Below are 226,292 nucleotides of genomic sequence, written 5' to 3'. Positions count from 1 at the left end.
TCACATGCGGCCGACAATACTCACTGTCACCTCGCCACAGAGGTTGGACCAGAACCTGAGTTCGGGAAGCGATCATCACAGAGGCGGGAAGCGATCTCCAACAAGCCGGGAACGCTGCTGGCCGGCACCTCTTGTGAACGGCCCTCAACACCACGCGTCTTGTCACCCGGGCCCATTGTCCGGTCGAGGGCCGTCGCCGAGCAGGCTGGCCAACCGAGGTACGGTCCCAGGATGAGCAGAACCGGCCTCCAGCTCCAGGAACTCATTGACATGGCCGTCGAGGACATCGTCGCGACCGCCCGCCCGGATGCGGGCCACTGATTGATCGCGCAGTTGGAGTCTCAAGGGCCTGCGGCGATGTGGGACGGGGCCTGCCTGTTGCTCGCCCCGCTCGCGGCCGGCCCGTCTACGGGCTACCAGCGGACAAGGCCGGCGACCGGCTACGCCTCACCGCCCGAACCGCCCGGCCTGAGTCGAACCTCGGGAGCTGATGGCCTTCACGTCGCGCCCAGTGGAGCAGATCGCCCGGGATTTCTTCCGCCGTCAGGACGAGATCCTGGCGGCGTGCACTCTCGCGGCCGCCACGGCCGGCAGCGTGCGGCCGGCGTGAGCGCGTACGTCCCCCAGCGGTCGGCGGCGTCGGTGTCCACGGACCGGAGGTCGAGGTGCTTGGCGTCCGGTGCGCTGTCGCGCGGGAGGAACGGTCCGTCGAGGGACAGGTCGACGTCGAACGCCGTGATCAGGGCGCCGAGGTCGGCCGCAGTGGTTTCGTCGGCCGATGCGCTGCGGGCGGCGTTGATCCGGCGGGTTGGCTCCCGGTACGACTCCACGGCCTGCGCCACGTCGAGCACGGCTACGACAAAACGTGGTCGGTGCTGTGCCATCCCCATCTGGTCCCCGGCCCTGAGCGTGGGCCCATTGTGGCGGTTCGGGGGTCCGGGCCCGTCCCGGCTCCGGGTGGCGGCTGGCGGCTGGCTCGGCCGGAGGATCTGTCGTCGGATGGAGGTCCTGGGTGGGGATGTTCGTTTTCTGAGTATCGCGCCCGGCTTCAGGCCGCGCGGGCCGGGGAGGCGGTTACGACCTGGCGCAGGAGTTCGGCGTTGCTGCCGGTGCGCTTCAGCCGGTCCAGGAGCAGTTCTGCGGCGTGGTGGGTGTCGAGGCCGGCCAGTGCCCGGCGCAGGGCCCAGGTAGCGGGTGTGCGGGCGGGGCCGAGGAGGAGTTCGTCGCGGCGGGTGCCGGAGGCCTTGACGTCGACGGCGGGGAAGATGCGCTGGTCGGCGAGGCGGCGGTCGAGGCGGAGTTCCATGTTGCCGGTGCTCTTGAACTCCTCGAAGATCAGGTCGTCCATACGGGAGCCGGTGTCGACGAGGGCGGTGGCCAGGATGGTCAGCGAGCCGCCGTTCTCGATGTTGCGGGCCGCGCCGAAGAGCCGCTTCGGGTGCTGGAGCGCGGCCGCGTCGAGGCCGCCGGAAAGAGTCCGTCCGTGAGCGGGTGCGGTGGCGTTGTGCGCCCGGGCGAGGCGGGTGAGGGAGTCGAGCAGGACGACGACGTCGTGTCCGAGTTCGACGAGGCGCTTGGCGCGCTCGACGGCGAGTTCGGTGAGCGCGATGTGCTCGCGGGCGGGCCGGTCGAAGGTGGAGGCGATGACCTCGCCCCTGACCGAGCGCCGCATGTCGGTGACCTCCTCCGGACGTTCGTCGACCAGAACGACCATCAGGTGCGCCTCGGGGTGGTTGCGGGCGATCGCCGCCGCAATCGACTGCAGGACGAGCGTCTTGCCCGCCTTCGGCGGTGCCACGATCAGGCCGCGCTGCCCCTTCCCGATGGGGGCCACCAGGTCGATGATGCGGCCGGTCAGCTGCTGCGGGCCGGTCTCCAGGAGCAACTGCTGCTGCGGGTACAGCGGCGTCAGCTCGTGGAACGCGGGCCGGGTCCGGGCCTCGTCGGCGCCGGTGCCGGTGCCGGTGGCGATGGCGGTGCCGTTGATCGTGTCGATGCGGGCCAGCGTCGGGCGCTCGCCGCCCGCGCGCGAGCGCATGGCGCCGGTCAGGACGTCGCCGGACCTCAGGCCGAGCGCGCGCACCTGCCCGGCGGGCAGGTGCGCGTCGGCGGGTCCGGGGAGGTAGCCGGAGGTACGCAGGACGGCGCTCCCCTCCCGGATGTCCAGCACGCCGGCGACCGGAGCCAGGTCGCCGGCCGCGGTGCTGTCAGGCTGCGCCGCAGGCCGGTCGGGGTTCCTACCCGTCCGCGGCGACGGGAAAGCGGGTCGGCGGCCGCCGGTGTGCGCGGTACGGGGCGCGGCCGTCGGGGTGGCCCGGCGGGCGGCGGAGCGCTCGGCCGTGATCGCCTCGACGAGTTCGGCCTTGCGCAGGCGGGTAGAGCCCGGGATACCCAGGGCGGAAGCGAGTTGGTGAAGATCGGTCTTCAGCAGGCCGTCCAGCGGTCTGCTGATCAAGGATTCAGTGGTGGTCGTCACGAGACGGTACTCCTGTGATGGGAAGGATGTGGTGGTGTCGGCGCGGGGAACGGGGGGCACCGGCCAGTGGCCCGGCCGACCGGTACCAGGCCGGCAACTTCGCGCCCGGACAGGCGCGGGACAGGCGGTGGGGGCGGGGCCCCTCGCCGGGTGGCGGGGATCCCTTGCAGACGGAGCCGGCGGTCCGGCGGTGAGGATCCGCCTGGACGCTGCCGCGGGTCGACGGCTCATGGACGCTGACGCCGTACCGGGCACGGAGCCCTCTGGAGGCGTAGCAATCTGTCGGTTTCCGAGGCCACCGTGGTGTGTTTCGGAAGAAAGGGCGCCTGGTCCCCGCACCTGAGCGGTGGGCATCCAGCATCGCCAATGGCGATGGTAGCACGACCGGGCTCGGAACGCGTAATGGTGCGGTCGTGACTGCCGCGCCGCTGGACGGCCCCGGACGCGGCCGGGCATCGCGGCTGGTGCTCCGCCGGGTGGCCCGTGGTTCTGTTCTGCAGGTCGTAACCCGGCGGTTCACCCTCCAGGCGTTCGTCCGTGCGCCCGTTGCGCCACCTGGAACCTCGATCGGCCGCTCGGCGCCTGGATTCGCGGTGTGCGCGCCGTGGGACGTGGTGTCGACGGGATGGGTTCGTCACCTGCCGGCCGGGACGGGGCCCAGGGTCGCCCGCGTCGCTGGTGGTACGGGAGAGGGGCGCGGGGTGGGGTGGAACGGGACGGACGGAGTTCTCGGCCGGGTGCGGGCTGTTGTTCGCCGGGCGCCGTGGTGGAGCGCGCTGGCGGTGGCGGCGGCCGGGTGCACGGTGCTGCGGGTGGGCGGTCCATGGCACGGCAAGGACTGACATCTGGTCAGAGCTCGTACGGATAGAGAGCGATCTTCTCGCGCTCGATGAAGAGCTCGACCCACGTGCCGTCAACACCCTCGGGCGGCGGATCAGCAAGGTCCAGCAGAATCTGCGAGCCATCGAAGTCCAGCACGGCTGCACCGTCCACGGTTAGGTCCAGTCGTCCGCGCAGGACAACGCAGTGCTCTCCAGGTCGGACTCCCGGTCCGACGCCGACAGCTGGTTTCGCGTTCCGACCCCAGGCGATGTCCTCATCGACCGTCCACTCAACGTGGTACTCGCCCGGCTTCGCAGCCTGGTCACCGCACCAGCGCACCGCTGTCCCGCCGAACGGCGTCCGGACCTGAGCCAGCCAGGGACTCCAAGGAAACTTTGAGACCTTCACCAGTTCGACCAGCATCGTTCGATCATGCAGCATCCACGTTCCTGCCGAAACCCGTGAAGTTTGGGCGCTGCCTGGCACAGGTTCGCCGGAACATGTGCGCTTTGGAGAACGACTCGTTCGAGGCGATCGCCACGCTGTTCTTTTCATCCCGTGCAGTCAGAACCTGGAAGAGGGATTCGGCGCCGCGGCGGTCGAGTTCCACGCAGCCGAGCTCGTCGGTCTATGCCGATATCCGCATGGACCGACCTGTGCCGATACCGCGACTGTGCCGAAGGCGGCGCTTGACGTCGTTGATCCGATGCTCAGGAGGCAGGTTCGTCGTCGGCATGGTCCGGAGTCAGGTCGTACTCATCGACGTCGAGGACGGCTCCGGTGCGGTGGAGAAAGCCGAGCACGTCGCGGCCGAGATGCCAGCCGAACAGCTTCGGGGCTTCGGCGGGGGCATCGCTGAGGGGATGGTCCTTCGGACCGGGTCCGTCGTTGAAGTAGCGCACGACCTCAAGGACGGCGCTCGGGCCTTGGGGGTCCTCCGCGTCCAGGCGCCGGGCAAGAGCGGCGATGGCCTCGGCGTGCGGGGCGAGTCGTTTGAGCACGCGGGCAATCTGCTCGTCGACGGACAGGCCCGGTTCACGACAGACGATCTTCCAACGGTGCACGACCGGGATCGGCTTGGGGCCGGGGATGCGGCTGCCACGGACGACCGTTTCGTCTGGTTCCAGCCCGAGGACTGCGGTCATTTCCACTGCGGAGGTGACGTAGCTGGACAACGCGAAGTAGACGTACTGATCGACGGGCATGCAGGAAGAATAGGAGTCAACTCGGTCCGTGGCTTGCCAATTTTCGGCCGCGTGCGTGTTTCTGGAGTACCGCCACAGGCGGTCGAGGAAGGCGAGGACCTGATCGGTGGGCCGGCCGGGCAGTGACCGGTGCGGTGCAGGCGAGTCGGATGAGACCCGGGCCGCCGTGCACGCCGCCGCGACCGAACTGCCGGCCGAACTCAGGGCCCATACCCGGCCGCCGTTCGTCCTGGCGGGCACCGAAGGCGAGCGGCTGATCCGCCTCTGCTTCATCGCCTCCCACTTCGAGCGGATCCTCCGCGAGGGCACCCGTCCGCGGGCCTCTGCTGCAGGCCGACCCTGGTACGACACTCCTGGACCTCCTTGACCTGGTTTCCGACTTCGCCCTCGCCGACATCGGCGCACAGCTGCGACTGGCCGTCGAGGACGAGACGCTCGGCCGGACGATCGACCGCCCCGGCGCGAACGACCCCGTGTTCGACGAAAGCGTCGAAGTCGGCAGCACGGACGCCGACTTGGCGAGGTCAGTGGGACATGCCGTCTGAAAACCCCTTGCTCTCCGGTCCGCCTGCTTGGTGGGATGCGGGGGCTTCGACAGCGGGAGGGGGCAGCTTGGCGGTGTTCGGGTGTGCGGGCTGCGGTGCGGTTCTGACGGCGGCGGTGTCGGAGGTGGCGTTGCCGATCCACCTCGCCGACACCCACTGGGAGAAGTTGCACCCACCACTGCTGGAGGCCGGCTCCTACGCCGTCGACCCCGCACCGTACGGGCCGCCGTGGCGGCAGTGGGACGAGGTCGGGGCTCGCGAGGCCGCAGAACGGGGGCGCTTCGCACCGTTCGGCGCGCTGTCCGACGGGCCGTCGGACACCGTTCTCCTCGCGCCCGGCGACATGCGTAACACCGGGCTGATCCTCGAACGGGCCGATGGATACTGCATGGGGATCGACGGGAGGGACGGGCCGAACCTTGCCTGCCTGGGCTGTGATCTGCCGGTGGGAACGAGGATGGACGACTGCGGGTGCTGGCAGGTCGTCCGGCTCGACCCGGAGGCGGTCGTGCGGCTGCCCGGCCCGCCGGAGCGGCCGATCATGGATTGGGCGGAGCTGCTGGCCACCGGCGCGTTGTGGCACCGGCTGCACAAGTACCGGGACATCCCGGCGGGCGTGGCGCTCGCCCAGGTGGTGGTGGCCGCCGGGGGCGCCCCGATCGAGGTGGCGCCCGGGCCGGTCGGGGAGCTCCTCGGCCGGGCACTTGGCTCGCTACTGCCCGCAGGGGAAGGTGCGAAGCGGCTGGACCTGGCTGGGCCGGGGTTCGGCGAGCCGGCCACGGACCTGGTGCTGGTGCCTATCCATCCGCAGACCGGAGACATGTGGCAGCCGCGCGCCGGGGCGGTGCCGGTACCTGTGGATGCCGCGCTCTGGGCCGAACTCGCCTTCCCGCCCCACCGGACCCGGCTGCCGGTAGTAGGCGGGTTGCCCGCAGGCGTGGAGCGGGACGATCCGCTGCCGCCGCACTCGTGGTATCCGTTCCAGCCGTCGAGAGAGGCCTTCCGGTGCACGCTCGCGCGGATGCCCGCCGTCAGGGAACCGTGGCTGCGGGCGATCTACGACCGAGGGTGCTGACCCGTCAGAGGTCTCGCGGACCAGACGTTGGGTTCGACGTGGACGGCGTGATCATGGACCGTGTCCCAGCTGGGGCGAGGGAGCCATCGTCAAGACCTGTGGATGGGGTGGTCGTCTTCAGTCCGGCTCGGACGGGTTGATGGCGACGAGTTCGACCTCGAAGCCGTCGGTGTTCTCCAGGTAGGCGGCGTAGGTCTGTTCGCCGCCGGCATGTGGGTGGCGGTCGGGGAACATCAGGCTCCAGCCGTGTCGCGGCGCCTCGGCGACCAGCACATCCACGGTGCCGGGATCCTCGACGTGGAAGGCCAGATGATTCAGGCCGGGCCGACACCTGTCGTGCTCGCCGGCGGTGAGGGCGCGGGACTGCTCGACGACCAGGTAGGTCGCTCCGAGCCGCCAGCTGCGGCCGTTGTCCCAGCTCTGGAAGAGCGTGTAGCCCAGGGCATCCAGCAGCCAGCCGAAGGACGCGATGGCGTGCTCCAGGTCGGGCACCCAGATCTCGACGTGGTGCAGCATCCCGCCGGCCAGCCGGGTCATGCCGCCACCGCCGCGGCTGACTCGACCGGCTTGAACACCATGGCCAGACCCGCGGCCCTGCTGCCCTCCCCCTCGGTGACCTTCGTCCGCCGCCGGACGGTGAGGGACCTGCCGGGCAAGGCCTGCTCGGTGATCGATCCCGTGGTCAGGACCATGGGGCGTCGCAGTCTCTGATGTCACTCATGTCGGGGTCCAGCATGCTGCGCAGGCAGCGGTGGAGACCGTATCCCTCGCGGTTTCCACCGCGCGCATCCATGGGAGCGGCGCCATCAACCGGGCTGTCTCGTCGGTGGCGAGGTCGTCCACCGGGGCGACCCCGGCCCCTTCCGGGAAGCGGTCCCATGGCACCTCCTCAAGCAGGAACCCGTCCTTGGCCTCCGGACGGATACCCGCCACCACCGCGCGAACGTCGAGGGGCCCACCTGTCCGGTCGAACGGATCCCCGTCCACGAACGCTCGCACCACCTCCCGATACGCCGGGTCGTCCGCCCGGTCCTGGCCGGTCATGGTCAGGAGCCGTCGTTGGCAGAGTGGAGAACGGCCTCGGCGATCTCGCGCGCGCGATCCCGGGTGATGCCCGTCCTCTGCTCGACGGCAAGGGGGTGATCGGTGGGTTCGAGCTCGATGAGGGGACGTTGACCGACCGGCCTCGTGTAGAGGTTGGTCTTCAGGTTGATGGTGCTGGACGCATAGATGGGAAGCTCGGTGGTCAGCCAACCGAAGTACGGCTTCTCGGATTCGCGCCCCGGCGTGTCCCAGAGATCTGCGGCGCGGGAGAAGTTCTCGCGGCTCAGGGAGACCCAAACGCCCCAGGAGAAGACGTCGCTGCTGCCGATGACCGGTATCTCGATCAGGCCCTTGACGAAGTAGTGCTGTGCCTTGATGACGCACTGATCCGGCGAGAGCAGGCAGTCGGGAGCCTCGTCGAAGCTCGGGTCCCAGACGTAGGGGGCCGTTGTCGAGTAGCTCATCGGCAACTCTGCGTGGTGCTCGCCGCAGCACGAGCAGGTGAACCCGGTATCACTGGTCATGAGCAGAAGCCTAGTGATCAGATCGGACACCCGGAGCGGGTTCGGAGCGAGAAACGATCACGTACAGCGTGGGAACGCGCTCTGCTCAGCGCTTGTGTAGGCCCTGATCAGGGAGTTTCGTCGGTGCCCCGTCCACCCGGGGCGGCATCGCGTTCACCTGGGCCCGCAGCTCCAGCAGCGAGGCCGGCTCCGGCTCGGGCTCCGGCGCCGCGAGTGCAGCCGGCCGTCGTCGTCAAGGACGATCTGCGCGTTCACCGGCACCCGGGAGGCCACCTCCCGGTAGGTGCCGTCCGGCAGATCGGCCCACGCCGCCAGGTGCTCGCCCGGTCGGCGGTCCCGTGGCAGTGGTGCCGTGCCGTGTCGTCGCTCGGGTTGAGGTCGGGGATGCCGTCGGTCGTGGGGCCGCTGGCACAGCGTGAGCTCACTGCTCGCCGCTGTGTGGATCACACTACGGGCGGAGGCCGACCGTGCCAATGCCGGGCCGGACGTGGCCGAGCGGGAGTGGAGCGAGCGGCCATCGCCCGCTCGCGCGTGGGCGAGGGCCGGCCCCGGACGACGACGCCGTCGCGTTCGTGGGCCGGCGCCATCCAGTCGCGGCGCGCCCGTCCCGTCCGTCACGCTCACACACCACCACCGACACCTGGTCAGAATCCGTGACACCGCGACCCTCCGGCCCCGTACGATCCGCTGCAACGACCCCACACGGCCCGACGACCGGCACCACGAAACCCGGCCGCCACAACGCGCAGGAAGGTTTCATGGGTACCAGGCGAAAGACCGGACAGAGGCGCAGCGGCAACCCCTCCCTGCATGCCGGCGGACAGGGTGAGGACGCCCCGGGGCCGGCCATGGTGCCCGTCCCACCGCCGACGCCTGCACCACCGAGCTGCGTCGGTACGCGCATTCGGTCGGCCGCCACAGCGGGCACTCCGACCTGGAGTACTCCCGTGACTACCCCCGCTGGAGGGCGATGACCGCCGCCGAGGCCCGCGCCTGGATGGCCGAGCGCACCGGCCCGAAGGGTGGCCGCTCCTACAGGACCTGCCGCCGCTGCGCCCCCACCCCCTGAAGCCCGGGACACCCGGCAGGACCCACGTTGCTGCCCGCCCACAACGCCCAGCTGCCGTGCGCGAGGCCCGAGGCGCGAGAGCGGGCCCGCGACAACACGTGACGAGAGAGCACGAGGAACGAACCATGGCGCAGCAACCGGCGACGGTGGACGGCATCGTCGAGCGGATCCTGTTCGTCGGCAGCAACGGGTTCACCGCCCTGCGCCTGGGCCTGGAGGGCGGCCGGAGCCTCACGGTCAAGGGCGAGGTGCTCGTCGGCGTCCAGCCCGGCGAGACGCTGCAGCTCACCGGGACGCACGCTCAGCACCCTTCCCACGGGGCGGAGTTCCACGCGGTGGAGTGCCGCTACGTCGAGCCGGCCACGATGCACGCGATCCGCAAGTACCTCGCTTCGGGCCTGGTGCGGGGCATCGGCCCGAAGCTGGCCGATGCCATCGTCGACCACTTCGGGCTGGACACCCTGCAGATCATCGACACCACCCCCGCCCGGCTCCGCGAGGTCCACCTGATCGGCGAGGCCCGCTACGCCGGCATCGTCGCCGCCTGGCAGGTCCACCAGGAGATCCGCCAGCTGATGGTGCTCCTGCAGGGCGCCGGCATCTCCCCCACGTACGCCCCACGGATCGCACACTACTTTCGGGTGGAGCGGCAGGAGGCCCACGACGTCGCCGACGTGCTGGAGATCGTCCAGGAAGCGCCGTACCGGCTCGCCGAGGTCTACCGGATCGGTTTCGCGACCGCGGACAAGCTGGCCCTGTCCCTGGGCTGGCCCGAGCGCAGTCCGGAGCGGCTGCGGGCCGCCCTCGTCCACACCCTGGAGGATTCCGCGGTCCGCGAGGGCCAGACGTTCCTGTACGACACGGAGCTGTTCCGCGCGACGGTGGAGAACCTTCGCGACGAAGGGCTGGCCGGTCTCCTGCCCGCGCAGCTGGACGCGCTCACCGCCGAGCGCCGGGTGGTTGTGCAGGACCTCCCCCACCGCGGCCGCCTGCGGCCGGCGGTGTTCACCCCGCGTCTGCACGCGGCGGAGACCTCGGTCGCGGCGCGCATCGCCCGGCTGCGGGCCGCTACGACGCGCCTGGCCCCCCTGCGTCCCTGGCACAACGAGCCGCTGCCGCTCCTGGACAGCGCCACCCGGCTCACCGAGGAGCAGGAGGCGGCGGTGCTGATGGCCGTCACCGAGCCCGTGTCCGTGCTGACCGGCGGCCCGGGCTGCGGGAAGTCCTTCACCGTGAAGGCGGTCCTCGACCTCGTCGAAGCCGTGGGCGGCCGGGTCGGCCTGGCCGCGCCCACCGGGCGCGCAGCGAAGCGCCTGGAGGAGATCACCGGCCGGCCGGCGAGCACCGTGCACCGGATGATCGGCAGGCCGAGGGACGAGGAGAACACCGGACCGCTGAGCCTCTTCGACGCCTACGACCCGCTGGATGCGGACCTGGTCGTGATCGACGAGGCGTCCATGCTGGAGGTGGCCCTGTTGGACCGGCTCCTCGGCAAACTCGCCCCCGGCGTCCATCTCCTGCTGGTCGGGGATGTCCACCAGTTGCCGAGCGTCGGGGCGGGCCAGGTCCTGCGCGACCTTCTCCTGGCCCCGGAGATCCCGCGCACCCACCTCGGCACGACCTTCCGCCAGGACAGCGCCGGCGCCATCCCCCGTAACGCGGAGCGGATCAACCGGGGAGAGGAGACCGTGAACGGCGGAGAGTTCTGGTTCCTGCCCGTGCCGGACCACAGGATCACCAACACCGTCGTGGACCTCGTCACCCACAGGCTCCCCGGCAAGTACCCCGTCCGGACCGGCGACATCCAGGTCCTGGCGCCCGCGACGAAGGGCCCCGCCGGCACCCGCGACCTCAACCTGGCCGTCCAGGCCGCCGTCAACCCCCACCAGGACGGCTCACCCCAGCACTTCGCCGACGGCCGCCCCTTCCGGCTCAAGGACCGGGTGATCGCCGTCCGCAACGACCCGCGCAAGAATGTCCTCAACGGCACCACCGGCACCGTCAGCGCGATCGACGACAAGGAACGCCGGATCCACGTCACCATGGACGACCAGGTGACCGCCGTCTACGGATTCGACGAACTCGACGAGCTCCTGCACGCCTACGCGATCACCGTCCACCGCTCCCAGGGCAGCGAGTACCCGATCGTCGTCGTGCCGCTCACCATGGGCTCCTCCTACCTGCTCCTGCGCCGCAACCTGCTCTACACCGCCGTCACCCGCGCTCGCCGGCTCGTCGTCGTGGTGGGCGACCGCGAAGCCCTCGCAACCGCGATCAAGAGGCCGGCCGACCCGCGGAACTCCTCGCTGACACCACGGCTCCACGAAGCCCTGACCGGCAACGTGATCCTGCCCCGCCCCACCCGCATCCCCGACGGGCAGGCCGCTCTGTACTGATCCTCCATCGCCTTGACTGCGGCACCCCACTGCCGCTCCACCGACGATCACGCCGCCCCGGCCCGACCGCCGCACGGTCCGGTTCATCGGACCGGCGCTTCGCGCCGAGGCGGAGTTCCTGGAGGTCGCCCTGGGCCCGCCGATGACGGCAGCCGGCATGGCGCGGCCTGCGGACCGCCCGGCCCCCGCCGATGCCGGTGGGTGAGCGGGTCGCCTCGACCGACCGGAAGTCCTACTGCGGTTGGGCGTGGTTCAGCGGTCCGCCGGCGGAGGTTCCTGGGACGGCAATCCCTGTGTTGGCGTCGATGGTGACGACGAGGAGCGTGGCCTTCTGCTCGCCTTCCGGCGTCATCATGCTGATCATCCAGCGTGGGTGCCAAGCGCCGCTCTGATCAGCCTGGGCGAGAAGTTCCGCGCTGGTGACGACAGCCCCTGGGTGCGCGGCGGTCGCGGTACTGCGCGCGGTCTGCTCGGTGACGGTCGCCTTGGGAAGGGCAGGGGGTTCGACATGCCGTGCGGAGAACGAGCTGACCTGCCCGCTTCCGGTGACGAGCATGTCCAGGCGCATCGGCATGAGGACGCCGTCGACGCGGGAACGCCACTGGACCGTCCTGGCTCCACCGGCGTTGGGCTGCACGTCGGTGCCGGTGTGGCTGCCGGCGAGTGCCCAGGGAAAGTGGATCTCTACGAAGCGAGTGGCCGAGGCGACCGCCGCGGCATCGGTGAGTTCACCCGGGGCCTGGTCGGGAAGGGGCCCGACGAGGCCGGTGGTCGGTTCACCGCCCGGCCAGGACAGAGTCAGGCTTCCCGCTTCCCCGGTGACGTTGATGACGCCTGGCTGGCCGAAGGTGCCGGCGACGTACTGGACGGACTTGGTCCTGGCCGCGGGGCCGAAGAAGTCCCCGAATGCCTTGGCGGCCGCGGCCCGCTGCGCCGGTCCGGCCAGGGTGCTCTCCGTGACGTCGGCGGAGATGACCGTGACGAACGGTACGACGGCGACCGCGAGAACGGCGACGCCGCCCGATCGGGCCATCGAGCCGCGTGCGATCTCGTTCCTGGACGTGAGCAGCGGCTCGACGCCGTTCCGGCGGCTCCAGAGGAAGGCGAGGCCACAGCCGACCGCTGTTCCGAGGGCGTTGTCCCACAGGTCGGCGGTGTCGCAACTCCGGCCGACCCCGGGGGTGACGGCCTGGACCGCCTCGACGGCCGCGGAGAGCAGGGTGAGCGCGACGCCCGTACTGACCGGCCGCCGGACGAGGAGGGCCGTGAAGAATCCGGCGGGCACGAAGAGGGCGATGTTCATCAGCCCCTGGGTGCTCGACATCGCACTGATCAGATCGCGCTGGACGGTGCACAGGAGGGGCGCCGGCGCACCGGGATTGATGGGGTAGAGCGTGGCGGTGAGTACGAGGGCGGTCGAGACACCGACGAGCATGGACAGGAGGAGCGGGGCGGAGCGCCTTCTGGCGACGGCCGCGGCAACGGCTGCCGAGGCGATCAGTGCGGCGAGGAGGGCCCAGAGCAGCCCGGTCTCGTTGTTGAGGACAGCGCGGATCATGCTGATGGTGCTCCGGTGGGTGGAAGGCGATGGGCCCGGCTCCTGGGCGCCGGGCCCATCGTGGAGGCAGGGGGTTCAGCAGACGGTGACAGTCGCGTTCTCGAATGTGCTCCGTCCCCGGGCGGCCATCCATCCGACGATGCTCTTGCAGGCGTTGAACCCGAGGCCGTAGAACCAGCCGTCCTTCGTCTCGCCGGCGGACTGGTCGAACCAGCCGCCCTCGTACGAGGTAGTTGTCCGGGGTGCGGGCGACCATCCGCCGGAACGCCCGGTCCCGCACGGTGTACGGCGGCGATGGTCTCCTGCCTCTCCCACCTGTGCCGGCGCGGCGGCCGGGACAGGACGGGGGCGACGGTCGGCTCGCTGCGCCCGGCGATGACGCAGGAGATGATCGTCGGGAAGCGGACGTCGAAGAACGACCACCGTTCCACGGGCCGGGAGGGGCAGGCTCAGCAGGCTCCGGACAGCCTGGTCATCGCCCCTCCTGCTGGATGGCGCTGTCGGTGGCGGGCCGTAGGGTGCGTAGCGGTCCCGAGAAACCGCCGTGCGGTGCCGGACCGCCGTGCGGTGCCGGGGCCGTTCGCGTTCCGGCGCGCGCGCTGCGCTGGGCGCCCCCTGTGCGCCGCTGAGCCCCCTGGCGTCGACGCAACGCGGTGGCCAGGATGGTGGGGTCGTTGTCCTGTGCACGAAAGGGGGCCTGATGGGGGCTCACGAGAAGCCGCCGCCGACGCCGGACCCGTCGCAGGGGAATCCGCCGCCCGGGAACGCCGACGGGCAGGTGCCCGTGCCGCTGCCTCCCAGCGATCCGAAGCACGGCAAGAAGTGAGCGGGCCGGCCCCGTGGCGGGCGCGCCTGGACGAGGCGATGGCTGCGCGCGGGGCCTGGCCCGAGCGGTCCCGGTGGTTGCGCAAGGCGGTGACGGAGCTGCCCCGTGATCTGTTCGCGCCGCGGGTGTTGTGGCGGTGGGACGGGCGGGCCTATGTGGCGGTGGACCAGGACACCGATCCGGACGGATGGCTGCGGGAGCTGTACGGCGGGCAGGACGCGGCCGCGGTGACCCAGGTGCGCGGGGGGTTGCCGTCGTCGAGTCTGTCCGCGCAGGGTGTGGTGGTCGACATGCTCGACAGTCTGCTGCTGGAGCCCGGGCACCGGGTGTGGGACATCGGCGCGGGGCAGGGATGGAACGCGGCGCTGGCGGCGTGGCGAGTCGGCCCGGGCCGGGTGGTGTCCACGGAGGTCGACGAAGGGCTCGCCGCGTTCGCGCGCGAACGCCTGACCGCGGCCGGCCTGGAAGTGGAGGTCGTGGTGGCGGACGCCACCACGGTGGTGCCGGATCGTCCGGTGGACCGGCTGATCGCCACCTACGCGGTTGAGCGGGTGCCGTGGGCGTGGGTGGAGGCGGTGCGGCCGGGCGGGCGACTCGTCGTTCCCTGGGGCCGGCTCGGACACGTCGCCCTGGACGTCGACGACGACGGCGCCGGCGCCACGGGGTGGGTGCAGGGCCTGGCGCAGTTCATGGCCGACCGCACCACCGGCCCCGTTCCGGCGGCCGGTCACGCCGGGTACGCCGCGGTGCGCGGAACCGACGCAGCGGAGGTGAAGCGGGTGGTCGACCGGGACCTCGCCCCGCTGCGCGACGACTGGAACCTGCGGTTCGCGTTGCGCGTCGCCGTCCCGGACGCCGTGGTCGTCACCGGCGCGGACGAGGACGGCGTGTCGGCGTGGGTGCACGACGGCGTCCGGTCCTGGGCGGCACTGTCCGCCGGCGGCGACGGCACGGCGACCATGTACCAGGGCGGGCCGCGCCGGGTCGGGGACGAGCTGATGATCGCCTGGGCGATGTGGGAGGACCTCGGGCGGCCCGGGCCGTACGACTACGGGATGACGGTCCGGCCGCACGGCCAGTTCATGTGGCTGAACGACCCGGTGAACGGCCCGCGGTGGGCCGCCGGTGGTGTCTGATCCGGGTGCGTTCCGGGCTCTGCTCGGGTCCGGACCGTGCCGGTCGGCGTCATGCCGTGGCGGTTCCGAGCGTGGGCGGTCGGTTGCTTCCCGCAGGCGGCGGAACCGACGGGCACCCGGTCCTGTCGATCAGGGGCACGGACATCATCTATTACGGCGAAGACCTTGCCGACTGCATCAGCCGCGAGTTCGAAGAGGGGAACGAGTATCCGGAGACCTGGAACCCACAGGCCACTGTTGCCTTCTGGCAGGACGTCGTTCGGTAGTCCATCTGTCGTGCTACCGATCTCAGACGCGGCCTGACGGTCGCTGAGGTAGGTCACAAGGAGCAGGATCAGTGCGGCGACGACCCGCTCCACAAGCGGGACCTCGTCGCTGATCATGACTGTCCGGATCGGGGCGATGCGCCGGTACTGGCCGATCGGGGCCGGGTGCTCGGCGCGGACCGTGGGCACACCACGGGTTGGGGAACGTCCGCCGGTCGAACGCCTCGAAGTTGCCTGCCCAGGTCTCCCCCCACATGCCCGGGTCGTACGCCAGGACGCGCACCCGCCCGCAGCGTCCCCCTGCGTCCCTTGGGCGGCCTGCGGGTGGACCCGGCTTCGTATGGATTCGGATCCTCGTACGGGCATGACCAGTCCCGCTGTCAGCAGTGCTCTTCCAGGTAGAGCATGCGGCGGTCGGCATCCGCACGGAACTCGTGTGCAAGGTAGCGTCCGGCCATCCGCCTTCCGCCGGGCCCCTTGTAGTCGTCCTTGACCTTGTCCCAGAGCATCGGGCGCTCGCCATCGGCGACAAGCCGCGGGCGGGTCCCGCCGCTCTCCCCAAGTAGGACGGTCGTGGCATGGTCCTTCAGCAGCCGGCGCACAGCGCGAAGATCGACTCGCTTCTTCCGAAGCAGCCACTCGACGCGGGCATCGTCCAAGAGCTTCACGGGCGCCCCGAGCTGATCCGGGTTCATGTGGAAGGCCTGCATGGCGTGAGTATTCGGCATCACCATGGGTGAGGTCATCCAGCCTTGTTGTCGAGCACGTCGTCCGGAAGGCGGCAGCTACGGATCCAGGTGCCGCTGCCTTCCCGGAAAGGGATCCACCGGAAGATCGTGGGTTCGGGTATCGAACTGGGCGCGCGACTCCGTGACGCCGAGGGCGAGCCGGGCTGTCGCGGCCAGCAGGCCCTCGGGGGCGGTTGTGATGGCGGAGGCTGTGATCACAGTCGCGGAAGCGCGATCGCTGACATCGCAGCCGGCCCAGCCGTGGCCACCGAGCTCCCAGGTCAGCCGGAGATCAGTAGGCGCCGTTCTGCCGGCGGAGAAAGTCACGGACGTCAGCGGCGAGATCGGCCATCTGCTGTCCTGCTTCCAGCCAGGTCGTGATCGAGGCTGCCCAGGTCTGGCGGGCCGTGAGGCGAGGCTGGATCGACCAGGTGACGCAGACGTGCCCGCCGGAGTGGAACGTCGCGGACAGCGCGAGATGGTTGGTCTGCCAGGTGCGCTCGCCATCCCACCCGCGAAAGTCGGCTGCCAGACCGTCGAGGAAGTCGAAGAGGTACTCGCCGTCCCAGACCCACACCTTCACGTCCTCGACCCGCGCGTGCAGCCCCTCGCCTCGGAGGCTGACGCTGAAGGCGACCCCGTACTGATCCGGATAGTCGCGGTCGGTCAAGGTCACGCACGCGCGCGGATCTTCGCTGCAGCGAATGACCACCTCGGCGGAAGGCGCGGCGTCAGGGTTGTCGGCATTCACCCGGCGAACAGTAGGCCGTCGATGCGCCTGGTGTCATGGCAATTCCTGTCTCGTGGGCTCGGTAGAAGAAACCGAAGCGGATCGGGCTGATCGCCTTGATCGGCAGAGGCGCTGAATGCTCGTCGGGGCAATGGCTGTAGAGTCCAGCCGCACACAGTCCTACTCGACGAGAGGGTGGATACCGTGCCAATCAGTGAGCGACTCGAAGGACGGATCCGGCGGGACTTCCCCGAACGCGGTTCCGCGCCGGAGATCTTGCGCATACTCGATGCTCTCCCCGACACCGCCGGCTATGACGCCAAGATGTTCGAAAGCGAGCGCCTGCAAGCCGCCATCGTGGTGCTCGCCCAAGGGAGCATCCGCCAATTCAGAGAAGCCGTCCGACTTGCGTCGACGGACTGGCGCGACCTCCTGGTGGCTGCCGAACTCGCCGACGCAGACTGGCCGGATCGTCTGAGCGCCGAACTTGGCCCTGAGCACCCTGATCGTATTTGAAGGGTCACGGGCAGGCGTCCGTCCAGTACGCAGGGCGGCGACTGCGAACCCGGCTGTGTCGTGGTCGGTGCCCACCACCACAAAGCCGGTGTTGCGCCCGCGCCGCCACCGTCAAGAAGGCGGACCGAACCGGGCGGCCGTTACGCGCAGGCCTCGGCCATCGCGTACAGCGCGGTCTCCTCGAGCTCGGTGACGGACCAATCGTAAACGTGCTCGGTTTCGGTCCAGGTCCGGGAGCAAGTGCACCAGTGGCCGGTGACCGGTGGCCGGCGGACGCCAGACCTCCGGCGGCCTACGTCCTGGCAGCGTTCTGCCGCCACCATGAGCTGTCCCTCTCAAGCACTTCCAGAGCTTCGCGCCGCTGTTCTATGTGGTCGACGAACTCGGCCGGCAGCCTGACGCCATGGTCGAGAACGTAGTGGGCGAGCCCTTCCGGCCAGAGGTAGTAACCGTCAGTGAGATCACGGGAACGAGCGCGACGATCGCGCCGAGGGCGATCTGCGCGGTGAACACCCCGAGGAACAGCGGCGCGTCGCGGAAGCTGCGGGAGACCGACGTTCGACACCCACCGCCTCACCGACCGCGTAGCCGGCCGACAGGGGGACGACGGCGCCGGCCAGGGCGGAGGCTCCGACGAGTCCGAGGGCGAACAGCAGCTCTGCGCCGTGTCCGGCGACCGGCTTGAGTGCTTCGGCGGCCTGGGCGGCGGATTCGAGCGGGCCGGTGCCGCCGATCGCGGAGGCGGTGGCGATGATGATGGTGAGGCTGATCAGGCAGGCGAACACGGCGCCGACGACGGCGTCCGCGCGGATCAGCTTGTAGTCCTCGGGCTTGGCGCCGCGGTCGACGACGCCGGCGGCGGCGTAGAACTGCATGTACGGGCTGACGGTCGTACCGATCAGCGCGACCGCGAGCAGGATGAAGTCCTTGCTCGGTTCGATGTGCGGGACAGCCAGGTGCTCGCCGACCTGCCCCCAGTCGGGGTGGCCGAGGACCATCGCGACGGGGTACGCGAAGAAGGCCAGCGACATGATCAGGAATATCCGTTCGGCCCACTTGTAGGAGCCGAACAGCACCAGCGCCCACAGCAGGACGGCGGCGGGCGGGATGACCGCCCACTTGGGGACGCCGAGGAGCTCGAACGCGGCGCCGATGCCGGCGAACTCGCTGACGACCAGTCCGGTGTTGGCCAGCCCCAGGCAGAACACGGCGAGCGCGGTGAGGCGGAGGCTGAACTGTTCGCGGATCAGCGCACCGAGGCCCTTGCCGGTGTGCGCCCCGAGCCGCACGGCCATCTCCTGCACCATGACCAGGGCGATGGTGACCAGCACCATGAAGAACAGCGTGCCGTAGGCGTACTGGGAGCCGGCGCTGGCGTAGGTGGCGATGCCTGCGGCGTCATTTCCGGCGTTGGCGGCGACCAGGCCGGGGCCGGCGATCATCGTGACGGCCGCGATGCGGCGCCAGCCCTTGCGGCGGGTGGGCGAGGCCGCGGCGACGGTCGGCGCCGCGGTGACGGTCGGCGCCGCGGTGACGGTCGGCGCCGCGGTGACGGTCGGCGCGGCGGTGACGGGGGCGGTGTCGAGGTCGCGGGTCACTTGAGGAGCCTCCGGAAGTGCAGGCGCCCGCGCTCGGGCAGCAGGGAGTCGAGAATGTCGTCGGCGAGGATCCGGCCGATCGGGCGCCCGGTGCCGTCGACGACGAGCAGGGAGGTGGCGCGGGCGGCGACCAGCCGGTCGGCGGCCTCCGCCAGGCGGGTGTCGGGGCGGACCGTGACCGGTGGACCGAACTGGGCCAGCCACTCCACCAGATCTCCGACCACGGCCGTGTCCTCGGCGACCGCCAGTTCGAACAGCGGGACATCGCCCACCAGTCGGCCGTCGTCGTCCAGCACCACCACGGAGTCGATCTCGGTCCGGTGCTCCGCCTGCGCGGCCAGCTCCGCCCGCACCTCGGCGATCGTCTGCGCGGGCCGGGCGGTGACCAGCACCGTGGTCATCGCGCCGCCCGCGGTGCCCTCGCGGTGCGTGAGCAGTGACCGCAGCTGGGATGCCTCGCCGGCCGGCATCCGGGCGAGCAGGTTCTCGCGCTCGCCCGGCTGGAGGTCGCGCAGTGCGTCGGCGGCCTCGTCCGGCGGCTGGGGCGAGGCATCAGGCGGCACCGGGGCAGCCACCTCCGCGCCCCTGGCTCGCGCGGCGGTCCGTACCCGGGGTGACACCGGCGCACGGCAACAGCTCCCGCCGGGCGGGCCCGGTCGGGAAGAGTCGCTGCGAGTCGAGCGGTTCAGGGGAGAAGAGGCTGCCCCGGGCCGATGAAGGACGGCGAGGACAACACGAGGAAGGGCCGACTGTGGCCCGGACTACTGTCCATCCCGCCTCCTCCCGATCCGGCCACGATCCGACGTCGCAGCGGCACGGCAAGGGGAAACCGGGCGACAACCCGGTGCACCCCAACTCGTCAGAGCTTTGGCACTCCACGGCGTGTCCCGCAGCACGCGGGAAGCCACTTGGGGTCACCCCTTAGGTCGGGGAGACCTGTCCTGATCCGGAGCGTCTCTCGACGGGTGGGATCAGTGGCCTGTGTCCGTGAAGACGCCTCACCGAACGAGGTGTCTGTTCAAACCCGCACAAGGATAGGCCCACCCGGCGCGCGAAACCCAGTCCTTGACCGGACCTTGACTCGCTCGGACAGCGGGATTCCGATCACCACGGTCCGCCCCGCCACGTCACGCCCTCGCCTCGGACGTCGGGGCGGACGTCCCGGTCGAGGCGGATGACGCCGCGCCGCCACCAGGGCCCCGGAAGCCAACCCGAGGCGCCGGCACAGCACGGTGGCGCAGATGTGCCGGGCGGGGTGCCGGGCGGGCCGGATACCGGGGAAGAGCCGGTCGGAACTGGCCGCCCACCCGGAGGGCGGTGGCCGCTCGGCGAGACCGGTGAGGAGGCGGCACGCAGGCGAGCACAGCCTCGGTCACGCTCGCCGCATACCGTGGACGCCTTCTTCCGAGCAGGTCCCGCCCTGCTCGGGGGGTCAGTGCCTTGGAGTACTGCCGTCGAGTCAGTGCCGTGGTTCTGCGACGCGCCCTGCCACCGCCTTGACGAAACGCCCCGGTCCTTCCGGATCGCTCTGAAGGAACAGGTTCGGCTCGATGAGCTCCAGCTCCAGGACCACCGGTTCCCCGGCGTTGTCCAGCACCAGATCCACCCGGGCGAACAGCGGGACGTGCGGCGACGGAATCGCTGCCAGCGCCGCCAGCGCGGTGCGGACCTCCGTTTCGGTCGGCTGATACGGTGCGACGCCGAGATGTGGCACCCGGTCGTTGTCGATCACCCCCGGCTCGGTCAGCAGAGGTTCCTTGCGGATCGCATGACTGAACGCGCCGGAGGCGAAGATCAGGGCGCGTTCTCCTTCTGCCACCCCGGGCAGATACGGCTGGACCATCACGCTGCGGCCCCGGTCCAGCAGCATCCGGGCGTGGCGGGCGGCGTCTGCGTGGCGGCCGGGCTCGTAGCGCGCGGTGTCCAGTGCTCCCGCGGACACCGCGGGCTTGACCACCACTCCGTCCACCTGGTCGAAGTCTTCCCGGGTGAACCGTGCTCCTGGCTCGATGAACCGGGTCGGCACGACGGCGACCCCCTGCCGGGTGAGCTCCAGCAGGTAGTGCTTGTCGCTGTTCCAGCGGACCACGGGCGCAGGGTTCCACAGCCGGGTGGCGCCCGCCGTGGTGTCGGCCCATGCCAGGAACTCGTCGAGTCGTTCCACGTAGTCCCAGGTCGACCGGATGACAGCCAGATCGAACCGCTCCCAGGAAACCGGCGTCGCATCCCACACCACCGGCTCTGCCGCCAACCCGTCGGCGCGCAGCGCCTCCACGATCAGCGGGAGATCCACGTCGTGCTCGACACCAACGTCACTGGTCACGACAGCAACCCTGGCAACACTCATCAAACTCTCCCGTCGTGCACCTCGGCCTGTTCTCCGGAAAGTCGCTGAGCGCCCCGGCGCCGGCCATGTGCAGCCGAACCTACCTCTGGACAGCGCCGGCGCCGCGAGCAGTCACTGCCTCAAGGCTTCCGCTCGGCCTCAGGCTCGCCGGATCCGGCCGACCCTGCGTGGCCGTGCATCCGAACGGCTCCGTCCAGGGGCGGACGGACCATCGGGGCCGCCCCCGACGGCGACGGCCCCGATGTCGAGGATCTTCACATGACCACGGCCGGCGGAGGCCGTGAGGCCCTTGCAAGGCCGCCCGGGCTACAGGTACACGTCGGAGATCTCGAAGGTCTGTACGGTGCGGGCGTTGAAGTAGGACCAGAACCGGTTGCCGCGCACGAGGGTGTCCGCGTAGTACTGGTAGCGCTCGCCACCGGGGTTCGTCCCGGTGGCCCACCGACCGATCAGGGCACCGTCCTGCCCCGGCCCGCTGAACCTGGACAGGTCGAAGTCGATCATCTTCCCCTCCCCGTGGTTCACGGCGACGATGACCAGCTTGTGGTTGACGCTGTCGTAGGCGGCGACGGCGTCGGGGTTGCCCGCGTCGATGATCCTCATCCCCGGGCGGATGTGCCGCATGTACTGGGCGAGTACGAAGTACTTGGCGTTGACCGCCCCGATCACCCCGTTGGTGAGAGTGATCGCACCGTAGTTCTCCCAGTCGAGGATCTGCCACATGACCCACGCCGTGGGGTGCAGCCAGCGCAGGTCGAAGTTGAGGTTCTGGGCGAGGACCATGCCGCTGGTGTCTCCGTCACCGTACTCGGACATCCAGATGTTCTTGCCGTCCGCCGCCACGACCTTGTAGAGCGCGTCGCGGTCGCCCCCGAACTCGTAGCCGTGCACGTTGACCCGCCCCACGGCCGCACGGGTGGCGGCGTTGAAGTCGGAGTTGCCGGCCCAGTTGGACACGGCACTGCTGACGCCCCAGTCGTCGAGACCTGCCACCATCATCCAACCCAGGTCCCGGGCATCAAGTTGGGAGCGGGTCTGCCGGATGATCTCGGCCAGCTGGGGGCGGTCGTAGTGGCAGCCCTCCTGCCCGGCGGGAGAGTTCGGCGCCGCCGCCCAGTCGGCTCCCGGCTCGTTGACCGGTTGCACGGAAGCGAAGTCGATACCCCAGTGGTCGTGGGCGTACCGCGCCACCGTCGCCAGGTACGCCGCGTGACGGCCGAAGTTGTCGTCCCGCAGATTGCAGGTGTAGCCGTTGGGCGCCCCGCGCGGGTCGTCGTTCTTCAGCATCCACCACATCGGCGAGTTGCTGAAGAGCTCGAACTTGTCGGCGCCCCGGTCGCGAGCCAGCCACATCATGTCGCGCTGGTTCGCGTCGGCGTTCCAGTTCCAGCTCGCCGACTGCGGGTCCGCCGAGTACCAGTCGCGCTGGTAGCCCTCGATCCGCTTGAACCCGTCCAGCGTCGGCGCGGGCTGCATCGTCCGGCCCGCGATGCTGTTCGTCCCCGAGGCGCCGGCGTTGTAACGGACCACGTTCATCCCCAGGCCGGGCAGTGTCCGACCGCGGAACTGGACGGTCTTCCGGCTGAACAGCACATCGGCCAGATCCTCCTGAGGGCCCAGCTGATTGGCCCACCAGGCCAACGAGGTGCCCCAGCCCTCCCAAGTCCCCCAGTTGGCCGACGGATTGACGGTGGTGGTGAAATCCGCCCGGGCGGTCCCCGCAGCGGCGACCACCGCCATCGCTCCGACCGGCACACCCACCAACCCACGCAGGACAGTACGACGTTCCATCAAGCCCCCCAGAAGGAATCCGCGCTCGGATCTCGACGCACGCGAACTACACGGTATCCCAGCGGTACGAGAGCGATCGGGATCGTCCTCGAACGACGCCGACCGTTCCGACTGCCGACACCGCCGGGCCACCGAGTGGCCGTCGCCCGGTTCGGCAGGACCGGCGGGACGGCGCCCCCGGAGCGCGAAAGACCACCGGGCCGGCCGGCCCTTCCCGTGGGAACCGGCGGAGCGTCAGGAGATCACCGCGGTCCGGCAACCGATCAACCCCGTTCGTGCGTGTACTGGTGCCAGGACACACACGAATCACCGGGGGGGACCGATGTTCCTGACCTTGCTCTACGCGGCGCTGCCGACGCTCTGCTGGACCCTGATCGCCCGCACACGGGCCGTCGGCATACCCGTCGGGCTCGTCCTGCTCGCCGGGACGACGGTGCTGACCGGCCACAGCCTGGGCCTGTGGAACTTCCGCGGTGCACCCGAGCTCTACCTCGAGTACGTGCTGCTGGGCGGGGCGCTGGTGCTCGGCGCCGTTCTCGCCGAGCGCCGGCTGCTCGGCGGCCCCCGGCCCAAGCCCCGGCCGCTGCGGGTGTCGGTGGCCACCGTGCTGCTCAATGTGCAGGTGGGCCTGGTCGCGTCGCTCACACCGCTGATCGCCCTGGTGATCTTCGGCAACGAGGGCGCCCCGTACGGCCCGCCCCCGTCCCTGCCCGCGGGCTACTCGCTGAGCCGGCAGCCCGGGGAGGGCTGTGGCTCCAGCGTCTGCACCGCCGTCTGGGACGTGCACGGCGGCCCGGACCTCTCCGCGGACGAGAAGGTCCGTCAGCTCAGCGCCGCCGTGCGGGGCTGCGGCCCCAGCGGCTGGCTGTTGGACCGCCGCGCGCGCTGCGTCTCCGTCAGTCACGTCGAAGGGCGGATCCAGCTGAACATCAGCACCTCCGACGCCGTCGGCTGACGCCCCCCGGGAAGCCCGCCGCACGGTGTGCGGCGCCCCCGCGACGCCCGGCCGACCCGATCCGGCCGACCCATGCACCCCTGCCGCACCGCCCCCACCCGGGTGAGCGCCGTCCGCCCCGGTCGGCTGCGCTCACCCCGGCTGGGCTGCCGCCGGCCGCCCGGCGGCCGGCTACCGGAGGCCGGCCGAGGGGTGGCGGTGCAGGGCGTACCAGAGGATGGGCGGGGCGTCGGGCCGGGTGCCGGGCGCGGGGTGGGCGGCGCCGGCGGCGGCGAGGCTGTACAGCAGGGCGGGGTCGGGCTGGGGGATCTCGCCGTGGTCCTCGTCGTCGGCGGCGACGGGGAGCTGGTGGATGACGGCGGCGATGCGGGGCGGCAGGCGTACGTCGAGGCCCTCGTGGCAGCGGGCGATGATGTCGTCGCGCACGTGGGCGGGCAGGAGGCTGGCGCCGAGGACGGCGCCGGCGGTCGCGGGTCGGGGGTTCGCGGCCAGGGACTCGGCCTGCTCGCGCCACCAGTCGGCGTCCCGGATCTCGCCGCGGCTGCGGTGGAGCAGGTTGAGGCAGCTGGCGGCGGTGTAGCTGCCGGCGCCGGCGGCGAACTCCCACCAGAACCGGGCGGCCTCCCGGTGTCCGGTCACCTGGAGGAGCGCGCCGAGGACGAGCGCGCCCTCGGGGTGGATGCGGCGGCTGTTGGCGAGCTGACGCAGTGAGGGCGCCGCCGCGGGTTGGGCGAGCACGAGGGTGACGGCGAGGTCGAGTTCGTGGGCGGCCTGCAGGTGTTCGGCGCCCAGCGGCGGCGGGGCGGCGAACAGCCGCCGCCAGGCGCGGCGGGACGCGCGCTCCTGGTCGGGCGGGGGCGGCAGGTCCGCCGGGGCCTGCCGGTCCCGGCCGGCCCGGCCCCCGCCCCGCTTGCCCGGTACCAGGCGGTCGCGTCCCATGCTCACTCCTCGTTGTTGCGGTCGGTCCCGGCCAGCAGGCGGTTGAGCCTGCGCAGCGCCTGCTGGGCCGTCGTCCGTACGTTGGTCTCCGAGCTGCCCAGGTGCTCGGCGATCAGCGCGTCCTTCAGCCCAAGGAGGTAACGCAGGACCAGGACGTCGTACTGGCGCTCGGCCAGGCGCAGCAGCGCCTGGTGGAGGTGTTCGTGGTCGCCGGGGGTTTCGAGGCCGATCCGGGCCCGGTCGGCGAAGCAGCGGATGACCTCGGCGCGGTCGGCCGGCGAACCGCCGGGCGGGCGGCCGGTCTCGACGGTCACCTCGGCGGCGGCGTCCGCCACGGCGCTCTTGATCAGCATCCAGGCATAGGAGGCGGGGTGTTCTTCGCGCAGGGCGACGGGCCACTGCTGCCGGAGCCGGTCCTTCATCTGCTGGACCGCCCGCAGGGCGAGCACGTCGTCGTGGAGCCGGGCGCGGGCCAGTCCGAACCAGGCACTGCCGTGCGTGTCGCAGAACGCGGTGAACGCCAGGTGCAGCGCGGCCCGCGAGCGGGCCGTCGCCGCCGTCTCGTGCTCGGTCACGTTGGGTTCCTCCCCAGTGGCCGGTCCTGCCGGCCGCCCGGTCCGACCTGCGGGCCGGCCCGGTGTCCCGGGTCCGGACGGTCGGCTTCCTGTGGGAGCGGTTGCTCCCCACTCGCACATCGAAGCGCATTGGCATCCAATACGTGAAGCCGATCACATAACGACATTGCTGGTCATATGGCATGACGATCAATCTTCTGATGGTGCGTCTATTTTGTTCTTTTGCGCTCGTGTTCGACCATATCGGCGGCCGTGCTCGTCCGATCGGCGCGGCCCCGGGAGCAGCGGGCCTTGATTGCCGCTCCCGGGGTGTGGGCATAGTGGGGGAAGGCCGCGCCAGGGGCTCGCCAGGCCCCGCCACGGTGGCGAGGGCTGTGCACAGCCCTGCCCGCGTGCCGTCGGAACCGCGACTGGGGGAGCAGATGGGCGAGCAGGCGGCGCAGCACGGCGGGGAACCGGCAGCCGAGGTGACGCTCGACATCCATCGGCCGCACTCGGCACGGATGTACGACTTCTTCCTCGGCGGGACGACCAACTTCGAGCCGGATCGAGTGGCCGCGGCCCAGGCCCTCGCCGTCTTCCCCAACGCTCCGGTCGCCGCTCACGCCAACCGGGCCTTCATGCACCGGAGCGCCCGGATGCTCGCCGAGCGCGGGATCACCCAGTTCCTGGACATCGGCACCGGCATCCCGACCTCCCCCAACCTCCACGAGATCGCCCAGGCAGTCGACCCGGCCTGCCGCGTGGTCTATGCGGACAACGACCCGATCGTCCTCGTCCACGCCCAGGCCCTGCTGCGCAGCTCCCGGGAGGGGCGCACCGCCTACATCCAGGCGGACGTGCGTGATCCGGAGCATGTGCTCGACGCGGTGGAGAAGACAGAAGTGCTGGACCTCGACCGGCCGGTGGCGCTCAGCATGAACGCGCTGCTGCACTTCGTACCGGACGGCGACGGCGCGCACGAGATCGCCCAGGTGCTCAAGGACCGGCTCCGCGCGCCCGGCAGTGCCCTCGTCGTCTCGCACTTCACGCCCGACTTCGCACCCCAGGACGCCGCGCGCGCCGCCCGCGTCTACCGCGAGGCCGGCACTGTCGTCCAGGCCCGCAGCCGCGCGGAGTTCGCCCGCTTCTTCACCGGCTGGGACCTCCTGGAGCCCGGGATCGTGTCCACCCCGCGCTGGCGCCCCGACGCCGAATCCTCCCGCACTGTGGTCAGCGACGCGGACGCGTCCTGCTACGGCGCCGTCGCCGTGCGCCCCTGACTCCTCCCGACGCCAAGCCCGACAACGCCAAGCGGCGTGGTGCGGAGCCGCCGGTTGCTCGCGTTCAGGAAGAGGCCCTACCCGCCAGGGCCTGATCGACCAGTGCGCGCAGCTCCTTGTCGCGGACGATCATCGGGTAGCCCCCGTCCGCCCAGAGCCGGCGGTCCGACTGCCGGACCGTCAGCAGCGCGGCCCGGATCGCGGGGCTGATCCCGCCCATGCGGATCAGTGCCCGCAGTGCGTCCCGGAAGTGGTGGAAGCCGTCGCCGCCCTCGGCGATCGGCAGGACGAATTCTTCCAGGACTTGCATGCTCGGTTCGGCCCGGCCCGTGATCGACCAGAGCGTGACCGCGGCGGCGAGGCGTGTCCCGTGCGTGCTGTTCTCCATGGCGAACCGGACCCGGGCCGCGTACGGTGCCGCGTCGGCGCCGAAGTCGCCGAGGGTGTCGATCGGCCCGTACCAGGGATGCGACGCCGTCATGACGGCGTCGCCGACGAGCCGCAATCGTGCCGCGCGGTCCCCGACGATGTACGCGGCGGTCCAGGCCACCAGCGCGTGGTTACCCGGGGAGTCCAGGACCTCGCAGGTGCTCAGGGCCGGGGCGGCCGAGGCCGCGGCCGGCCCCAGACCGCGCAGGATGGGGAGCACGAAGCCGGACGTCCAGGTGTCGGTGAGCAGCGGCAGCAGATCGGGCAGAGCCGGCAGTGCGTCCTCGCCCCAGGCCTCCAGTACGACGAGGAACTCGCGGGTCGCACCGCCGCGGGGGCCGCCCTGCCGGATCGCCTCGCGCATCGCGGGCAGCAGGACGTCCGCGTGGGCCCGTAGCGGTACCAGGACGTCCGTGACGCTCGGCCGCCGGGGATCGGCGTTGGCGTAACCGCGGCCCTGCTCCTCCTCCTGTGCGCGGAGCTGCCCGATCAGGCCCGGCAGGGCGCGGGGGTCACCGATCCGGGACAGCGCCCAGCGGGCGATCTCCGCGACCGTTCCGTCGAGGTACTCGTCGGCCGCGTCGTCGTCGAGCAGTGCCGCGAGTCGATCGGCGTACCGGACCGCGGCCGGGCCGAGCACCGCGAGGATGTTCGCGGCGCGCAGCCGTACGGCTCCGTCCGGACTGGTCAGCAGTGCGCCTGCCAGCGGCAGCAGGGTCGCCTCCACGGAACGCCGCTCGGTCAGGAGCCGCCACGCCACGTCCAGCGCCTCCCGGCACAACGCGGCGTCGCCGGTGCGGTCCGCCGTCCCGGCCAGCCGGACGGCGAAGCGCAGTTCGGCATCCAGGTCGTGCCCGAGCTTCCGGGCCGTCGACCGGACCACGTCCTCGCGGGTCCAGGGGCCCTCGACACCCGGGGTGTACCAGGCCTCTTCGAACCGCGGCCGCGACGCGGCATCGGAGTAGACCTCGATCAGCCGGTCCAGCTGCCGGACCGGCAGGTCCCGGTCGAAGTCGGACCAGGCGTGCACGGCCGCGACCCGCAGCACCGGGTCGTCGCCGTCCGCCAGCGCCGCCAGTACCGCCCGCGCCTCGTCGACCGCACGGCTCCCCGCCTCGTCGACCGCACCACCGCTCCCGGCCTCGTCGGATGCCGCGGCTATCGCCTCGCCGAAGGCGAGCAGCAGCGGAACGCGTACCGTCGGGTCCGTCTCCAGCCGCCACCGCTCCTGCAACCGTACGATGCCCCCTGCCAGGGGCAGGGCCTCCCGCCGCACCGCCGGCTCCGGATCCGCGAGCAGCGCACGTGCTTCCGTCCAGTCGAACCCCGCCAACGCCGGTGCCTGCAAGGCATCCAACAGCTCGACGAGTTCCACCCGGACGCCTGTGGACAGGGTTGGGTCGGCGGCCAGCGCGACGACGAACGGCAGGGCCACCGCCGTCACGGACGGCGTCTCGCATCCCTCGCTCGTGACCAGGGAGTACAGCGGGTAGCAGTCCTCCTCCGTGGCCTCCGCACCCGCGAGGGCGAGCCCGCGCAGCGCCCGCGCCACGTCGTCGACCGAGTCGACCGGGCTACCCGTCGCAAGCCCCTCCCACTCCACGGCATCCAGCGCTTCCCACAGCATTCCCGTCATCGCCGTCCCGTCCACCACCACACCCGCCCCGCACACCGGCAGCCGTCATCCTCCAGGAAGCCCGCCACCTCGGCATCCCCAATTCGCCCCACCCTGTGCCGAGGCGCCGCACCGGAGATCTTCCACGAGCTGCTCGCCGCAGCCGCAGGGTGCCGGACCGGCCGCAGCGCGCCGTGCGGCAGACCCGGGCAGGAGGATGTGCGACCGCCCGGCTCGGAGGACAGGAGCGTCCACTTCGATCCGGGCGCCGGAGCCGGCGCGTACCGCGCTCGGGCCGCCGCCGAAATCCACGAGCCCTTCGATCACGCATCGGGCAGGATGCCTACCTGTGAATCACGCCCTGCTCGGGCTGGCCGCCAACCCGGCCCTGCCCTCCGAACTCGCCGATCGGCTCATCGCGGGCGCGGACGCCGACCTCGCCGCGGTTCTGGCCGGCCGCCCGGACCTCGGCCGGGCACAGCTGACTGTGCTGGCCTCCCGCTTCGAGGAAGCCGCGGTACAGCTCGCGTACGAGGGCAGGCTCACCGCTGCCGACGTCGACCCGGCCGTGTACCCGCGGGCCGCACTCGCCCTGCTCGGAGAGGGCAGCGGCAGGCCGCAGTGGTCGCGGCTGTTCGCCACCGACCGTCTCGTGGAGATCAGGGAAAAGCTGGCCGCCTGCCCCGGCCTGCCGGCGGATGTGGCGCGGATGCTCGCTTCGGACCCGGATGTTCGGGTCGTCGCGGAACTCGCGCTGTGGACGACCGAACCGGATCTCGCCGCGCGGCTCGCGGCGCACCCGCATGCCGAGGTCCGCCGCGCGGCGGCCGGCAACGAGGCGACACCACCGACCGTGCTGGCGGCGCTGCTCACCGGAGAGGGACTGCCGGCGGCACGGTCCTGCCTGGTCTGCGACCGCGAGAGGACTCCCTTCGTCCACGACCCGCACTGCCCGCGGACCGATTGCGCGCTTCCCCCGGGCGCCTCCTGCGACGGCTCCCACGAGTCGACCGTGCACGACACCCGGCAGTCGGCCCTGGGCAACCCCGCAACCCCCGCGGGCGCCGCCGCGCTCTTCGCCGACCACCCTTCGCTGCTGCTGCGCCAGGAGCTGGCCGCCCGGCCCGATCTGCCGCCGCAGGTGTACGCACGGCTCGCCGAGGATCCCGTCCCCTGGGTGCGGGCCCGGCTCGCGGACAATCCCGCGATCGACGAAGCCCTGATCCGCACCCTGGCCGGCGACCGGGGCCACGACGTCCAACGCCGGCTCGCGCACCACCCCCACCTGCCACTCGACGTCCTCCCCCACCTCGCCGGCGCCACCCGGCTCGGCTCACCCCTGCTGCCGCGTATCGCCGCGGCCTCCCCCGCCGAGGTCGAGGCACTGGCCATCTCGCACGACCCGACCCTGCGGATGCTCCTGGCCCTGCGCCGCGACCTCCCGGCGCGGATCCGCGACACGCTGGCCGGCGACCTCGACGCGAAGGTGCTCAAGGCCGTCGCACCGCACCCCGGGCTCTCCGAAACCCAACTGCGGACCATGGTCGAACGGCACGGGGCCCGGGTCGTCACGGCGGTGGCAGCCAACCCCGACGCCACCCCGGCCCTGCTGGAGGACCTGGCCCGGCACCGGCCGCCGGTCCACAAGGCGTTCCGTGAAATCGCCCGCCACCGACACGCGACGGCCCCGGCCCTGCTCACCTGCCTGACGGACCGCCGAGCGCGGCCCACGGCCGCCGGCCATCCGGCCCTGCCACCCCCGGTCGTCGTCGAACTGCTCACCGACAGCGACTGGCAGGTGGTGGAAGCAGCCGCCGCCAACCCGTCGCTGCCGACCGCCGCGATGCTGGAACTGCTGCCCTGACCGACCGGGTTGCCGGGAAAGCGCCGGAAGGGCCGTCACCCGGTGGCGGCCTTCCCGCTTCCGTCGCGCGGTGTGCCTCGGCGGGCACACCGCTCGGCGGAGGGTACGCGAACACGCCCCCGTCGCGATGCGGGTGCCCGGCCCCTCAGGCGGTCGCGTTGAGGGTGTCGTCGAGCCAGTCGTAGATGCGGGCCTGGGTCAGGCGCATGGCGCCGGGGTGGCAGTGGGCGCCGGCGCCTTCCTCGGCGGTGAAGAGCATGAGGGTCTTGGGGCAGGTGAGGTGGTCGTAGAGCTGTTCGGGCTGGCCCTTGAAGAACATGTCGTCCTCGGCGTCGCAGACGAGGGTGGGGCACCGGATCTGTTCGGCGATGCCGTCGGCGAGGGTGTAGTCGAGGTAGGAGGCGTTGAAGGCCCGGGGGGTGTCGACGCCCATGACGTACATGCCGTGGTTGACCGCCCAGTGGGCGATCGGGTCCTTGGCCATGATCTGCTCGAAGGCGGCGTCGAGCTCGGGGGCGGCCTCGGCCCGCAGGAGCCGCTCGGCCTCCTCACGGGTGCCGGGGATGTTGCGGACGGAGGTCTGGCCGAGGTCGTAGAGGCCGTCGACGGCCACCAGCGCGGCCAGGCGGTGCTCGAACGCCGCGGCCCTGGGGGCGAGGATGCCGCCCATGCTGATGCCGACGAGCGCGATCCGGCTGTTGTCGACGTCCGGGAGGGTCTCGGCGAAGTCCACGACGGGGGTGATGACGTTCTCCCAGTCGGGGCGGAAGACCAGGCCCTGGTGGTGACGCGGGCCGGGCATGCCGGGGCCGTCGAAGACCAGCACGGTGTAGCCGCGCTCGACCCCGGCCAGGGCCCCGAAGAAGTGCAGTTCCTCGGCGGTGCCGTCGAAGCCGTTGTGCATGATCAGCGTCGGCCGCGGTGTCCCGGAGTCGTCGACCCGGTACAGGTAGCCCGGCAGGGTGGTGTCCCCGTACGGGATCGCGACCGGCTCGATGACCGGGGTGAACAGCGCCGCCGCTGCCCGGAAGCAGGCCACGCTGCGGTCGTAGGCGTGGTCGTGGCGGGGGTCGCAGGTGCGGCCGTGCAGGAAGAACTCGGCGGAGCGGTAGTAGTTCGACGCCCGCAGGAACCCGTCCCGGGCACTCACCCGGTGACCGGCCGCCAGCGCCTTCTCGGCCTCGCCGGCCACCCGGTCGGCGGTGGCCGACCACTCGGTGTACCAGCTGGCGTAGTCACCCTCGACGATGCGCTCGCCGGTCGAGACGACCTCGCCGAAGTCGGCCCCGCCGTAGGCGATGTGACTCATCGAGCGCAGGGTCTCGTACCAGAACTGGATGTTGTTCGGGAACAGCAGCTGCTTCATCGCACACACTCTCCTCGGAGGCGCTAAGCACTTATCTGTGCTTACAGCGAGAACCGTAGCCCCTCCGGATGGTCGAAGCAAACATCTGTGCTTACGATGTGGGGGTGACTTCGAAACAACCGACCACACGCATCCGCAAGAGCCCCGAACAGGTCCGCGCGGCCGTCCACCAGGCAGTCATCGACCTGCTCTGCGCCCCGGACGGAGAGGAACTCAACATCCCCGCGGTCGCGCAACGCGCCGGCGTCAACCACACCAGCGTCTACCGGCGCTGGGGCAGCCTCGAAACACTCCTGGCCGACGTGGTCACCACCCGCCTCGAACGCGATTCACCGCTGAACGACACCGGCACCCTGCGCGGCGACCTCCTCGCCTGGGCCGAAGCCAGCGTCGCGAGCATCCGCACCCCCGAAGGGCGCGCCCTCGTCCGCGCCGTCATCCTGTCCATGCCGACCGGCGCCCCGGCCCAGGCCCAGGCCCAGGACGAGCGTGCACAGCACTTCCGGCGCCGCATGCACTCCATCGAGGAGATCCGCCGGCGGGCCACGGACCGCGGCGAGAACCCACCGCCACTGGAACAGATCCTCGACCAGCTCGTCGCACCGTTCTACCTGCGGGCGATCTTCGGCATCGACCCGCCGACCACCGGCTACCCCGAACTCCTCGTCGACAGACTGCTCGGCAACGGACACGGGCGTCCCGCCGCCGACTGACGCACTGCGGGCCCGGACAGAACCGCCGCCGCCGGCCCGGACACCGAAACGGGGCGGACGGTGACGCCGGGCAGAGCGGGAGGGGCCGGCCGCCGCGCCTGGCCGGCGAAGGCCGGGCCCCGCGTTTGAATGAATGCTGTCATCCCACCGGGCACCGGAGGCTGCGATGCCCATGCCCGCACATCCTCCGAAGAATCCGACAAGTCCGTTCGCTTCGTTCGGCGGGCACCACGTCGGAATTCGTGTGCCGGACTACGAGGCCGCCAAGGCGTGGTACACGCAGAAGCTCGACTTCCGGGTCCTGCACGAGTGGCCCTACGGGGTGCCCCGGACGGACGGGTTGGGCCCGGGCTGAAGCTTCGACTGCGCTGCTGGTGGTGGGCACTCCTCGCCGGAGTCGTGGCCGGCCTCGACGTGGTCGCCAGGAGGTCGGCGTGCGGAAACGCGGTGGCCGGGCCGGTGGGGCGCGGAGGCGTGGGCGGAGATGCCCGCGGTGGTGGCGGCGGAAGCATTGTCCTGGCCGGGCGAGCGCACACCCCCGCCCCCAGGACGGCGGCGTGAGCACCGTCCTGGGGGCGGGGGTGTGCGAGCACGGCGGGGGTCATCGAGGTGGCTTCCCCGCGAGAGGGAGCCGGAGCCGGCGGCTCGTGGGGGCGGTCGGCCGCTCCGCTACCATCCGTTCCAGGCCTGCCAGTCGCCGGAGTTGCATGCGAACGCTCGCAAGCCGTACGCGAAGCTGTCGTCCAGGCATCGGTGTGTGGATCCGTTGCGCGGAGCGGTGGTGCCCCTGTAGGACCATTCCTGCCATTCAACCTTGTTGCACGGCAGGACGCGGAGGCCGAAAGCGAGGCTGTCGTCCAGGCATCGATTGGTTGCCTTGTTCCACATGTGTTTCGGTGATTCCAGGTTGACGTTCCACTTCTGCCACACGCCGCCGTTGCACGGGATGGCGCGCAGGCCGAATTCGAAGCTGTCGTCCACGCATCGCCCGGTGGCCTTGTTTTCATATGCTATCCAGCCCCAGTCGGTGTCACCCCACCGTTCACTGCTCGCGTGTGCAGCAGCGGGTGCCGCCACCGATACGCCGAACGCCACCATGAGTGACGCGGCGAGCGATATGAGCTTCTGTACCTTCAAGGCCAACTCCTTGATTTTCGATGATCGAGTGCTGGAGACCTTGAGCCCATGCGTGGAGCCGAGTCTCCTCCTGGGCCTCCGGATGACGGGCACCAGGCTGGCTGGGCGCACAGCGGTCGCCGGCCCGTGCCGGGGCCGAGAGAGTTCGCTCTCGACGACATGTCCGTCCCGGACGCGCTCGCGTTCGGTGGCGCGGCAGCGGGTTGATCCGGCGCCCGGCCGGCCTCGCTGTGCCGGCCCGGTGGCCGGCGCCGGATGCGGGAGTTCGGCTGCCGTCCATGAATGGGGGCGGATGGTGGACCGGCCACTCACGGCAGTGGAGTGGCCGGCTCCGGGACGGGGTTGGGACTAGACGTAGTAGAAGCGCTGGAAGAAGGTGTCGTTGCAGTCCAGGGCGCGCAGACCGTAGGCGACGCTGTCGTCGAGGCAGCGTCCGGTGGCGTTGTTCCGGAAGGTCGTGCCACCGGTCCAGGGGTTGATCGGCAACCACTGCTGAAAGTCGGAGTTGTTGCAGCCGAAGGCGCGCAGACCGTAGCCGAAGCTGTCGTCGACACAGCGTCCGGTGATGAGGTTGTGCAGGGCGTAGCTGCCGTCCGAGTGCTGGGTGAATTCGAACCTCTGGAAGTCGGAGTTGTTGCAGCCGAAGGCGCGCAGGCCGTAGGCGAAGCTGTCGTCCATGCAGCGGCTGGTTTTTATGTTCTGCAGTGCCGATATGCCGCGTGCCCCTGCGGGGCCTGCCATGGTGAGGGCGAGCGTGGCGGCCGTCAGTGTGACTGCGGCTGCCCGGGCTGCGCGGGTGCGGAGCAGGGTGGAGACCTTCAAGGTGGGAGTCCGTTTCTCCGTAGGTGGTCGAGAGCTGTCCGGGGCTCCTCGATCCGGTGGGGATCCCACCGTGCGGGCTGCTCCCGTTGTCCATCAACAGGAAACCGGTCGATGGCCAGGTGAGCAGCGGACAATCCGGCTTGTCCGCGGACAGGGCAGGGGTGGCCCGGTTGTCACCGGGCGCAGGTGGGGTCGAGCTCAGTGGCCGGGCAGGGCGGGGCGGGTGCGGCTGCCTGTCGCTCCTCGCAGAGTGTCGGCGGCGAGTGACGTGGTCCTCGCCTACCGGCGTGGGCCGTAGTCCCAGTAGTGGTCCGGGTAGTCTCCGCACGGGTACTGCATCAGCGGGGCCTGCGGGGCATTACTGCCGTGGGAGACGGCGAGACACTGATGGCTGTTGCCGTTGACGAGACGGATGCCGCGCGGCCATTTCTCGACCCTCCAGGACTGGCCGGGGGCGTTGCTGCACGCCGACTGGGTGACCTGGGCGGCGGGTTCGGTGCTGGAGTCCCGGACGGAGAGGCACAGGGCGCTGTTGTAACTGACGATCCGGTAGTAGGTGTCGCCTTCGGTGTCGGTGTAGGCCCTCCGGGTCTCCCAGAAGTGGTCGGGGTAGTCGCCGCAGGGGAATTGCTGGACCTGCTGGCCTTCCTCCCGGCTGCCGCCGGGCGTGGCCATGCACTGGAGGCTGTAGCCGTTCTTGATCTCCACCGATCCTGTCGGCGGAGTCATGGGGGTTCCGCCGAGGCGGCCGAGTACCGGGGGGTCCGTGACCGGTGTCGACACCGGTGCGGAGGGCGCCGGCGACGTTGTGGGCCTGTCACTGCCGTTCGACGGTGAGGGGGCGCCGGCCGGCGGCGGGGCGTCGGCTCCTGCGGTCCGGGCCACCGCAGTGGAGGGTGCGGGCACCTGCGGTGCGGGTGCTGCCGGTGCGGTCTGCGTTCCCACCGCCCGGGGCGGTGTACTGCTCGGCGGAGCGGTGGCCGGCACGGTGGTCGGCCCGCCGTCGGGGGCCGGGGCCGAGGGCCTGTCTCCCGCCGGGGAGGGGGAGCCGGTGATCGCGCCGGTCTGCGGTCCCACGCTGGTACCGGCGGCTTGGGGAGCTGTGTCGAGCGGAGCAGGTGCCGGGCGCAGGTGTATGCCCACCAGTACACCGGCCAGCACCAGCACACCGGCCAGCACCGCCGCCGCCATGGCCGTGCCGGTGGCGGTCCCACGCCGCCGCGCATCGGCGGGCCCGCCGTGCGGTGGGCCGATGAAGGTTGTGCCGGGCGCAAGCGCGCCGGTCAGGTGATTGTCCGGGGGCAGGACCAGCTCGCCGCGGACAATTGCGGAGCCGACCGTGCCAGGGGCCATCCGGATCACTCCCCGGCAGTGGTCCGCCAGGGCCGCCCGCACCTGAACGAGGTCGGCGCCCAAACGGCGCAGGACCGGCAGGTGTGCGTGCACCCCGTCGACCACCGCCGGCTCGAACCCCTGCGGCCGGTCGCCGCCGGGCAGGACGTGCGTGTACTCCTGGTCGGCCAGAAGCCCGATGGCGTCCTGCTCCTGCTCCGCCGTGCGTTGCGCCTCGCGCGCGCTCTGCCGGATGCGTCGCACCTCGGCCAGGCAACGCGTCGCCTCCCGCAGCCGGGCCCACCGCAGCTCGGTCGTCCCCCCGCCGGCCGGCGACCGTGGAGCGGGGCCGGTTTCGTCCTCGGCTCCGGCGCCAAGTTCTCCTCGCAGCTCGGCCACGATCGCCACCAGTACACGGATCAGTTCTTCCGCCTGCGCAACGCCCGCCTCGGCCTCGCGTTGCGCCTGCCGGGCCAGGTCCAGTGCCTGCTGCGCGGCGGGTCGTCCCGCTGCGGGCGGCTGCAGTCCCTCGGCTGCCCGGGTGGCCTGTTCGTGCAGGTGGGCGGCGCGTGTCAGCAGCGCCGCACGGGTTCGTGGGTCCGCCGCGTGGTCGTGGACGAGCCGCTGGAGCAAGTGCCAGGGGACGTTCTTCTCCCCGGAGCGGTACCCGCTCCAACTGGTCTTGCCGGCAGGGTAGTGCCGAGCGAGATCGCGAACGGTGACCCCGGACGTCACCTCCCGCACGAACCGGGCCAAGGCGTCCGCCTGCTCGGTCTCCCCCTTGAACCGCCCCTGCGGACGTCCAGCACCAGCCACCCGAAGCCCCTTGTCCTGTTCGCGACCGAGCAGGGTCGTCCGCCGCCCACCTGGCCTTCGGCCGGGTTCTTGTAGATGGACCATCACAACAGGGCGCGCGGTGAAGTCTCCACCGGTTCTTCGGACAACTTGGAGGCCCCGTGGCACAGGCGCCTGCGCAGATGTACACGACTTGCCGCCGCACCGGGAGCCGCCCGCGGCCCCGGATCACCGGCACCCACCGGGGCAGGCACGGGCAGTCGGCGGTCACGGACGGCCAGTGCCACTCCACCTCCGGCGAATGAACAAGCCGGCCGTTCCGTTCCGAAGTCGGTGCGGCACGGCACCTCTACTCATTCAGGGAACGACGCGCCGTGCGTGTGAATGCCGCCACGAGGCTCCACAAGTGAGCGCAGTTGGCGGGGAGTTCGTTCGGGTCGCCGGTGCCCCGCAGGATATCCTCCATGCGCCCGCACCATCACGGCCCCGGCATCGCGGCGAACGAACAGCGGAAGGGCCCTCTCCTCACGAGAGGGCCCTTCCGCCACCGTCAGCGATGTCGCCGTGCCCCGAAACAGCTCCGCACGAGGGGATCAGTTCCCGGGTCCACTCCGGAGACAACGGACACGGCATTCGCCAGGGATCAGGCCGCCCAGATCTGGTCGGCATAGCCGTAGCAGGTGTACTGCATTGCGGCCGTTCCTACGGAGCTGCCCTGTGCGGTCAGACACAGGTTGGTGTTGGCCTTCCTGTACTGCACCGCGCCGTTGCGGCCCGGAATCAACTCGGCAGTCCACTTCTGGTCCGCCAAGCCGGTGCAGTTGTAGATGAATGCCTTGGTACCGTCGCTATTGCCCTGAACCGTCAGGCGACCCGTTCCGTTCGCGTTCTTGAAGTACTTGTTCTGGATCACGCCGGTCGTACCCGCCGTGGGTTGGTCTCCGGTGAGCGTCGGCGGGCGAGGACGAGGCTGGTCGCCGTCGTGATCGCCATCGCGGCGATGCCGACCAGCGCTGCGGTGGTGTAGGCGTGGTCGTTCGGGAAGAGGTGGCCGGCGTCGGTGCCGGCGGCCAGGACGAGACCGCCGATGGCGCTGCCCAGGGAGTACCCGACGCTGCGGACGACGTAGTTGAAGCTCATGGCGCTCGATGTCTCGCTCGTGGGCGTGACAGCCAGGATGACGCCGGGCACGGCGGCCGAGAAGCTGCCGACGCCGAAGCCCAGCACGCCCATGGCCACGAGCAGTTCGGCCAGGTCGGACCGGGCCGCCGCGAACAGGACGAACCCACCGCCGACGACGACGGCGCTGCCGGCCAGGAGCAGGGGGCCGCCGATCCGTTCGCGGACCCGGGGCGTGAGCCTGCCGGCGACGAACCCCAGCACGGAGAACGGGACGAGGACCAGCCCGGCGACGAAGGTGGTCAGCCCGAAGCCGTAGCCGGCGCTGTGCGGCGTCTGCGCGTAGCGGGTGATGAGCGTGAGCAGGAGGTACATGCCGCTCCCGCCGACGAACATGGCGATGTTCGCCCCGGCGACCGCCGGGTGCCGTACCGCCCGGACACCGACCAGGGGCATTTTGGATCGCAGTTCGGAAACGGTCCAGCCGCAGAGCAGGAGCACGGCGGCGACGGCAAGGCTCACCGCCAGGGCGAGGTGTCGGCTCCACAGGCTCCTCTCACCGGCCAGGAACAGGACGAGGAGCAGTCCACCCGCCAGGACGAGCGCACCGGCCACATTCACGTGGGCGGAGCGGCCTTCGGGAGCTGCGGGCACGGAGCGCCACGCGATCACGAAGGCGATGGCGGTGACGAGCAGGCCGAGGCCGTAGGCGGCCCGTACGCCGCCGAACTCGGCGAGCAGCGCGGCCAGCGGGTAGCCGACGCCGGCGCCGATGATCGAGACCACCGAGATCAGGGCGATCGTCGCCGCGCTGCGCTCCTCGGGAAGATGGTCGCGGGCCACGCCCATCATCAGCGCCGTCAGACCGAGTCCGACGCCTTGGGCCGCCCTGCCCACGAGCAGCCACGCGAACGGCAGTGGCAGCACGGTGAGCACGCTGCCGGCGACGACGATCGCCAGCGTGGCGAGGATCGTGGCCCGTCGGTGCGGACCGGCGCCGAGCCGGCCCAGGACGGGCGTGGTGACGGCGCCGCTGAGCAGGGCGACGGTCAGCGTCCACTGCGCGCTGTCGAGGGAGACGTGGAACGTGGTCGCCGCACTGGTGATCAGCGGCGTCCCGAGGCTGGCGACCACCGCCACGACCAGGGCGATGAACATCAGGGCGGGGACCAGCAGCCGCGCCTCGGAGCGCTCCAGGGTGCGCCCCGTCACCGCTTCGGCCCTTCTCGCTCCTGGCTTTCGAGCTCTGCCAGGTGCGCCAGCGCCGGAAGGGCTGCCGCCAGGGCCTCGACCTCGTCACCGGTGAGTTCGTCGATCAGCCGCGCGTACGCGTCGACACCCGCCCGCTGCCGTGTCCGGACGTACGACGCGCCGGCCTCGGTCAGGCACACCAGCGTGACCCGCTTGTCGGACGGATCGCCCTTCCGCTCGACCAGCCCGGACTCCTCCATCACCCGGACCAGGACGGTCATCGCGGGTTGGGTGACACCCTCGGCCACCGCCAGATCGGTGATCCGGCGCGGGCCGGTCCTGTCCAGGGTGGCCAAGGTGGCGGCGGAGGTCAGGCTCATGTCGCGGGGAAGGCGTCTCACAGCCCTGGTGGCCAGCCCGTAGAGGGCCGACCCGATCGCAGTGGAAGCGCCACGAGTAGCGTCTTGACGGCTCATGCGTGAAGCATACAATATTTATATGAATGCTTTATGCATCTCTCGTCCCGAACGCCTCGCCCCTGCCCCGCAGTCGGCGCGGGGGGCCGACCGGGCGCCGAGGACGACTTCGCCGGGACGCTGACCGGCAGCCGCGCATAGCGGACTCGAACCAGACCGGATCAGCGCGTCCTCTCAAATGCCCGGTGCTCCGTCGCCGGGATCGATCGATCCGAGTGTCAATCCGAAGCCGGACGTGTCCGGCCGAACACAGGAGGTTTCCATGGCCAAGGGCTACTGGGTCAGTGTCTACCGCACCGTTTCCGACCCTGAGAGGCTGGCTGCCTACGACAAGCTGGCCGGTCCGGCTGTCCGGGCCGGGGGCGGGCGGGTCCTGTCCCGTGGCGGCCGGCTCGTCGCCCACGAGGCCGGAATCATGCAACGCGTCATTCTGATCGAGTTCGACAGCCTCGAACAGGCCGTCGCGGCATACGAGAGCGAGGCTTACCAGGAGGCGCTGGTAGTCCTCTCCGACAGCGTCGAGCGCGACTTCCGCATCGTCGAAGGCATCGACTGACCGACGGGGAGCAGCAGCGAGGACGGGTCGGATCAGGCGGTACCGGTGCCGGGGCCGGCCTTCTCGACGACGGCCAGTTCGTCCAGGAGCGCGGTCTGCTGGGCGGTCAGCTCCTCCTCGGCGCCGGCCTTGTCCTGCTTGCGCAGCCACGCCCCGGGGCGGAACGTGGGGTCGGCGTCGCCGCCGGTGCAGTCGGCGGGGCCGGTGAGGGTGCCGCCGGCGGCGAGGTGGGCGAGCAGGCGCCGGTAGGAGCGGTTCCAGTCCGGCTCGATGCGCCACATCGCGTCCAGTGCCACTCGGAGGCGCGCGGGTTGAAGACGCGCAGCTTCACCGTCCGGAGGATCCGGGAGGCGTGCTTGCGGGCGCTGATCCGCAGCCCGTCCACCGGTGACTCCGTGGCGGTCGGCTGATTCGTCCTCGCCCTTCCCGGCCTCGGCGTCCGTCTCCTCGCCGAGCACGTCCAGGTGACCCGACGCCGCGAGTCCGCTGCCGCCGGTCGGGCTGCCTGCGGGGCGGCTCGGTGCAGGAGGCGAGGTGGCAGGATGACGCGGCGTCCGACTCTCGGCACGAACCGTGGCCGGTCGCCTCCTCCACCCACCGACCGGTTCGCCGCCCTCCAGGACATGCAGCAGGCACGGACTTGAGTATCCGTACTCAAGACGGAGCCGGGGACCGGCGCGAGGATGACCGGATGCCGCAATGGGTGATCGACGTTCTCGTGACCGTTGTCCTGACCACCGTGGAGGTGGTCGCACTGGTCGTCTCCTTTTTCGCCATCGGCATCAAACTGTGGGCGGCGGACAAGGGGGGCCGCGGGATCACACCCGGGCTGAAACGGGTCGCCTGGACCGTGACAGTGGTGTCCTTGGCGCTGCCCCTGGCGTGCGCCTCCGGGCTGTTTCTGCTGTCGCTGCCGATCGCAGCGACCACCCAATGCCTGCTGGTGGCAGCCGTTCCGTTTCTGCGCCCCGTCCTGAGCGGTGCGAACCATCTGCGGAAAGTCTTCACGCGCCGCCGTCACGGACACCGGCGGCGCTGACGTGCCCGGAAGTGCGGTCGGCCCGGCGGTCACCAGCAAACCGCCAAGGGGCGCGCAGCCGCAGGACCGGACCGAGCCCGGACGAACCGGATCCCGGATCCCGGGGCCCGGACACCCGGACCACGGCCAGGGCGGCCAGGGCTGCCAGGGCTGCCAGGAGCAGCAGGACGACAGGTCGGCCGCCAGGACGGCACTCCTTGCCGACAACGAGGGAATTCCCCGCACATCCGGACGGCCGCATCTGCGTGGGTAATTCCCGGCGAACTGGTCGGCGAAGTCACCGGCGCGATCGGGAACACTCCGACCGTCCGTCACATCAGCCGCAGTCCGGCACCGCCAGCGGCCACCGGCCGTTCCGGGCGGCAGACCCACCCGCTACCGGGGCCCTCGTGCACGCCGTGGCGGCCGGACAGGCTAGTTTGACCGGGTGAGTCTTCTCGATGATGTGGCTGAGCGCGACGGATGGCGCTGCTGGGTGTGCGACGAACCGGTCGACCCCGACAAGTCGGTGAACGACCCGCGGGGGCCGAGCGTCGACAGCCGGACCGCCGACCGGAAGGCGAAGGTCGCCGAGCGGCTGGCGCACCGCGGGTGCAACACCCGCAAGGGCGCGGTCAAGGTGGTCATCGCCTGGCCCGAGCACCTGTACGTGGTCGAACCCGCACCGCTGATCACCGTGGCCGCACGGCTGGAACGCAAGGGCGGCCGCGAGATCGTGGGCCGTTGTCCGACGAAGAAGGACGCCCAGGAGGCCGCGGACTGGCTGGTGGACCGCTTCTCCCGCCTCGCCCCGGAGCTGCCGGTGACCGCCGGCATCGAGGCGGGCGGCGGCCAGTTCCTCGTCGTCCTGGCCACCGGCCGCCGCTGACCCGGACGCAGCTGACCCGGACGCAGCGCAGGACATTCCGGGGCAGCCCGGCGCGCCGGACGCCCGGGAGCGCCCACGGGTGCAGGACGACGGCCGGTTGAACGACGCCCACGGTGCCCCCACCTCGGTCAGAACGCCGTGCGACCGAGACTTCTGAGATCGTCGTCGGCGCGATGGCCGGTGTAGAGGCCTGCGCGGGCGAGCCGGCGCCACGGCCGGGCGCGACGCAGCGCCATGTCGATGTCCGGGTCGGTGGAGTCGAGGTCGAGGTCGGTGACGGCGAGGGCGGGCCGGTTGTCGGCGGGCGCGCGGTCGAGCCAGCGCCCGCCCGGGGCGACGATGCCGGCGGGGGCGCCGGCGGCGTACTGGGCGGGGACGGCGTAGCCGAGCCAGTAGTTGTAGAGGGTGCCGTAGGCCTGGGCGACGGTGGCGCGGGCGGGGTCGTCGACCATGACGGACAGCAGGACGCAGTCGACGTCCAGGCGTTCGTACTCGGCGAAGAGTTCGGGGAAGTTCGCCTCGATGCACGTCGCGAGGCCGAAGCGGATCCCGTCCACGGCGAACACGGTGGGTTCGGGCCGGCCTGGGGTGTAGAGGTAGGACAGTTCGGTGTGGGACAGGTATCGCTTGTCGTAGCGGGCGACCGGGCGGCCCCGGTCGGAGACGACGTAGAGGCTGTTGTGCGGCCGCGTCGGCGGTGTCAGCGGGTGCAGGGAGCCGAAGACCGTCCACAGGCCCAGCTCCCCGGCAAGCGCGGCGATCCGCTCCGCCTCCTCGCGCAGGACGTCCCACGCCGCACCGGACCAGTCCGCGGGCACCAGGGTGCCGTCGGGGCCGGCCGCCACCACCCGCTTGTCCGGGTAGACGAGAGCGCCCTCCGGGAACTGCACCAACCGCGCCCCCGATCTGGCGGCCTCGACCATCAGGGCCCGGACCTCCTCCCCCGCCGCCCGGATCGCCACCCGGTCCGCCGGGTCCTCCGGAACCGTGCTCTGCGCCACCGCCAACCGCAACGTCCGCACCATCCGGCGACCTTACCGGGCTCACCGGCCCCGCGGGCAGTGGTCCCGCCCGGAACGCCCGGAAGACCCGGAACGCCCGCACGGCTGCCCCGGGCGCGGGCCGGTTCAGGCCAGGACGAGGTCCCACCGCTGGTTGTCGGCGCCCGTGTCGGGCGCCTGGGTGACCGCCGCACCGGCCGCGGCGGGGGCGGTCAGGGCGAGGCCGGAGTGGGCGAGCGTGATCCGGTAGCCGCCGGCGTGGTCGCCCCGGATCCGGAAGGCCTGGTTCATCCGCACCATGTCCGCGACGTCGGCCGGGTTCCTGATCACGGCCGTGCAGTGGTACTGGATCAGGGCCGAACCCGCAACGGTGCTCGAACCCGGCACGTCCAGGCACAGGCCGCTGTGTGCCGGGCGCAGGTTCCAGCCGCCCAGTGCAGCCCGGAAGACGAACGACTGGTTCGGGTTCCCCGTCACCGGGAACCCGACCAGGGCGGCCCAGTCCGCGGCCGAGGATCCCGACACGTCCAGGGCCAGGCCGGTGGCCCGGTTGACGACCCGGTAGGCCTGGTCGAGCTTCGGGTCCTCGAAGCCGTAGGACATCGGCCACTGGTAGTAGCCGCGCCACGGCGAGTCGGCGTAGTACTGGCGCGAGTAGTGCTCGGCGTAGTCGCCGCCGCACCCGCCGTCGCGGAAGATCTCGTCGTCGTAGCGGCAGTAGACCTCGAACACCTGCTTCTTGCGCGCGGTGTTCACGGCGTCCAGGTTCGGGCCCGACTCCCTCGCCAGGTAGTCCCGGTAGTAGGTGATGCGCGGCCAGGCCCTGCCCCGGCGGTTGAGGGCCCCGATCAGCAGCCGGGTCGTCGCGACATGATCGGAGTGGAAGTAGCCGGCGCCCGACACCGGGTCGGCCTGCGAGGCCTTCTGGTGGTCGGCCGACGGGTCCTCGGTGTTGATCACCGTCGGCCCGAAGTCGTCGATGACGCCCTGCACGAAGGCGAGGACCTGCTCACGGCCCAGTCGCTGCTGCACCGGCGCGTCCGCACCCGGGATCGGCCAGGCCTCCTGGCCGTCCGCGTACAGCGCCCAGAGCTGGCCCTTGAACATGGTGCCCGCCTCATTGGACGCGTTGGCGTCCGGCACCCTCAGCTCGACCGTCGACACCCGGTCCCCGAGCGTCCATGCCGTCGTCTGCACACCCGCCACCGAGTACGGCCAGTGCGCCCAGCCGCCGGGCATCCCGGCCGCCGCCTGATAGGCCTGCCGGACACCCAGCTCACGGCTCTCCATGTACGCGTACTTGTCGGAGTCCCCCGCATGGGAGGCCAGGCCGTCCCGGCTGTAGTACGACCCCACCAGGAACAACGTCCGCACGCAGACGTCCGGATTCGCCAGATCGTTGATCAAGTCCGGTGCCAGGAAGATCAGATCGTCATCGTGATGCGCCACCACGTTGAGCACCCGGCCCGCCGAGCACGGTGCGGCCGGCGCGGCAGCGGCCGGATCGACAACCCCGAATCCCGCCGCCAGGACAAGAGTTGCGATGACGCCACCGAAGCGCCGGGCGAGCCGCATGAATTCCCCCTTCGACAAAGGCCACCAGCGTCTCACGACAACCGGCCCACAATCACCCGGGACCGGAAGCGGGGACGACGGAGAGCAGGCGAAGCACCACCGGTCAGTGGCGGCGAGCTGCGGCCGGGGGTGGTCAATGGCTGAGGCCGGCTGGTGTCTGAGGTCGCGTCCATGACGAGGACCACGCCCCCACGCCCGCTCGATGTCGAGGCGCTCTTCCCGGAGCTGGCCGCCTACCGGGGGACGACGACGCGGCTCCACCCGCGGCCGGGCAGCCCGCAGGTGTCGGCCAGCTCGGTGGGCGGTCCGATGCTGTGGCCGGTGGACGAGCCGTGGCCGGTGTGCGGCGAGGCCCACGGCCGCGGACGGGGGCACCGCCCGGCGGACGTCCGCCGCTACCGGCAGGAGCTGGCCGCCGCGTGGGCCCGCGACCACGCCCCGGGCCCGACGGAGCAGGAACGGGAGCTGCTGCAGGGGCTGCACCAGGAGCACAGGATTCCCGGGGTATCGGAGACGGACGGGCTTCCGATGATCGGCCTCGTGCAGCTGTACCGGCGGGACGTCCCCGACCTGCCGATCGGGCCGGACGGCTGCGACCTGCTGCAGGTGTTCTGGTGCCCCTTCAACGCACACGGCCCGGGCCGGTACGGCCTGGAGCTGCACGTGCGCTGGCGGCGGTCGTCAGAGGTCGGCGAGGTGCTGGCGGCGCAGCCAGAGCCGCTGGTCGTCGGATCGGACGGGTTCGTTCCCGAGCCCTGCGTCCTGCACCCGGAGCAGGTGGCCACCTACCAGTTCGCCGGCCTGCTGCCCGAGGAGCTCTGCGCCCGGCTCGACGCCTGGGACGAAACGCAGGAGGAGGCCGCCCGGCCGGCGGACGGGCCCTCCGCACGGCCGATCGGCTACCAGTACGACCTGTCCATCCCGCCCGGTTGGCGCGTCGGCGGCTTCGCCTCCTGGCACTTGACGGACCCCTACCCCATGGACTGCCAGGCCTGCCGGACACCGATGCACCTCCTGCTGACCATCGACAGCTCGGAGTGGGACGGCGGCAGCGGCAGCTGGAGACCGCTGGAGGACCGGGACCTGCCCACCCATCGGTCCGCCACCCCCACCGAGGTCACCGTCGGCCGGTTCGGCGAGCTCAACGTCTTCGCCTGCCCTGTCGATCCCGTCCATCCCCACCGTTGGAGCATCCAGTAGCCGGCCGGCTGCCGGCCCTGTGCAGCAGAGCAGGATGCCGGCAGAGCAGGATGCCGCGCGTGCCCGCCGCGATCGGTGCCCGGCGATCGGCACCGGGCGGGGCCGTGTCCCGCCCGATCCGCGGGACGGGGCGATCGGACCGGAGACGAGGCCACTGCGGGGAGGCTTGACGTCGGTCGTGCGACACGGTGCCATGAATCCGGACGGAGGGGGCGCACGGTGGCCGACGGGAGCAGCGACGCCGAGGGCCGGGGCGATGACAGCCGGGGCGATGAGGGCCGGGGCGATCAGGGAGACGGTGATCGGCCCGCCCGTTCGCGGGGCCGGGATCGTCCAGGGCCGGAGGACGACTTCTGGGTGGTGGTGCTCGGGCTGATCGTGGTGGTCCTCTTCCTGGTCGGCCTCCTGTCCTGGCTGGGCACGGACGCCGGGACCGCGAACCGGGACTGGAACGGCGGCGGCTGGCACTGAGTGGGTGAGCCGCGAGGAGTGCCGGCGCACCGGCTGCACCTGACCCGCGCCCCGAACCGGGCGCGGGCCGCCGGCGGGCGCCCGGGGTTCTCAGGCGGTCAGGATCCGCTGCTCCTTCCCGGCCTCGATGCCGATCGGGACTCCGGTCAGCCCCTGGGTGTAGGTGACCGTGGCCGAGCCGCCGTTGCGCAGCCACGTCCAGGTGTCCCTGGCGGTGTCGAGGACCGGTCGGCAGCGCAGCCCCGCCGCGGTCGCCCTGGAGCTGTCGGCACGCCAGGTGCCCTGCCAGTCGGGGGTGTCCGGGGTCCAGAGGGGCAGCTCGGTCCAGGGTTCGACCCCGGCGGCGAGCAAGGTCGCGTCGTCCGTCCAGACGAGTTCGGCGTCCGATCCGGTGGCCCGGACGCAGGCCTCCAGGAACGCGCCGTAGGTGGTCCGGCCGATCGGCGCGGTGGTGACGAAGCGTCCGGTCAGGCCCTGGTCGATCAGGTCGAGCCCGAAGGTGGCGAAGTCCCTGGCGTCGATCAGTTGCATCGGCCGGCCCGGATCGCCGGGGGCGAGTACCCGGCCGCCCCGGGCGATCCGCTCCAGCCACCAGGGCAGCCGTCCGATCGGCTCGTACGGACCGTACAGCAGGCCGCAGTTGAGGACGGACGAGCGCTCGCCGAAGTGTTCGAGCACGGCTCGTTCGCAGCCCGCCTTGAGGGCGTTGGCGAACGGCTGGTCCGGCGCGGTGCCCGCCGGGCACTCCAGGGTGGCGGAGTCCTCGTCGACGGGCCCGGCGGGCCAGGCGGCGAAGGCGTGGACGGAGGAGACGAAGCTGTAGTGGCCGGCGCGGCCGCGGAGCAGCCGGGCGGTCTGTGCCACGTCGTGCGGCTGCTGGCCCGAGGTGTCGACGACGGCGTCCCATCGCCGCCCGTCGACCAGGCGCTCCAAGTCCCCCGGCCGGGTACGGTCGCCGCGCACCGCCTCGGCACGGTCGAGGTCGGAGCCGCTGACCCCGCGGTTGAAGGTGGTGACCTCATGGCCACGTGCGAGGGCGTCTGCGACGTAGGCACGCCCGAGGAACTTCGAGCCGCCGAGGACGAGGATCTTCATGCCTCACAGCCTGTCCACGGCCGGTTGCCGGTACACGGCCGTCCGCTTCGGCCCGGCTCATGTCCCCGGACCTCCTCCTGGGGGTGCTGTACCCGGCGAGCGCGGCCCCGGGCCCGGCCGCGGCGCCGGCCCTGCCGTTCCGCAGGCGTCGGCCGGTCCTGGGACGGGGCCGGTGCACGGAAGGCCGCCGGCTCCTCGGCCCGCCCCGCCGTCACGTCATCTCCGGCCCGAACCGACGCCGGTATGCCGACGGGGTGATGCCCGTCCCGCGGCGCATCAGGGCGCGCAGATTTGCGGCCGTGCCGAGCCCGCTGCGCCGCGCGACCGTCTCGAAGCCCGACTCGCCGTGCTCGATCAACCGGCATGCCAGGGCGAGCCGTTCCCCCGTGACCCAGGCCAACGGCGTCGTGCCCAGTTGCGCCTGGAAGCGGCGGTGCAACGTCGCCGGGCTGACCGCCGCACGCGCTGCGAGGTCGGACACCGTGAGCGGTCCGTCCAGCCGTTCCTGGGCCCAGACGAGGACCGACGCCAGGGAGTCCTCCGGCAGGTCGGGCATCGGGCGCTCCACGAACTGCCGCTGCCCGCCGTCCCGGTGCGCCGCGAAGACCAGCCGCCGGCTCACGGAGTTGGCGACCTCCGCGCCGTGGTCGCGGCGGACGATGTGCAGCCCGAGATCCAGCGCGGCCGCGCTCCCCGCGGCGGTGAGGATGTCGCCGTCGTCCACGAACAGCACGTCCGATTCGAGGTGGACGGAGGGGAAGCGGGCGCGGAAGGAATCCGCCCACTGCCAGTGCGCGGTGGCCCGGCGCCCGTCGAGGACTCCGGCCTCGGCCAGGGTGAAGGCACCGCTACAGAAGCCGACCAGGCGCGCCCCGCGTGCGTGCGCCCGTCGGACGGCGTCGAGGACGGCGGTACGGCGCGGCACCTCGACGTCCGGGCGGTTGGGGACGATCAAGGTGTCCGCCTCGTCGGCCGCTTCGAGACCGGCGACTCCTGTGAGCGTGAAGAATCCGTCGCGCATCAGGGTGCGGGGTTCGGCGGAGCAGAGCCCGAAGTCGTAGAGATCACGGCCGATCTCCGGTCTGCGCAGTCCGAAGACCTCGGTCGCGCAGCCGAGCTCGAAGGGGTTCGAGTTCTCGTCCACGATCACGACCACCCGGTGGACGCCCGCCGGGCGACCTGCCTGCGAGGATTCTTTCGCCATGTGCAATTCCTAGCACTCACGGCGGCCGTGCGGAACGGTCCAGGATGAGCCCATGCGTAGCGAACCCATCTCCCTCGCCAAGGCTCTGGCCTCCTTCGATGCCCTGTGGAGCCCCCGTATCGTCACCCGCGTCAACGACTACGACGTCCGCATCGCCAAGGTGGAGGGCGAACACGTCTGGCACGTCCACGACGACACCGACGAGTTCTTCCTCGTCCTCGACGGCGAGCTGCACATCTCCTTGCGCGAGCCCGGCGGGGAGCGCACCGTCCTGCTCCCGCGGGGGTCGGTCTTCACCGTCCCCCGCGGCACGGAGCACCGGCCGTCCGCTCCGTCCGGCGCCGCGATCCTCATGTTCGAGCCCACCGGGACACCGAGCGTGGGCGATCGCCACGACGCGATCCCGGAGCACGTGGACTCGACGACCGGGCACGCGCTCGATACCTGAGCCGGCACGCCCGGCCGGCGAGGCCTGGCCGAGCTCCTCGCACAGTGCAGCGCAGGACAGCGCAGTGCAGCGCAGGGCGGCGCAGTGCAGCGCAGGACAGCACAGGGCGGCACAGCGCAGGCGGCGCCCGCCGGCCGCGTCAGGCCGGGTGGACGAGGCGGTTCTCGTAGGCGAAGACCACCGCCTGGATCCGGTCGCGGAGTTCGAGCTTCTGCAGGACCCGCCCCAGGTGGGACTTGACCGTCGCCTCCGCGAGGTACAGAGTCGCCGCGATCTCGGTGTTGGACAGGCCGCGGCCGACCTGGACGAGCACCTCGCGTTCGCGGGCGCTGAGGCGGCTCAGCCGCGCGTCGCGGACGGTGCCGGTGCCGGGGCCGGCGGGGAGGTGCGGGCGGAAGTCCTCCAGCAGGCGTCGGGTGATCCGCGGGGAGAGCACCGCGTCGCCCGCGGCGACGTTGCGTATCGCGGTGAGGAGCTCCTCGGGCCTGGTGTTCTTCAGCAGGAAGCCCGAGGCCCCGGCGCTCAGCCCGGCGAAGGCGTACTCGTCCAGGTCGAAGGTGGTGAGGATCAGCACCCGGCTCTGCGGGGAGACCTCGACGACCTGCCGGGTCGCCTCGATCCCGTCGGTCCCGGGCATCCGGACGTCCATGAGGACGACGTCGGGGCGCAGCTCCCGGGCGAGGCGCACCGCCTGGACGCCGTCGGCGGCTTCGCCCACCGGTGCCATGTCGGGCTGGGCCTCCAGGACGGTACTGAAGGCCATCCGGAGCAGTGCCTCGTCGTCGGCGATCAGGATGCGGATCGTCATGCGGACTCCGTCGCACTGCTGTTGAGGAGGAGGCGGGTACGGACTCCCCAGCCGCCGCCCGGGAGCGGTCCGGCCTGCAGGGTGCCCCCGTAGGCGGCCGAGCGCTCGCGCATACCGGGGATGCCGTGGCCCGACGGCGGGCCGGTGGGAGGTGGCGGGCAGGGGCCGCTGTCGGTGACGTCCACGACGACGCTGTCGGCCGAGCACCGGATCCGGACCTTCGCGTCCGTGCCGGGGGGCGTGTGCTTGAGGGTGTTGGTCAGGGCTTCCTGGACGAGGCGGTAGACGGTGAGTTGCGCGGTGGCGGGGACGTGGGCGTGGTCGCCGTGGACGTCGAGCCGGGTCGGCAGGCCGGCGGCGCGCATCTGGCCGGCGAGGGAGTCCAGCTGGGCGATGCCGGGCAGCGGGTGGCGCTGCGCGTCCGGTTCGTCGGTGCGCAGGATGCCCAGCGAGCGCCGCATGTCGGCCAGGGCCTGCCGGCCGGTCTCGGAGATCTGGAGCATCGCGGCGGTGGCCCGGTCGGGCGACCGGTGCTGCGCGTAGACGGCGGCATCGGTGAGCGCGACCATGACGGACAGGTTGTGGGTGACGATGTCGTGCATCTCCCGGGTGATGCGTGCCCGTTCCTCGGCGGCGGCCAGTCGCGCCTGCTGTTCCTGTTCCAGCTCCAGGCGCGCGGCCCGTTCCTCCACGGCCGCGAGGCCGGCGCGCGTGGTCCGCGCGTTCACGCCGAGGACGGTGACGGCCACCACCGTCGCGGTGAGCGCGACGAAGGGGGCCAGGAACGCGCCGTCCGTCGCCCAGCGCAGGCAGGCCAGCACCACCCCCGCCTCGACGACGGCGGCGGCGGCGAGCGTGCCGTGCCGGCCCGAGTGCGCGGCCGCCGTGTAGAGGGCCACCAGCACGGCGACGGCCGCCGGCAGCTGGACGCCCGTCAGCCACTGGACGAGGGCCGCGGCCGCCACCGCGCCGAACACCGTCAGCGGGGCCCGGCGCCGCCACAGCAGGGGCAGCGCGAGGGCGGCGGTGAGGAGCACCGCCACCGGCAGCTCCTGCGGCGCGTACGTGGTCACGACGTGGAGGAGCAGAAGCGCCGGCAGCAGCGACTCCTGCGCCATCGGCGGCAGCCGGGAGCCCCGGCGCCGGGCGGCTGCCCGCAGTCGCTCCGCCTGTGCGTGTGGCGGGCCGTCGTACCACCGCGGCCGGAGGGCTCCGCCCGGCCGCGGCCGTACCTGGTCCGGGTTCCCGTCCCGGCTCCGCCGGCGCACCCGGTGGGCGCTGCCTGGTCCCGCGGCCGCCTCGGTCATCACGCATCCTCGTCGATTCGACGTCCCGACGGCCCCCCGCCGGGGCCGCCACCACGTACCGCCGGGACCGGCGCCGGGTACGGGGCCGACCGTCCCGCGCCGCCCGGCACGGACCGCGGCCCTGACACGGTAGGCCGCGCGCCCTGCGAAGCGCATGAGCCCACCGTCTGATTGCACCGGGCCGCGGTACGACCACAGGAGGAGCCGCGCCACCTCCCTCGGTCGCAGTGCGGCCCCGCCCCGGCAGGCCCGACTGCCACCCCGGTCGCAGGGGACCTGCCGCGGACTGCGACCCCCGTGGCACGCGACGGCGACCCGGGACCGATGCGGCCGCGCACGCCCGGCGCCGACGATGGCCGGGTGACCGAGATCATCACGGGACCGCACATGTCCCTCCTGGAAATCCTTCTCCTGCTGGGTGCCGTCGCACTGGTGACGGCACGCTGGCTGCCCCCCGCCGTCCGCCCGCGCGCCACGGTCGCGGCGGGCGCCGTCCTCGTCCTGTCCGCGATCCTGCTGACTGCCACGGGGATCCGCTGGCAGATGCTGCCGGTCCTGGTGGGCGCCGCCGCCGCGTTGCCGTTCGCCCTCGCCCCCCTGCTGCGCCGCCGTGCCGCCCGGCCGCCGTGGCGGGCCCGCTGGTGGCTGGCCCTGCCGGGCTCGATGGCCTGCGCCGGCCTGATCGCCACGGGCCCGGTGGCCGCCTGGGCCTTTCCCGTCCCCGTCTTCCCCGAGCCGTCGGGCGAATTCGCCGTCGGCACCCGCGTGGTGCAGTGGACCGACCCGCAGCGCCCCGAGACCTTCACTCCCGACCCGGACGACCGGCGCACCGTCCTGGTCCAGCTCTGGTACCCCGCGCAGCAGAGCCCCGCGGACGCGCAGCGGGCGCAGTACCTCGGACGCACGGAGAGCGAGGCACGCACCGTCTCCGACGCCCTCGCCCGCCAGACCGGCCTGCCGGGTTTCCTGATCGAGGGCGTCGCGCAGGCCCGCACCCACGCGGTCTTCAACGCCCCGGTGGACGGCCGGGGCGGCCGCTACCCCGTCGTCCTGTTCTCCCCCGGGTCGGGCGGAGCCCGCACCCAGAACACCGCCTGGGCGGAGGAACTGGCCAGCCACGGCTATGTCGTCGCCGCCCTCGACCACCCGTACGACTCCGCCGCCGTCGTGCTCGACGACGGCCGGACCATCACCACCGAGACCCACTCCTCGGGCGACGCGGACGAGGACGCCCGACTCGCGGCCGGCTGGACGGCGCTCCGCGCCGCCGACCTCGGCTTCGTCCTGACCCAGCTGGGCGGTCTGGACCGGCAGGGCGCCGCCGACCCCCTCGGCGGACACCTCGACACCGGCCGGGCCGCAGTGGCCGGCCACTCCATGGGCGGTGCCGCCGCCCTCCAGGCAGCCCGGCAGGACCACCGGTTCGGCGCCGTCATCGACCTGGACGGCTTTCCCCACGGCCCCGCCTCACCCGCCCTCGACCAGCCGGCACTCGCGCTCACCCAGGCCGTCACCCCGGCAGCCGACCCGCGGTACTTCCCCCGCCTCACCGAGGCCCTCGACGCCACCACCGCGACGAGCTACCAAGTCACCGTCCCCGGCGCCGCGCATCTCACCTTCACCGACAGCCCCCTCTACCTGCCGCCCGTCCCCTCGATCGTCGGCACTCTGGGCCGCACCGACAGCCCGCGCATCGTCGCCGCGGCCACCCTGGCCTTCCTCGACGCCACGCTCCGGCACCGGCCCGTCGACCTGACCGCCGTCCTGCCGGCCTACGGCAGCCTGACCGTCCACCACCCGAACACCAACCCCTGAGCGGCGGGTAGCAGCCGACCGGGGTGGTGCCGGGGGCGGGGTTGGTCTTCCCCGCCGGCACGTACTCCCACGGGAAGCGGCCGTGCCAGGTGTTCGCCATCCGCCGGCCCCGGGGGGCGAACTCGTCGCCCCAGGGCACGAACCGCCGGAACGCGGCCACGGTGACGGGGTGCTCGTCCATCCAGAAGCCGTCCACCACCACCGGGTGCACCGGCCGCTCCTCCGGATAGAACCCCTCCGCACCCATCAGGAAGGACCCGCCCGGGACCAGCCGCATCCCCCGCGCCGGTGCGGGGAGCGGGCGCTGTGCAATCGTCGTCACGAACCGACGGTGCACCACCCGCACCCGCGCCGGCCCACCGACACGCGGACGGCCCACCCGCCCGGCTCGTCCGGGCCGGCCACCGCCCGCACGGGGGTCAGCCCATGCTCTTGGTGCCGTCCAGGGCCTCGCGGACGATGTCGGCGTGGCCGGCGTGCTGGGCGGTCTCGGCGATGATGTGGAGCAGGACGCGGCGGGCGCTCCAGCGGACGTCGCCGTCGAACCAGGGCGCCTTCGGCAGCGGGTGGGACACGTCCAGGTCGGGCAGGGTGGCGACCAGGTCGTCCGTGCGGCGGGCCGTCTCGGCGTAGTCGGCGAGCACCCCGGCCAGGGTCTCGCCGGGCATCAGCCGGAAGCCGTCCCGGCGCTCGGCCAGGTCCGCCTCGGTCATGGCGGTGAAGTCCGGCATCGCGGACGGGCCTTCGAGGATGAAGGCGGCCCAGCTGCGCTCGACCGCGGTGACGTGCTTGACCAGGCCGCCCACGCAGAGCTCGCTCACGGTGGAACGCTCGGCGGCCTGTGCGTCGGTCAGCTCGTTCGCGGTGAGGCGCAGGAAGAACCGCGCCTGGCCCAGCTGCTCCAGCAGGTCCGCGCGCTCGCCGGTCAGGGTCCGGGCCAGGGGGCGGGTGGTGGTCTCGGCCATGGTCTTCTCGCATTCGTGAGCTGGTGTTCCGTCTACGAGCCATACGATAGGCCCGATCTAGGACAGATCGCGTCCTAGATCGCCCCGGGCCGGGAACCAGCCTCACGGTGCTTCAGGAGGCTGGCCGGGAGCCGTGAGTGACGGGCCGCCAGAGACGCACACCCCCGGACGACGGGCAAGGGGTTGTCCGTGCACGTCGTACCGGGGCCGGCCGCCGCTCGCCCGTCCGGGTGGTGTGTCCGGGACAGGCCCCGAAGAGGTCGGCCCGCGCGGCGATCGCCCGCGACCATACGGCCATGATCACGCTACGCCGTACCACCGTCTCCGCGGTCGCCGCCTGTGCCGCGCTGCTCGTCCCCCTGCTCCCCGGCGCCGCCCTGGCGGCGCCGCTGCCCACCGCCGCGGCCGAACGCGGCGCCGCCGAGCACCGGGTGAACGCCTTCCTGGACACCGTCCGGAGTGATCCGCAGGCGCTGCGGAGCTTCCTGCACGACCTGCCGAAGGGCGGTGACCTGCACAACCACCTCTCCGGTGCGGTCACCACCGAGCTGCTGATCCGGCTCGCCGCCGAGGACGGGCTCTGCATCGACACCGCGACGCTCACCGCGCAGGTCGCGCCCTGCTCGGCGACCGCCCGTCCGGCCGCCGACGCGATCTCCGACCAGGCGTTCCGCGGGGAGGTGATCCGGGCCTGGTCGATGCAGGACTTCGTCCCCGGCGCCGAGTCCGGCCACGACCACTTCTTCGCCACCTTCGGGAAGTTCGGCGAGGCCAGCTGGCGCCACCCCGGCCGGATGCTCGCCGAGGTCACCGACACCATGGCCGCCCAGCAGCAGAGCTACCTGGAGACGATGCTGACCCCGGCCTCGTCGAGCGGTGCCGCACTCGCCGCGAAGGTCGGTTTCGACCCCGACTTCGCCGCGATGCGCGCGAAGCTGCTCGCCGACGACGGCATGGCGCAGGTCGTGGCCGACGCCCGGGGCGAGGCCGACCGGCTGTTCGCCGAGTACCGGGCCACCGCGAACTGCGAGACCGGCCGGCAGGCCCCGGGCTGCACCGTCACCGTACGGCTCATCTCGCAGGCCTCGCGCGCCTCGACGCCGGCCCGGGTGTTCACCCAGCTGATGCTCGGCATGGAACTCGCCAGCCAGGACGACCGGTTCGTCGCGGTCAACCTCGTCCAGCCCGAGGACTACCCGGCCTCGCTGGAGAACTACGACCTGCAGATGCAGATGCTCGACTTCCTGCACCCGCTCTACCCCAAGGCCCACATCACCCTGCACGCCGGTGAGTTGGTGCCCGGGCTGGTCAAGCCCGAGGACCTGCGCTTCCACATCCGCGAGGCGGTGCTCACCGGCCACGCCGAGCGGATCGGCCACGGTGTGGACGTCGTGCACGAGGACGACTCCGCCGAGCTGCTGAGCACCCTCGCCGAGCGGCACACCCTGATCGAGGTGCCCCTGACCAGCAACGAGCAGATCCTCCAGGTCTCCGGCCCCGACCACCCGTTCCCGCTCTACCGGCGGCACGGGGTGCCGACCGCGCTGGCCACCGACGACCCCGGGGTCTCGCGCGGCGACATCACCGAGGAGTACCAGAAGGCCACCACCCGCTACGACCTCGGCTACCGGGACCTCAAGGACCTGGCCCGGAACTCGCTGGAGTACGGCTTCCTGCCCGGTCACAGCCTCTGGAAGGACCGCGACCACTTCGAGCCGGCGCCGGAGTGCGCCGCCGACGAACTCGGCGGCGCCCACCCGAGCGCAGGCTGCGAGGCCCTGCTGGCGGCCAGCCCCAAGGCCGAGCAGGAGTGGGAACAGGAGTGCCGCTTCCGGGACTTCGAGGCCGCCGTGCTGCACCGCGACGCCTGACCGCGGGACACCGGGGCGCCCCCGGCCACCGGGCCTCCGTCACCGGAGGCCGCAGGCGGCCCGGGGCGCCCCGCCGGATGCCGCGGGCGGAGCCGACGGCGGGACCGACGGCCGGGCCGGACGGCACCCGCGCGGTGGAGGGCCGGTGGGGCGGAACGGCTGGAGGGCCGGTGGGGCGGAGGGGTCAGGACGCCGAGGGTGCCCACGCCGCCGAGGCCCGCGCCGAGTACCGTGCGACCGTCCTCCCCCGGCAGCGACGTGCAGGAGTGGGCGGAAGCGGCCAGCGGGCCGATGCCGACCAGCGGCGAGGTGAGCCGCACGCCGTGCGACCGCGCGTCGAAGACGGGCGCGTCGAAGGTCACCGAGGCGCAGCCGGGCAGGTCGACGCCCACCCGGGCGGTGATCGCCGACCCGCACACCTGGTAGGTGCCGCCGGTGACGGAGGTGAGCCGGACGGTGGCCGTGCAGGCCTGCTGTCCGGCCGCCAGATCACCGTGCACCGTCACCGTGCCCCGGGCGGCGTCCACCGTGGCCGTGCCGGAGCCGCAGCCGGTGGCGGCGCTCGCGCCGTCGAGGACCAGCCCGGCGGGCAGCTGCGCGGTGAAGGACCAGCCGTTCTTCGCGGCCAGCTCGGCGGTGTCGGTGACGGTGAAGGTCAGCGTGCCGGGCGCGCCGACGGGCAGCCTCGCCGCCGCGAAGCCCAGGTCGAGCTGCGGGGTGGCGTCCAGCAGCCGGGGGGGCGTTCGCCGCGGCCGGTCCGATCGCGGCCAGCGATCCGGCGGCCAACGCGGTGACGCCCAGCAGGGCCGTGACCACCCGGCCTCGCCACCGCCCACCGGCCCGTCCCGCTCCCCGCCTGCGGATCCTCCTGCTCGCCGCCGCGCCGGCCGGACCGCTGCCGGTGCGCCCCACCTCGAAGCCCCTCATCCCGCACCCCTTTTCTGCCGTCCGAGCGCTCGCCACGGCCGCACCGCGCCGACGCGACGGACGTCCCCAGCCACCTTCCCGGCCCGGGGCGCCCCCCACACCGGCGCGCGGCACCCCGGCTGGTGCGCGAGCGGGTGCGCACGCCGCGCAAGCCGGTGCGCACGGCCACGAGCCCGTCGGCCCCGGCGACGGGCCGTTCCGCGTCCCGTCCGCCCCCGCGCGCGCCCGGATCCCCGTTCTTCGTCCAGGAACTGAACCTCCGGACGTGTGCGGAGCGTAGTCAGCTACGGAGCCGCCGGACGGGGGCTCCGTCCCATCGGCGGGACGGGGGAGCGGCTGGGACCACATGGACTGGGGCAACTGTCTGCTCCCCGGCGACTCGCTGGTCTCCGGCAACGGTGACCAGCGGCTCGTCTACCAGAAGGACGGCAACCTCGTGCAGTACGACGAGCGCGGCTACGCGGTCTGGGCCAGCGGGACCACCAACTCCTCGCCCGGCAAGGTGATCATGCAGTACGACGGCAACTTCGTCGTCTACGACACCTTCAAGGGCGCCCGGTGGTCCTCCGGGACGGCCCTCGGCTGCAACCCGAGCGCCAACTGGGTGCGCCTGCAGAACGACGGGAACCTGGTCGTCTACCGCCCCCACAACAGCGGCCCGTGGACCCCGGTCTGGTCCTCCCAGCACGGGCGGGTCGGCACCTGCTGACCTGACCCGGCGCGGGGCTTTCGCGGACCTGCTGCCGGTGGCCGTCCCGGGACGGCCGCCCGGCGCCCGGTCGGCGGGATCTGCAGCGCCGGCCGGGGCGGCTGACCCGCGCGCGGTGGCGGGCTCCCGATCGGCTCCCGATCGCCTCCCGTCGGCGGACGGCCGAGGCAGGCGCGGCGGCCGGCCCCGGTCGAGCCGGCCCCACCGTGCTCCCGGACGGCCCGGTGGCACCGCGGGACGTCGCCCGAGCCGCCGTCAGGAGGTGGGCCTAACCCTCCACCCGGACCTTGTCCGCCTGCATGCCCTTCTGGCCCTGGACCGCCTCGAAGGACACCTTCTGCCCCTCCACCAGGGACTTGAAGCCGGTGCTCTCGATCGCCCGGAAATGGACGAACAGGTCCGGCTCGCCGGACTCCGGGGAGACGAAGCCGTAGCCCTTCTCGTCGTTGAACCACTTCACGGTGCCGTTCTGCCGCTCAGCCACAACCACTCCTGCCACGAGGAACCTACGGGACCCAACACGGCGATCATGGCAGGAGTCGGGGCTCCGGCGAGGCTGCCACACAAGGCCGCGCGGCCGTTCTGCAGCGGACGCGCCACCGGAGCGGCATCCGGCACCCTGCCGGCGCCCCGCTCGTGGCCCGCTCGTGGCCCGAACCCCCGGCGGCCCGGCCGCGGGTGTACCGGGGCACCGGTACACCCGCGGCCGGCCGTACACCGCGTTACGCGTCGGCCGGGCCGTAGACGGTGTGCAGGACGCCGGTGGCGAAGACCGTGTTGCTCAGGAGCTTGAGCCGGATCGGGCCGGCACTCTCGTCGAACAGCCGGACCCCGCGGCCGACCGCGATCGGGTGGACGTACAGGTGCAGTTCGTCGATCAGGGCGGCGGCCAGCAGTGCACGCACCACCGAGATCGAGCCGGACATCCCGATCGGGCCGCCGGGCTCCTGCTTCAGCGCGGTGACGGCCTCGACCAGATCACCCTTGAGCTGCTCGGAGTTGCGCCAGGTGAACGCCAGCTCCGCATTCGAGACGACGACCTTGCGGGCGTCGCCGAGCGCCCTGGCCATCGGGGCGTCGTCGCCGCCGGCCGCCTCCCGGGCCGGCCAGGAGTCGGCGAAGGTGTCGTAGGTGACACGGCCGAGCAGCACGGTGTCGGCAGCACCGAGCTGGGCGCCGACGGCTGCGCCCATCTCCGCGTCGAAGTACGGGAAGTGCCACTGCTCCGGGCTCTCCACGACGCCGTCGGCGGCGATGAACAGTCCGGCGGTGATCTTCCTCATGGTGCTCTCCCTGTGCTTGTCGCTATCGGTGCGCTTTCACAGGGTCAGACCGGCAGGCACGCCCGGACTCATCGGTCCGCGGCGAAGATTTTCAAGATTTTTCGCAGCCGTCGGCCCCACCGGCCGCCACCTGCACACTCCTGGGGCCCGGCCTCCCCACCCGGTGCGCACCCTCCGCCGCGGCGCGGGCACAGCCCTGCGAGGGGGAGGCGGCGGCGGGGCCGCTGCCGGCGGGCGCTCAGCTGCCCGGCCGGCGGCCCTCCCCCGCGGCGACCACGAACCAGTTGGCCGGCAGCGCGACCCGGGTGCCGTCCGGATGGCACTCGCTCATCGCGAGGTCGGTCGCGCCCTGGTCCAGGATCTCCAGCCCGGCGCCGCGCAGCAGCCCCGGCACCTCGCCCGGGGCGACCTCGGCCGGGCGCAGCTGGTGCTTGCGGACCTGGCGGAGCTTCTCCGGCGGGCCACCGGGCCGTTCGGCGACCTGTTGGAGCACCGCCTTGGCGGCGGCTGTCGGCTCGACCACGAAGCCCCGGCCGCGCCGGCCGAGCAGCAGGGCGACGGCGGCCGCGACCGGCGCCCGGTCGGCCGGGTCGCTCTGGTGGAGCACGGCCCGCAGGTAGACGTTGGCCTCGCCGAGGCGGTCACCGAGCCGCCGCACCCCCACCAGGTCGGTGAGGTTGAGCTGCTCGAACTCGGCCACCGCGTCGTGGTCCGCGCGACGGGCGTGTGCCACGGCCGAGGCGGAGATGTCGACGCCCACCGCCCGCGGGAAGTGCCCGGCCAGGTAGCGGGTCTGAGTGCCGTTGCCGCAGCCGAGGTCGACGATCGGCAGCGTGCGGTCGGCGTGCGCCGCGAGCAGCTCGGTGTGGGGGGCCGCCGTCAGGGTCGGATCCGCATCCCAGAACGGCTCGCCCGGCTCGCCCGTGTTCTCGGCCCAGAAGCCCTCCCACGCGCGTACGTAGCGCTCCGAAGCAGTCATCAGCGGCTCTCTCCCGGTCGTCGTGGCAGCGAATACCAGCCTCCATACCGGCCGCCGCACCGACGGAAACCACCCGGGCGGATCCTTCACCCCGTGTTCGAGCCCGCCGCGGTGAATCACCCGTTCGGTGGGCCCCGGCCGGGCCGGGGGCCCGTCCACCGCCTCCTGAGCAGCCGGGGCGGCTCCCGGATGGGAGGCGCTGCGCCGCTTTCCCGCACGGCAGGACGTACCCTTCACAGCGGTGGGAGCGCGGCAGCGCCGATGCCGCCGCCGCACCACGGCGGGGCCCGACGCCGGCGACGGTCCGTGAAGAGCGGACTGCCGCGACCACCACAACCACTACGACAAAGGACCACCTGTGGCAACCGACTATGACGCCCCGCGCAAGACTGACGACGACGGGTCGCACGACAGCATCGAGGAGTTGAAGGCGCGGCGCACCGACACCTCGTCCTCCACCATCGACGCCGTCGACCAGCTCGAATCCACCGAAGGGGTCGAACTGCCGGGCGCCGACCTCTCCGGTGAGGAACTCACCGTCACCGTGCAGCCCATGCAGGCCGACGAGTTCACCTGCGTGAACTGCTTCCTCGTCCACCACCGCAGCCGGCTCGCCGGCCTCAAGAACGGCCAGCCCATCTGCCGGGACTGCGCCTGACCGAACCACCACCCGCCCCCGCCGGGCCCGGTTCGGGCGGAGCCCGGCCCGCCCGTCCGCCGCGCGGCGGGCAGGCATGCAGGCGGGCAGAACGGGGCCGCGGCGCAGCGGGCAGGGGGTGGACAGGGGCGGGGAGGGAGGCGGGGAGGGCAGGGGTAGGGGGCACAGGGGGAGGCAGGGGGCGGGGGCCCTGGCACTGGGCCGAGAGCGGCCCGGACCAGGGGTGACCGGGCCGGCGCACCCACAGTCCGGCCCCGGCAGCTGTGCTGCCGGGGCGGCCCGATCGTCCCCGAGACTCCGGCGGCACCGCCCCGCCCGGCGGGCCGCCGGCCACCGCCGCCGGCCGGACGACACGAACAGCACCGCGGCACACACCTCGGTGCTTCCGTCCAGGACCAGCCACTCGCTGCCGTGCCGGCCGTTCGGCGGCGGGCAGGTGTCCCAGCTGGTGATGACGGCCGTGATCGCCATGACGACGCCGGCGGTCTTCGGGATCGTCGTGGCCCGGCAGTCGTACACGCTCGTCGGAGAACCGTTGCCGCTCGGGTAGTTGGGTGTGCTCGCGAGGAAGCGAGGAAGCACCGGCCGTTCCGGAACTGCCGGTCCGGGCGGAGCACGGTCACCGAGTTGTCGCGATGGCGATGGAGGAGGGCGTCACGTCCGGCGCGAACGGGCCGCCGGCGTCACGCTCGCCCTGTACGCCGCCATCCCCAGCTACTGGCCGCCGGCCCAACAACCCTGGCCGCCGCCGGCCTGGAGGACCTGGACGGGTTCGTGCGCGGCCTGCTGGAGGCGGTCCACCCGCAGTGCCCCGGCAGTCCGTGACCACGGGTGCGATCCGCGGCGCCGGCCTGCCATCCGGATCCGTCACGGCGTGCCGGTGAAGGCGCGGCGGTAGGCGCGGGGCGGCACTCCCCGGCGCCGCACGAACTGCTCCCGCAGGACGGCCGCGCTTCCGTAGCCGACCCGGCGGGCGATCTCCTCGACCGGCAGGTACGTCGATTCGAGGAGTTCCTCGGCCCTGCTCAGTCGCAGGCTCCGCAGCCAGGCGTGCGGGGTGGTGCCGGTCGCGGCGGTGAAGCGGCGGGCGAAGGAGCGTCTGCTCATCAGGGCGCGGCGGGCCGGTTCCGCGACGGGCAACGGCTCGTCGAGGTGCTCGCGGGCCCAGCCGAGCGGCGCCGTACTCCCGCCTCACCAGGTGGAGGTCACAGGTCGAAGCCCGCGGCGGCTCCCGCGCCCGTGACGATGCTCCCGTCGTCGATGTAGAGCGCATCGGGATCCACCGTGACGTCCGGGCAGCGGTCGGCGAGGAGGCCGGCGAACCGCCAGTGGGTGGTCGCCCGCCGGCCGGTGAGCAGCCCGGCCGCGGCGAGCGCGAACGTGCCGACGCAGTGGGCCGCGACCACGGCACCGCGCGCGTGCGCGGCCCGCAGCGCGTCGAGCACGGCGGGGCGGGCGGCGTACCGACGTGGTGCTCAGGGCCCACCACCCCGACAACACCATGAACGTGGGCCTCTTCGGCCGCGCCCGGGTGCACGACCACCAGGTGGAGTACCTGGGCGACCAGTGGACCAACCGCGACGCCGAGGGCTACGAACCCCCTCGCTGCGGCTGATCCGCACCCCGGGCCACAGCCCCGAGGACATCACCCTGCTCGCGGGCACCGACGCGGGCGTGGTGGCCTTCGCCGGCGACCTGTGGTGGCACGCGAACGGCCCCGCGGACGACCCGGTGGCCCCCGACCGCGAGGTACTGCGCGCCTCCCGCCTGCGGGTCCTGGCCACGGCGGACCTCATCGTCCCCGGCCACGGCGCCCCCTTCCGGGGTGACGACACCACCCCGCGGTAGGGACCAGGTGGCCCGGGCCGAGCCGTCAGCGCTGGAAGGGGCTCGGCTCCCAGGACTGGCCGCCGACCGGGTGGACGTAGAGCGGGCGGCCCTTCACCGCGCTGGTGCGGAACGGTGTGCCGTGGCCGAGATCGACGGGGAGGGTGCCCTTCCGGTCGCCGCTGGACCACTCCAGCTCCAGGTACCAGGTCACGTCGTGGGAGGTGGTCTCGGCGGAGACCTCGATGACCTCGGGGTCGCCCTCGCTCACCTTGACCGGCAGGCCGGTGCTTCCCTCGCTCACGACCGGCCGTGGACGGGCCGCGTCCAGGTCGAGGTCGTAGGAGTGGACGTCGACGCCACCGCCGCAGCCCTCGCCCATGGAATAGACGTTCCAGGCGAGCGGAGCGGCGATCCGGGTGACCCGGACGTTGAGGCCCGACAGCACCACGGTGTCCCTGCCGGTGCCCTGCACGACGATTTCGATCGACTGGTAGTGGCCGGGCACCGCGCCGAGCCGGGAGGCCCAGCCGGCCACGTCCGCCACCTCGGGCGGTCGGGGGACTTCGGATGGCGGGCGGTCCACCACGTACTGGTCGCACGCTGTCTCCCAGCCGGACGGCCGGACCGAAACCGTGAGGGGGGCGTTCGTGTCCGCGCCCGCGCCCGCAGAGGCAGCAGCCGAGGCCGCGGCGGAGGTGGAGGTGGAGGCGGAGACCTGGGACGGGAGGGACGGCGATCCGGCGGACGGCCCGATGTCCGCGACCGGCGCGGCGCCGGTGTCACCGCCCGTGGCCGTCGTCAGCCCGGTGGTGACGGCCCCGACGGTTGCCAGCGCCACCACCGCCGCCACCGCGGCCAGGATCCCGCCGCGGCGGCGCCACCGCCGAGGCTCCGCCCCGGGGACGGGGCCTGCCTCGGGGACGGGGCCTGCCTCCGGGCCGCCTGCCGTGTCCGGGACTGCCTCCGGCTCCGCCTCCGCCTCCGTCGGCAGTGGGGCGACCGGCGGATCCGCCGGTCCGGACGCAGGTGGCGGCGTCCTGCTCCCCCGCGTCGCGTGGGCGACGGCCCAGAGGCGGTACAGCTCGACGAGCTCGTCCGGCGTCGCCCCGCAGACCCGCGCGAGATGGTCCAGCGGGGCGAACTCCCCCGGCATCACATCGCCGTTGCAGTAGCGGTGGAGCGTCGAGGTGCTCAGGTGCAACCGCTTCGCCAGCGCGCCGAAGCTGAGCCCCGACCGGCTCTTCAGCTCCTGAAGAATCCGCGCGACCTCGTCCCGCTCCCGCCACTCCCCGTCCCCCTCCGGCACCGTTCCTCCATCCGTCCGTGCACCCGTTCGTGCATCCGTGGTGATCGCGCCCGTGGTCTCCCACCGCGGCCGGATCAGCGTGAAGCGATCTTCGCGACAGGAGCACGCGCCGGGCGCCCCCGCGGTTCCCACCGCCGCTCACACCGTTCCCGCACCCCTGGGACGCGTCCCAGGAAGGTTACGTCTTCCCAGCTCACAGCGGGTAACGGCGTCCCAGCGTCCCAGATCGCGCGACCGCCCTTGCGGCTGGGACGAACCGGCCGACAGGCTGGCGACGAACACCGAGGGGGAGCAACTATGAGCACTGTCCAGGCGACCCGGACCGCGATGCGCACCGGCGACCGATTCCACCGCGGCGCGGTGGCGCTGACGATGGGCGGCATCCTGCTGATGACCGCGGCCTGCGGCGACGACCAGGGCAAGGGCGGCGACACCACCCGGGCGGCGGACACCACCGCCACCGGCGGGCCGGCCGCCACGACCGCCGCCACCGCAGCTGCCGCCGCCGCCGCACCGAAGACGTCCGCCGCGGTGCTGGACGTCCAGCCGAAGGACGGCGCGCAGGGCGTCGCGCCCGACGCGCTGCGGGTGTCCGTCTCGCAAGGCCGGATCACCACCGTCGCCGTGACCGACAAGAACGGCAGGCCCGTCCCCGGCTCGGTCACCCCGGACGGCACCGGCTGGAAGCCCACCGCCGCGCTCGCACCCGGCACGGCCTACACGGTCAACGCCCAGGCGGCGGATGCCGACGGTCTCCCGGCCGCCGCCACGACCGCCTTCACCACCCGTACGCCCGACAAGCAGGTCTCCACCAACGACAACATCGCCGACGGCCAGACCTACGGCGTGGGCATGATCGTCAAGGTGGAGTTCAGCGCGAAGATCGTGAACAAGGACGCCGTCGCCAAGGGCATCACCTTCGAGACCGGCGACGGCACCGAGGTGAAGGGCCACTGGTTCGGCGACGCCCGCCTGGACTTCCGCCCCGCCGAGTACTGGAAGCCCGGCACCAAGGTCACCATCCACTACCGGCTGAAGAACGTCGAGGTCTCACCGGGCGTCTACGGCGACGTGGACAAGGACGAACCGTTCACCATCGGCCGCTCCCAGGTGTCCACCGCGGACGCCGCCGCCCATCTGCTCACGACCGTCCGGGACGGCAGGTCGACCACCGTGCCCGCCACCCTCGGCGACGACAAGCACGCCTCGTGGGGCGGCACCATGGTGATCATGTCCAAGGAGCGGGCCACCCACATGAACTCCCGGACGGTCGGCCTCGGCGACGAGTACGACATCCCCGTCGTCCCGCACGCGATGCGGCTCACCACCAGCGGCACCTACCTCCACGGCAACTACTGGTACAAGGGCGACCCGTTCGGCAAGGAGAACACCAGCCACGGCTGCGTCTCGCTCAAGGACGTCGAGGGCGGCAGCGACACCTCCGTCGCGGGCTCGTTCTTCAACAGCTCGCTGATCGGCGACGTGGTGACGGTCGTCAACTCCAAGGAGAAGACCGTCTCCCCCGACAACGGACTGGGCGGCTGGAACCTCCTCTGGGCGAACTGGTAGGCCCTGCGGACGCGTCCGCACGCGTCCCACCGGGGCGCCGGCACCCGCCCGTCCCGATCCGCCCGGCGGCTCACGCCACCTGCGCACCCCCGGTGAAGAACTCGACCAGCCCGTGGGGCGCACGCTCCCCGATGCAGAGGTCCAGGACGGTGTACGCGCGGGTGGCCGCGGCCGCACTGCGCGGGAACAGCTCCGCCTCGTACGCGGCGAGGGCCGCCTCGGTGTCGCCGGGGTGCTCGGCGATCGCCCGTCCGAGCTCGGCACCGTCGAGCATCGCGAGGTTGGCGCCCTCGCCCGCCGGGGGTGCCAGGTGCGCGGCGTCGCCGAGCAGCGTCACCCCGGGCACGCGGTCCCACCGGTGCCCGGTCGGCAGCGTGTGCAGGACGCGCGCGACGGGTGCGCTCTCGCCGTCGGTGATCAGTGCGGTGAGCTGCGGCGCCCACCCCTCGAACTCGGCGGCCACCGCGGCCCTGGCCGCGTCCGCGTCGGCGAAGTCGATCCCGTCGATCCACCCGGCCGGGCGGGTCAGCTGCGCGTAGGTGTGCAGCACCCCGCCGGCCTCCCGGTGCGCGGAGATCCCCTGCCCCGGGGCGAGCGCGAACATCGCGCCGGCCCCGACCGCCGCGGCCACGGCCGGGTGCCGCGCGTCCACGTCGTAGAGGTAGGTCTCGACGTAGCACGTGCCGAGGTACTCCGGCTCCGCGTCGGAGAGCAGCGGCCGGACCCTGGACCAGGCGCCGTCGGCGCCGACGAGCAGCCCGGTGGTCACCGCGGACCCGTCCGTGAACGCCACCTCGTGCCGGCCGCCGCCGAGGGAGCGGGCCCCGGCGACCTTGCGCCCCCAGACGATCGTCCCTTCCGGCAGGGACTCGATCAGGATCCGGCGGAGATCACCGCGGAGCACCTCGGGGCGCCGGCCCGTCCCGTTGTCGGGCTCGTCCAGCAGCACCGTGCCGTGCCGGTCGAGCACCCGGGAGGCCTCACCGCCCTCGTGGATGATCGCGCGGAACTCCTCGGTCAGGCCGGCCGCCTCCAGTGCCCGCTGCCCGTCGTGCTCGTGGATGTCGAGCTGGCCGCCCTGCGTCCGGGCCTGCGGCGAGGGCTCGGCCTCGTAGACCGTCGCGGGGATGCCGTGGACGTGCAGGACACGGGCGAGCACCAGCCCGCCGAGCCCGGCGCCGATGATCGTGACGGGAGTGCTGGAAGTGATGGGGGTAGTGGAAGTGATGGGAGTGGCGGAAACGACAGGGGTGGTGGGTGCGGTGGTCATGGCGGTGCCCTCTCTCCTCACGGGCGGTCTCCCGCCCGGGCCGAGTCGTGGAACGGCGTTCCAGAGGCAGCCTGGAACACCGTTCCAGCGCTGTCAAGCTGGAACGGCGTTCCAGATGTGTCAGGATGGAGGCATGGCAACCAGGACGCGCCGCACCGAGCGGCGGGAGGAGCCGCTCTCCCGCGAGCGGATCGTCGAGACGGCCGTCGAACTCCTCGACCGGTCCGGCGAGAGCGGTCTCACCTTCCGCGCCCTGGCGCAGCACCTCGCCACCGGCCCCGGCGCGATCTACTGGCACGTCGCCAACAAGGACGAGCTCCTCGGCGCCGCCACGGACGCCGTCATCACCGGCACCCTCACCGCCGCCGCGCCCGGCAGCACACCGCAGCAGGCCGTCCGCACCCTCGCCCTGGGCGTCTTCGACGCGATCGACGCCCACCCCTGGGTGGGCGCCCAGCTCGCCCGCCCCTCCTCGCCGTCGCCACTGCTGCGCGTGATGGAAGGCCTCGGCCGCCAGGTCCGGGCACTCGGCGTCCCCGAGCCCGAGCTGTTCAGGTCGGCGTCCGCCCTGCTGCACTACATCCTCGGCGTGAGCAACCAGAACGCCGCCAACGCCGTCGCGGCGGCCGCCCACCGCCCGCCGACCAGCCGGACCGCCTTCCTCGCCGCCACCTCCACCGCCTGGACGGAGCTGGACCCCGACGAGTACGCGTTCGTCCGCAGCATCGCCGGCCAGCTGCGCGACCACGACGACCGCGAGGAGTTCCTCGCCGGCATCGACCTCATCCTCGCCGGCATCTCCGCCCGCCTCTGACCGGCGGCCGCTCCGCACGGGCCGTCCGGGGCGGCCCCCTTGACGCGGCGTGGATCCCGGACGACACTCCGGGACAGGAATCCTCGATCGTGGGCGGGAGAGCCGTGAGGCACGCGGAGCCGGTCATCGACGGCGTGGCCCACGCCGTCCGGCTGCGCCCGGTGCTGACGTGCCGCCGCCACATCGACCTGCAACGGGTCTGCAGCAGCCTGGCAGGAGCGTCCGCTCCCCACCGCCCGGCGGCCTTCCCCGTCTGATTCCCCCTCAGGCAGTCGCGTGCCCCGATTCCTCCCCGCTCCTCCCCCCTCCCCCACCCGACGCGTCGTACGCGCCTGCGTACCCCCGACCCCCGGGAGAGCCATGTCCGCCTCGTCCCCGTCCGCCGTCCCCTCCCTCCGCGGACGGATCGGCCTCGACGCCCGCAGCGGGTACTACCCCGTACCGCACCGCTACCGGCTCCATCTCACACTCTCCTGTCCGCGCTGTCTGCGGATCGCCGTCACCCACAGCCTGCTCGGCCTCGACGACACCCTCCCGATGACCCTGCTGCCGGCGCTGCCGGACGACGGAGCGGGCGGATACCTGGCGCTGCGCCCGCTGTACGAGGCGAGCGCCCACCAGTACCCCGGACCGGCCGCGGCGCCGGTGCTCAGCGACAGCTGGAGCGGAAGGATCGTCACCACCGACACCACCGAGATCCTCACCGACCTGGCCCGGCGCTTCCCCCGTCCCGGCCTCCAGCCGTGCGGCCGGGACGCGGCGATCGACGCCGTCCGGCAGCTGTGCGCGCTGAGCATCGACGCCCCGGCCCAACGCGCGGGCCGGTCCGACTCCACCCCGGCGGAGCGCGCGACCGCCCTGCGCAGCCTGCTGGACGGGCTGGCCGCGGTCGAACACCGCCTGGAGACCCAGGAGTTCCTGCTGGGCGAGGAACTGACCCTCGCGGACGTGGAACTCTGGGTGACGCTGGTGCAGCTGGACACCGTGCACCGCTGGCACCTGGACGCCGCCGCCGTGCAGTCCGTCGCGGGGTACGGCCGGGTGTGGGCCCATGCCCGCCGACTGGCCGGACACCCGGCCTTCGGCCGCCACCTCGACCTGGACGGCATCGCCCGCCGCCACCACACCCTGTGCCTGGGCCGGGAGGCCGCCGGAGCGGCGATCCAGATCGTGGACTGGGCGGCGCACGCCCAGGGGCGGGTGCACTCCGGCTGAGCCCGGACGGACGCAGCCCGCCGGGCCTCGCACACGACGAGGCCCGGCGGGCAGGGCGCCGCACCGCACCCGGGCGGCGGCAGACGTGCGGACCGTCCGGCAGAGGGCCTAGTACGGGGCGGCGGCCATCGAGGTGACCGCCTCCGCCACGGTGGACCGGTAGATGCCCATCTGGGGGTTCAGGACCCGTGCGCCGCTGCCGAGCGGGAAGTTCTGGGTGCCGGCGAGGGGCATGGCGCCCTCGTCGTCGGCCAGCACGTTGAGTTCGTTGATGCCGGGGACGGTCCCGGTGGTGGCACCGCTCGGGTCCAGGTCGATCACCGCGTAGGCGCTCCGGCCCGCCGGGACGGGGAACCGCGCCGTGCCGCTCGCGAGCACCGGCTTGATGTTCTTGCTCCGGTCCGGGGAGGTGGAGTTGCCCAGGTCGACCCCCGGGGACGAGCTCAGGCTGCAGGCGTTCGTGCCGGTGTTGCGCACCTCGATCACCCACTGGGTGGCTGCGCCGGTCCGCCCCGTCACGTGGATCGAGAGGTTCTGGCTGTCGCACGGGCCGCCGGCGGCGCCGGCGCTCCCGGCATCGGGCCGGGCGGCGCCCGACGCGCTCGCGCCGGACGGCGTGCGTGACGCCGTCCCGGCGGCCGGCGCACTCGCCTTCGGGGCACCGGTGGACGGGCCCGGTGCCGAGGGAGCGCCGGTGGCCGGGCCGCCCGCCGTCGTGGGCGTGGCGGTCACCGCGGCGGTCGTGGGCGCCGTCGAACCACCGGCCGAATCCCCGGTGTCGGGCCCGCAGGCGGTCAGCGCGAGCCCCGCCCCGGCGATCAGGACGGCGGAGACGAGCGACGGACGGCGGCGGCGGACGGACATGGTGGCTCCCCGTTGGTGGCGCGTGCTGACTGTTCGGACACACCACAGGACGACCGGCCGACCGCGAACGGTGGCATGCACAGCGTCACAATCGTCAGGACAGGACGGGGATCGAACTGTGACATTCGGTCAGGGGCAGGACTCTCGGCCCGCAGGGCCGGCTCGGCCCCGTCCGGCGCTGGCCTCTCCGGCTCGGTCCCGGCCGGTTCGGTCCCGGCCGGTTCGGTCCCGGCCGGTTCGGTCCCGGCCGGTTCGGTCCCGGCCGGTTCGCGTCCACCGGATAATGGTCGGGCCGCGGGTCAGCGGCACGGAGCGTGGGAAAGGCAGTGGACGGATGACCCTGGAAGAAGGCCGACGCGTCAGGTTGGCCGAGGACCTCGCGATCGGCGAGGCGGTCGCCGGGGAGCCCGGGGCCGTCGTCGGGCTCCTCTCCCTGGGGGCCGGGATCGAGGGCACCGTCGAACGGGTCGACGGGGAACTCCCGGAGAGCCACGACGTCCGCGAGTACCAGCGGCTCAAGGAACTGTTCGACGACTACGGGCACACCATGCCGGCGGCCAGCCGGGACCGGCTGACCGCCGAACTCGCCGTCCTGGAGCCCGTGTGGGCCGCCCACCGGGACCTGGACGCGCTGCTCACGGTCCGCGTCCGGTGGGACAACGGCCTCGTCCTCGACGGCACGCACCAGGGCGTCCTCACCCCGCTGTGACACGGGCCGGCCAGGATGCCGGGGTGGGGCCGCCGTGCCCGGCGAGGAGAGCCGGGGACGGGCGGGGCGCCCGCGTCCGGTGCGGAGCGGGCGCCGCGCCCGGGGGCCCTGGGGCCGGTCAGCCCGCGACGGTGGCGCGCAGGCGCTTCTTGTCCGGCTTGCCCACGGTGGTGAGCGGGATCTCGGGCAGCACGTGCAGCGCCTCCGGGGCGTAGATCCGGCCCTTGTGCGCGGTGACGAACGCCCGGATCTCCTCCAGCTCCGGGCGCTGCCCCGGCGCGGGGACGACCGCGACGTGAACGTGTTCGGCCTGCTGCTCGTCGTGCAGGCCGAACACGGCGCACTGGGCGACGGCCGGGTGGGTGAGGAGGAGCTCCTCCACCTCGGAGGGGTAGACGTGCCCGCCGACCACGATGATCTTGTCTGTGAGGCGGTCGGCCAGGTAGAGGTAGCCGTCCTGGTCGAGGTGGCCGATGTCGCCGGTGTTCAGCCAGCCCTCGCGCAGCACCTCCGCGGTGAGGTCGGGCCGCTTCCAGTACCCCGCCATGAGCGAGCGCGAGCGGACGTGGATCTCGCCCAGCTCACCGGCGGGCAGCTCGGCACCGTCGCCGGAACGGATCACCACCTCGACGCCCGGGAGGGGGTGGCCGACGGAGATCCGGCCGCCGTGCCCGACCCGGTCGTGGTCGTGCGGGCCGAGGACGGCGATGTTCTGCGCCTCCGACATCCCGTAACCGCTCGCCAGGATCGGCCCGAACACCTTGATCGCCTCCCGGAGCCGGACCGGCGAGGCGACGCAGCCGCCGTACAGGATCCGCTCCAGGCTGGACAGGTCGGTGCTGCCGATCGCCGGGTGGTCCAGCAGGCGGTAGAGCAGCGGCGGCAGGACCCACAGGTCGGTGATCCGCTCGCGCTCGACGGCGGCCAGCACCTCGCCGGGGTCGAAGGAGCGCTGGAGGACCACCGAGCCGCCGTGGTGCAGCGTCAGATCGCTCAGCACCCCGGCGAGGTGGGCCAGCGAGGTGGCCGCCAGCAGACGGGGCGCAGCGCCCTGCGGGCCGAACCGCACGTCGGGCTCGCCGCCCTGCGGGCCGAACGGCACGTCGAAGGCCCTGCGGTACGGGCCGTGCAGGCTGAGGATGCCCTTCGGGACGCCGGTGGTGCCGCCGGTGTGGCGGATGCCGAGGTCGTCGTCCGGGCCGATCCGCACGGCCGGCGGCTCGGCGGGCCGGTGCGCGGCGGCGGCGATCACGTCCGCGCCGATCTCCGCCGGGCCCGGGCCGAGGGTGAGCACCGTCGGCACATCGACCAGGGCGAGCAACTCGGCTGCGTCCGCGTACCGTTCGGCGTCCACGAGGAGGACGGTGGTGTCGACGCTGGTGACGATCCCGGCGAGGACGGCGGGGCTCATGCCGTCGTAGAGGTTGACCAGCCGGGCGCCCGCGAGTCCGGCGGCGTAGCGGGCGCTGAGCGCCTCGGGGGTGTTGCCGGTGAGCAGGGAGACGGTCGTGCCGTGGGTGACGCCCCGGGCGAGGAGCTCATGCGCCAGCCGGTAGGTGGCGGTGGCCAGCTCGCCCGCGGTGACGGTGGCGCCGTCGACGGTGGTGACGGCCGGCCGGTCGGGGTCCCGGGAGAGGGACCGGAGGATCAGGGCCGGGGCGCTGATGAACTCCGCGTCGTTCATGGCCACTTCTTCTTTGTAGTTTGCAACCATATCGACAGGCTAACCCGATCCCGGGCGCCGCGAAGCCGAAACCGGCACCGCGGCCGGGACCGGCACGGCACCGGGGACGGAACCGGGCAGGGGGCTTGCGGGGAGCGGGGGTTGCGGTCGGGAGCGGGCGCGCGGGCCGGTCGGCGCGGGCCGTTGGCGTACCCGCTCAGTACTCGTTCTTGATGACGAAGTAGGAGCCGCGGATCGTCCCGGCGAGCTTCGACTTCTGACGTGCGAACTTGAACCGCGGCGCGAGCTCCTCCGGCACCTCCATCCCCTCCGAGAGCTTGAACCCGACCGCCCGCTTCTTGGCGTCGTCGACGGTGTACATCACGTTGACCGACAGGCCGCTCTCGTAGAAGACGTAGGCCATGCGGATGTTCTCGACCTCGAAGGAGGTGGCCTCCAGGGGCCGGGACGCGATGACGATGTCGCGTTCCTCCCGGAGGATCCGGTGCACCCAGTCGACGGCCTCCGTGGCCTCGTCCGCGGGTTCCACGGTGAAGACGTGGTCGTACTTGTTCTTGAAGTAGCGGGCCTCGTTCGCCCGCAGGCCGGCGAGTGCGTCGGCGACGGGCGACGACTCCAGGCCGACGGTCGACACGGTGCCGAAGTCCACGGCGTAGGTCATGACGGCTTCTCTTCCATGGGCGCGGGCGGGCGGCAGGTGGCCGGCGGCAGGCGTCGATCGTACTGGCCCGGGGTGCCACGGCCCGGGACCGGGCGGCGGGCGTGTCCGACGCCCGGCGCGCCGCCCACGCCGCCCGGTGGCATCAAGGACCTCGCCGTCACGATGGCCGGCCGGCGGGTGGAGCTGGGCAGCCGCCTCGCCGCGGGAAACGTCGCCACGGCGGACTCGTCGCTCATGACGCGCCTGCGGCGCGCCGGACTGGTGACGCTCGGACGCACGGCGACCCCGGAGTTCGCGTACAGCACCACCACGGAAAGCACCCTGTACGGCGCCACCCGCAACCCCTGGGACCTGACCCGCAGCCCCGGCGGCTCCAGCGGCGGCGCGGGAGCGGCCGTCGCGGCAGGCGTCGTCCCGATCGCCCACGCCACCGACGCGGCGGGCTCCATCCGCGTCCCCGCCGTCGCCACCGGCCTGTTCGGGCTGAAGCCGACCCGCGGCCGGATCTCCCTGGGCCCTGACACGGACGAGGTCTTCAACGGCCTCGCCGTCCACGGCGCCGTCAGCCGCTCGGTGCGCGACAGCGCCGCGCTGCTGGACCTCGTCCACGGCCCCGAGGCCGGTGACCCCTACTCCGCGCAGCGGCCCGAGCGGCCCTACCTCCAGGAGATCACCCGCTCCCCGGGCCGGCTGCGGATCGGCCTCCTCACCCGCCCCTGGGGCGGCCGGGCGGTGGACCGCGGCGTCCTCGACGCCACCCTGCGATCCGCACGACTCGTCGAATCGCCCGGGCACCGGGTGGAGGAGTTCGCGGTGGCCAGCGCCCGCCTCTGGAGCACCAATCTGGTGACGTGGATCGACGACCTCGCCGCAGCCTCCGGGCGCCCCGTGGACACCACCACGGTCGAACCCCGGACACTGGCGAACTACGCCTACGGGCAGCGGGTCAGCGGCGCCGAGTTCGTCCGGGCCCTCGCGATGCGCAACAGCGTCGCACGGGCCATCGGCCGCTACTTCATCGAGTACGACCTGCTGCTCACGCCGACCCTGCCCGAACCACCTGTCCCCCTCGGCACGTACGCCGAGGGTGCCGAGGCCGACGGTCTCGGCTGGATCCAGCAGGTCCTCCACCGCTCGCCCTTCACCGCCGCGTTCAACGTCGCGGGCACTCCCGCCATGTCCGTCCCGCTGGAGTGCGACCCCGCCACCGACCTGCCCATCGGCATCCAGTTCTCGCGGGGCACGGACGCGAGGACGTCCTCTTCCGCCTCGCCGGCCAGCTGGAGCAGGCTGCTCCCTGGGCTCGGCGGACGCCCACCGTCTGGGCGGGGCAGCAGGAGGCCTGACCTACGCCGCCGGAGCGCGCCGTCGACCGGACGGCGCTCCGGCGACAGCCCCGCTCCGGCGACCCTGCGACCCGGCAACCCAGGGCGGGGCCGGCCGGCGCAGCGGGTGCGGGGGCGGCGGGGGCGGGGAAAAATTGGATCGGTGCTCGAAGACGACGCGACCGCCGAGCCGAGGAGTGGCCCGTGAGCGAGCAGGTGCTGGCGAGCTGGAACGACGGGCCGGCCAGGCAGGCGATCCTGGACTACGTGCACGGGGCGACGACACCCGGGACGGCGTTCGTCGAGCCGGCCGACCGGGTCGCCGCGTTCGACAACGACGGCACGCTCTGGGTCGAGCAGCCACTGCCGCCGCAGTTCGACTTCGTGTTCCGCATCTGGGAGGCGGAGGTGAAGGCCGACCCCTCGCTCGCGGCGCGCCAGCCGTACAAGGCGCTCGTGGAACGCGACCAGGGGTTCTTCGAGGCCTTGGCGACGCAGGAGCCCGAGGCGGTGGCGACCCTGCTGGAGGCGTTCACGCGCTCGTGGGCGGGCACGACCCCCGGGGAGTTCGACGCGCAGGTGCGGGAGTGGACCAGGACGGTGCGGGATCCGCGGTTCGGCGTCCCCTACGTGGAGCTGGTCTACCGGCCGATGCTGGAGCTGTTCGACCTGTTGCGGGCGAAGGGGTTCCGGGTCTTCGTGTGCTCGGGCGGCGGCCGGGACTTCATGCGCGTGTTCGCCGAGGACACCTGGGGAGTCCTCAAGGAGAACGTCATCGGCTCGGCGGCCGGTTACACCTACACCGGCGGTCGGATCGTCCGCTCCCGCGAGCTGGAGGGCGGCCTGAATCTGGGGCCGGGCAAGCCCGAGCACATCTTCGCCCACACCGGGCGGCTGCCGGCCTTCGCGGGCGGCAACGCCGACGTCGACATCGAGATGCTCCGCAGCGCCGCGTTCGCCCTGCTCGTCCGCCACGACGACGACCGGCGGGAGTACGCGTACACCAAGGGCGCCGAGGCCTCGCTCGCCGCGGCCGAGCGGCTCGGCTGGACCGTGGTGAGCATGAAGGACGACTGGACGGCCCTGTTCTGACCTGCCCTGACCTGCCCTGACCTGCCCTGACCTGCTCCGGCCCGTTCCGGCTTCTTCTGCTCAGGAGGACACGGTGACCGATCTGACCGCCGTCGACGTGCTCGTCGAGCCGGACGGGGCGACCGTGCGGCACGCCCACGCCTGGAACGCCCGGATGCGCGAGAGCGTCCCGGACGGCTTCGCCCTGGACGCCTCCCACCAGCCGCACGTCACCACCCTCCAGCGCTACGTCCGGACGGCCGAGCTGGACGAGGTGCACGACGCCGTCGAGCGGACCCTGGCCGCGACCGACACGCGCACCCTCTCCTACCGGGCCGTCGCCGTCGCACACGCCGACTGGGGCGTGCCCGGGCAGGGCCTCGCGGTCGTCCTGCTGCGTCCCGGCCCGGGGGCCCTAGCCTTCCAGGCCGCCCTGCTGGAGGCGGTCTCCCCGTTCACCGAGTCCGGTGGCACCGCCGCCGCCTTCGTCACCGACCCGGGCGAGGGCATCAGCCGGAGCACCCTCGACTGGGTCGACGGCTACGTCCCCGCCCAGATCGGCCCCGACCGGTACACCGCCCACATCACCGTCGGCTTCGCCACTCTCGACGACCTCAGGACCATCGAGGCCGAGCCGTTCGAGGCCTTCACCGTCCGCCCGGCCGCCGTCGCCGTCTACCGGCTGGGCAACAGCGGAGCCGCCCGCAAGCTCCTCCGGACGTGGCCCACCCCGAACTGACCGGGCGTGCGTCCCGGGTGATGGGCCCGGGTGCGGGCTATCCGTGGCCCTTGAGCCTGACCAGGAGGACGTCGTCGGCAAGCGCGTCCAGGTAGCCGCCGAGGTCGTGCTGGTGGTGCCATCCGTCCGCCATGTGCGGGCAGGTCTCCTCGTCCTCGCAGAGCCCGTGCACGGGACGGGTCCCGTCCTCGATCCACCAGCCGTCGAGCGTGAGCACGTCGGGCTGATCAACGGTGTTGGTCATCCGGCGCACGAACGCGGACCGCTCACCGTCGAGCGCCCCGACGAGGCCGACCTGGTCGCGCAACCACCGGATCTCGCGGCGCCCCGGGATCTGGCTGAGCGGATCGGCGGCGAAGGCCCGGAGAAGTGGCTGTGCCGTGTAGTCGGCCATCATCCGCTCCGTCGAGAAGCCCTCCGGATCCTCGATGCGCCGGGCCTGGAACACCGACCACGGCAGCATCGGCGGGTGTTCGGGGGCCAGCCGGTGCCAGAGGTCCCACGGGCCGCCCGCACCGGCACGAACCGTCGCCCTCCGCTGCGAGAGCACCCGGTACTCCGTCAGGTCGAGCATCCCCCGGGGCCCGCCGGCGCACATGCCGGGCGGGCTCGGAAGCGGCGTGCCGTCGTGGCGAGGGGCATCGTGGATCAGCAACGGGCTGTCGTGGAACCCGGACAGGACCGAGAACCCGCTGCCGTCACTGCCTCCGCGGATCAGCCACGAGTCCCAGATGAACCGCCACTGGGGATTGCTGAACATCTCGAACGGCGCCATCGCCCGCGCGAGCGCCCCGGCGAGGTCATCGCGCGCAGACGCCGGCAGACACACCACGACCCGGATTCCTGCCATCCCGCCCCGCATTCCACGTCCGCCTGTCCGGTGCACGACCGTATCCGGCGGATCCCACCCGGCACGACCGGGTTTTCCCCCGGACGGACCCGGGCGAGCGGCCGGCGCTCACGCGTCGTCGCCGGTGCCGCGGCGGGCACGGAACGCCGCTGCCTTGACCCGGTTCTGGCACGGCGTCGAGCAGAACTGGCGGCCGGCGTTGCGGGACGTGTCGACGTACACCCGGTCGCAGTGCGGGGCTCCGCAGACGCCGAGGCGTCCGGCATGGTCGCCGCCCAGCACCATGGCGAGGCCGGTGGCGCAGCCGGCGCTCCAGTTGACGGCGTAGGAGTCGGCCCCGCCGTGGAAGTGGACCTGCCACGGCTCGCCGGGAGTCCGGTCGAGCTGGGGGCGGGCGCCGGTCTCGCGCAGGAGTGCGTTCAGCGCCCGGGCGGCGTCGTCGAGGCGGTCGGCGGCCACGGCCTCGAACACGGTCCGCAGGACGCGGGCGGTGCCGGCCAGCCGGTCGGCCTCGCCGAGCTCCAGGCCCTCCCCCGCGGCGAGGGCCGCACGGACCGCCCCGACCCGCTCCGCGCCCTCGGGAGCGGTGTGACGACGACCGCGCGCCTCACCGTCGGTCAGGGCGTTGACGAGCGCCACCGAGGCGTCGAGCAGGATGCGCATGTGACTGTCGAACAACACTTGACCGGTTACCTCTCGCCCGCCTACCGTTCCCGTCACTGACCATAGAGCATTGACCAGTGACGAGGTGCCGTGGCCCACTCCGAACCGTTACCCCGAACCGTCCGCCTGCTGCTGCTCGCCCGGGTCGTCAACCAGCTCGGCGCCTTCTCCCTGCCCTTCCTCACCGCGCTGATCAGCACCGACCACGGCGCGAGCCTGACCACCGCCGGACTGGTCGGCGCCGCCTTCGGGCTCGCGACGATCCCCTCCCGGCTGGCCGGCGGGAGACTGGCCGACCGGCTCGGCCGGCGCACGACCATCATGCTCGGGCTCTGCGGCTGCGCCGTGGCCCAGCTGGCCATCGCGGCCGCCACGTCGCTCGCCGGAGCCGCCGCCGCGGCGGTGCTGCTCGGACTGGCCTTCGAACTGTACGAGCCGCCGAGCCAGGCGCTCATCGGCGAGTCCGTGCCGCAGCGGCAACGGGTCCGCGCGTTCAGCCTGCTCAGCGCGGCGCTCGCGGCGGGCGCTGCGGGCGCCGGGCTGCTCGCCGCCCTGCTCGGACGCTGGGACCTGCGCTGGCTCTTCGTCGCCGACGCCGCGACCTGCCTGACCTGCGCGCTGCTGATCCGGCTGGCCCTTCCGCACGACCGGCCGGCACCGCCCGGACCGGACCGGGACCGCCCCGCCGTACGACCGCTGCGGGACCGCGCCCTGCTCAGCATCCTGGCCACCGGAACCCTCTACGCCCTGCTCCACCAGCAGACCGTGATGACCCTGCCGCTCGCACTCGCACGGCAGGGACTGCCCGCCGCCGACGCCGGGCTGCTGTTCACCGCCACCGCGGCCACCACCGTGCTCGCCCAGCCGCTGGTCCGCCTGCCCTGGACGAACCGGCTCCGCACGCCCGTCGCGCTCGCCCTCGCCCATCTCCTGCTCGCCGCGGGCATCACGGGCTACGCCCTCGCCCACAGCCTGCCCGCACTCCTCGCCTCCGCCGTCGTGTGGGGCCTCGGCGACCTGCTGGTCATCGGCCGCGTCTACGCACTCGTCACCGACCTCGCGCCGCCCGGTGGGACCGGCCGCTACCTGGCCGCGTTCGGCACCAGCTGGGGCGTCGCCGCGACCCTCGCGCCCCTCCTCGGCACCCAACTGCTCGACCGCACCGGGACGACCGCACTGTGGTCCACCACGGCCGCGCTCTTCCTGCTGCTCGCCGGACTGCATCTCCGGGTGACGCCGGAGCCCCCGCGCCTCGGCGACGATCGCGATATTCGCGACGTTCACGGCGATACGGAGCCGACCCGCCACCGGACCCCGGACCCTGCCTGACGACTGCCGTCCGTCCCGTCACCGCACGGGATCCGCACACGGCGGACGGGCGGGCGAGGCCGATCCCCTCCGGCGCAGACCGCAGCGCCGACCCGCCCGGCACCGGCGTGGCAGCGGGCACCTGCCGAGCCGGGGGGCGGCGTGCAACAAGCGTCGGCGCGGCGCTCACTCGCCGTGGGACGGCACCGGGACCTCGCCCTTCTCCAGCGCCCTCGCAGGGGCCTGGTCCGGCGTCCCAGCCGGCGTCCCGGCCGGCGTCCCGGCCGGCGTCCGGGTGATCGGTCGGCGGCGCAGCCGGGCGAGGGCCGCCGCCGACCCGAGCAGAGCGACCAGGGCGCAGAGGAGCGTGCCCCGGTCCATCGCGGCGGTGAACGCCTCGTTCGCGGCGGCGATCAGCTGACCGGCCGGGCCGGGGAGCAGCTCGGCGGCGACGAGGTGGGCGGACGTGAGGTCGTCGGCGGCCCGCGCGGGTGCGCCCGGCAGGGCGGCGGCCAGGTGCGACCGGTAGGAGGCGGAGACGACGGTGCCGATCACCGCGATGCCCAGGGCGCCGCCCAGTTCGCGGACCACGCTGTTCACCGAGCTCGCCATCGGCGCCTTCTCGCGCGGGACGGCGGCCATGCTCGCCGTGCTGGCCGGTGCCATCACGAGGCCCATCCCCGCGCCCACCGCGCCCATGGTGAGGGCGAGCACGGCGAACGGCGTACCGGCGGTGACGAAGGAGAGACCCGCCAGCCCGGCGGCCATGACGGCGAGTCCGGCGGCGATGGTGTTCCGGGGGCCGAAGCGGGCGGTGCTGCGGTCGCTGGTGGCGGCGGTGGCCGCCATCGACAGCGCGAACGGCAGAGCACCGAGGCCGGCCTCGAACGGGCTGAAGCCGTGGACGAGTTGGAGGTACTGGGTGTAGCCGAACAGCAGCCCGAACAGGGCGAAGAAGGTGATCCCGAGGATGCCGCTCGCGACGCTGAACGTCCGGTCGGCGAACAGCCGCACGTCGACCATCGGGTGGGCGGTCCGCAGTTCCCAGCAGGCGAACGCCGTGAGCAGCGCGGCCGCCGCGCAGGCCTCGACGACGGTGCCGGCCGACAGCCAGCCGCGTTCGGGGCCCTGGACGACCAGGTCGACCAGGGCGGCCAGGCCGGTTGCCGAGAGCAGCAGTCCGGGGATGTCGAGGCGGCCGGCGCGGCGGCCCGGCAGGGCTGGGACCAGCAGCAGGGCGGCAGTCAGGGCGACGACGACCAGCGGCACGTTGACCCAGAAGACGCTGCTCCAGGCGAAGTGGTCGAGCAGCAGCCCGCCGGTGACCGGGCCGGCCACGATGCCGATGCCGGCGGTCGCGGACCAGACGGCGATGGCCCTGCCGCGCTCCCGTGGACCGAACAGCGCCACGATGATCGAGAGGGTGGCCGGCATGACGAAGGCCGCGCCCAGCCCCATCAGTGCGCGGAACGCGATGAGTTGCCCGGTCGATCCGGACAGCGCGGCCGATGCCGAGGCCAGGGCCAGCACCGTCAGACCGCCCACCAGGGCACGGCGGTGCCCCAGCCGGGCACCGAGGCTGCCCGCGGTGATCAGCATCGCGGCGAACACCAGGGTGTAGGCGTTGTTGATCCACTGAAGGTCGGCGGTGGAGGCCGACAGTGCCTCGGCCAGTGCGGGCAGGGCCGTGTTGAGCACGGTGTTGTCGATGGTGGTGACGACCAGTGCCAGGCAGAGCGCCGCCAGTGCGGGCCTGCGGCGCGGGTGACCGGACTCCGGGGCGGGTGTGTCCTCGATGCTCATGACGTCCCAATCGACGTAAGGTTATTTCCGTAAGCTTACGGCTGTTAGCTTCGCGCTCCGGACGCTACAGCGATCGACTAACACCTGTAAAGTTGCCGCCATGAAGAAGGCCCCCACCGCCGCCACCGACCACCCCGCCGCCGTCACCGACCACCCCGACGACCAGGGCGAGGACGCCTCGACCCGGCCGCGGAACCGGCGCGGACAGGGCCTGCTCCTGCGCGAGGAGATCATCCGGGCGGCCACCGCCCTCATCGTGCGCACCGGCTCGGACCAGGCCGTCACGCTGCGCTCCGTGGCGCGCGAGGTCGGCATCGCCGCCCCCTCGATCTACGCGCACTTCCCCGACCGGGACGCCATCGTCGAAGCGGTCGTCGTCGAAGCGATCACACAGCTCCACCAGGCGATCAACGCTGCCGTCGCGGCGCACGACGACCCGGTCGAGGCACTGCTCGCGGGCTGCGCCGCCTACGTCGATTTCGGCGTCCGCGAACCCGCCCGCTACCGCGTCCTCTTCGGCTGGGCCCGCCCCAAGCCCGGCGCCCCCGCCGCCGACGTTCCCGGTAACCAGGGGCTCGACGCCTTCCAGACCCTCGTCGACAACCTCGACGCCTGCGTGCGCGCCGGCCGCTCGGCCAGCACCGACCCCTTCGCCGACGCCGTGACCATCTGGACGGCCCTGCACGGCCAGGTCACCCTCCGCGCCGACCTCCCCGACTTCCCCTGGCCCCCCACCGACACCGTCGACCGGATGACCCGCCGCCTCGGCCGCATCAACCCCTGACCCACCCGGCGAAGCCGGCCGTCGTCCACCTCCTCCCGCTCCTCCCCTCCTCGACGTGCCCGACGTGCCCGAGACGTGCCCGACGTGCCCGACGTGCCCGAGACGTGCCCGACGTGCCCGACGTGCCGAGGGGGGCTTCCCGGGGCCCCGCACACGACTCGTCCCTGCTCCGGGCGGGCCGCCGTCCCCGGCCGCCGCGCCGACCGGGCTACCCGGCTGCGGGGGTACCACGGAACGGCCGTCGGCGCAGGGCAGCGCCGACGGCCGCGGCCCGGTCCGCCGGGCCGGTGTCCGTCCCGTCGGTGGAGCGCCGGGCGATGTGGCCGTCGGGGCGGACGAGGACGGCGCCGTCGGGGCCGGTACCGGCGAGGACGGCGAACTCGGGCCCGGGATCGGCGTGGCGCAGGCCTGCGGCGTCGGCCGGCCCACGCCAGGCGGGTGGGCCGAGCAGGATCCGGCCGCCGGCGGGGAGGTCGAGGGTGGAGTGCGTCCGGGCAGGGTCGGTCCAGGCGTGCGGCAGGCTGGTGCCGGGGCTGCCGTCGAGGTCGGCGGCGACGGGGCCCGACTCATTCGCCGTACCGGCGAGGACGGCGGCGGAGCGGTAGCGGCCACCGAGACCGTGGGCGGCGGGGGTGGTCCAGTCGGGGTCGGGTGAGGGGTGGCTGCCGGGGGCCATGGCCCGCGCGTTGGCGCCCGACGCGGCGACGGCGTGGACGGCGGCGGGGTATGCAGTCCGCGGGGCGCCCCCTTCCGTGCCGGGCGCGGGCATGCTCAAGGCACGAAGACGATGTCCACTGTCCTGGGCACGAGCCGCGGCCCGAGCCGGGTCAGGACACGCTCGTCCGACAGCGAGCCCCCGAGGTCGAGGCGGTGCCACGCTGTCGCGGCCGAGGCACCCGAGATCCTCATCTCGAACGCCTCGCAGAGGATGTCGAACATGAAGTACGTCTTCCGGGGGGTGCCGTCGTCGGCGCCCAGCTCGGAGGACAGCCACCACAGTGTGTCGAGCGTCGATCCGCTCTTCCTGCCGTGGTCCCGCAGCCGCAGTACGAACTCGCGGCGGTCGAAACCGGCCTCGTGGAACGCGGGCATGATGTGGCTCCTTCCCATGGGTCCGTCACCGGTCGTTCCGGCCGGAAGATCACCTCGACGGAGGTGTAGTTCCCCCTGGTCCCGACGAGTTCCACGACCTCGACCCGCGTGTACTTCTGCGGCCGGCCCTCGCGTCCCGCCGTCTTGCCCGTGAACGTACCGCGCGCCGCTTCCCCGTTGGACAGGAGCGGATTGCTCCGCAGCAGCTCGTTGAGCTTGTCCAGGTTGGACCGGAGATCGCGCGAGTCGTCCCAGACGCCCCGGACGCCTTTCACCTGGTCGCCGAAGTGCTGCATGGCCGCCGTGAACTGGTCGCCACCCACCGGCACGCCGGGGCGGTCCGGACTGTGCCCCGCGGCCGGGCAGCAGGCAGCGAGGTGCGGGCGGACTCGGGCTCTTGCCCAGTCCGCCCGCACCGGTCGGTCGGGCTACGTTGCGTCGCTGCTGGCGGCTGCGGCGGCTCCGAGCCGGCCCTCCCAGCACCGGTACAGCTGGTGCGGCACGCCGACCGCGTCCAGGACCCGGCCAGCGACGAAGTCGACCAGCTCGCGGACGGTGGAGTCGCCGGCGTAGAAGCCCGGCGATGCCGGCAGGACGACGGCGCCCTGCGTGTCCAGCTCCACCAGGTGCTTCAGCGTGGTGCCGTTCAGCGGGGTCTCGCGCACGCACACGACCAGGGGGCGGCGCTCCTTCAGGGTCACACTCGCGGCCCGCTGGAGGAGGTCCTTCGACAGGCCGAGCGCGCTCCCTGCGACGGCCGGGTGAGGCGAGCACCGTTGCGGTGGCGGGGGTGACTCACCTGGACGAGGTTGTGCTCCAGTAAGGGACGTGTGGCGGCTTCCAGGGGACCGGGGGTGTCTCGGTAGCCGCCACCACGCCCGTTGAAGGACCTCTTCCTCGACTTCCTGTGCCCAGGTGGGCAGTTGGTGAGCGGGTAGCGATCCGGTGCGAAGCACCGTGTCGTACTTGGCGCGTTTCGCTTCAATGCCGGCCGGAAGGCCCGGGATCCAGTTCACGGGGGAAGTCTGCCGCCGTCGCCGCCCTGCTGTCCGCCACTTCCCGACTCGTGCCGCCGGGAGCCGAGACCTGTGCTCCAGGCCGGGGTGTCTGTAGCGGCTTCTACGCTCGGGATCATGACCCCCACCCCCATACCTCCCGAGCTTCCGCGTGCCCGCATCCAGGCGTCCGGCCCGGCCGCCGTCCTGGAGATCAACGGCCGCAACATCTCCGACCAGGTCCGCGAGTACCAGCCGCGGCACGCCGCCGGGCAGCCCCCGGAGGTGCTGCTCCTCCTCAAGCCGTCCGACGACACGGACTTCGACGGCGTAGCGCGCGTTCTCGTCGGCGAGGACCCCGCGCCGGGCCCGGCCGCCGCCCGGTTCCTTGCCGCGCTCGACGACGCCGAGGTCGAACGGGCCGTCCTCGCCCGGCACGACCTCCTCGACGGCGCCCCGCACGAGTTCGCGCGGGCGCTGCTCACCCAGCTCGCCGAGTGGGCGTCGGGCAAGCGGCAGCCCGGCGAGCCGGTCGAGGTGGCGGGCTGATGGCGTCGGTGAGCAGCAACGCCGCGGTCCTCGCGGCCCGCTTGGAAGCGCAGGCCGTGGAGCTGCTTCCCTCGGCCACCGCCGTGGTCACCCGTCACGCGATGCTGCTGGAGACCGCGATCAAGGCCGCCGCGTCCGGCCGACCGGGTCCGAACGCGCCAACGGGCGGCTACCGCCGGTCGTGGACGAGCGAGGTGGCAGTTGCTCCCCGCTCGGCCCCGGGGATCGTTGCGCGGCCTCCGTCCGAGCACGGACGGGAGCTGTTCGGCGGCGGCACCGGCGCCCCGACCCGCTCCGGCGGATGCCCGGAATCCGGGTGACACGCCGGCGACGGCTGCACGACACTGAGCGCCATGCAGCCAACCGACGAGCCCGAGGCCGTGGTGTCCCGGTTGTGGCACGAGTCCAGGAGCGAGCAGCCGTCCGCACGGCTGAACGCGGCCGAGCCCGCAGGTGTCGACCTGGCCGCACTCGACGTCAGGCTCTCGGGCTGTCTCCACACCTGGCTGTTCCACCGCGACTCCTTCGACGGCCGGCACCTGCGCACCGTCAGGGCGCTTCTCCACGAGCTGGAGCGGGCGCTCCCCGCGCTCACCGAGGAGGACGACCTGCGGTTCTGGCGGCGGTACCAGCGGATGGCGCAACTCGTCCTGGAGCACAGTCCGCACGCTTCCGGCTGAGAGGGCCTCTCGGCGCCGCCCGCCCGACCGGGGCCCGCCCGGCCCGCCGCTCCACCACGCAGCACTCCGGTACTCCGGGCACTCCGGCACTCCGGGCCGACGTCGCACCGCGGCCCGCCGCGCCTGTGCGCGCAGCCTCCCGTCCGAGGGGGCTGCGCGCAGAGGCGCGGCGGGGGTGCTCAGGAGCCGTCGAGGAGGGCCGTGATCTTGTCGGCCATCGCGGCCTGGGCGGGGTTGGCGGACGGGCGGGCGTGCTGGGCGGCCCGGACGGCGACGGTCAGGGTGGCCCGGAAGTTGTCGACCTCGTCGGGGGCCTTGGCCGCCAGCAGCTCCAGCGAACGGCGGATGGCGTCGAACACCTGGTCCGCGACCTCGGCCGTGGACTTCCCGCCGAGCTTCATGCCCTTCGGGTGCTCCGCGAGAAGGCGGCCGACCAGCCCGGTGGCGGAGCCGAGGGCCTTGCCGGCGGCCACGCCGGCCCTGGTGGAGGAGATCGCGCCGGGGTCGGCGGCGGCCATCAGGCCCGCGACGCCGTGGGCGGCGGTCCGGACGGTCAGCTTGTCCTCGGCGGTCAGCACGCCGGCGGTGTCGGACATGGCGGTTTTCCTTTCTTGTGCGTGCGCTCGGTGCGCACGTTCGGGTGTGCGCTCGGCGAGCGCGCGGAACCGGGGTGGGCGGGTGAAGGTCGGTCAGCGGGTGGCGGGCACGGGCTCGTGCGCACCGTCCTCCTCACCCGCGACCTCGGGGAGGTCGTGACGGGCGAGGCGGCCGGCGGGCAGGAACGCCCCGGCCACCGCGGCGAGCAGGTAACCGCCGACGCAGACCGGGGCCGCCGCCAGCAGGGCGGTCCGCAGCACGGCGGGGTCGTAGCCGTTGTGACTCCGGCCGAAGAAGACCGCCCCAGCGACGGCGACGCCGAGGGCCGCACCGAACTGCTGGAAGGTGCTGTAGACGCCCGAGGCGGCGCCCGCGTCCCGGACGTCGACGGTGGCGAGTGCCAGGTCGACCAGCGGCACGACCAGGAAGCCGAGCCCCAGGCCGGCGAGGGCGAGCGGCCACAGCAAGTCCCAGCCCGACAGGTGGCCGCCCTGGGAGTCCACCACCTGACGCGCCCAGGCGATGCCGCCCGCCTGCATCAGGGCTCCGACGATCACCAGCGGCTTGCCGGCCCTCGGGGCGAGCGGCACGGAGACGGCGGAGCCGAGGAAGGCGCCCGCGGTGAACGGCAGCAGCGTCAGACCGGACGCCATCGCGGAGAAGTGCAGGCCGAGCTGGAGGTAGAGTGCGAGGATCAGGAAGAAACCGGCCATCGCGGCGGAGAAGCACAGCTGGACGAGGCTGCCGGAGGTGAAGCCCCGGTCCGCGAACAGGTGCATCGGCGCCAGCGGCGAGCCGCCCCGGCGCATCCGGCGCCGCTGGTTCACCACGAACACGCCCAGTACGAGCGGGGAGGCGGCGAGCATCAACCGGATCCAGACCGGCCAGCCCGCCCCGCGGCCCTCGACCAGCGGGAAGACCAGCAGGAACAGACCGGCGGAGGCCAGCAGCAGGCCGGGGACGTCCAGGCGCAGCGGGTGGGCCGAGCGGGTGTTGGGCACCAGGCTCCGGGCGGCGGTGAACAGGGCGAGGCCGACGGGGACGTTGATGACGAAGATGCTGCGCCAGCCGATGCCGAAGGCGTCCGCGGACACCAGCCAGCCGCCGACGAGCGGACCGGCGACGGCCGCCAGGCCCGAGACGGCGCCGATGACGCCGAGGACGGCGGCGCGCTCCCTGGGCCGGTAGAGGGCCTGCACGGAGGCGAGGACCTGGGGGACCATGCAGGCGGCGAAGGCACCCTGGACGACGCGGGCGGCGACGAGCATGTCGCCGTTCTGTGCGAGGGCGGCGGCCAGGGAGGAGGCGGTGAAGCCGGCCACGCCCGTGAGGAACATCGTCCTGCGCCCGAGGATGTCGCCCAGGCGCCCGCCGGTGATCAGCACGACCGCGAACGCCAGGGTGTAGCCGCCGACGACCCATTCGAGCTGGCCGGGGGTGGCGTGCAGGTCGTTCCGGACGGCGGGGAGGCCGACGTTGACGATGGTGGTGTCGAGCAGGTCCATGAACGACGCGACGATCAGGACGAACATCGCCAGGCCGCGCCGGCGGTGGACGGGCGCGGCCCCCGGGGACGCAGCTCCCGGGGACGCGGCGGCAGCGGGCGGGGGCGGTTCGGCGGTCGCAGGCGCGGAAGTCGGCGTGGGCGCAGGCGTGGGAGTGGGCGTGGCATCGGGTGTGGACGTGGGAGTGCGGTGTTCGGGCATGGCCTTCTTCGATCGTTCGAGGGTGCGAGGGCACGAGCGCACGGGGTTCGACGTCGCGACGCTTCGAGGGGCGGATACCGCGAGGCCCTGGCCGGATGGAGCGGCCGACAGGCAGGGGGCACCACCACGAACTATTTCGTTCGGACGAAAGAAGCATAGCAAGTAGTTCGATGCGCCGAAACAGTTTGCTAGCCTTGGGTCCATGACGAGCACCGACCAGCCCTCGCGCGGCGAACTGATGGCCCGGCTCCACGCGGCCGGGAGAGAGCTCAGCACGGCTGCGGTCATGTACCACAGCGCGCTCGCGCAGCTGCACGGCCTCAGCAGCACCGAGGAGAAGGCCATCGACCTGCTCCAGCGGTTCGGCCCGCTGACCGCCCGTGAGCTCGGCGAGCACGCGGGCCTGGCGCCGGCCTCGATCACCGGCCTGGTCGACCGGCTCCAGCGCAAGGGCTTCGCCCGCCGCATCCCCAACCCCAACGACGGGCGCAGCGTGCTCATCGAGGCCGCCGAAGGCTCCACCGACGCCCTCGCCCCCCACTTCGAACACTTTCTCCGTGGCATGGACGGACTCTGCGCGCGCTTCAGCGACGCCGAACTGGCCACGATCGTCGACTTCCTGGGGGCCAGCGCCGGCATCCAGCGCGAGGCGACCACCCGGCTGACCGCCTCCCGGCCGGGCTCGCGGCCGACCGGCGGGGAGACGGCCCTGACCCGCAGCCAGAAACTGACCGTCCAGACGGCGGCGCACGGCGTCGTCAGCCTGATGGCCGCCGCCGACCCCGGGGCGTTCTCCTCCGCCCGGGCCGGCATGGCCGCGGGGAAGGCCCTGTCCTCCGCCACCGGGCTGACCGGCCGCATCCTGGCCGAGAAGCCCCGGGGCATGAAACTCGGCAAGTCCACCGCCGAGGTCGCCGACCAGGTCTTCCCCGCCCTCGCCGCATCCGTCGCCCTGCTCGGGGAGATCGACCCGGGCGAGGCCGAGAACTTCCGCTCCGTCATCCAGGTCGCCGTGGACGCCGCGATCAAGACCCGCAACGGCGAAAGCCCCGCCATGAGCGCTATGGCCGCCAAGATCGGCGCGGCTCTCGACGGCGCCTGACCGCGTCCCTGACGCGGTGATCGCTGCCCGCCTCGTGGATCGCGGGCGCGCATGACGCCGCGATCGGCCACGGAGCGTGATGGCAGGGCAGTCGGCCGGGACCGCGGGGACGGGGGGCGCCCCGGGTCCCGGCCGTGGGAGGCACCGGCCGCGCGCGGACGCAGCCGGTCTGCTCAGCAGCCCTTCAAGGGGGTGGTGGGACTGCTGTGACGGGAATGCTAGACCGGCCACGGCCTCATGAAAAGGCTTGTGACCTGGCTTGTGACCTGCCATTTTTCGACCGCGGACATGCCAGGGAGCTGTGCTCCAGCGCCACCGGCCGGGCGGTCGGCCCGAAACGTCGTCGACAAGGGCCGCCTCGCCGGGCCGAAGCCCCGCACACGCCTCCCGAGAGGACGCACCGGCGGGCGCCTCCTCCGGCCACCGCTACGCGTAGTGAGACTGCCTGACCCGCCCCGGCACGAAGCAGCGTTCCTGCTCAACCGGTTCACGCCTCCCCGGCGCCCCGGCGCGTGGACGGCACCGGGCCCCGGCCCACCGGATCCCGGCGCCCCGAGCCGGACCGACCGGTGTGCCGTCTGCACGAGCGGGACGTCGCCGGCGGCACGAACACCGGGGAGGAGGAGCGGGCGGCCTACCCCACCCTCATCGGCAGCCAGGACGGCCACCACGGCGGCCGGCCGCCGGGGCAGAGCCCGGGGAAGTAGAAGCCGGGCGCCTCACCGTTGTTGACGGCGAAGTCCCCGACGAAGACTGCGGCACAGACGGCTGCGGCCAGCAGGCAGCCGACAGCGATCGCGGCGCCGCGCGGGCGCCCCCACATGACCAGGCGGCCCAGGCCGAAGCCGAGGCAGAGGGACGCGGTGTAGCCCAGGATCCGGAGCGTGGAGAGGTCGATGCCGACTTCCACGGCCGAGTGCGGGGAGGTGTCGACAGCGACCTCGGTGGCCTGGTCCGAGCAGTAGGTCCAGGTGTCGAGGATGTTGCTGTCCTGCCACGTCATGACCACGAAGCCCAGTACCAGGGCCAGGACGATCCCCGAACAGCCCTGGTAGACCGCCCGGTTGGTCCCGTTCTGCTGCGCCGCCGCCTCGTCCTCGATGTCGGCCGCTTCTCTGCCGGTGCCCCTTGCCACTGTCCGCTCTCCCCCGTTTCCACCGACGACGAGTCGGCGCCGCTTCCCACCACAGCCCGGTCCACCGGCCGGAACCGGCCGGAATCCGTCGTGCTCCGGCGCGAAGGCCGGCTTCCGTGGGCGAACGGCCGGAGCGTGCGCGAGCCGGCTTCGAGCCGTCGGTCGCACGACGGTGCCAACCGGATCGGCGCAGGTTATCCGATCACCGGGCTGCTCAGGGAACCGGCCCACCGGGCCATCGGCCCCGGCCGGGCCGGGTGGTGACCCCGCTGCGCGGTCAGTACCGGCCGGTGGGACGGGAGCGGGGGCCGCGCGCGAGCCGGTAGAGCACGTGCCGGCGCAAGGGGTGCCCGACCGGCAGCCGTGGATGGTCGAAGTCCTCGCGCGGGTCGTGCGTCATGCCCAGGCGCTCCATGACCGCGCGGGAGCGCAGGTTGCCGGCGACGGTGAAGGAGACGATCTCCCGCAGGCCCAGCGCCCCGAAGCCGAACCCGACGGCCGCGGTCGCCGCCTCGGTGGCGTAGCCGTGCCCCCAGGCCGGCCGGGCCAGCCGCCAGCCCACCTCCACCGCCGGGGTGAAGGAGGCGTCGAACGTCGTCCACGACAGGCCCGTGAAACCGAGGAAGGCTCCCGTCGAGACCGACTCCAGCGCCCACCAACCCCAGCCCTGGTCCTCGATCGTGGCGCGGATCCGGTCGGCCAGCGCATCACTGGCCGACCGGTCCAGGGGCGCCGGAAGGTGGGCCGTCACCTCACGGTCGGCGTTCAGCTCGGCGAAGGGCTCCCGGTCGGACGGCTGCCAGGCGCGCAGCAGGAGACGGGAGGTGCGAAGCTCCACCGGCGGAGAGAACCTCATGGGACCTCCCGAACCCCGCACCGTCAGGGCGACGCGTTCCTCGGCACGATCGGACAGGTCGGACACCCCATCAGGCGTGGGGCGTCCAGAAGTGGGCGAGCCGGGTGGTGCCGGGCTCGACGGACGTCCACGGCCCGGTGAAGGTGAGGACGGCGACGGCGCTGGTCGGAAAGCCGGTGCTGTCCATGCGCGGCAGGAGGCCCTCCTCCGATTCGCCGGCCAGCGTGCCGGCCAGGGCGTGGAGGCCGGGGTTGTGCCCGACCAGGACGAGGTCGGCCACGTCGTCCGGGGTTTCGTGGAGCAGCGCCACGAGCGCGTCCGACCCGGCCCCGTAGGCTCGCTCCTCGAAGACCGTCCTGGGGTGCTCGTGCAGCTGGGCATCGACCAGCTGCCAGGTCTCCCGGGCGCGCAGCGCCGTGGACACGATGGCAAGACCGGGCGCCAGGCCGGAGACGGCGAGCCAGCGGCCGGTGACGGGCGCGTCCCGGCGGCCCCGCTCGGCCAGGGGCCGCTCGTGATCCGGCTCCTGGTCCGGCTCGGCCTTCGCATGCCGGATCAGCACGATCCTGTGCACCGCCACCTCGGACATCTCGCTCTCCCTCTCCAACGCTCAACGGGACAGCCCGACGCTACCGACCCACCGCCACCGGCCCCGCCAGGAAACCGCTCCCGCCACCCGAACAGCCGCCTGCCGGACCGCCCGTCAGCCCGTCAGCCGGTCAGCCGGCGATCGGCACACCGGTCAGGGCCGGGACGAACTGGTCGAACTCGGTGCGCCAGTAGCGGCCCACGTTCAGGCGGGTCGGCTTCTCCTCGCCGGGCAGGTGGAGGTGCATCGAGCTCCACACGGTGCCGCGGTCGACCTGGCTGATCAGGCCGCGGGCCTGCTCCAGCGGGAGGACGTGCAGCAGCGCCTGGGGCCGGTTGCTCATCCGCGAGGCGCGGTGCACGACGACCACGCGCTCGGTCAGGGTGACGAAGTAGTACTTGACGAACAGCTGGCCGATCAGGCCCAGCTGGCTCATCAGCCACGGGCTCGGGCCGGTGACGGTGTGGAAGGTGACGACGGGCCGGTCGTTCGGCTCGATGGCGGCAATCGCCTGGGCGACCTGCTCCTGCATGGTGGACTTACGGATCGCCATCTGGCGTGCTCCTCCTGGGAACGTGCGCGATCCCCCACCGGGCGCGCGGTACGAAGCCGGGAGCGTAGCGTCCGTCGGACCGTCCTATCAACGCTCGAACTCCGGCCGGTGAATTCGTGACCAAGAATTCACCGGCCCACGTGCATGGCCACCGGAGGGAGGTGGCGCGGGCCTACCGGGCCGACGCTCCCGCCGCAGCCGGTACCCGGACCTCCGGCCGCGCGGGGGCCGGTACCGCGGCCTTGCGCGCGTGCAGCACGGTGGCGTCGAGCGGCAGCGGCGAACCGTCCAGCAGTTCGAGGCCGGCGTCGGCCAGGAGCCGGGCGAAGTGGTCGGCGCGGCGTTCGCGGCCGCCGGTGTTGCACATCATGTGGAGGTCCCACGCGGTGGCCAGCGAGGCCGAGCCGTCGGCGGGCAGCACCCGCTCGACGATGAGCAGGTCGGCGTGGGCGGGCATCGCGCGGGCCACGTGGCGCAGGATCTCCCGGCACCGCTCGTCGTTCCAGTCGTGCAGCACCCGGGAGAGCAGGTAGACGTCCGCGTCCGGCGGCACGTCCGCGAAGTCCCCCGCGAGGTAGGTGCAGCGCCCCCCGAGGGCCGCCGCGTCCAGCAGCCTGCGGGCGGCGGCCACGGCGTGCGGCCGTTCGAGCAGGACGCCGCGCAGACGCGGGTGCGCGGCCAGGACGCGTCCGAGCAGTTCCCCGTTCCCGCCCGCGATGTCGACGACGGTGCCAGGAACGGGGGCCCGGCCTGCGGCCGCGAGCACGGGGTGCGCGGGAACCGGCTCGAACATCCGCGAACTCGCGGCCATCGACCGGTCGAACAGCTCCGCCAGTTCGGGATCGCGGGCGAAGTGGTCGAAGTGGTTCTCGCCGAAGAGGTGGTCGAAGGCGGCCTCTCCCGTCCGCACGGTGTGCCCGAGCTCCGCGAAGGACCGGTAGAACGGGCCGCCGTACATCAGCGCCAGCGGCTGCATCGACCCCGCGGTGTCCGCCCGCAGGAGCGCCCCCGTCCCGGTGAGCCGGAAGCCGTCCGGGTGGTGCGCCACCACATCCAGCATCACGAGGTAGCGCAGCAGGGTCGCCAGGCTCTGCGGGTGGGCGCCGAGTCGCTGGGCCAGCGCCTCGGCAGTGGTCCCGGCGCGGGTGTCCAGGGCGTCGGGCACCCCCAGCCGGGCGAACACAGCGAGGGCCTGGGTCGTCCAGGCTCCGGTGAGCAGGTGCAGCAGCCTTTCGGACCGGCGGTGCTCGTCGGACCGGCGGTGGTCGTCGGACCGGCGGTGCTCGTCGGACCGGCGGTGCTCGTCGGACCGGCGGTGCTCGGCCGCCTCGTGGTCCGGGCGGCGCGGCCCCGGAGCGTCGGCGGCCGAGGACGGCTGCCGGCCCGGCTGCCCGGCGGAGCGCTTGCCGGGGCCATTGCCGGGGTCCTTGCCCAGGTGCGCGGCCAGGGTGTCCGGATGGGCACCCGACACGTGCAGCTCCAGCCGCCGGTAGCCGGTCTCCGACCCTGCGGGCGCGGTGAAGTAGAGGACGGTGCCGTCCTCGTGCGGGTTGTAGCCCCCCCGCCGTCGGGGTTCGCGCCGTGCCGGGCGAGGAGCGCGCAGAGGCCGTCCAGGACGAGCGGATCCGTGGAACCGACCTCGAAGGCGAGGTGCGCCTCGTGCTGCCGCGCTCGCTCGTACGCGGCGAGCGCGGCCAGCCCGGAGCCCGGCGAGACGGTCAGCGCGAACACCTCGATCACCCGGAGCTCGCCGTCCGGACCGTGCACCGGCGGCCGCAGGATGGCGACGTCCAGGGCCGCCGCGTCGTGTCCGTGCCGCCGTGCCAACCGGTCCCGGACCACGACGCTGGGCGTCGACGGGGCGTCGACGGCCAGCCCGCAGGCGACCAGTTGGGCGAGCAGCGCCTCCCGGTCCGGCGGGAAGACCAGCAGGGCCGCGTGCGCGAAGCGGCAGTGGTGCGCCAGCGCCCGCAGTTGGGGTCCGTGCAGGCCGGGCAGCAGCAGGCGGAGCAGGGCGGTGCCGTCCTGCTCGCGAACGAACGCGGCCGCCGCGAGGAGGCGGGCCGCATCGTCGGCGGCGGGCGTCGTCGTGGATGCGGCTGTGGATGCTGTCGTGGGTGTGGGCGTGGGCGTGGGTGTCGTCATGGCGTGGGTCCTTCTCCGGTGTTCGGGGTCTGCCCGGCGCGGGCGGCGGGAGACTGCGGTCGGCGGGAGGCGGCGGGAGGCGGCGGGTGGCGGCGGGTGGCGGCGGGTGGCGGCGGGAAGGAGGCTCAGACGCCGACGTAGTACGTGGCGAACCAGTCCTGGCGGGTCCGCGAGGTACGGAGGGCTTCGAGGGCCTCGTCCGCCGCGGATTCGTCGAGCGGATACCGCAAGAATTCGTGGAAGAACGATTCGCCACCCGGCGCCGCCGTGCGGTGCAGCAGCCGGATCATCCAGTGCGAGAACCGCTGCGCCCGCCGGATGTGGGCCAGCGCCCGCTCCGAGTACCGCTCCAGGGCCCCGGGGTCACCGTGCACGAGGTCGGCGGTCAGGGCCTGCGCGAGCAGCTCCGCCTCCAGCACCGCGAGGTTGGCCCCCTTCGCCGCGGCCGGGCTGATCAGGCTCGCGGCGTCCCCCGCCAGGAGGAGCGATCCGTGCCGCAGCGGCTCGATGACGTCGGACTCGAAGTCGACGACCCCGCGGTGCAGGATCCGGCCGCGGGTCAGCGCCCCGTACTCCGCGGCGTACAGCCGCGTTTCGAGCTCGTCCCAGATCTGCTCGTCGGAACGGGCGCCGGCCGCGGTGCCGCGCTCGCATTCCAGGTAGTAGCGCGTGACCTCCGGGGTGCGGGCCATGTGTCCGGCGAAGCCGCGCTCGTGGACGGCGTAGCCCACGGCGTCCAGGCTCGGCGGTGCCTCGGCGAGCAGGCCGAGCCAGGACACCCCGTGGTCCCGGTGGTGGCGGACGGCGCCGCGCGGCAGGGACCGCCGGGCCGCGCCGTGCCGCCCGTCGCAGCCGGCCACGTACCTGGCCCGCCACTCGCCGGGGCGGCCGTCCGCCTCGCGCACCGCCACGGACGGACGGGTCGTTCCCGCGTCGTGCACGGCCAGGGCCTCCGTCTCGAAGCCGATCCGCCCGCCCGCCCCCAGGTAGTGGGTCAACAGGTCGGTCACCAAGTCCTGTTGGGGGTAGACGGTGTGCCGTTCGCCCCGGCCGAGACTGCCGTAGTCCAGACGGAAGCGGCCTCCGGCCGTGCGGAACTCACAGACCCCGTGCGGCCGGCCGTGCCGGTGCAGGCCCCCGGCCAGCCCGTGGCGGTCCAGGATCCGCACGGTGTTGGCCGCGAGGAAGCCGGCCCGCGCCCTGGTCTCGACGCGGGTGCGGTCCGCACGTTCGAGGACGACGCAGTCGACCCCGTTACGGTGGAGCAGGTTCCCCAGGAGCAGGCCCGCCGGGCCTGCTCCGAGGATCACCACGTCGGCCGACTGCCTTGCTGTTCCGGTGTTCTGACTGTTCGCCACAAGAAGTGGATCATAATCACCGATACTCGCCCGGAACGGCACCAGTCACCCGAATTGCCCATTAGGACGACAATCCTCGCGACGGTCGCCAGAACCGCTCCACGCGCCGCTCCACCCGCCGCGCCACCGCCCCACCCGCCATGCCGTTCGCGCGCGCACCGGCGTCGGCCCGGCCGGAAGGTGCTGGTGGGGGCGCTGTTAGCCTGTCCACATCAAAGGGGAGGATGCCAAGGTGGGGATGTCCGGATTCCTGGCGCCGAGCGGTCCGCAACGCGCCCTCATCGTCGCGAGTTTCGTCAGCCGGGTGGGCAACGGGCTGTTCAACACCGCCGCGGTGCTCTACTTCACGCTGGTGGTTCACCTGCCCGCCGCCCAGGTCGGTGCCGGCCTCACGATCGCCGGGCTGGTCGGGCTGCTGGCCGGGATCCCGGCCGGGAACCTGGCCGACCGGTACGGGCCGCGCACGGTCTGGCTGACGGCCGTCGTGCTGCAGGCCGTCACGATGGCCGCCTTCGTCCTCATCGACAGCTGGATCACGTTCACCCTCATCGCCACCCTGGACCGGCTGGCGGCGACGGCGGGTGGCGCCGCGGGCGGCGCGCTCGTCGCCCGGGCCGGCGGTGAACGCCCGGCGGCGTTCCGGGCGAAGCTCCGCACGTTCGTCAACCTCGGCGTCGTCCTGGGCACCCTGGGCGCCGCCTTCGCCGTCTCGGTCGACACCCGAGCGGCCTACACCGTGCTGATCCTCGCCAACGCCGCAAGCTTCGCCGGCGCCGCCCTGATCGGCCTGGCCGGCGTCCCCGACTACCGGCCGCTGCCCCGGCCCGCGGAGCACCGCCGCTGGGCCGTCCTGTCCGACCGGCCGTTCGTGTCCTTCGTCGCGCTCTACGGCGCGATGGGCCTGCAGTACCAGACCGTCTCCCTGCTGCTGCCGATCTGGCTCTCCGCCCACACCGACGCGCCCCACTGGACCGTCGCCGCGGTCTACGCGGCCAACAGCGGGGTGTGCGTGCTGCTCCAGAGCAGGATCGGCTCCCGGGTGGAGACCCCGCGCCAGGGCGGCCGGGCGTTCCGCCTCGCGGGCCTGCTCTTCCTGGTCAGCTGCCCCTTGATGGCCCTGACCGCCGACGTCCCGTTCTGGGTCGCACCGGTGCTCGCCCTGCTCGCCGTCACCGTGCACAGCGTCGGAGAGGTGTGGGAGTCCTCGGGCGGCTACGCGCTCGCGTTCGGTCTCGCCCCCGACCACGCCCAGGGGCAGTACCAGGGCCTCTTCGGCATCGGCTTCAACGCCGGGCAGGCGCTGGCGCCGGCGGTCCTCACGACGGCCGTCCTCGGCCTCGGACACGCGGGCTGGCTGCTGCTCGGCGTGTTCTTCGCGGCCCTGGGCGCAGCCGGCCCGCCGGTGGCCGCGTGGGCGGAGCGCACCCGCCCCACGACCCTGGACACCGCCGCGCCGCACGACCGGCCCGACGAGACCCCGGCGCTCGACCCCGCGTAAAACTCCGCGGGGTCGACGCCGCGGGTGGTCAGCGGGTCTCGATGACGACCTTCTCGATGACCACGTCCTGCACCGGGCGGTCGTTGCGGGGGTTGGTCTCGGCCGTGGCGATGGCGTCGACGACCCGCCGGCCGGCCTCGTCGGCCACCTCCCCGAAGATGGTGTGCTTCCCGGTGAGCCAGGTGGTGGCTCCGACCGAGATGAAGAACTGGGACCCGTTGGTGCCGGGCCCGGCGTTGGCCATGGCGAGCAGGTAGGGCTTGGTGAACGCCAGGTCCGGGTGGAACTCGTCGGCGAACTTGTAGCCGGGCCCGCCCGTGCCGTTGCCCAGCGGGTCGCCGCCCTGGATCATGAAGTCCTCGATGACGCGGTGGAACACCGTGCCGTCGTACAGCGGGGCGTTGCTCGGCTGCCCGGTGTTCGGGTCGACCCACTGGCGCTCGCCCGTGGCCAGCTCCACGAAGTTCTTCACCGTCTTCGGTGCGTGGTTCGGCAGCAGCCGGAGCACGATGTCACCCTTGTTGGTCTTCAACGTCGCGTACAGCTCTTCCGCCATGACAACAATCCTTCGGTGTGCGGCCTACGGGCCCGGCCAGTCTCCCGCCCCGGGGCGGCACCCCCGGGGCGATGACACGACATCTCACCCGCACGAGTGTCGAACAGGCCGTCGGGCCCGACGGACTCCCCCGGGGCGGCCGGTCACGACCTTCACCGCGGCGGCCACCGCCCCGTTCCGGAACCAGTGCAGCGGCAGCAGGCCCTCGGCGCGCGGCCCGGCCGGGCCGGGTCGCCCCGATGGCGACAGCGGTCGTGGTCTTGACGGTGGAGGACCGGCCCGACGTCGCGTCCGCGTCCGCGTCCGGCTCAGGGCCGCTCACCCAGCGGCGCGGGGTCGCCACACTCGGCCTCACCGGGACCGTGGGGATCCTCCGGCAGGCAGGAGAGGGGCCCTCGCGGATCTGCGTGATCATGCCGACGGATCACGCCTGCATGTTCGTCGTCTTCCTCGACGCCACCGCCACGACGGTGTTGGCCTGCGCCCGCCGCGGCTGCGTCCAGCCCGCGGACGGCTGACCGCTGACCGCTGGCGGCTGACGGCTGACGGCTGACGGCTGACGGCTGACGGCGAGCCGAACGGTCGGCCACGGGCGGGACGGGGTACCAGGTCGCTGCCGCGCCGGGCCCGCGCGGTGCCGGCGGGCTGTGAGCAGCGACAGCGACCTGTCGGTGGGATGTGAGTGGCCCCCGGCACCGTGGGGACCAGGGGTGGCCGGCCGTGCAGCTGGGGCCCGCTCCCTGCCGACCCTCCGACCCACTCCGAACTCCCGGGAGCCGCCATGCCCTCCGTACCCCAGGCCCCGCAGTGGGACGTTCACCGGCTGCCTCCCGCCCGGGGCAAGCGCTTCCTGGTCACCGGTGGCAACGCGGGCATCGGCTACTTCGTCGCCGAGCAGCTCGCCGGCACCGGGGCCACCGTCCTTCTCGGCAGCCGTGACCGGGCGAAGGCCGAGGCGGCGATCGGCTCCATCGGCGCGCGCGTGCCCGGCGCCAGGGTGGAGCACGTACCCATGGACCTGGCCGATCCCGCCTCGATCGAGGCGTCGGTGGACGCACTCGGGCCGGACGGCCTCGACGCGGTGGTCCTCAATGCCGGGGTGGCACTCGACCACCCGCCGCGCCGTGAGACCGGGGCCGGCCACGAGCTGATGTTCGCGACCAACCACCTGGGGCACTTCGCGCTCACCCACCACCTGACCCCGCTGCTCGCGGCGGCCCCGGGGAGCCGGATCGTCACCACCGGCAGCTTCGCGGCCAAGTCCGAACGCCTGGACCTCGACGATCTCCAGAGCGCGCACGACTACCGGCCCAAGCGCGCCTATGCGCGCTCCAAGCTGGCGCAGATGCTCTTCGCCGTCGAACTCGACCGCCGCCTCCGCGCCGCCGGCAGTACGACGCTGAGCGTGCTCGTCCACCCCGGCGGCGCACTCGACTCCCTCACCCCTTCGCGCCCGCCGGTCCACGTCCGGACCACCGGCGAGCGGCTGAGCCGGCTGCCGCTCGGCCTGGTCGTCCAAGGCAAGGACGCTGCCGCCTGGCCGGCCGTCCGGGCCGTACTCGACCCGGGCGTGCGCGGCGGCCGGTTGCTGGGCCCGCGGGCGTTCGGGCTGCGCGGTACGCCCAGGATCGAACCTCTCTGGAGCCACCTGACCGACACCACGACCGCGGCACGCCTCTGGGCGGCCAGCCGCGACCTGACCGGCACCGACCCGGTGTTCACCGCACCGACGACGGAGCCCGGCGGGACCGAAGGCCCGGCGGCCGGGCACGGCGCAGCTGACGCCTCCACCGGCTGAGGCCGGATCTGCGGCTCCGGACTGCCGGAGCCGCCGTCACCCCGCGGCCCCGGCAGGGACTCGGCCGGCGCCGTCCGGCAGTTCGGGCTCCGGCCGGGCCGGGCACGCACACGGGCCACGGGCTCGGGCTCGGGCTCGGGGACGGTCATGGGCGGCGCCAGGAGCGGCACGCCGGTTCGTGCCAGGTGGTCCGGACGACCGTCCCGCCCTGGGACCGGTGCTCACTGCACCACGTCCGGCAGCAGCTGCCGACCGGCCGCGCCGGGACCGGCGGCCTTCCGGAGCGGACCGCAACGGCGGGCGTGGGCACGGCGGGCACGGACGGGCGGGGCCGCCGGCGGGGGCGACCGGTCACGTGTGTCGTCATGCCGCAGGCTCTGCCCATTGCGGCGGGCCACCGAACCCCGCCGCCACCCGAACGGCCCAATGAAGGCCGTTCAAACCTTTGACCGGCCTGCTCAAGCGGCGTCGAGCAGGCCGCCGCCGACCGCGGCGGCCGGCCCCTTGCCCTGGGCGTTACCGATGACGATCCGCACCGCGGGTCGCCCCGCCGCGCCCGCGCCGTGTTGGATGGCCGGATGACCGACACTGCTGTGCAACGACTCCGCGATGCCGTCGACCGGACGGCGGAAGCCACCCGCGGCCGCACCGCCACCGGGCGGGGCGCCGGGCAGGCCGACGACGACGCGGGCACCTTCGCCACCGACGGCGCACTCGGCTTCGACCCGTTCCCGCTGCTCCGCGCCCTGCACGCGGCGGGCTCCCGCGCCGTCGTGGTCGGTCAGGTCGCCGGTATCCTGCACGGCTCCGCCGAGCTCACCGGCGATCTGGACCTGCTCTGGGACGGCTCCGCCACCGAGGCGGAGGCCCTGCGCGCCGCCCTGACCGCCGCCGGCTGCACGGACCTGCCCGACCTCGACCGGCCCCAGGCGGCCTACGTCGCCGTCGGCGCCGGCGGCGACCTGTGCACCCCCGACCTCCCCTGGGGCGGCCTCGACACCGCCGGCTTCCTCGACCGCGCCCTGACCGCCGCCGACGGGCCGGACCTCACCGTCCACTACCTCACGCTCGACGACCTCGTCCGGATGCGCCGGGCCATCGGCCGCCCCAAGGACCACCGCCGCGCCGACGAGCTGGAACGCCTCCGAGGCGCCCGCCCCTGACTGTCGGTGCCCGGGTCAGGACCCCGGCTCCCGCCGCTCGCGGGCGGACACGGGCCCAAGGACGACAGAACGGCCCGCGGCACCGCCACAGCAATTCGCCCCGCCCCGCAAGGGTCAGCGGGCGCCGCTCGGCCGCGGGTCCGAAGCCGCCGCCTTCATCGGGGGCTTCGCCGGGACCGCCTTCGCCGGAGGCTTGGCGGAAACGGCCTTGGCCGGGGGCTTGTCCGTGACCCGCTCCGGCGCGGGAGCGGCCACCTTGGCCGGGGGCTTCGCCGGGACGGCCTTCATCGGAGGCTTGGTGGAAACGGCCTTGGCCGGGGGCTTGTCCGCCACGCGGGCGGTCACCGGGGCGGGCGCGGCGGCGGCAGAGCCGGCAGCGATCAGCCCGACCACCGGCAGTGCCGCGACGGCCCCGCCGGCCAGTGCCAGCCGCGTACGGCGGCGTCGGACGGGTGCGGCGTCGCCGTCGGCGTCGTTCCCCGGGCGCGGGCTCATGGCGGTTCCTCTCGCAGGCCTGGACGGTGGCGTGGACGACGATAGGTCCGGGCCGGGCCGTCGGCAAGCAACTTCGGCTCCAAAAGCACGACTTGACACGATGCGGCCAGTCGGGCCGGCGACCGGGCGCTCCCGGGACGGGCGGCCGCGGCCGTCGGCCCGGTGCTCGGCCGTGGCGCGGGCCGAGGCGGAGCATCAACCGACGGGCGCGGTGCACCTGGTGACGCCCGTCCGGCAGCTGCCGGACCTTCGGTGTCCCGGGTCAGCTCCGGGCGCGGCTCCGCGCCCAGGAAAGGAGGGCGGGGACGCAGCGGTCGGCGAAGTACTCGTAGTCGGCGGCCGTGTTGTAGACATGGGCCGACAGCCGGACGTAGCCGACGCCCCCGAAGCTGGTGAATGCCACCTCGACGCCCAGTTCGGCCGCCGCACGGTCGCGCAGGGCGTCGGCCTCGACGCGGGTGCCCGCCAGGCCCGCGGGGAGGCGGACCAACCGCAGGGCGTTCACCGGCATGCCGACGTCCACGGCGGCGCTCTCGCCGGTCAGCGCGGTGACGGCCTCGCCGACGATCCGCTCGGCGTAGTCGGCGAGTGCGTGCAGGTAGCCGCGGGCGGTCCGCCAGCCCCAGGTCCGTTCGACGAACGCCAGCGAGGCCGGCGCCGCCAGGTAGCTGGTGGCGTCGATCGTCCCCTGGGTGTCGAAGCGTTCGGGGAACGGCGCCTCGGCGGCCCAGGAGTCGATCAGCGGGTGGAGTTCGTCGCGCAGTCCGCTGCGGACGACCAGCGCCGAGGCGCCGCGCGGGGCGCAGCCGAACTTGTGCAGGTTGCCCACCCAGACGTCGAACTCCAGCCCGGCCAGCGGATCCTCGGCCAGGCCCGGCACGTGCGCCCCGTCGATCAGCAGCGGGATGCCGAGGCGCCGGGCCGCCGCGCCGATCTCGGCCACGGGCATCCAGCGCGCGGTGGCCGAGGTGATGTGGTCGACGACGATCAGCGCCGTCCGGTCGGTGATCCCGGCGAGCACCGCCGCGCAGGCCTGTTCGGCCGTGGCGGCGAGCGGCACCCGTGCCGTCCGGACGCTGCCGCCCCAGCGGCGGGCCAGCCGCTGGGCGCCCATGGTGACCGCGCCGTAGCCGTGGTCGGTGACCAGCACCTCTCCCCCGGGCCGGGCCGGCAGGCTGCCGTAGACGACGCTGGCCCCGCCGCTGGCGTTCGGGACGAGGGCGAGGTCGGCCGCGTCGACCCGCAGGAAGTCCGCCACCACGGCCCGGGCTTCGGCGACGCGGCGCGGCAGGGCCGGGAACCAGACCACCGGCGCCCGGTCCATCTCGGCCCGCAGCCGCTGCTGCTCCAGCTGCGCCACCTGCGGGACGGCCCCGAAGGAGCCGTGGTTGAGATGCCTCAGCGCCGGGGACAGCGTCCAGGCCTGCGCGGCGGGCCGGCCGTCCGGCAGCAGGAGGGGGCTGGGGGCGGTGGTCATGGCCGTCTCTCCTTCGAAGTGCCGCGGCCACGGTGCGCCTCGGAATCACTGCAGGGGGGTGCTGCGCCTCGGGGCCCTGCCCCTCGGGGCGCGGGCGTCAGACGCAGTGGACTTCGATGCCGTGGGCGGTGAACTGTTCGACGGCCTCGTCGGGGGCTTCCTTGTCGGTGACGAGGACGGCGAACTCGTGGACGGTGCAGACCTGGGCGAAGGCGCGGCGGCCGATCTTGGTGGAGTCGGCGACGATGATGACCTTGTCGGCGCGCTGGGCCATGGCGCGGTTGGCGCTGGCCTCGCCCTCGTCGTGGGTGGCGGCGCCGTTGCGGGTGTCCACGGCGTTGACGCCGAGGATGGCGTAGTCCAGCGAGATGCCCTGCAGGACCATGGTGGCCATCGGCCCGGTGAGTTCGTAGGAGCTGGGGCGGGCGACGCCGCCGGTGACGACGGTCTTCACGTGGGGGCGCACGGCGAGCTCGCCGGCGATGTTGATGGCATTGGTGACGACGGTCAGCGCGATGCCCTTGGTGTGCTCGGCGAGGTCGGCGCGGGTGGCGAGTTCACGGGCGACCTCGGAGGTGGTGGTGCCGCCGCTGAGCCCGACGACGGCGCCGGGCGGCACCAGCGCGGCCGCGGCCCGGGCGATCCGCAGTTTCTCGTCCGCCCGCCGGGCGGTCTTGTAACGCAGTGGCAGGTCGTAGGCCACGCCGCTGAGGACGGCGCCTCCCCGGGTGCGCACCAGCAGCTGCTGGCCGGCCAGTTCGTCCATGTCACGGCGTACCGTCGCCGCCGACACGCCGAGCAGCACGGCCGCTTCGCTCACCTCCAGCCGGCCCCGGTCGCCGAGCACCTCCAGCAGACGCGTCCATCTCTCGTGCGCCCCCATCGCCCCTCACCTCCACCAGCAGCACAACCGGCCCGCGCAGCCCGGCGCGGACCCGGCGTCGTGATCTTCCAAATACGCCGCACATTGATGCGTCGAACAGGCCGCGTTCGAGCATATTCGATCAAGCGAGCGGAGCACCAGCCTTCACCGGCAGGCAGCTCACCCCCGGCGGGCAGAACCGCCGCACACGGCAATGCCCGCCACCGGCACGGTACGGCACCGTACCCGATGACCGGAACGGGGCGGCGCGGACCCTCCCGGGAGGCGAACGATGCGCCGCAGATGCCGACCAGGAGCAGCTGACCGAAAATGCTCCGAACGACGTCGCCATGAGCAGGTCAGAACAGGCCGCCGACGCTGCGGGGCGAGCACCCGTGCCCGGCCGGCGCCCGTCAGGCGGGCAGGCATCAGGCGGGCCGGCGGGCGTCAGGCCGGCGGGCGGAGCGTCCCGGGCACGGTCCGGACCGGAGTCTCGGCGTCCCAGGCGTGCAGCCCGGCACCCAGACAGCCCGCCTCGTCGCCCAGCACGGCGGCGGTCAGCCGAGGCCGCCGCTGAAAGGTCAGCCGCTCCTCCAGGCATTCCCGCAGCGGCTCCAGCAGGAGTCCGTCCGATTCGGCCAGGCCTCCGCCGAGCACGACGACCTCCGGCGCGAGCAGGGTGACGGCGGTGGTCAGGGCCGTGGCGAGCCCCTCGACGGCGCGCCGCCAGACGGCCCGGGCGGCGGCCTCGCCCCCGGCCAGCCGGGCGGCGACCTCCGCGGCCCCCTCGACGGGGCGACCGGAGTGCGCGGTGTAGCAGCGGGCGATCCCCGCCGCGGAGGCGATCGTCTCCAGGCAGCCCGAGCCCCCGCAGGGGCACGGCAGCCCGTCGGGCTCGACGACGACGTGGCCGAGCTCGCCGGCGTAGCCTCCGGCGCTCAGCAGCCGGCCGTCGTGGACGATCGCGGCCGAGATGCCGGTGCCGATCGCGACGAAGAGCGCGTCCTGCGCGCCGCGGGCGGCGCCCAGCCGGACTTCGGCGAGCGCGCCGGCCCGGACGTCGTGGCCGAGGGTGACCGGCAGGCCGGTCCGCTCCCGCAGGATCCGGCCCAGTGGCAGGCCCCGCCAGCCGATGTTGGCGGAGTAGACGGCGAGAGCCCGGTCGGCGTCGACGATGCCGGGAACGACCACCCCGGCCCGCCGTACGGCGAGCCCGAGTTCGCGGGCCCGGCCGGCGAGCGAGGCCAGCGCCGCCACGATCGCGTCGACAACGGCCTCCGGTCCGTCCGCGCGCGGCGTCGGGCGGCGTTCGGCGGCCAGGACGCCCGACCCGCGGTCGAGCAGCGCGCCCTTCATCCCGGTGCCGCCGACGTCCAGGGCGATCACGCACTCCGAGGGCGGCGGGCCGCCGGTCATCGCGTGCCCCGCGCGACGGAGCGGGCGGACCGAGCGGGGCGGCCGGGCCGGGGCGCGGGCGCGGTGGGCGGCCGGGCAGAGGTGGTGTCAGGCATGCGCGGCTTTCTCGTAAGGATCGGACGGCGGCCGCAGCCCGGCCGGGGCTCCTTCACCGGAGGCTCCCTCACCGCGCGCTGCTGCACGGCGGGTTGCTGCGCCGCGGGTTACTTCACGGCGGGTTGCTGCGCCTCGGCTACTTGACCGATCCGGCCGTCAGGCCGGAGACGACCTGCCGTTCGATGAAGGCGAACAGCACGACGACCGGCACGATCGCGACCACAGAGCCGGCGAACAGGAAGTTCCACTGGACGGTGTAGTTGCCGATGAAGCCGTTGATGCCGACGGTCAGCGGCCGGCTGGCCGGGACGGTCGACAGGGTCAGCCCCATGACGAACTCGTTCCAGGCCGCGATGAAGGTGAAGATGACCGCGGTGACCACGCCGGGCAGGGCGAGCGGCAGGGTGACGCGGAGGAGCGCCCGGAACCGGCTCAGCCCGTCGATCATCGCCGCCTCCTCCAGCGCCACCGGGATGGAGCCGATGTAGGCGGTGAGGATCCAGATCGCGAACGCCAGGTTGAAGGCGGCGTTGCAGAGCATCAGCGTCCAGACCGAGTTGAGCATGTCCAGCTGGTAGAACTCGCGGTAGAGGCCGACCAGCAGGGAGGTGGGCTGGAACATCTGGGTGACCAGGACGAGCAGCAGGAACAGCTTGCGCCCGCGGAACTTCATCCGGGCCGTGTAGTAGGCGGCGGGGAGCGCCACCAGCAGCACCAGCAGCGTCGACCCGGTGGCGACCAGCAGGGTGACCCTCAGGTTCCCGCCGAGGGAGGACTCCCGCCAGACGTCGACGAAGTTGGACCAGGCGAAGTGCTCCGGGAGGTAGGTGTTGTCGCGCAGCTCGTCGGCCGGGCGCAGCGCCGTGATCACCATCTGCGCGTACGGCAGCAGGAAGACGGCGGCCAGCAGCCACGCGACCGCCGTGATCACCAGGGTGCGCGGCCGCAGGGTGCGGCGCGCGCGGGGGGACGGCGACGGCGTCGCGCTGCGGCGGCGGCCCGGCGCGGTGCGGGGGGCGGCGGCGTCCAGGGTCTGCCGGCTCATCAGTTGTCCTCCTCGTTCCAGCGGCTGACCTTGAGGAAGACCAGCACCATGACGACGACCAGCGCGAAGTTGACCACGGACATGGCCGCGCTCTCACCGATGTCGGTGTCCTTCAGCTGGTACATGAAGACGGTCGTGGTGGCCGTGTCGCTGCTGGGGCCTCCCTTCGTCATCCCCCAGATGACCGGGAAGGAGTTGAAGACGTTGATCAGGTTGATGACCACGCCGACGAGGAAGGCCGGCCGCAGCAGCGGCAGGGTGATCAGCCGGTACGTCCGCCAGGTGCCGGCGCCGTCGACCTCCGCGGCTTCGTAGAGCTCGGCGGGGACGGTCTGCAGGCCGGCCAGCAGGGTGTAGGTGGTGAAGGGCAGCGAGACGAAGACCGCGACGAACATCATCCAGGGCCAGGCGGTGGCCGGGTCGCCCAGCCAGTCCTTGCTGCTGTCGATGATGCCGAGGTCGACCATGGCGGTGTTGAGGACGCCCGCGGTCTGGTTGAGCATCCACTTGAAGCCGATGGCGGTCATCAGGACGGAGGCCGCCCAGGGGGCGATCAGCGCCCAGCGGGTGAGGCGCCGGCCGGGGAACTGCTGGTTGAACAGCTGGGCCAGGGCCAGCGAGGCGATCATGGTGACGCCGACCACGACGACCGTCCAGATCACCGTCACGGCCATGACGTGGCCGAGGTCGGTCTCGCCGAAGAGCTTGCGGTACTTGTCCAGGCCGGCCGAACCGCGGACGAATCCGCTGGAGCTGATCCGCTGGAACGAGGTGTGGATCATCTCGTAGACGGGCCAGACGACGACGGCGAGGATCAGCAGGACGGCCGGGCCGATCCAGGGCAGCGGCCCCAGCCGGTCGACGCCCGTGCGGCGCACGGCGTTCGGGCTCGGGCCCGGCCGTCGGGCCCGGGAGCGGGGGGAGGTGAGGGACACCGGTGGTGCCTTCCGGTCGTGTACGGCGGGGCGCCGCACGAAGCGGGAGGGTGGGGGCGGGGCGGCGGGGATGCGTCGGGGCGCACCGCCGCCCCGCGGCGGGAGCGTGCCGGCGGAGTCGCGCGGACCTGGCGGGCTCCGCCGGTACGCCCCGGGGCCGGTCGGCTACTTGTCTCGGCTAGTTGTCTCGGCTAGTTGTCTCGGCTACTTGTCGTCGGCCGCGGCCTTGGCCTTGGACTGCAAGTCCCCCAGCACCTTGGCCGGGTCCTCCTTGACCGCGGTGCCGACGCTCTTCTTGATCTCGGCGGAGACGGTGTCCCAACTGGTCTTTCCGAGCGGGTAGAAGGCCGCCCGCGGGAGCAGGGCGAAGAAGGGCTCCAGGTCCTTGTGCTTGCCGCTGGAGGTCATCTCCTTGAGGGTGTCCTCGGTGACCGGCATCAGGTTGTAGAGCTCGTCGAACTTCAGCGTGTTCTCCTTGCTGTACGCGAAGTCGAGGAACTGCTTGATCTCGGCCTGGTGACCGTTCTTCTTGAAGGCCATCGTCCAGTCGGCCACGCCGAGCGTGGACTTGAGCGCGCCGTCCTTGCCGGGTATCGCCGCGACGCCGTAGTCGACCTTGCCGTCGGCCGCCATCTGGATCAGCGAGGGGTGGCCGTTGAGCATCGCCGTCCGGCCTGCGCCGAAGTCCGCGAACGCGGTCTTGCGGTCGGTGCTCGCCGGGTTGGCGTAGGTGAGGCCGGGGTCGACCAGGTTGGCCTTCAGCCATTGGAAGGTCTCGACGTTGGCCGGGCTGTTCAGGGTGTAGTTGCCGGAGTCGTCGGTGAGGCCGCCCTTGTTGCCGAGCTCCCAGATCAGGCTCTCGCCCTGGGCCTCCTCGGGGCCGAGCGGGAGGCCGTACGGCGTGACACCGGGGACCTTGGCCTTGATCAGCTGGGCGTCCTTCTTGACGTCGTCCCAGGTCTTGGGGGCCTCGGTGATGCCGGCCTGGGCGAAGAGCGCCTTGTTGTAGAAGAAGGCGCGGGCCGAGGAGACGAACGGGATGCCGTACTGGACGCCGTCGACCTGGCCGGCCGTGGCGAAGGTGTCGATGATGTTGGCCCGGGTGCCCGTCGAGAGCACCTCGTCCGCACGGTAGAGCAGCTTGTCGGCGACCTTGTCGGCGTAGCCGCCGGTCTGCAGGACGTCCGGCTCGTTGCCGCTCTGGATCATCGTCTTGACCTGCTTGTCGATGTCGTTCCAGTTGATGACCTGGACGTCGACCTTGATCGTGGGGTTGGCCGCCGTGAAGCGCTGGGCCACGTCGTCCCAGTAGGCCTTGGAGCTGTTGCCGGCCTTGTCCCCGTAGTCGGCCGCGACGAGCTTGAGGGTCACCGGTCCGCCCGACGAGCTGCCGCCGCCGCTGCCGCAGGCGGTGAGGGCGAGCGCGCCGATCGTGCAGGCGGTGATGAGGGTGAGTGCACGGTTCTTCATGGGTGGTCTCCTCGGGCCCCGGGCCCGGCCGGGGCCGGACGGGATTTCTTGACCTCGGAACAGCACGTCCGGGCTGTGGGGGAGAGCCGCTGCCAGGCGCACCGGCCCGACGGCAGCTACTGGATGGCGCCAGGGGTGCTGCGTGAAGATGCTCAAACCTAGCAGGTTTGAAGCATTATTTGGCGTCTTCTGCGGGCTCAGTGTTCATTGTGCGAGCCACGAGAGCTAGAGGTCGTTGCCAGGCTGTGGCCAACGCGAGACCTGCGGGCGACCCTTGCGGTGTCGCACAGCACGCCTCGTGGCCCTACCCGACTCACCACGCACCCACGCCCGGTCGAGCCACACCTCAATCAATGTCAATCAACCACTGGGCGGCCGCCACCGCCGCGATTGCGGGATCCCGGAGCCCGTGACTATCCATGATTGCTCACAAGTGCTTGAATGAAGCGTAGGTAGAGCAGTTTCAATCAAACGATCAGCATGGAGGCGCCAGATGACGCACGTGGAGACCGAGATCGCCAGCCAGCCCGACTGCTGGCACCGTGCGGCCGGGCTCGCCGCCGACCGGCAGGACGTCCTGCCGCGGGCCGGTGAGCGGGTGGCGATCATCGGGTGCGGGACGTCCCTGTACATGGGTCAGGCCTACGCCTCACTCCGGGAGTCGGGCGGACAGGGGGTCACGGACGCGTTCGCCGCCTCGGAGTACCCGCGGACCCGTAGGTACGACCGGGTGATCGCGCTGACCCGGTCCGGCACCACGACGGAGGTCCTGGAGCTGCTGGCGGCCCTGAAGGGCACGGCCCGCACCCTCGCCGTCACGGCGGACCCGAACACCCCCGTCATGGAACTCGCCGACGACGTCGTCGTCCTGGACTTCGCCGACGAGCAGTCGGTCGTCCAGACCCGCTTCGCCACCACCGCCCTGACCCTCCTGCGCGCGCACCTCGGCCTGCACACCGAGGCCGTGGAGGAGGACGGCCGCCGCGCCCTGACCGAGCCGCTGCCGGACGGGCTGGTCGACCGCACCCAGTTCACCTTCCTCGGGCGCGGCTGGACGGTCGGCCTGGCCAACGAGGCCGGCCTGAAGATGCGCGAGGCGGCGCTGGCCTGGACCGAGTCCTACCCCGCCATGGAGTACCGGCACGGCCCCATCAGCATCGCGGCGCACACCACCCTCACCTGGATGTTCGGCGAGGCTCCGGCCGGCCTGTCCCAGCAGGTGGCGGCGACCGGCGCCCACTGGGTGGAGGGCCGGCTCGACCCGCTGGCCGAGCTGGTGCGCGTGCACCGCCTCGCCGTCGCCGTCGCCGCGGCCAAGGGCCTCGACCCGGACCGGCCGCGCCACCTGACCCGCTCCGTGATCCTCGCCGACGCGTGACCGCGGCCGCGCACGCCGTCGTACCGGTCTCCCCCGGTCCGGCGGCCCCCGCTCCCGCCCCCGTCCCCGCCCCCGGGGGCGCCACCGCCCTCGCCACCGGGGGCGCCAGCGCCCTCGCCACCGGCGCCGCGGCGGACGGCGGAGCTCCGTCGTGATCCTCACCGTCACCCCGAACCCCGCCCTGGACATCACCTACGCCCTCCCCCGGCTGCGGCCGCACACCAGCCACCGGGTGGACGCCGTCCACGAGCAGGCCGGCGGCAAGGGCGTCAACGTGGCGAGGGTCCTGCACGCCCTGGGCCGCCCGACCACGGCCGTCCTGCCGCTCGGCGGCGCCACCGGCGCGGCGGTCGAGGCCGACCTCGGCCGCGCGGGCCTGTCCGGCCTGCCGGTCCCCCTCGCCGGGGGCGTCACCCGGCGGACCGTCGCGGTCGTCGACGAGCAGGACGCCACCCTGCTCAACGAGCCCGGCCCGGAGCTGTCCCCCGCCGAGTGGGAGGCCCTCCGGCTGGCCGTGGCGGGCCTGCTGCCCGGCAGCCGGGCGCTGGTGCTGTCCGGCAGCCTCCCCGGCGGTGTGCAGCCGGACGCCTACGCCGGACTCGTCCGGCTCGCCCGCGAACGCGGCGTCCCGGTCGTCCTCGACGCCGCCGGGCCCGCCCTCACCGAGGCCCTCGGGGCCCGGCCGACCGTCATCAAGCCCAACGCCGCCGAGCTGCGGGAGGCCACCGGCCTCGACGATCCGCTCGCCGCCGCGCGGCAACTGCTGGCCGCCGGAGCCCGGACGGTGGTCGCGTCGCTCGGGCCCGACGGGCTGCTGGCCGTCACCCCGGCCGGGGCCCGGCGGGCCTTCCTGACCCCGCCGGCCGAGATCCGCGGCAACCCCACCGGGGCCGGGGACGCCGCCGTGGCCGCCCTGGCCTTCTCCCTGGCGGACGGCGCCCCGCTGCCGGTGGCGCTGAGCCACGCCGTCGCCCTGTCGGCCGCCACCGTCCACGCCCCCTACGCGGGCCGGTTCGACCAGCAGCAGTACCAGCGCTACCTCACCCGGGTCCAGGTCGTCCCCGCCTGACCCGCCGTACTCCCGAGGAAGGAACCCGCCATGCCCCTCAGCAGCACGGGCGAACTCGTCGCCGCGGCCGCCGCCCGCCGCGGCGCGGTCGCCGCGTTCAACGTCATCACCCTCGAACACATCGAGGCCGTCATCAGCGCCTCGGAGGCCCTCGACGAGCCGGTCGTCCTCCAACTGAGCGAGAACGCCGTCAAGTTCCGGGCGGGCCGGCTGGATTCGATCAGCGTCGCCGCCGTGGCCGCGGCGCGCGCCGCCACCGTGCCCGTCGCCCTGCACCTGGACCACGTGAAGAGCGGGGAACTGCTCAGGAAGGCCGCCGACTGCGGGTTCGGCTCCGTCATGTTCGACGCCGCGCACCTGCCCTACGGGGAGAACGTCACCGCGACCCGCCGGGCCGCGCAGTGGGCCCACGCCAACGGCCTCTGGCTGGAGGCCGAACTCGGCGAGGTCGGCGGCAAGGACGGTGCCGGCCCGCTGGACGCCCACGCCCCCGGCGCCCGGACCGACCCCGACGAGGCCCGGCGCTACGTCGAGGAGACCGGGGTGGACGCGCTCGCCGTGGCCGTCGGCAGCTCGCACGCGATGACCTCGCGCGACGCCGTGCTCGACCACTCGCTGATCGCCGCGCTGCACGGAGCCGTGCCCGTCCCCCTGGTGCTGCACGGCTCCTCCGGCGTGGGTGACGACGAACTCCGCCGGGCCGTCGCCGGCGGCATCGGCAAGGTCAACATCGGCACCGCCCTGAGCATCGCGATGACCGGGGCGATCCGGGCCGAACTCGCCGCCGACCCGAAGGCCGTGGACCCACGGCCCTACCTGGCGGCCGGCCGCCGGGCCGTCGCCGACACGGTCGGCCGGCTCATGCGGGTCGTCACCGCCGCGTCCGCCGCCTGAACCGGGGTCGGGCGGCCCGCGGCCGGTGGCTGCGATCGGACGGCCCGTGGTCGCCCTGACGCATCAGATGAGCGAACATGCATGATCCGCCGGCCCTTCGGCCAGCATCTTGCAGAGCTTCCCCCGCATCTCGGGCACATCGCCCGCCCGGCCGGGCTCCCGCACCGCATCGGCCCGGGAATGTGGCCCCGCAGCAGGCTGCACCCGCGCACCCCGCGGCCCGAGCGGTCCGCATCTGCGTGTTTCTGACTCAACCATCGTTGTTGCGAGCATGTTCAAACTATTGACTGCACTTTTCGTGAGTGGTGTCATGCCTACGCTGCCCACTCGGCCAGTCACCCGTCGCTCTCGGCGACCGGGTCGGACCTCCTCCTACGAAGGACGTCGCATGCCACGCAACACAACACGCTGGTGGGAACGATGGGGTGGGAGGCGGCCGTTGGCCGCCGGGTTGGTCGCCGCACTGGTCGGGGCGGTGCTCTCCGTCGCCGGCCCGGCGGCGGCGGCACCCGCCTCGACCGCCGGCAACGCCACCGGGATCACGCAGTCCGGAAGCACCTACACGGTGACCACGTCCAGCGGGGCCAAGGCGCGGGTGGTCGTCGCCCGGGCCGACATCTTCCGGATCTGGCTCTCCCCCACCGGCGCCTTCACCGACGACCCCGCCGGCAACGCACTGGCCGTGAAGACCGACTTCGGCCCGGTGGTGACGAGTTACTCCGACGCCGGCACCTACTACCGGATCACCACCGCCTCGCTGACCGTCCGGGTCAACAAGTCACCGCTGCGCTTCGCCCTCTACCGGGCGGACAACACGACGCCGGTCTGGCAGGAGACCCAGCCCACCAGCTGGACGGCCTCGCAGACCACCCAGTACCTCACCCAGGGCGCCGACGAGCAGTTCTACGGCACCGGCCTGCGGCTGGGCGAGTGGGCCCTGCGCGGCAAGACCGTGCCGATCTCGGTCAGCAACACCTGGCGCGAGAACGACAACGCCAGCCCCGCGCCGTTCTACATGTCCACCAACGGCTACGGCGTCATGCGCAACACCTGGGCCCCGGGCAGCTACAGTTTCGGCGCACCGGGATCGTTCACGCACAACGAGAAGCGGTTCGACGCCTGGTACGTCGTCGGGGACTCCCCCAAGAGCCTGCTGAACGCCTACACCGACGTCTCCGGCAAGCCCTTCCTGGCGCCGATGTGGGGCTTCGAACTGGGCAACGCCGACTGCTTCAACGCCTCCAACCCGACCTACCAGGGCGACCACGACCGCGTCCGCCACCAGACGACGCCCGACGTCACCGGCTACGCGGCCGACGCCCGCAACGCCGACATGCCGTCCGGCTGGTTCCTGCCCAACGACGGCTACGGGTGCGGCTACACCGACCTCGCCGGCTCGGTGGCCGGGCTCAGGGCCAAGGGCTTCCGGACCGGCCTGTGGACGTCCACCGGCCTGTCGAACATCGGCGACGAGGTCGCGACCGCCGGCAGCCGGGGCGTCAAGACGGACGTCGCCTGGATCGGCGGCGGCTACAAGTACGCCTTCGACGGCGTCCAGCAGGCCGTCAAGGGCATCGAGGACAACTCCGACGCCCGCCGCTACGTGTGGACCGTGGACGGCTGGGCCGGGACGCAGCGCAACGCCGTCGTCTGGACCGGCGACACCTCCGGCACCTGGGACGCCATGCGCTGGCACGTACCGGCCATCACCGGCGCCGGGCTGTCGGGCCTCAACTACGCCTCCGGTGACGTCGACGGCATCTTCGGCGGCAGCCCGCAGACCTACGTCCGGGACCTCCAGTGGAAGGCCTTCACCCCGGCGTTCATGACCATGTCCGGCTGGGGCCCGACCGCGCCCTCGGCCGGGTACAACGACAAGGAGCCCTGGCGCTTCTCCGAGCCGTACCTGTCGATCAACCGCAAGTACCTCCAGCTCAAGATGCGCATGATGCCGTACCTGTACACGATGAGCCACACCGCCGCGCAGACCGGCGTGCCCTCCACCCGGGCCATGGTCCTGGAGTACCCCGACGACCCGGTCGCCCGCGGCAACCTGACGAGCGGTCAGTTCATGGCCGGCGACTCGCTGCTGGTCGCCCCGGTGGTCACCGACACCGCCACCCGGGACGGCATCTACCTGCCCGCCGGCACCTGGACCGACTACTGGACCGGCAAGGCGTACAACGGCCCGGGCTGGCTCAACGGCTACGCGGCGCCGCTCGACACCCTGCCCCTGTTCGTCAAGGGCGGCGGCATCGTCCCGATGTGGCCGCAGATGAACTACACCGGGGAGAAGCCCGTCTCCACCCTGACGTACGACGTCTACGCCCGCGGCAACTCCTCCTTCACCCTCTACGAGGACGACGGGATCACCCGCGCCTACCAGAACGGCGCCTCCGCCACCCAGCCGGTGAACGTCACCGCACCGACCTCCGGCACCGGCACGGTCGCCATCGACGTCGGTGCCGCCACCGGCTCCTACACCGGCAAGCCGGCCTCCCGCGGCTACGAGTTCAGCGTGCACGCGGCCTCTGCCCCCACCGCCGTCTCGGTCGACGGCAGCCCGCTCGCCGCGTACACCTCGCAGAGCGCCTACGACGCCGCCGCCACCGGCTGGTACTTCGACCCGGCCGACCGCTCGGGCGTGCTCCGGATCAAGGCCGGCAGCAAGTCCGGCGCGTTCACCGTGACCGCCACCGGCGTCACCGTCGCGGCCGGCGGCCCGATCCCGGCCTCCTCCACCCCGATCCCGCAGGCCGGCTGGAAGCTCCTCTCCGCCGACAGCCAGGAGACCGCCGCCGAGAACGGCGCGGCCGCCAACGCCTTCGACGGCAACCCCGCGACCCTCTGGCACACCGCCTGGTCGACCGGGACGACCCCGCTGCCGCACGAGATCCGGATCGACCTCGGCGCCCGCTACAACGTCGACGGCATGACCTACCTCCCGCGCCAGGACGGCGGCGTCAACGGCCGGATCGGCGCCTACGAGGTGTACGTCTCCGACGACGCCACCACCTGGGGGACGCCCGTCGCCACCGGTACCTTCGCCGACTCCGCCGGTGCGAAGACCGCCACCTTCAGCCCGACCACCGGGCGCTACCTACGGCTGCGGGCCCTCACCGAGGCCGGCGGCCGCGGCCCGTGGACCAGCGCCGCCGAGATCACCGCCACCGGTCGGCCCACCCCGCTGCCGACCAACGTGGAACTGGTCAACGCCGCGTCCTCCAGCTGTGTCGACCTGCCCGGCAGCGCCGGCACCCCGGGCACCCGACCCACCCTCTACGGCTGCCACGGCGGCCCCAACCAGCGATGGACCCTCCAGCCGGACGGCACCCTGACCGGCCTCGGCGGCGCCTGCCTGGACGGCAGCGCGGCCGTGGTCGCCGTCCAGACCTGCGGCGGCGGATCGAGCGGCCAGCAGTGGCAGCTCGGCAACGGCGGCACCCTGACGAACGGCGGCCGCTGCCTCGCCCCCGTCGGCGCCGGCACCGCCTCCGGCACCAAGCTCGAACTCGCCACCTGCAACGCCACCGGCGCCCAGCGCTGGACGCCCACCCCGTAGCCCGGCCGACGGCCGGTCCCGCCGCCCAGCGCTCCGGTGGGCAGCGGGACCGGCCCTTCGCATGCCGCCGGGCCCCGCCGGTGGACGGCGCGCCACGGCCGTCCACCGCCGACGGGACGGACACCCCTGCGCGGCCGCTCTCCGCCGGGCCGGCGTCACCATCGCCTCAACCCTGCTCCGGATCCGATCCTCGAAGGCGCTCTCCACGACGCTGTGCCCGGACGCGGCGCGCGTGCTCCACCGTCACCGCCACCGGCAGACCGGCCAGGAGGAGGGAGAGCCCCACCGGGAGCACCCCCGTCCACACCGTCGGTGAGACGTACGCCGTCCCGGACGTGCCGTCCACCAGCCACGCGCGGACCGGCCGCGAGCCGGCCTCGCCCTCGACGGGGACATCGAACGACGCGCCGCCGCCGTCCGGGGTGAACGTGCCCGAGCAGGCGGTCGATGTTCCCGCGTTGGCCACGGTGTTGTCGTACGTCCGGCAGCCGGCTCCGGTCACCGTCCCGGGCACGCCCCACAGCGCCGCCCGCGGCTCTCCGGTGAAGTTCATCAGCACGACGTAGGCCAGCAGCAGCCCGACCAGACAGCCCGCCACCAGCCACGGCGCGGGTCCGACCTGCGCCGGTGGCCCGTCCGGAACGTCCCCGCCCTCGCTCATCCTCGTCCTCGGATCGCCGACGGACCTCCATGGTGACCGATCCGGACCGCCCCCGGAAGCCCTCGCGCACAGCACGGCCGGCCCGGTCGGCTCGGTCGGCCGGAGGGGGCAGCTCCTCCACACCGTCGGTCACTGCCGGGCCCGGCGGCCCCGGTCGGCGGCGGGCGTCGCCTCCCGGTCGCGGTCCGGGGCCGGGATCAACGTGCCCTCGGCCGGCGCGATCGGACGCCGGCGGCGGCGGTGCGCCGTCAGGTGGCGGGCCAGCGCGAGGGCGGCGAGCAGGGCGACCAGTGCACAGACGGCCGGCCAGCCGGCGCGGCCGTAGGCGCGCACGCCGAGCCAGGATCCGACGCTGCCACCGAGGTAACCACCGCTCATGTAGGCCGTGTTGAGCCTGGACCGGGCGTCGGGGCGGAGCTCGTAGACCCGGGTCTTGTTGGCGATCATGCCGGACTGCATCGCCACGTCGAGCAACAGCGTGCCGAGCGCCAGGACGGCCAGCCCCCGGGTGCCGCCCCCGCCGCCCGCCGCGAGCACCCCGGCGGCACCGAGGGTGCCGAGCAGGCAGACCAGGTTCACCGGGTCGGAGCCGCGCCGGTCGACCAGGCGACCGGCGAGCGGGGTGCAGACCATGGTCGCCGCACCGACCAGTGCGAGCATGCCGACCTCCTCGGCGCCCAGGCCGTACGCCGGTTCGGCGAGCAACAGCGGAAGACACGTCCAGACCGCGGAGAACCCTCCGAAGACCGTCGCCTGGTAGAGGGCGGAGCGCCGCAGCTCCGGCTCGGCGCGCAGCAGCCGCAGTGGTTCGGCGAGCAGGCTCGGGTACGACTGCCTGGTGGCCGGCGGGGCGGCGGCCCCGCCCGGCAACGCCCGGCTCAGCACCGCCGCGAGGGTCAGCACCAGCACGCCGGCCACCAGGTAGGGCGCCCGCCAGCCCAGTCGTTCGCCGAGGGTGCCGCCGAAGGTACGGGCCAGCAGCATGCCGCCGATCGAACCGCTCAGCAGTGTGCCCAGCACCGCCCCGCGCCGGTCGGCCGGCACCAGCCCGGCCGCCATCGGGGAGATGATCTGCGCGGCGACCGTGGTGGCGCCGATGAAGACACTGGCGGCCACCAACGCCGGCAGGTTCGGGGCGCAGCCGGCGGCCAGCAGCCCGACGGCGCTGAGCGTGAGCAGGGTGACCAGGAGCGGCCGGTTGGGGAGCCGGTCACCGAGCGGGACGAGCAGGAAGATCCCGGCCGTGTAGCCGATCTGGACCGCCGTCACCACCAGGGTGGCGCGGTCGGCCGGGGTGCCCAGCCCGGCGGCGACCAGCGGGACGATCGCCTGCGGGAAGTAGAGGTTGCCCACGCCGAGGGCGCTGGTCAGCGAGAGGAGCAGGAGCAGACGGCGGCTCATTTCGCACCACCGCCGGGGCCGGGTCGTCGGCGTACGGTACCGGTGTCGGCGCCTGGGCCGGGGCCGGGGCCGGGGTGTCGGCGCGCGGCGCCGGGGCTTGCTGCGGATGTCATGCGGGCAAGTCGACGGCACCGGGGTGGCCCGCGCCAAGGGATGTAGCGTAGGGCTTCATGGTCGTCAGCTTCGGGCTGGGTGTCGAGGACCTCGCCGACACCCGGTTCGCCCTCTCGCCCCTGCACGAGACCGTGGTGAGCCTGCGTGTGCTCCGGGAGCCCGGTCTCTCCGCGCTGCACCTGCCGTGGCGCCGGAGCGTCCTCGGCCGCCTGGACGATCCGGGCGGCCCGGACACCGGATTGCTGCTCTCCCTGGTCTCCGCCCGGCGCACACTGCCCGACTTCCTGACGCCGCGCCCCGGGAGCTTCGCCCCCACCTTCGAGGAGGAGCTCGCCGTCGCCCGCCGGACCGCCCCCGGGACCGTCCGGCGCGACCTGCTCGCCACGCACGCCCCCGACCCGCTCCCGGCACCCCTGCGCGACGCCGTCGCCTCCCCCGCGCGGGTACGCGACGCCGTCTGCGAACTCCTGGCGCAGTACTGGGAGTTGGCCGTCCGGCCGGCCTGGCCCCGGATGCGGCTCCTGCTGGAGGCCGACATGACCTACCGCGCGCGCCGGCTGGCCGTCGGCGGCGCGCGCCTGCTCTTCGCCGACATGCACCCGCACCTGCGCTGGCACGACGGGGTGCTGCACATCAGCGACATGATCAGCCGCCACCACGTCGACGCCTCCGGGCGCGGGCTGCTCCTCGTCCCGTCCGTCTTCGCCCACAAACCCGCGCCCCCGCTCAGCCCCGACGGCGCCCCGGCCCTGTCCTACCCGTGCCGTGGCGTGGCGACGCTGTGGTCCCCGGAGCCCGTGCCCGACTCCCCCGCCCTGGCGGCGCTCCTCGGCGCGCCCAAGGCCCGGCTGCTCGCGCTCCTCGACGAGCCGCTCGCTACGGTCGAGCTCGCCCGCCGCCTGGACGTCACCCCGAGCGCCGTCTCCCAGCACCTCCGCGTCCTGCACGCCACCGGCCTCGTCGCCCGCGCCCGCGACGGCCGCCAGGTCCTCTACCGCCGCAGCCCGCTCGGTGACCAACTGCTCGGCTCCCGGGCGGCCTCCGGGGCCGACCGCGTCCGGCCGCCACGCCGCTGAGGGCAGGGCGGCGGGCCGGAGCACTCCACCGGGCCGCCGGGAGAGCCGGTGGCTCAGCCGGCGAGGTAGGTGCGGCCGATCCGGGTGCGGTGCGGCGCGAGTTCGGCGTCGATGGCCGCGGACTCGGCGGCGTGCGCGCTGACTGCGGCCGGGACGGCGGGGCGGTGGTCCAGCAGCGCGATGCGCAGGTGGGTCGGCGGGTGGGTCCCGTTCACCGCCCGGCCCTCCCGCCGCGAGCGGCGGACCAGCCGCTCACGCTCCAGGGCCGGGAGGGAGCCCACGTGGTCGCGGAGTTCCTGCCAGAGGACGTCGGTGGCCGGTGTCGACGGAACGTCACGGTGCCCGCCGCGCGGGCGGGACTGCACCAGCACCTGGGCGCGCACCCTCCGGACGACCGTCCCCGCGGCCTCGCCGAACGCCCGGCGGGGATCCACCCCGGGTGAGTCAGCGGGTCGGTCAGCGGGTGACGGTCCAGACCAGACTGCGGGTCAGGGCCGGGGTCAGGGCCGGGTCGACGACGGACGGGGTGGGGTCGTTCGCGACGGCCTTGAGCTCGTGGGCCGCCGGCTTGGGTCCGGTGGGGCCGAGGTCGGCGACAGCGATCTTCTTGTGGTCCCGCAGGGCCGTCACCTCCTTGCCGTCGAGGTACCAGCGCAGCTTGGTGCCGGAGACCGGGAGGTCGACGGTGAGGCTGTCGGTGGCCTTCAGCCGGGTGGTGACGGGCGTGCCGCTGGTGAGGGTGGAGGCGTGCCGGTAGAAGCCGGCGATCATCGCCTCGCGGCCGGGGAGGTTGAACTCGCGCCCGAGGGAGCGCATCACGGAGTTGTCGGTCGGCCGGTTGAGGCCGGACGGGTAGTTGCCGGCACCCTGGTAGGCGCCGACGGTGCCGCCGTCGGGCGAGGCCTTGCCGAGCCAGCGGTACCACTTCGTCCTGTCCTGGCGCATCCGGTCGGCGGTCAGGGTGGTGATGTTGGGCTGCGGGGGCTCCGCGCCCCGGTAGGGCTCCTGGCCCTCGGCGACGTACTCGTCCGCGAGCTTGCCGAGCGAGTGGCCGGTCTCGTGCACCGCGATCTGGCCGGAGGCGCCGTTGCCGCCGGCCACGGTGGCGATGCCCTCGTACCCGAGCGGTGACTTGGTGCTGCCGTAGCCGGCGCCGCCGTACTTGGCGGTGTTGGCGACGACGATCACGAGGTCGGCCTGCGGGGCCTTGGCGGCATAGGTGTCGACGGCGTTGATGTCCACGCAGAGCAGCCGCTCGATGGAGTTGCACCAGAAGTGCGAGCCGAGCGCGGTCTTGCGGACGGTGTCCTGCTTGGGGTCCCCCGAGACGCCCGACTGTGCGGAGACGGCTTCCACGGCCCACACGTTGAACAGCTTCCGGTACGTGGCGTACGGCTCGACGGCGCTGATGTCCTTCCACTTCGCGGCCGCGTCCTTGCGGAACTTCGCCTGCTCAGCGGTGGTGTAGCCGTCGCCGATCATGACGACGTCCAGCTTGCTGTCCGTGCTCCCGTTGTTGACGATCTTCGTGACGGCACCGTCCCCGGCGGCGGCCGCGCTCATCGACGGCTCGGCGACGAACGGGGATGCCGCAGGGACCTCGGCCCGGCTGATGGCGCCGTCCTCGGCGAAGACCTCGACGTCCTGGTCGTCCGGGGCGGCGGTGACGGCGTCCGGGCCGGACGGCTCGGGCCGGGCGGACGGCGCGGAGGGCCCGGACGTCGCGGCGGGCGCGGCGACGGCCGGCACGGCGCCGACGGCCAGGGCCGCCAGCGTCGTGACGCCGGCCAGGAGGACCGAGGTGAACCTGCTGTGGTGCAAGGGAGTTTCTCCGGAATCGATGGGCGGCGGGGCGCGATGACCAGCGGCACCGGACGGTGCCGGGCGGTGCCGGGGCAGGCGCCGTACACCCGCCCCCCTGGCCAACACGGCCGCACAGGGCCGGAGCTGACCGGGCGACACCACCCGGTCACCGCCCCACCGATGGATACGGCCCGCTCCCCACGAACGGTTCACACGCCGCCCTCGTCGTCCCACCGGACACCCGGGGCCGCCCGGCGGAGGGCGACCGCGGCCCGGGCCGGGCGGGCCGCTGCGCGGTCAGCCCGGCTGCAGCGCCCGCGCGAGGTCCTCTGCCTCGCGCAGCTGCTCGACGCCCAACCGCCGCAGGCCGCGCAGCAGCAGGGCGGCGTCCACCGCGGACTCGTCGGGCCCGGGTGACCCCGCCGGCACCGGCGGCAGCAACGGCAGCGGCGGCAGCGGCGGCAGCGGCATGCCGAGGAGCGCCGCCAGCTCCGCCGGGGGCAGGCCGAGCACGAGGGCGAAGTCGGTGAGCAGATCCGGGGTCAGCGCCGTCTCCCCGGAGGCGATCCGGCCGTAGGCGGTGGACATCCAGTAGCGGCCGGTCAGCAGGTGGAAGATCTTCGCCGTCCCGGTCCAGCCGAGGTTGCGCGCGGCGACCATCCGCATCAGCAGGTTCCCGGGGGACCGCGGATCGGTGGCCAGGGCGGGCAGTCCCTCGATCCGCCCGGTCTGCCGGGCGGGCGGCAGGGAGGCGACGAAGGCGCGGAGTTCGGCCCGCCGGTCGGCCGGCAGGGCCTTGCCGAAACGCACCACGCCGACGATGGAGGTGGTGGCCATCCCGCCGGCCGGTGCGAGGTCCTCCGGGAGCGGAACGGCGGCGATCTCGAACAGGTCGGCGGTGTCCAGGCCGAGCGCGGGTGCGAGGCGGCGCAGCAGCGCCTGCCCGGGCGCGGCGCCGGCCGACAGCGCGGCCAGGTCCGCCTCGGCGGCCCCCGCCCGGCGGGCCAGGTCGGCGGGCGCCTCGCCCCGGTGCTCCAGCAGTCGGGCCAGCAGGACGGCGAAGCCGGGGAGCTCAGTCATGGCGCCAGCATAGGGCGGCCCGGCCGGCCCGCCGCACCGCCGCCCACCTGGGGGGATGCCTCAGCCTGCCGAGCCCGGACCCGCAGCCGCAGCGGCGGCGGCGGCGGGGTGTTCGGTGCACAGGCAGCTGACGCCCTTCTCGATCCACTCCTGTCCGGTCCACTCGGGGTGCCGTTCGATCAGCACCGCCCGGACCTCGGCCGCGATCTCGCTCCCGGCCGTCGCGGAGTCGAGCCGCCGCCAGGTCTCGTCGCGCAGCTCGCGCAGGTAGTCGCGGACGTCGCCGAGGATCTGCGGGCCGCCGACGGGGCCGTGGCCCGGTACCACCGTGCGGTGCCCGTCGGCCGCCAGCCGGTCCATCACCGTCAGCCAACCGGTGCCGGAGACGTCCGTGTCGTGCGGGGGGAACCAGGGGAAGATCGCGAACTGCCCGCTCTCGGCCAGGTCACCGGTGAACAGCACACCGGCGTCGGGCACCTCGACCACCTGGTCGCCCCTGGTGTGGCCGCGGCCGGTGGCCCGCAGGTGTACGGTTCGGCCGCCGAGGTCCAGCGCGTACGCGTCCTCGTAGACCACGTCGGGGGTGACCACGCGGACGTCGCCGTCGAGGCGGTCGGCGACCGGCGGGCCGAAGCCGCGGAACATCTCCAGGTAGCCCGCTCCCCTCGTCCTGAGGTCCTCCGCCTGGGCGCGGTTGGCGAGATAGGTGGCCCGGCCGCCGAACACGTGCGCGCCGAAGGCGTGCTCGGGGTGGAAGTGCGTCGTCGTCAGGTACAGCCGCCGGCCCCGGGCCACCTCCGATGCCAGGGCCAGGACCTGCTCGGCGTTGGCCGTGCCCATACCGGTGTCGACGACCAGAACGGCTCGGGTGCCGCCGATGATGCCGATGTTGGGGACCAGCGGGATCCCGCGGTCGGGGACCACCAACAGGTCGGGGGCGATCTCCTGGGCACCGGCCACGTGGACGGCGGGGTCGGGAAGCAGTGCATCGTTCATGCCTCGATTGCACCGCCGCACCACCCCGGCCGTCCAAGACCGATCCGTTCGCACCCGATACCGTGCGGGTATCGTGGCAGCATGGAGCTCCGGACCTTGCGCTACTTCGTCGCAGTCGCCGAGGAACTCCATTTCGGCCGGGCCGCCGCCCGCCTGCACATGAGCCAGCCACCGCTCAGCCGGGCGATCAAACAGCTGGAGACCGAGCTCGGCGCCACCCTGCTCCACCGCTCCGCCCGGGGCGTCACCCTCACCCCCGCCGGAGCCGTCCTGCTCGACGAGGCCCGCAGCCTGCTCGACCGCACCGACCGGATCCGCGCACGCGTCGCCGCCGAGGCCGGCCCCGCCACCCTCACCGTCGGCCTCCTCGGCGACGGCACCGACCTCAGCGCCCGCCGGCTGGCCGACGCCCACCGCCGCCGGCACCCGGACATCGAGGTCCGCATCCGCGAGACCGACCTGACCGACCCCACCTGCGGACTGCGCGCCGGACAGGTCGACATCGCCCTCACCCGCGCACCCTTCGACGAAACCGGCCTGACCGTACGCCGGTTGCGCACCGACCCGGTCGGCGCGGTGCTGCGCACGGACGACCCCCTCGCCTCCCGCACCTGCCTGGACCTGGCCGACCTGGCCGGCCGACGCTGGTTCCGGTTCCCGGACGGCACCGACCCGCTGTGGGCGTCGTACTGGGCCGGGGGCGCGACCCGCGGGGGCCCGGTGGTGAGGGCCGTCCAGGAATGCCGGCAGGCCGTGCTCTGGAACGGCACGGTCGGCATCACCCCCCTCGGACACGACATGCCCGAGGGGCTGACCGCGGTGCCGCTGGCCGACATGGCGCCGAGCCGGGTGGTGGTGGCGTGGAACGCGGGCGACACGAACCCGCTCATCCCCTCGTTCGTCCGCATCGCGACAGCCACCCACCGCCGCTGACCTGCGCCACTGAGCTGGGCCGCTGACCTCCGCCGCTGAGCTGCGCCGCCCGTGCGCAGGAAGCAGCCCGTTACCCGCGCGGTGACGCCTGCCGGCTGTCGTAGTGCTCCTGCGCGGCGAGGAGTTCGTCCCCGTGCCGGCCGAACCACTGGATGAGCTCGGTCAGCGGCCCGGCCAGGCCGACACCGAGTTCCGTCAGGCTGTAGGTGACCTGGGGCGGGTTGGTGGGCGCGACACTGCGGTCGACGAGCCCGGCCCGGGCCAGGTCCCTGAGGTTCTGCGACAGCATCTTCTGGCTGATGCCACCCACTCGTCGGTGCAGCTCCGCGAATCGGTGCGGGCCGGCGATGAGGGCCGAGATGATCAGCGTCGCCCAGCGGCTGGTCGTCCGGTCCATGATCGGCCTGAGCGCGCACTTGTTGTCGAAGGTGTCGTGAGCCAGGAGCCGGGCGGCCGTCGCGACCTGCTGAGTATCCATCACGGCACGAGCTTACAAAAAAGTAGGTACTTCCCAGTAGTAACCGCGTTTCCTACGGTGACTTCCACAGGCACCATCGTTCGGAGGAACCACTGTGAGCAGCAACAACGCACGTACGGCGATCGTCACGGGCGCGTCGAAGGGGCTGGGTGCGGGGATCGCCAAGGCCCTGGCCGGGACCGGCGCGGCCGTCGTGGTGAACTACCGGGAGGACGCGAAGGGCGCCGAGCGGGTCGTCGCGGGGATCACCGCCGACGGCGGCCGGGCGATCGCCGTCCGGGCGGACGTGGCCCGCACCGAGGACGTGCGCCATCTGTTCGACCGGGCGCGCGAGGAGTACGGACCGGTCGAGGTGCTCGTGAACAACGCGGCCGTCGCCGCCTTCGCGCCGCTGTCGGGCATCACCGAGGAGGAGTTCCAGCGCGAGATGACCACGAACCTGCTGGGGACGATCCTCACCACGCAGGCCCTGGCCGCGCAGGACGACATCGGCGCCGCGTCGATCATCAACGTCTCGACGGCCGGCACGCTCACCCACCCGCCGTACGCCTCGCTCTACGTCGCGTCCAAGAGCGCGGTCAACGCGTTCACCATCGTGGCCGCCAAGGAGCTGGGCCCGCGCGGCATCCGGGTCAACGCGATCATGCCCGGACCGTCGGACACCGAGGGCACCCGGGCCATGGGATTCCCCGGCTCGGCCCAGGAAGCACAGGCGATCGCCGGCACCCCGCTGGGCCGCACGGGCACCCCGGACGACTACGGCCCGCTGGTGGCCTTCCTGGCTTCCGACGACGCGCGCTGGATCACCGGGGACGTCATCCTCGCTTCCGGCGGCATGCGCTGACGACCCGCCCCATGGCCAGGCCCTCCCGGCCGGACCGAGCCCCGGCCCGGCCCGGCCCGCAACGCAGCGGCCTCCCGTCGGACGCGGCCGCCGAGCCCCTCCGGTGCAGCGCGCGACCCGCGGCAAGGGCCGGCACCGTGCGCCGGGTCCAGGCCCGCCGGGGCGACGTGGCCCGGTACTGGTCCAGGCGGCCCCGGATCGCGGCATCGAGCGCCCCGTCGCCCTCGCCGTCGGGTCGGCTCAGGTCAAGTCAGGTGAGGAAGCGCTGGACGGCTTCGCGGGCGCGGGCGTTCGAGGCCGCGGCGTCGGCCAGGGCGCCGGCCAGGGCGTCGATCCACTCGTCCAGGCCCACGTGGCGCCGCGAGAGCACGATGCCGCGCACCTCGTGGCAGACCTCGCCGGCCACCCGGCCCCCGTCCAGCCGCAGCGAGAGCCGCTGCTCCCCGAGCGTGACGTCCAGTTCGGCGACCGCGCCCTCGCGCCCGGCCACCCGGTCGGCGACGGACCGCCTGCGCCTGACACGCACGGCGCCGGGCGGCAGCGCGTCCGCGAGATTCGCCGACAGCACGGCGGCGTAGAGGGTGAGGTCCGCGCTGTCCTGGCGCAGCGCCGCGGCCAGCAGATCAACGTCCCGCTCAGGCATCGAGACTCAGCACCATGGTCGGCCGGTCGATGACGTGGTCGTCGCGGAGCGGGCGCACCGCCGTCCCGATGGCGAAGAACTCGGTGGTGTGCGCTCCCCAGCTGTGCGAGTGCTGCCGCAGCTGGACCGCCACGATCCCCTCGGCCTCCAGGGCCTGCCCCTCCGCCTGCATGCGGCTCATCGCCAGCTCGCGTGCGTCGTAGAGCGCCTGGGTGAACTCGGCTATCTCGACGTTGCGGCCCGCGGTGTTCAGCACCTGGGCGAAGCGCTGGTGCGCCACGTGGTAGACGCACGAGCCCATGACCAGGTCCAGGGGGGCGTATCCGGCCCGGATCAGGGTCCAGAAGTCCTGGCCGGAGAGGTCCGAGGTGAACGGCTTGCCCTTGTTGTTGCGCCAGCTGCCGCCCGGTCCCGGGTCCGCACCGTCCGCTTTCACCGCCGTGCCGACCGCGATGAACTCGGCGATGTCCGAGCCGAACTCCTTGAACTCGATGTCCAGCCGGACGCCCACGATCCCGTCCGCCCCCAGTGCGCTCGCCTCGGCCTCCATCCGGCCCATGGCCAGCTCGCGCGCGTGGTACATGGCCTGTGACAGCTTGGTCAGCTCCTGGTTCTTCGACCACCGGCCGAGCTGGATGCCGACGTGGTAGACGGAGGAGCCGAGGACCAGGCCGAGCGGGCGGAACCCGGCCTCGCGCACCAGCAGGAACTCGTTCACCGTCAGGTCCGAGGTGAAGAGCGAGCCCTTCTCCCCCGGTGCGAGCTGCGCAAGCCGGCGCATCGCGTCCTCGGGCACGCCGCCCACCGCCCCCGGCCGCCCGGCCTGTCCGGCCTGGTCCTTCCCCGTTCGCTCGGTCATGTCAGCCCTCGCGCTCCAGTCTCATGATGGTCAGTGGCCCGGGCCCGGCGGGCCGCCCGGAGCGGCCGAACCGGGTGATGGAAGTGCCGACGAGTACCGCCTCCGCGCCGAGGTCGCGCGCGTACCCGAACGCCGGACACTCGCTCTCGCGCACCGTCAGTTCCACCTCGTCGAGCACCACCCCGTCGCCGCCGTGCTTCGCCGCATCGAGGGCGAGTCGGTTCCGGGCATCGTGGCGGACGTGGTTGATCAGCAGGGTGTAGCCGTCGATCTCCTGGTTCCCCGCGGTCCAGCGGATCCGCCGGGAGGTGCGCCAGTCGTCGTGCCGGATCGCGAGGGCGATGCCCAGGGCGAGACCGGTGGGCACCCAGCCGGAGTGCAGGAGTTTGGCGAAGTCCTGCCCGCTCAGGTGCGACGTGAAGGGAAGGCGTGGCCGGATCCGGGAACGGGCCCGGACGGCGGTGCCCCACGCGGTGAACTCCAGGCCCCCTGCCGGGAACTCCTCGGCCCGCAGCCTCACCCCGACGATCCCGTCGCCGCCGAGCGCCGCGCATTCGGCGACCGCGCGGGCGAGTGCCAGCCTGCGCGCCGCGTACAGCGTCCTCACCAGCGGCGCGTAGGACGAATCCCACGCGGAGGACGGCGCCTTCACGCCGTCCTCGGCGGACCACGCGCCGGGGCAGCCCCAGACACCGGTGTACCCGAGGTTGAAGACGGCCGTACCGAGCACCTGCCCGACCGGATCGAATCCGACACCCTCGACGGCGGCGAGCTCCTCCGCCGACAGCGTCGAATCCCAGGTGTTGGCGGCCCGCGGCCCCGCCGTCCCGATGGCAGCGGTGCCCGGCGGACCAGCATCCTGTCGGTGTGTCATCGCCCCCCGCGCCATCGACCTCTCGGCTCACCGCGCGGATCGCGTCGGCGTTCGGCAGCTTATGTCATCGAACGAACCGGCGAATCGAAGATCGCGGACTTCAACGGACCCTCCCGCCCGGCGTCCTGACCGTTGAGCAGGGCTGCGGCGCCGACGCGCGTCCGCACCGGTGGCCCGGGGCCTCGCCCCCGGCGGTCCCGGCGGACTCCGTGCGCGTCACCGGGCTACTCCTCGACCTCCGTGCGGTAGACGCGCAGGCCCCGGCTCCGGTAGTTGAGGAGCGCGCTCGGGTGATCGTCGGAGTTGGTGTGCAGCCACACTCTGCGGACGCTCTCCGCCTCCAGCGGTTCGGTCGTCCAGGCCTGTTGGAGCGCCAGCGTGAGGGCGTGCCCGCCGAGCCCGCGGCCGACGTACTCCGGCAGGAGTCCGAAGGTGCGGATCTCCACGTCCCCGCCGGGGTGGGGCTCCAGCGCGGCGATCCCGGCCGGCTCGCCCGCCAGTCCGATCATCCAGTACTGGCGGTGCGGGTGCGCCCGCGCCAGCTCCTGCCACTCCTCGGCGGAGCGCGTCGAACTGCGCCAGCCGTAGGCCGCACCGACCCGGGCCTGTACCGAGCGGGCCAGCGCCGACAGCCCCGCCTCGCGCCGAAGCCCCAACCCCGGCACGACCCGGCCGGGCTTCAGCTCGCCGGGGCCGTTCATCTCCAGGTACGTGACGGTCCTTCCCATCCCTGCACGCTACCGGGAGCCGCTGACAGCGGACGGGCCGGGCCGGGCACCGGCGGCCGGTGATGGCGGCTGGTAGCACCGGTCGGCGGCGGGACCGGACCCGAAGGCCCGAAAGCCCGGCCCCCGCCCACCGATCTGTCGCCGCGCAGCCCCGCCGACCAGCTGCCGCACACCCCTGCCACCCACTCCGGCCGCACGTCCCGCCGCCCGCCCCCGCCGCCGCCCGAAACCTGCTGGACAGCCGACCAGCCGATCGGGTGAATCCGACGACGGCCGCCCCCAGCCCGGCCTCCTCCCCCGCCAAGGCGTCCGCCACCGGCCCGGAGCTGCCCCGACAGCTCCGCTCGAACGCGCGCTCGCCGCCTGCGCACTGGGCTCCACCCCTCCCCGCTTGGGTTCGCGGCTCGCCGCCGGACACTCCCGGCAGCACCGCAGGGTGCTCGAAAAGTCCGTGTTCGACCCGGGCTCGCCCAGAGGTAATCCGCTTGAACGCCGCGCTCGAACAGCACCATCATCGGACACCCCCCGCCCGTGACTGCTCCGCCAACTCTGCTGACAGCAGGCCTACTTGGACTCTGCCTCGGCCCGGTTCGGCGCTGCCGCACGCCCGCGCACCGCCTTGCGTCCGGAGGATCCGTGACCACTCTCCCCACCCCGTCGGCCCCGCCGGCCCGCGCACCGCACGAGGAGGCACGCCCGTGAGCACCACGACGAAACCCGCCGACGAGCCCGACAACACCGACGCCCCCGACGAGGAGCTGCGGTGGCTCGCCGACGGGCGCCGTGTCGAGACGATCGAGGCGATCAGCGTCCGCGCGATGGCCCGCCGGCTGCCCGCGCTCGTCGTCCGCGCCTTCCGGCTCGGCTGGCGCATCGATCGCGGCTCCGTCGCACTGCTGCTCGCCTGCCAGGCCGTGTCCGCCGTGCTCGGCGCGGCCGGCCTGCTCGCGACCACCGGCACCGTCTCGGCCCTGTTCGCCCCGGGTCAGGTCGGTGACAAGCTCGCCCACGCCGCACCCTCGATCCTCGTGATCGCGGCGGCGGCCGGCGCCCGTTCCCTGCTCGGCATCGCCATCCGGGCCGTCACCCTCCACCTCTCGCCGCGCATCTCCCGGGAGGCGGAGGCGGCGGTGCTGCGCGCGACGGTGGCTGCCGAGCTGACCGCCTACGACCACGCCGGCTACAACGACGAGCTGGAGGCCGCCGACCGCGGCGCGGAGGTGTGTGTGGACATCGTCGGGGAGGCACAGAACCTGCTCGCCTCCCTCGCCTCCCTCGTCGGCGCCGCGGGCGTGCTGACGGTGCTCCACCCGGCGCTCCTCCCCCTGCTGGTGCTCGCCGCGCTGCCCCAGGGGATCGCCTCCGTGCAGGCGGCCCGGGTGCAGTTCCTCGCGAACCGGGCCGCGATCGCCGACCGGCGCGTCCTGGCGAACCTGCGCTGGTACATCCACCTCAAGGGCAACGCCGACCAGGTCCGCTCGGACACCATGGGGGGTTTCCTGCTCGACAAGTACGAGCAGGTCGGCCGCCGCCTGGACGCCGGCTCGCGGCGGGCGGCACTGCAGAGCGCCCGGGTGTCGGTGGTCGGCGCCGCCGCCTCCGGTCTCGGCACGGCACTGGTGTGGGCGGCGATGCTGTGGCTGGTCAGCACCGGCCGGATGAGCCTGCCGCGCGGCGGCGCGGCGGTGTTCGCCCTCGCCGCGGTCGGCAGCAGCCTGCACGGCATCGTCGGGTACGGCGCGGACCTCTTCCGCACCGGAATGTACCTGGACGACTGGTCGAGCTTCCTCGACACCGCCGGCGGCCACCGGCCCGAGCGCGGCACCGGCACACCGGGGGCACCGGGCCGGATCACGGTGGAGGACCTCAGCTACGCCTACCCCGCCTCCGACCGCAAAGCCCTGGACGGGGTGAGCCTGCACGTCGACCGCGGGGAGATCCTGGCCCTGGTCGGCGAGAACGGATCCGGCAAGACCACCGTCTCGAAGCTCCTGGCGGGGCTCTACCTGCCCGACCGCGGCTCGGTGCGCTGGGACGGACGCGACACCCGCGAGCTCGACCAGCACGCCCTGTGGCGCCAGGTCGCGGTCGTCCCGCAGGACTACGCGCGCTGGCCGCTGACCTGCCGGGAGAACATCACGCTGGGCCAGCCGACCGCCGAGGGCGACGCCGCCGTGCTGCGCGCCGCCGACGCATCCGGGGCGGCCGACGTCGTCGCGAAGCTCCGTCGCGGCCTGTCCACGCTGCTGGCGGTGGAGTGGATGGGCGGCGAGGAGCTCTCCGGAGGGCAGTGGCAGCGGCTGGCCATCGCCCGCGCCTTCCACCGCGAGGCCGGGCTGCTCGTCCTGGACGAACCCACCGCGGCGCTGGACCCGCGGGCCGAGCACCGGATCTTCCGGAACCTGCGGGCCGTCGCACGGGAGCGGGCGGTCGTCCTGGTCACCCACCGGCTCACCAACGTGGCCGTCGCCGACCGGATCGTCGTCCTGGAGGACGGCAAGGTCCTCCAGGAGGGCACCTTCGCCGAGCTGGTGGCCGACGTGGACGGCCGGTTCCGGGAGCTGTGGGACTTGCAGAACGAGCGCACCGGCATCCCCGCCCCGCGGAGCGCTGCCGCCGACGGGAACGACGGGAACCGCACGGACCGGACCGACCGCACGGACCGGACGGACCGCACGGACCGGAACGAGGGGAGCGACCTGTGATCGACTTCGACGTGCCGACCGGCCCGGCCCGCCGACCCGGGCGGGCGGTGTCTCAGGTGGCGACGGTGGCGACGGGTTCGAGGCCGTACGTGCGGGCGTAGCCGTTCTCGGTGCCGACGAGCAGCTCGACGACCTCGAAGTAGCGGTCCCAGAAGGGGGTTTCGCGCAGGGCGTCGACGAGCAGCTGGTAGGCGTGGTGGTCGTCCGCCTCCCACACCCAGATGTCGGTGACCCGCGCGGAGTAGAACTCCGTGTCGTAGAAGCGCGACCGGACACCGGTGGTCCTGGCCTCGATCGCGGGGAGGACCTGGGTGGTGAAGGCGTCCAGGCGTTCCTGGACGGTCAGGGCGAGCCACTCGGGCGTCGTCTTGACGAGCATGAACGCCGTGACGGGCGCTTCGGTCTTCTCGGCGGGCATCAGGGTGTCTCCGGGGTGACGGGGGGCGAGTGGTGAGGGGTGCCGATGCGCCCGGCGCCGGGCGCGTGGCGAGGGGTGGTGGGCCATCAGGAGAGGACGGCGGGCTTGAGGGACTCGGCGCACCACTGCGCGAAGCTCGTGGGCGAGGCGGTGTCCGCGGTGCGGGCGATGCCGGCGTCGAGGCCGGCGTCCTTGGCCCGCTTCATGTCGACGATGCCCTGGACGAAGGCCTCGTGGAGGCCGTAGCCGACCAGGGTGGTGCGGAGCTCGTCGAACGGCTGGCGCTCGTAGCGGACGGGCCGGCCGAGCTGTTCGGTCAGGATGCGGGCCACGTCGTTCGGGGAGAGGTCCTGCGGGCCGAGGACGGGGACGCTGTCGGTGCCGGTCCAGGAGCGGTCCAGGAGGAGCCCGGCGGCGACGGCGGCGATGTCCGCGGTCGCGACGAGGGGGGCCTTGCGGTCGGCGTCCACGACGTCGGTGAAGATGCCCCGCTCGCGGATCGAGTCGGCCTCCTCCAGGAGGTTCTCGAAGAAGGACGGGTTGGCCAGGGCCCGGTAGGCGACGCCGGTGCCGGCGATGAAGTCGTCCAGGGCGAGGGTGGCGGTGACCAGGCCCGCGCGGTCGGCGACCGGCGTGCCGCGGCCGAGCGCGGAGACACCGACGACATGGCCGACGCCGTGGGCGGCGAACGCCTTCGCGGCAGGGCCGGTGAAGCCGGTGTAGGTGTCGTGCGGGGCCAGCGAGGCGTCCGGCGGGACGAGCCAGAAGACGGCGTCGGCACCCTCGAAGGCCCGGTCGACGACCGCGGCGTCCCCGTGCGAGCCGGTGATCACCTCGACGCAGCCGTGCGCCGCGGCCGGGAGCCGGGCGGGATCACGCACGATGACCCGCAGCTCCTCCCCCGCCGCGGGAGCGGACTCCAGGAGCCGGTGGAGCAGGTGACGGCCGATGTTCCCGGTGGGAGCAGTGATGACGATCATGAAAGCCTCGCAGGTCGTACTGGAGCGGAACACCTCCATCCTGGGGAGGAGCGAGGTGTTGCCACAATGGGAACCTCAGCAAGGAATCATTGACGGAAATGGAATAATGCTGGTGAACAGCCCTGAGCCGGTCATCGACGCCAATCTCGCCGTCGCGCTGGACGCCCTGCTGGCCGAGCAGAGCGTCACCCGCGCCGCCGCCCGCCTGCACACCTCGCCCGCCGCCATGAGCCGCACCCTCGCCCGCCTGCGCCGCATCCTCCAGGACCCGCTGCTGGTCCGGGCCGGGCAGTCGATGGTCCCGACCCCTCGCGCCCTGGCCCTGCGCGAGGAGGCGGCCGCCGTGGTCCGCAGCCTCGGCGCGCTGCTCGGCCCCGGCGGCGGCGTCGACCCCGCCGCCCTGCGCACCACCTTCACCCTCCAGGCCGCCGACCTGGTCGGCGCGGCGCTGGTGCCCGGGCTGCTGCGGGTGGCCCGGGAGGAAGCACCGGGGGTCTCGTTCCGGCTCCTGGCCGAGGAGTTGGAGGCCGGCCCGGCCCTGCGCGACGGCCGGATCGACCTGGAGGTCGGATCCATCGACCACGTGGACCCGGAGACCCTGGTCGAGGAACTGACCGGCCTGCGCATGACGGCGGCCGTCCGGGCCGGTCACCCGCTCACCGAAGGGCCGCTGACTCCGGCCCGGCTCGCCGCGGCGGACCACGTCGCGGTCAGCCGCCGGGGCCGGTTCACCGGCCCCCTCGACGCGGCCCTCGCCGAGCTGGGCCTCCGGCGGCGGGTCTCCGTCGTCCTCCCCAGCCACCTGGCGGCCATGACCCTCGCCGCCCGCAGCGACGTCGTCTGCCTCGTCCCGGCCGCGCTCCCCGGAGCCGCCGCGTCGCCGCTCACCGACGACGCCACCGCCCTCGGGCTCCGCCTCCTCGACATCCCGCTGCCGCTGCCCTCCCTGGCCATCGGCATGGCCTGGCACCCCCGGCACGCGGCCGACCGGGGCCACCACTGGCTCCGCAGCGCCGTCCGCCGGGCCCTCCGCACCCCCGGGGGCCCGGCCACGGACCCCGGCTGAGCGCCCGCCGGCGGCCGGCGGCCGGTCGGCGGTCAGTGGTCGGCGGACAACCAGAGCGCCCGGCCGCCGCACGGGCCGCAGGACGTACCAGGCCACGGGACGCACCGGGGTACAGGCCGCACCGTGCCGTTGCGGGCCGCACCCGGCCCCGATGCGACAGGGGCGCGCAGAGCGCAGATGCTGGTCAGGAGGGCCGGACCGGCTCCCGGCGGCGCCCGCACGGTCGCGCTGCCGCTCCTCTCACGGAAGCGGACACCCCGATGCCCGACGGAAAGACCCCGGTCATGTTCGTGCACGGCCTGTGGCTGCACTCGACGAGCTGGCAGCCCTGGGCCGAGCGGTTCGAGGCGGCCGGCTACCGGCCGGTGATGCCGGAGTGGCCGGGCGTGCCCGACACCGTGGCCGCCGCACGCCAGGATCCGGACGCACAGGCCGGTACGGGTCTCGCGGAGATCTCCCGCCACCTCGCCGAGTTCGCCGCCACCCTGGACTCCCGGCCGATCCTGATCGGGCACTCGGTGGGCGGTTTCCTGGTCGAGAAACTCCTCGGCGACGGCATCGGCCGGGCGGCCATCGCCATCTCCCCCGGGCAGATCAAGGGCGTGAAGGCGATCGGTACGAACCAGGTCCGTTCCACGTTCGCGTTCCTCAGCAACCCCGCCAACCGGAACAGGACGGTGTCGCTGAGCGCCGAACAGTTCCGGCACGGCTTCGCCAACGCCGTCCCCCAGGACGAGTCCGACGAGCTGTTCGAGAAGTGGACGATCCCGAGCACCGCGCGCCCGCTGTTCCAGCTCGCGCTCAGCAATCTGGAGCCGCACTCGCCGGCCGCGGTCAACACGGGCAACGAGAGCCGCGGCCCGCTGCTGCTGATGGCCGCCAAGCTCGACCAGACCGTGGACCAGGTGCTCGTCCACTCGGCGTTCAAGCAGTACCGCCACTCCGGCGCCGTCACGGAACTCATGGACTACGACGACCGCGGCCACTCACTCACCGTCGACAGCGGCGCACCGCGGCTGATCGACGACTCACTCGCCTGGCTCGCCGCGCACGACCTCCGCTGACCTGCGCCGCCCTCCTCGCCTGCACCGCCCCGCGGCCGGCGCCCGGGCTCGACCAGGGGGGGCGGGCGCCAGGGGTCGGCGTTGGGCGCGCCAAGGGTCGGCTCCAAGGGTCAGCGCCATGCCTCGACCGGGGCTCGACCGGGCCGGCGCGTCAGCCGGCAGCGTCCGGTCCGGCGGGGCGCCCGACGCCGTAGGCTCCGTGGCGCAACCGGAACCGCAGGGGGTCGGTGCCGTCCGCCAGGATGTGCTCGACCAGCATCGTCCGCAGCGGTTCGGGCAGCTCCTCACCGTGCGCTCCGGTCCATTCGTGGGAGGCGAAGAGTGCGGCCGCACCGTCGAGTTGGGCCCGACTCGGCGGGCGGGTGACGAGTGCGGCGAGGAGAAGCCCCGGGTCCTCGGCGAGCAGGTGCCGCTGGACCGTCAGGTCGTACCACTTCAGGCCGCCGGTGGACTCCCTGACCGGTGCCCCGGCCCAGGCGAGCAGGGCGAGGATCCGCTCGGTCCCGTCGGGATGCGCGCGCCGGACGGCAGCGGCGAGCCGGGCCTCGGCGTTCCGGAGCCCGGCCGTCCAGGCCCTCCGGTCGTGCCCCGACGGCCGGGACACGTCCAAGGCCGCGTAGTGCACGGCCAGTCCGCCGGGCGCGGCCCGGACCCAGCGCAGCCGGCGCCGCTCCTCCTCGGCCTCCAGCTCGGCCTGGAACGAGCGGGCCTCCAGCGATCCGGTCAGGCCCCGCTCCGCGAGCCATGCGGTGAGTGCCGGACCGTCCCGCAGGTCGGCATCGCCCCGCCCGAGCCCGCGGAGGGCGGACCAGTGGTGCAGCGTCCAACGGGCGATCAGTTCGCCCCTGACGTCCTGCACCAGGATGGTCGGCCCGCCGTCGCACAGGCACTGCTCACCGCTGCCGCCGTCCACCACGGCCAGCAGCCGGGCCAGGCCGGCGATCTCGGCACCGGTCACCACGATCCGCGCCCCGTCCGCGGAGTCCGCCTCGGCGGGCGCTCCCTCGACGATCACGACGCGCCCCGCCCGGTTCAGCACCGCGCACAGGCGTGCCGTCGTCGGAGCGCCCTCGACCCTGTCCCTCGTTCTCCTACGACTCACGGCCGAGAGGATATCGGCACCGCAGCGGCGGTGGCCTGTGGTTTTCGGCAGGCCGGCGTCCGCTCCCCGTCGGCGGCGCGCAGCGGTGACCGGTCCGCGCGGCCCGCACGCCGACGTTCGCGGTCACCGGCGGGACGGGCACCCGCAACGGCGCATCCGGCGAGCTCACGATCGAGCATCTCCGCAGGGACGGCTCCGTCCTCACCGCCGAGCCGACCTGACGTGCGGCCGCCTGCTCCAGCCGGCGCCCGGGCACCGGCTGGAGCAGGTGGCCGGGCCGCTCACCGCCGGCCGGGGCTCCCCGCACACAGGGCGTGGTCGATCAGCGCACTGCCCGCGTGCTCCTGGGCGAGGATGTGCTCCGGGGTGTCACCGCGGGCTTCGGACATCGAGACCACGGCGCTTCGCCCGCCGTCGTCGGTGACGCCGTTGAGAGTGATGTAGCCGCCGTCGCCGCCCTCATGGCTCCAGTAGGTGCCGCCGCAGCTCAGGGGCTGCTCGACCAGGCCGAGCCCGTAGCGGCCGCCCGGCCAGAACTGTTCGGCCTCCGCGCTCACGGGGACGGTCCGCTTCATCTCGGCCAGCTGCCCCGGCGGCAGCAGGCGGCCCCCGAGCAACGCGCGCAGGAGGCGGTTCTCGTCCAGCGTGGTGGTGACCCACGAGAGGTTCTCGTGGCCCACCGGGATCTGGTCGGTCACGTCCACCCGGGCGCCGGGGCCGAAGAACTGGTAGGCCAGGGCGTGCGGCCGGGGCACGGTGGACGAGATACCCGTCCACCGGGTGTGGTCGAGGCCGAGCGGGCGCAGGATCCGCTCCTCGATCTCCTGGTGGGCGGGCCGGCCGGTGACCTTCTCGACGGTCATGGCGAGCAGGAGGTAGCCGGTGTTGGAGTAGTGCCACCCCTCGGTGGGCGGCACGGCCATCGCCCTGGCCACCAACTGCTCGTCGCTGTAGGCGCGGTGGCGCTGCTGGTAGTACTCCGCGGGCGTGCTGTAGCCGGGCAGGCCGGCGTCGGAGATGCCGCCGGTGTGCTGAAGCAGTTGGCGCAGGGTGATCCGCGTGCCGTCATTGCCGTTGCCGTGCACCACGCCCGGCAACCGGCGGTCGACCGTGTCGTCCAGTGACAGCCTGCCCTCGGCCGCCAGTTGCAGCACCACGGTGGCGATCAGGGTCTTGGACGTGCTGGCCATGCGGAGATAACCGTCGGGCGGGACGGGGCGTCCGGTCCGCAGGTCGGCGGTGCCGGCGGTGGCGACCGTCTGCCGGCCGTCGGGCGCGATCACCCGGGCCTGCACACCGCTGATGCCGAGGGCGTGAATCGCGGACACGTCCTGGCGCAGTCGCGCCGCCGGGGAGGAGCCGGCCGGAAGGGCCGCGGCGGCCGCCGCGTCGGTGGCGAGCAGCACCGTGACAGCGGCTGCCGTGGCGAGGCACTTTCGCAGGGTCGAAGTCATGGCTGGACGCTAACGGGGCTCCGCGCCCGAACGGGGCGCGATCGGGCGCACCTCAGGGGCGGTTGGGGGATGTCCCCCAGCCCGTGTCGGGGGGCCGGCCCCGAGCGGACTCCGGGGCCCCGAGGCCGACTTCGACACCCCCGACTGCCTCCGGTTGGCCGAGGGCTGCTTCGTCACCCGCGAGGGCATGCGGCGCCGTGCGTTCCGGAGGCACGCCGCCGGCCCGGCCCCGGGTCAGCCGGCCGGGCCGGACCAGACGACCTGCTTCAGAACGGAGCCGTGGGTGAAAGTGACGGAGAACGGGTCGGCCGCGGTGTCCGGCAGGGCGTACGCGGTCAGGCTGGTGGCCTGCTGGCCGGGAGCGAGGGAGCCGGAGAGAAGCTTCATCCGTCCGCTTCCGTCGATCAGCAGGAGGACCGGGTTGCCCTGGGAGTCCCGGACGCCGGGCATCCCCGAGCCGTAGAGCGAGACCTCGGTGGAACCGGTGTTGACGACGGTGATCCGCACCTGGACGATCTTGGCGTGCTTGGGGGCCTCGAACACGGTCTCGCTCGGGACGTACGGCTCCGGTGCGGCCATCGTCACCTTCAGCCCGTTCGGGTAGGTGTAGGACTGGCCGAACGACAAGTGCCGGGCCCGCTCGTCCGCCGCCGCCTTCTCGCGCTCGGCCTCGATCCGCTCCTTCTCCTTCGCCGCCCGCTCCTCGGCGGCCGCGACGGCAGCCTCGGCACGGGCGCGCGCGGCGTTCTCGTCCGCCCGCTGCTTGTCGTGCGCCGCCTGCACCCGGCTCACCACGAACACCCCGCCGCCGACCGAGACCAGCAGGCCCGCGACGCCCAGGATCACGCCGGCGAGCGCCACCCCCCGGTTGGCCGCGACCCCCTTCCGCACCTGCCGCAGCGCGACGAGGCCGAGGACCAGGGCGAGGAGGGCCGGCAGCCAGGACAGCCAGAACAGGATGACGGTCAGGCCGAAGACGGTGCCGACGATCCCGAGGACCATCGCGGCGATGCCCAGGCCGTTGCGCGGCTGCGGTGCCGGCAGCAGATACGGCGGCCAGTACGGCACGCCCAGGCCCTCGCCCGGTGCGCCCGGTGCGTTCGGGAAGCCCGGGACACCCGGGAAGCCCTCAGCCCCCGGAGTACCCGGAGTACCCGGAGTACCCGGAACGGACGCGGCAGCCGGACCGGCCGGAGCCGGCGGGGCGGGTACGCGAGACTCGGCCCCGCCCGGCGCCTCGCCCCGCCCCTTGCCCCCTTCCTGCCCCGGAGGTGCCCACGGGTTGGCGTCGGCCGGTCCCTCCGCTGACTGCGGGCTGCCGGGCGGGGCGGGAATGGTCATGCGAGATCCTTCGAGCGCGTGGAGATGATGAGCAGACGTACGGCCTCGGCCCCGGAGTCTGCCCTGCCCCCAGGACGATCGGCGACCCGTTTACGCGAGGCGGCCACGGGCCCGGGCGAACCCCCACGTCAACACCCCGGGACGGGTCGCTGATGGGGTCGGCGGGTGATCAACATACAGGGCCCCGGAAACCGGCCGGGAAACCGGCCCGGCATCGCGCCCGGCAGCCTGCCCGCTCCGAGGGGCGGCCGCACCGGCAGAGACTGTCGGTCGCGGGGTTTCACAGGGTGGCCACGGTCCAGGGGCCGCGTGCGGTGCGGATCTCAACAGCACGGACCTGGCCGGCGGCCTCAGGTCGACACAACGCCAGGGCCGCGCAAGGACACTTGAATCAACCCCGCGAACAAGCCCACCGGTTTCTTCGGGCCTTCGACCTCAGGCCTTCGAATTGTCGACGATCTCGGCGATCTCCACGTACTCGATCGCCGGCGCTGCGCCGTAGAGGTCGGTCACCCGCGCGCGCAGCTCCGGAGAGAAGAACTGCTCCGCCGCCTCCTCGGACTCCCAGACATAGAAGTTGACTGCCTGCTGCTGCTTCTCACTGAACGTGAAGAACTTGAACCGCACGCCGGGCATGCCCTCGAACATGCCGCGTGCACCCTCGGCAACCTCGACCACCCGCGCGCGGTCGAAGCCGCTGGGGTAGGAGAACGTAACGGTGACACCGATCATGAGCACTCCCCTGTAGACGGGGTGAGATCACCTCCATATTTTACACGCAAGCCGCAGTTCGTGGCTTTGGCCCTCGGGCAGCGCATCCGCCAATACCCCGGGCCTGTACGGTCGTCGGCGCAGCTCCCGATCCAGGACATCGCACCTGATGAGCGCCGCGACCGTCCCGTCCGGGGCGGTCGAACAGCCCGCCCGGCAGCAGAGCCGCGGCCACCTCCCCGGGCCTGTGGGAGGATGACCGGATGCGCAGGCTGAGTGTGCTGGGGACATGCGGGGCGTGGCCGGAGGCCGGGCGCGGTGCGAGCGGTTTCCTCCTGGAATACGAGGGGTTCCGGCTGGTGCTGGACCTGGGCTACGCCACCCTCCCCCGGCTGCTGGAACACTGTGCCGCCGCGGACGTCGACGCCGTCGTGGTCACCCACGAGCACCCGGACCACTGCGCCGACCTCAGTGCGCTGTGCCGGGCCCTCACCTTCGGGGAGCGCCGCAGCGGGCTCGTCCCGCTGTACTGCACCCCCGGAGTGGTCCGGCGGGTCCAGGCGATGGAGCCGACGGAGGATCTGCTCGACGTCTTCGCGGTGCACCCGCTGCCGGGCAGCTACCGCGTCGGCCCGTTCCAACTCGACGGTGTCCTGCTGCCCCATCACGTCCCGCACGCCGGACTGCGGCTGACCGCGCCCGGTCTGACCCTGGCCTACAGCGGCGACGCCGGCCCGGCCCCCGCGCTCGCCCGGCTCGCGGCCGGAGCGGATCTGTTCATCGCCGGCGCAACCCTCCAGGGCGCCCGCTCCGACGACGGTGATCCCCACCTGATGAGCGCCTCGGACGCCGGCACCTGGGCTGGCCGCGCTGGTGCCGAGCGCCTGCTGCTGACGCACTTCTGGCCCGGCAGCAACCGCGAACGCTCGATCGCCGAGGCACGCAGCGCCTTCTCCGGGGACGTCGTCGCCGCGGACGAGGGCATGACGCTTCCCCTCTGACCGACGACACGGCCCAGCCGGCGGCGCGGGTGGCACCGGCGGCACGGCCGGGTCGCCCGCCCACGACGCCGAAGCCGCAAGGGTCTTTCCGGCCGTTGCCCGTGCACCGCTCCGCCCGGGGACGCCGGGGCGCGGGGCACCTACTGGGTCGCCGGAGCCGGGGGCCGGGGCCGACGGGCGGGCCTGCGGGCGGCGACGGCGCGGCGTTCGGCGTGACCGGCAGGAGGTCCGGGCCCGACGGGTCCGACGGGTCGGGCGGGGCGGGTGGGGGTGCGCCGCGATCGGCCGACAAGGGCCGTACGGGTTCATGCCAGAGGTCTGGGCCATCGGGCCGTGCCACTCCTACCATGTGAGGCACCGTCGGGCCTGACCCCCTTCGGCAGCGGCCGTCGATCGCCGGACACACCGGACGGCAGCGGGCTCCCCCGGGCGTTCCGGCTCCTCCGGCACCCCGGGCACCTCGCACCGAACCACCCGACCGCCCGACCGGCCCCGGTCCCGTTCCGCTCCCCGGAACGGAGCTCTCGGCGCACGGCGCACGCCGCACCGCGCAGTCAGCAACTGTCCACGCCACCTTGGGGGTTGACGCTCATGCACGCCCGTACCGACGCACCGCCGATCAGACCCGCACGCGCCGTCCTGCTGCTGCTGGCCCTGGTGGCCGCCCTACTGGCCGCGGCCGTCCCGGCGGCCGGCCCGGCCCATGCGGCCGTGCCCGACCGCTGGGGCTTCGCCTTCCTCGACAACCCGACGCCGCCGCCGGGCTACGTCCCCGACACCACGCGCCAGTGGGGCAGCTGGACCACGCCGGCCAGTAATCCCGTCAAGGTCGACCAGGTCGCCCTGGGTTCCTACGTCGTGCACTTCCCGCTGATCGGCGGCCCGGGCGGCATCGCCCACGCCACCGCCGTCAACCGAACGGGCACCTGGTGCCAGATCAAGGGCTGGACCACCGTCGGCACCGGGCAGGACGTCTCGGTGGCCTGCTACAAGCCCACCGGCACGCCCGACAACTCGCCGTTCACGGTGCTCTACACGACCAGCAGCGGTACGCCCGCGCCGCCCGGTGGCGACTACGGCTACGTCCACTCGACGATCACCGGGGCACTGGTCACCCAGTACAACTCGGCCGGCGGGGCCAACGTGGTGAGCCACGGCTCGACCGGCATCTGGAAGGCCTGGCTGCCCGGCCTGGGCCTGGCGACCAACGTCGGCAACGTCGAGGTCACCGCGGTCGACGCCGTGCAGGGCGCGCGGTGCAAGGTGGCCGACTGGGCGCCCGCCGCCACCGGCCAGACCTTCGTCGTCGCCTGCTTCGACGCGGCGAACGCTCCGTACGACACCAGGTGGACGCTGAGCTACTCCGTCAAGCGGGCCGTCCACGGACCGGCGTTCCCGCCGAAGTCGTTCGGCTACCTCTGGTACAACGGATCGGTGCCGCCGGGGACCAACTTCAACTCGGTCGGCGCCACCAACACGCTGGCCGTCGGCGTGCCGTCCACCGTCACGCTGCCCGGCGTGGCCGTGGCCTCCGACACCGCCCAGTTCACCGCGTTCGGCGGCGGCCCCGGCTGGTGCAACCTCGCGCTCCCCTGGACGCGCACCTCCGGCACGGTCAAGCTCAACCCGCTCTGCTTCAACCCCGGCGGCACGCCCGTCGCGGCGCCGTTCCTCACGGCGTACACCTCCGCCTTCTGACCGGAGCCACGCGTACCCGTGGGCCGGGCCCGGACCGATCGGGCCCGGCCCACGGGCGTGCGCGCGCCTGCGCACACCCTGACCGGACGGCCCGCGCCCCGGCACCCCGATGCCCCGATGCCCCGACGCCGTCAGGCCTCCGCAGCACCGTGGGGCGGGGCGTGCACCGCCGCGGCCTCGGCGGCGGTGAAGGAGGCGGCGAAGGTGAACGCGCGCGGGGACGGCCCGTGCGCCCGCAGCTCCGCCAGCCGTTCCAGGGCCTCGCCGACGCCGGGGAGGTGGCCGGCGGGCACCCACCAGAGCACCAGGTGCGCCTGGACGTGCCGCTGGAACCATTCGCGGCGGCGCCGCACCACGTCCAGGTGCCCGGTGCGGTAGGCGAAGTCCCACAGGGCCTCCTGGTCCTCCCACACCGACAGGTTGACGATGACGTCCTCCCCGGCCGGGCGCAGGCCGGTGGCATCGGCGGCGCCGTCCTCCACCAGCCTCCACACGAAGCCGGGCGCACCGTCGGCGGCGGCGTTGACCGGATCGAGCAGCTCGACGAACGGCGCGATGCGCGGGTCATCCAGGGGGTGGCTGAGGGTGGCGACGTTGAGCTGGGCGAGGTGGGCGGCAGGCCCGGATGAGGTCATGGCCTCATCCCAGCATGCCCGCGTTTTCTATGTCAATCATCATTGTTTTTAGAACTCTCGACCACCACGCAGCACTCCCCCGGCCGGGCGTCCATCCGGGCGCGGACGGGGCCGTCCGTCCCCAGCAGGCCTTCCAGCAGGGCGAGGTTCATGCCGCAGACGAGCGGCGGGAAGCGTTCGGCGACGGCGTGGAACGGGCAGTTGCGCATCCGGACCACACGCGCGCCCGCGCCGCCCGCCTCCTCGGCACCGCCCGTGCCGCCGGTGCCGCCTTCACCGCCTGTACCCGGGGCGTCCTCCAGATGCGGTTCGTAGCCGCGCCCGGCCAGCACCTCAACCGCCTCGTCGAGGCCGCCGCAGGGCGCCGCCGACCCGCGCAGGGCCGCGCCCCGGCGACGCGCCGCCGCGCAGAGCCCCGCGTCCAGCCCGGCCTCCTCCGCGGCCTCGGCGAGCAGCTCGGCGGCGGTGCGGTAGTCACGGGCGGGCAGCGACACCGAACGCTCACCCCGCGCCCGCGTGTACACCTTGGCCGGACGGCCCGCCCCCGGCCCCGAGCGGCCCGACAGCCGCCGGCTGCCACTCTCCAGCAGCCCGGCCTCCGTCAGCCTGTCCAGGTGGTGCGCGGCGAGCGTACGCGTCACCCCGGTCGCTTCGGCGGCCTCGTTGCGGCCGACTTCACGGCCCTGCGCCGCCACGTACTGGTACAGCCGCCGCCGTACCGGATCCTGCAGGACGGCAATCGCGTCGATGTCTTCCACCCGCCCATTCTAGGAACAACGCGGGTTGGCGATAGAAGGTCGACCCGCGCCCCGGCGGCCGGGGCGGGACCGGACGTACCACCGTGCGGGTGACTGGTCTGGGCCGAGCGGGTGACGTGGCCCGTCCGCCGTGCGCGCGGCGGCGAAGGGGTTCGGGAGGGCAGTCATTGTCCTCCCGTGGACCGCCGTCGAAGGCGTGCCACGGCAACGTTCCGGGCGCTGCGGCGCCCCCACCGGAAGCGAGAACGATGAACCCTGTGCTCGGACGCCCCCGACCGAAGTCCACCGTCCGCACCGCCGCCATCCTCGGCGTGATGGCCCTCGCCCTGGCGAGCAGCGCGCTGGCCGGCCCGGGCGCGGGTGTCGGCTCGGCGTCCAGCCACCGCGAGGCTCCGCTGATCGCCGCGGACCCGCAGGTCGACAACACCGATGTCTACGCCTTCACCAGCCCCGACCGCCAGGACACCGTCACCCTGGTCGCGAACTGGCTCCCGTTCCAGGAGCCCAACGGCGGCCCGAACTTCTACCCCTGGGCCGACGGCGCCCACTACGACATCAACATCGACTCCCAGGGCACCGGCAGGCCCGACGTCACCTACCGCTGGACCTTCCACACCGAGGACCGGCGCGGCACCAACACCTTCCTCTACAACAACGGCGTCGTGAACAACCTCACCGACCCCACCCTGCTGTTCCGCCAGTACTACACGCTCCAGGAGCTGCGCCCCGGCTGCAAGCCCAAGACCCTGGTCGAGCACGGCACCGCCGCGCCGTCGGACACCGGCAAGGCCTCGATGCCCGACTACGGGCGGCTGCGCAGCCAGGCCACCGTCCAGCTGCCGAACGGCGGGCAGACCGTCGCGACACAGGCCGCCGACCCGTTCTTCCTCGACCTGCGGGTCTTCGACCTGCTCTACGGCGGCAACCTCTCCGAGGTTGGGCAGAACACCCTGGCCGGCTACAACGTCAACACCCTCTCCATCCAGATCCCCAAGAGCGAGCTCGCGTTCAAGGGCGACCCGGGCCGCAACCCCGTCATCGGCGTCTGGTCCAGCACCGAGAAGCAGACCATGAAGCTCAGCCCCGGCAAGGAGGAGCCGGTCGGCAAGTACGTGCAGGTCTCCCGCCTCGGCAACCCGCTGGTCAACGAGGTCGTCCTCCCCGCGGGGCTCAAGGACGCGTTCAACTCCCTCCCGCCGTCGGAGGACCACAACCAGCCCGCCGTGGTCAACAAGGTCCTCAACCCGGAGGTGCCGCAACTCATCCAGGCGATCTACGGCCTCCCCGCCCCCGCCACCCCGCGCACCGACCTCCAGGAGATCTTCCTGACCGGGATCGCCAAGGCCGCCAACGGCCCGTTCGCCGTCGACCTCAACTCCCAGCTGATGAACCAGGACATCGACGCCTCCCGGTTCGTGCCGGCCGAGGAGCTGCGGCTCAACATGTCCACCCCGGTCACCGCCAACCCCGACCGGCTCGGCATCCTCAACGGCGACTTCCAGGGCTTCCCCAACGGCCGCCGCCCCACCGACGACGTGGTCGACATCGCCCTCCAGGTGATGGAGGGCGCCACCCCCGGCCACCTCATCCCCGCCCTGGCCGCCGGTGACGGCGTGAACCAGGCCGACAAGCCGTTCTCCGCGTCCTTCCCGTACGTCGCGCTGCCGTACGCCAAGGCCGTCAACCAGCCCAACTAGCGCTCCCGGCGGGTGCGGTCCGGGCCTCGTCCCGGGCCGCACCCGCCACCCTCCGCCTGCCACCCTCGGCCCTCCGCCTGCCGCCTGCCGCCTGCCGCCTGCCGCCTGCCGCCGAGGCGACCTCGACCCACCCCCGCCCGACCCCGACCCGACCCGAAGGATCCGGGATGCGCCGCATGCCCCTGCTGCTCACCACCGCCGCCCTGTGCGGCTGCCTCGCCGCGTTCGGAGCGCTCGGCCGGGAAGGCCCGAAACCCGTCCCGCCCGCGGCCCGGCCGGCCTCCGGAACGACGGATCCCGGTGCCCTCGGCCGGAGCATCGCCGCCGACCAGCAGCGGCTGCGCAACGCCCCCGCCGACGCCGCCGGCTGGGCCCGGCTGGGCGCCGAGTACGTCGAACAGGCCCGGCTCACGGCCGACCCCTCCTTCTACCCGAAGGCCGACGAGGCACTGCACCGCTCGCTCGGCCTCCGGCCGGACGACAACGCCGACGCGCTCACCGGCCTCGGGGCCCTCGCCAACGCCCGTCACCTCTTCGCCGACGCCCGGGACTTCGCCGACCGGGCGATCGCGGCGTCCCCCCGGCACTGGCCGGCCCACGCCGTCCTCGCCGACGCCCGCACCCAACTCGGCGACGAGCCCGGCGCCACCGAGGCCGCCCAGCAACTCCTGGACCTGCGGCCCGGCACCGCCGCGTTCACCCGCGCCGCCTACGACCTCGAACAGCACGGCCGCACCGACGACGCCCGCACCGCCCTGCAACGCGCCCTCGACGACGCCTTCGACCCCGCCGACAAGGCGTTCTGCCGCTACCAGATCGCCGAACTCGACCGCAGCAACGGCCACCCCGACCAGGCCCTCACCGGCTACCGCCAGGCCCTCGCCGACGATCCCTCCTACACCCCGGCCCTGGCCGGCCGCGCCCGCGCCGAGGCCGCCCTCGGCGACCCGGACGGCGCCGTCCGCGACTACACCACCGCCATCGACCGGGTGCCGCTCCCGCAGTACCTGCTGGAGCTGGGCGAACTGCAGGAGTCGCTCCGCCACCCCACCGAGGCCCGCGAGCAGTACCGGCTGCTGGCCGCCGAACAGCAACTCGCCGCCGCCAACGGCGTCGTCGACGACCTGACGATCGGTCAGTACCAGGCCGACCACGGCGACCCCGACCAGGCCGTCACGCTGCTGCGCGCCGAGTGGCAGCGCCGCCACAACGTCCTGGTCGCCGACGCCCTCGCCTGGGCCCTGCACCGCCAGGGCAACGACCGCGAAGCCCTGCCCCTCGCCGAACAGGCGCAGCGGCACGGCTGGCACAACGCCCTGTTCGCCCATCACCGCGGCGAGATCGAACGCGCGCTGGGCCTGACGGACGCGGCCCGCGAGCATCTGGCCGAGGCGCTGCGCACCGACCCGTTCTTCTCCCCGCTGCTGGCCCCGCAGGCCCGCACCGCACTCGCCGCCCTCGGAGGCACACCGTGACCCGCCGTCCACCCCTGCGGCGCGCGGGGGTCACCGCCGCCGGCGCCCTGTGGCTCCTCGGCTCCGCCGCACCCGCCGCCCAGGCCCACCCGCTCGGCAACTTCTCCGTCAACCACTACACCGGCCTCACCGTCCACGCCGACCGGCTCGACGTCCTCGCCGTCACCGACACCGCCGAGATCCCCACCCTCCAGGCCGCACCGGCCGTCGACACGGACGGCGACGGCACCGCGAGCGAGGCCGAACGCGCCGCCTGGGCCGCCGCCCACTGCGGCGAGCGCGCCGCGCGCCTGACCGTCACCACGCCCCGGCATCTCACCTGGACGGTCGGCTCCGCCGCGTTCGACTACCAGGACGGGCAGGCCGGCCTGCGCACCAGCCGCCTCACCTGCCGGCTCGGCGCGCCCCTCAACCTGGCGGCCGGGCCGGTGACCGTCCGGGTGGACACCGGCACGGACGCGACCCGGGTCGGCTGGAACGAGATCACCGCCAAGGGCGAGGGCGCCCACCTCGAACACTCCACCGTGCCCGCGTCCTCCCCCTCCGACGAACTGCGGAACTACCCGCGCGAACTCCTCGACACCCCGCGGGGAGACAGCACGGCCGGATTCACCGCCGTCGCCGGGGACGGTACCCCCGACTCCGCGGGTACCGCGGGTGCAGGCACGACGGGCGGCGGACTCACCGCGCGGATGGAGGCCCTGTCCCGTCACCTCACCGCACTCGCCGGCGCCGAGCGGCTGACCGTGCCGGTCGGACTCCTCGCCGTCCTCCTGTCCGTCGTCCTCGGCGCCGGACACGCCCTGCTGCCCGGCCACGGGAAGACCGTGATGGCCGCCTACCTCGCCGGCCGGCGCGGCCGCACCCGCGACGCCGTCACCGTCGGTGCCACCGTCACCGCCACCCACACCGCCGGCGTCCTCGTCATCGGACTCGCCCTGACCACCTTCTCCTCCCTCGCCGGGGACACCGTCCTCGGCTGGCTCGGCGTCGCCGGCGGCACCCTCGTCGCCCTCGTCGGCGCGGGCCTCCTCACCGACGCACTGCGGCGCCCCCGTACGCACCACCACCCCCGCACACCGGCCGCCCGAGTGGCCCGCCAACCCGTCCTGCTGGGAGCCGGCGCCCCCGCCGGCCCCCACGACCACGCACACCCGCACGAGCACGAGCACGAGCACGAGCACGACCACGGTCACGGTCACGGTCACGATCATCACCACGACGTTCACGGTCACACGCACGACCACGACCACGACCACCAGCACGACGACGGGCAACCTCACCGGCACGGGATCTTCGGGGGCCACCACCACTCCCACGGGCCCGCGTCCACCGGGGCCCGACCGTTCACCACCCGGGGCCTGGTCGGCCTCGGCATCGCCGGCGGCCTCGTCCCCAGCCCGTCCGCCCTGGTCGTCCTGCTCGGCGCCGTCGCCCTCGGCCGCACGGTGTTCGGTGCCGCCCTCGTGATCGCCTACGGGCTCGGCATGGCCGCCACCCTCACCGCCGTCGGGCTGCTGCTGGTCCGCCTCGGCGACCGACTCGGCCCGCTGACCCGCCACCCGTCGCTCACCCTGCTCCGCCGCATCGCCCCGCACACGGCGGCCCTGACAGCAGTGCTCGTCCTCACGGTCGGCCTCGGCCTGATGGTCCGCAGCCTCCCGCCCCTCCTCTGACGCCCGGAGCCTCGTATGACGCCGCACCGCACCCTGCACCGCGCTGCCCGGCAGGCCCTCCTGCCGGCCGTCCTCCTGCCGGCCGCCGCCCTGTTGGCCGGCTGTGCGGGGGCCGGCACCGGCAGCCTCGACGCCCAGAGCGCGACGCCCTCCCCCACTTGCCTGGTGCACCAGACGAACCAGCCCGCCGACCGCTACACCGCCGGTGCCAACAGCGACACCCGATCGGTGCTGGAAATGATGCGCTACTACACCGCCAACGGCACCAAGGCCTACTGCGACGGCAAGCCCGCCACCAGTACCGACCGCCGCTGGACGGAGCTCTACACCGACCTCGGCGGCGACCCGGTCCACGTCCCCCGGCCGGACCGAACGCCCTGACCGGCCCCGCCCGGCCGGGCGCCGGGGCGGAGTCAGGGGTCGGGGGTCCAGGGGTCGGGGTCGGTCGGGGTCGGTCGGGGTCAGAGCCGGCGGCCGAACAGCCGCGCCGTCTCCGCCCGCCGGTTCCATGCGATGACGGCCAGCGGCACCATGAAGAGGAACGGCGTCCCGGCGTTCTCCCCGTGCATCGCCGTCAACTGGGTCACGAACGCGCACAGCAGGAACGCGATCAACGCCGTCGCCGCCGGCCCGGCCAGCCGGCGCACCAGCAGACCCACCGCACCCGCCAGCTCCACCACCCCGGTCACGTACATGAACCAGTGCCCCACACCGATCGCGTCGAACACCACCGTCGCCGCAGGAACCGCCAGCAACTTGGGCATCGCACTGCCCACGGCGAAGAACAACGCCATCACCACCCGCAACGTCCACACCACCCGCACCACCCCCCGACCGGGCGTCCCGGTGCCGGCGGAGGCGGCGACAGCAGCAGTGGCAGTGGCGGACGTGGTGCTGGTGTTGGTACTGGACATTTCAGGTCTCCCCGGTCGGCTCTCGTTGCTTTCCCGGGTAAGACCACCCCCGCCACCCGAACTCATCGCTCCCGCGAGAAAAACTTTCCCTGAAGCCCCGACTCCCGCAATCCTCCGATCGCCTGCCCCTCACCGCCGCGGAGGACCGTGCTGGACGGAGCAGCGGTCGAGCGGTCGGGTTCCCCGGCCGGCAGTCCGCCACCGCTCCGCGGCCATCCGGGTGACCAGCGGCATGACTGCCCCGGTGGCGGGAACGTCAGCCGCTAACACAACCGAACACGACAGGACGGACTCTCATGGGCAGTCAGGACCAGCACCGGACACACGAATCCGCGGAAAGCCCCTGGAACACGCCCGGCGCATCCGGCGCACCGGCGAATCCGCTCCCCGCGCCGACGGCGCCGCCCCTGCCCGAACCGGGCGCCGACGCCGGCACCGGCACCGGCCGCTCCGGCTCCCTCGGGCGGGAGGCCGGATAACCACGGGCACCGGCGGCCGGCCGGCCCGGAACCGCGTTGCCCCCATTGTCTCCGGGCGGTTGACCGAGCTCCGGTGACCGAGCTCCGGTGCTTGGAGGGGTCCGGTGGAGGATCCGGCGTTCACAGTCCTGCTCACCGGCACCCCGACCGGCGGGCCTGCCGCTCTCCGGGCGGTCCGCTCGGTCACCCGGGCCTGAGCTCCTGGACAGCGCACCCACCGTCGCCTCGGCCGACCTGCCGTTCCGCACCGCCGTGGGCGCGGCGCAGCACCTACGTAGCGCCGGGGTGCCCGCCGCCGTCCGGTGCGACCGGTGCAGACGGACCCCGCCCGACAACGGCACTCCGGCGGATCCCGGCCCGTGCACGTCCGGGGTCCGACCGCCCAGCAGCCGGCACGGCCAACCCCCGCACCCGTGGCGGCCAGCCGGCCACAGCCGACATGGTCACCGGCCAGCAGGACCGGGTGCGTCAGCCGGTCCCGGACTGCCCGGTGTCCAAGCTGAGGCTCCTGCCGCGCCGGGCCGCCAACCCCGACGGAAGCAAGCCGATCGCAACTGTCCGAGCCACACCGCGCCTGGGTCAACGCGTTGCCCGACGTCCTCGTGCCGGTCGTCGTGGAGACCGACGGGCAGCCAACGACAGTCAAGCTGCCGTTCGACAAGGCCAGGATCTTCCCCTACTGCTACAGGCACACCTACGCCCAGCGGCACGCCGACGCCGGCGTGGCCCCGGACGTCCTCCAGGCCTTGATGGACCACCGACAGATGTCGACTACCGAGGGCTGCTACCGGGTCGGACAAGAACGCAAAACGCGAGGCCTTCGACCGCGTCACCGCCCTGCAGTTCTACCGGCACGGCAACCACCTCTGGCGCAAGGTCCAAGGGCTACTGGACTCTGAGCACGTGCGCCGGGCGATCGGCGAGGTCGCCACCGCCTCCGGCGTATGTCTGGAGCCCTCCAACGTGGCGGAATGCGGCCACGCCTGCCCGCTACGGTTCCGCTGCGTGGGTTGCGACCACGTTCGCACCGACGTCTCTAGTCGACGCAAACGCGTCGCCGGAGCGATCCCGAACACCGCAAAGAACGGCATCTCGATCAGCGTCTCCGGCATCGCCCGGCAGGCCCGAACAGACCGTACGTTCCTCTACCAGCACCGCGACCTGCTCGCCCTCGTCCACACCGCCGAACGCGAACCCGCCGGCCACGACCCGGCCGGCGCCTCGCCGGTCAACCGGGCCTCGCTCCAGACCGACCTGGCCAACGCCCAGGCCCACAACACCTGCCTGACAGCTCGCGTCCAGCAACTGGAGAGACGGCTATCCCAAGCCTCGGGGGCGCAGGCCTGGCGGGAGTCCGGTCTGGGGTCTGTGTGATGTCGTGATCAGTCGGCGGTCTTCAGGAGGTCGTCGATTCAGATCATTGCGGCGTGGAGGTGAACGCCTGCGAGGTAGCTCTCGGGGGACTTGTCGTAGCGCACGACGCCGTCGGTCGCGCCCTCGACGTACCTCCGAGGACCGCCACGCCCCGTCCCCCGAGCCCGGCGTCCAGCCCCCTGCGCTCGGCCCTGCGGGCACGCGCGCGCCCGCCGCCACCTCGACGCACACATCACACGGCCCTTGTGCGACGAACACCCACATCACATTTCTGCAACTGTTCAGAAGGTTCCCCGCTGTTAGCCCAGCGCCCTGCTTGGCTGGGCCAGCACGGCGAACTCCCGTGGTGTAGTCCCTCGTTCACTGTCGCCCCGGCCCGCCGCTGGGCCGCGATTAAGGAACTCCATGCGATCACGCGCATTCTCCGTCCTCCTTGCCACGGCCGCACTGGTCGGTGGCGTGACACTTGGCGCAACACCGGCCCAGGCGGCAGGGGAAGACTGCCCGTCCGATTTCGTGTGCCTCTACGAAGACACTGGTTACAACGGTCTCAGGCACGACTTCCGGGGCAGGCTGGGCGCCATCCAGTTGAACGCGGTCCTGAACGGGATGGCGAACGACCGGACGTCCTCCATCGTCAACAACACCAACCTGGTCGAGCGCTTCTACCAGAACTACGACCAGGGCGGGAAATACATCAAGCTGTACCCCGGGTGGGCCGCAGCCGACCTGAGGAGGGTGACGATCTACAACGCAGACGGCTCCTACTTCGGCGTAAACACCTTCAACGATCGCATCTCCTCGTTCAACGGGTCGTACAACTAGGGCCCGTGTGATGCCGTGATCAACTGCTGGGTTCTGGCCTGTTCGAGGCGTGGAATCCGGTACGACTGTGGTCGTGACGCGTAGGCAACTCACTCATGCCCAGTGGAAGTTCATCGAGCCGTATCTGCCGATCGGTAGGTACGGGCCGTATCCGGAGCGGTTGCGGCAGCAGTTCGAGGGGGTGATCTGACGGTTCCGCTCCAGTGGGCAGTGGCGGGAGATGCCTGCCGAGTTCGGGCCCTGGGCCACCGTCTACGGACGCTTCCGCGTCTGGCGGGACGCCGGTGTGTTCACGGCCCTGCTGGAGGGCCTGATCGCCGAGGGTGCCCGGGCGGGAAGAACGGACTTGTCGCTGGTCAGCGTGGACTCCACCACGGTCCGCGCCCACCACGACGCCGCGGGGATGCGGGTCAGCAAGCACCTCATGAAGGCCCTGGAAGAAGCCGGGCAGGAGCAGGAGACAGCCCGGCAAAAGGGGGCGGCGCGGAGGAACAGAACGGACAGGACGAACGCCGGCGCATCCGGCGAAAACACAAGATCCGCCTGACCGAAGCCCTGCTCGGCCGGTCCCGGGGCGGCCTCACCAGCAAGATTCACCTCGCCGCGGACCGCCAGTGCCGTCCGCTCACGCTGGTCCTGACCGCCGGGCAGGCCGGGGACAGCCCGCAGTTCATCCCCGTGCTCGCGAAGGTGAGAATCCGCCTGCCGGTCGGCCGTCCCCGCACGACGCCCGGCGCGGTCGCTGCGGACAAGGCGTACTCGTCCCGCGGTAACCGCGCCTACCTGCGTAAACGCGGGATCAAGGCCGTCATCCCAGAAAAGAAGGACCAGGCCGCCAACCGCAAGAAGAAGGGCACGCAAGGCGGCCGGCCCATCAGCCACGACGCCGACCTCTACAAGGAACGCAACACCGTCGAACGCCTGATCAACAAGCTCAAAGCCTGGCGAGGCATCGCCACCCGCTACGACAAAACCCCGGAAAGCTACCTCGCCGGCCTCCACCTCCGCGCCGCCGTGATCTGGATCGACGACCTCCTCAAAACCGCCGACTGATCACGACATCACACACGCCCTAGGGGCGCCCGCCGACGTCGACGAACTCCAACGCACCATCACCCGGCTGGAACAGCGGACCGTGGAACTGACAGGACAAATGGATGAGGCGCGCGCCGACCTGGACCCCGCACGGGCGGCCAACCGGGACCTGACTCGGGCCCTCGACCAGACCTCGGTCGATCGGGCCGTCCAGGGACGCAGTGGAGCCGGCCAGGAGCCCGCGAGGCCGTAGAAGACCGCAGCCTTCCGCTCACAGCCTGAGCGCCCCAACCGGAGCGCTCAGACTGCGGCACTGGTCGCGGCGCCGACAGGCCGAGCAACTGCATTACCCCGCCCTGGTCGCCTGTGCTCACCGCGATCCAGGAGAGGAAGCAGCAAGCTATGGGTGCGGGCGCGTCGTCCGGCAGCTTGATCCGTACCAGTCTCTCCAACGCCGCCATGTCGCGAGCGCTCATCACCGCTTCACCGCCGACCTCCGCCAGGGCCTCCAGAGCGCCCGCACGCGCGGCACCAGGGCCAGCGCGACGCACAGCCTGAAGCAGCGGCACCGCAACCGCACCCCACGATGAGAACGACCGCACGGCCGTCCGCCGCACCTCCGCGTCCGGGTCGCCCAGCAACGGCACCACACGCTCCGCGAGCAGCACTCCGTCGTCCCCGCACTTGCTGATGGCCATGACCGCCGCGCGACGCACTACCGGGTCCTCATGCGTCAACGCGCCTGCATAACCGTCCAGTGCCACTACCCCGAGGCCGGTAGACACCCGAAGCGCCCGCCAGTGTGCCTGCCCCGGTGCCGCGTTCCGCAGAACGTCCAGCACGACCCGCACAGCCCACCCGCCTGCCCGGTATCGCAGTCCTCGCACGGCAGTACCCGGCGGGCCGCCTTCACGGCCTCGGCCCGCGCCCGCTGCTCGGCGCGCGGCCGTGCGGAGATTCGGCTTCCGATGCCCGGACGGGCTCGGTCGATCGGGTTACGGGCGGGGCCGGTGAGTGGCGCGTGGTCCCTGACGCCGGCGAGGCGGTCGGAGGGCGAGGCGGGACGACCGGTTCAGGACAGGTTCGCCCGCCGAAGGTGAAAATGTCATGGACACGAGGAGCGATCCGTAGAGTACGGGCTGCCCCACCGTTCGAGGTTTTGCCTGTCGAGACACTCCGACCGAACCCGATTGGACCGGTGTTGCCATGAAGAACCGCTTCGACCTACCCGCATTAGGACAGAGCCCCAGCGCGTTGCGGCAGTGGATCGCCACGCTGCTCGGCATCGTGACCATGCTCGCCGCCGTGGCCTTCGGCGGCGCGGCCCCGGTGGCCGCCGCACCCGTACCCGCACCCGCCACCTCGACCCTGACCGGCCTGTGGTCATGCTCCGGTGCACCCATCCCGTCGGGGTACGTCCTCGCCGGCTACAACCCCACCGGCTGCAACGGCATCGGCGCCTGGTACCAGGTGCCCGCCGCAGACGGCCAGTGGACGTGCTCGGGTTCGCCGATTCCGCCCGGCTATGTCCTGGGTGGCCACCAGACGAGCTACTGCAGCGGCATCGGCGCCTGGTACCAGCTGATCGCCCGAGTCGGCGTCTGGACCTGCCCCGGCTCGCCGATCCCGCCCGGCTTCCGCGCCGGCAGGTTCGAGGCGAACCGCTGCGACGGGCTGGGATCCTGGGTCCTCCTGGCCGCCTGACGGACAGCCGGCCCCGAACCGGGTGTCGGGTCCGCGGACCGACGGACGGCCCGCGGACCCGACACCACGTACCCGCCGACCGGGATCACCCGTGCCACAGCCCGCCACGGGACCGCCTCCGAGGGACTACTCGCCCTGTTCTCCGACGTGGCTGCGCGCGCCGAGCCGGCAGGCCACACGGAAACTCTCAGCGGGCACTTCAGGGCCAGGGCCGGAGAGTGCCGGGTCATTTGCCGGAGCCGATTTGCGAGTGACAGGAGTCGCTTCTGCTACTGCTCAGGGGCGTCAGCCGGCGCACCGTTCGCGGCGGTGTTCTTGCAGGCAAGGCGCTCGGGGTGCGGCCCCCGTTCGTAGTGGCGCACGCTTCACGAGGGGGACGGCCGCAGGCCGGGCAGGTTCCCCGCCGTTCGCGGGCCTTCCGTTCGTCGAGGATCGACTGGACCCGCTCGTCGTGGGGCAGCAGGCTCCACGGCCCGGCCGCACGGCAGTCCTGCCCGGCCTCCGCGCTACAGCGGGGGCACGTGCGCACCATCCACAAGCGGCGGGAGACCTTCTCCTGCGCCGACCGCGGTATTGCCCCGGACGGTACCGGGAGGCGGCCGGCGCGGCAGCCCGGTTATGCCGGCTTCGGCACGAACGATCCAGCGCTGGACGAGCGCCCGGTCCCCGGGGCCAGCTGGGCGCCGGCCCTGTCCTCCCCGCAGGCGCGGGGGTCAGGCCGCCATGCCGAGCTCGGTGCGGGTGCGCTGGACAAGCTCGCGGACGGTCGACTCGCGCCGCCACGGGGCGAGGGCGGTGTTGAACTCGCGGACGTAGTCCAGGGCCCGGGTCGACTGGACGCGGGCGAGGATGTCGACGGCCTGGTGGCCGAACCGCAGGCCCTGGTCGAGGTCCTTGGCCTGGAGGTGGGCCTTTCCCACGATGGCCAGACGCATCCCGACAGACCGGGTGAACATGCCCGGCTGCATGGCGGCGGCCTGCGCGTTCCAGGCCAGTGCGGCCTTGGGGTTCTTCAGGTCGCGGAAGATTTCGGCGGCGTCGGCGGAGAGCCGGGCATGGTGATAGAAGTCGATCCACGCGGGCTCACCGGCGCCGTCGCGGGACTGGCCGAGGAGGCTCTCGGAGGCGGCCAGGGCGGCGGAGGCGGCCTTGGCGTTGTTGTCGCGGGCGTGAGCCCGGATCTGGTCGAGTTCTGCTACCGGCTGCCGGCCGAGCACAAGATCTGCGAGCCGGCGGCCGGGAAGCGGATCGTGCGGGACGCGGCAAAGGCCCTCGGCCTGCCTAGGGAGGTCTGGGGCAGCCGGGACAAGTCGGCTTGCGGCATGGCCAGGGGCGCGGCCTGGGCGCGGACCACCGAGCCCATGGCGACGTCCAGCACGACCAGCTCGGCCTGCGACAGGTGCTCGTCCCCCGGGCGGGCGTACCGCTGGGTGTGCAGGCGGGGCTCGCCGCCATCGGCGGGCCGGGCCTCCACGAGGTGGGTCTGCCGGACGCCGCGCTCGTCGGTGCGGTGCGCCAGCACCTTCGTCGAGTCGGGCGACCACGCCGCCGCGGGCGGCAGGTGCGGCAGGCCGACCTTTCGCAGCAGGGTGGCGTTGCCCGTGGACTCCGGTCCTGCGCCGTACTGGCGGGCCGGGGCACCGTCGGCGGTCAGCGGCCACGTGCGGCCGTCGGCTGTCGAGCGCGCCACAGGTCGTGCCCGTGCCGGAACACCGCAACCTTCCCGTCCGGCGACAGCACCTCCAGCGGGTTGCCCGGCGGCGCGGCCGCGGCCCGCTCGCAGGTGCCGTCATCCGTCCGGAAGCGCCAGTGCTCGCCGAACGCGTCGAACTCCACGGCGTCCACGGCCGGTGAGACGGCCAGGAAGGGCAGCGCCGCCGGGTCGACCTGGCTGCTCGAAGGCGGCCGCCAGGGTGGCGGCAAGCCGGGCGTGGTCGAAGAGCGGCCCGCGGGCGCCCGCCGCCGGGGCGACCAGCCCGAACCGCCGGCCGGCGCAGGAGCTGCTCAGCGTCCTGGTAGTCCTGGGTGGTGGCCATGTCTCTGGTCCTTCCTGGGTGGCGGAGGGTCAGGGCCGGGCCGGGAGGATCGCTACTCAGAGGCTGCGGGCGGTGATGTCGCCGTAGGCCGTGGTGGCGTGGATGGTCAGGCCTGCGGCGCCGTCGGCGTTCCTGAGCGCGTTGTGGATCCGGCCGTGGCCGGTGCCGGCGTCCAGGCTCGCGGAGACCCCGGGGGCGGCGTCGGCCGAGATCGCGCCGGCCTCGGTGCGCAGCACCACGGTGCCGTGCACGGCCTCGGCGATCCGGATGTCGCCCTTCCGGGTGCTGATCTCGGCGGAGCCGCCCAGGCGGCCGATCGAGATGTCGCCGGAGAGGAGCGTCACGCGGGCGCCCGCCGTCTCGGCGAGCTCGACGGAGCCGTCCGCGGCCTCGAAGGTGACGTCGCCGAGCCGTCCGGTGCTCCGGAGCTCGCCGGCGGCCGTCCTGGCCTCGACACGGGAGCCGGCGGGCAGTTGGACCGTTACCTCGACGGAGCCGGGGTTGCCGAGGAGGCGGTTCTCCGCCACCGGGGCCTCGATCCGCAGGACGCCGGCGGCGTACTCGACGGTGGTCAGCTCCGCCGCCTTCACGTCGCGGCCCTTCGAGGCGTCCACGGGGAGGACCTCGACGACGGTGTCGGCCCGGTCGGCCGCGACGAGCCGGATGCGGCCGGCGGGGACGTCCAGGACGACCGAGACCGGGGTGGTGGTGTCGAACTTCTGCATGATGCTCTCCTCTGGTGGTTTCTGTTTCCGACATTGGAAACACTACGTTGCCTTCATGGATTCGGCAATAAAGTCAATCGGGGCAAATCATCGATATGACATGGTAGATGCTGCATAAATCGTTGCAACGGCCCCGAATTCAACGCAACGCATGTCTGTAGTAACGTTGCAATGAGTAGAGGTGGACGCAACTGGCGGACCGACGGCCGCGGGCATGCTGCGGCACCGTCCGGCGACCGACCCGGCGTCCGTCCGCGGACCGGCCGGCGTCAGGACTCCAGGACGTCAGGCTCCGGCGGGTGGGATCCACTCCACGAGCCGGACCACGATGCCGTTGGGGTCGGTCAGCTCCACCACGCCCTCCCCCCAGGGCTCGCGGCGGAGCGGTGCGGTGACGGCCGCACCCTCGCGCCGGAGCCGCCCGTACTCGGCAGCCACGTCGGTGACCGCGAAGGACACGAGCACCTCATCGGACCCCCGCCGGGCGGCAGTTCGAGGCCACGCCGGTGCAGCAGCACGTCCGGAACCGCGCCGTCCCGCGTGAGGCCCACGGACCCCTCGCCCGCCGGCACCTCGCGGTAGCCGAGGTGCGTGGTGAGGAACCGGCCGGAAGCGACCGGATCCGGACCGTCAGCACCAGAGTGGCAGGGTGGCAGGGATGACGTTCATGGCGGTCGACGCTCCCTCGGTCCGCGGTGGGACAACGGCCGAATCGTCAACGATCGTCAACCCGTCGGCCAACGAACCCGGGCACCCCACGGGCGACCACCCGCACCCCGCCCGCACCCTGCCCGCACCCCGCCCGCGGATCCCGCCGGCCCAGCAAGCGGCGGTACGCATTCCTCCAAGACCGCACGCCCGGGGCCGGGTGAGGCTTCTCCCGAGGCGGCGAGCCGCTCCCGCGGGCCGTGGGGGGAGGCCGCCGGGCGTGCCCGGCCGCCTCCCGGAGAGATCCATGACGAGAATGGGGACCCATCATGCGAAGGACCGCAAAGATCGCCCTCGCCACCGTCCTGACCGGAGGCGCACTGTTCGCCGCCGTCGGCCCCGCCGCCGCGTCGGCCACCTCCGTCACCGGCGCCTACGCGTACTACGACCCGAACCGGAACAACTTCGGCCTCCAGGACTCCAAGTCCGACGGCAACGGCGTCTTCATCGAGTACTGGATCGACGGGGTCAAGCAGGACCGCATCGTCAACTACAACGGCAACGGCTCGTGGCGCGACTTCGTCGTGACCACCGGCGAGGGCCGCCCGCTCCAGTGGAAGGTGTGCGTGGACATCAGCTGGGCCCCCGACCGCTGCTCCGGCATCGTGTACGACACCGTCTGACCGCCGGGCCCCGCACGACGCACGCCGAACGCCACCCGCCGGCTCCGACGCCGACCCCCTGACCCGGGGGCGCGTCGGAGCCGGTCCGGCGTCCGCGCCACCCTCGGGGAGGGCCCGGAGCGATGCCCGGCGGGGTGCGGTCGGGGTGCGGTCGGGGCGTGTACTGCCCGCTCGTCGAAGGTTTCTGAAACAGGATCGGGATATTTCCCGCACCGAGCCGTGAACGACCTCCGCCTAACGTGATCACACCGGTGAAACGCACCGGCAGAACGACAGTCGGAGACCTCCATGCGCACGCGCCGCCTCGCTCTCACCGCCGCCGCCGTCGCGGTACTCGCCGCCACCGCGACGGCCTGCGGGCCGGACAACGCCGACGCGGGCTCCACGGCCGCCGGCCCCGCGACCACCACCGCCGTCCCGGCCGGCGGTGCGGCGCCGACCGCCCCGAACGCCGCCCCGACTTCCGCGGCACCGGGCGGGGCCGCACCCACCGGGGCCGCACCGACGCAGCCCGCCACCGCACCCAAGTCGTCCGCGCCCTCCTCCCCCGCCGCCGACAAGAGCGGCCCCGGCCAGGCCTGCGGCGCCAACGACCTGGTCCTCGGCACGAAGAGCGAATCCCAGGCCGGCGGTTACATCCTGATCTCGGCCAAGGCCAAGCCGGGCATCACCTGCACGCTCCCCGCCGGCCACCCCACGATCGCGTTCGGCTCGGGCGGCATCGAGGCCGCCGGCGCCGAGCAGAGCGCCGGCGAGCCGATCACCCTCAGTGGCACCAAGGTGGCGTACGCGGGCGTCATGACGAAGACCACCAAGGACAACAAGGCGATCGAGTTCACCGACGTCATCGTGGCGATCGGCAAGGCCGACCCGAACCCGGCCGGCCTCCCGGTCGGCCCCACGCCGGTCGACAAGCCGATCGTCACCAACTGGCACACGCTCGCGAAGGACGCCGTCCCGGGCATCTGACGATCGCCGTCCCTCGCCGACTCCCGACCACCCCAGCGGCGGGAACCCTTCCCGTACGGCCAATCGGTGCACGAAGTTGGCCGGGAAGCCACTCCCCGATCATTGACGTGTACGCGACGGTTGGATCACGTCCGACCAGCCCCACCGGGCGCGGGATCGGATCCCACCTGGACAAGGGAGAGTCAGTGAAGCCAACCGTACGCCGTTCCCTCGGTCTCGCCGCCGCAGCCGTGGCCGCGCTGGTCGCCACGGCCGCCCCCGCCTCGGCCGTGCCCGCCTCGCCGGGCGCCGAGCCGGCGGTGGCGGCGGCGGCGGCGGCCGACCAACGCCAGGCGGTCTACGCCATCGCGCACCGGGTCGACACCCTGGACGGCGTGGACGCCGCACTCGGCCACGGCGCCAACGGCATCGAGATCGACGTCTGTTCGTGGTGGAATCCCAACGAGTGGCGCGCCTACCACGACTGTTCCTCGGCCGGCGACAACCGCCTGGGCCCCAGCTTCGACAGCATGATCGACCGCATCGTCTCCAACGCCAACGCCGGACGCCGGCTGGCGCTGGTCTGGCTGGACATCAAGGACCCGAACTACTGCGGGGAGCAGGAGAACCGCGGGTGCAGCGTCGCCGGGCTGCGCGACAAGGCACAGCGGCTGACGGCCGCGGGGATCCAGGTGCTCTACGGCTTCTTCGAGTACCACGGCGGCAACACGCCGGACGTCGGCGGCCGGGGCTGGAAGAGCCTGGAGGGCCGGCTCGGCAGCCTGGAGGGCATCACCTCGACCGGGAGCCGCGATCAGGTCCAGGGGGCCTTCAACCGGTCCGGGGCGGGGTTCCCGGCCGGCCACCGGGCGATGGACTACGGCGACTCCGACATCACCAAGGGCTTCGGCAACTGCACGGAGGCCAGCTACAACACGTGCGCGGAGCTGAAGAAGGGCGCCGGGGACCGGGCGGCGGGGCGGCTCGCGGCCACGCTGTCCTGGACGACCACCTACAACGACCCGTGGTACGTCGACAAGCTCCTCGGCGACGCCCGCGTGGACGGCATCATCGCCGGCTACGGCGCGTTCACCGGCGTGCGCGAGTACGACAACAGCTGGCAGTGCGCCAATGCGATCAACCTCGTCCGTGACTGGGTGAACCGCCACGGCTCCACCCACCGCATGGCCACCGCCGGGGACCGCATGTTCCACTGACGGGTCTCCCGGGCGGCCCGTCAATCCACATCGGGATCCACCCCGAAATCCACGTCGGTCCGAGCCGCCAGGACCAGCTGCCGCACGAGTTCACCGCGCGCCCGGCCCGACGCACCGTGTGCGGCCCGCCCTGGAGCCCGACCGCATCGCCGTCCTCGCCCGGTCACGGCCGGCGAGGACGGCGGGGGCTGGCCCGGTCCCTCACCGGCCGTGGTTGTCAGCGCCGCCTGCAACGATCATGGGCATGGACAACGACGACACGCTGATCGGCCAGGTCGCCACCCGCGCCGCGGGCGAAGCACGGCCGCTCGCGCCCACGGCCGGCCCCGAGGACGTCGCCGGGGCGGAACGGCAGCTCGGATTCGCCCTGCCCACACTGCTCGGACGCCTCTACACCGAGGTCGCGAACGGCGGCTTCGGCCCGGAGTACTACCTGTTCCCCCTGACCGGCGAGGGCCGGACGGCCGTCTCCGCCTACCGGGAGGAGTACGGCACGGACCGGGACGGCGCGGACGGCGCGGACGGCGCGTCACCGCACTGGCCGCGCGGGGTGCTCCCGATCATGGACTGGGGCTGCGGGATGTACGCCGCCGTCGACTGCCTGCACCCCGACGCTCCCGTGCTGCTCTTCGAGCCGAACGCCGGCCCCGACGACTGGGCGGACGCGTGGTTCCAGGACACGCCGTCGCTGACCGCCTGGCTGCGGGTCTGGCTGGCCGGCACCGGCTGGTGGGAGGAGGAGGCCCTGCACGAGGACGACGCCGTCGAACCACAGCCGTGGGCCGACGCCGCCCGGCGCCTCGGACACCACTCCTGACGCCGCACCGCCTGCGGCCGCGGGGCGGGGCCGGGCCGGGCAGCGGCAGGGCGGGGGCATGAGCCGACGGCCCTCGCTCCTCCGACGACGGCGGGCGCGCACCCGGTCGGAGCAGTCGTCCACAAAACGGGTTGAGCGCCGGCCGCGTCGCTGGCTAGCGTGACCGGTCATGACCGAGCTCCCCGTTCCCGCCGACTGGCGTGCAGCCAACCGCGCCAACTGGGACGAGCGTGTCCCGATCCACACCGCCGGCGCCTTCTACGACGTCCCCGGTTTCGTGGCCGGCAACGACGTGCTCCGCGCGTTCGAACTCGCCGAGGTCGGTGACGTCACCGGCCGGACCCTGCTCCACCTCCAGTGCCACATCGGCCTGGACACGCTGTCCTGGGCCCGGCGCGGGGCCACCGTCACCGGTCTCGACTTCTCCGAGCCGGCCGTGGCCGCGGCCGACGGCCTCGCCGAACAGATCGGCGCCACCGGGGCGCGCTTCGTCACCTCCGACGTGTACGACGCCGTCGAGGCGCTCGACGCGCAGACCTTCGACATCGTCTACACCGGCCTGGGTGCCCTGTGCTGGCTCCCCGACATCGACCGCTGGGCCCGGACGGCGGCCGCGCTGGTCGCCCCGGGCGGCTTCCTCTACCTGGCCGAGTTCCACCCCTTCGCCGACGTCCTGGCCGAGGACGGCCGGACCGTCGGGACCGACTACTTCCGGCGCGACCCGATGGTGTGGGACGAGCCCGGCACCTACGCCGACCTCGGCGCGGCCACCACCGCGAACGTGACGGTCGAGTGGCAGCACGGGATCGGCGAGGTCGTCAGCGCCCTGGTGTCCGCCGGCCTCCGCCTGGAGTTCCTGCACGAGCACGAGTTCACCCTGTTCCCGCGCTTCCCGGTCCTCGAACGCGACAACGGCTACCGCTTCCCCCCGGGCCACCCGCGCGTGCCGCTGATCTACTCCCTCCGCGCGACGAAGCCGGCGTAGCCCCCCCGGTACCCCGGTACGGCCGGACCGGCCGGAGCAGCCCCGGGAACGGCCGCACCCACCGTCACCGGGCTCCGGGCCCGGCCCTGTTGCCGGCGGGGCAGGCCCGGCAGCGCAACGGACCACGGCCCTTCCGGCTCGGGCTAAGCTCTCGGCCTGATCAAGAAAGCCAGGAGAGGAACCCATGGGCCAGAAAGTCATCCGCTTCTCGGACCTGACCGGCAAGCACGCCGAGGACGGCGCCGAGCTGGTACGCATCGTCGTGCGGGAACACCCCGACCTCGTCGACGGCCCGGTCGAGATCGAGGCACTCGCCGAGGAGTTGTCCGCGGTGGAGGAGCTGGCGCTCGACCTGGTGACGTTCGAGCTGCACCACCCGGACGCGGAGGAGCCGCAGACCGTGGTCATGGAGGCGGCCACCTTCGACCGGCTGGCCTCCGCCGGTCCGATGGCCGAGGTGCTGCGCGGAGCCAAGCGCGTGACGCGGAGCGTCCCCGCCCAGGCCCAGCCCGCCCCGTCGTCCAAGGACCGCATCAACTACGCGAGCCTGGAGCACGCCGGCAAGCCCCACAAGGGCCGCACCACCGACGCCGAGAAGCAGCTCGTCCAGCAGCACCTGGACGAGATCAACGAGCAGTTGGCCGCTCACGGGATCCGGACCGTCGACCTCGGCAACCCGGACCACGTGACGCGCTACGGTCTCGAAGCCCTGGCCCGGGAGCGCGGCGCCACCCTGGGCTGAGGCGCAAACCGGGAGAGCGGCGTGGCCGCAATTCCGTTCGGGCCTGCTGCGGACGGCCGCAACCGGCACAGCCCCCGGCCGTGTCGGCGGGCGGCGGTACCGTTCGCGGATGTCCACAACCTTCGATCTTCGTGTCGAGCTGCCCGCCGCTCTCGCCGGCCCGGCCGCCGCCTTCCGGTTCGTCGAGCGGTTCGCCGCCCACCTCGGGGCCCCGGTCGGGCCCGGCGACGGCACCCCCGAAGGGGAGTTGGCCGACGCCGAGCGCCGGCTCGGCCTCGCGCTGCCGGAGGCGATGCGCGAGTGGTACGCCCGGTTCGGGCAGCGGTGGAACGCGACGCCTACGAGGCGGACCGTGCGCCGAGCGCGTACGCCGACCGCTTCTCGCTCGCCGTCGTCGACCTGCTGATGTCCCAGAACACGCTCTGCGCGGACGGCGGCGGCTGGACGCGCGAGCGCCTCCCCGGCGATGCCGAGTACTTGGAGAGCCGGCTGGCTCTCGTGCCTCCGCTGCACGGGCCGGAGGCGACCGGTGGGCTCCGGCGCTGGTTCGCCGGCCCCGACGTCCTGGTCTGCGACGACCGCTCCGACGACGCCGTCGAGCTGGGGTGGCTGGAGGAAGATCATGGACTACTGAGACGAGGACGCCGGGCGGCCCTGACTGGCCCGGACCCGCCGCATTCCCCGCCCCGGTTCCCCGACGAAATCCCCCGCCGCCGTCCCCCTCCCGGCCTCAGACGTGCGGCGTGGTGGGGCCTCCGGCCGTACGGGACGCGCCCAGCGGAGCGAGGGTGGTGGCGGCGGCCGCCAGGACGTCGGCGAGCAGGGCGGCCGTGCGGCTCGCCTCGTAGAGCTGTTCCCGGGCGTCGCGGGCGGTACGGATCACGTCGAAGGCCGAGTCGCCCGCCGGGGCGGGGTCCGGTCCGATCCGGCCCGCAGCCTGTTCGCTGCTCAGGAAGGCCTCGACCTGGTCCAGCAGCTCCGGCAGGCGCGCGGTGAGCCCGGCCAGGGCGCCGACGGTCTCGGCCGCCTCGGCCGTGTGAAGCAGGCCCGGACGGCCGCCCTGGGGAGCGGCGCCGGCGGCACGCAGCAGTTCGGCGGCCTCGCCGGTGAGGTGTGCGACCGAAAGGTTCGGAGGGACGGGCTGGTTCATGGGTGGGTCCTCCTCGGTGGGCGGTGGTGGCGGACCGTCACCACTGGTCCCCCGGGCCCGTCTTCCCGCCCGCCCCGGTGCCACACCCCGGATTCGGCGGATTCGGCGGATTCCCCGGATTTCCCTGGCTCCGCCGCTCCGCCGACCCTCAGCGGTCGTGCGGCACCGGCCGCCACGTCTCGGACTCTGCATCGGCCCAGGCCGGCTCGGACCGGAACGCCCGTGCCGCCCGGCGACGGCCCGTCCACTGAACGGCCGAGGCGGCGACCGCCACCACCGCGACCAGCAGACCGATCACGACCACCGGGTTCACCCACCCCGGCACCAGCTCGACGCCGCTGTCGGCGCCCCGCACGACACACTGCTCGCTGATCGGGAAGAGCCGCTCCTGCCCGATGCTGTCGCCGTGCCCCAGGAGCGCGCACGCCTCCGAGCTGTCGAGACCGGGGATCGCGAACAGACCCCGGGCATAGGCACAGCCGGCCACCCCGGCGGCCCCCAGTGCCACGGCTCCGGGCATCCGCAGCAGTTCCGCCCACCGGCGGGTGGCGAGGAGGCGGCAGAGCAGCCAGCCACCGCCCACCAGCAGGGCGAAGGGCGCGGCCAGCAGCGCCACCGCCACTACGGCGAAGAGATCCGTCTCGGTCGACGACGCAGCCGCCTGCACCACCCCTGACACACCGCTCACTGCGTTCCCCCTCTGTGACGGCAGCCCGCCCCCGCATCTTTGAACACGTTCAATATAGTGCCACACCCCGCCACCGGGCGCGGCGCGGTACGGCGGGGTACGTACGACGGGGTACGGCGGGGTACCGCTCCGCCGAACGACGGTCACCCCTGCCGAAGAGCACCCCTCACCGCGCCCGTGGCGACCGCCCGACCGCCACGGAGCCCCGTACCCGGGGCCCGTTCGGCACTGTGAGCGCGCAAATCGCTCTGAGATCATCGCGGTATGACCACGAACATCCCCGCCCCGAACCCCGCACCCGCCCACGAAGTCCGCATCCCCGTCCCCGGCGGCGGCCACCTCTGGGCCGACCGCCGCGGCACCGGCAGCCCGGTGGTACTGCTGCACGGCGCCGGTATGGACTCCCGGCTCTGGGACGCGGTCCTGCCCCGGCTGGCCGGCAGCCACGAGGTGATCCGCTACGACGCCCGCGGCCTGGGCCGGTCCTCATCGCCGGACGCGCCGTTCGGCGACGTCGACGACCTGCTGGCGGTCCTCGACCACTTCGGCCTCCGGCGGGCCGCGCTGGTCGGGCTGAGCATGGGTGGCGAGACGTCGATCGACTTCGCCCTCGCTCACCCGGACCGGGTCGACTCACTGGCCCTGGTCGGGGCCTCGGTCGGCGGCCATGACTGGCCGTCGACGCCAGAACTCTCGGCCTACGCCACGGCCCGCCGCGAGCAGGACGCGACCCGCCTCGCCGCGCTGGAGCTGTCGATCTGGGCCTCCCTGGGGCGCACGGCACCCGGTGGAGCACTCATCGAGGCGATGGTGGCGGACAACGCGGACCGGCGCATCATCAGCGAACGCCACCTCGCACCCTCCGCGCACGGCGACGCCGCAGCCCGGCTCGGCACCATCACGGCGCCCACGCTGGTCGTCCACGGCGACCACGACCACCCGGAGATCGGGGTGATCGCCGAACGCCTCGCCGCCGACGTCCCCGGTGCCCGCGCCCACGGGATACCGGCCGCCGACCACTACCTGCCCCTCCGTGCCCCCGAGCGCCTCGCCGACCTCCTCCTGGCCCACCTCGCCCGGCCCTGACGGCCGGACCGGCCCCGGTCGGGGGCGGGGACGGGGACGGGGTGGGGACGGGGCGGGGTGGGGGCGGACCGGGGACGGGTTGCCGGTCGGGCGTCGCCGCGCGCCAACCCCGCGGCGCCGGCGGGGTCCGCACGGCCGCCCGCCCGGCCCGCACCGAAGGAGGTCAGAGCAGATGCACCGTCACACTGTGCTGCGAACGGACCAGTTGCAGCATCGGGCAGCGCGCGTCGGCGGCCGCCAGCAGTTCCGCCAGGGCCTCCGGCGTGGCAGAGCCGCGCAGCTCCACTGCCGCTGTCAGGTCGTACGGCACGGCGGGCGCCTCGGTCGGCACACCGAAGAACCGGGCATCGTTGTTGCGGGCGTTCACCCGCACCTCGGCACGGTCCAACGAGATGTCCTCCAGCGCAGCGATGCACAGGATGGTGTGGGTCAGGCAGGTGCTGATCACCGCGCAGAGCAGCTCCGGGGAGGACGGGCCGAGGCCGAAGCCGCCGATGTCGGGCCCGCCGTCGCCGATGAACGACCAGTCGCCCACCCGGACCTTGCGGACCCCGGTGGCGTCGTCGGCCACGCAGACCGCGCCGATCTCCTCGTCCCAGTCCGAACTCTCGGGCCGCCGCCGGGCGGCGTCACGCATCGCTGCGCCCTTGTCTCGCAGATGTTCGGCCAGACCCGGCCGGTGTGCTGCAGGTATGTGCGTCATGGCCGGTAGCGTACGGCGCACGGCCGGCCGGTCCGATCAAGGGGCCGCGGAGGCAGCAGAGTTACGGGACCGCAGCACGGCGGGCCAGTGCCGCATCAGGCAGCCGGCCGTAGAGCTTGTGCTCGGCCGCGTCCAGGGCGGCCAACAGGTGCCGTACCCCGCCGTGGCGGTTGTGGGTGACCCGGTGCGGCCTCGGCCGCCCGATGCCGCCGGAACGTCAGGTTCAGGAGGGGCCGTTCAAGCCGGCCGCGAGCACCTTTCCCACGATCCCCGACCGAGTGACGCCGTCGACCGACACACACATACCGAAGACCCGGTCGTGGCTGGTCCAGCCGTTGACGCGGCCGCGGTTGTTGCTGATCTGCACCCGCTTCCTGGCGAGGTCCACGGACGACACCAAGTGCAGGTAGACCGTCCCTGCGACACGGGCCAGGACGATGTCGCCGACCTCCAACTTCGACGGGTCGACCGGGGCAACGACCACCTGCTGCCGACTACGTATCAGCGGGACCATCGAGGAGCCGCTGGGCCGGAACGTCACGGTGGCCCCACCGGCAACCCTGCCCGCCACTGCATCCAAAGCACCCATCCGATGATCGTGGCAGATTCCCCTGCATCACCCCACCGATTTACTTCTCGGCGGGAGGTAGCCCTTGCCGGCCGCTCACCCCGGTTGCGGCCGGCGCGGGCAGCCGGACCAGCAGTCGGACCAGCGGTCGTACCCGGTGGACTTCGAGCCGGTCGAGGACGACGCCGGAGAGGTTCGCGCCACTCCGCCCGGGGGCCCACAGGTACTCGGCCGCGTCCGGCTCGGGTGCGCAGGCGTTGTCATCGGGGGCTGAGATCGTGCCTCCATGAGTGAACTGGTTGAGCATGTCGATGAGCATGACCGCGTGCTGGGAATCGTCGACCGGGACGAGGCTGTGCGTGAGAACTGGCCGCATCGCATTGCAACGACGATCTGTCGTGATCGCGAGGGGCGGATCCTGGTACTGCGGCGGGCCGAGACGTTGTCCCGGTTCCCGGGCTACTACGACGTGATGGTCGGCGGCGCCGTGAACGTGGGCGAGTCGTACGAGCACGCGGCAGCCCGCGAGCTGACTGAAGAGCTGGGCGTTCGGGTGCCGGTGCGGTTCCTGTTCAAGTTCCTCTGCCGGGCGGGGATCAGCCCCGTCTGGTTCGGGGTGCATGAGGCCGTCGTGTCGGAGGCTCTGGTGCCGGCCCCGGTCGAGATCGACTGGCAGGACTGGATGACAGTGGACGAACTGTGTGAAGTCGCCGATGAATGGCTCTTCGTTCCGGGAGGACGGGAGGCTCTGCGCCGATATCTGGAGTCCGGATTCGGCAGTGGTGCGGGCGAGCCGGCGGCCGGATGACCGGCGATGTGGTCGCGGCGGTTCAGGGCAAGCATCAGAAGGGAGTGTTCCGACGTGCGGTGGTGACGGTGCAGCGGCAAGGTGGGTGCCCCTGTCACGGGCAGCGCGTCGACCGGGTTCAGGATCCCGAGGTGTCCACCGAGACCACTCCCGCGAACAGCGACCAGCGACCAGCGACCACTCTCGCGAACAGCACCGTGGCTTGGGGGGCTGGCATCGGCTCTGTCCGGTGGGTTACGTTGCAGCCATGACTACCGGGACGGCATTGCGCCACACACGGATTGGTGACCCGGTGCTCTTCTGAGCACCGTACGGGTCGGCACCGGCCCGCTGTTGGACCGAAGGTTCCGCGCTGCTGCTCGGGCTCCGCCTCCGTCGTGTGTTGATCACAGGCTCGACACATCAACCACGACTGGAGGATTCATGCCCACCAAGATGCTGCAGATTCCCACCGCGGACGGCCAGGCCGACGCGTTCGCCGCCTTCCCCGACGGCGGCGGGCGGCACCCGGGGGTGCTGATGTACGCGGACGGCTTCGGGATCCGGCCCGTGCTGCGGGCGATGGCCCGTGAACTGGCCGGGCACGGGTACTACGTACTCGTACCCAACCTCTTCTACCGCCACGGCCCGGCACCGGTGATCGAGCTTCCCGAGTACATCGGAGAAGAGGACCGGCCCGCGGTGTTCGCCCAGGTGATGCCCTTGATCGAGGCGCATACCCCCGAACGTGTCCTGAGCGACGCCGACGCCTACCTCAGGTTCCTCACCACGCGGCCCGAGGTCAGTGCCGGCCCGGTCGCGGTGACCGGCTACTGCATAGGCGGCCTCCTGGCGATGCGCACCGCCGCGGCCCACCCCGGCCAGGTGGCCGCCGTCGCCGGATTCCACGGCCCCGTAGGCGCCGACGGGCCCGACCTCCTCTCCAGGCTCACCGCCCAGGTCCACCTCGGCCACGCCGAAGGTGACATGTCACCCGAGGCCCTCGGCGAGCTCAACCAGGCCCTGGATGCCGCAGGTGTCAGCTACACCTCCGAGATCTACCCCGACACCATTCACGGCTTCACCATGCGCGACACCGATGCCTTCAACCCCGCCGCACTGCAGCGCCACTGGGACTGCCTGCTGCCACTTCTCGGCCGCACCTTGGCCAACGGCTGAGGCTCCGGCCCGGAAATCAACCCCGAAGTACACGCTTCCGGAGTCCTGGCACTGTTTCGCAGTCGGTGAGGGCGGGTTGTGCCGGCCCTCACCGACTGCGAGTCATGTGACTTCAACGGATAGTTTGCGAGTCCGTTGTCTGCGACCAGGGGTTTCAACTTGTAGTTTGCGAGCCTTTCCGAGCGTCAACTTGCGAGGTGGCGTCCGGCGATGGTGACCGTCGGTAACGAATGACCCGTCTCGGCGACGTTTCGTCGGCGTTGGCTCGTCGACCAGATTCCTGAGAGACGCTTGCCGTGGACTGTTCCGCTCCCCATAGTCTCGTGCTGTGGCCGACGAACACAGGGCAAGCAGCGCCTTCAAGAACCGGTGCACCAACGCAGCGCTGACGCTGGAGTCCTGCACCAACTACTCCATCGAGCGCATCTCGTTGGTCGAGTCCAACGAGAACCGCAAGGGCAACGTGCTGGACGTGTGGCTGCCGCATCTGGAACGCGGCGAACTCGTGGTCTCGATCGTTCTTCTCGTCCTGCCCTACCGTCTGCGCGGCACGAGTCCGGCCTCGAAGGCGATGATTGCGAGGTGGACGCGGTCCCGAGCTTCGAGCTTGGCGAACAGCCGCGCGACATGCGTCTTCGCGGTCGCCGCGCTGATCATCAACCGCTCGGCTATCTCAGGGTTCGACAGTCCCTGTCCGACCAGTGCCAGCACCTCGCGCTCCCGGTCGGTGATCCCCGCGATGAGACTTGAGTCCGCGTCGGGCTCGGGGTCCGGTTCGGGGGCCGCGGGGCCGGACGTTCCGGCGAAGTCCGCGATCAGCCGTCGGGTCACGCTCGGCGCGATCAACGCGTCGCCGGCCGCCACCACGCGGATCGCGTCCAGGATCGCGTCCAGGGCCATGCTCTTGAGCAGGAATCCGCTGGCCCCGGCGCGCAGTGCGCCGTAGACGTACTCGTCGTCGTCGAAGGTCGTCAGCACCAGCACCTTGGGCGGGTCCGGCTCGGCGGTCGCCTGTCGGGTCGCCTCGATCCCGTCCATGTCCGGCATCCGGATGTCCATCACCACGACGTCCGGCCGCAGTTCACGCACCAGGCGCACCGCATCGCGGCCGTCGCCGGCCTGGCCGACCACCTCCAGGTCGTCGGTGTCGCCGATCAGGATCGCCAGCCCGACCAGCATCAGCGGCTGGTCGTCGACCAGCAGTACCCGCACGCTCATGCCGGGAGCCTCGCAGCCACCCGGAACCCGCCCTCCGGACGCCGGCCCGCGCTGAACTGGCCGGACAGCAACGTCACCCGCTCGCGCATGCCGAGCAGGCCGAAGCCGCTCCCGCCGGCCGCCGCCGAGAGCCTCGGACGGCCGGGCCCGCCGGGACCGTCGTCCCCGTCGTCCACCACCTCGATCGTCACTCCTGTCGGCTCGTAACCGACCGCGACCCGGCACGTCCGCGCACCGGAATGCCGCACCACGTTCGTCACCGACTCCTGGACGATCCGGAACGCCGACAGCTCGATCTCCGGCGGCAGCGGACGCCGCTCGCCCTGCCAGGTCACCTGGACCCGTACCCCGGCGTCGGCCGTGCGCTCGGCGAGCCGCGGGACGTCCGCCAGGCTGCCGGCCGGCGCCAGCGGAGCGGCCCGCGGCATGGCGTCGTCGGGCTCGGCGCGGCGTAGCGCTCCGAGCATGCGCTGCAGCCCGAGCAGCGTCTCCCGGCTGGTGGTCTCGATGCCGGTCAGCGCCTGCCGCGTCTGCTCGGGCCTGGTCTCCACGACCCGCGCCGCCGCTCCCGACAGCACCGTGATGATCCCGATGCTGTGCGCGACGCTGTCGTGCAGTTCGCGGGCGATCCGCAGCCGCTCGGCCATGACGGCGCGGGCCGCGGTCTGCTCGTCCAGGGCTTCGAGGTATTCCCGGCGTTTGCGGTACACCCCGCCGAAGACCCACGCGACCGCGAACACGAACGCGAACTGCCCGGCCCCTCGGGCCGCGTAGCCGACGGATTCCCTGGGGAAGACGAGGGTGCTCTCGACGAACACGGTCGCGACGACCGCGACGGAGCCGACGGCGGCAGCCGTCGGCTGCCGGGCGGCGAGGTACCCACCCAGGACCGGGAGCAGGAGGAGCACGATCCAGGGCCGCGCGCCGAAGAGGTTGCCGAGGGCTGCTTCGCCCAGGACCGCCGCGAAGACCGCCGCGGGCAGACGGCGCACCAGCAGGATCGGAAGGGCGAGCACGACGCAGAGACCGATCATCTGGTCGGGCCCGAGGTCGGGGAACCGGAACGGGCCGCCGCCGTGCCGGACCTGACTGGGCGGCATCGTCCAGAAGAGCATCAGCGCGTAGAAGCAGGCGGCGGCCAGCACCACGGCCTGTGCCGTCAGCCAGGTCACGGGTGCCGATGTCGAGAAACGCCGGAGCAGCTCTTCCATACGGAGATCGTATTGACTGGCGTCGGCGCTGCGCGTCGCCCCGGGGGTGTACGCGGGATACGCCGCCGGGCCGATGGCCCGGGGGAGGGGTGACATCCGCCGGCCGACGCGATGGATCATGGTCCGTTCCTAGGTTCATGGCCATGACGAATGAACCGATGATCGATCTCCAGGACGCGACGAAGAAATACGATGACGGCCCGCCCGCGCTGGCCGGGGTGACCTTGTCCGTGGCGGCCGGTGAGTGCGTGGCGATCCTCGGCCATTCCGGCAGTGGCAAGTCGACGCTGCTGAACCTGGTCGCAGGTCTGGACAAGCCTTCCAGCGGCACCGTGACCGTCAACGGAACGCGGGTCGATCGACTCGGCGAGGCCGGTTCGGCGAAGTACCGGCGGGCTTCCATCGGCATGATCTTCCAGTTCTTCAACCTGCTCGACGACCTGACGGTGCTGGACAACGTGATGGTGCCGGCGCAGTTGGCCGGGATGGGCAAGGGCGAGGTGAGGCGGCGGGCGACCGAGTTGCTCACCTCGCTGGGCATCGACCGGCACGCCAAGGCCTACCCGCAGCGGCTGTCCGGGGGGCAGCGGCAACGGGTGGCGGTGGCCAGGGCCCTGATGAACCGTCCGGCGCTGCTGCTGGCCGACGAGCCGACCGGCGCGCTGGACTCGCGCTCGGCCGAGGACGTGCGCCGGCTGCTGCTGGATCTGAACGCCGAGGGCCAGACCATCCTGCTGGTGACCCACGACATCCAACTGGCCGCGGACACCGCGCAACGCACGATCGAGCTGGTGGACGGTGCCGTGGCCCGGGACGTGGTCAACCCGGCCGGCGACGCGACCTCCAACCGGTCGGCGGGAGCGGTCCGATGAGCGCCCTGGGCAAGGTCGTGCGCTCCGGCGTCGGCCGGCGTCGTGTGCAGTCCCTCGTCATGGCCCTGACGACGTTCGCGGCCGTCACCTCCTCGGTGCTCTCGCTCGGTCTGCTGGCCGTCGTGCAGGCTCCGTTCGAGCACGCCTTCAAGGCCCGGAACGGCGCGCATCTGTCGGTCCAGTTCGACGGCTCGAAGGCCACTGCCGCGCAGGCCGCCGCCACCGCGCACGCCGCCGGCGTCACCGAGGCGTCCGGGCCGTACCCGGTGACCGCCGCCCTGAACACGAGCTTCGGCACGGACTGCACCGCGAACATCGTCCAGGGCATGCCGCTGGCCGGTCGCGTCAACGAGCCGGTCGTCGCCGCCACCCGACCCGACCTGGCCGGCGCCTCCGGTCTGGACCACCTGGCCCTGGAGCAGGGCAGGTGGCCGACCACCGCGAACGAGATCGTCCTGGCCTCATGGGTCCGTAACTGCCCGGACGGTTCCGTGGTGTTCGACTCACTGCCGGGCAAGCCCTCGTTCAAGGTCGTCGGCAAAGCGAACTCGCTGACCAACACCGCGACCGGCTTCCTCACCACCGACGGCTTCGCGCGGCTGACCACCGCCGGCGCCAAGACCGACGAGGAGATGCTCTACCGGTTCGCCAAGTCCGGGACCGACGCCGACCTCACCATGGCCAAGCAGGCGATCGCCGCCGCCGCACCGGCCGGCTCGGTCGAGAGCGGACAGTCCTACCTGGCCGTGGAGAAGCAGGCCGTCGGCACCGCGAAGTCCTACGTGCCGTTCCTGGTCGTCTTCGGGATCCTCGGCCTGTTCCTGTCGGCGCTGATCATCGCGATCGTGGTCAGCGGCGCGGTGGTCTCGGGAATCCGGCGCATCGGGATCCTGAAGTCGCTCGGCTTCACCCCCTGGCAGGTGGCCCGCGCCTACGCCGCACAAGCCCTGATCCCGGCGGTGATCGGCGTGCTGGGCGGCACGCTGTTCGGCAACCTGCTGGCTGTTCCGGTCCTGAACGATGCCAGCAAGGATCTCGGTGCCGCCGGCACCAGCCTGCCGGTGTGGGTCAGCCTCGTCGTGCCGATCGGCACCCTGGTCATCGTCGGTGTCACCGCGCTCATCCCGGCACTTCGGGCCGGCCGAATGCCGGCGGTGCAGACCCTGGTCGTCGGCCTCGCCCCCAAGGCCAAGCGCGGCCAAGGCGCACAGCGCCTGGCAAGTCGGCTACCGCTGCCCCGGCCGATGTCACTGGGACTGGCCCAACCGTTCGCCAAACCGGCCCGGGCCGCGCTGGTCGGCGCCGCGGTGCTGTTCGGCGCGGTGAGCGTCACCTTCGCAATCGGGCTGGAGACCACGTTCACCAAGTACATGGACGCGGGTACCTCCGGTTTCAAGGCCGGGTCGATGCTCGTGGTGCCCGCCGGCACGCCCTCCGGCTTCCACCCCTCCGGCGGCGGCCCCGCCAACCCCCACTTGGACTACACCGGGGTGGCCGCCGCGCTCGCCTCGCTCCCGGGCACGAAGGCCGCGTTCGGCTGGGGCACCAGCGGCGCGACCGTGATCGGCGCGCCGACGGGGGACTACACGGAGGTGGACACCACCACCGGCGACCTGTCCTGGACCAACCTGGCTCTGCTGCACGGCCGCTGGTACCAGAACACCGGTGAGGCCGTGATCAACGACCACCTGGCCTCGACGACCGGGATACAGGTCGGCGACACCGTCACCGTGGCGCAGGACAACAAGCGACTGCCGTTGCGGATCGTCGGCATCGACTTCGATGGCAGCAGCAGCGGGGTCGTGCTGACCGATTCGGCCACGTTCACCACCGCCGGTCTGACGCCGTACATCACCCAGTTCAACGTCAAGCTGGCCGACAACGTCAGCGGCCCGAACTGGTCCGCCTCGGCCGCCCCAGTGCTGACCCCGCTGCACGCCGAAGCCAGCCCGAACAACACGTTTCCGAACGTCACGGTGCTCACCATGAGCGCCCTGGTGGCCACCCTCACACTGATGATGATCGCGGTCGCCGCGCTCGGCGTGCTGAACACCGTGGTGCAGGACACCCGGGAGCGGATCCACGACCTGGGGATCTTCAAGGCCCTCGGGATGACGCCCAAGCAGACCATCGCGATGGTGCTGACCTCGGTGAGCCTCACCGGCCTGGTCGCCGGGCTGATCGGGGTCCCGATCGGGATGGCGGTGGAGAAGGCGACGCTGTCCCAGATGGTGAGCGCGCTCGGCAGGAACATGCCGTCGAGCGTGACCGACGTCTACACCCCCGGGGCACTGCTCCCGCTGCTGGCCGGCGGGATCGCGATCGCCCTGCTCGGGGCACTGCTGCCGGCCGGCTGGGCGGCGCGCTCCCGGACCGCCACCGCGCTGCGGACCGAGTAGAACCGGTCGCTCGTAGCACCATGTTCGACTTTGTTGAGACGGGTCACGGATTCGGCTGTGCGAGTAGGTCGGCGGCGTGGTCGGCCAGCCCGCCCAGCGCCGCCTGCGTCCGCAGGCTCTCGTAACGGCCCGCCTCGACGCATCCGCTCCGGGTGGCCGGCATGGGGAACAGCCAGTCCCAGCGCTGCATGGCCGGAGCCAGCGCCAGTGCCACGCACAGGCCCACGACCAACGAGTACGCCGTCAGGCTCCACCCGTAGGCCGCCCGTCGGTCCGGGGTCGGCACCGGTCCACCGCACCACCCGACCCACCGGCGGCGCAGGGCACCTGCCCCTTCGGACAACCCAGCCCTGCGTGAACGAACACGTCTCACCGGAATCATCTGCATTTACCGCCAAACACCTGGATTTTCCGGACTTCCGCGATCAAGCATCGGGCTGACGAACCATCACTGCCGTCATCGCCCCCGGCCCACGTGGAGGACCCCTTATGCCACACCCGTCCCGCACCCCCAAGGTGCTCGGCCTCGCCGCCACCGCCGTGCTGAGCCTGGCCCTGGCCGCGCCGCCCGCGCTCGCCACGCCGCCGCCGGATCCCGATCCGGTCCCCGGGCTGGTGGCCGGCCGGGACACCGCCACCCCGCAGCTGGTCACCGGCCTGGCCGAGCGCGCCGAGGGCTCCCCGGCCGCGGCCGCGCTGGCGCACCTGGCCGCCCACCCGGAGCGGTACCGGATCGACACCGGGCAGCTCACCGAGGTCGGCAGCGAGCGCACCGCCGACGGGCGGCACACCGTCAGGTTCCAGCAGATCCACGGTGGTGTGCCGGTGCTCGGCGGTCAGTACCTCGTCCGACTCACCGGTGAGGGAGCCGGCCAGCGGGTGGAGTCGGCCGGCGGCAAGTACTTCACCGGGCTGACCGCGCCGAGCACCGCGGTCGTCCCGGACGCCATGCTGCGCAGCCTCGCGCTCGGCGCGCTCACCGACCCGCGCGCCCGGACCGGGGCCACCGCCGAGGACCGCGGCGCGGTCGTGCTGCCCGGCGGCGCCGGTCGGCTGACCCGGCACTTCACCGTGCGCGGCGGCGACCGGGCCGGCGGGCAGCCGACCGTCCGCGAGGTCTACGTGGATGCCACCGCGGGCGAGATCGCCCTCGCCCACGACGCCCGCACCCCGTCCCCGTCCCCGTCCCCGTCCCCAGCCACCACTCGCCCGGCGGCACCGGCAACGACGACGGCACCGGCACCGGCACCGGCAGCGACGACGGCTGCGGCCGCGCCGGCACTCGAACCCGCCACCGGCACCGCACCGGACGCCTACGGCCGCACCGTGAAGGTGAACACCGCCCGGCTGCCGGACGGGAGCCACCAGCTCGTCGACCTGACCCGGCCCGCGACCATCACCACGTACGACGCGGGCGGACGGGACCTGCTGGACTTCATCGGCGGCCTGCCCGCCGACCTCCGCCCGGCCACCTCCCCCACCGCCGACTTCCCCGCCGCCACCGGCGCCGGCGGCGCCACCGACGCACACGTCAACGCGGGCATCGTGTACGACTTCTTCCGCGACCGGCTGGGCCGGGCGGGGCTGGACGGCAAGAACGCCCCGATCGTCTCGCTGGTCAACGTGACCAACGACGGCGCCCCCATCATGAACGCCACCTGGGACGGGGCCATGATGTTCTACGGCGGTGGCGGCCCGCAGTACCACTCGTTCGCGGTCGCCCTGGACATCGCCGGGCACGAGATGACGCACGGCGTCATCGACCACACCGCCGGTCTGGTCAACGCCGGCCAGACCGGCGCGATGAACGAGGCGCTGGCCGACTACTTCGGCAACGCCGTCGAGGTGACGGCCCACGGCGTGCCGATGACCGATCCGAAGGCCGCACTGCTCGGCGAGGCGCTGTGCCGCACCGGCACGCCGGAGAGCTGCGCGGGGCGCCGCCTGGACGACCGCCGCACCACCGTGGACGACTACCTCGGCACCGACCTCAGCCTCGACAGCGGCGGCGTCCACCTCAACTCCACCATTTTCTCCGGCGCCCTGTGGGACATCCGGCGCACCCTGGACCCGCTCACCGCGGACCGGCTGGTCTACCGCGCGCTCGCCGAGTATCTCACCCCGCTGGACGACTTCGTCGACGGCCGCAACGCCGTCCTCGCCGCCGGCCGCTCGATGAACCTCGGCCGGGCCGAACTCCGCGCGGTGGCCGCCGCGTTCGACGCCCACGGGATCCGCGCCGGTTGGGAGTCCCGGCTCGGCTCGGACAGCCGCCCGCTGGTCCGCGCGATCCCCACCGCGACGGCCGCGCCGGCCGTCGCGGGCGGCCGCTGGGTGATGGGCAACGCGACCGGCACCGGCGCCCCCGCCCTGTACACCGGCTGGACCACCGGCCCCGCGACCGGCGCCGGCGCGCCCACCCGGCTCAGCCCGGAGGACGGCCGCCGGCACAGCTGGGCCTCCACCGACGGGCGGTCCGCCGCCTGGCTGGCCGTCGGCCCCGACGCCGAGGGCCGGTTCGGCACCGAGGTGCTGACCCGCCCGCTCGCCGGCGGGACGGTCCGCAGCGTGCTCGCCTCCCGGACCGAACAGCTCGGCGAAGTCCGGGTCTCCGGCGGCGACATCGCCTTCCTCGCGGAGGACCTGGAGACCGGCCGGGCCCGGATCCTGCTCTCCCGCGACGGCGCGCCGCCGGTGGAGCTGCCGCTGCCCGAGGGCCACCGCCCCTCCGGCCTCGCCCTCCGGGACGGCGTGCTCGGCTGGACCGAGCAGTGGACGGCCGGGGGCCGGACGCTGTCGGCCGCCACCGCCCGGTCGCTCACCGCCGACCGGGTGACCGCGCGGTACGAGTCGGCCGGCACGATCGGCTCCACCGTGCTCGCGGGCGGGCGCCTGCTCTGGACGGAGACCCAGGCGGGCCCGGCCGCCCGCAGCGCGATCCGCTCCGGCGCCCTGGACGGCTCGGGCGTGATGGACGTGCTCCCCGCCGACTCCCCCGGCACCGCCGTGATCGCCACCCTCACCGCCTCCGACCAGGCCGTCACCTTCCAGGCCGTCACCCCCCTGGCCGCGGGCGGCACGCCCCCGGGCGGCTGGACCAACGCCGCGCTGCCCAAGCTCTGGCAGCTCCCGATCACCGGCGGCACGCCCGTGCGGGTCACCTGCAACCGGGGCGGCCAGTACGAGGCGGCCGCCGACCGGGGCAGCCGGGTGCTCTGGCTGGACGCCACCACCGGCCACACCGACCTGGTGGTCCGCGACCGCCCGGCCGGCCCCTGCTGAGCAGGTCACCCCCGCTGAGCGGGTCGTACGCGCGTGATGCCGGCTCCACGTCCACCGGGGCCGGCATCACGGCTGCCCGGGCTCGGGCAGCCGGCCCCCGCACCGTCACGCGTCGCTCCCCCGCCGGCGTCGACGAGCGCCCCGGTCACAGGTGCGCGAACAGCTTCTCCAACGGAGCGGGTACCTGCCCGGCGTCGAGGGCCTCGGCCAGCAGACTGCCGTAGCGGATCTTGCGGCCCTTCTTCGTGCCGAGGAACCGCTGCATCTGCCGCAACGCGGGCCGGTCCTGCTGTGCGGGCTGGCGCACGAAGATCCGCCAGGCCGGGAGATCCCCCTCGGCCTCGACGATCTCCTCGACCCGCGCCACGCCGAGCGCGCGGATGAACTCCTCCTCCAAGTCCGCCACACACACGAAGAACCCCTGCCTCGGCGCCCGGGCCCGCTCGAAGCCGCGGTCGTAGAAGCCCTGCTCGCCCTCGTCGCACAGCCCGGTGAGCCGCAGCCCCAGCCCCGGCGGCCCGAGCAGCTCGGCGAAGCGGCCGACGCTCATCGCGCCACCCATGGGGACGACGCACACCCCCTCGGCGGGCAGGTCCCGGCCGTGGCGCGCGGCCAACGCCTCCACCGCCGCGAAGTCGCTCGGCCCCTCCAACAGCACCGCCGTGCGCACGCCCAGCCGCTCGGCCAACTCGCCCGCCACCTCACCCCCCGGCCCACCGGGGCCGCCCGCCGCCCAGCCGATGACCGCGTCCCGGAACGCTCGCATGTCCGTCATGGGGTGATCCTGCCCCCGCACGGACCGGCGCGGTACGGATTTTCCGCCGCCGGCGAGAGGGCGCTGATGCCCGCAGTCCAACGCGGTGCCCGATCGGTCGTGGCGGGTGAACGCGTAGCCGACGTTCCCGCACACGATGACGCCGTGGTCAGTGACCCGTCGACATCAGGGGTCAGGACCGCGGGACGGGGACGCCGGCAGCCCGGAGGGCGGCCTCGACGAGGTCGGCCATCCGGGCCCCGGCCGGGGACTGGTTGCCGAAACGGCTGATCAGCCGGTACCGGGTGGCGTTCTCGGTGCGGGCCTGCAGGCCGGTCACGGTCGCCAGCCGGTCCGGGTGGGCGAGGTAGTACTCGGCCATGGCGGTGGCGAGTCCGGCGAGGCGCGGGTCGTCCGGCTCCCAGGCGGCGGCTTCGGCACCGCGCCTGATCAGGGTGACGAAGGCCGGGTCCTGGACGGCGTGCCCGACCTCGGTGAGGTAGTCGTCGAAGCCGTCCGGGACGAGGGCCCTGGCCAGGATCCAGCCCTCCCTGGCGGCCGCCACCTCCTCCGCGGAGAAGCCGAGGCCGGCCATCCGCTCCAGCAGGACCACCGCGCGGTCGGGCAGCAGGGCGCGGTCACCGTCGGCGAGCCGGTGCAGCATGTCGCGGCGCGCGGTCAGTTCCTCGATCCGTTCGGTGAGCTGCTGCTCGACGTCGGCGAGCGCGGCGGCGAACGGCGCGGCGTCGGCGCCGAGCAGCGGCCCGATCCCGGCCAGCGGCACCCCGGCGGCGGCCAGCGTCCGGATCTGCACCAGGCGCAGCAGGTCGGCCGATCCGTACCGCCGATAGCCGGAGTTGTCGCGTTCCGGCTCGGCGGCCAGGCCGAGGCGGTGGTAGTGCCGCACCGTCTTCACCGTGACGCCGACGAATGCCGCCGCCTGCCCGATCGTGACGCCGTTCATCGTCGACTCCTGCCTCGCTTCTCGTGCCGGGTTCTCGTCTTGGGTTGTCGTGCCGGGTTCTCTTGCCGGGTTCTCGTCCCGGGCGGCCGCGCGTGTCGCGGCCGCCCGGGGGTGGACGGGTCACGCCGGGTCGGCGGGACCGGTGCCGAACACCGCCTCGACCAGTCGCTCCATCGCCTTCTGGAATGCCGCCGCGATGGAGAGTTCGGCGTCGTCCACGCAGTTCAGCGCGGCGGTCAGCGTCCTGCTGCCGTCTGGGGTGCTGTACATCAGCGCCGCGTGGCCACCGTGGCCGCCGTTGTGGAAGAGGACGGTACCGCCGTTGTCGCCCACCTCCTGCACGCGCAGGCCGAGGCCGAATCCGCTCCCGGGGTGCGGCGTGCACATCTCGGCGAGCAGCGGGGGCGGCAGGAGTTCGCCGCGCACCAGTGCGGAGACGAACGTGTGGAGGTCCCGGGTGGTCGAGATCATGTCGCCGCCGGCGGAGATCCAGGAGGGGTTGTGGCGGGTGACGTCGACCGTCCGCCGGCGGCCGTCGTCCTCGTACCGGTAGTAGGCGTGGGCGTACGGCGCGGGGATCTCCGGCGAGGTGCCGGGCAGCAGGGTGCCCGACAGGCCGAGCGGTCCGAGGATCCGCGCCTGCGTCTCCTCGGCGCAGGACCGGCCGGTGACCTTCTCGATCAGCAGCCTGGCCAGCACGTAGTTGGTGTTGGAGTAGCTCCAGCCGGCTCCCGGTTCGAACCGTGCCGGCCGGGCCAGTGCCAGCCGGACCAGCTCCTCCGGCCGGTAGGTCCTGAACCGGTTGTCCAGCCACTCCTTGCCCGAGATCGTGGCCGGGATCCCCGTCATGACCGTCCCGTCCTCCAGGAGTTCACCGGTGAAGTTGAACAGCCCGCTGGTGTGCTGCAGCAGCATCCGGACCGTGATCCGCCCGTCGATCCCGAACTCGGGCAGGTGGTCGGCCACCGGGGCGTCCAGCCCGAGCCGTCCCTCGGCCACCAGCTGCAGCACCACCGTCGCGGTGAAGGTCTTGGTGTTGCTGCCGATCCGGACGTGGCCGTCGACCGGCGGCTCGGCACTTCCCCCCAGCTCCGCCACGCCGGCGCTGCCGACCCACTGGCCCCGCTCGTCGTGCACGCGCAGCGACACCCCGGCGAAGCCGGATTCGACGATCTCCTCGATCGCCTTCTGCAGCTCCGGTCGGTCCTGGGAAAGGGTGCTGGACATGGTGGTTCGCTCCTTCAAGGTTGGGAAGTCCCGTCCGGCTGAGCGCCGTTGCGACGAGCTTCCACCTTGACCCGGGGTCAACCTCAACGGTGATCCGGGTCACAGTCGCCGACCCCGACATCGAGGCCGCCACCGACGTTCAGCCCCTTGCGTCGCCCTCGTAGCGGACGACCTCGCGTTCCCAGACGCCGTCGCACCGGGGCACCGGCTCCAAGGTCGGACCTCACGCCGCGCCGGGCAAGGTCAGGGGCGCGGCCAGGGGCGTCCGGCGAGGCGTTCGATGCCGGCGTTGAAGCGCCGCAGGCAGGAGGCGAAGACGGCGATCTCCTCGTCCGACCAGTCGTCCATCACCTTGTCCAGGCTCGCGAGGATGCCGGCCCGCTCCTCGTCGAGCAGTTGCGCGCCCTCGTCGGTGATCCGGAACTTCCTGGCCATCCCGCCGTCGGGGTCGGGGATGCGCTCGACGAGTCCGGCCCGCATGGCGGCGGTGGTCTGGCGGTTGAGGGTGGAGACGTCGAGGTCGAAGGCCTCGCTCAGTTCGCCGATGGACATCGGGCCCTGGATGCGGATCCGGCTGAGCAGGATGTAGGCGCTGCGTTCCAGCAGACCGTCCTTGCGGCGCCCGCCGGCCTGGAGGCCGTGGCGACTGAGGAGCATCTGCTCGTACTCGACCTCGTGCGTGGGCCTGACCACCGCGTCCCACCTCCTGCCGTCGGCCGGCGCGCCGTTCGGCCGGCCCGGATTCCGTCGAAATCCTTGGCTTCCATTATGCATCCGCCATGAAATATGTACGATGCACATGGCGTGTATGCTGCACATTCTTCCCCGACAGAGAACTCAGGAGGCCCCGGATGGACACCTCGCAACGGACGGCCCGCGGCGGCGGTGTCGTCGCCACGCTGGCCTTCGCCGGCACGGTCGCCGCGATCATGCAGACCCTGGTCACCCCGCTCATCGCGGAGCTCCCGCAGATCCTGGGCACCTCCCCCTCCAACGCCGCCTGGGTCATCACCGTCACCCTGCTGGTCTCGGCCGTCTGCGTGCCGGTCTCCGGCCGCCTCGGCGACATGGTGGGCAAGCGCCGGATGCTGCTGGTCTGCTCGGTGCCGCTGGTGATCGGCTCGGTGGTGTGCGCGCTCGCCTCCTCCGTGGTCCCGATGATCGTCGGACGCGGGTTGCAGGGCATCGGCATGGGCATGGTGCCGCTCGGCATCGCCCTGCTGCGCGACGTCGTCCCGGCGGAGCGGCTCAGCTCCTCGATCGCCCTGGTCAGCGCCTCGATGGGGATCGGCGGCGGCCTCGGCCTGCCGATCGCCGCCGCGGTCGCCCAGTACGCGAGCTGGCGGGTGCTCTTCTGGGGGGCGGCCGTCCTCGCCCTGGCGGTGTCCGCCCTGATCTGGTTCCTCGTTCCGGACGTGCCGGCCACCGCGAAGGGCCAGCGCTTCGACCTGCCCGGCGCGCTGGGCCTCGGCGTCGGCCTGGTCTGCCTGCTGCTCGGCGTCTCCAAGGGCGCCGACTGGGGCTGGGCCTCCCCCATGACCGTCGGCCTGTTCGCCGCCTCCGTCGTCGTCCTGGCCGGCTGGGGCCTGTGGGAGGTGCGTACCCGGGATCCGCTGGTCGACCTGCGCACCACCGCCCGCCCCCGGGTGCTGTTCACCAACCTCGCCTCGGTCTTCGTCGGCTTCGGCATGTACGCCAGCATGCTGATCGTCCCGCAGCTGCTCCAGTACCCGGCCGCCACCGGCTACGGTCTCGGCCGGTCGATGCTGGCCGCCGGTCTGTGGATGGCACCCGGCGGCATCATGATGATGCTCGTCTCCCCGCTCGGCGGGAAGCTCACCAACGCCCGCGGCCCCAAGACCACCCTGATCAGCGGGGTGCTGGTGATCGCGGCCGGCTACGGGCTGTCGCAGGCGCTCATGGGCTCGGCCTGGGGCCTGATGGTGGTCACCATGGTCACCAGCAGCGGCGTGGGCCTGGCCTACGGCGCGATGCCCGCCCTGATCATGAGCTCGATCCCGCCGGCCGAGACCGCCGCGGCCAACGGCTTCAACACCCTGATGCGCGCGCTCGGCACCTCGATCGGCGCCGCCGTGGTCGGCACCGTGCTCTCCCAGATGACCACCACGCTGGGCGGGCACACCTTCGCCTCCGAGAGCGGCTTCCGGACCGGCCTGCTGATCGGCCTCGGGGTCGCCCTGGTCGCGGCGGCCGTCGCCGCCGTCATCCCCGCGGTGCGGCCGGCCGCTGCCGACGAGGGCACCGGGAGCGGTACCGGCATCGACGGACGCGCCGGGACCGACCTGCGGGCCGGGGCCGGCACCGGCCGCGGGACGGCTCCGGTCGAGGCCTGAGCCGTCCAGGCCTGCCGGCCAGGCCCCCGCGGACCGGCCCGGCGGACCACCGCGACCCCCGGCCGCCCCCGGCGGCCTGGCACGGACGGCCCCCCGACGCTGGCATGATCGCTGCATGGCAGAACGCATCATCGGCGCCTGTGACGGCGCTTCGAAGGGAAACCCCGGTCCGGCCGGCTGGGCCTGGGTCATCGCCGGCGACGACGGCCGGCCGGAGCGCTGGGAGGCCGGGCCGCTCGGCCGCGCGACCAACAACGTCGCCGAGCTGACCGCACTGAAGGAGTTGCTGGGCTCGGTCGGGCCCGGCACGCCGCTGGAGGTCCGGATGGACTCCCAGTACGCGATGAAGGCGGTCACCCAGTGGCTGCCCGGCTGGCGGCGGAAGGGCTGGAAGACCGCCGCCGGCACGCCGGTCGCCAACAAGGACCTCATCGTGGCGATCGACGCCCTGCTGGCCGAGCGCGACGTCGAGTTCGTGTACGTCCCCGCACACCAGGTCGACGGCGACCCGCTGAACGCCTTCGCCGACCGGGCCGCGAGCGACACGGCCGTGGCCCAGCAGCCCGCCGGCACCTCGCTCGGCTCCGCCGCGCCCGACGTCCGCACCGAGCCGGTCACGGCCGCCCGCGCCGGCTCGGCCGGGGCCTCGGCGAAGGCACCGCGGGCCCGGTCGGGCGCCAGGTCCGCCGGCGGCTCCACGGGCGGCCGGACGAAGGCGAAGTTCCCCGGCTCGTGCCGCTGCGGGCGCTCCTACGCCGCCGGCGAGCCGATCGCCAAGAACCCGGACGGCTGGGGGCACCCGGACTGCGCGAAGAGCGTCGCGACGGCCTGAGCCGTCCGGCCGGCCCGCCACCCCGTACCGCCCCACCGCCCGCATCGGCCCGCCACCCCGTACCGCCCCACCGCCCGCATCGCCCCGGCTCGACCAGGCCCCCGATGCGGGCGGTGCCCCGGCCGGCGGGCCCGCCGGGTCACCCGGGCTCAGCCGTCGTCGCGCGGGGGCTCCGGCCCCTTGCGCGGGCGCAGCAGCAGCGGGAGCAGCGAGAGCACCACGACCGCTCCCACCAGCAGCCACAGGTAGCGGTCGATCCCCGGGACGGCGGCGCCCAGCCAGTAGCCCGCGAGGACGAGCGACTGCGACCAGAGCACGCCGCCGACGATCTGCCACACGGTGAAGGTCCGGGTGGGGACGTCGAGCATGCCCGCCAGCGGGCTGAGCACCGTGCGGACGAGCGGCACGAAGCGCCCGATCACGATGGCCTTGCGGTAGCCGTAGCGGCGCAGCAGCGCCTCCCCGCGGGCCGCGGCCGCTTTGAGGCGCCCGCTGCGGGTGCGGGCCAGGAACGGGCGGCCGCCGTGCCGCCCGAGCAGGAAGCCCAGCTGCGCCCCGGCCACCGCGCCCACCGCGGCGCAGAGCATCACCTGCCAGAGCGCCAGGTGCGGCCCGGTGCCGGTGCCGGTGGCGCAGAGCACGCCGGCGGGCAGGAGCAGGGTGTCGCCGGGGAGGAAGAACCCCACCACCAGCAGCCCCGACTCGGCGAAGACCACCACCAGGACGGCCAGGGCACCGAAGGCGGCGAGCAGGGAGTCCCCGCTCGTCGGGTCGACGGCCAGCAGCAACGCCGTCACCACCGGCCGGCCGCGGCCGGCCGGTGGTCCGGGGGTCGTCCTGCGCGGAGAGCGGGCACGTCTCGACCGTACTCGGGCGGCCGGGCGGCCCGCCACAGCAGCCGCCCGGGGCCGCCCGCGCCCGCCGCGGCACGGCTCAGCGCAGTGCGGGCGGGCGGGTGCAGGGGCTACGAGTGGAACTCGACCTCCGGGTCGGCCGCCGTCGGCCCGTCCAGGACCGGCCGGGCGATGCCCTTCAGGTGCAGGTCGAAGAAGGCCGCGACGTAGGACCGGGTGAGCTCCATGCCCCGCTGGGCGGAGAGCGTCGTGCCGGGCGGGGTGGGGATGCCGAGCTTCTCGGCCAGCACCGGGACGTCGGTGAAGGAGCCGTGGTTGGAGCCGGCGAGGGTCAGCCAGCGCTTCCAGCCGTCCAGCCGGGGCCAGCTGTCCGTCCAGGTGGAGTCCTCGGGGCCGGGGAGCGGGTGGCCGAGCAGCATGAACGGCTTGCCGTGGAGACCGTCGGCGGGGACTTCGTAGTCCATGGTGCCGTCGAGGTTCACCCCGGCCAGGATCCGGTCGTCGGTGAGCAGCGCCGGGACGGCCGCCGCACCGCCGAGCGAGTGCCCGGCCGTGCCGATCCGGTCGTCGTCGATCATGCGGGCGTAGCGCCAGTCCGGGTGGGTGCGGGCGGTCAGCCGGTCGACGACGAAGGAGATGTCCTTCGCCCGGCTCGCGGAGACGGTCGCGGCCCCTCCCTCCGGGAAATGGTCGCAAATGACGCAGGGCAGCGTCGTCCCGTCGGGGAACGTCGTCCCGGTGTTCTCGTAGGTGTGGTCGACGAGCGCGACGACGTAACCGCGGCTCGCCAGGTCCTCGGCGAGGCCGGTCAGTTCGGTGCGCGGCATGGTGAAGCCGGGGGAGAGCACCACGAGCGGGTAGCGACCGTGCTCGGGGCGGGCGTCGGACTTCGCCCACGTCCGGGTGGCGGTGACCGCTTCGGTGGGGATGGTGTTCCCCGGCAGCTTGCCGTCCAGCATCAGGCGCGCGGCCTCGGGGGTCATGTACGGGGCCGGCCCGCCCGTCCCGGCCTTGGCGGGGTAGTACATCGACACCATCAGCCGGCGCGGGCCCGCCGACGGGACCCATGGGTCGGCCCGGCTCCGGTCGACGAGTTGCAGGATCTCCCGGCCGACGGCGTGCGGGCCGGTCGGCCGCGGGAGGTCGGCGTGGACGCCCGTCGGCACGGTCGGCGTGGGCGGCGCGGCGGTGACGCTGCCGGCCGGGGGCGCGGCCGGCGCCGGAGCGGCGGCGACGGACAGGGGCAGGGCGAGCAGCAGAACCGCTGTGGCGGCTGTGCGACGGATTCCGGTCATACCGACGACAGTACGAGCGGGGCAAGGGAGTTGACGTCCCCTCAGAAGCGTAGGGGTTCCGCCGGGGAGAACGGCGGACCGTCTCAGGGGCACCCCGGGGTCACCCCTGATGACAGGGTGGCGGACGTGTGCTCCCGACCGGTGAACCGGCAGATCGACGGAACGGCTAGCATCGCGCCCCGGCCCCCGGACCGGCCGGGGCACAGGAAGGGGTGGAGTTCAGTGGGCCTGGAGAGCATGCCCGGAGTCGAGTGGAAGATCGTCGACGCCAGGGGGAAGTCGTTCTCGTACGACTCGGAGGAGGAGGCGCTGGAGGAACTCCACGAGTACGGGCCGACGGCGAGCATCTGGCGCCGCGAGGTCTACCGGGTGACGCTGTTCGTCACCAAGTCCGTCAAGGGCTGGCAACTGGTCCACCCGGCGCCCCGGGAGACGGCCGGCTCCTGACGCGGCGCGGCCGGCCGTGGGGCGACATGCCGCGCTCGGCCCAAGGTCGCCGACCGGCGGCCCGCGGCGCGGCAGAATGCGCGGGACCGTACGAGGCTGGAGGGCGAACCGTGGGCGGTACCGCGCAGTTCCAGAGCTGGGACGTCCGGGAGTCGGGGCCGGCCGACGCCCCGCACCGGGTGTTGCTGCTGCCCGGCGGGCTGTGCAGTACGGCCTTCTACGCGGACATGATGGCCGCCCCGCCGCTCGCCGGCGCACCGATCCGGCTGGTGGCGGCGACCGTCCCGGGCCATGCCGGGACGGTGGCGCCCGAGGACGTGTCGATCGAGAACTACGCGGCGATCACCGGCGCCTTCGCGGCCGAACACGGCTGCACGACGGTGGTCGGCCACAGCATCGGCGCCGACATCGCGCTGGAGATGGCAGCCGGCGGGCACTTCTCCGGCCCGCTGGTGCTGCTCTCCCCCACCTTCTCGCGGCCGGACGAGTCGAAGGCGCTGGCCGTCGCCGCGGCGCTCGGCCGGGTGCCCGGGCTCGGACGAACGGCCTGGCCGGTCATGCTGTGGCTGACGCCGAAGGCGCTGGCGGACAGCCTGCCGGAGCAGCGCAGGGCGGCCCTGGTGGCCGACCTGGAGAAGAACTCCGCGGCGTTCTGCCGCCGGGCCATGGCCGAGTACTTCGCGTACCTGGACCGGCACGGCGAGCTGGTGCCGCGATTGTGCGGCTCCGGCGCCCGGGCCCTGGTGGTCCGCGGCGACCGGGACGAGGTGGGCCTCACCGATGCCGAGCACGCCGCGCTCGACGCCTGCCCCTCCATCACCCTGGCAGTGGTCCCGGACAGCGGGCACCTGGTGATGCTGGAGCAGCCCGAGGCGGTGGCCCGCCTGGTCGCCGACGCCGTTCTCGGCGCGAACCGCTGACCACCCGGCGCGGCCTGCGCCGGGCGCGCCCCCGGACGGGCGGGTTGCCGTCCCCCACCGGAGGGCGGACATTCAGGGTGGTGCTGCCGCGCCGGCGGCACACTCGGACGAGGTGGAGGTGGCTGCAGCGATGGGCAGGGTCGAGGAGTCGATCGACGTGGACGTGCCGGTACACGTCGTCTATGACCAGTGGACGAGCTTCGAGCAGTTCCCGGAGTTCATGGAGGGCGTGGAGGAGGTCCGGCAGCTGGACGACCTGCACGCCCACTGGAAGACGAAGATCGCCGGGCTGTCGCGCGAGTTCGACACCGAGATCGTCGAGCGGGTGCCCGACGAGCGGGTGGCCTGGCGCACCAGCAGCGACAACGTGAAGCACAGCGGCACCGTCGCCCTGGAGCCGATCGACGCGAGCCGGACCCGCGTCACGATGACCATGGACTTCCAGCCCACGGGGCTGGCCGAGAAGGCCGCCGACAAGCTGGGCGTGCTCGACCGCATGGTCAGCGGTGACCTGCGCCGTTTCAAGCAGTTCCTGGAGGAGCGCGCCGCGGGTGGCACCTCCGGCGGCGGGGGCCGCTGAGCAACGCCGCCGCACTCCGCCGCCCGTGCGCCGCGCCCGTGCCCCGTGCCCGCATCCCGGGGCACGGGGCACGGGCGTCGGGCGTCGGGCGTCGGGCGTCGGGCGTCGGGCGTCGGGCGTCGGGCGTCGGGTCAGAATCCGTACGCGCCGGCACCGCCGCGCAGCAGGGCGAAGGCCTGCACCGTCTCCTCGGCGGCCGTCCGTGCGACGTCGGCGACGTCCTGCCCCTCGACGAGCCTGGTCAGGGTGGAGCGTGCGAGGGCCCGGTGCACCGCCGTGTACTGGGCGGCGACCAGCCGGGCGGCGACGTCCCCGTCCGGGCCCAGGGCCGCGGCGAGCGCGCGGGTGTCGGCGGCGAGGTAGTCGAAGAGGTGGGCGGAGAGGCTGGGGGTCTCGTGGACCAGCCGGAGGAAGGCCAGCACCTCGGGGTCGTCGGTGAGTCCGGTGTTGGGGTCGCGGGCCGCCAGACGGTCCAGGTGGTGGCGCTCCAGGGCGTCCAGCGCGGTGAGCCCGGCCGCGCGGTCGCGCACGACCCGCCCGGCCTCGCCGAGGTGGTCCTCGAAGCGGTGCAGGACGAGCTCCTCCTTGCTCGCGAAGTAGCGGAAGAGGGTGGGTTTGGAGACTTCGGCGGCGGCGGCGATCTCGGCCACCGACACCTGGTCGAACCCCCGGTCGAGGAAGAGGGCGATGGCCGTGGCGGCGATGGTCTGCCGGGTGCGCTGCTTCTTGAGGGTCCGCAGACCCGTGTCTGACTCGGTCGGGCTCATGACCCAATCATAACCCGGAAACGTTTGTTACTCGGTTGCATTTCTTACTCGGTTGCTGTTCCATGGTGAGCACCAACAAGCCTGAGGGGGCGGACAGTATGACCACCGTGGTGATCGTCGGAGCGGGACCGACCGGACTGACCCTGGCGTGCGGACTGGCGAGGCAGGGCGTCGACGTCCGGATCGTCGAGAAGGCCGCCGAATTCCACACCGGTTCGCGCGGCAAGACGCTCAACCCGCGCAGCCTGGAGATCCTCGCCGACCTCGGGATCGGCGAGCGGCTGGCAGCCGTCGGCCGCACCCACCTGCCCTACCGCAAGTACTTCGCCGGCGAGTTCGCCGACGAGACCGACCCGTTCGCCGGAGCCGGCGCCGACACCACCGCCCCGTACCCGGTGAGCCTGTGGATGCCGCAGACGCGGGTGGAGCGACTGCTGCGCGAGCGGCTCGCCGAGCACGGGGTGACGGTCGAACTCGCCACCGAGCTGGTCGGCTTCACCCAGGACGAGGCCGAGGTGGAGGTGCACCTCGCGGGCGGCGGGCGGATCTCCGCCGACTACCTGGTCGCCTGCGACGGCGGCCGCTCCGCGGTGCGCAAGCTCCTCGGCATCCCGTTCGTCGGGGAGGGCCAGGAGCAGCCGACGCTGGTCTGCGGCGACGTCGAGGTCGAGGGGCTGGAGCCGACCGCCTGGCACCAGTGGTTCGGGCCCGAGGGCGTGTTCATGCTCTGCCCGTTCGAGGGCACCCGCCGCTGGCAGCTGCAGGCGAGCCCGGAGACGGACGCCGACGGCCTGACGGTCGCCCCGTCACTGGAGAGCTTCCAGCGGCTGGCCGCCCGGCACACCGGCCGCGAGGACCTCAGGATCAGCCGGGCCACCTGGCTCTCCACCTGGCGGATCAACGTCCGGATGGCCGAGCGCTACCGCGAGGGGCGGGTCTTCCTGGCCGGCGACAGCGCGCACGTCCACCCCGTCGCGGGCGGGCTCGGCATGAACACCGGCATCCAGGACGCCTGGAACCTCGCCTGGAAGCTCGGGTACGTGCTGCGCGGCCTCGCCGCACCCGCACTGCTCGACAGCTACCAGGAGGAGCGCCTGCCGATCGCCGCCTGGACGCTCGACGTCAGCAGCGCCGGCCTGGCCGCTGTCGCCCGGGGCATCACCACGCCGGGCATCGGCGTCGAGGCCGGGCGGGTCGCCGACGTCACCGGCCTCTCGCTCGGCTACCGGTGGAGCCGGCTCGCCGACGACCGGCTCGGCGGCCCGCTCCAGGCCGGTGACCGGGCGCCGGACGCCGTCCGCCCCGGCGCGGGCCCCGCCGGCGCACCGGCCCGGCTCTTCGACCTGTTCACCGGGGACCACTTCACGCTGCTCGGCTTCGGCCCGGGCGCCCGCCCGGCCCTCACGGGACTGCCCGACTTCGTCCGGGCGGTGGCGATCGACGACCGCGACGACGAGACCCGCCGGGCGTACGGGATCACCGGCGACGCCCTCGTGCTGGTCCGGCCCGACCACCACGTCGCCCTCACCGCCCCGGCGACCGGCCGCGAGGACGTCATGACCTACCTGGCGGCCCTGGAGCGGAGCTGACCCGGGCTCCTCGCCGGTCCTCACCGGTCCTCACCGGGCCGGCCCGGGCGGGAAACCCCGCTCAGGCCGGCCCGGTGAGCAGCGTGGCCACCAGGCTGTGCGCGTAGGCGCCGTCCAGGCCCCCGGGGCGGAAGAGGATCCGGTACATCATCGGGGCGACGACGCCGTCGAGCACGGCCTCGACGCCCGGGGCCGGCTCACCGCGCTCCGCCGCCCGGCCGAGGATCGCGCCGAGCTGGTCGGCCGCGAAGTCGGAGCAGCGCCCGGCGTTGCCGCCGTCCGGATCACCCAGCAGGGCGTCGCGGAGGTAGGACCGGCCGGAGGGCGAGCCCATCTCGTCGAGGAACTGCTCGGCCCAGGCGGCCAGATCGGCGGCCAGGGTGCCGTGGTCCCCGGGCGGGGCGTCGGGGCGCAGGTGCTGGACGGCCACGTCGGAGAGCAGCTCGGCGACGGTGCCCCACCGACGGTAGACCGTCGAGGGGGTCACGCCGGCGCGGGCGGCGATCAGCGGGACGGTCAGGGCGTCACGGCCCGTCTCGGCGACGAGCTCGCGCACCGCGTCGTGGACGGACTGCTGGACGCGGGTGCTGCGCCCTCCGGGACGGACACTGGGCTTGCGGCTCACGGGGCCACCTTAAAGCAACATCCATACCTTCTTCGTGGGCTGATCCTGGTCCTTCGTAAGATCGGGGCACCCAGGGGTGCCGGGTATGGCTGGCAACATCGAGCCGTTGTCGTGGCTTGCAACGATTGGCCACCCGACGCCCCGCGACGACTCGGCCGCTGATTGGGATACGCGAAGAAGATCGCTTGTATGGACGCGCCGGCGAAGTCGTCTGCTGGGACAGGGAGCTGCGGACAACGCAAGGAGGAGCTGGTGCCCGAACTCTGGGCCGGAACGGACGCTGGCAAAGCAGAGCACCACTGCACGGCGATCGACGCCAACGGGAAGACTCACCTGTCCCGCCGGGTGCCGAACAGCGAGGCCGAGCTGCTGCAACTGCTCGGTGACGTGCTTGAGCTTGCCAAAGGGGATCCGGTGACCTGGGCAGTCGACCTGAACTCCGGCGGGGCAGCACTGTGGATCGCACTGTTGGTCAGCCACGGACAACAAGTCCTCTACATCCCCGGCCGGAGCGTGCACCACGCCTCGGGCTCCTACCGGGGCGACGGCAAGAGCGACTCGAAGGACGCGTTCATCATCGCCGATCAAGCTCGCATGCGGCGCGACCTCCAGCCGCTCCGGGAGACCAGCGAGATCGCGATCGAGCTAAGGATCCTCACCTCTCGGCGTCTGGACCTCGCTGCCGACCGCACCCGGGCCATCAACCGGCTCCGCGCCCAGATGCTCGAGTACTTCCCCGCTCTAGAACGAGCCTTCGACTACAGCACCTCCAAGAGCGCGCTCACACTGCTGACCGGCTATCAGACACCGGCTGCCCTGAGACGAGTCGGCCGGGGGAGGCTCGCCACCTGGTTGAACAACCGCGGAGTCCGCGCCGACTACGCCAGGATCGCCGCCGACGCCGCGGTGACCGCCGCTGAGGCTCAACACACGGCCGTCGCCGCGGAGAAGACCTTCGCGAGGATGGTCCACGCCCTGGCCCGGGAGGTAACGGCCCTCAATGAGGAGATCGCAGGACTGGACGCCATGATCGAGACCAGGTTCCGCGAGCACCCCGACGCCGAGGTGATCACCAGCATGCCCGGGATCGGCAACCTGCTCGGCGCCGAGTTCATCGCCGCTACTGGCGGCGACATGAACGCCTTCGGAAGTGCCGACCGCCTTGCCGGGGTCGCAGGGCTTGCCCCTGTCCCTCACGACTCCGGCAAGATCAGCGGAAATCTGCGTCGGCCAAGGCGCTACAGCCGACGCCTGCTGCGAATGTGCTACCTCTCGGCCCAGGCCGCTGCCATTCACTGCCCCGAGTCCAAGGCCTTCTATCAGCGGAAGCGCGCGGAGGGAAAGTCCCACAAGCAGGCAGTCCTTGCACTCGCCAGGCGTCGTCTCAACGCGCTCTGGGCTCTCATACGCGACCACCGCACTTTCCAGGCAGCCTCCGAGCGAATGACAGCCGCAGCGGCGTGATGGTGACTGAGCGCTTCAGCTGGCGGTCAATCGAGGCCCAGGCGGCGTCCTTCGGGCTCCACCATTTGATCGCCGCACTTGTCACCTGCGTCCGCTGGTCGTTCTACCCGTCACCGCTCCTGCGGAGGCCGCCGTCAGGTGTGACGGGCGCCGGGTGGGGAGTGCTCCAGCTGGCGAGGAGGTTGAGGGCGTCGGCGTCGCGGCTGCCGGGCGGGACGTTGCACAGGATCAGGTACAGCCCGTCGTCGGTGGTGAGCTGGGTGGTCTCGTAGGTGAAGGTGAGTTCGCCGACGAGGGGGTGGTTGATGCGCTTCGCGCCGGCGCGGTGGTGGTGGACGTCGTGCCGGGCCCAGCGTTGGCGGAAGGTATCGCCGCGGGTGGACAGCTCGCCGATCAGGTCGGACAGGGCCTTGTCGTAGGGGTTGCGGCCGACCTCGGCACGCAGGGTGGCCACGTTCTGGTCAGCGACGGCGTTCCAGTCGGGGTAGAACGCGGGAGCGGCGGGGTCCAGGAAGGTGAAGCGGGCGGAGTTGGCGGGGCGGGCCGGGCTGTCGAAGACCGGGGCGAACAGGGCACGGGCCAGGGTGTTTCCGGCGAGCAGGTCCAGGCGGCCGTTGCGGATGTAAGCAGGAACGCCGCCGATGGACTCCACCAGGTTCCGCAGGCCGGCGCGGACGGGCTGCCGGGTAGGCCGGGGCGGGGTGCCGGTGGTCGCGCCGACGGCGTTGGCGGCGCGGACCAGGTCGAAGAGGTGGGCGCGTTCGGCGTCGTCGAGCAGAAGTGCGCGGGCGATGGCGTCCAGGACCGCGTCGGTGGCGCCGCGGGCGTCGCCGCGCTCCAGCCTGGTGTAGTACGGGACGCTGACGCCGGCGAGCTGGGCGACTTCCTCGCGGCGCAGGCCGGGGACGCGGCGGGCGCCGGAGAGCGGGGAGAGGGTGAGGCCGGCCTGCTCGGGGGTGACGCGGGCGCGGCGAGTGGTGAGGAAGTCGCGGATCTCGCTGCGTCGGTCCATACCCCGACCCTACGGCCGGGCACCGCGCGCAGCGGAGGCATGGGGGACCTCGTCAGGGTCTGCTTCCGTACGCTGCGGACGCGGCGGGTGGTGTTCGCTGGAGGACATGCCCCTGCTTGCACGGCACTGTGCCGACGCGGCTCGCGCAGCAGATCGCGACTCGCCCCATGGTTGCCGGGCGCCCGGGGGCAGGCGGGCCACTCTGGGAACCGCGCTCGAAGACCCCGACCGGGAGAGGCCCCAGCCTCCCGAACGACATGGAGAACACCGTGCAGCACGTCACTCTGAACAACGGCGTCCGGATGCCGATCCTCGGCTTCGGCGTCTACCAGATCCCGGCCGACCAGACCGAGCAGGCCGTCACGGACGCCCTGGCTGCCGGCTACCGGCTGCTGGACACCGCCGCCGCCTACGGCAACGAGGAAGCCGTCGGCCACGCGATCAAGAACAGCGGCATCCCCCGCGAGGACCTGTTCATCACCACCAAGCTCTGGGTCCAGGACGCACCCGCCCAGGACAACACCCGACGCGCCATCGAGACCTCCCTGACCAAGCTCGGCCTGGACCACGTCGACCTCTACCTGATGCACCAGCCCTTCGGTGACGTCTACGGCCAGTGGCGCGCCATGGAGGCCGCCAACCGCGAGGGCCTGGCCAAAGCGATCGGCGTCGCCAACTTCTACCCCGACCGCCTCCTGGACCTGATCTTCAACAACGAGACCGTCCCGCAGGTCAACCAGATCGAAACCCATCCCTTCTTCCAGCGGACCACCGACCACGCCCTCATGCACGAGCACGGTGTCCAGCACCAGGCATGGGGCGGCTTCGCCGAAGGCAAGAACGACCTGTTCACCCACCCCGTCCTCAGCGAGATCGGCAAGGCCCACGGCAAGTCCGTGGCCCAGGTCGTGCTCCGCTGGCTGATCCAGCGCGACATCGTCACCATCCCCAAGTCGGTCAACCCCGACCGGATGGCGCAGAACATCGACGTCTTCGACTTCGAACTCACCGCCGACCAGCTGGCCGCCATCGCCGCCCTCGACACCGGCACCACGCTGTTCTTCGACCACCACGACCCCGAGATGGTCGCCTGGCTCAGCAAGCGCCGTCTGAACGGCTGAGCACGGAGGCGGAGCGTCGACCGCGTACCGGCCGCAGGCGCCCCGGCAGTACGAGGCCGGGGCGTCCAGTCGTTTCAGTCGCCGGTCACAATCGGGCGACGCCAGATACTGCGACCAAGTGACACCCACCTCGACCAGTCGCACCTCCCTCGACCGCCGAGGCTCAGCTCGCCGGCTATAGGGCTCGGTCACAGTGAGGCCGTCACGAGAAGTCACTTCTCGGGCTTGACAACATCATTGGGAATCGTTGCGTCTGGAGCGCCGGACCGACCGGGCCGGCGGACTGCCACCGCACCCTAAAGGCTACGCCTTTGCTTTAGGGATTTTCGTGATCTAGGATCAGCTAACGTAAAGTCAGAGCTTTAGCCAGGAAGCGGCCCCGCGTACCCCCGCACCGGCCACCGCAGGCCGGCCACCACCGCCCACCCGCACCCCGGCCGCCTGCACGACACCCCACGAAGGGCACACCGGACCATGCTCAGCACGTCCAACGACCGGCAGGACACCACACCAGCCCCCGCTGCCACGTGGGCCGTCGGCGACATCACCGTCCACCGCATCGACGAGATGCTGCTTCCGCCCGAGACCGGGCCCTGGCTCCTCCCGGACGCCACCCCCGACCTCGTCCGCGGGCAGCAGTGGCTGCACCCCGACTTCGCCGACCACGACGGCCGGCCCCTGCTCGACAGTCACACCTTCGCCTTCACCGTCGCCGGCCTGAACGTCCTCGTCGACACCGGCATCGGCAACGGCAAGACCCGGGCCAACCCGGCCTGGCACGACCTCGACACCGACTACCTCGACCGGCTGGCCGCCGCCGGGTACCCGCCGGCCGCCGTCGACCTCGTCATCCTCACCCACCTGCACACCGACCACGTCGGCTGGAACACCCGCACCGACGGAAACGGGGCGTGGATCCCCACCTTCCCCGGCGCCCGCCACCTCGTCTCCCGCACCGAGCGCGAGTTCTGGGCCGGCCAGGACATGGACGAACCGCGCCGCCAGATGTTCCGCGACTCCGTCCACCCCGTGGAGGAGGCCGGCCTGCTCGACCTCGTCGACCTCCCCGCGGAGGGCACCGAGATCGCCCCCGGCCTTCGGCTGCTCCCCACCCCCGGCCACACCCCGGGCCACCTGGCCGTCCAGCTCTCCAGCAACGGCGAGACGGCCCTCGTCACCGGGGACTGCATCCACCACCCCGTCCAGTTCGCGCACCCGGCCATCGGCAGCTGCGTCGACATCGACCCCGACCGCTCGCGGGCCACCCGCCACGACCTGCTGCGGTCGCTCGCCGGCAGCGGCGGCCTCGTCCTCGGCACGCACTTCCCCCCGCCCACCGCCGGCCGGGTGATCGTCGACGGCGACGCCTACCGCCTGACCCCCGTCCCCGGCACCCCCGGCACCGCCCGCCCGGCCCGCCCGGCCCGCTGACCGGGGAGGCCGTGGAGGTCGGGCAGGACGGGGCGGGCGCCGGGGACACCGGGAGTGCCGGGGACACCGGGGTCGGCGGCGTCCCGCGTCAGCTCACCGGCTCGGGCGAACGCTGCTCGGGCACGCCGGACAGCCTCGCGGAGGACGCAGCCGCCCCCAGCGAGGTACCGCGCGTCTCCTCGGCCCACAGGACGCAGACCAGCAGGCCGACGGCCGTCGTACCGGCGGCGATCAGCATGGTCGGTCCGGTGCCGAGCCCGGTGAGCGACAGGGGCAGCAGGTACGTGCCCACGGCCGCGCCGATCCGGCTGACCGACGTCGCGACGCCGACCGCCGTGGCCCGGATCTCGGTCGGGAAGAGCTCGTTCGGGTAGGTCCAGTCGAGCACATTGGGCCCGCCGCAGAGGAACGCGTAGGCGCAGAGCGCGACGACGGCCACCGCGGCCGGCGCACTCGGCCAGACCCCCAGCAGGGCGAGCGGGACGATCATCAGGGCGAACGACCGGATGATCACCGGACGGCGGCCCCAGGTGTCGATCAGCCGCAGCGCCGGGAAGCAGCCCAGCAGGAAGACCAGGCTCACCAGGCCGGTGCCGAGCGTGTCCAGCACGGTGCCGCCGGGCATGCCGAAGGACGACAGGATCTGCGGGCCGAACGTCAGCATCGCGAAGAGCGGGCCGACCTGGCAGAGGAAGAACAGGCCGCAGAAGAGCGTGCGGCGCCGGTAGGGCTGGGTCATCAGCAGGCGCAGACCGCCGGGGCGGCCGGCCTCGGCCGGATCGGGCATCAGCTCCCGGCCGTCCACCCGGACGCCGAGGTGCTTCTCGACCACGCGCACCGCGTCACCGACCCGCCCGTGGGCGGCCAGCCAGCGCGGCGACTCGGGCGAACCGCGCCGGATCACCAGGAACACCACGCACAGCACGGCGGAGCTGGCCAGCATCCAGCGCCAGCTGCCCTGCCCGCCGAACCGCAGGAACAGGTAACCCGTCACGTAGGCGAGCACGGAGCCGGCGTACCAGGCGACGATCTGCTGCCCGAGAAGCCGGCCGCGGTGACGGGCCGGCAGCCACTCGGCGAGCAGCGAGGTCGCGATCGGGTAGTCGGCGGCGACCGCCAGGCCGAGCACGAAGCGCAGCACGGCGATCGCCCACACCGTGTCGACCCAGAAGGAGAGCACCGAGCAGACCACCATCACCAGGAGGTCCGCGGTGTACATCACCTCCCGGCCGATCCGGTCGGTCAGCACGCCGAAGAGCGCGCCCCCGACGAACATGCCCAGCAGGGCGGCGGCACCGATCAGGCTGACCTCGGCGGTGGAGAGGCCGAGGTCGGGGCGCATCCCGATCAGGGCCACGCCGACGATGCTCAGGATGTAGCCGTCGAGCAGCGGCCCACCGGAGCAGGCCAGGGCCAGCCTCCGGTGGAAGCCGGTATACGGGGCGTTGTCGATGGTTCGGGACATGGAATTCGGGTCCTCCGGGGCGTACGGCGGTGCTCCCGCACGTCGCACGCCTGGTAGACGACAGAAGTCGGGGCCGCCCGGGTGGGTGGCCCCGTCGCCCGGGCCTACCGGGCGACCGTCCACGGTTGCCCGCTCCGGACCGCTCCCGACGTGGCCGAAGGTCCACCGGATTCAGGCCCTTGGTCCCGAACCGGACGGGCCTTGCGACCCGTGACAAGGGGGCTCCGGCCCGTCACGGCGGGGAAGCGCCGCTCCGCCCGGGGCTGCCGCGGGAGCCGGGTGATGCTTCTCACCCGATCATCCACAATCACCCCTTTTGCCCGGTATGCGACAGGAGCGGGCCGGGCCGCGCGCCGGAAGGCGCCCTCCCGAGGACACCCCGGCCCGGCCGGCTCCGCCTGGACGTACTCGCCGGTAATCTCCTGCTCCGAAGCCCTGGACAGCCGGGCGGGCCTGGTCCACGATTCAGCTCCATGACCCCTGCCCCGGCTCCCCAGGACACCGTGCGCACCGCGCTCCTCGACGCCGTCACCGGCGTCGCCGAGGACATCGCGGCGCTGCTCCGCAGCCGCCCCGGCACCGACCGCCCGATCCCCGGCGCCCGGTGGACCGTCGGCGAGGCGGCCGCACACCTCGCCCTGGCCAACGAACTGATGGCCGCGCTGGCCGCCGGCGAGCAGCGCAGCTACGGCGACGGCACCCCGGACAGCCTGGCCGCGGCCAACGAGGATTCCCTGGCCGCCTACCCCGAGCGTGACGCGGCCGTCCTCGCCGACGCAATCGTCCGGCACGCCCGGGCCTTCACCGACTCGTGCGCCGGGCGGCCCGCCTCCGCCCCGGTGCTGACCCCGCTCGGGCCGATGGACCTCGGCACGCTCGCCTCGTACCTGCTCACCCACATGCTCGGCCACGGGTACGACCTGGCGGTCGCGCTGCGGCGCCCGCACATGGTCGACCGGCACCGCGTGGCGCTGACCCTGCCGTTCCTGATGACCGCCATGCCCCGGGTGGTCGACGGCCGCACCGCCGCCGGCCACACCGCCCGCTACGACCTGCGGGTGCGCGGCGGCGGCCGCTTCACGGTGACCTTCCGCGACGGCGTCGCCGAGGTCTCCCCCGAGGTGGCGGGCCGGGCGGACTGCACGATCCTCACCGAGCCGGTGACGTTCCTGCTGCTCGCGCTCGGCCGGTGCAGCCCGTTCGCCGTGCTGGCCCGCGGCAAGGTGCTGGCCTGGGGCCGCAAGCCGTGGCTCGCCCTGGGGTTCCCGCTGCTGTTCACCGCCCCCTGAGGCCCGGGCGGCCCGCTGCGGCCGTCACGGTGATCACCGTCGTGGTGGTCGTCGCCACAGCCGACCTCGCCGTCGCCGTCGTCGGCGTCGGCGTCGGCGTCGTTGACCCGACGGGGCGGCTCAGGGCAGCCGCCCCCAGGTGGTGATCAGGCCGGGCGAGAGGTCCGCGACGGTACCGGCGGCCAGCGACTCCCGGGCCTCGGCGAGACGCTCGGCGTCGATGATCCCGGTGGCGAGCATGGCCGCACGGGTGCGGTCCCAGGTGTCCAGCCAGAACGCGGTGATCGGGGCGCCCGCCACCAGCGCGGGGACGAACACCTCCGCGCCGACGTCGCGGAGCCCGAGCTCGCGCAGCAGCCGTGGAGTGTCGGGCGTCCAGCCGACGTCCGTGCCGATGGACGTGCGCAGCGCCCGCCACATGGCACGCATCGCGAGCCGGTAGGAGGTGTCGGGCGGGGCCGCCGTGGTGAGGTCGACGGCGTCCCCGAGGACGAGGTGTCCGCCCGGGAGCAGGAGGTCACGCAGCCGGGCCAGGACGCGGCGCCGCTCCGGCAGGTGCATCAGCACGAAGCGCGCGTGCACCAGGTCGAACCGGCCGGGGTCGAAGCCGGGCGAGGAGACGTCGGCCGTGAGCGTGCGCAGCGCCCCGCCCGCGAACGGCTCGACGAAGCGCACGTCCCGGTCGACGGCCAGGACGTCGGCCGCTCCGGCGGCCGTCGCCAGCCAGCGCGCGACGGTGCCGGTACCGGCCCCCACGTCGCAGCAGCGCACTCCGGGGCCGGCCCCGAGGGCGCGCAGCCGGGCCCGGGTGACGTGGTCGTAGGCGAGCGAGCCGAGATCGATCCGCTCGCCCTCGCCGGGCTTCCACGGCTCGAACAGGGACGCGCCGTACACTCCGGGTTCGCCGTCGGCCCCGTACGCGCCGTCGGCTTCGGTCCCGCCGTCGGCCTCGTACGCGCCGGAGGCTCCGCGGCCGTCGTCGGCTCGGGCCGGGCCCGGCGTGACCGGGTCAGTGGACATCGGCTGTCCTCCCGTTCCTGGCACCCGGCCGCGGAACGGCGGGCCCCGTACCGGCGGCCGCCACCCGCACCGGGGACACAGCCGAGCCTAATCGAGGCCGGCCGCCCCGTCGCCCGGACGGACCGGGGGCCGGGACGGCGCGTCGACGTCCTTCCGGGCCAGCAGGCGGTAGGCGTTGGCGAGGCCCGCCGGGCCCGCGACGCGGGCGAGGAGGCGGTCGGCCAGCGCGGCGAGAAGCAGGGCGGGTGCGCCGGCGACGAACACGGCGGCGCGCAGCGCCCGCCGCAGCCGGCCCGGGGGCCGCCCCGCGCGCCACGGCGCGTCCTCGCGCGGGGCGAGCGCATCGAGCAGCAGCCAGCAGGCGGCCAGCAGGTCGACGGGATCGTGCGGCTCGGTGTGCTGTTCGAGCAGCACGGTGAAGCCGAGTTCGCCGAGGCGCCGGCGCAGGTTCGCCGCCGGGGCCAGGTGGAGGTGCTGCGGCTGGAGCCAGGGCAGCCACCACCGGCCGAGCAGACGGGCGTAGCGGCTCTGCGGGTCGGGGACTTCGATCAGCAGCAGCCCGCCCGGGCACAACACCTGCCGGGCCGCGGCGAGTTCCCGGTCCGGTTCGGTGCTGTGCTCCAGGTAGTGGAACATGCTCACCACGTCGTAGTGGCGGGGCATCCGGCCGGCCAGTCCGGGGAACGTTCCGCGCAGTCCGCGGGTGACGCGGCCGTGGCGTTCGGCGAGTTCGACGCCCTCGCTGAGGTCGAGGCCGTCGAAGACCGTCGCGGGGAGGACTTCGCGCGCGGTCTCGCAGAAGTGGCCGTGCCCGGTGCCGACGTCCAGCCATCGGCCGGGCGCGGCGGTGAACGGGAGGACCGACCGGGCGCGGCCGCGGTACGTACTCCGGCGGGTGCCGAGGGTCGCGCCGAGCCGTTGTTCGCCGAGGCCGTCGTAGAAGTCGCGGTAGTAGAAGGCGAGGCCCGCCTCGGTGAGCCGGGGGTTCTGGAAGACGTGGCCGCAGGCCCCGCACTCGTCGAGGAGGAAGGTGCCGGGCTTGTACTGCAGGAGGTCGCGGGTGCGCAGCCGGAGCCGGAGGGAGAGGGCGCCGCACCAGGGGCAGTCGGTGCGGCGCGGCTCGAAGAACCGGTCGGTGCCGTCGGCGAGTTCGCTCCGGTAGGCGGGGCGCAGGCCGGCGACGGCGGCCTGCCGGGAGCGGGCTGCCGGTTGCGTGCTCATCGGGACTCCTTCGGTTCGGCCGTCGACTTCGGTTCGGCCGGCGGCTTCCGTTCGGCCGTCGACCTCGGTTCGGCCGGGGTGGCGGTGTCCGGCGGGTGGTGGGCCGCGGCCAGTGCTTCGAGCCGTCCGGCGGCCGCGGCGGCGCCGCCCGCGGCACGGAAGGAGTCGCCGATCCGGCGGGCGGCGGCCCGGTGGGCCGGGTCACCGAGCACGGTGTCGACAGCCTCGCCGAGCCGGGCCGGGTCGGTGCGGCCGAACCTGATCCGCACGCCGGCGCCGGCCGCGGCGACCTGATGGGCGATCACCGGCTGGTCGTCGCGGATCGGGGCCACCACGAGGGGGACGCCGTGCCAGAGCGCCTCGCAGACGGTGTTGTGGCCGGCGTGGCAGACCACCGCGGCGGTGTGCGGCAGCAGGTCCAGCTGAGGCACGGCGGGCAGGCTGAGCAGGTCGGGGTCCGGCGGCTCGGCCGGGAGCCCGCCGGCCGGGTCGACGATCACGCCCTGAAGGGTGGTGGCGCGGGCCCGGAGCGCCTGCCGGCAGGCCGTGAGGAAGGCGGCGCCGGTGTCGGCGTTGGCCGTGCCCAGGGTGACCAGCACGGTGGCGCGGTCCTGGTCCAGCCAGTGCCACGGGAAGGCCGGGGCCGTCGGCCGGGGCGCGACCGAGGGGCCGACGAAGTGGACCGGCCCGCTGCCGGCGGTCACCGGCCCGGTGAGGTCCGGGGTGGTGAAGGCCAGCACCAGGTACGGGGAGAACCGCGGGTCGGTCGCCGTCGGCGGGGCGCCGATCCGTCCGCGCAGGCCGGCGAGCAGGTCACGGACCCAGGCCGCGACCAGGGGCAGGTCGTCGAGCGCGCCGGTCAGCTCGGCGGAGGTGGTCGCGGAGGTGGCCCAGGGCAGGCCGAGCCGTTCGGCCACGAGGGCGCCGGCGAGGGCCTGCTGATCGGCGACGACGACGTCGGGGCGAAACCGCCGGCACGCGAGGGCGACGCCCGGTGCCATCGCCTCGGCGAGCGGGATCAGGAAGTCCTGCCAGAGGAACTTCAGCGCGCCCGGCCCGCGCAGGTCGGGTGCGCGTTCCGGGGTGCGGGACGGGGTGGCACACGGGTGGATCTCGCTGTCCGGTCCGGCCAGGTGCGTGATCAGGCCGGGGACGCCGGCCCAGGCCACGGTGTGTCCGCGCCGCGCCAGTTCGGCGGCGACCCCGGCGGCCGGGTTCACGTGGCCGACGAGGGGCGGGACGACGAACAGGAAGCGGCTCACCGGCCGGTCCGCCCCGGTGCGGGCCCGGTGCGGTCGTCGCCGCCCGCTCCGGCCGGTACGGCGGCCTGCTCCCGGCGCAGCTCCACGCCCTGCTCGCGCAGCCAGCCGAGCGCCAGCTCGCCCACCACGACGGGATTCTCCACGAGCACCGAGTGGTCGTGCCCGGGCACGAAGGAGCTGCGGCAGTCCGGCAGCAGGGCGTCCAGCCGGGCCGCCTGCTCGGCGAGGTCCGATTCGGTCCCGTAGACGGCCAGGACCGGGCAGCGGATCGCCCGCAGCTCCGCCTCCGCCGGCAGCCGGCTCGCCGGGACGTCCCGGGCGAGCGAGGTCGCGGCGAGCAGCCGGCCGGCCGAACGGGCCAGCCTGGCGGTGTGCGCTCCGCGCCGGTCGGCGACCCAGGCCAGGGTGGCTTCGTCGAGCAGTTCGGTCCCGGCCCGGCGCAGGATGCCGTCCAGCTTCACGGACCAGGCCCGGGAGGCGGGTTCGGACTCGATGGCCAGGATGCTCGCCACCGCCGCGGGTCTGCGCACGGCGAGGCCGTACGCCACGGTGCCGCCGAAGGAGTTGCCGAGCAGGTGGACCGGGCTTGTGACGGCCGACCGTTCGAGCAGCAGTGCGAGGTCGTCCACGAAGCTCTCCAGCCGGTAGCCGGTGGGCGGTCGGCCGGAGCGGCCGTGGCCGCGCTGGTCGTACATCAGCACGTCCAGCCCCGCCGCGGCGAGGGTGGGGGCGATGGTGAAGTAGTGGCTGGCCATGCTGTCGGTCAGCAGGCCGTGCACCAGGACGGCGGTGGCGGCGGGCGGGCGGCCGTCGGGCGGGGCGAGCCGCTGCACGTGGCAGCGCAGCCCGTCGAGGTCGAGGAAGGGCATCGTCAGCCCTGCCCGTCCGGGCTCAGGCGCTCCACCACGTACGCGACCAGCCGGCCCACGGTCAGCTCGATGATCTCGTCCAGGTCCATGCCGGAGACGAACTCGGCGAAGTTGATGCGGTCGCCCCAGCGGGCCTGGAGCTGCCCGGCGAGGGTCACCAGGTCGATGCTCTCCAGTTCGAGGTCCGCGGTGAACCGGGTGGCCATGGTGACCTCGGCCTCGTCGAGGCCGTACTCGTCGAGCAGCGCCGCCAGCATGGCGGTGATCTCGCCGAGGACCTGCTGGGCGGTCGGCGGGGTGCGGTCCACGGTCTGCGCGCTGACAGTCACGGGGCTGGTGTCCCTTCGGGGTCGCGGTCGGTGTGTCCGGTCTGCTCGTGGGGCCCGGTCTCCGGTCCGGGTCCGTCGTCCGGACCGGCGGTCCAGGCCACCACGTAGCGCCGCACGGGAAGGCCGGGCGGGCTGGTGACGGTGGTGCAGTGCACGCGGTGGCGACGCGGCCCGGCGGGGCCCGCGGTCTCGACCAGCAGGGTGGCGGGGTCGGCCGCCACCACCGTGAAGTCCCTCGGGCGGCCGCGCAGTCCGGTGCCCACCGCTTTGGCGACGGCCTCCTTGGCCGCCCAGAACCGGGTGAACCAGAGGGCACCGTCGGCGGGGCCGTCCGCTCGACCGCCGCCGGTGTCGATGTGGCCGTGGCCGTCGGCGGGGTCGTGGCCGGCGCGGGCCCGGCAGGCGGCCAGGAGCTCCGACTCGGCGCCGCCGAGGGCGACTTCGAGCGTCTCGCCCGGGCGGTCGACGACCTCCTCGATGTCGATGCCGACGCCGATGCCGATGCCGATGCCGTCACCGATGCCGACGGCGTCGCGGGCCGGGCGGACCAGGGCGACGGCCGCCTCGGCGCAGTGCGCGAGCGAGACGTCGAGCCCCGGCAGCGTGCGACCGTGGACGCCCGCCACCACCGGCCGGCCGGCCGCGTCGTTGCGGACCGCGATCTCGGCCGGGAAGACCGGGCCGTCACCGTGCTCCCAGAGCCGGTGCCGCACCGCGTCCTTGACCGCGATCCGGCCGAGCAGCCAGGCCCGGCGGCCGCGCGGAGGCTGCCGGGCGTACTGGTCGCGTTCGGCGGCGCCGAGGTGGTTGCGCATGATCAGGTCGCGCGAGGCGAGGTCCGGCCAGCGTTCGTGCAGCAGGACCCAGCCGCCCGGCTGCGGCCGGGACAACGTGTGGCGGTCGGCGAACCGTTCGACCGGCCGGGTCTCGGGGTGGCTGTCGAAGCGACGGTCCTGCCAGCCGTGCAGCTCCGCCCAGACCGGGCCGCCGGCGGGCCGCAGCTGCACGTCGGCTTCGAGCACCTGGTCGGTGACGGCGGTGATCCGGATGTGGCAGTGCAGTTCGGTTCCGGCCCGCGGCGCCGGGCCGTGGCTGCGCAGTCGCCGTATGCCGACCGGGAACACCACGGTGCGCTCGGTGCGCGTGGCCATGATCCAGTAGCCGAGCAGTTGGCCGACGTTGTCCAGCAGCGCACCCGGCGCCGCTGGGGCGCTGATCACGCCGCGGATGTGCGACGCGCCGATCGCGGTGAGCTCGGTGAGGCCCTGGAACGCGGGACCGTGGAACATCCACCGTTCCCCGTAGAGGCCGGCGGCGGTCAGCCGGGGCACCTGCTCCCCGGCCTCCGGGACGGGCCACGGCGCGGGCGGCGGTGGGTAGCCGTCCGCCACCTCGACGACGCCCTGGGCGAAGTGACCGAACTCGGCACTGTACAAGCCCGGTTCGGACTCCTGGAGGGTGATGGCCAGGTCGAGCGGCTCGGCGGCCGGCACCCACTGGCCGAAGCGCAGGTCGCGCCCGCCGGTGGCGATCCGGCCCGGTGCGACCCGCTCGGCCGCCTCCTGGAGGTGGTGGACGATCGTGGTGGCGGGGACGACCGGCCAGCGGTCCGCCGGATCGGGCCAGCCCTGGCGTTGCCGGAAGAAGCAGTGGTCGGACAGGTAGGGCATGGCGTCGAGCGAGACGTGCAGCGGAAGCACGTGCCGCCCGGGGCCCGGGGCGGGGGCGACAGGGCTCGGCGCGGGGGCGCTCGGCGCGACGGGGTGCGGAGCGGTGGGGCGTGCCGGGGCGGACGGTCGCGCCGCCGGGGCCGTGAGCGGCATCCGGGCGGCCGCGCCCAACAGCTCGACCGCGGTGCGCTCGGTCTCGCGCAGGAGCGCGTCCAGGCCGGCGGCGGGCGGAAAGCGCCGGCCGAGGTCGCCGAGCGTCCGGGCGGGCCGGGCCGCCGGCTTCAGCTCGGCGCGCAGTCCGTCGAGCGTGGCGCCGTCCAGCGAGACCAGGGCGCTGCCGAGGTCCAGGGGCACCGCCGGGTGCTCCCGCTGCTCCCGCGCCGTACCCCGGCTCCCCGGCCGGGCGGGCAGCAGGGCGGCCGCGTCCGGTTCGGCGCCGTCCACCCACATCGCCGCCGCCACTCGGCGCAGCTGCGCCAGGCCGTCGTGCCGGGCCGAGTTGGCCGCGACCGCCAGGTGCTCGCGGTCCTGGAGGATGTCGCCGACCAGCGAGCCCAGCTGTCCGGTGCCGACCTGGACGAACGCCCGGAAGCCGGCCGCGTACAGGGCCTCGACCAGCGGTCGGAACCGTACCGGCTCCAGCAGGTGCCGCAGGAACAGCTCACGTACCTCGGCCTCCGTCCTCGGGAACGGCGCGGCTGTCGTTCCCGACCACACCGGTACGGTCGGCCGGTGCAGCTCGAACCGCTCGGCCGCCGCCCGGATGGGGGCCAGGTACGGCCCGAGCATCGGCGTGTGGAAGCCGGACCGGAACGGCAGGACCTGCCCGAGCACCCCGCGTGCCCGGAACCGTCGCACCAGGTCCGTGACCGGCTGCTGCGGGCCGCAGACGATCGCCTGCTGCGGTGCGTTGTCGTGGGAGAGCACGACCTCGTCCATGCCGGGCAGTGCGGCCAGGGCGTCGAGGACGTCGGCCGCCGGGGCGCCGAGCGCGGCGAAGGCCAGGCCGGGCACGTGCAGCGCGTCCGGGTCGAAGGACTCCAGGAACGCGTCCACCGAGGCGCCCGAGTACAGGCCGGCGGTGATCATCGCCGTCCACTCGCCGACGCTGTGCCCGGCCACCGCGTCGGGTCGCAGACCGATCCGGCGCAGGGCGCGGTCGAGCAGCCGGCCGACCGTGACCACGCCCGCGCCGTGCCGGCCGATGTCGCCGACCCGGGCGGCATCGGCCACGGCCGGCCGGGGCAGCCCGAAGTGGTCGGCGACATCGTCCACCCGCGGCGCGAACTCGCCCTCCAGGCCCGGGAAGAGGAACGCGAGCCGCCCGCCGCCGGGCCCGAGCAGGGGGCGCGGCGCGTACCAGACGTCACCGCGCCCGCGCCAGGCCCGGCCGCGGGCCACCGCCCGGCGGGCCAGGGCCAGGCTCTTCGGCGTCGGACCGACGACGGCCAGGCGGCAGGACGGTGCCGACGGACCGGGCCCGGCCGGGCCGGCGACCGGGCCGGTGGTGTCGTCGCCGATGAGCGCCAGGAGTTGCTCGGGCGTGTCGGCCGCGAGGCGCAGGACCACCTCGGGCTCCACGACCGTCGTGGCGGCGGTGCCCGGTGCGGGCCGGGCCGCCCGCGCGTTGCCCGCCGGTGCCGGCGCCCGGGCCGGCACGAGGGCACCGGCACCGGGGGCCTGCTCCAGCACGACGTGCGCGTTGATGCCGCCGAAGCCGAAGGCGTTCACCGCCGCGCGGCGCGGTCCGTCCGCACCCTCCCACGGACGCGCCGTGCCGATGGTGGCGAAGCGCGTGGCCGCCAGGGCCGGGTGCGGATCCTCGCAGTGCAGGGTGGGCAGCAGCACCCCGTGGTGGACCGCTAGGGCGGCCTTGACCAGGCCGGCGATCCCGGCGGCCGGCATGGTGTGGCCGATCATCGACTTGACCGAGCCGAGGACGGCGCGCGGCTCCCGGGCCGCAGGGGGACCGAACACCTCGGCCAGCGTGCGGAGTTCGGCGAGGTCCCCGGCCGGGGTCGCGGTGCCGTGCGCCTCCAGCAGACCCACCGCACCGGGCGCGGCCGGGTCCAGCCCGGCGGCGCGCCAGGCCGCCCGCACCGCCCTGCCCTGACCGCCCGGGTCGGGGTTGGCCAGGGCGGAGGTGCGCCCGTCACCGGCGACCCCGGTGCCGCGGATCACCGCGTAGACCCGGTCGCCGTCCCGGTCGGCGTCGGCGAGGCGTTTCAGGACGACCACACCGGTGCCCTCGCCGATCAGGACGCCGTCGGCGCCCCGGTGGAACGGGCGGATCCGCTGGCTGGGGGACAACGCCCGCAGCTGGCTGAAGACGCTCCACAGCGTCACGTCGTGGCAGTGGTGCACACCGCCGGCCAGCACCACGTCGCACCGGCCGGTCATCAGCTCCCCGACCGCCTGGTCCACCGCGACCAGGGACGAGGCGCACGCGGCGTCCACGGTGTACGCGGGCCCGCGCAGGTCCAGCCGGTTGGCGACCCGCGAGGCGGCCAGGTTCGGCACCAGGCCGATCGCCGCCTCCGGCCGGTCCGGGCCCAGCCGATCGGTGAACGCCGCCCGCACCCGGTCGAGCTGGCCGTCGGTCAGCTCCGGCAGCAGCTCGCGGAGCGTGCGGACCAGCTGGTGCGAGCCGCGCACCCGCTGGTCGAGGCGGGCGATCCCGGGCGTCAGGTAGCCGCCGCGCCCCAGCACCACGCCGACCCGGTCGCGATCCGGCAGCCGGTCGGGGCCGCCGGCGTCCTCGACGGCCGCGGCGGCGACCTGGAGGGCGATGAGCTGGTCGGGCTCGGCGCCGGCGACGGAGTTGGGCACCAGGCCGAAGCGGGTCGGCTGCACCGTGGCGAACGCGTCCACGAAACCGCCGCGCCGGCAGTACAGCTGGTCCGGCGCGCCCGGGCGGCCCCGGTCCGCGGCCGCCCGGGGGTCGTAGTACTCGGCGTCCCAGCGCCCGGCCGGGACGTCGGTGATCGCGTCCACCCCGTCCACGAGGTTCCGCCAGTAGGTGGCGAGGTCCGGCGCGCCGGGCAGCAGGACGGCCATGCCGACCACGGCCACCGCCGGTGGCTGACGGTCCGTCACCGCGTCACCGGCCCGAGGCCGTGTAGACGACCGAGCGCAGGCCGGGATCGCCCCAGGCCAGCTCGCGCAGCAGGGCGAGCGAGCCGGCTTCCGGCGCGATCAGCTTCACCCCGCGGTCGGCGTAGCTGTGCGCGAGCTCCGGGGAGACCATGCCGCCGTGCCGGCCGGACGGCGCCCACGGCCCCCAGTGCACGGTGAGCGCGCGCTGCCCGGTCTGCTGCGCCCAGCGCGCACCAAGGCCCTCCAGGGCGTCGTTGGCCGCCGCGTAGTCGGCCTGCCCGCGGTTGCCGAGCACCGCGGCGATGCTGCCGAAGAGCACGGTGAACCGCGGGCCGGCCGGCAGTTCGGCCAGCGCCTCCAGCAGGGCGCGGGCGCCCTCGGCCTTGGTGGCGAAGACCCGCCCGAACGAGGCCGGGCTCTTCTCGGCGAACACCTTGTCCTCGATCACGCCCGCGGCGTACACCACCCCGTCGAGGCGGCCGTGTTCGGCGTGGACCTCCTTGACGGCCTGGCGCAGCGCCGCCGCGTCGGCCACGTCCACCGCCCGGTACGCGGCTCGGGCACCGAGGGCGTCCAGCTCGGCGAGCGTGGCCGCGACCTCCCGGCCCGCGAGCAGCGCGGACGCCGCGGCGTCCACCTCCGGGAGCGGCAGGCCGCGGCGGGCGAGCACCGCGCGCAGGGCGGCGCGGTCGCCGGCCGCCGCGGTGGCGGCGTCCTCCGGACCGTCCGGCGGTGCGGTGCGGCCGAGCAGCTCCAGTCGGCACCGGCTCGCCGCCGCCAGGGTGGCGGCGAACCGTGCCGTGATCCCCCGGGCGCCGCCGACCAGCAGGACGACGGCGTCGCGGTCGAGGCCCAGCGCCTCGGCCTCCGCCGCACCGTCACCGGCCGGGCCGGCACCGGTGCTGCCGAGCACGCCGAGACCGGACTCGCGCAGTGCGAGGCCGCGCCGCCCGGCCGCGGTGCGCAGCACCACCGGCTCGCGATCGGCGGCCCGGAGCTCCGCGGCGAGCAGCTCGGCGGCGAGGGCCGGGTCGTCGGTCCGGTCGAGCTCGACCAGGCGGGCGGAGAGGTCCGGGTACTCGACGGCCAGCGTGCGGAACAGGCCGCGCAGTCCCGCGGCCCGTGCGGCGCCGGCGGAGCCCGCCGCCGGGCCGTCGGCCGCCCGGGCGGCGAGCAGCCAGCGCGGGGCCCGGGCCAGCGCGGCCTGGAGGGCCGGGACGGCCGCGGGCAGCACGGGCGCGCCCTCGGGCGAGAGCGGGTCGAGCAGCACGACCCCGTCCACGGGGCCGTCCGCGGCGGACAGTTCGTATGCCGCGCCGTGGGAGGTCACCTCGGCGCCGAGGGCGCTCAGGCGGGCGGCGAGGGCGGCGGAGATGCCGTGCGTGTCGTCGCCCAGGAGGTGGAAGCGGCGGCCGGCGAGGGTGCGGCCGGGCTCGGCGGGCTCCGGGAGCGGGACGGGCTCGACGCGGAGCCGTTGCGGCTCGTGGCCCTCGGGCACCCGCCGGCCGTCCGGGCCGCCGGCGGCCTGCAACTCTGCGGTCCGGGAGTCTGCGGCCTGCGAGTAGGCGGTCTGCGAATCTGCGGCGACGGGCACGGCCGCCTCGTGGACCGGCCGCCCCTCCGCCGACGCACCCCGGTCGGCCGCGTCCGCGGCGTCCCGGGCCGGGGCGCCGGCCGGCGCAGCCGCCCCGAGGCGCTCGGCGAGCCAGTCGGCGACGGCCGCGGCGGTGCGGGCCCGGGCGAGGTGCTCGACCTCCTCGTCGCCCAGTGCCATCCGGTCGTCGGGACGGCCCGCATCGGACGGGCCGGCACCGGACGGGCCGGCGAGGCGGCGGACCAGTCTGCCGATGATCTCGGTCCGCTTGATGGAGTCGATGCTGAGGTCGGCCTCCAGGTCGAGATCGGGCTCGATCATGTCGGCCGGGTAGCCGGTGCGTTCGCCGATCACCTCGATCACCAGGGCCAGCAGGTCCGCCGCTGTCGGGGCGGCGGCGCCGCCGGGCGGCGGGTCCACCGCGAGCCGGGCGGGGGCGGGCGCCGGCGAACCGGTCACGGACGGCTGCGGCCCCGGCGGCAGCCCCGCCGTGCCCTGCACCGGGGGCGGCCACGCGGCCGGGGCCGGGAGCGCCGGTGCCTGCAGTACCGGGGCCTGCCCCACGGGGGCCGGGAGTCCCGGGGCCGGGAGTTCCGGTGCCCGGGCCGCGCCCGCCGCGCCGAAGTACGTGAGCAGGACGTCCCGTTGCGCCGCGATCAGCTCCCGGCTGCTGCTCAGGAAGTCCGCGATCAGCGTCTGCGGGTCGTCGCGCGGCGGTTCGTGCGTGGTCACCCATGCCTCCGGTACGAGTCGGGCCGGTGCGAGTGCACCGGGCGGTGTCTCTCCTGCGGCCGTGCGGACGAGGTGGCCGTCGACCGTCCAGCCCGGCCTGCGCGGCGCCTCGGCACGGCCGGCGTCCACCGCGTCGCGCCCCCGGAACAGCCGGTCGGTGTGCACCGGCACGCCGGCGACGGCCAGTTCGGCCAGGGCGTCGAGGTAGCCGGGCAGGCCGGTGCGCCTCCGTTCCAGCGGGACGGTCAGGTGGGGCCGCTCGCCGAGCACCGCGGAGACCAGCCCGGTCAGCACCGTCCCCGGCCCGGCCTCGACGAAGACCCGGGCGCCCGCCTCGTACATCGCCTCGATCTGCGCCGCGAAGCGCACCGGCGCGCCGATCTGTGCGGCGAGTTCGGCCCGGATCGCGGCGGGCTCCGTCGGGTAGGCGGCCGCCGTGCGGTTCGACCAGACGGGGAACTCCGGTGCCCGTACCGTCCGTTCGGCCAGCGCCGCCGCGAACGCCTCGCCCGCGCCCGCCACCAGCGGGCTGTGGAAGGCGCACGCCACCGGCAGCCGCTTCACCCCGAACCCGGCCGCCCGCAGCAGGCCGGCCGCCGCCTCGATCTCCGCGGTCGGCCCGGACACCACCGTCTGCCGCGGCCCGTTGTGGTTCGCGATCACCACCCCGCCGACCGTTCCGGCCTCCCGCAGGACCTGCTCGACGTCCGCGGCGCCGGCCGCGACGGCCGCCATCGTCCCCGGATCAGCTCCCGGGTCAGTCCCCGGGTCCGTTCCCGGGTCAGTCCCCGGGTCCGCTCCCGGGCCGGCGGCGGCGCCGGGCCCGGCGGCCGGCCCGACCGCCGCCAGGATCGACCGCGCCCGGTCGGCGCTGAGCTCCGGCAGGTCCTCGGCCGCCAGCGCCCCCGCCGCGCAGAGCGCCACCAGCTCGCCGTAGCTGTGCCCGGCCGCCAGCTGGGGGTGCACCCCGGCGAGCGCGAGCGCCTCGTACGCGGCGAGGCCGGTCATGCCCAGCACCGGCTGTGCCACCCGGGTGTCGGTCAGCTCGGCCCGCTGCCGCTCACGGGCCTCGGCCGTGAAGGCGGCGGGCGGGTGCAGCAGGCCGGCGTGGTCCCGCCCCAGCCGCAGGTGCCGCTGGAGGGGCGGGAACGCCGTGAACAGCTCGGCGAACATGCCCGGCCGCTGACTGCCCTGGCCGGGGAAGAGGAACGCCACCTCGCCCGGCTCGGCCACCTGGTCGCCCGGCCCGCCGCCCGGGGTCGCCCCCGTGCCCGCCCCCGCGTTCGCCCCCGTGCCCGCCTGATGGAGCCCGTGCTGCGGTGCGTGCTCGCCGGCCAGCGCCCGGTTCAGCAGCCCGACCAGCTCCGCGACGTCCGCGGCCACCACCGCGACCTGCACCCGTCCGTGCCCGCCGGCCGCCCGCCGGGCGGCGGCCAGCGCCAGGTCGCGCAGCCGCCACGGCGCACCGGGTGCCTCCGCCAGCCGCAGGATCGCTCCGACTCCGCGCAGCGCCCGCTCCCGGTCCGCCCCGCGGAACAGGAACAGCTCGGCCGGCCACCCCTGAAGGCCGTGCCCGGGCCCGGGCCCGTCGTAACCCTGGAGGACGGCATGGAAGTTGGTGCCGCCGAAGCCGAACGCGCTCACCCCCGCGACGCGTCCGGCCGGCGCCGTGGCCCACGGCCGGGCCTCGGCAGCGAACGCGAACGGGCTCCGGCCGGCCTGCCAGGCCGGGTTCGGCCGGTCCACGTGCAGCGTCGGCGGCAGGACGCCGGTGTGCAGCGCCAGCGACGCCTTGATCAGGCCGGCCAGCCCCGCGGCACACTTGGTGTGCCCGATCTGCGACTTCACCGACCCGAGCGCGCAACTGCCGGGCGCCGCGCCGGCCTCGGTGAAGACCGCGGTCAGCGTGGTCAGTTCGGTCCGGTCACCGACCACCGTCCCGGTGCCGTGCGCCTCCACCAGGCCGACCGCCGACGGCGCGAGGCCGGCGCCGTGGTAGGCCCGCTCCAGGGCCGCGCGCTGGCCCTCGGGCCGTGGTGCGGTCAGGCCCAGCGAGCGGCCGTCGCTCGCGCTGCCGATGCCCCGCACCACCGCGTACACCCGGTCGCCGTCCCGTTCGGCGTCCGCCAGGCGCTTCAGCACCAGGCAGGCCACGCCCTCGCCGAGCGCGATGCCGTCCGCGGCCGCGTCGAACGGCCGTGACCGCCCGGTCGGGGAGAGCGCGTGCACCGAGGCGAAGAGCAGGAAGTCGTGGATCCCGTTGTGCAGGTCCGCTCCCCCGCACAGCATCAAATCCGCCGACCCTGCGGTGAGTTCCTTGCAGGCCACGTCGAGCGCGGCGAGCGAGGACGCGCAGGCGGCGTCGACGGTGAAGTTGGCGCCCCCGAGATCCAGCCGGTTCGCGATCCGCCCGGAGACGACGTTGGCCAGCATGCCGGGGAACGAGTCCTCGGTGAGCCCCGGCAGTTGTGCCGCGAGAGCCTCGGGCACCCGGCCCAGGTAGGACGGCAGGACCGAGCCGAGCACGCCCGCGTTGGACAGGTCGCTGCCGGCCTCGGCGCCGAACACCACACCGGCGCGCGAGCGGTCGAAGCCGCGGCCGGCGTCGCCCGCGCCGCTGTCGTAGCCGGCGTCCACCAGGGCGCGCCGGGCCGCCTCCAGGGCCAGCAGCTGCACCGGCTCGATACTGCCGAGCGCGGACGGCGGGAGGCCGTACCTCAGCGGGTCGAAGGGGATCCGGGGCAGGAAGCCGCCCCATTTGGACGGGGTACGGCCCGGACCGCCGTCGGCCTCGTAGTACACGGCCGGGTCCCAGCGTTCCGGGGCCACCTCGGTGACGGCGTCCACCCCGGCCAGCACGTTGGCCCAGAACGCGGGCAGGTCGGGGGCCTGCGGGAACATGCCCGCCATGCCGACCACCGCGATCTCCAGCGGTTTCGGCCGCCCGGCCGGGGCGCCGTCACCGCCGAGCCGGCCGGCCAGTTCGGCGGCCCGCGCGGCGAGGAAGCCGGCCGCTCCCGCCGTCACCGCGCCGTGCAGCTCGGCCAGCGTCGTGGTGGCGCCGCGCAGCACCGCGACCTGCCCGGCCATGAACATGCCCCGGCGCAACTGGTCCTGCTCGTCGACGGGTGCCAGCCCGCCCGCCACGCGTTCCAGCCCCTTGCTGGCGACGCGCAGCCGGCCGACGTTCAACTGCTCCAGTCGCTCCCAGGCTTCGCGGTCCGGGACGCCCTGCTCCCGCATCCGCTCCCGGGCCCGGTGGAACTCCGCGGTGAACGGGCTGGGCACGCAGCGGGTCGCGTGCCCGGGGGCGGACAGCAGCAGCTCCGTGCCGCGGGCCGCGATGACCTGGCGCTGGAACTGCGGCCGCACCGCGCCGAGTGCCACCGCCTCCTCGGTGAACAGGTACGCCGTGCCCATCAGTACGCCGGGCAGGACGCCGCGTGCCGCGACCGGTGCGGCCAGGGCCGCCACCATCGCGGCCGAGCGCTCGTCGTGCACGCCGCCCGCGAACAGCACCTCGACCGCCGGCTCGCCGGGCCGCCCGGGGGTCGCGTCGAGGAAGTCCTCCAGGACGGCCAACTGGGCCTCCCAGAGCGGGAAGCTGTGCAGCGGCCCGACGTGGCCGCCGCACTCCGATCCCTCGAAGACGAAGCGGCGCGCACCGTCCGCCAGGAACTGCCGCAGCAGCCCGGGCGAGGGCACGTGCAGGAAGGTCCGGATCCCGGCCTCCTCCAGAGCCCGGGCCTGGGCCGGCCGGCCGCCCGCGATCACCGCGTGGCTCGGCCGCGCCGCCCGGACCTCGGCCAGCTGCGCGGCCCGCACCGCCTCCGGGGCGAAGCCCAACACCCCTACTCCCCAGGGGCGTTCACCCAGCTCGACAGCGGTCAGGGCGAGCAGCTCGCGGGACTGCGGCCCGTCCGCCAGGGCCAGCGCGACGAACGGCAGCGCCCCGGCCCCGGCCACGGCGGCGGCGAAGCCCGGCTGGTCGCTCACCCGGGTCATCGGGCCCTGCGCGACCGGGAGCGCGGTGCCGAACGCGCCGCTGAGCGGCGAGCCGGCGCCGAGCAGTGCGGCCCCGGCGCCGGCCGCCACGTCCTGCACCGCCCCCCGGACGGCGCGGACGCTCCGCGCCACCGTCCCCCAGCGATCGGCGAACCCGGCTGCCAGGAAAAGATCCTGACCTGCCGTCAGTTCGAATCGACCGCCGGGCCCGCCCCACCGCACCACCCGGCACCCGTCGACGAGCACGGTCTCCGAGCCGTCCGCCGACCGCAGGACGGCCGCGGCCTGCTCGGACACGCCGGACTCGGCCAGCAGGGCCAGCTGGGTGTCCAGCACCACACCGGCGGCGCCGCCGGCCACCGCCGCCGCCGCGGTGCGCAGGCCGATGCCACCGGCCGCCCAGACCGGCACCGTGACCCCGGGCGCCCCCAGGAGCTGCTGGAGCAGGACGAAGGTGCTCAGCTCGCCGACCGGCCCGCCGCTCTCGCTGCCGCGCGCGATCAGGCCGTCCGCACCGCGGCGGACGGCGTCCAGCGCCTGCGGCAGATCGGTCACCTCGACCAGCAGACGGGGGACGGCAGGCCCGCCCCGGCCCCGGCCGGGGCTGTCACCGGCCCCCGGTGCAGCGGCCTCCAGTGCGGCGGCCTCCAGTGCAGCGGCGGCCAGCACCAGGGTGTGCGGGCCGCTGCCGTCGGATCTGCGCAGCTCGCCGGCCGAGAGGCGGCAGCCCGGGCCCAGTCTCACGCCGAACCGCCCGGGTACGCGCTCACGGAGCCGGTCGAACTCCTCCCGGGCCCGGCGGCCCCCGGTCCCGAGGTCGAGCACGCCCAGCGCACCCGCCCGGCACAGGGCCTCGGCGAGGCCGGCGTCCGGCTCGTGGAACGGCGTGATCCCGACGACGAGGTCGGAAAGCGGAAAGCTGGGCGTCATCGGCACTCCGGTATGCATCGTGGTGCACCTGAGGGATGGAAGGCACCCGCACAGCACCCGCAAGGCCGTGGGGTGAGGTGGTACGCCTCGCGCGGTTCCGCTGTTCCGCTGTCCGGGTCTACGCTGATGCTACCGATCGGTAACGGGTCACAGGTTAAGCCGTGATGGCGCGCACATGTCAATAAGCGGGGGCGGGTGACTCTCTTGGGAGGAGCCGCCGCGCACCCTCGGCCGGGCCCGTCTGCCGCGGCGGGGATTCCCTTCGCCCGGTGGACCGTTGACAGCCCGTCGCGGGGCTCGGTGTAATGCGGGTTGCACGACGGAGGCAGGCCGCACCGGCCGCTCCGGACCGGTCCCGGGGGGAAGGCAGAAGCCATGGACGTGGGCACCGCGGAAGCAGTGGAATCCGCCGGTCCGGACGCCCGCACGGCCGCGCTGTACGCGCGCGACGCGACCTGCCGGGGGCTGGGCATCACGCTCGACGAGGTGGGCACCGGGCGGGCGCGGATGAGCATGACGGTGTCCGCGGCCATGGTGAACGGCCACGGCACCGCGCACGGCGGCTACCTCTTCCTGCTGGCCGACGCCGCGTTCTCCTACGCCTGCAACAGCTACGGCCCGGTGACGGTGGCACAGGCCGCGCAGGTCACCTTCCTGGCCCCGGCGGCGGCCGGGGACGAACTGACCGCCGAGGCGGTGGAGCGCGCCCGGTCCGGGCGGACCGGGATCTACGACGTGACGGTCCGCGACTCCGCGCAGAAGGTGATCGCGGAGTTCCGCGGGCAGAGCGTGATGCTCGCGGGCAGGCCGCAGGCCGGCTGACCGGGCGGGGCCGCCCCCGCCCGGCCGCCGGATCAGGCCCGATCAGGCCGGATCAGGCCGGCGGGCGCTCGTCCACGACCTGCTGGAGCTTGCCGGTGCGCGGGTTGGTGGTCAGGCCGGAGCGCGGCACCCACTCGACGGCCAGGTGGTGGATCGCGCCGGCCGCGACCTCCTCCGGGTACAGCGGCCGGGCCCGGTACACCGCCTCCACCAGCCGCTCGCCGAGGTCCGGCGGCGGCTCCTCGGTGCAGCCGAGCCGCAGGATCAGGCCGTCCTTGCCGTCCCAGCGCCGCTGCACCAGCTGCATGCCGGAGACGACCCGGCCCGGGTCGTTGGCGACCAGGACGGCGCGGATCTCCTCCGTCGGCATCGCCACCGTGCCGACCCGGGCACCCTCGGTGGACCGGCCGACCAACCGGAACCGCCCGCGCTCGACGTCCACCCACTCGGCGCGGTCGCCGGTCGGGTAGCGCAGGATCGGCATCAGGGTGCGGAACAGGTTGGTGACCACCACCCGGCCGGGCACCCCGGGGGTGGTGACGGGCTCGCCGGTGACGTCGTCGACCAGCTCCACCACCGTGCGGTTCACGAACGCCTCGTGCACCCGGACGTCGTCCCCCGGGACGGGCGCGCCGACCAGCCCCGCGTCCACCGAGGCGTACCCGATCGAGGCGACGGCCGCCCGGGGGAAGGCCCGGGAGAGGATCGGCCGCAGGTCGGCGAAGAGGAGGTCCCCGCCGAAGAGCAGCAGCTCGATGCGCTCGGCCGTCCTCCCGTGCTTGACCAGGTGCTCGGCCACGGAGCTGAGCTTCATCGGCTCCCCGGCCAGCACGTCGACGCCGAAGTCCTCGATCAGGGCGGCCACGTAGGCGTCGGGGGCGGCGCCGACCGGCAGCCGGACGTTGTCCACCGGTGCGTGGTGCAGCGCGTTCTCGATGTAGAGGAAGCCGCCGTACAGCTCGCCGGCGCAGAACAGGTTCGCCACCCGGTGCCCGGGCCGGAGGCCGGCCTGCACCAGGCCGGCGCCGAAGGCCGTCACCGAGTCGGTGTGCTCGGTGCGCGACCAGGGGGAGAACTTCGGCACACCGGTGGTGCCGCCGGTCTTGTAGACGCCCGCGTCCAGCAGCGGGCCGGTGAGCAGCCGGTTGTCCGGCCAGGAGTTGGCGGCCCAGAAGGCGGTCTGCTCGATGACGGGGAGCTGGGCGAGGTGCTCGATCCTGGCCGGCAGGTCGCGGTAGAGGTCGGCGTAGAAGGGCGAGTGGCGCCGGGCGAAGTCGATCAGCTCGGGCAGTGGTTTGGCGGGCACGGATTCTCCTGACGGTCGGTCAGCTCGGCTCGGGGCGGCCGATCCAGGTGCGGGCGAGGGTCTGGACGGCGGCGCCGTCCGGATCGGTGAGCTTCTGCTCCAGGTAGGCGGCGGCCCAGGCGTTGGTGGGCACCCGGAAGGCGGGCCGGTCGGCGCGCAACGTCCGGACGACCACCGCGGCGACCTCCCGGGCCGGCTGGCCGGCGCCCTCCCAGCCCTGGGCGCCGATCCAGGCGAGGTAGTCGGCGAAGGTGGGCGCGTAGGGGCCGGAGGCGGCCCGGATGGTCGTGCGGTCGATGTCCGGGAAGACGCCGAACTCGGTGTCGGGCACGTACCCGGGGACGACGACGGAGACCTTCACGCCGTGCGCCCCGGCCACCGGGGCGAGGCTCTCCATGAACCCCTCGACGGCGAACTTGGCCGCGCAGTAGGCCTCGTTGAAGGGCTGGCCGACCACGCCGTGCACGCTGCCCACCGTCACCAGCCGGCCAGCCGAGGCCCGCAGCAGCGGCAGCGCGGCGCGGCTGACCGCGATGACGCCGAAGAAGTTCACCTCCAGGTTGGCGCGCAGCGCCGCCATCGTGGACATCTCCAGCGTCGGGTCGGAGTTGGAGACGCCGGCGTTGTTGACCACCGCGTCGAGCCGTCCGTACGTCGCGGCCACGCCGTCCAGGCAGGCGGTCACGGAGTCGGCGTCGGTGACGTCCAGCCGGCGGACGTCCACCGTCACGCCGGCCTGCCCGGCCGCCGCGGTGAGCGCTCCGGCCCGGGCCGGGTCACGCAGCGTGGCCACCGTGGTGAAGCCGGCCCGGGCGGCCGCCACGGCGGTGGCCAGTCCGATGCCGGAGGAGCTGCCGGTGACCAGGACGACCGGCCCGCTCACCGGGCCGGCTCCGTCAGCCCGGGCTCCGCGTCGGCGGTCCGCTCCTGCTCCCGGGCGGCGGCGTCCAGCCGGGCCTGGATGCCGAGCGCGGGCAGGAAGGAGCAGGCCGCCAGCAGGGTGCCGCCGACCATCACCCAGCGGGCCGCGTCCCGGATGCCGAGGGAGTCGGTGAGCGCGGAGACGGCCAGGCCGCCGGCCAGCGCGGCCAGCGGGATGACACCCCAGGTGACGGTGCGGAACGCCGCGTGCATCACGCCCTGGTGCTCGGCGGGCATCCGGGACTGCCGGGTCGGCGCGGAGCACACGTTGATGCAGGACATGAAGAACCCGTAGCAGCCCATGGTCGCGGCGATCACCGGCCCGGGCGGCAGGGCGGGCGCGGCCAGCACCCCGAGGCCGACCAGGCAGTGCAGCAGCAGCGACCAGGCGAGCGTGCGGCCCAGGCCGAACCGCGCGCCGATCCGCGGCGCGACCACGGCGCCGGCCAGCGCGCCCACCGCGCCCACCGACATGGCCGCGCCGAACACGCCGACCGAGACGCCGAGCCCGCGGTAGGCGAGCACCGGCAGCACCGTGACGAAGACCGGCCCGCCCGAGTTCAGCGTGACGGCGGCCAGCACCACCCGGCGCAGCACCGGATCGGCCCAGTTCATCCGGAAGCCGATCGTCAGCCGCTCCCAGACCGTGCCCTCGACCACGGTGCGCTCGCCCCACGGCTTCATGGAGCGGAAGCACGCGGCGGAGACGAGGTAGCTGGCCGCGTCCACCAGCAGGGCGGCGACGCCGAGCGCGCTGTACAGCGCCGCCGCGATCGAGGGGCCGGCCACCTCGGCGACCGAGCCGCTGCCCTCCAGCCGGGAGTAGGCGCGGACCATCTCGTCCTCCTCCACCACGGCGGGGACGGCGATCAGGTAGCCGACGTTGAAGAAGATGGTCGCGCCGCTGATCACCGCGACGCAGGCGAACAGCAGCGGGGTGGAGAGCCGGTCGAGCCAGTAGGCCAGCGGGATCGCGGCGACGGCCGCCAGCCGGAGCAGGTCGCAGACGAGCATCGTCCGGCGCTTGTTCCAGCGGTCGACCAGCACGCCGGCCACCGGCCCGAGCAGCGGAATGCCCAGGTACTGGGCCATGGCCACCGCGCCGACCTGGAGGGCGGAGGCGTGCAGGGCGAAGATCATCAGGGTCGGGACGACGAGGACGGTGATCCGGTCGCCGACCACGCTGACCGTCTGGCCGGCCCAGAACAGGTTGAAGCCGCGGCCCAGGTCGGCCGGGCGCCGGGGCTTCACGAGGCCTCCTCGCCGGCCGCGCGGACCACGAAGCCGGCCGTCTTGCCGGTGCGGTCGTTGCTGACCAGCTCGCCGACGGCGCGGACCCGGAAGTTCTGCGGGTCGTGCTGGAAGGCGGTGCCGAGCGTGAAGGTCGCGGAGAACAGCTCGGCGCGCAGCCGGTCGGCGTCCACGGCGGCGTCCCGGTCGGTGAGCAGCAGGACGTCGACGCCGGTGGCCCGGCCGCCGTCCTCGGTGATCACCACCTGTGCCCGGGAGACGCCCGGCTCGCGCTCCGCCAGGGCGACCAGCTCGTCCGTGTGCAGGCCGAGCCCGCGGACCTGCACCACGCCGTCGCGCCGGCCGAGCACGCGCATCGCGCGGCCCGGGCGCCCGCACGGGCAGGCGGTCAGTTCGCCCGCGTCGCCGGTGCGGTAGCGCAGCACCGGGTTGAGCATCGCCGGGTCGAGGGTGGTGAAGTCCAGCAGCCCGTCCGGGCCGACGTGGACGAGTTGCGCGGGCAGCGGGTGGAAGGTGTCGGCCGGGCAGTCCGGGGTGTTGGTGCCGACCACCCACGTCTCGGTGGAGCCGAACATGCCCCAGCGGCGGGCCTGCGGCGCGACGGCGGCGAGGTCCTCCGCCAGCTGCGGCTGCCAGGCCTCGCCGAGCCAGAGCACCTTGCGCAGGGCCGGCAGCTTCAGCCCGGCGGCGCGCGCGTGCGCGAACCAGAGCCGCAGCACACTGGGCGTCCCACCGATCGCGGTGACCCCCTGGTCGGCGAGGAAGCCCAGCCAGTCGCCGTACTCCTCCCGGGTGACGGAGCCGAGGGCGATCACCCGGCAGCCGGCCAGGTCGGCCAGCGCCGCGGCCAGGAAGTGCGCGCCCCACATCCGGCCGGCGCCCCAGGCGTTGGCGAAGGTGTCGTCGCGGTCGAGCGGCTGCCAGTGCGCGTGCACCCCGGTCATGTAGAAGCCGGTGGGCGCGTAGCCGACCTTCGGGGCGCCGGTGGAGCCGCCGCTCTGGAACAGCCAGGTGGCGCCCGTCGCGGCGCGCGGCTCCAGATGCGCGAGGGCGACGTTGAGGTCGTCCTTGAGCAGGGGCGGGAGGGCGGCGAGGTCGTCGAGGGTGGCGACGGCGGCGGGCCGGCCGGCGTAGCGCGGGGCCAGGGCGGGCACCGTCCGCAGCTGTTCCAGGGCCCGGGCGGCGACGGGCAGGTGCGGTTCGACGGCCTCGGGCGGCAGGGAGAACGCGTCGGTCATCGGGGGTCCGTCCGTGGGGTGGTGGGGGTGCGGCCGGTGAGCCACTTGGCGTGGGCGTCCCGGTAGGCGGTGAACCGGGCGCGGGTGACGTCACGCTGGAGGGTGCGGTCCGGGTCGGACCAGTCGGGGGCGATCACCCCGTCCGGTTCCAGCTCCGAGAACCAGTACCGCTCGCCGTCGTACAGGAAGTCGACGCAGAAGAACGGGATCGCCAGCTTCTCGGCGAAGTATGCGGTGGCCTCGGCCAGTTCGGGCGGCACGGGCGGGAACTCCATCGCCCCGCCCCGGCTGGCGTTGGCCACCGGCGAGCCGGCTTCGGGGATCCGCTTCATCACCGCGTACGGCTCGCCGTCGACGACGTAGACGCGGTAGTCGACGGTGCCGTCGCCCAGGTAGGGCTGGGCGACGAGGGTGGTGTCGCCGCCCTGGGCGAGGCTGGCCAGCCCGCGGATGTCCTCGGGGCCGCGGGCCAGGTTGATCCCGCCGCCGCCGCACCAGCCGGCCGGTTTGACGATGGCCGGGTAGGTGAGGTTGCCGAGGGCGACCTCGTACTGGTGCTTGCTGATGTCCCGGCCGGTGCCGATCCGGACCGTCGGGATCGGCGGCACCGGGGAGTCGGCGAGGTGCAGCACGGTGGCGAGCTTGTCGTTGCCGATCAGCGACACCGAGGGCGGGAACGGCAGGTAGAAACCGGCCTGTTCGAGCACCGCGTAGAGCGCGAACTGGTTGAAGACGTCCATCGACTGGTACGGCAGCGAGTAGAGCGCGGTGATGAACAGGGTGTCCTGCGGGGTGACGGGCTCCTCGTCCACGTAGACCACCGGCCGGGCCGGGTCGGTGGCGTCCACCGTGACGGCGTCCGGCGCGTGCCGGCACCAGGTGAGGCCGAGCTCCTCGGCGGTCTCGGCGTAGAGGTCCCAGAAGAAGTGGTGCCAGGTCGCCGTCATCCGGGACGACTCGCGGTCGGGGAAGATCCAGCACATCCGGCGCAGCGGGCCGGGGTCGTTCACGAGGCCGGCGGGGGTCACCGTGCTCCTTCGGTGGTGGCCAGTGGGGTGGTCGGGCGCGCGGCGGGTGCCGGCGGCCCGGGGTGCGCGGCGGGTGCCGGCCGGGCGGCCGGTACGGTGCCCGCCGCCGTGCGGGCGGCCCACCAGCGGCGGCCGGCCTCCGGGAGGGTGTCCACCGGGTCGTAGTACGGGTGACGGCGGGCGAGCTGGTCCCCGCCGGCGGGCTCGCGGGCCTCCGCCCCGGTGCGGTAGTTCTTGGTCCAGTACGAGATGCCGCGCTCACGGTCGTACCCGACCGCCTGGTGCACCCAGCGCTTGCCGAGGTTCGGCACGTCGCAGACCAGCCGCGGCGTGGCGTAGCCGGGCAGGTAGCCCATGATCGCCTCCTGGAGGCGCTGCGCCTCGTGCACGCTCGTCCGCCAGTGCTCGGCGTTCGGGATCATGTCGCAGAGGTAGAAGTAGTAGGGCAGGATGTTCGCCTCGCCCTGGAGGGCGAAGCAGAGGTCGAGCAGGTCCTCGGGGGTGGCGTTGACGCCGCGCATCAGCACGCCCTGGTTGCGGACGTCCCGCACGCCCGCGTCGAGCAGCGCCCGGGCCGCCTCCGCGACCAGCGGGGTCACCGACCGGACGTGGTTCGCGTGGGTGTGCACGGCGAGGTTGACGGCACGCCGGGCGGCCACCCGGGCCACCCGTCCGACGCCGTCGAGGACGTGCGGCTGGAGCCAGTGCTGCGGCAGGCCGACCACCGCCTTGCTGGCGAGCCGGATGTCCCGCACCGACTCCAGCTCCAGCAACTGCATGAGGAAGGACTCCAGTTGCGGCCAGGGCACGTTGGCGACGTCCCCGCCGGAGACCACCACGTCGCGCACGGCGGGGGTGCGCTTGAGGTAGTCGAGCATCTGCTCCTGGCGGTCGGCCGGGCGGAGCACCAGTCTGGCCTTGGTGACCTGGGGCGTGGAGGTGCCGACGAGGTCCATCCGGGTGCAGTGGCCGCAGTACTGCGGGCAGGTGGAGGTCAGCTCGGCCAGCACCTTGGTGGGGTAGCGGCGGGTCAGGCCCTCCACCACCCACATCTGCGCCTCGTGCAGCGAGTCGCGTTCGGCCTTGGGGTGGCTGGGCCACAGCGGGTGCCGGTCGGCGTGGACGGGCAGCATGTAGCGGCGGACGGGGTCGGCCAGGAAGGCTTCGGTGAAGGCCTTCGGCACAGTCGGGGCGTGCGCGGCCACGGTGTTCAGCATCTGCGGCGGCAGCAGCATCGGCATGGTGGCGAACTCGGCCTGGTCCGCTGCGAGTTGCTCGTAGAAGGACTCGGTGAGCAGCTCGCCGGCGACGGCCCGCAGCTGCCGGGCGTTCTTGACGCAGTGCGCCCGCTGCCACTGGGCGTCGCGCCACTGGGCCTCGGTCACGTCGCGCCAGCCCGGCAGCCGGCGCCAGTCGGGCTCGACCAGTGCCGTCCGGACGTACTCGTACGGCTGCTGCTCCGGCGGCGGCGTGGTGCGGGGCGTGCTGCCGAGCGAGGTGGCGCCGAGCGGCGTGCTGCCGAGCGGGGCGGTGCGCTGCGCGCTGCCGGGCGGCGTGCTGAGCGGCGGGGGTTCGGGGCGGCGGTCCATCTCGGCTACTGGCCGGTGAAGAGGGTGGCGAAGCGGGTGCGCAGTTCGCGCTTGAGCACCTTGCCGGTGGGCCCGAGCGGGAACTCCTCCGCCGTACGGGCGATCCGGACGGCGCCGAGCCCGGCCAGGCCGGCGCAGGCCAGTGCCTTGTTGGCGGCCACCAGCACGTCCGCCTCCCCCACTTCCGCGGCCGCCTCCTGCAACTGGACCACCGCTATGGGTCGTTGGCCCTCGCTCTCGCCGCCCGGCACCCCGACCACGGAGCAGTCCCGCACCAGTTCGGCGCAGTCGGCGAGCAGGACCTCCTCGATCGGCAGGCTGTAGACCGGGCCGGCCGCGGTGTCGATCACGTCCACCGTGCGGTCGAGGTGGTAGAACCGGCCCTCGGCGTCGCGGCGGGCGACGTCCCCCGTCAGCCAGTAGCCGGCCAGTTCGAAGCTGCCGGTGAGCCGGGCGTTGTTCCAGTAGCCCGGCGTCAGGGAGGGCGAGTCCACCGCGAGCAGCCCGACCGTGCCGTCCGGGACTTCGGCGCCGTCCTGGTCGAGGACGGCCGCCCGGCGGACCACCTCCAGCGGCTTGCCGACGCAGCGGTCGTCCCGGGCGGTCTCCGGTGTGGTCACCTGGCCGAACAGCGCCATGCCCATCTCGGAGGAGCCCAGCCCGTCCACAAACTGCGAACCGGGCAGGGCCGGTTGAGCGGCCTTCTCGCTCGGCAGCAGCCAGGGCCGGATCAGGCCGGCCGGGCGCTCGCCGAGCCCGACCAGCCGGCGGATGTGCCCGTAGTGCGCGCTGTCGCCGGTGTTGAACCAGGAGTGCACCCTGGCGGCACCCCGCACCGGCAGCTCCCCGGTGGCGAGTTCGACGAAGGTGCGCGGGAACGACGCCACCATGGTCGGCCGGAACGCCTCCATCACCGGCTCGACGACCGAACGCCGCCAGTCGGCCATCACCACGGTCGGCAGTCCGAGCAGGGTCGCGGTGAGGAAGTAGCTCAGGCCGCCCGCGTGGGTGTGCGGCATCAGCGACATCAGCCGGTCGTACGGCTCCGCCGGGAACCGCACCATGCGCGGCTGCTTCCCGTCCCAGAACTGCCGGTGCGCCAGCATCGTCGACTTGGGCGTGCCGGTGGTGCCGGAGGAGTGGATCAGCGCCACCACGTCGTCCGGCGCGTGCCGGTACGGGTACGCCTCGGGGAGGCCGCCGGAGGAGTCCGCGTCGAAGGCCTGCACCTCGGCGGCGAGCGCGAGGAAGCGGGGCCGGCGCTGCGGGTCCTGCCGGTAGGCGGCGGCCAGCCGGGTGGTGTCGTCCGCGACCACCCCGACCACGCCGACGTGGTCGAGGTAGCGGACCATCACGTCGTGCCGCATGGCGTCGTTGACCAGGGCCGGGACGGCGCCCAGCGCCGTCAGCGCGAGGAAGTGCAGCAGCGGCTCCAGCCCCTCGCCGATCACCACGGCCACCGGCTCGCCGGGCCGCACCCCGTTGGCGTGGTACCAGGCCGCGTACCGGTCGCGCAGGCCGGCGAGGTCGAGCAGGCTGTGACCGCGCAGCACGACGGCGCCCCGGTGGTCGGTGTGGTGGCTGTAGGCGAACGGGACGGCGCGGTGGGGGTTGACCGCGAGGGCGTGGTCGAGGAAGTTGCCGGCGCCGAGCCCGGGCTCGGTCATCAGCAGCTCCCGGACGGCGAGTGGCGCGACGGGGCTCGGGTGGGACGTCGGGTGGGGACTCCGGTCGCTCATGGCGGCCTCCTGAGGGGGGTGACCCGCGGCCGGTTCTCGTGGAACGGGCGGACGGGCTGAGGGGGTTGGGGGGTTGGGGGGATCCGGCGCTCGGCCGGCACGTCCGTGCGGTGCGACGGCGCCGTGCTGCGAGGCGCGGTGACGCGGGCGACCCGGGAGCGCGCGGCGGTGCTGTCCGCGGAGGTACGGCGGGCGGGGGAATGCGGTGTGCGGGGGCATGCAGTGAGCGGGGCGGCGCCGTTCAGGCCGTGCGGTCGAGGATCTCCGCGACCACGCGGTGCCCGGACCGGACCGCCCCCTCCAGCAGCCCGAAGTACTCGGTGCTGGTCTCGGTGCCGGCCCAGTGCACCCGGCTGTGCGGGGCGGTCAGCGCCGGACCGAGCCGCAGCCAGTCGCCGGGGCCGAACAGGGCCGCGTAGCAGCCCTTGCTGTACGGCTCGTTGACCCAGTCGGTGACGTGGAAGCCGATCGGCTCGGGGAGCATCGGGAAGAGCCGACCGGCCTGGTCGACCGCCGCCGTCCGCTGCCCGGCCCGGTCCAGCGCGGCGAACCGGTGCGCCTCGGCACCGGTGACGAAGCCGGTCAGCACCCCGGTCGGCGCACCCGCCGGTGAGTCGTCGACCGTCGAGAGCAGCGGACCCTCGGCGTTCACCGACCAGCCGGAGAGCCCGTGCTCGCGCCAGACCGGCGCCGGGTAGACCAGGTGGACCTTCACCGCGCAGCCGCGTCCGGTCCGTTCCCCCGCGCGGGGCACGGCCGGCGCCGGGTGCTGCTCCAGGGCGTCGGCGAGCAGCGGCGGGAGTGCGACCACCGCGACGTCCGCCCGGTACGCACCGCGCGCCGTACGGACGGTCACGCCGTCGTCGTCCTGGCGGATCTCCAGGGCCGGTTCGCCGAGCCGCAGCCGCCCGTGCGGCGCGGCGGTCAGCCGGTCGGCGAGCCGCTCGCAGAGCAGGTGCGCGCCGCCGGCCACCCGGTCCTGCTGCGCACCGCCCTCGAAGGCGTTCAGGTAGCGCAGGCCGCCGCCCGAGCGGAGGTAGAAGGCCATGTGCAGGACGGAGACGTCGGCCGGGTCGGCGGCCATCATCTCGCCCAGGAAGAGCGGGAAGAAGAGCCTGGCGTCCGGGTGGGACAGCTCCTGTGCGGCCCAGTCGGCGGCCGTCGTGGTGTCCAGCCGGTCCGCGGCGGGGGTGAGCCAGGGCGCGTCCGGCCTTACGGCCGCGGTGAGTTCGGCGAGCCGGTCGAAGAGGTCACCGAGCGCCACCGCGTTGAGCGGGGGAAAGCGGCCGTCCCGCGTGGCGTGCCCGGCGTCACCGCCGCCGGTGCCGCCGGTGCCGCCGAGGGCGAAGCGGCTGGCGCCGAGCATCGTGGTCGGCGTGGTGGCGAGGCCCAACTCCTTCAAGAGCGCGTGGAGTTCGGTGTGCCGGTCGCCGAGGTAGGCGGCCCCGGCGTCCACCGCGGCGCCCGGGAACACCTCGATCCCGTGCGTCCGACCGCCGACCCGGTCCCGCGCCTCCAGCACGGTGACCTCGACCCCGCGGGCGGCGAGCCCGGCCGCGGCGGTCAGACCGGCCGCCCCGGCCCCGACGACGACGACGGACGCCGCGGCACCACCGCTGCGGCCGCTCATCCGGCGGTCGCGATCAACTCGGCGAGGCCGGCCGCGGTCGGTGCGAGCAGGAACTCCTCGAAGGACAACTCCGTCCCGTAGGTGCGGGCGACGGCACTCAGCACTCGGGTGGCGATCAGCGAGTCACCGCCGAGGAGGAAGAAGTCGGAGTCCGCCGCGACGTCGGGTCTCTCCAGGACGCGGCGGAAGATCGCCACCACGCCCTCCGTGTCGGCGGGCGTGGTGTCAGTGCTGCTCATGCCTGCTCTCCTTCGAACTGTCGGGTGCACCTGTGGGGCACCTGGTGATGACCTGACGGGGGCCCGGTCCGGGCTCCCCCAGGGCGTGTCCCGTCCGCGGCCGTACCGGCGTCCGGACTCTGGCTTCTGGGCCCGGAGGCCTGCCGGACGGGTGGCGTCGGGCGAATCCCGTCGGTCGGGCCCCGCCGAGCCGGCGCACGGCGCCGGGCACCGCTCCGGACGGGCCGGCGGATCGTCCTCGTACTGGACGTGCCCGGACGATGCGGGCGCACGTCCCCGCGGGGCGACCCGGCCGCGTGGCGGGAGCGGCCGCGTGGCGGGAGCGGCCGCGTGGCGGGAACGGCCCGCCGGGCGGTGGCTAGGGCTTGTCGGACAGGCCCTGGAGGTCGGACCGGACCGGGGCGGCCCCGGAGGTCTGCCCGGTGCCCGGCCCGCGCGCCGAGTGGCGGCGGTGCGAGCCGGCCCGGTCCACCTTTCCGCTCGCGGTGTGGACGAGCTCGGCGACGACGGTGATCCGGCCCGGCACCAGATGGCCGGGTACCCGGCCCCGCAGGTAGGCGCGCACCTCGGCGTCCAGCCCGTCGGCCGAGCCGGCGAGGCGCGGCACCACGTAGGCGACCAGCGCCGACCGGCCGGCCTCCGTCACCCCGGTCACGGCGACCGCGCCGACCCCTGGGTGACCGGCGATCTCCGCCTCCACCTCGGCCG

Annotated in this window: 203 protein-coding genes, 8 pseudogenes and 1 riboswitch (1 of these 212 cut by a window edge); of the genes and pseudogenes, 83 read left to right on the top strand and 128 right to left on the bottom strand. The window is 73.4% G+C overall.

Translation table 11 applies throughout. The annotated features are described in order from the left end of the window. Positions 1-497: 497 nt before the first annotated feature. The 5 genes and pseudogenes from OH807_RS40965 to OH807_RS40945 form a co-directional block, all read right to left on the bottom strand. Positions 498-884 (bottom strand): hypothetical protein, encoded by a 387-nt coding sequence (locus OH807_RS40965; RefSeq protein ID WP_406210516.1) that lies wholly within the window; start codon positions 882-884, stop codon positions 498-500. Positions 885-1,048: 164 nt separating this feature from the next. Beyond that, the gene (gene rho / locus OH807_RS40960; protein ID WP_406210513.1) at positions 1,049-2,707 is read right to left on the bottom strand and encodes a transcription termination factor Rho; all 1,659 of its coding nucleotides are present in this window, start codon (positions 2,705-2,707) and stop codon (positions 1,049-1,051) included. A 618-nt stretch (positions 2,708-3,325) separates the two neighbouring features. Continuing rightward, a complete protein-coding gene (locus OH807_RS40955; RefSeq protein ID WP_406210510.1) occupies positions 3,326-3,721 on the bottom strand; it encodes a hypothetical protein in 396 nt (131 codons plus the stop codon). Positions 3,722-3,779: 58 nt separating this feature from the next. Then, a pseudogene (locus OH807_RS40950) lies at positions 3,780-3,923 on the bottom strand (ATP-binding protein); the annotation flags it as partial. A gap of 85 nt (positions 3,924-4,008) precedes the next feature. Beyond that, positions 4,009-4,503 carry a DUF4279 domain-containing protein gene (locus tag OH807_RS40945; protein ID WP_406210508.1) on the bottom strand — a complete coding sequence of 165 codons (495 nt, stop codon included), beginning with the start codon at positions 4,501-4,503 and terminating at the stop codon, positions 4,009-4,011. 166 nt (positions 4,504-4,669) lie between these two features. On the opposite strand from OH807_RS40945, the gene OH807_RS40940 reads away from it, so the two are divergent. Together OH807_RS40940 and OH807_RS40935 are read left to right on the top strand one after the other, a co-directional pair. Beyond that, complete coding sequence (locus OH807_RS40940) at positions 4,670-4,870, top strand: hypothetical protein (protein ID WP_406210505.1); 201 nt, start codon at positions 4,670-4,672, stop codon at positions 4,868-4,870. A gap of 302 nt (positions 4,871-5,172) precedes the next feature. After that, a complete protein-coding gene (locus OH807_RS40935; protein WP_406210502.1) occupies positions 5,173-6,123 on the top strand; it encodes a hypothetical protein in 951 nt (316 codons plus the stop codon). A gap of 117 nt (positions 6,124-6,240) precedes the next feature. Here OH807_RS40935 and OH807_RS40930 read toward each other — a convergent pair whose 3' ends face one another. The 5 genes and pseudogenes from OH807_RS40930 to OH807_RS40910 all read right to left on the bottom strand — a co-directional run. Then, the gene (locus OH807_RS40930; RefSeq protein WP_406210498.1) at positions 6,241-6,660 is read right to left on the bottom strand and encodes a VOC family protein; all 420 of its coding nucleotides are present in this window, start codon (positions 6,658-6,660) and stop codon (positions 6,241-6,243) included. Next, on the bottom strand, positions 6,657-6,815 hold the full coding sequence (locus tag OH807_RS40925; protein ID WP_406210496.1) for a hypothetical protein: 159 nt from the start codon (positions 6,813-6,815) through the stop codon (positions 6,657-6,659). The genes OH807_RS40930 and OH807_RS40925 overlap by 4 nt, the downstream gene beginning before the upstream one ends. Before the next feature lie 25 nt (positions 6,816-6,840). After that, positions 6,841-7,167 carry a hypothetical protein gene (locus tag OH807_RS40920; protein ID WP_406210494.1) on the bottom strand — a complete coding sequence of 109 codons (327 nt, stop codon included), beginning with the start codon at positions 7,165-7,167 and terminating at the stop codon, positions 6,841-6,843. Positions 7,168-7,169: 2 nt separating this feature from the next. Beyond that, complete coding sequence (locus tag OH807_RS40915) at positions 7,170-7,691, bottom strand: DUF2199 domain-containing protein (RefSeq protein WP_406210491.1); 522 nt, start codon at positions 7,689-7,691, stop codon at positions 7,170-7,172. A 130-nt stretch (positions 7,692-7,821) separates the two neighbouring features. Then, positions 7,822-8,015, bottom strand: a pseudogene (locus OH807_RS40910) (hypothetical protein); the annotation flags it as partial. A gap of 870 nt (positions 8,016-8,885) precedes the next feature. Here OH807_RS40910 and OH807_RS40905 point away from each other — a divergent pair. Then, positions 8,886-11,156 (top strand): ATP-dependent RecD-like DNA helicase, encoded by a 2,271-nt coding sequence (locus tag OH807_RS40905; RefSeq protein ID WP_406210489.1) that lies wholly within the window; start codon positions 8,886-8,888, stop codon positions 11,154-11,156. Positions 11,157-11,388: 232 nt separating this feature from the next. Here OH807_RS40905 and OH807_RS40900 read toward each other — a convergent pair whose 3' ends face one another. Then, positions 11,389-12,714 carry a VanZ family protein gene (locus OH807_RS40900; protein ID WP_406210486.1) on the bottom strand — a complete coding sequence of 442 codons (1,326 nt, stop codon included), beginning with the start codon at positions 12,712-12,714 and terminating at the stop codon, positions 11,389-11,391. An 864-nt stretch (positions 12,715-13,578) separates the two neighbouring features. Here OH807_RS40900 and OH807_RS40895 point away from each other — a divergent pair. Beyond that, positions 13,579-14,676 (top strand): methyltransferase domain-containing protein, encoded by a 1,098-nt coding sequence (locus tag OH807_RS40895; RefSeq protein WP_406210483.1) that lies wholly within the window; start codon positions 13,579-13,581, stop codon positions 14,674-14,676. A gap of 646 nt (positions 14,677-15,322) precedes the next feature. On the opposite strand, the gene OH807_RS40890 is transcribed toward OH807_RS40895, so the two are convergent. After that, entirely contained in the window at positions 15,323-15,688 is a 366-nt protein-coding gene (locus OH807_RS40890) for a hypothetical protein (protein WP_406210481.1), read from the bottom strand. Positions 15,689-15,962: 274 nt separating this feature from the next. Continuing rightward, the gene (locus tag OH807_RS40885; RefSeq protein WP_406210478.1) at positions 15,963-16,421 is read right to left on the bottom strand and encodes a DUF6228 family protein; all 459 of its coding nucleotides are present in this window, start codon (positions 16,419-16,421) and stop codon (positions 15,963-15,965) included. Between the two features lie 183 nt (positions 16,422-16,604). On the opposite strand from OH807_RS40885, the gene OH807_RS40880 reads away from it, so the two are divergent. Continuing rightward, the gene (locus OH807_RS40880; protein WP_406210476.1) at positions 16,605-16,916 is read left to right on the top strand and encodes a hypothetical protein; all 312 of its coding nucleotides are present in this window, start codon (positions 16,605-16,607) and stop codon (positions 16,914-16,916) included. Positions 16,917-17,377: 461 nt separating this feature from the next. On the opposite strand, the gene OH807_RS40875 is transcribed toward OH807_RS40880, so the two are convergent. The 4 genes from OH807_RS40875 to OH807_RS40860 all read right to left on the bottom strand — a co-directional run bounded on the left by OH807_RS40875 (position 17,378) and on the right by OH807_RS40860 (position 22,652). Continuing rightward, positions 17,378-18,514: an NRAMP family divalent metal transporter gene (locus tag OH807_RS40875; RefSeq protein WP_406210474.1), complete on the bottom strand. Its 1,137-nt coding sequence runs from the start codon at positions 18,512-18,514 to the stop codon at positions 17,378-17,380. Further along, positions 18,511-19,077, bottom strand: a complete 567-nt coding sequence (locus OH807_RS40870; protein ID WP_406210471.1) for a CBS domain-containing protein — start codon at positions 19,075-19,077, stop codon at positions 18,511-18,513. Before OH807_RS40870 ends, OH807_RS40875 begins: the two co-directional genes overlap by 4 nt. Before the next feature lie 280 nt (positions 19,078-19,357). Further along, positions 19,358-19,531, bottom strand: a riboswitch (M-box (ykoK) riboswitch). A gap of 442 nt (positions 19,532-19,973) precedes the next feature. Next, the gene (locus OH807_RS40865) at positions 19,974-20,837 is read right to left on the bottom strand and encodes a RimK family alpha-L-glutamate ligase (RefSeq protein ID WP_406210468.1); all 864 of its coding nucleotides are present in this window, start codon (positions 20,835-20,837) and stop codon (positions 19,974-19,976) included. Positions 20,838-21,167: 330 nt separating this feature from the next. Further along, the gene (locus tag OH807_RS40860; protein WP_406210466.1) at positions 21,168-22,652 is read right to left on the bottom strand and encodes a glycoside hydrolase; all 1,485 of its coding nucleotides are present in this window, start codon (positions 22,650-22,652) and stop codon (positions 21,168-21,170) included. Positions 22,653-22,974: 322 nt separating this feature from the next. On the opposite strand from OH807_RS40860, the gene OH807_RS40855 reads away from it, so the two are divergent. After that, positions 22,975-23,607 (top strand): hypothetical protein, encoded by a 633-nt coding sequence (locus OH807_RS40855; RefSeq protein WP_406210463.1) that lies wholly within the window; start codon positions 22,975-22,977, stop codon positions 23,605-23,607. A 171-nt stretch (positions 23,608-23,778) separates the two neighbouring features. Here the strand turns inward: OH807_RS40855 and OH807_RS40850 are convergent, their stop codons facing one another. Together OH807_RS40850 and OH807_RS40845 are read right to left on the bottom strand one after the other, a co-directional pair. Further along, complete coding sequence (locus OH807_RS40850) at positions 23,779-24,546, bottom strand: hypothetical protein (RefSeq protein ID WP_406210460.1); 768 nt, start codon at positions 24,544-24,546, stop codon at positions 23,779-23,781. A 2-nt stretch (positions 24,547-24,548) separates the two neighbouring features. Then, positions 24,549-25,121, bottom strand: coding sequence for an RNA polymerase sigma factor (locus tag OH807_RS40845; protein WP_406210457.1), 573 nt, complete (start codon positions 25,119-25,121; stop codon positions 24,549-24,551). A 422-nt stretch (positions 25,122-25,543) separates the two neighbouring features. On the opposite strand from OH807_RS40845, the gene OH807_RS40840 reads away from it, so the two are divergent. After that, on the top strand, positions 25,544-26,383 hold the full coding sequence (locus OH807_RS40840; RefSeq protein WP_406211447.1) for an SAM-dependent methyltransferase: 840 nt from the start codon (positions 25,544-25,546) through the stop codon (positions 26,381-26,383). A gap of 64 nt (positions 26,384-26,447) precedes the next feature. On the opposite strand, the gene OH807_RS40835 is transcribed toward OH807_RS40840, so the two are convergent. After that, positions 26,448-28,448, bottom strand: a complete 2,001-nt coding sequence (locus tag OH807_RS40835; RefSeq protein WP_406210455.1) for a hypothetical protein — start codon at positions 28,446-28,448, stop codon at positions 26,448-26,450. A gap of 328 nt (positions 28,449-28,776) precedes the next feature. On the opposite strand from OH807_RS40835, the gene OH807_RS40830 reads away from it, so the two are divergent. Continuing rightward, positions 28,777-30,291, top strand: coding sequence for a hypothetical protein (locus OH807_RS40830; RefSeq protein ID WP_406210452.1), 1,515 nt, complete (start codon positions 28,777-28,779; stop codon positions 30,289-30,291). A gap of 145 nt (positions 30,292-30,436) precedes the next feature. Here the strand turns inward: OH807_RS40830 and OH807_RS40825 are convergent, their stop codons facing one another. Beyond that, positions 30,437-31,657, bottom strand: a complete 1,221-nt coding sequence (locus OH807_RS40825) for an alpha/beta hydrolase family protein (RefSeq protein WP_406210449.1) — start codon at positions 31,655-31,657, stop codon at positions 30,437-30,439. A 104-nt stretch (positions 31,658-31,761) separates the two neighbouring features. On the opposite strand from OH807_RS40825, the gene OH807_RS40820 reads away from it, so the two are divergent. After that, on the top strand, positions 31,762-32,370 hold the full coding sequence (locus OH807_RS40820; RefSeq protein ID WP_406210447.1) for a TetR-like C-terminal domain-containing protein: 609 nt from the start codon (positions 31,762-31,764) through the stop codon (positions 32,368-32,370). A gap of 133 nt (positions 32,371-32,503) precedes the next feature. Beyond that, positions 32,504-32,725 (top strand): VOC family protein, encoded by a 222-nt coding sequence (locus tag OH807_RS40815; protein WP_406210444.1) that lies wholly within the window; start codon positions 32,504-32,506, stop codon positions 32,723-32,725. A 314-nt stretch (positions 32,726-33,039) separates the two neighbouring features. Here OH807_RS40815 and OH807_RS40810 read toward each other — a convergent pair whose 3' ends face one another. The 6 genes from OH807_RS40810 to OH807_RS40785 all read right to left on the bottom strand — a co-directional run bounded on the left by OH807_RS40810 (position 33,040) and on the right by OH807_RS40785 (position 39,146). Continuing rightward, the gene (locus OH807_RS40810) at positions 33,040-33,507 is read right to left on the bottom strand and encodes an RICIN domain-containing protein (RefSeq protein WP_406210442.1); all 468 of its coding nucleotides are present in this window, start codon (positions 33,505-33,507) and stop codon (positions 33,040-33,042) included. A gap of 348 nt (positions 33,508-33,855) precedes the next feature. Then, positions 33,856-34,329: an RICIN domain-containing protein gene (locus tag OH807_RS40805; RefSeq protein WP_406210439.1), complete on the bottom strand. Its 474-nt coding sequence runs from the start codon at positions 34,327-34,329 to the stop codon at positions 33,856-33,858. Positions 34,330-34,608: 279 nt separating this feature from the next. Further along, positions 34,609-36,477, bottom strand: a complete 1,869-nt coding sequence (locus tag OH807_RS40800) for an RICIN domain-containing protein (protein ID WP_406210436.1) — start codon at positions 36,475-36,477, stop codon at positions 34,609-34,611. Between the two features lie 622 nt (positions 36,478-37,099). Beyond that, positions 37,100-37,369: an RICIN domain-containing protein gene (locus OH807_RS40795; RefSeq protein WP_406210434.1), complete on the bottom strand. Its 270-nt coding sequence runs from the start codon at positions 37,367-37,369 to the stop codon at positions 37,100-37,102. Further along, entirely contained in the window at positions 37,366-38,733 is a 1,368-nt protein-coding gene (locus OH807_RS40790) for an MFS transporter (protein WP_406211445.1), read from the bottom strand. Before OH807_RS40790 ends, OH807_RS40795 begins: the two co-directional genes overlap by 4 nt. 50 nt (positions 38,734-38,783) lie before the next feature. Continuing rightward, positions 38,784-39,146 (bottom strand): MarR family winged helix-turn-helix transcriptional regulator, encoded by a 363-nt coding sequence (locus OH807_RS40785; RefSeq protein WP_406210432.1) that lies wholly within the window; start codon positions 39,144-39,146, stop codon positions 38,784-38,786. Positions 39,147-39,504: 358 nt separating this feature from the next. On the opposite strand from OH807_RS40785, the gene OH807_RS40780 reads away from it, so the two are divergent. After that, positions 39,505-39,798, top strand: coding sequence for a DUF1330 domain-containing protein (locus tag OH807_RS40780; protein WP_406210429.1), 294 nt, complete (start codon positions 39,505-39,507; stop codon positions 39,796-39,798). Between the two features lie 32 nt (positions 39,799-39,830). On the opposite strand, the gene OH807_RS40775 is transcribed toward OH807_RS40780, so the two are convergent. Beyond that, the gene (locus OH807_RS40775) at positions 39,831-40,079 is read right to left on the bottom strand and encodes a helicase associated domain-containing protein (protein ID WP_406210426.1); all 249 of its coding nucleotides are present in this window, start codon (positions 40,077-40,079) and stop codon (positions 39,831-39,833) included. 410 nt (positions 40,080-40,489) lie between these two features. Here OH807_RS40775 and OH807_RS40770 point away from each other — a divergent pair, with 410 nt between their 5' ends. Then, the gene (locus OH807_RS40770) at positions 40,490-40,837 is read left to right on the top strand and encodes a hypothetical protein (RefSeq protein WP_406210423.1); all 348 of its coding nucleotides are present in this window, start codon (positions 40,490-40,492) and stop codon (positions 40,835-40,837) included. A gap of 427 nt (positions 40,838-41,264) precedes the next feature. Further along, positions 41,265-41,705, top strand: a complete 441-nt coding sequence (locus OH807_RS40765; protein WP_406210421.1) for a hypothetical protein — start codon at positions 41,265-41,267, stop codon at positions 41,703-41,705. Positions 41,706-41,833: 128 nt separating this feature from the next. Here the strand turns inward: OH807_RS40765 and OH807_RS40760 are convergent, their stop codons facing one another. Further along, the gene (locus OH807_RS40760; RefSeq protein WP_406210418.1) at positions 41,834-42,730 is read right to left on the bottom strand and encodes a carbon-nitrogen hydrolase family protein; all 897 of its coding nucleotides are present in this window, start codon (positions 42,728-42,730) and stop codon (positions 41,834-41,836) included. A gap of 102 nt (positions 42,731-42,832) precedes the next feature. After that, positions 42,833-44,281, bottom strand: a complete 1,449-nt coding sequence (locus OH807_RS40755; RefSeq protein ID WP_406210415.1) for an RICIN domain-containing protein — start codon at positions 44,279-44,281, stop codon at positions 42,833-42,835. 171 nt (positions 44,282-44,452) lie between these two features. Between OH807_RS40755 and OH807_RS40750 the strand changes: the two genes are divergently transcribed. After that, positions 44,453-45,481, top strand: a complete 1,029-nt coding sequence (locus OH807_RS40750) for a hypothetical protein (RefSeq protein ID WP_406210412.1) — start codon at positions 44,453-44,455, stop codon at positions 45,479-45,481. Between the two features lie 561 nt (positions 45,482-46,042). Here the strand turns inward: OH807_RS40750 and OH807_RS40745 are convergent. After that, on the bottom strand, positions 46,043-47,047 hold the full coding sequence (locus tag OH807_RS40745) for an NAD-dependent epimerase/dehydratase family protein (RefSeq protein WP_406210409.1): 1,005 nt from the start codon (positions 47,045-47,047) through the stop codon (positions 46,043-46,045). Between the two features lie 211 nt (positions 47,048-47,258). Continuing rightward, the gene (locus OH807_RS40740; protein ID WP_406210407.1) at positions 47,259-48,251 is read right to left on the bottom strand and encodes a GlxA family transcriptional regulator; all 993 of its coding nucleotides are present in this window, start codon (positions 48,249-48,251) and stop codon (positions 47,259-47,261) included. A gap of 52 nt (positions 48,252-48,303) precedes the next feature. Between OH807_RS40740 and OH807_RS40735 the strand changes: the two genes are divergently transcribed. Beyond that, positions 48,304-48,699, top strand: a complete 396-nt coding sequence (locus OH807_RS40735) for a cupin domain-containing protein (protein WP_406210404.1) — start codon at positions 48,304-48,306, stop codon at positions 48,697-48,699. Between the two features lie 139 nt (positions 48,700-48,838). Here the strand turns inward: OH807_RS40735 and OH807_RS40730 are convergent, their stop codons facing one another. Together OH807_RS40730 and OH807_RS40725 are read right to left on the bottom strand one after the other, a co-directional pair. Further along, on the bottom strand, positions 48,839-49,507 hold the full coding sequence (locus OH807_RS40730) for a response regulator (protein WP_406210401.1): 669 nt from the start codon (positions 49,505-49,507) through the stop codon (positions 48,839-48,841). Then, complete coding sequence (locus OH807_RS40725; protein ID WP_406210398.1) at positions 49,504-50,625, bottom strand: sensor histidine kinase; 1,122 nt, start codon at positions 50,623-50,625, stop codon at positions 49,504-49,506. The genes OH807_RS40730 and OH807_RS40725 overlap by 4 nt, the downstream gene beginning before the upstream one ends. Before the next feature lie 513 nt (positions 50,626-51,138). Here OH807_RS40725 and OH807_RS40720 point away from each other — a divergent pair. Then, complete coding sequence (locus OH807_RS40720) at positions 51,139-52,629, top strand: alpha/beta hydrolase family protein (RefSeq protein WP_406210395.1); 1,491 nt, start codon at positions 51,139-51,141, stop codon at positions 52,627-52,629. On the opposite strand, the pseudogene OH807_RS40715 reads toward OH807_RS40720, so the two are convergent. Together OH807_RS40715 and OH807_RS40710 are read right to left on the bottom strand one after the other, a co-directional pair. Next, positions 52,622-52,876 (bottom strand): annotated as a pseudogene (locus OH807_RS40715) (SUMF1/EgtB/PvdO family nonheme iron enzyme); the annotation flags it as partial. The gene OH807_RS40720 and the pseudogene OH807_RS40715 overlap by 8 nt on opposite strands. A gap of 172 nt (positions 52,877-53,048) precedes the next feature. Further along, a complete protein-coding gene (locus OH807_RS40710; RefSeq protein ID WP_406210392.1) occupies positions 53,049-53,594 on the bottom strand; it encodes a DinB family protein in 546 nt (181 codons plus the stop codon). A 296-nt stretch (positions 53,595-53,890) separates the two neighbouring features. Here OH807_RS40710 and OH807_RS40705 point away from each other — a divergent pair, with 296 nt between their 5' ends. After that, positions 53,891-55,465: an adenosine deaminase gene (locus OH807_RS40705; RefSeq protein ID WP_406210390.1), complete on the top strand. Its 1,575-nt coding sequence runs from the start codon at positions 53,891-53,893 to the stop codon at positions 55,463-55,465. A gap of 1,273 nt (positions 55,466-56,738) precedes the next feature. Next, on the top strand, positions 56,739-57,101 hold the full coding sequence (locus OH807_RS40700) for a hypothetical protein (protein WP_406210388.1): 363 nt from the start codon (positions 56,739-56,741) through the stop codon (positions 57,099-57,101). A 268-nt stretch (positions 57,102-57,369) separates the two neighbouring features. On the opposite strand, the gene OH807_RS40695 is transcribed toward OH807_RS40700, so the two are convergent. The 3 genes from OH807_RS40695 to OH807_RS40685 form a co-directional block, all read right to left on the bottom strand. Continuing rightward, positions 57,370-57,585, bottom strand: coding sequence for a cold-shock protein (locus OH807_RS40695; protein WP_406210385.1), 216 nt, complete (start codon positions 57,583-57,585; stop codon positions 57,370-57,372). A gap of 238 nt (positions 57,586-57,823) precedes the next feature. Further along, entirely contained in the window at positions 57,824-58,384 is a 561-nt protein-coding gene (locus tag OH807_RS40690; RefSeq protein WP_406210382.1) for a dihydrofolate reductase family protein, read from the bottom strand. A gap of 238 nt (positions 58,385-58,622) precedes the next feature. Next, complete coding sequence (locus OH807_RS40685) at positions 58,623-59,363, bottom strand: class I SAM-dependent methyltransferase (RefSeq protein ID WP_406210379.1); 741 nt, start codon at positions 59,361-59,363, stop codon at positions 58,623-58,625. 358 nt (positions 59,364-59,721) lie between these two features. On the opposite strand from OH807_RS40685, the gene OH807_RS40680 reads away from it, so the two are divergent. Together OH807_RS40680 and OH807_RS40675 are read left to right on the top strand one after the other, a co-directional pair. Beyond that, positions 59,722-60,021, top strand: coding sequence for a DUF4193 domain-containing protein (locus tag OH807_RS40680; RefSeq protein ID WP_406210376.1), 300 nt, complete (start codon positions 59,722-59,724; stop codon positions 60,019-60,021). A 379-nt stretch (positions 60,022-60,400) separates the two neighbouring features. Beyond that, positions 60,401-60,571, top strand: a complete 171-nt coding sequence (locus OH807_RS40675) for a hypothetical protein (RefSeq protein WP_406210374.1) — start codon at positions 60,401-60,403, stop codon at positions 60,569-60,571. A 317-nt stretch (positions 60,572-60,888) separates the two neighbouring features. Here OH807_RS40675 and OH807_RS40670 read toward each other — a convergent pair. Continuing rightward, positions 60,889-61,472, bottom strand: a pseudogene (locus OH807_RS40670) (GlxA family transcriptional regulator); the annotation flags it as partial. 11 nt (positions 61,473-61,483) lie between these two features. Between OH807_RS40670 and OH807_RS40665 the strand changes: the two are divergent. Next, a pseudogene (locus OH807_RS40665) lies at positions 61,484-61,869 on the top strand (MBL fold metallo-hydrolase); the annotation flags it as partial. Between the two features lie 25 nt (positions 61,870-61,894). Here the strand turns inward: OH807_RS40665 and OH807_RS40660 are convergent. After that, a complete protein-coding gene (locus OH807_RS40660; protein ID WP_406210372.1) occupies positions 61,895-63,157 on the bottom strand; it encodes a helix-turn-helix domain-containing protein in 1,263 nt (420 codons plus the stop codon). A gap of 297 nt (positions 63,158-63,454) precedes the next feature. On the opposite strand from OH807_RS40660, the gene OH807_RS40655 reads away from it, so the two are divergent. Further along, the gene (locus OH807_RS40655; protein ID WP_406210370.1) at positions 63,455-64,726 is read left to right on the top strand and encodes an Ig-like domain-containing protein; all 1,272 of its coding nucleotides are present in this window, start codon (positions 63,455-63,457) and stop codon (positions 64,724-64,726) included. 70 nt (positions 64,727-64,796) lie between these two features. Here the strand turns inward: OH807_RS40655 and OH807_RS40650 are convergent, their stop codons facing one another. After that, the gene (locus tag OH807_RS40650) at positions 64,797-65,996 is read right to left on the bottom strand and encodes an FAD-dependent oxidoreductase (RefSeq protein ID WP_406210368.1); all 1,200 of its coding nucleotides are present in this window, start codon (positions 65,994-65,996) and stop codon (positions 64,797-64,799) included. 133 nt (positions 65,997-66,129) lie between these two features. On the opposite strand from OH807_RS40650, the gene OH807_RS40645 reads away from it, so the two are divergent. The 3 genes from OH807_RS40645 to OH807_RS40635 all read left to right on the top strand — a co-directional run bounded on the left by OH807_RS40645 (position 66,130) and on the right by OH807_RS40635 (position 68,025). Then, on the top strand, positions 66,130-66,810 hold the full coding sequence (locus OH807_RS40645) for a TetR/AcrR family transcriptional regulator (protein ID WP_406210366.1): 681 nt from the start codon (positions 66,130-66,132) through the stop codon (positions 66,808-66,810). A 104-nt stretch (positions 66,811-66,914) separates the two neighbouring features. Continuing rightward, positions 66,915-67,067, top strand: a complete 153-nt coding sequence (locus tag OH807_RS40640; RefSeq protein ID WP_406210363.1) for a hypothetical protein — start codon at positions 66,915-66,917, stop codon at positions 67,065-67,067. Between the two features lie 103 nt (positions 67,068-67,170). Continuing rightward, positions 67,171-68,025 carry a glutathione S-transferase C-terminal domain-containing protein gene (locus tag OH807_RS40635; RefSeq protein ID WP_406210360.1) on the top strand — a complete coding sequence of 285 codons (855 nt, stop codon included), beginning with the start codon at positions 67,171-67,173 and terminating at the stop codon, positions 68,023-68,025. Positions 68,026-68,133: 108 nt separating this feature from the next. Here the strand turns inward: OH807_RS40635 and OH807_RS40630 are convergent, their stop codons facing one another. Next, positions 68,134-68,889 (bottom strand): DUF4232 domain-containing protein, encoded by a 756-nt coding sequence (locus OH807_RS40630; protein ID WP_406210357.1) that lies wholly within the window; start codon positions 68,887-68,889, stop codon positions 68,134-68,136. Between the two features lie 334 nt (positions 68,890-69,223). Here OH807_RS40630 and OH807_RS40625 point away from each other — a divergent pair, with 334 nt between their 5' ends. Next, positions 69,224-69,598: a hypothetical protein gene (locus OH807_RS40625; RefSeq protein ID WP_406210355.1), complete on the top strand. Its 375-nt coding sequence runs from the start codon at positions 69,224-69,226 to the stop codon at positions 69,596-69,598. A gap of 118 nt (positions 69,599-69,716) precedes the next feature. Here OH807_RS40625 and OH807_RS40620 read toward each other — a convergent pair whose 3' ends face one another. Both OH807_RS40620 and OH807_RS40615 read right to left on the bottom strand, forming a co-directional pair. Beyond that, positions 69,717-71,312, bottom strand: coding sequence for an AMP-binding protein (locus tag OH807_RS40620; RefSeq protein WP_406210352.1), 1,596 nt, complete (start codon positions 71,310-71,312; stop codon positions 69,717-69,719). A gap of 166 nt (positions 71,313-71,478) precedes the next feature. Next, positions 71,479-71,943: a phage tail protein gene (locus OH807_RS40615; RefSeq protein ID WP_406210349.1), complete on the bottom strand. Its 465-nt coding sequence runs from the start codon at positions 71,941-71,943 to the stop codon at positions 71,479-71,481. Between the two features lie 63 nt (positions 71,944-72,006). On the opposite strand from OH807_RS40615, the pseudogene OH807_RS40610 reads away from it, so the two are divergent. From OH807_RS40610 to OH807_RS40600, 3 genes and pseudogenes are all read left to right on the top strand, one after another. Further along, positions 72,007-73,289, top strand: a pseudogene (locus OH807_RS40610) (amidase); the annotation flags it as partial. Positions 73,290-73,472: 183 nt separating this feature from the next. Beyond that, entirely contained in the window at positions 73,473-74,360 is an 888-nt protein-coding gene (locus tag OH807_RS40605; RefSeq protein ID WP_406210347.1) for an HAD family hydrolase, read from the top strand. A gap of 73 nt (positions 74,361-74,433) precedes the next feature. Further along, on the top strand, positions 74,434-75,078 hold the full coding sequence (locus OH807_RS40600) for a hypothetical protein (RefSeq protein WP_406210344.1): 645 nt from the start codon (positions 74,434-74,436) through the stop codon (positions 75,076-75,078). Between the two features lie 37 nt (positions 75,079-75,115). Here the strand turns inward: OH807_RS40600 and OH807_RS40595 are convergent, their stop codons facing one another. Together OH807_RS40595 and OH807_RS40590 are read right to left on the bottom strand one after the other, a co-directional pair. Beyond that, positions 75,116-75,928: a hypothetical protein gene (locus OH807_RS40595; RefSeq protein WP_406210341.1), complete on the bottom strand. Its 813-nt coding sequence runs from the start codon at positions 75,926-75,928 to the stop codon at positions 75,116-75,118. A gap of 108 nt (positions 75,929-76,036) precedes the next feature. After that, positions 76,037-76,609: a CGNR zinc finger domain-containing protein gene (locus OH807_RS40590; RefSeq protein WP_406210339.1), complete on the bottom strand. Its 573-nt coding sequence runs from the start codon at positions 76,607-76,609 to the stop codon at positions 76,037-76,039. Positions 76,610-76,681: 72 nt separating this feature from the next. On the opposite strand from OH807_RS40590, the gene OH807_RS40585 reads away from it, so the two are divergent. Next, the gene (locus OH807_RS40585; RefSeq protein WP_406210337.1) at positions 76,682-77,920 is read left to right on the top strand and encodes an MFS transporter; all 1,239 of its coding nucleotides are present in this window, start codon (positions 76,682-76,684) and stop codon (positions 77,918-77,920) included. A 165-nt stretch (positions 77,921-78,085) separates the two neighbouring features. Here the strand turns inward: OH807_RS40585 and OH807_RS40580 are convergent, their stop codons facing one another. Next, positions 78,086-79,702: an MFS transporter gene (locus OH807_RS40580; protein WP_406210334.1), complete on the bottom strand. Its 1,617-nt coding sequence runs from the start codon at positions 79,700-79,702 to the stop codon at positions 78,086-78,088. Positions 79,703-79,802: 100 nt separating this feature from the next. On the opposite strand from OH807_RS40580, the gene OH807_RS40575 reads away from it, so the two are divergent. Next, positions 79,803-80,486, top strand: coding sequence for a TetR/AcrR family transcriptional regulator (locus OH807_RS40575; RefSeq protein WP_406210331.1), 684 nt, complete (start codon positions 79,803-79,805; stop codon positions 80,484-80,486). Between the two features lie 208 nt (positions 80,487-80,694). Here OH807_RS40575 and OH807_RS40570 read toward each other — a convergent pair whose 3' ends face one another. The 3 genes from OH807_RS40570 to OH807_RS40560 all read right to left on the bottom strand — a co-directional run bounded on the left by OH807_RS40570 (position 80,695) and on the right by OH807_RS40560 (position 82,594). Beyond that, positions 80,695-81,255, bottom strand: coding sequence for a hypothetical protein (locus tag OH807_RS40570; protein WP_406211443.1), 561 nt, complete (start codon positions 81,253-81,255; stop codon positions 80,695-80,697). Between the two features lie 2 nt (positions 81,256-81,257). Then, positions 81,258-81,578: a hypothetical protein gene (locus OH807_RS40565; RefSeq protein WP_406210328.1), complete on the bottom strand. Its 321-nt coding sequence runs from the start codon at positions 81,576-81,578 to the stop codon at positions 81,258-81,260. Between the two features lie 428 nt (positions 81,579-82,006). Beyond that, complete coding sequence (locus tag OH807_RS40560; RefSeq protein ID WP_406210325.1) at positions 82,007-82,594, bottom strand: flavoprotein; 588 nt, start codon at positions 82,592-82,594, stop codon at positions 82,007-82,009. A 117-nt stretch (positions 82,595-82,711) separates the two neighbouring features. Between OH807_RS40560 and OH807_RS40555 the strand changes: the two genes are divergently transcribed. From OH807_RS40555 to OH807_RS40545, 3 genes are read left to right on the top strand one after another with little or no spacing between them, the layout of a single operon-like run. Beyond that, on the top strand, positions 82,712-83,122 hold the full coding sequence (locus OH807_RS40555; protein ID WP_406210322.1) for a hypothetical protein: 411 nt from the start codon (positions 82,712-82,714) through the stop codon (positions 83,120-83,122). After that, on the top strand, positions 83,122-83,442 hold the full coding sequence (locus tag OH807_RS40550; protein WP_406210319.1) for a hypothetical protein: 321 nt from the start codon (positions 83,122-83,124) through the stop codon (positions 83,440-83,442). The genes OH807_RS40555 and OH807_RS40550 overlap by 1 nt, the downstream gene beginning before the upstream one ends. Positions 83,443-83,475: 33 nt before the next feature. Then, positions 83,476-83,802 (top strand): hypothetical protein, encoded by a 327-nt coding sequence (locus OH807_RS40545; protein WP_406210317.1) that lies wholly within the window; start codon positions 83,476-83,478, stop codon positions 83,800-83,802. 179 nt (positions 83,803-83,981) lie between these two features. Here OH807_RS40545 and OH807_RS40540 read toward each other — a convergent pair whose 3' ends face one another. Both OH807_RS40540 and OH807_RS40535 read right to left on the bottom strand, forming a co-directional pair. Then, positions 83,982-84,398, bottom strand: coding sequence for a hypothetical protein (locus OH807_RS40540; RefSeq protein WP_406210315.1), 417 nt, complete (start codon positions 84,396-84,398; stop codon positions 83,982-83,984). Between the two features lie 93 nt (positions 84,399-84,491). Further along, entirely contained in the window at positions 84,492-85,931 is a 1,440-nt protein-coding gene (locus tag OH807_RS40535; RefSeq protein ID WP_406210313.1) for an MFS transporter, read from the bottom strand. 376 nt (positions 85,932-86,307) lie between these two features. Here OH807_RS40535 and OH807_RS40530 point away from each other — a divergent pair, with 376 nt between their 5' ends. Continuing rightward, positions 86,308-87,207, top strand: coding sequence for a MarR family winged helix-turn-helix transcriptional regulator (locus tag OH807_RS40530; protein WP_406210311.1), 900 nt, complete (start codon positions 86,308-86,310; stop codon positions 87,205-87,207). 634 nt (positions 87,208-87,841) lie between these two features. Here the strand turns inward: OH807_RS40530 and OH807_RS40525 are convergent. From OH807_RS40525 to OH807_RS40500, 6 genes and pseudogenes are all read right to left on the bottom strand, one after another. Then, positions 87,842-88,342: a hypothetical protein gene (locus OH807_RS40525; protein WP_406210308.1), complete on the bottom strand. Its 501-nt coding sequence runs from the start codon at positions 88,340-88,342 to the stop codon at positions 87,842-87,844. Between the two features lie 277 nt (positions 88,343-88,619). Continuing rightward, positions 88,620-89,198, bottom strand: coding sequence for a GNAT family N-acetyltransferase (locus OH807_RS40520; protein WP_406210305.1), 579 nt, complete (start codon positions 89,196-89,198; stop codon positions 88,620-88,622). Between the two features lie 70 nt (positions 89,199-89,268). Continuing rightward, a complete protein-coding gene (locus tag OH807_RS40515; RefSeq protein ID WP_406210303.1) occupies positions 89,269-89,787 on the bottom strand; it encodes a SixA phosphatase family protein in 519 nt (172 codons plus the stop codon). A gap of 130 nt (positions 89,788-89,917) precedes the next feature. Then, positions 89,918-90,340, bottom strand: a complete 423-nt coding sequence (locus OH807_RS40510; RefSeq protein WP_406210301.1) for a hypothetical protein — start codon at positions 90,338-90,340, stop codon at positions 89,918-89,920. A gap of 172 nt (positions 90,341-90,512) precedes the next feature. Continuing rightward, positions 90,513-92,485: pseudogene (locus OH807_RS40505) on the bottom strand (methyltransferase). A gap of 125 nt (positions 92,486-92,610) precedes the next feature. Then, positions 92,611-93,798, bottom strand: coding sequence for a 4-hydroxybenzoate 3-monooxygenase (locus OH807_RS40500; RefSeq protein ID WP_406211441.1), 1,188 nt, complete (start codon positions 93,796-93,798; stop codon positions 92,611-92,613). Between the two features lie 283 nt (positions 93,799-94,081). Between OH807_RS40500 and OH807_RS40495 the strand changes: the two genes are divergently transcribed. Continuing rightward, positions 94,082-95,341 carry an MFS transporter gene (locus OH807_RS40495; RefSeq protein WP_406210299.1) on the top strand — a complete coding sequence of 420 codons (1,260 nt, stop codon included), beginning with the start codon at positions 94,082-94,084 and terminating at the stop codon, positions 95,339-95,341. Between the two features lie 28 nt (positions 95,342-95,369). On the opposite strand, the gene OH807_RS40490 is transcribed toward OH807_RS40495, so the two are convergent. Then, positions 95,370-95,897, bottom strand: coding sequence for a peptidylprolyl isomerase (locus OH807_RS40490; RefSeq protein WP_406210296.1), 528 nt, complete (start codon positions 95,895-95,897; stop codon positions 95,370-95,372). 781 nt (positions 95,898-96,678) lie between these two features. Here OH807_RS40490 and OH807_RS40485 point away from each other — a divergent pair. Both OH807_RS40485 and OH807_RS40480 read left to right on the top strand, forming a co-directional pair. Beyond that, positions 96,679-97,695, top strand: a complete 1,017-nt coding sequence (locus OH807_RS40485) for an SDR family NAD(P)-dependent oxidoreductase (RefSeq protein ID WP_406210293.1) — start codon at positions 96,679-96,681, stop codon at positions 97,693-97,695. A gap of 578 nt (positions 97,696-98,273) precedes the next feature. Beyond that, positions 98,274-98,858, top strand: coding sequence for a hypothetical protein (locus OH807_RS40480; RefSeq protein WP_406210290.1), 585 nt, complete (start codon positions 98,274-98,276; stop codon positions 98,856-98,858). Between the two features lie 114 nt (positions 98,859-98,972). On the opposite strand, the gene OH807_RS40475 is transcribed toward OH807_RS40480, so the two are convergent. From OH807_RS40475 to OH807_RS40445, 7 genes are all read right to left on the bottom strand, one after another. Beyond that, positions 98,973-99,353 (bottom strand): hypothetical protein, encoded by a 381-nt coding sequence (locus OH807_RS40475; RefSeq protein WP_406210288.1) that lies wholly within the window; start codon positions 99,351-99,353, stop codon positions 98,973-98,975. A gap of 262 nt (positions 99,354-99,615) precedes the next feature. Then, positions 99,616-100,830, bottom strand: a complete 1,215-nt coding sequence (locus OH807_RS40470; protein WP_406210285.1) for an aminotransferase class V-fold PLP-dependent enzyme — start codon at positions 100,828-100,830, stop codon at positions 99,616-99,618. 97 nt (positions 100,831-100,927) lie between these two features. Continuing rightward, positions 100,928-101,713 (bottom strand): DeoR/GlpR family DNA-binding transcription regulator, encoded by a 786-nt coding sequence (locus OH807_RS40465; RefSeq protein ID WP_406210283.1) that lies wholly within the window; start codon positions 101,711-101,713, stop codon positions 100,928-100,930. Between the two features lie 426 nt (positions 101,714-102,139). Beyond that, the gene (locus OH807_RS40460; RefSeq protein WP_406210280.1) at positions 102,140-103,108 is read right to left on the bottom strand and encodes an ROK family protein; all 969 of its coding nucleotides are present in this window, start codon (positions 103,106-103,108) and stop codon (positions 102,140-102,142) included. Between the two features lie 232 nt (positions 103,109-103,340). After that, the gene (locus tag OH807_RS40455; RefSeq protein WP_406210278.1) at positions 103,341-104,249 is read right to left on the bottom strand and encodes a carbohydrate ABC transporter permease; all 909 of its coding nucleotides are present in this window, start codon (positions 104,247-104,249) and stop codon (positions 103,341-103,343) included. Continuing rightward, positions 104,249-105,184, bottom strand: a complete 936-nt coding sequence (locus OH807_RS40450; RefSeq protein WP_406210275.1) for a carbohydrate ABC transporter permease — start codon at positions 105,182-105,184, stop codon at positions 104,249-104,251. Before OH807_RS40450 ends, OH807_RS40455 begins: the two co-directional genes overlap by 1 nt. A 204-nt stretch (positions 105,185-105,388) precedes the next feature. Next, positions 105,389-106,654 (bottom strand): extracellular solute-binding protein, encoded by a 1,266-nt coding sequence (locus OH807_RS40445; RefSeq protein ID WP_406210272.1) that lies wholly within the window; start codon positions 106,652-106,654, stop codon positions 105,389-105,391. A gap of 493 nt (positions 106,655-107,147) precedes the next feature. On the opposite strand from OH807_RS40445, the gene OH807_RS40440 reads away from it, so the two are divergent. The 5 genes from OH807_RS40440 to OH807_RS40420 all read left to right on the top strand — a co-directional run bounded on the left by OH807_RS40440 (position 107,148) and on the right by OH807_RS40420 (position 113,557). Then, the gene (locus tag OH807_RS40440; RefSeq protein WP_406210269.1) at positions 107,148-108,032 is read left to right on the top strand and encodes an SIS domain-containing protein; all 885 of its coding nucleotides are present in this window, start codon (positions 107,148-107,150) and stop codon (positions 108,030-108,032) included. Further along, positions 108,029-108,187 (top strand): hypothetical protein, encoded by a 159-nt coding sequence (locus OH807_RS40435; protein WP_406210266.1) that lies wholly within the window; start codon positions 108,029-108,031, stop codon positions 108,185-108,187. The genes OH807_RS40440 and OH807_RS40435 overlap by 4 nt, the downstream gene beginning before the upstream one ends. Then, positions 108,184-109,101 (top strand): 1-phosphofructokinase family hexose kinase, encoded by a 918-nt coding sequence (locus OH807_RS40430; RefSeq protein WP_406210263.1) that lies wholly within the window; start codon positions 108,184-108,186, stop codon positions 109,099-109,101. Before OH807_RS40435 ends, OH807_RS40430 begins: the two co-directional genes overlap by 4 nt. Positions 109,102-109,131: 30 nt before the next feature. Beyond that, a complete protein-coding gene (locus OH807_RS40425; protein WP_406210261.1) occupies positions 109,132-109,995 on the top strand; it encodes a ketose-bisphosphate aldolase in 864 nt (287 codons plus the stop codon). A gap of 439 nt (positions 109,996-110,434) precedes the next feature. Then, on the top strand, positions 110,435-113,557 hold the full coding sequence (locus OH807_RS40420; RefSeq protein ID WP_406210258.1) for a discoidin domain-containing protein: 3,123 nt from the start codon (positions 110,435-110,437) through the stop codon (positions 113,555-113,557). 166 nt (positions 113,558-113,723) lie between these two features. On the opposite strand, the gene OH807_RS40415 is transcribed toward OH807_RS40420, so the two are convergent. Then, on the bottom strand, positions 113,724-114,218 hold the full coding sequence (locus OH807_RS40415) for a hypothetical protein (RefSeq protein WP_406210255.1): 495 nt from the start codon (positions 114,216-114,218) through the stop codon (positions 113,724-113,726). Positions 114,219-114,347: 129 nt separating this feature from the next. After that, entirely contained in the window at positions 114,348-115,619 is a 1,272-nt protein-coding gene (locus tag OH807_RS40410) for an MFS transporter (RefSeq protein WP_406210252.1), read from the bottom strand. A gap of 170 nt (positions 115,620-115,789) precedes the next feature. Between OH807_RS40410 and OH807_RS40405 the strand changes: the two genes are divergently transcribed. After that, positions 115,790-116,809: an ArsR family transcriptional regulator gene (locus tag OH807_RS40405; protein ID WP_406210249.1), complete on the top strand. Its 1,020-nt coding sequence runs from the start codon at positions 115,790-115,792 to the stop codon at positions 116,807-116,809. A gap of 53 nt (positions 116,810-116,862) precedes the next feature. On the opposite strand, the gene OH807_RS40400 is transcribed toward OH807_RS40405, so the two are convergent. The 4 genes from OH807_RS40400 to OH807_RS40385 form a co-directional block, all read right to left on the bottom strand. Further along, positions 116,863-117,243, bottom strand: coding sequence for a hypothetical protein (locus OH807_RS40400; RefSeq protein ID WP_406210246.1), 381 nt, complete (start codon positions 117,241-117,243; stop codon positions 116,863-116,865). A gap of 22 nt (positions 117,244-117,265) precedes the next feature. Continuing rightward, on the bottom strand, positions 117,266-118,630 hold the full coding sequence (locus OH807_RS40395) for a M64 family metallopeptidase (RefSeq protein WP_406210243.1): 1,365 nt from the start codon (positions 118,628-118,630) through the stop codon (positions 117,266-117,268). A 279-nt stretch (positions 118,631-118,909) separates the two neighbouring features. Then, on the bottom strand, positions 118,910-119,692 hold the full coding sequence (locus OH807_RS40390) for a hypothetical protein (protein ID WP_406210241.1): 783 nt from the start codon (positions 119,690-119,692) through the stop codon (positions 118,910-118,912). 60 nt (positions 119,693-119,752) lie between these two features. Beyond that, positions 119,753-120,688: an MBL fold metallo-hydrolase gene (locus OH807_RS40385; protein WP_406210239.1), complete on the bottom strand. Its 936-nt coding sequence runs from the start codon at positions 120,686-120,688 to the stop codon at positions 119,753-119,755. Positions 120,689-120,769: 81 nt separating this feature from the next. Here OH807_RS40385 and OH807_RS40380 point away from each other — a divergent pair, with 81 nt between their 5' ends. After that, positions 120,770-121,621 carry a LysR substrate-binding domain-containing protein gene (locus OH807_RS40380; protein WP_406210236.1) on the top strand — a complete coding sequence of 284 codons (852 nt, stop codon included), beginning with the start codon at positions 120,770-120,772 and terminating at the stop codon, positions 121,619-121,621. Positions 121,622-121,691: 70 nt separating this feature from the next. Here the strand turns inward: OH807_RS40380 and OH807_RS40375 are convergent, their stop codons facing one another. Then, the gene (locus OH807_RS40375; protein WP_406211439.1) at positions 121,692-122,099 is read right to left on the bottom strand and encodes a winged helix-turn-helix transcriptional regulator; all 408 of its coding nucleotides are present in this window, start codon (positions 122,097-122,099) and stop codon (positions 121,692-121,694) included. A 94-nt stretch (positions 122,100-122,193) separates the two neighbouring features. Here OH807_RS40375 and OH807_RS40370 point away from each other — a divergent pair, with 94 nt between their 5' ends. Then, the gene (locus tag OH807_RS40370; protein WP_406210233.1) at positions 122,194-122,943 is read left to right on the top strand and encodes an SDR family oxidoreductase; all 750 of its coding nucleotides are present in this window, start codon (positions 122,194-122,196) and stop codon (positions 122,941-122,943) included. A 250-nt stretch (positions 122,944-123,193) separates the two neighbouring features. Here the strand turns inward: OH807_RS40370 and OH807_RS40365 are convergent, their stop codons facing one another. The 4 genes from OH807_RS40365 to OH807_RS40350 form a co-directional block, all read right to left on the bottom strand. Further along, the gene (locus OH807_RS40365; protein ID WP_406210230.1) at positions 123,194-123,586 is read right to left on the bottom strand and encodes a hypothetical protein; all 393 of its coding nucleotides are present in this window, start codon (positions 123,584-123,586) and stop codon (positions 123,194-123,196) included. Continuing rightward, positions 123,579-124,445 carry a heavy metal-binding domain-containing protein gene (locus OH807_RS40360; protein ID WP_406210227.1) on the bottom strand — a complete coding sequence of 289 codons (867 nt, stop codon included), beginning with the start codon at positions 124,443-124,445 and terminating at the stop codon, positions 123,579-123,581. The genes OH807_RS40365 and OH807_RS40360 overlap by 8 nt, the downstream gene beginning before the upstream one ends. A 1-nt stretch (position 124,446) precedes the next feature. Beyond that, on the bottom strand, positions 124,447-125,319 hold the full coding sequence (locus OH807_RS40355; protein ID WP_406210225.1) for a heavy metal-binding domain-containing protein: 873 nt from the start codon (positions 125,317-125,319) through the stop codon (positions 124,447-124,449). A 224-nt stretch (positions 125,320-125,543) separates the two neighbouring features. Further along, positions 125,544-126,047 (bottom strand): GNAT family N-acetyltransferase, encoded by a 504-nt coding sequence (locus OH807_RS40350; protein WP_406210222.1) that lies wholly within the window; start codon positions 126,045-126,047, stop codon positions 125,544-125,546. Positions 126,048-126,745: 698 nt separating this feature from the next. Between OH807_RS40350 and OH807_RS40345 the strand changes: the two genes are divergently transcribed. Beyond that, positions 126,746-128,752: an ABC transporter ATP-binding protein gene (locus OH807_RS40345; RefSeq protein ID WP_406210220.1), complete on the top strand. Its 2,007-nt coding sequence runs from the start codon at positions 126,746-126,748 to the stop codon at positions 128,750-128,752. Between the two features lie 52 nt (positions 128,753-128,804). Here OH807_RS40345 and OH807_RS40340 read toward each other — a convergent pair whose 3' ends face one another. Together OH807_RS40340 and OH807_RS40335 are read right to left on the bottom strand one after the other, a co-directional pair. Further along, positions 128,805-129,170, bottom strand: coding sequence for a darcynin family protein (locus OH807_RS40340; protein WP_406210217.1), 366 nt, complete (start codon positions 129,168-129,170; stop codon positions 128,805-128,807). Positions 129,171-129,256: 86 nt separating this feature from the next. Beyond that, positions 129,257-130,150 carry an NAD(P)H-binding protein gene (locus OH807_RS40335; protein WP_406210214.1) on the bottom strand — a complete coding sequence of 298 codons (894 nt, stop codon included), beginning with the start codon at positions 130,148-130,150 and terminating at the stop codon, positions 129,257-129,259. Between the two features lie 106 nt (positions 130,151-130,256). On the opposite strand from OH807_RS40335, the gene OH807_RS40330 reads away from it, so the two are divergent. Together OH807_RS40330 and OH807_RS40325 are read left to right on the top strand one after the other, a co-directional pair. Next, a complete protein-coding gene (locus tag OH807_RS40330; RefSeq protein ID WP_406210211.1) occupies positions 130,257-131,216 on the top strand; it encodes a LysR family transcriptional regulator in 960 nt (319 codons plus the stop codon). A gap of 260 nt (positions 131,217-131,476) precedes the next feature. Then, entirely contained in the window at positions 131,477-132,280 is an 804-nt protein-coding gene (locus tag OH807_RS40325) for an alpha/beta hydrolase (RefSeq protein WP_406210208.1), read from the top strand. A gap of 151 nt (positions 132,281-132,431) precedes the next feature. Here OH807_RS40325 and OH807_RS40320 read toward each other — a convergent pair whose 3' ends face one another. The 4 genes from OH807_RS40320 to OH807_RS40305 all read right to left on the bottom strand — a co-directional run bounded on the left by OH807_RS40320 (position 132,432) and on the right by OH807_RS40305 (position 136,909). Further along, a complete protein-coding gene (locus OH807_RS40320; RefSeq protein ID WP_406210205.1) occupies positions 132,432-133,382 on the bottom strand; it encodes a hypothetical protein in 951 nt (316 codons plus the stop codon). Between the two features lie 281 nt (positions 133,383-133,663). Further along, positions 133,664-134,836: a serine hydrolase domain-containing protein gene (locus OH807_RS40315; protein WP_406210204.1), complete on the bottom strand. Its 1,173-nt coding sequence runs from the start codon at positions 134,834-134,836 to the stop codon at positions 133,664-133,666. A 234-nt stretch (positions 134,837-135,070) separates the two neighbouring features. After that, positions 135,071-135,904, bottom strand: a complete 834-nt coding sequence (locus OH807_RS40310; RefSeq protein ID WP_406210201.1) for a DUF4190 domain-containing protein — start codon at positions 135,902-135,904, stop codon at positions 135,071-135,073. Positions 135,905-136,612: 708 nt separating this feature from the next. Further along, positions 136,613-136,909, bottom strand: coding sequence for a hypothetical protein (locus OH807_RS40305; RefSeq protein ID WP_406210198.1), 297 nt, complete (start codon positions 136,907-136,909; stop codon positions 136,613-136,615). Between the two features lie 242 nt (positions 136,910-137,151). Between OH807_RS40305 and OH807_RS40300 the strand changes: the two genes are divergently transcribed. Both OH807_RS40300 and OH807_RS40295 read left to right on the top strand, forming a co-directional pair. Further along, the gene (locus OH807_RS40300; RefSeq protein ID WP_406210195.1) at positions 137,152-137,889 is read left to right on the top strand and encodes an MBL fold metallo-hydrolase; all 738 of its coding nucleotides are present in this window, start codon (positions 137,152-137,154) and stop codon (positions 137,887-137,889) included. Positions 137,890-138,480: 591 nt separating this feature from the next. Further along, entirely contained in the window at positions 138,481-139,587 is a 1,107-nt protein-coding gene (locus tag OH807_RS40295; RefSeq protein ID WP_406210193.1) for a hypothetical protein, read from the top strand. A 131-nt stretch (positions 139,588-139,718) separates the two neighbouring features. Here OH807_RS40295 and OH807_RS40290 read toward each other — a convergent pair whose 3' ends face one another. Further along, the gene (locus tag OH807_RS40290; RefSeq protein WP_406210190.1) at positions 139,719-140,222 is read right to left on the bottom strand and encodes a DUF3291 domain-containing protein; all 504 of its coding nucleotides are present in this window, start codon (positions 140,220-140,222) and stop codon (positions 139,719-139,721) included. A gap of 32 nt (positions 140,223-140,254) precedes the next feature. Further along, positions 140,255-140,980 carry a helix-turn-helix transcriptional regulator gene (locus OH807_RS40285; RefSeq protein WP_406210187.1) on the bottom strand — a complete coding sequence of 242 codons (726 nt, stop codon included), beginning with the start codon at positions 140,978-140,980 and terminating at the stop codon, positions 140,255-140,257. Between the two features lie 248 nt (positions 140,981-141,228). Between OH807_RS40285 and OH807_RS40280 the strand changes: the two genes are divergently transcribed. From OH807_RS40280 to OH807_RS40265, 4 genes are all read left to right on the top strand, one after another. After that, positions 141,229-142,677 (top strand): DUF4331 domain-containing protein, encoded by a 1,449-nt coding sequence (locus tag OH807_RS40280; protein WP_406210183.1) that lies wholly within the window; start codon positions 141,229-141,231, stop codon positions 142,675-142,677. A gap of 167 nt (positions 142,678-142,844) precedes the next feature. Further along, on the top strand, positions 142,845-144,152 hold the full coding sequence (locus OH807_RS40275) for a tetratricopeptide repeat protein (protein ID WP_406210180.1): 1,308 nt from the start codon (positions 142,845-142,847) through the stop codon (positions 144,150-144,152). Further along, positions 144,149-145,828, top strand: coding sequence for a nickel/cobalt transporter (locus tag OH807_RS40270; RefSeq protein ID WP_406210178.1), 1,680 nt, complete (start codon positions 144,149-144,151; stop codon positions 145,826-145,828). Before OH807_RS40275 ends, OH807_RS40270 begins: the two co-directional genes overlap by 4 nt. Positions 145,829-145,843: 15 nt before the next feature. Continuing rightward, a complete protein-coding gene (locus OH807_RS40265; protein WP_406210175.1) occupies positions 145,844-146,209 on the top strand; it encodes a hypothetical protein in 366 nt (121 codons plus the stop codon). A gap of 80 nt (positions 146,210-146,289) precedes the next feature. Here OH807_RS40265 and OH807_RS40260 read toward each other — a convergent pair whose 3' ends face one another. Further along, positions 146,290-146,742: a DoxX family protein gene (locus OH807_RS40260; protein WP_406210172.1), complete on the bottom strand. Its 453-nt coding sequence runs from the start codon at positions 146,740-146,742 to the stop codon at positions 146,290-146,292. A gap of 1,382 nt (positions 146,743-148,124) precedes the next feature. Here OH807_RS40260 and OH807_RS40255 point away from each other — a divergent pair. The 3 genes and pseudogenes from OH807_RS40255 (at position 148,125) to OH807_RS40245 (ending at position 150,473) form a co-directional block, all read left to right on the top strand. Continuing rightward, positions 148,125-148,595, top strand: a complete 471-nt coding sequence (locus tag OH807_RS40255; protein WP_406210169.1) for a hypothetical protein — start codon at positions 148,125-148,127, stop codon at positions 148,593-148,595. Positions 148,596-149,000: 405 nt separating this feature from the next. Continuing rightward, positions 149,001-149,420: a peptidase inhibitor family I36 protein gene (locus tag OH807_RS40250; RefSeq protein WP_396460602.1), complete on the top strand. Its 420-nt coding sequence runs from the start codon at positions 149,001-149,003 to the stop codon at positions 149,418-149,420. A 73-nt stretch (positions 149,421-149,493) separates the two neighbouring features. Further along, positions 149,494-150,473: pseudogene (locus OH807_RS40245) on the top strand (IS5 family transposase). A 59-nt stretch (positions 150,474-150,532) separates the two neighbouring features. Here OH807_RS40245 and OH807_RS40240 read toward each other — a convergent pair. Then, a complete protein-coding gene (locus tag OH807_RS40240) occupies positions 150,533-151,219 on the bottom strand; it encodes a HEAT repeat domain-containing protein (protein WP_406210166.1) in 687 nt (228 codons plus the stop codon). 442 nt (positions 151,220-151,661) lie between these two features. Between OH807_RS40240 and OH807_RS40235 the strand changes: the two genes are divergently transcribed. After that, the gene (locus OH807_RS40235; protein ID WP_406210163.1) at positions 151,662-152,159 is read left to right on the top strand and encodes a hypothetical protein; all 498 of its coding nucleotides are present in this window, start codon (positions 151,662-151,664) and stop codon (positions 152,157-152,159) included. Between the two features lie 713 nt (positions 152,160-152,872). Here the strand turns inward: OH807_RS40235 and OH807_RS40230 are convergent. The 5 genes from OH807_RS40230 to OH807_RS40210 all read right to left on the bottom strand — a co-directional run bounded on the left by OH807_RS40230 (position 152,873) and on the right by OH807_RS40210 (position 155,379). Then, positions 152,873-153,376 carry a hypothetical protein gene (locus OH807_RS40230; RefSeq protein ID WP_406210160.1) on the bottom strand — a complete coding sequence of 168 codons (504 nt, stop codon included), beginning with the start codon at positions 153,374-153,376 and terminating at the stop codon, positions 152,873-152,875. Continuing rightward, complete coding sequence (locus tag OH807_RS40225) at positions 153,355-153,849, bottom strand: DPP IV N-terminal domain-containing protein (protein ID WP_406210158.1); 495 nt, start codon at positions 153,847-153,849, stop codon at positions 153,355-153,357. Before OH807_RS40225 ends, OH807_RS40230 begins: the two co-directional genes overlap by 22 nt. Continuing rightward, positions 153,810-154,082: a hypothetical protein gene (locus OH807_RS40220; protein ID WP_406210155.1), complete on the bottom strand. Its 273-nt coding sequence runs from the start codon at positions 154,080-154,082 to the stop codon at positions 153,810-153,812. Before OH807_RS40220 ends, OH807_RS40225 begins: the two co-directional genes overlap by 40 nt. Before the next feature lie 169 nt (positions 154,083-154,251). Further along, positions 154,252-154,920: a DUF4097 family beta strand repeat-containing protein gene (locus OH807_RS40215; RefSeq protein WP_406210152.1), complete on the bottom strand. Its 669-nt coding sequence runs from the start codon at positions 154,918-154,920 to the stop codon at positions 154,252-154,254. A 285-nt stretch (positions 154,921-155,205) separates the two neighbouring features. Further along, positions 155,206-155,379: a VOC family protein gene (locus OH807_RS40210; protein ID WP_406210149.1), complete on the bottom strand. Its 174-nt coding sequence runs from the start codon at positions 155,377-155,379 to the stop codon at positions 155,206-155,208. 518 nt (positions 155,380-155,897) lie between these two features. On the opposite strand from OH807_RS40210, the gene OH807_RS40205 reads away from it, so the two are divergent. The 7 genes from OH807_RS40205 to OH807_RS40175 all read left to right on the top strand — a co-directional run bounded on the left by OH807_RS40205 (position 155,898) and on the right by OH807_RS40175 (position 161,366). Beyond that, positions 155,898-156,251: a hypothetical protein gene (locus tag OH807_RS40205; RefSeq protein WP_406210146.1), complete on the top strand. Its 354-nt coding sequence runs from the start codon at positions 155,898-155,900 to the stop codon at positions 156,249-156,251. Positions 156,252-156,539: 288 nt separating this feature from the next. Next, positions 156,540-157,220, top strand: coding sequence for a hypothetical protein (locus OH807_RS40200; RefSeq protein ID WP_406210143.1), 681 nt, complete (start codon positions 156,540-156,542; stop codon positions 157,218-157,220). 185 nt (positions 157,221-157,405) lie between these two features. After that, a complete protein-coding gene (locus OH807_RS40195) occupies positions 157,406-158,416 on the top strand; it encodes a phospholipase (RefSeq protein WP_406210141.1) in 1,011 nt (336 codons plus the stop codon). 244 nt (positions 158,417-158,660) lie between these two features. Beyond that, positions 158,661-159,233 carry an SMI1/KNR4 family protein gene (locus OH807_RS40190; RefSeq protein WP_406210138.1) on the top strand — a complete coding sequence of 191 codons (573 nt, stop codon included), beginning with the start codon at positions 158,661-158,663 and terminating at the stop codon, positions 159,231-159,233. A gap of 169 nt (positions 159,234-159,402) precedes the next feature. After that, entirely contained in the window at positions 159,403-160,218 is an 816-nt protein-coding gene (locus OH807_RS40185; protein ID WP_406210135.1) for a class I SAM-dependent methyltransferase, read from the top strand. A gap of 184 nt (positions 160,219-160,402) precedes the next feature. Beyond that, entirely contained in the window at positions 160,403-160,960 is a 558-nt protein-coding gene (locus OH807_RS40180; protein ID WP_406210132.1) for a hypothetical protein, read from the top strand. Between the two features lie 109 nt (positions 160,961-161,069). Continuing rightward, positions 161,070-161,366 carry a hypothetical protein gene (locus OH807_RS40175; protein ID WP_406210129.1) on the top strand — a complete coding sequence of 99 codons (297 nt, stop codon included), beginning with the start codon at positions 161,070-161,072 and terminating at the stop codon, positions 161,364-161,366. A 324-nt stretch (positions 161,367-161,690) separates the two neighbouring features. Here OH807_RS40175 and OH807_RS40170 read toward each other — a convergent pair whose 3' ends face one another. Together OH807_RS40170 and OH807_RS40165 are read right to left on the bottom strand one after the other, a co-directional pair. Next, the gene (locus OH807_RS40170; RefSeq protein WP_406210126.1) at positions 161,691-162,110 is read right to left on the bottom strand and encodes a hypothetical protein; all 420 of its coding nucleotides are present in this window, start codon (positions 162,108-162,110) and stop codon (positions 161,691-161,693) included. A gap of 148 nt (positions 162,111-162,258) precedes the next feature. Beyond that, positions 162,259-162,798: a hypothetical protein gene (locus OH807_RS40165; RefSeq protein ID WP_406210123.1), complete on the bottom strand. Its 540-nt coding sequence runs from the start codon at positions 162,796-162,798 to the stop codon at positions 162,259-162,261. A 264-nt stretch (positions 162,799-163,062) separates the two neighbouring features. Here OH807_RS40165 and OH807_RS40160 point away from each other — a divergent pair, with 264 nt between their 5' ends. Further along, a complete protein-coding gene (locus tag OH807_RS40160) occupies positions 163,063-163,884 on the top strand; it encodes an alpha/beta fold hydrolase (RefSeq protein WP_406210120.1) in 822 nt (273 codons plus the stop codon). Positions 163,885-164,047: 163 nt separating this feature from the next. Here the strand turns inward: OH807_RS40160 and OH807_RS40155 are convergent, their stop codons facing one another. The 3 genes from OH807_RS40155 to OH807_RS40145 form a co-directional block, all read right to left on the bottom strand. After that, positions 164,048-164,521 carry an OsmC family protein gene (locus OH807_RS40155; RefSeq protein ID WP_406210117.1) on the bottom strand — a complete coding sequence of 158 codons (474 nt, stop codon included), beginning with the start codon at positions 164,519-164,521 and terminating at the stop codon, positions 164,048-164,050. A 289-nt stretch (positions 164,522-164,810) separates the two neighbouring features. Beyond that, positions 164,811-165,128, bottom strand: a complete 318-nt coding sequence (locus tag OH807_RS40150; protein WP_406210114.1) for a S26 family signal peptidase — start codon at positions 165,126-165,128, stop codon at positions 164,811-164,813. An 88-nt stretch (positions 165,129-165,216) separates the two neighbouring features. After that, entirely contained in the window at positions 165,217-165,462 is a 246-nt protein-coding gene (locus tag OH807_RS40145; RefSeq protein ID WP_406210111.1) for a hypothetical protein, read from the bottom strand. On the opposite strand from OH807_RS40145, the gene OH807_RS40140 reads away from it, so the two are divergent. Both OH807_RS40140 and OH807_RS40135 read left to right on the top strand, forming a co-directional pair. Next, positions 165,442-165,963, top strand: coding sequence for an NUDIX hydrolase (locus tag OH807_RS40140; protein WP_406210109.1), 522 nt, complete (start codon positions 165,442-165,444; stop codon positions 165,961-165,963). The genes OH807_RS40145 and OH807_RS40140 overlap by 21 nt on opposite strands. A gap of 423 nt (positions 165,964-166,386) precedes the next feature. Then, positions 166,387-167,121, top strand: coding sequence for a dienelactone hydrolase family protein (locus OH807_RS40135; RefSeq protein ID WP_406210107.1), 735 nt, complete (start codon positions 166,387-166,389; stop codon positions 167,119-167,121). 534 nt (positions 167,122-167,655) lie between these two features. Here OH807_RS40135 and OH807_RS40130 read toward each other — a convergent pair. Beyond that, positions 167,656-168,339 (bottom strand): response regulator, encoded by a 684-nt coding sequence (locus tag OH807_RS40130; protein ID WP_406210104.1) that lies wholly within the window; start codon positions 168,337-168,339, stop codon positions 167,656-167,658. Next, complete coding sequence (locus OH807_RS40125) at positions 168,336-169,550, bottom strand: sensor histidine kinase (protein ID WP_406210101.1); 1,215 nt, start codon at positions 169,548-169,550, stop codon at positions 168,336-168,338. The genes OH807_RS40130 and OH807_RS40125 overlap by 4 nt, the downstream gene beginning before the upstream one ends. Positions 169,551-169,693: 143 nt before the next feature. Here OH807_RS40125 and OH807_RS40120 point away from each other — a divergent pair, with 143 nt between their 5' ends. Continuing rightward, positions 169,694-170,422 carry an ABC transporter ATP-binding protein gene (locus OH807_RS40120; protein ID WP_406210098.1) on the top strand — a complete coding sequence of 243 codons (729 nt, stop codon included), beginning with the start codon at positions 169,694-169,696 and terminating at the stop codon, positions 170,420-170,422. Then, complete coding sequence (locus OH807_RS40115) at positions 170,419-172,821, top strand: ABC transporter permease (RefSeq protein ID WP_406210095.1); 2,403 nt, start codon at positions 170,419-170,421, stop codon at positions 172,819-172,821. Before OH807_RS40120 ends, OH807_RS40115 begins: the two co-directional genes overlap by 4 nt. A gap of 43 nt (positions 172,822-172,864) precedes the next feature. Here OH807_RS40115 and OH807_RS40110 read toward each other — a convergent pair whose 3' ends face one another. Further along, positions 172,865-173,107 (bottom strand): hypothetical protein, encoded by a 243-nt coding sequence (locus OH807_RS40110; RefSeq protein WP_406210093.1) that lies wholly within the window; start codon positions 173,105-173,107, stop codon positions 172,865-172,867. A 203-nt stretch (positions 173,108-173,310) separates the two neighbouring features. On the opposite strand from OH807_RS40110, the gene OH807_RS40105 reads away from it, so the two are divergent. Further along, positions 173,311-176,103: a M4 family metallopeptidase gene (locus OH807_RS40105; RefSeq protein ID WP_406210090.1), complete on the top strand. Its 2,793-nt coding sequence runs from the start codon at positions 173,311-173,313 to the stop codon at positions 176,101-176,103. A gap of 145 nt (positions 176,104-176,248) precedes the next feature. Here OH807_RS40105 and OH807_RS40100 read toward each other — a convergent pair whose 3' ends face one another. From OH807_RS40100 to OH807_RS40085, 4 genes are all read right to left on the bottom strand, one after another. After that, the gene (locus OH807_RS40100) at positions 176,249-176,878 is read right to left on the bottom strand and encodes a TOPRIM nucleotidyl transferase/hydrolase domain-containing protein (RefSeq protein WP_406210087.1); all 630 of its coding nucleotides are present in this window, start codon (positions 176,876-176,878) and stop codon (positions 176,249-176,251) included. 172 nt (positions 176,879-177,050) lie between these two features. Beyond that, positions 177,051-177,821 carry a MerR family transcriptional regulator gene (locus OH807_RS40095; protein ID WP_406210084.1) on the bottom strand — a complete coding sequence of 257 codons (771 nt, stop codon included), beginning with the start codon at positions 177,819-177,821 and terminating at the stop codon, positions 177,051-177,053. A 120-nt stretch (positions 177,822-177,941) separates the two neighbouring features. Continuing rightward, positions 177,942-179,048, bottom strand: coding sequence for a serine hydrolase domain-containing protein (locus OH807_RS40090; RefSeq protein ID WP_406210081.1), 1,107 nt, complete (start codon positions 179,046-179,048; stop codon positions 177,942-177,944). A 243-nt stretch (positions 179,049-179,291) separates the two neighbouring features. After that, the gene (locus OH807_RS40085) at positions 179,292-179,741 is read right to left on the bottom strand and encodes a MarR family winged helix-turn-helix transcriptional regulator (protein WP_406210078.1); all 450 of its coding nucleotides are present in this window, start codon (positions 179,739-179,741) and stop codon (positions 179,292-179,294) included. Positions 179,742-179,899: 158 nt separating this feature from the next. Between OH807_RS40085 and OH807_RS40080 the strand changes: the two genes are divergently transcribed. Both OH807_RS40080 and OH807_RS40075 read left to right on the top strand, forming a co-directional pair. Beyond that, positions 179,900-181,402: an MFS transporter gene (locus tag OH807_RS40080; protein WP_406210075.1), complete on the top strand. Its 1,503-nt coding sequence runs from the start codon at positions 179,900-179,902 to the stop codon at positions 181,400-181,402. 115 nt (positions 181,403-181,517) lie between these two features. Next, positions 181,518-182,234, top strand: a complete 717-nt coding sequence (locus OH807_RS40075) for a ribonuclease H (protein WP_406210072.1) — start codon at positions 181,518-181,520, stop codon at positions 182,232-182,234. A 149-nt stretch (positions 182,235-182,383) separates the two neighbouring features. Here the strand turns inward: OH807_RS40075 and OH807_RS40070 are convergent, their stop codons facing one another. Then, positions 182,384-183,019, bottom strand: coding sequence for a DedA family protein (locus OH807_RS40070; RefSeq protein WP_406211437.1), 636 nt, complete (start codon positions 183,017-183,019; stop codon positions 182,384-182,386). 179 nt (positions 183,020-183,198) lie between these two features. Then, complete coding sequence (locus OH807_RS40065) at positions 183,199-184,383, bottom strand: alpha/beta hydrolase family protein (protein ID WP_406210069.1); 1,185 nt, start codon at positions 184,381-184,383, stop codon at positions 183,199-183,201. A 237-nt stretch (positions 184,384-184,620) separates the two neighbouring features. Here OH807_RS40065 and OH807_RS40060 point away from each other — a divergent pair, with 237 nt between their 5' ends. From OH807_RS40060 to OH807_RS40050, 3 genes are all read left to right on the top strand, one after another. Further along, positions 184,621-184,830 carry a hypothetical protein gene (locus OH807_RS40060; RefSeq protein WP_406210067.1) on the top strand — a complete coding sequence of 70 codons (210 nt, stop codon included), beginning with the start codon at positions 184,621-184,623 and terminating at the stop codon, positions 184,828-184,830. Positions 184,831-184,940: 110 nt separating this feature from the next. Next, complete coding sequence (locus OH807_RS40055; protein ID WP_406210065.1) at positions 184,941-185,750, top strand: alpha/beta fold hydrolase; 810 nt, start codon at positions 184,941-184,943, stop codon at positions 185,748-185,750. A gap of 130 nt (positions 185,751-185,880) precedes the next feature. Next, positions 185,881-186,330: an SRPBCC family protein gene (locus tag OH807_RS40050; RefSeq protein WP_406211435.1), complete on the top strand. Its 450-nt coding sequence runs from the start codon at positions 185,881-185,883 to the stop codon at positions 186,328-186,330. A 131-nt stretch (positions 186,331-186,461) separates the two neighbouring features. Here OH807_RS40050 and OH807_RS40045 read toward each other — a convergent pair whose 3' ends face one another. Then, the gene (locus OH807_RS40045) at positions 186,462-187,097 is read right to left on the bottom strand and encodes a TetR family transcriptional regulator (RefSeq protein ID WP_406210062.1); all 636 of its coding nucleotides are present in this window, start codon (positions 187,095-187,097) and stop codon (positions 186,462-186,464) included. Positions 187,098-187,195: 98 nt separating this feature from the next. Between OH807_RS40045 and OH807_RS40040 the strand changes: the two genes are divergently transcribed. After that, entirely contained in the window at positions 187,196-188,686 is a 1,491-nt protein-coding gene (locus OH807_RS40040) for an FAD-dependent monooxygenase (protein WP_406210059.1), read from the top strand. A gap of 61 nt (positions 188,687-188,747) precedes the next feature. Here OH807_RS40040 and OH807_RS40035 read toward each other — a convergent pair whose 3' ends face one another. Next, entirely contained in the window at positions 188,748-189,311 is a 564-nt protein-coding gene (locus tag OH807_RS40035; protein WP_406210057.1) for a TetR/AcrR family transcriptional regulator, read from the bottom strand. Positions 189,312-189,563: 252 nt separating this feature from the next. On the opposite strand from OH807_RS40035, the gene OH807_RS40030 reads away from it, so the two are divergent. Continuing rightward, on the top strand, positions 189,564-190,775 hold the full coding sequence (locus OH807_RS40030; RefSeq protein ID WP_406210054.1) for an IS110 family transposase: 1,212 nt from the start codon (positions 189,564-189,566) through the stop codon (positions 190,773-190,775). A gap of 103 nt (positions 190,776-190,878) precedes the next feature. Here the strand turns inward: OH807_RS40030 and OH807_RS40025 are convergent, their stop codons facing one another. After that, positions 190,879-191,787 (bottom strand): helix-turn-helix domain-containing protein, encoded by a 909-nt coding sequence (locus tag OH807_RS40025; RefSeq protein WP_406210051.1) that lies wholly within the window; start codon positions 191,785-191,787, stop codon positions 190,879-190,881. A 269-nt stretch (positions 191,788-192,056) separates the two neighbouring features. Between OH807_RS40025 and OH807_RS40020 the strand changes: the two genes are divergently transcribed. Then, positions 192,057-192,908 carry an aldo/keto reductase gene (locus tag OH807_RS40020; protein WP_406210048.1) on the top strand — a complete coding sequence of 284 codons (852 nt, stop codon included), beginning with the start codon at positions 192,057-192,059 and terminating at the stop codon, positions 192,906-192,908. A 474-nt stretch (positions 192,909-193,382) separates the two neighbouring features. Further along, positions 193,383-194,339 carry an MBL fold metallo-hydrolase gene (locus OH807_RS40015; RefSeq protein ID WP_406210045.1) on the top strand — a complete coding sequence of 319 codons (957 nt, stop codon included), beginning with the start codon at positions 193,383-193,385 and terminating at the stop codon, positions 194,337-194,339. Positions 194,340-194,427: 88 nt separating this feature from the next. On the opposite strand, the gene OH807_RS40010 is transcribed toward OH807_RS40015, so the two are convergent. Continuing rightward, positions 194,428-195,804: an MFS transporter gene (locus OH807_RS40010; protein ID WP_406210043.1), complete on the bottom strand. Its 1,377-nt coding sequence runs from the start codon at positions 195,802-195,804 to the stop codon at positions 194,428-194,430. 473 nt (positions 195,805-196,277) lie between these two features. Here OH807_RS40010 and OH807_RS40005 point away from each other — a divergent pair, with 473 nt between their 5' ends. Next, positions 196,278-197,093, top strand: coding sequence for a maleylpyruvate isomerase family mycothiol-dependent enzyme (locus tag OH807_RS40005; RefSeq protein WP_406210041.1), 816 nt, complete (start codon positions 196,278-196,280; stop codon positions 197,091-197,093). A gap of 120 nt (positions 197,094-197,213) precedes the next feature. Here OH807_RS40005 and OH807_RS40000 read toward each other — a convergent pair whose 3' ends face one another. From OH807_RS40000 to OH807_RS39970, 7 genes are all read right to left on the bottom strand, one after another. After that, entirely contained in the window at positions 197,214-198,113 is a 900-nt protein-coding gene (locus OH807_RS40000; protein WP_406210038.1) for a class I SAM-dependent methyltransferase, read from the bottom strand. Positions 198,114-198,200: 87 nt separating this feature from the next. Next, positions 198,201-199,334, bottom strand: a complete 1,134-nt coding sequence (locus tag OH807_RS39995; RefSeq protein ID WP_406210035.1) for a class I SAM-dependent methyltransferase — start codon at positions 199,332-199,334, stop codon at positions 198,201-198,203. Then, positions 199,331-200,596, bottom strand: coding sequence for a glycosyltransferase (locus tag OH807_RS39990; RefSeq protein WP_406210032.1), 1,266 nt, complete (start codon positions 200,594-200,596; stop codon positions 199,331-199,333). The genes OH807_RS39995 and OH807_RS39990 overlap by 4 nt, the downstream gene beginning before the upstream one ends. Beyond that, entirely contained in the window at positions 200,593-201,465 is an 873-nt protein-coding gene (locus tag OH807_RS39985) for an alpha/beta fold hydrolase (protein ID WP_406210029.1), read from the bottom strand. The genes OH807_RS39990 and OH807_RS39985 overlap by 4 nt, the downstream gene beginning before the upstream one ends. Positions 201,466-201,467: 2 nt before the next feature. Beyond that, positions 201,468-201,722 carry an acyl carrier protein gene (locus tag OH807_RS39980; protein WP_406211433.1) on the bottom strand — a complete coding sequence of 85 codons (255 nt, stop codon included), beginning with the start codon at positions 201,720-201,722 and terminating at the stop codon, positions 201,468-201,470. Between the two features lie 68 nt (positions 201,723-201,790). Beyond that, on the bottom strand, positions 201,791-206,560 hold the full coding sequence (locus OH807_RS39975; protein WP_406210026.1) for a beta-ketoacyl synthase N-terminal-like domain-containing protein: 4,770 nt from the start codon (positions 206,558-206,560) through the stop codon (positions 201,791-201,793). Between the two features lie 4 nt (positions 206,561-206,564). Then, positions 206,565-213,821, bottom strand: coding sequence for an SDR family NAD(P)-dependent oxidoreductase (locus OH807_RS39970; RefSeq protein WP_406210024.1), 7,257 nt, complete (start codon positions 213,819-213,821; stop codon positions 206,565-206,567). Between the two features lie 375 nt (positions 213,822-214,196). On the opposite strand from OH807_RS39970, the gene paaI reads away from it, so the two are divergent. Continuing rightward, on the top strand, positions 214,197-214,643 hold the full coding sequence (paaI, locus tag OH807_RS39965) for a hydroxyphenylacetyl-CoA thioesterase PaaI (RefSeq protein ID WP_406210021.1): 447 nt from the start codon (positions 214,197-214,199) through the stop codon (positions 214,641-214,643). A 52-nt stretch (positions 214,644-214,695) separates the two neighbouring features. Here the strand turns inward: paaI and OH807_RS39960 are convergent, their stop codons facing one another. The 10 genes from OH807_RS39960 to OH807_RS39915 form a co-directional block, all read right to left on the bottom strand. Next, entirely contained in the window at positions 214,696-215,949 is a 1,254-nt protein-coding gene (locus OH807_RS39960) for a phenylacetate--CoA ligase family protein (protein ID WP_406210018.1), read from the bottom strand. A 19-nt stretch (positions 215,950-215,968) separates the two neighbouring features. Beyond that, entirely contained in the window at positions 215,969-216,832 is an 864-nt protein-coding gene (locus OH807_RS39955; protein WP_406210016.1) for an SDR family NAD(P)-dependent oxidoreductase, read from the bottom strand. Then, complete coding sequence (locus OH807_RS39950; protein ID WP_406210013.1) at positions 216,829-218,121, bottom strand: MFS transporter; 1,293 nt, start codon at positions 218,119-218,121, stop codon at positions 216,829-216,831. Before OH807_RS39950 ends, OH807_RS39955 begins: the two co-directional genes overlap by 4 nt. Beyond that, positions 218,118-219,359: an AMP-binding protein gene (locus tag OH807_RS39945; RefSeq protein ID WP_406210010.1), complete on the bottom strand. Its 1,242-nt coding sequence runs from the start codon at positions 219,357-219,359 to the stop codon at positions 218,118-218,120. Before OH807_RS39945 ends, OH807_RS39950 begins: the two co-directional genes overlap by 4 nt. Continuing rightward, positions 219,356-220,387, bottom strand: a complete 1,032-nt coding sequence (locus OH807_RS39940; protein ID WP_406210007.1) for a RimK family alpha-L-glutamate ligase — start codon at positions 220,385-220,387, stop codon at positions 219,356-219,358. Before OH807_RS39940 ends, OH807_RS39945 begins: the two co-directional genes overlap by 4 nt. Continuing rightward, positions 220,384-221,976 carry a KamA family radical SAM protein gene (locus OH807_RS39935; protein ID WP_406210004.1) on the bottom strand — a complete coding sequence of 531 codons (1,593 nt, stop codon included), beginning with the start codon at positions 221,974-221,976 and terminating at the stop codon, positions 220,384-220,386. Before OH807_RS39935 ends, OH807_RS39940 begins: the two co-directional genes overlap by 4 nt. A gap of 5 nt (positions 221,977-221,981) precedes the next feature. Next, positions 221,982-223,715 carry a class I adenylate-forming enzyme family protein gene (locus tag OH807_RS39930; RefSeq protein ID WP_406210002.1) on the bottom strand — a complete coding sequence of 578 codons (1,734 nt, stop codon included), beginning with the start codon at positions 223,713-223,715 and terminating at the stop codon, positions 221,982-221,984. Between the two features lie 241 nt (positions 223,716-223,956). Next, on the bottom strand, positions 223,957-225,345 hold the full coding sequence (locus OH807_RS39925) for a flavin monoamine oxidase family protein (protein WP_406209999.1): 1,389 nt from the start codon (positions 225,343-225,345) through the stop codon (positions 223,957-223,959). Beyond that, entirely contained in the window at positions 225,342-225,584 is a 243-nt protein-coding gene (locus OH807_RS39920; RefSeq protein ID WP_406209996.1) for a phosphopantetheine-binding protein, read from the bottom strand. The genes OH807_RS39925 and OH807_RS39920 overlap by 4 nt, the downstream gene beginning before the upstream one ends. Before the next feature lie 358 nt (positions 225,585-225,942). Continuing rightward, positions 225,943-226,292: the final stretch of an AMP-binding protein gene (locus OH807_RS39915; protein WP_406209993.1), read on the bottom strand. The gene runs 1,348 nt beyond the window's last position; only the last 350 of its 1,698 coding nucleotides appear in the window; its start codon lies beyond the right edge, outside the window — the gene reads right to left on this strand; the stop codon is at positions 225,943-225,945.

Source organism: Kitasatospora sp. NBC_01560, from assembly GCF_045208415.1.
Lineage (GTDB): Bacteria > Actinomycetota > Actinomycetes > Streptomycetales > Streptomycetaceae > Kitasatospora.
This window is presented reverse-complemented; position numbering and strand designations above follow the sequence as displayed.

Bases quoted from the DNA above. Each gene is read 5' to 3' on its own strand.
- OH807_RS40965 (WP_406210516.1), bottom strand. From the start codon at position 884: ATGGCACAGCACCGACCACGTTTTGTCGTAGCCGTGCTCGACGTGGCG.
- rho (WP_406210513.1), bottom strand. From the start codon at position 2,707: ATGAGCCGTCGACCCGCGGCAGCGTCCAGGCGGATCCTCACCGCCGGA.
- OH807_RS40955 (WP_406210510.1), bottom strand. From the start codon at position 3,721: ATGCTGGTCGAACTGGTGAAGGTCTCAAAGTTTCCTTGGAGTCCCTGG.
- OH807_RS40945 (WP_406210508.1), bottom strand. From the start codon at position 4,503: ATGCCCGTCGATCAGTACGTCTACTTCGCGTTGTCCAGCTACGTCACC.
- OH807_RS40930 (WP_406210498.1), bottom strand. From the start codon at position 6,660: ATGACCCGGCTGGCCGGCGGGATGCTGCACCACGTCGAGATCTGGGTG.
- OH807_RS40925 (WP_406210496.1), bottom strand. From the start codon at position 6,815: ATGGTCCTGACCACGGGATCGATCACCGAGCAGGCCTTGCCCGGCAGG.
- OH807_RS40920 (WP_406210494.1), bottom strand. From the start codon at position 7,167: ATGACCGGCCAGGACCGGGCGGACGACCCGGCGTATCGGGAGGTGGTG.
- OH807_RS40915 (WP_406210491.1), bottom strand. From the start codon at position 7,691: ATGACCAGTGATACCGGGTTCACCTGCTCGTGCTGCGGCGAGCACCAC.
- OH807_RS40905 (WP_406210489.1), top strand. From the start codon at position 8,886: ATGGCGCAGCAACCGGCGACGGTGGACGGCATCGTCGAGCGGATCCTG.
- OH807_RS40900 (WP_406210486.1), bottom strand. From the start codon at position 12,714: ATGATCCGCGCTGTCCTCAACAACGAGACCGGGCTGCTCTGGGCCCTC.
- OH807_RS40895 (WP_406210483.1), top strand. From the start codon at position 13,579: ATGGCTGCGCGCGGGGCCTGGCCCGAGCGGTCCCGGTGGTTGCGCAAG.
- OH807_RS40890 (WP_406210481.1), bottom strand. From the start codon at position 15,688: ATGACCTCACCCATGGTGATGCCGAATACTCACGCCATGCAGGCCTTC.
- OH807_RS40860 (WP_406210466.1), bottom strand. From the start codon at position 22,652: ATGGAACGTCGTACTGTCCTGCGTGGGTTGGTGGGTGTGCCGGTCGGA.
- OH807_RS40855 (WP_406210463.1), top strand. From the start codon at position 22,975: ATGTTCCTGACCTTGCTCTACGCGGCGCTGCCGACGCTCTGCTGGACC.
- OH807_RS40850 (WP_406210460.1), bottom strand. From the start codon at position 24,546: ATGGGACGCGACCGCCTGGTACCGGGCAAGCGGGGCGGGGGCCGGGCC.
- OH807_RS40840 (WP_406211447.1), top strand. From the start codon at position 25,544: ATGGGCGAGCAGGCGGCGCAGCACGGCGGGGAACCGGCAGCCGAGGTG.
- OH807_RS40835 (WP_406210455.1), bottom strand. From the start codon at position 28,448: ATGACGGGAATGCTGTGGGAAGCGCTGGATGCCGTGGAGTGGGAGGGG.
- OH807_RS40825 (WP_406210449.1), bottom strand. From the start codon at position 31,657: ATGAAGCAGCTGCTGTTCCCGAACAACATCCAGTTCTGGTACGAGACC.
- OH807_RS40815 (WP_406210444.1), top strand. From the start codon at position 32,504: ATGCTGTCATCCCACCGGGCACCGGAGGCTGCGATGCCCATGCCCGCA.
- OH807_RS40790 (WP_406211445.1), bottom strand. From the start codon at position 38,733: ATGTTCATCGCCCTGGTCGTGGCGGTGGTCGCCAGCCTCGGGACGCCG.
- OH807_RS40785 (WP_406210432.1), bottom strand. From the start codon at position 39,146: ATGAGCCTGACCTCCGCCGCCACCTTGGCCACCCTGGACAGGACCGGC.
- OH807_RS40780 (WP_406210429.1), top strand. From the start codon at position 39,505: ATGGCCAAGGGCTACTGGGTCAGTGTCTACCGCACCGTTTCCGACCCT.
- OH807_RS40775 (WP_406210426.1), bottom strand. From the start codon at position 40,079: ATGTGGCGCATCGAGCCGGACTGGAACCGCTCCTACCGGCGCCTGCTC.
- OH807_RS40770 (WP_406210423.1), top strand. From the start codon at position 40,490: ATGCCGCAATGGGTGATCGACGTTCTCGTGACCGTTGTCCTGACCACC.
- OH807_RS40760 (WP_406210418.1), bottom strand. From the start codon at position 42,730: ATGGTGCGGACGTTGCGGTTGGCGGTGGCGCAGAGCACGGTTCCGGAG.
- OH807_RS40755 (WP_406210415.1), bottom strand. From the start codon at position 44,281: ATGCGGCTCGCCCGGCGCTTCGGTGGCGTCATCGCAACTCTTGTCCTG.
- OH807_RS40750 (WP_406210412.1), top strand. From the start codon at position 44,453: ATGACGAGGACCACGCCCCCACGCCCGCTCGATGTCGAGGCGCTCTTC.
- OH807_RS40745 (WP_406210409.1), bottom strand. From the start codon at position 47,047: ATGAAGATCCTCGTCCTCGGCGGCTCGAAGTTCCTCGGGCGTGCCTAC.
- OH807_RS40740 (WP_406210407.1), bottom strand. From the start codon at position 48,251: ATGGCGAAAGAATCCTCGCAGGCAGGTCGCCCGGCGGGCGTCCACCGG.
- OH807_RS40735 (WP_406210404.1), top strand. From the start codon at position 48,304: ATGCGTAGCGAACCCATCTCCCTCGCCAAGGCTCTGGCCTCCTTCGAT.
- OH807_RS40730 (WP_406210401.1), bottom strand. From the start codon at position 49,507: ATGACGATCCGCATCCTGATCGCCGACGACGAGGCACTGCTCCGGATG.
- OH807_RS40725 (WP_406210398.1), bottom strand. From the start codon at position 50,625: ATGGCGCAGGAGTCGCTGCTGCCGGCGCTTCTGCTCCTCCACGTCGTG.
- OH807_RS40720 (WP_406210395.1), top strand. From the start codon at position 51,139: ATGCGGCCGCGCACGCCCGGCGCCGACGATGGCCGGGTGACCGAGATC.
- OH807_RS40710 (WP_406210392.1), bottom strand. From the start codon at position 53,594: ATGGCCGAGACCACCACCCGCCCCCTGGCCCGGACCCTGACCGGCGAG.
- OH807_RS40705 (WP_406210390.1), top strand. From the start codon at position 53,891: ATGATCACGCTACGCCGTACCACCGTCTCCGCGGTCGCCGCCTGTGCC.
- OH807_RS40700 (WP_406210388.1), top strand. From the start codon at position 56,739: ATGGACTGGGGCAACTGTCTGCTCCCCGGCGACTCGCTGGTCTCCGGC.
- OH807_RS40690 (WP_406210382.1), bottom strand. From the start codon at position 58,384: ATGAGGAAGATCACCGCCGGACTGTTCATCGCCGCCGACGGCGTCGTG.
- OH807_RS40685 (WP_406210379.1), bottom strand. From the start codon at position 59,363: ATGACTGCTTCGGAGCGCTACGTACGCGCGTGGGAGGGCTTCTGGGCC.
- OH807_RS40655 (WP_406210370.1), top strand. From the start codon at position 63,455: ATGAGCACTGTCCAGGCGACCCGGACCGCGATGCGCACCGGCGACCGA.
- OH807_RS40650 (WP_406210368.1), bottom strand. From the start codon at position 65,996: ATGACCACCGCACCCACCACCCCTGTCGTTTCCGCCACTCCCATCACT.
- OH807_RS40645 (WP_406210366.1), top strand. From the start codon at position 66,130: ATGGCAACCAGGACGCGCCGCACCGAGCGGCGGGAGGAGCCGCTCTCC.
- OH807_RS40635 (WP_406210360.1), top strand. From the start codon at position 67,171: ATGTCCGCCTCGTCCCCGTCCGCCGTCCCCTCCCTCCGCGGACGGATC.
- OH807_RS40630 (WP_406210357.1), bottom strand. From the start codon at position 68,889: ATGTCCGTCCGCCGCCGCCGTCCGTCGCTCGTCTCCGCCGTCCTGATC.
- OH807_RS40625 (WP_406210355.1), top strand. From the start codon at position 69,224: ATGACCCTGGAAGAAGGCCGACGCGTCAGGTTGGCCGAGGACCTCGCG.
- OH807_RS40620 (WP_406210352.1), bottom strand. From the start codon at position 71,312: ATGGTTGCAAACTACAAAGAAGAAGTGGCCATGAACGACGCGGAGTTC.
- OH807_RS40615 (WP_406210349.1), bottom strand. From the start codon at position 71,943: ATGACCTACGCCGTGGACTTCGGCACCGTGTCGACCGTCGGCCTGGAG.
- OH807_RS40595 (WP_406210341.1), bottom strand. From the start codon at position 75,928: ATGGCAGGAATCCGGGTCGTGGTGTGTCTGCCGGCGTCTGCGCGCGAT.
- OH807_RS40580 (WP_406210334.1), bottom strand. From the start codon at position 79,702: ATGAGCATCGAGGACACACCCGCCCCGGAGTCCGGTCACCCGCGCCGC.
- OH807_RS40575 (WP_406210331.1), top strand. From the start codon at position 79,803: ATGAAGAAGGCCCCCACCGCCGCCACCGACCACCCCGCCGCCGTCACC.
- OH807_RS40570 (WP_406211443.1), bottom strand. From the start codon at position 81,255: ATGCCCGCGCCCGGCACGGAAGGGGGCGCCCCGCGGACTGCATACCCC.
- OH807_RS40565 (WP_406210328.1), bottom strand. From the start codon at position 81,578: ATGCCCGCGTTCCACGAGGCCGGTTTCGACCGCCGCGAGTTCGTACTG.
- OH807_RS40555 (WP_406210322.1), top strand. From the start codon at position 82,712: ATGACCCCCACCCCCATACCTCCCGAGCTTCCGCGTGCCCGCATCCAG.
- OH807_RS40550 (WP_406210319.1), top strand. From the start codon at position 83,122: ATGGCGTCGGTGAGCAGCAACGCCGCGGTCCTCGCGGCCCGCTTGGAA.
- OH807_RS40545 (WP_406210317.1), top strand. From the start codon at position 83,476: ATGCAGCCAACCGACGAGCCCGAGGCCGTGGTGTCCCGGTTGTGGCAC.
- OH807_RS40540 (WP_406210315.1), bottom strand. From the start codon at position 84,398: ATGTCCGACACCGCCGGCGTGCTGACCGCCGAGGACAAGCTGACCGTC.
- OH807_RS40535 (WP_406210313.1), bottom strand. From the start codon at position 85,931: ATGTTCGTCCTGATCGTCGCGTCGTTCATGGACCTGCTCGACACCACC.
- OH807_RS40530 (WP_406210311.1), top strand. From the start codon at position 86,308: ATGACGAGCACCGACCAGCCCTCGCGCGGCGAACTGATGGCCCGGCTC.
- OH807_RS40520 (WP_406210305.1), bottom strand. From the start codon at position 89,198: ATGAGGTTCTCTCCGCCGGTGGAGCTTCGCACCTCCCGTCTCCTGCTG.
- OH807_RS40515 (WP_406210303.1), bottom strand. From the start codon at position 89,787: ATGTCCGAGGTGGCGGTGCACAGGATCGTGCTGATCCGGCATGCGAAG.
- OH807_RS40510 (WP_406210301.1), bottom strand. From the start codon at position 90,340: ATGGCGATCCGTAAGTCCACCATGCAGGAGCAGGTCGCCCAGGCGATT.
- OH807_RS40495 (WP_406210299.1), top strand. From the start codon at position 94,082: ATGTCCGGATTCCTGGCGCCGAGCGGTCCGCAACGCGCCCTCATCGTC.
- OH807_RS40490 (WP_406210296.1), bottom strand. From the start codon at position 95,897: ATGGCGGAAGAGCTGTACGCGACGTTGAAGACCAACAAGGGTGACATC.
- OH807_RS40485 (WP_406210293.1), top strand. From the start codon at position 96,679: ATGCCCTCCGTACCCCAGGCCCCGCAGTGGGACGTTCACCGGCTGCCT.
- OH807_RS40480 (WP_406210290.1), top strand. From the start codon at position 98,274: ATGACCGACACTGCTGTGCAACGACTCCGCGATGCCGTCGACCGGACG.
- OH807_RS40475 (WP_406210288.1), bottom strand. From the start codon at position 99,353: ATGAGCCCGCGCCCGGGGAACGACGCCGACGGCGACGCCGCACCCGTC.
- OH807_RS40470 (WP_406210285.1), bottom strand. From the start codon at position 100,830: ATGACCACCGCCCCCAGCCCCCTCCTGCTGCCGGACGGCCGGCCCGCC.
- OH807_RS40465 (WP_406210283.1), bottom strand. From the start codon at position 101,713: ATGGGGGCGCACGAGAGATGGACGCGTCTGCTGGAGGTGCTCGGCGAC.
- OH807_RS40460 (WP_406210280.1), bottom strand. From the start codon at position 103,108: ATGACCGGCGGCCCGCCGCCCTCGGAGTGCGTGATCGCCCTGGACGTC.
- OH807_RS40455 (WP_406210278.1), bottom strand. From the start codon at position 104,249: ATGAGCCGGCAGACCCTGGACGCCGCCGCCCCCCGCACCGCGCCGGGC.
- OH807_RS40445 (WP_406210272.1), bottom strand. From the start codon at position 106,654: ATGAAGAACCGTGCACTCACCCTCATCACCGCCTGCACGATCGGCGCG.
- OH807_RS40440 (WP_406210269.1), top strand. From the start codon at position 107,148: ATGACGCACGTGGAGACCGAGATCGCCAGCCAGCCCGACTGCTGGCAC.
- OH807_RS40425 (WP_406210261.1), top strand. From the start codon at position 109,132: ATGCCCCTCAGCAGCACGGGCGAACTCGTCGCCGCGGCCGCCGCCCGC.
- OH807_RS40415 (WP_406210255.1), bottom strand. From the start codon at position 114,218: ATGAGCGAGGGCGGGGACGTTCCGGACGGGCCACCGGCGCAGGTCGGA.
- OH807_RS40410 (WP_406210252.1), bottom strand. From the start codon at position 115,619: ATGAGCCGCCGTCTGCTCCTGCTCCTCTCGCTGACCAGCGCCCTCGGC.
- OH807_RS40405 (WP_406210249.1), top strand. From the start codon at position 115,790: ATGGTCGTCAGCTTCGGGCTGGGTGTCGAGGACCTCGCCGACACCCGG.
- OH807_RS40390 (WP_406210241.1), bottom strand. From the start codon at position 119,692: ATGACTGAGCTCCCCGGCTTCGCCGTCCTGCTGGCCCGACTGCTGGAG.
- OH807_RS40385 (WP_406210239.1), bottom strand. From the start codon at position 120,688: ATGAACGATGCACTGCTTCCCGACCCCGCCGTCCACGTGGCCGGTGCC.
- OH807_RS40380 (WP_406210236.1), top strand. From the start codon at position 120,770: ATGGAGCTCCGGACCTTGCGCTACTTCGTCGCAGTCGCCGAGGAACTC.
- OH807_RS40375 (WP_406211439.1), bottom strand. From the start codon at position 122,099: ATGGATACTCAGCAGGTCGCGACGGCCGCCCGGCTCCTGGCTCACGAC.
- OH807_RS40365 (WP_406210230.1), bottom strand. From the start codon at position 123,586: ATGCCTGAGCGGGACGTTGATCTGCTGGCCGCGGCGCTGCGCCAGGAC.
- OH807_RS40360 (WP_406210227.1), bottom strand. From the start codon at position 124,445: ATGACCGAGCGAACGGGGAAGGACCAGGCCGGACAGGCCGGGCGGCCG.
- OH807_RS40355 (WP_406210225.1), bottom strand. From the start codon at position 125,319: ATGACACACCGACAGGATGCTGGTCCGCCGGGCACCGCTGCCATCGGG.
- OH807_RS40350 (WP_406210222.1), bottom strand. From the start codon at position 126,047: ATGGGAAGGACCGTCACGTACCTGGAGATGAACGGCCCCGGCGAGCTG.
- OH807_RS40340 (WP_406210217.1), bottom strand. From the start codon at position 129,170: ATGCCCGCCGAGAAGACCGAAGCGCCCGTCACGGCGTTCATGCTCGTC.
- OH807_RS40335 (WP_406210214.1), bottom strand. From the start codon at position 130,150: ATGATCGTCATCACTGCTCCCACCGGGAACATCGGCCGTCACCTGCTC.
- OH807_RS40330 (WP_406210211.1), top strand. From the start codon at position 130,257: ATGCTGGTGAACAGCCCTGAGCCGGTCATCGACGCCAATCTCGCCGTC.
- OH807_RS40325 (WP_406210208.1), top strand. From the start codon at position 131,477: ATGCCCGACGGAAAGACCCCGGTCATGTTCGTGCACGGCCTGTGGCTG.
- OH807_RS40315 (WP_406210204.1), bottom strand. From the start codon at position 134,836: ATGACTTCGACCCTGCGAAAGTGCCTCGCCACGGCAGCCGCTGTCACG.
- OH807_RS40305 (WP_406210198.1), bottom strand. From the start codon at position 136,909: ATGATCGGTGTCACCGTTACGTTCTCCTACCCCAGCGGCTTCGACCGC.
- OH807_RS40300 (WP_406210195.1), top strand. From the start codon at position 137,152: ATGCGCAGGCTGAGTGTGCTGGGGACATGCGGGGCGTGGCCGGAGGCC.
- OH807_RS40295 (WP_406210193.1), top strand. From the start codon at position 138,481: ATGCACGCCCGTACCGACGCACCGCCGATCAGACCCGCACGCGCCGTC.
- OH807_RS40290 (WP_406210190.1), bottom strand. From the start codon at position 140,222: ATGACCTCATCCGGGCCTGCCGCCCACCTCGCCCAGCTCAACGTCGCC.
- OH807_RS40280 (WP_406210183.1), top strand. From the start codon at position 141,229: ATGAACCCTGTGCTCGGACGCCCCCGACCGAAGTCCACCGTCCGCACC.
- OH807_RS40275 (WP_406210180.1), top strand. From the start codon at position 142,845: ATGCGCCGCATGCCCCTGCTGCTCACCACCGCCGCCCTGTGCGGCTGC.
- OH807_RS40265 (WP_406210175.1), top strand. From the start codon at position 145,844: ATGACGCCGCACCGCACCCTGCACCGCGCTGCCCGGCAGGCCCTCCTG.
- OH807_RS40260 (WP_406210172.1), bottom strand. From the start codon at position 146,742: ATGTCCAGTACCAACACCAGCACCACGTCCGCCACTGCCACTGCTGCT.
- OH807_RS40250 (WP_396460602.1), top strand. From the start codon at position 149,001: ATGCGATCACGCGCATTCTCCGTCCTCCTTGCCACGGCCGCACTGGTC.
- OH807_RS40235 (WP_406210163.1), top strand. From the start codon at position 151,662: ATGAAGAACCGCTTCGACCTACCCGCATTAGGACAGAGCCCCAGCGCG.
- OH807_RS40215 (WP_406210152.1), bottom strand. From the start codon at position 154,920: ATGCAGAAGTTCGACACCACCACCCCGGTCTCGGTCGTCCTGGACGTC.
- OH807_RS40205 (WP_406210146.1), top strand. From the start codon at position 155,898: ATGCGAAGGACCGCAAAGATCGCCCTCGCCACCGTCCTGACCGGAGGC.
- OH807_RS40200 (WP_406210143.1), top strand. From the start codon at position 156,540: ATGCGCACGCGCCGCCTCGCTCTCACCGCCGCCGCCGTCGCGGTACTC.
- OH807_RS40190 (WP_406210138.1), top strand. From the start codon at position 158,661: ATGGACAACGACGACACGCTGATCGGCCAGGTCGCCACCCGCGCCGCG.
- OH807_RS40185 (WP_406210135.1), top strand. From the start codon at position 159,403: ATGACCGAGCTCCCCGTTCCCGCCGACTGGCGTGCAGCCAACCGCGCC.
- OH807_RS40180 (WP_406210132.1), top strand. From the start codon at position 160,403: ATGGGCCAGAAAGTCATCCGCTTCTCGGACCTGACCGGCAAGCACGCC.
- OH807_RS40175 (WP_406210129.1), top strand. From the start codon at position 161,070: ATGTCCACAACCTTCGATCTTCGTGTCGAGCTGCCCGCCGCTCTCGCC.
- OH807_RS40170 (WP_406210126.1), bottom strand. From the start codon at position 162,110: ATGAACCAGCCCGTCCCTCCGAACCTTTCGGTCGCACACCTCACCGGC.
- OH807_RS40160 (WP_406210120.1), top strand. From the start codon at position 163,063: ATGACCACGAACATCCCCGCCCCGAACCCCGCACCCGCCCACGAAGTC.
- OH807_RS40155 (WP_406210117.1), bottom strand. From the start codon at position 164,521: ATGCGTGACGCCGCCCGGCGGCGGCCCGAGAGTTCGGACTGGGACGAG.
- OH807_RS40140 (WP_406210109.1), top strand. From the start codon at position 165,442: ATGAGTGAACTGGTTGAGCATGTCGATGAGCATGACCGCGTGCTGGGA.
- OH807_RS40145 (WP_406210111.1), bottom strand. From the start codon at position 165,462: ATGCTCAACCAGTTCACTCATGGAGGCACGATCTCAGCCCCCGATGAC.
- OH807_RS40135 (WP_406210107.1), top strand. From the start codon at position 166,387: ATGCCCACCAAGATGCTGCAGATTCCCACCGCGGACGGCCAGGCCGAC.
- OH807_RS40130 (WP_406210104.1), bottom strand. From the start codon at position 168,339: ATGAGCGTGCGGGTACTGCTGGTCGACGACCAGCCGCTGATGCTGGTC.
- OH807_RS40125 (WP_406210101.1), bottom strand. From the start codon at position 169,550: ATGGAAGAGCTGCTCCGGCGTTTCTCGACATCGGCACCCGTGACCTGG.
- OH807_RS40120 (WP_406210098.1), top strand. From the start codon at position 169,694: ATGACGAATGAACCGATGATCGATCTCCAGGACGCGACGAAGAAATAC.
- OH807_RS40115 (WP_406210095.1), top strand. From the start codon at position 170,419: ATGAGCGCCCTGGGCAAGGTCGTGCGCTCCGGCGTCGGCCGGCGTCGT.
- OH807_RS40105 (WP_406210090.1), top strand. From the start codon at position 173,311: ATGCCACACCCGTCCCGCACCCCCAAGGTGCTCGGCCTCGCCGCCACC.
- OH807_RS40100 (WP_406210087.1), bottom strand. From the start codon at position 176,878: ATGACGGACATGCGAGCGTTCCGGGACGCGGTCATCGGCTGGGCGGCG.
- OH807_RS40095 (WP_406210084.1), bottom strand. From the start codon at position 177,821: ATGAACGGCGTCACGATCGGGCAGGCGGCGGCATTCGTCGGCGTCACG.
- OH807_RS40090 (WP_406210081.1), bottom strand. From the start codon at position 179,048: ATGTCCAGCACCCTTTCCCAGGACCGACCGGAGCTGCAGAAGGCGATC.
- OH807_RS40080 (WP_406210075.1), top strand. From the start codon at position 179,900: ATGGACACCTCGCAACGGACGGCCCGCGGCGGCGGTGTCGTCGCCACG.
- OH807_RS40075 (WP_406210072.1), top strand. From the start codon at position 181,518: ATGGCAGAACGCATCATCGGCGCCTGTGACGGCGCTTCGAAGGGAAAC.
- OH807_RS40065 (WP_406210069.1), bottom strand. From the start codon at position 184,383: ATGACCGGAATCCGTCGCACAGCCGCCACAGCGGTTCTGCTGCTCGCC.
- OH807_RS40060 (WP_406210067.1), top strand. From the start codon at position 184,621: ATGCCCGGAGTCGAGTGGAAGATCGTCGACGCCAGGGGGAAGTCGTTC.
- OH807_RS40050 (WP_406211435.1), top strand. From the start codon at position 185,881: ATGGGCAGGGTCGAGGAGTCGATCGACGTGGACGTGCCGGTACACGTC.
- OH807_RS40045 (WP_406210062.1), bottom strand. From the start codon at position 187,097: ATGAGCCCGACCGAGTCAGACACGGGTCTGCGGACCCTCAAGAAGCAG.
- OH807_RS40040 (WP_406210059.1), top strand. From the start codon at position 187,196: ATGACCACCGTGGTGATCGTCGGAGCGGGACCGACCGGACTGACCCTG.
- OH807_RS40025 (WP_406210051.1), bottom strand. From the start codon at position 191,787: ATGGACCGACGCAGCGAGATCCGCGACTTCCTCACCACTCGCCGCGCC.
- OH807_RS40015 (WP_406210045.1), top strand. From the start codon at position 193,383: ATGCTCAGCACGTCCAACGACCGGCAGGACACCACACCAGCCCCCGCT.
- OH807_RS40010 (WP_406210043.1), bottom strand. From the start codon at position 195,804: ATGTCCCGAACCATCGACAACGCCCCGTATACCGGCTTCCACCGGAGG.
- OH807_RS40005 (WP_406210041.1), top strand. From the start codon at position 196,278: ATGACCCCTGCCCCGGCTCCCCAGGACACCGTGCGCACCGCGCTCCTC.
- OH807_RS40000 (WP_406210038.1), bottom strand. From the start codon at position 198,113: ATGTCCACTGACCCGGTCACGCCGGGCCCGGCCCGAGCCGACGACGGC.
- OH807_RS39995 (WP_406210035.1), bottom strand. From the start codon at position 199,334: ATGAGCACGCAACCGGCAGCCCGCTCCCGGCAGGCCGCCGTCGCCGGC.
- OH807_RS39985 (WP_406210029.1), bottom strand. From the start codon at position 201,465: ATGCCCTTCCTCGACCTCGACGGGCTGCGCTGCCACGTGCAGCGGCTC.
- OH807_RS39980 (WP_406211433.1), bottom strand. From the start codon at position 201,722: ATGCTGGCGGCGCTGCTCGACGAGTACGGCCTCGACGAGGCCGAGGTC.
- OH807_RS39970 (WP_406210024.1), bottom strand. From the start codon at position 213,821: ATGACGCCCAGCTTTCCGCTTTCCGACCTCGTCGTCGGGATCACGCCG.
- paaI (WP_406210021.1), top strand. From the start codon at position 214,197: ATGGACGTGGGCACCGCGGAAGCAGTGGAATCCGCCGGTCCGGACGCC.
- OH807_RS39945 (WP_406210010.1), bottom strand. From the start codon at position 219,359: ATGACCGACGCGTTCTCCCTGCCGCCCGAGGCCGTCGAACCGCACCTG.
- OH807_RS39935 (WP_406210004.1), bottom strand. From the start codon at position 221,976: ATGGACCGCCGCCCCGAACCCCCGCCGCTCAGCACGCCGCCCGGCAGC.
- OH807_RS39930 (WP_406210002.1), bottom strand. From the start codon at position 223,715: ATGAGCGACCGGAGTCCCCACCCGACGTCCCACCCGAGCCCCGTCGCG.
- OH807_RS39925 (WP_406209999.1), bottom strand. From the start codon at position 225,345: ATGAGCGGCCGCAGCGGTGGTGCCGCGGCGTCCGTCGTCGTCGTCGGG.
- OH807_RS39920 (WP_406209996.1), bottom strand. From the start codon at position 225,584: ATGAGCAGCACTGACACCACGCCCGCCGACACGGAGGGCGTGGTGGCG.